This window comes from Streptomyces sp. A2-16 (assembly GCF_018128905.1).
Lineage (GTDB): Bacteria > Actinomycetota > Actinomycetes > Streptomycetales > Streptomycetaceae > Streptomyces.
The window spans coordinates 1,368,093-1,593,436 of sequence record NZ_CP063808.1 but is presented as its reverse complement, the minus strand read 5'-3'; the positions used below and the strand labels follow the sequence as shown (position 1 = coordinate 1,593,436).

At 70.7% G+C, this 225,344-nt stretch carries 205 protein-coding genes, 2 tRNA genes, 1 pseudogene and 1 riboswitch (2 of these 209 cut by a window edge); of the genes and pseudogenes, 85 read left to right on the top strand and 123 right to left on the bottom strand.

All coding sequences use genetic code 11. The features are described 5' to 3' along the window. On the bottom strand, positions 1–1,012 hold the 5' portion of the coding sequence (locus IOD14_RS07445; RefSeq protein WP_212669915.1) for a ferritin-like domain-containing protein. It extends 116 nt beyond the left edge of the window; only the first 1,012 of its 1,128 coding nucleotides appear in the window; its start codon is at positions 1,010–1,012; its stop codon lies beyond the left edge, outside the window. A 90-nt stretch (positions 1,013–1,102) separates the two neighbouring features. On the opposite strand from IOD14_RS07445, the gene IOD14_RS07440 reads away from it, so the two are divergent. From IOD14_RS07440 to IOD14_RS07425, 4 genes are all read left to right on the top strand, one after another. Beyond that, complete coding sequence (locus IOD14_RS07440) at positions 1,103–2,041, top strand: diiron oxygenase (RefSeq protein ID WP_123991631.1); 939 nt, start codon at positions 1,103–1,105, stop codon at positions 2,039–2,041. Between the two features lie 139 nt (positions 2,042–2,180). Next, complete coding sequence (locus IOD14_RS07435; RefSeq protein ID WP_123991630.1) at positions 2,181–2,828, top strand: TetR/AcrR family transcriptional regulator; 648 nt, start codon at positions 2,181–2,183, stop codon at positions 2,826–2,828. Positions 2,829–2,838: 10 nt separating this feature from the next. Continuing rightward, a complete protein-coding gene (locus IOD14_RS07430) occupies positions 2,839–3,123 on the top strand; it encodes a hypothetical protein (RefSeq protein WP_123991629.1) in 285 nt (94 codons plus the stop codon). 103 nt (positions 3,124–3,226) lie between these two features. Beyond that, entirely contained in the window at positions 3,227–4,369 is a 1,143-nt protein-coding gene (locus IOD14_RS07425) for an NlpC/P60 family protein (protein WP_212669914.1), read from the top strand. Here the strand turns inward: IOD14_RS07425 and IOD14_RS07420 are convergent. Genes IOD14_RS07420 through IOD14_RS07400 form a run of 5 tightly spaced genes read right to left on the bottom strand, consistent with a single transcriptional unit; the run spans position 4,342 to position 9,961 of the window. After that, complete coding sequence (locus IOD14_RS07420) at positions 4,342–5,595, bottom strand: styrene monooxygenase/indole monooxygenase family protein (RefSeq protein ID WP_212669913.1); 1,254 nt, start codon at positions 5,593–5,595, stop codon at positions 4,342–4,344. The genes IOD14_RS07425 and IOD14_RS07420 overlap by 28 nt on opposite strands. Positions 5,596–5,639: 44 nt before the next feature. Next, the gene (locus tag IOD14_RS07415) at positions 5,640–6,266 is read right to left on the bottom strand and encodes an ATP/GTP-binding protein (protein ID WP_123991626.1); all 627 of its coding nucleotides are present in this window, start codon (positions 6,264–6,266) and stop codon (positions 5,640–5,642) included. Beyond that, entirely contained in the window at positions 6,247–6,654 is a 408-nt protein-coding gene (locus tag IOD14_RS07410) for a DUF742 domain-containing protein (protein ID WP_123991625.1), read from the bottom strand. Before IOD14_RS07410 ends, IOD14_RS07415 begins: the two co-directional genes overlap by 20 nt. After that, a complete protein-coding gene (locus tag IOD14_RS07405) occupies positions 6,651–7,154 on the bottom strand; it encodes a roadblock/LC7 domain-containing protein (protein ID WP_123991624.1) in 504 nt (167 codons plus the stop codon). The genes IOD14_RS07410 and IOD14_RS07405 overlap by 4 nt, the downstream gene beginning before the upstream one ends. Beyond that, on the bottom strand, positions 7,151–9,961 hold the full coding sequence (locus IOD14_RS07400; RefSeq protein ID WP_212669912.1) for a nitrate- and nitrite sensing domain-containing protein: 2,811 nt from the start codon (positions 9,959–9,961) through the stop codon (positions 7,151–7,153). Before IOD14_RS07400 ends, IOD14_RS07405 begins: the two co-directional genes overlap by 4 nt. Before the next feature lie 372 nt (positions 9,962–10,333). Here IOD14_RS07400 and IOD14_RS07395 point away from each other — a divergent pair, with 372 nt between their 5' ends. Continuing rightward, on the top strand, positions 10,334–11,122 hold the full coding sequence (locus IOD14_RS07395; RefSeq protein ID WP_123991622.1) for a protein phosphatase 2C domain-containing protein: 789 nt from the start codon (positions 10,334–10,336) through the stop codon (positions 11,120–11,122). Between the two features lie 434 nt (positions 11,123–11,556). On the opposite strand, the gene IOD14_RS07390 is transcribed toward IOD14_RS07395, so the two are convergent. Next, a complete protein-coding gene (locus IOD14_RS07390) occupies positions 11,557–12,051 on the bottom strand; it encodes a MarR family transcriptional regulator (protein WP_123991621.1) in 495 nt (164 codons plus the stop codon). Positions 12,052–12,284: 233 nt separating this feature from the next. Here IOD14_RS07390 and IOD14_RS07385 point away from each other — a divergent pair, with 233 nt between their 5' ends. Further along, positions 12,285–13,151 (top strand): lysozyme, encoded by an 867-nt coding sequence (locus tag IOD14_RS07385; RefSeq protein WP_212669911.1) that lies wholly within the window; start codon positions 12,285–12,287, stop codon positions 13,149–13,151. A gap of 102 nt (positions 13,152–13,253) precedes the next feature. Here IOD14_RS07385 and lon read toward each other — a convergent pair whose 3' ends face one another. Further along, the gene (gene lon / locus IOD14_RS07380; protein ID WP_212669910.1) at positions 13,254–15,668 is read right to left on the bottom strand and encodes an endopeptidase La; all 2,415 of its coding nucleotides are present in this window, start codon (positions 15,666–15,668) and stop codon (positions 13,254–13,256) included. A 181-nt stretch (positions 15,669–15,849) separates the two neighbouring features. On the opposite strand from lon, the gene IOD14_RS07375 reads away from it, so the two are divergent. Beyond that, positions 15,850–16,506, top strand: coding sequence for a GNAT family N-acetyltransferase (locus tag IOD14_RS07375; RefSeq protein WP_123991618.1), 657 nt, complete (start codon positions 15,850–15,852; stop codon positions 16,504–16,506). A 276-nt stretch (positions 16,507–16,782) separates the two neighbouring features. Further along, entirely contained in the window at positions 16,783–17,535 is a 753-nt protein-coding gene (locus tag IOD14_RS07370; RefSeq protein ID WP_123992874.1) for a GNAT family N-acetyltransferase, read from the top strand. Between the two features lie 23 nt (positions 17,536–17,558). On the opposite strand, the gene IOD14_RS07365 is transcribed toward IOD14_RS07370, so the two are convergent. Continuing rightward, on the bottom strand, positions 17,559–18,383 hold the full coding sequence (locus IOD14_RS07365; RefSeq protein WP_212669909.1) for a rhomboid-like protein: 825 nt from the start codon (positions 18,381–18,383) through the stop codon (positions 17,559–17,561). A 149-nt stretch (positions 18,384–18,532) separates the two neighbouring features. Here IOD14_RS07365 and IOD14_RS07360 point away from each other — a divergent pair, with 149 nt between their 5' ends. The 5 genes from IOD14_RS07360 (at position 18,533) to IOD14_RS07340 (ending at position 25,541) form a co-directional block, all read left to right on the top strand. Next, positions 18,533–19,213 (top strand): spermidine synthase, encoded by a 681-nt coding sequence (locus IOD14_RS07360; RefSeq protein ID WP_212669908.1) that lies wholly within the window; start codon positions 18,533–18,535, stop codon positions 19,211–19,213. A gap of 123 nt (positions 19,214–19,336) precedes the next feature. Then, a complete protein-coding gene (locus tag IOD14_RS07355; protein WP_031038660.1) occupies positions 19,337–20,074 on the top strand; it encodes a response regulator transcription factor in 738 nt (245 codons plus the stop codon). Then, a complete protein-coding gene (locus IOD14_RS07350; RefSeq protein ID WP_123991614.1) occupies positions 20,071–21,177 on the top strand; it encodes an ATP-binding protein in 1,107 nt (368 codons plus the stop codon). Before IOD14_RS07355 ends, IOD14_RS07350 begins: the two co-directional genes overlap by 4 nt. 292 nt (positions 21,178–21,469) lie before the next feature. After that, complete coding sequence (locus IOD14_RS07345) at positions 21,470–25,273, top strand: multifunctional oxoglutarate decarboxylase/oxoglutarate dehydrogenase thiamine pyrophosphate-binding subunit/dihydrolipoyllysine-residue succinyltransferase subunit (RefSeq protein ID WP_123991613.1); 3,804 nt, start codon at positions 21,470–21,472, stop codon at positions 25,271–25,273. Positions 25,274–25,361: 88 nt separating this feature from the next. Further along, entirely contained in the window at positions 25,362–25,541 is a 180-nt protein-coding gene (locus IOD14_RS07340) for a DUF6104 family protein (RefSeq protein ID WP_003992906.1), read from the top strand. A 57-nt stretch (positions 25,542–25,598) separates the two neighbouring features. Here IOD14_RS07340 and IOD14_RS07335 read toward each other — a convergent pair whose 3' ends face one another. Next, complete coding sequence (locus IOD14_RS07335) at positions 25,599–26,465, bottom strand: hypothetical protein (protein ID WP_123991612.1); 867 nt, start codon at positions 26,463–26,465, stop codon at positions 25,599–25,601. Positions 26,466–26,611: 146 nt separating this feature from the next. Here IOD14_RS07335 and IOD14_RS07330 point away from each other — a divergent pair, with 146 nt between their 5' ends. Together IOD14_RS07330 and IOD14_RS07325 are read left to right on the top strand one after the other, a co-directional pair. Continuing rightward, on the top strand, positions 26,612–27,577 hold the full coding sequence (locus IOD14_RS07330; RefSeq protein WP_212669907.1) for a DUF4097 family beta strand repeat-containing protein: 966 nt from the start codon (positions 26,612–26,614) through the stop codon (positions 27,575–27,577). A 1-nt stretch (position 27,578) separates the two neighbouring features. Further along, a complete protein-coding gene (locus IOD14_RS07325; protein ID WP_123991610.1) occupies positions 27,579–28,661 on the top strand; it encodes a PadR family transcriptional regulator in 1,083 nt (360 codons plus the stop codon). Positions 28,662–28,732: 71 nt separating this feature from the next. On the opposite strand, the gene IOD14_RS07320 is transcribed toward IOD14_RS07325, so the two are convergent. From IOD14_RS07320 to IOD14_RS07305, 4 genes are all read right to left on the bottom strand, one after another. Beyond that, the gene (locus IOD14_RS07320; RefSeq protein WP_123991609.1) at positions 28,733–29,296 is read right to left on the bottom strand and encodes a Clp protease N-terminal domain-containing protein; all 564 of its coding nucleotides are present in this window, start codon (positions 29,294–29,296) and stop codon (positions 28,733–28,735) included. Beyond that, entirely contained in the window at positions 29,296–29,505 is a 210-nt protein-coding gene (locus IOD14_RS07315; protein ID WP_007384656.1) for an HTH domain-containing protein, read from the bottom strand. Before IOD14_RS07315 ends, IOD14_RS07320 begins: the two co-directional genes overlap by 1 nt. A 107-nt stretch (positions 29,506–29,612) precedes the next feature. Then, entirely contained in the window at positions 29,613–30,578 is a 966-nt protein-coding gene (locus IOD14_RS07310; protein WP_123991608.1) for a zinc-binding dehydrogenase, read from the bottom strand. 581 nt (positions 30,579–31,159) lie between these two features. Then, the gene (locus IOD14_RS07305; RefSeq protein WP_212669906.1) at positions 31,160–32,383 is read right to left on the bottom strand and encodes an NADP-dependent malic enzyme; all 1,224 of its coding nucleotides are present in this window, start codon (positions 32,381–32,383) and stop codon (positions 31,160–31,162) included. A 647-nt stretch (positions 32,384–33,030) separates the two neighbouring features. Between IOD14_RS07305 and IOD14_RS07300 the strand changes: the two genes are divergently transcribed. From IOD14_RS07300 to IOD14_RS07290, 3 genes are read left to right on the top strand one after another with little or no spacing between them, the layout of a single operon-like run. After that, entirely contained in the window at positions 33,031–33,990 is a 960-nt protein-coding gene (locus IOD14_RS07300; RefSeq protein ID WP_123991606.1) for an ABC transporter substrate-binding protein, read from the top strand. A 30-nt stretch (positions 33,991–34,020) separates the two neighbouring features. Beyond that, complete coding sequence (locus IOD14_RS07295) at positions 34,021–34,962, top strand: amino acid ABC transporter permease (RefSeq protein WP_123991605.1); 942 nt, start codon at positions 34,021–34,023, stop codon at positions 34,960–34,962. Beyond that, positions 34,959–35,720, top strand: a complete 762-nt coding sequence (locus IOD14_RS07290; RefSeq protein ID WP_123991604.1) for an amino acid ABC transporter ATP-binding protein — start codon at positions 34,959–34,961, stop codon at positions 35,718–35,720. Before IOD14_RS07295 ends, IOD14_RS07290 begins: the two co-directional genes overlap by 4 nt. 56 nt (positions 35,721–35,776) lie before the next feature. On the opposite strand, the gene IOD14_RS07285 is transcribed toward IOD14_RS07290, so the two are convergent. Then, positions 35,777–36,535, bottom strand: a complete 759-nt coding sequence (locus IOD14_RS07285) for a class I SAM-dependent methyltransferase (protein WP_123991603.1) — start codon at positions 36,533–36,535, stop codon at positions 35,777–35,779. 99 nt (positions 36,536–36,634) lie between these two features. Here IOD14_RS07285 and IOD14_RS07280 point away from each other — a divergent pair, with 99 nt between their 5' ends. Next, on the top strand, positions 36,635–37,264 hold the full coding sequence (locus IOD14_RS07280) for a CGNR zinc finger domain-containing protein (protein WP_123991602.1): 630 nt from the start codon (positions 36,635–36,637) through the stop codon (positions 37,262–37,264). Here the strand turns inward: IOD14_RS07280 and sodX are convergent. Continuing rightward, entirely contained in the window at positions 37,168–37,605 is a 438-nt protein-coding gene (gene sodX / locus IOD14_RS07275) for a nickel-type superoxide dismutase maturation protease (protein WP_123992873.1), read from the bottom strand. The two genes, IOD14_RS07280 and sodX, sit on opposite strands and share 97 nt — an antisense overlap. 145 nt (positions 37,606–37,750) lie before the next feature. Between sodX and sodN the strand changes: the two genes are divergently transcribed. Then, positions 37,751–38,146, top strand: a complete 396-nt coding sequence (gene sodN / locus IOD14_RS07270; RefSeq protein ID WP_123991601.1) for a superoxide dismutase, Ni — start codon at positions 37,751–37,753, stop codon at positions 38,144–38,146. Positions 38,147–38,266: 120 nt separating this feature from the next. Here sodN and ppk2 read toward each other — a convergent pair whose 3' ends face one another. Genes ppk2 through IOD14_RS07255 form a run of 3 tightly spaced genes read right to left on the bottom strand, consistent with a single transcriptional unit; the run spans position 38,267 to position 40,572 of the window. Next, positions 38,267–39,139 carry a polyphosphate kinase 2 gene (gene ppk2 / locus IOD14_RS07265; protein ID WP_212669905.1) on the bottom strand — a complete coding sequence of 291 codons (873 nt, stop codon included), beginning with the start codon at positions 39,137–39,139 and terminating at the stop codon, positions 38,267–38,269. 26 nt (positions 39,140–39,165) lie between these two features. After that, positions 39,166–39,399 (bottom strand): hypothetical protein, encoded by a 234-nt coding sequence (locus IOD14_RS07260; RefSeq protein ID WP_212669904.1) that lies wholly within the window; start codon positions 39,397–39,399, stop codon positions 39,166–39,168. An 18-nt stretch (positions 39,400–39,417) separates the two neighbouring features. Then, positions 39,418–40,572, bottom strand: a complete 1,155-nt coding sequence (locus IOD14_RS07255) for an inorganic phosphate transporter (RefSeq protein ID WP_212669903.1) — start codon at positions 40,570–40,572, stop codon at positions 39,418–39,420. Positions 40,573–40,675: 103 nt separating this feature from the next. Here IOD14_RS07255 and IOD14_RS07250 point away from each other — a divergent pair, with 103 nt between their 5' ends. From IOD14_RS07250 to IOD14_RS07240, 3 genes are all read left to right on the top strand, one after another. After that, positions 40,676–41,071 (top strand): helix-turn-helix transcriptional regulator, encoded by a 396-nt coding sequence (locus IOD14_RS07250; RefSeq protein WP_123991597.1) that lies wholly within the window; start codon positions 40,676–40,678, stop codon positions 41,069–41,071. Between the two features lie 9 nt (positions 41,072–41,080). After that, on the top strand, positions 41,081–41,497 hold the full coding sequence (locus IOD14_RS07245) for a VOC family protein (RefSeq protein ID WP_123991596.1): 417 nt from the start codon (positions 41,081–41,083) through the stop codon (positions 41,495–41,497). 96 nt (positions 41,498–41,593) lie between these two features. Continuing rightward, a complete protein-coding gene (locus tag IOD14_RS07240; RefSeq protein WP_212669902.1) occupies positions 41,594–42,337 on the top strand; it encodes a VOC family protein in 744 nt (247 codons plus the stop codon). Here IOD14_RS07240 and IOD14_RS07235 read toward each other — a convergent pair. From IOD14_RS07235 to IOD14_RS07200, 8 genes are all read right to left on the bottom strand, one after another. Continuing rightward, entirely contained in the window at positions 42,324–42,551 is a 228-nt protein-coding gene (locus tag IOD14_RS07235; RefSeq protein ID WP_249125859.1) for a hypothetical protein, read from the bottom strand. The two genes, IOD14_RS07240 and IOD14_RS07235, sit on opposite strands and share 14 nt — an antisense overlap. Then, positions 42,548–42,871, bottom strand: a complete 324-nt coding sequence (locus IOD14_RS07230; RefSeq protein WP_212669900.1) for a DUF952 domain-containing protein — start codon at positions 42,869–42,871, stop codon at positions 42,548–42,550. Before IOD14_RS07230 ends, IOD14_RS07235 begins: the two co-directional genes overlap by 4 nt. A gap of 9 nt (positions 42,872–42,880) precedes the next feature. Then, positions 42,881–44,086 (bottom strand): sigma-70 family RNA polymerase sigma factor, encoded by a 1,206-nt coding sequence (locus tag IOD14_RS07225; RefSeq protein WP_212669899.1) that lies wholly within the window; start codon positions 44,084–44,086, stop codon positions 42,881–42,883. A gap of 5 nt (positions 44,087–44,091) precedes the next feature. Further along, positions 44,092–44,505: a YciI family protein gene (locus tag IOD14_RS07220; RefSeq protein WP_123991591.1), complete on the bottom strand. Its 414-nt coding sequence runs from the start codon at positions 44,503–44,505 to the stop codon at positions 44,092–44,094. A gap of 94 nt (positions 44,506–44,599) precedes the next feature. Further along, positions 44,600–44,797 carry a hypothetical protein gene (locus tag IOD14_RS07215; RefSeq protein WP_123991590.1) on the bottom strand — a complete coding sequence of 66 codons (198 nt, stop codon included), beginning with the start codon at positions 44,795–44,797 and terminating at the stop codon, positions 44,600–44,602. A gap of 115 nt (positions 44,798–44,912) precedes the next feature. Next, positions 44,913–45,518 carry a GNAT family N-acetyltransferase gene (locus tag IOD14_RS07210; protein WP_212669898.1) on the bottom strand — a complete coding sequence of 202 codons (606 nt, stop codon included), beginning with the start codon at positions 45,516–45,518 and terminating at the stop codon, positions 44,913–44,915. A gap of 172 nt (positions 45,519–45,690) precedes the next feature. Next, positions 45,691–46,764, bottom strand: coding sequence for a family 2 encapsulin nanocompartment cargo protein polyprenyl transferase (locus IOD14_RS07205; RefSeq protein WP_249126253.1), 1,074 nt, complete (start codon positions 46,762–46,764; stop codon positions 45,691–45,693). A 164-nt stretch (positions 46,765–46,928) separates the two neighbouring features. Next, positions 46,929–48,335 carry a family 2B encapsulin nanocompartment shell protein gene (locus IOD14_RS07200; protein WP_123991587.1) on the bottom strand — a complete coding sequence of 469 codons (1,407 nt, stop codon included), beginning with the start codon at positions 48,333–48,335 and terminating at the stop codon, positions 46,929–46,931. Positions 48,336–48,648: 313 nt separating this feature from the next. Here IOD14_RS07200 and IOD14_RS07195 point away from each other — a divergent pair, with 313 nt between their 5' ends. Beyond that, positions 48,649–49,239: an N-acetylmuramoyl-L-alanine amidase gene (locus IOD14_RS07195; protein ID WP_123991586.1), complete on the top strand. Its 591-nt coding sequence runs from the start codon at positions 48,649–48,651 to the stop codon at positions 49,237–49,239. A 22-nt stretch (positions 49,240–49,261) separates the two neighbouring features. Then, complete coding sequence (locus tag IOD14_RS07190) at positions 49,262–50,155, top strand: pyridoxal-phosphate dependent enzyme (RefSeq protein WP_212669896.1); 894 nt, start codon at positions 49,262–49,264, stop codon at positions 50,153–50,155. A 12-nt stretch (positions 50,156–50,167) separates the two neighbouring features. Here IOD14_RS07190 and IOD14_RS07185 read toward each other — a convergent pair whose 3' ends face one another. After that, positions 50,168–51,766 carry a Na+/H+ antiporter gene (locus IOD14_RS07185; RefSeq protein WP_123991584.1) on the bottom strand — a complete coding sequence of 533 codons (1,599 nt, stop codon included), beginning with the start codon at positions 51,764–51,766 and terminating at the stop codon, positions 50,168–50,170. Positions 51,767–51,851: 85 nt separating this feature from the next. Here IOD14_RS07185 and IOD14_RS07180 point away from each other — a divergent pair, with 85 nt between their 5' ends. The 3 genes from IOD14_RS07180 to IOD14_RS07170 all read left to right on the top strand — a co-directional run bounded on the left by IOD14_RS07180 (position 51,852) and on the right by IOD14_RS07170 (position 53,949). Beyond that, positions 51,852–52,112: a UBP-type zinc finger domain-containing protein gene (locus IOD14_RS07180; protein WP_123991583.1), complete on the top strand. Its 261-nt coding sequence runs from the start codon at positions 51,852–51,854 to the stop codon at positions 52,110–52,112. 260 nt (positions 52,113–52,372) lie between these two features. Continuing rightward, complete coding sequence (locus IOD14_RS07175; RefSeq protein ID WP_004925829.1) at positions 52,373–52,786, top strand: anti-sigma regulatory factor; 414 nt, start codon at positions 52,373–52,375, stop codon at positions 52,784–52,786. A gap of 17 nt (positions 52,787–52,803) precedes the next feature. Further along, positions 52,804–53,949 carry an RNA polymerase sigma factor SigF gene (locus IOD14_RS07170; protein WP_174269234.1) on the top strand — a complete coding sequence of 382 codons (1,146 nt, stop codon included), beginning with the start codon at positions 52,804–52,806 and terminating at the stop codon, positions 53,947–53,949. A 193-nt stretch (positions 53,950–54,142) separates the two neighbouring features. Here IOD14_RS07170 and IOD14_RS07165 read toward each other — a convergent pair whose 3' ends face one another. Then, complete coding sequence (locus IOD14_RS07165; protein ID WP_212669895.1) at positions 54,143–54,601, bottom strand: hypothetical protein; 459 nt, start codon at positions 54,599–54,601, stop codon at positions 54,143–54,145. 170 nt (positions 54,602–54,771) lie between these two features. On the opposite strand from IOD14_RS07165, the gene IOD14_RS07160 reads away from it, so the two are divergent. Next, the gene (locus tag IOD14_RS07160) at positions 54,772–55,740 is read left to right on the top strand and encodes a diacylglycerol kinase family protein (protein WP_123991580.1); all 969 of its coding nucleotides are present in this window, start codon (positions 54,772–54,774) and stop codon (positions 55,738–55,740) included. A 321-nt stretch (positions 55,741–56,061) separates the two neighbouring features. After that, a complete protein-coding gene (locus tag IOD14_RS07155; RefSeq protein WP_006142322.1) occupies positions 56,062–56,319 on the top strand; it encodes a WhiB family transcriptional regulator in 258 nt (85 codons plus the stop codon). Between the two features lie 209 nt (positions 56,320–56,528). Here the strand turns inward: IOD14_RS07155 and IOD14_RS07150 are convergent, their stop codons facing one another. The 4 genes from IOD14_RS07150 to IOD14_RS07130 form a co-directional block, all read right to left on the bottom strand. Further along, positions 56,529–57,995 (bottom strand): PAS domain-containing sensor histidine kinase, encoded by a 1,467-nt coding sequence (locus IOD14_RS07150; protein ID WP_123992872.1) that lies wholly within the window; start codon positions 57,993–57,995, stop codon positions 56,529–56,531. Between the two features lie 861 nt (positions 57,996–58,856). Next, positions 58,857–59,015 (bottom strand): hypothetical protein, encoded by a 159-nt coding sequence (locus IOD14_RS07140; protein ID WP_282959514.1) that lies wholly within the window; start codon positions 59,013–59,015, stop codon positions 58,857–58,859. A gap of 85 nt (positions 59,016–59,100) precedes the next feature. Continuing rightward, a complete protein-coding gene (locus tag IOD14_RS07135; protein ID WP_212669894.1) occupies positions 59,101–59,373 on the bottom strand; it encodes a hypothetical protein in 273 nt (90 codons plus the stop codon). A 105-nt stretch (positions 59,374–59,478) separates the two neighbouring features. Beyond that, the gene (locus IOD14_RS07130) at positions 59,479–60,552 is read right to left on the bottom strand and encodes an SIS domain-containing protein (RefSeq protein WP_123991579.1); all 1,074 of its coding nucleotides are present in this window, start codon (positions 60,550–60,552) and stop codon (positions 59,479–59,481) included. A gap of 209 nt (positions 60,553–60,761) precedes the next feature. Here IOD14_RS07130 and nagB point away from each other — a divergent pair, with 209 nt between their 5' ends. Beyond that, positions 60,762–61,547 carry a glucosamine-6-phosphate deaminase gene (gene nagB, locus IOD14_RS07125; RefSeq protein WP_123991578.1) on the top strand — a complete coding sequence of 262 codons (786 nt, stop codon included), beginning with the start codon at positions 60,762–60,764 and terminating at the stop codon, positions 61,545–61,547. Between the two features lie 96 nt (positions 61,548–61,643). Here nagB and IOD14_RS07120 read toward each other — a convergent pair whose 3' ends face one another. The 4 genes from IOD14_RS07120 to IOD14_RS07105 form a co-directional block, all read right to left on the bottom strand. Continuing rightward, entirely contained in the window at positions 61,644–63,128 is a 1,485-nt protein-coding gene (locus IOD14_RS07120) for a glycoside hydrolase family 3 protein (RefSeq protein ID WP_123991577.1), read from the bottom strand. Between the two features lie 8 nt (positions 63,129–63,136). Then, complete coding sequence (locus tag IOD14_RS07115; protein ID WP_123991576.1) at positions 63,137–63,979, bottom strand: carbohydrate ABC transporter permease; 843 nt, start codon at positions 63,977–63,979, stop codon at positions 63,137–63,139. Further along, complete coding sequence (locus IOD14_RS07110) at positions 63,976–64,956, bottom strand: sugar ABC transporter permease (RefSeq protein WP_212669893.1); 981 nt, start codon at positions 64,954–64,956, stop codon at positions 63,976–63,978. Before IOD14_RS07110 ends, IOD14_RS07115 begins: the two co-directional genes overlap by 4 nt. Before the next feature lie 100 nt (positions 64,957–65,056). After that, positions 65,057–66,340: an extracellular solute-binding protein gene (locus IOD14_RS07105; RefSeq protein ID WP_123991574.1), complete on the bottom strand. Its 1,284-nt coding sequence runs from the start codon at positions 66,338–66,340 to the stop codon at positions 65,057–65,059. A gap of 306 nt (positions 66,341–66,646) precedes the next feature. On the opposite strand from IOD14_RS07105, the gene IOD14_RS07100 reads away from it, so the two are divergent. The 9 genes from IOD14_RS07100 (at position 66,647) to IOD14_RS07060 (ending at position 76,795) form a co-directional block, all read left to right on the top strand. Further along, a complete protein-coding gene (locus tag IOD14_RS07100; protein ID WP_123991573.1) occupies positions 66,647–67,411 on the top strand; it encodes a GntR family transcriptional regulator in 765 nt (254 codons plus the stop codon). 164 nt (positions 67,412–67,575) lie between these two features. Then, a complete protein-coding gene (locus tag IOD14_RS07095) occupies positions 67,576–69,708 on the top strand; it encodes a carbon starvation CstA family protein (protein ID WP_123991572.1) in 2,133 nt (710 codons plus the stop codon). Further along, positions 69,686–69,889, top strand: coding sequence for a YbdD/YjiX family protein (locus IOD14_RS07090; RefSeq protein ID WP_123991571.1), 204 nt, complete (start codon positions 69,686–69,688; stop codon positions 69,887–69,889). The genes IOD14_RS07095 and IOD14_RS07090 overlap by 23 nt, the downstream gene beginning before the upstream one ends. 112 nt (positions 69,890–70,001) lie before the next feature. Then, the gene (locus IOD14_RS07085) at positions 70,002–70,253 is read left to right on the top strand and encodes a DUF3311 domain-containing protein (protein ID WP_123991570.1); all 252 of its coding nucleotides are present in this window, start codon (positions 70,002–70,004) and stop codon (positions 70,251–70,253) included. Then, entirely contained in the window at positions 70,250–71,878 is a 1,629-nt protein-coding gene (locus tag IOD14_RS07080; protein ID WP_123991569.1) for a sodium:solute symporter family protein, read from the top strand. The genes IOD14_RS07085 and IOD14_RS07080 overlap by 4 nt, the downstream gene beginning before the upstream one ends. A 73-nt stretch (positions 71,879–71,951) precedes the next feature. After that, positions 71,952–72,461, top strand: coding sequence for an N-acetyltransferase (locus tag IOD14_RS07075; protein WP_212669892.1), 510 nt, complete (start codon positions 71,952–71,954; stop codon positions 72,459–72,461). Between the two features lie 77 nt (positions 72,462–72,538). Beyond that, positions 72,539–72,621, top strand: a riboswitch (cobalamin riboswitch). Positions 72,622–72,763: 142 nt separating this feature from the next. After that, positions 72,764–75,142 (top strand): ribonucleoside-diphosphate reductase subunit alpha, encoded by a 2,379-nt coding sequence (locus IOD14_RS07070; protein WP_123991567.1) that lies wholly within the window; start codon positions 72,764–72,766, stop codon positions 75,140–75,142. Further along, positions 75,142–76,155, top strand: a complete 1,014-nt coding sequence (locus IOD14_RS07065; RefSeq protein WP_212669891.1) for a ribonucleotide-diphosphate reductase subunit beta — start codon at positions 75,142–75,144, stop codon at positions 76,153–76,155. The genes IOD14_RS07070 and IOD14_RS07065 overlap by 1 nt, the downstream gene beginning before the upstream one ends. A gap of 157 nt (positions 76,156–76,312) precedes the next feature. Next, complete coding sequence (locus IOD14_RS07060) at positions 76,313–76,795, top strand: hypothetical protein (protein ID WP_123991565.1); 483 nt, start codon at positions 76,313–76,315, stop codon at positions 76,793–76,795. Here IOD14_RS07060 and IOD14_RS07055 read toward each other — a convergent pair. Then, positions 76,762–76,932 (bottom strand): hypothetical protein, encoded by a 171-nt coding sequence (locus tag IOD14_RS07055; protein WP_160160168.1) that lies wholly within the window; start codon positions 76,930–76,932, stop codon positions 76,762–76,764. The two genes, IOD14_RS07060 and IOD14_RS07055, sit on opposite strands and share 34 nt — an antisense overlap. A 92-nt stretch (positions 76,933–77,024) precedes the next feature. On the opposite strand from IOD14_RS07055, the gene IOD14_RS07050 reads away from it, so the two are divergent. Further along, positions 77,025–77,990, top strand: coding sequence for a helix-turn-helix domain-containing protein (locus tag IOD14_RS07050; protein WP_123991564.1), 966 nt, complete (start codon positions 77,025–77,027; stop codon positions 77,988–77,990). Positions 77,991–77,994: 4 nt separating this feature from the next. Here the strand turns inward: IOD14_RS07050 and IOD14_RS07045 are convergent, their stop codons facing one another. The 9 genes from IOD14_RS07045 to IOD14_RS07005 all read right to left on the bottom strand — a co-directional run bounded on the left by IOD14_RS07045 (position 77,995) and on the right by IOD14_RS07005 (position 87,707). Then, entirely contained in the window at positions 77,995–79,365 is a 1,371-nt protein-coding gene (locus IOD14_RS07045; RefSeq protein ID WP_123991563.1) for a cytochrome P450, read from the bottom strand. Then, positions 79,362–80,447 (bottom strand): epi-isozizaene synthase, encoded by a 1,086-nt coding sequence (gene cyc1, locus IOD14_RS07040; RefSeq protein ID WP_212669890.1) that lies wholly within the window; start codon positions 80,445–80,447, stop codon positions 79,362–79,364. Before cyc1 ends, IOD14_RS07045 begins: the two co-directional genes overlap by 4 nt. 280 nt (positions 80,448–80,727) lie before the next feature. Then, positions 80,728–81,378, bottom strand: a complete 651-nt coding sequence (gene def / locus IOD14_RS07035) for a peptide deformylase (RefSeq protein WP_123991561.1) — start codon at positions 81,376–81,378, stop codon at positions 80,728–80,730. A gap of 57 nt (positions 81,379–81,435) precedes the next feature. Then, positions 81,436–82,416, bottom strand: a complete 981-nt coding sequence (locus tag IOD14_RS07030) for a hypothetical protein (protein WP_020119821.1) — start codon at positions 82,414–82,416, stop codon at positions 81,436–81,438. A gap of 104 nt (positions 82,417–82,520) precedes the next feature. Further along, a complete protein-coding gene (locus tag IOD14_RS07025; protein ID WP_249125858.1) occupies positions 82,521–84,023 on the bottom strand; it encodes a metal-dependent phosphohydrolase in 1,503 nt (500 codons plus the stop codon). Further along, positions 84,020–85,327 (bottom strand): HD-GYP domain-containing protein, encoded by a 1,308-nt coding sequence (locus IOD14_RS07020; RefSeq protein WP_212669889.1) that lies wholly within the window; start codon positions 85,325–85,327, stop codon positions 84,020–84,022. Before IOD14_RS07020 ends, IOD14_RS07025 begins: the two co-directional genes overlap by 4 nt. A 172-nt stretch (positions 85,328–85,499) precedes the next feature. Beyond that, positions 85,500–85,919 (bottom strand): roadblock/LC7 domain-containing protein, encoded by a 420-nt coding sequence (locus IOD14_RS07015; protein ID WP_212669888.1) that lies wholly within the window; start codon positions 85,917–85,919, stop codon positions 85,500–85,502. Positions 85,920–86,445: 526 nt separating this feature from the next. Beyond that, on the bottom strand, positions 86,446–87,336 hold the full coding sequence (locus tag IOD14_RS07010) for a hypothetical protein (protein ID WP_212669887.1): 891 nt from the start codon (positions 87,334–87,336) through the stop codon (positions 86,446–86,448). Continuing rightward, a complete protein-coding gene (locus IOD14_RS07005) occupies positions 87,333–87,707 on the bottom strand; it encodes a hypothetical protein (protein ID WP_123991556.1) in 375 nt (124 codons plus the stop codon). The genes IOD14_RS07010 and IOD14_RS07005 overlap by 4 nt, the downstream gene beginning before the upstream one ends. Before the next feature lie 154 nt (positions 87,708–87,861). Here IOD14_RS07005 and IOD14_RS07000 point away from each other — a divergent pair, with 154 nt between their 5' ends. Next, a complete protein-coding gene (locus IOD14_RS07000) occupies positions 87,862–88,227 on the top strand; it encodes a hypothetical protein (RefSeq protein ID WP_123991555.1) in 366 nt (121 codons plus the stop codon). A gap of 46 nt (positions 88,228–88,273) precedes the next feature. Here IOD14_RS07000 and rsrA read toward each other — a convergent pair whose 3' ends face one another. From rsrA to IOD14_RS06980, 4 genes are all read right to left on the bottom strand, one after another. Further along, positions 88,274–88,585 carry a mycothiol system anti-sigma-R factor gene (rsrA, locus tag IOD14_RS06995; protein WP_123991554.1) on the bottom strand — a complete coding sequence of 104 codons (312 nt, stop codon included), beginning with the start codon at positions 88,583–88,585 and terminating at the stop codon, positions 88,274–88,276. Then, entirely contained in the window at positions 88,582–89,265 is a 684-nt protein-coding gene (gene sigR, locus IOD14_RS06990; protein WP_007384596.1) for an RNA polymerase sigma factor SigR, read from the bottom strand. The genes rsrA and sigR overlap by 4 nt, the downstream gene beginning before the upstream one ends. Positions 89,266–89,522: 257 nt before the next feature. Then, a complete protein-coding gene (locus IOD14_RS06985; RefSeq protein WP_123991552.1) occupies positions 89,523–90,152 on the bottom strand; it encodes an alpha/beta family hydrolase in 630 nt (209 codons plus the stop codon). Between the two features lie 9 nt (positions 90,153–90,161). Next, the gene (locus IOD14_RS06980; protein WP_123991551.1) at positions 90,162–90,977 is read right to left on the bottom strand and encodes an SOS response-associated peptidase; all 816 of its coding nucleotides are present in this window, start codon (positions 90,975–90,977) and stop codon (positions 90,162–90,164) included. 50 nt (positions 90,978–91,027) lie between these two features. Here IOD14_RS06980 and IOD14_RS06975 point away from each other — a divergent pair, with 50 nt between their 5' ends. The 4 genes from IOD14_RS06975 to IOD14_RS06960 all read left to right on the top strand — a co-directional run bounded on the left by IOD14_RS06975 (position 91,028) and on the right by IOD14_RS06960 (position 94,586). After that, complete coding sequence (locus tag IOD14_RS06975; RefSeq protein ID WP_212669886.1) at positions 91,028–91,741, top strand: M50 family metallopeptidase; 714 nt, start codon at positions 91,028–91,030, stop codon at positions 91,739–91,741. A gap of 96 nt (positions 91,742–91,837) precedes the next feature. Beyond that, positions 91,838–93,163 (top strand): 3-phosphoshikimate 1-carboxyvinyltransferase, encoded by a 1,326-nt coding sequence (aroA, locus tag IOD14_RS06970; protein WP_212669885.1) that lies wholly within the window; start codon positions 91,838–91,840, stop codon positions 93,161–93,163. Between the two features lie 12 nt (positions 93,164–93,175). Further along, on the top strand, positions 93,176–94,186 hold the full coding sequence (rsgA, locus tag IOD14_RS06965) for a ribosome small subunit-dependent GTPase A (RefSeq protein ID WP_123991548.1): 1,011 nt from the start codon (positions 93,176–93,178) through the stop codon (positions 94,184–94,186). Between the two features lie 76 nt (positions 94,187–94,262). Further along, the gene (locus IOD14_RS06960) at positions 94,263–94,586 is read left to right on the top strand and encodes a multidrug efflux SMR transporter (protein WP_030320555.1); all 324 of its coding nucleotides are present in this window, start codon (positions 94,263–94,265) and stop codon (positions 94,584–94,586) included. A gap of 33 nt (positions 94,587–94,619) precedes the next feature. On the opposite strand, the gene IOD14_RS06955 is transcribed toward IOD14_RS06960, so the two are convergent. Then, on the bottom strand, positions 94,620–95,228 hold the full coding sequence (locus IOD14_RS06955) for a TetR/AcrR family transcriptional regulator (RefSeq protein WP_123991547.1): 609 nt from the start codon (positions 95,226–95,228) through the stop codon (positions 94,620–94,622). A 233-nt stretch (positions 95,229–95,461) separates the two neighbouring features. Between IOD14_RS06955 and hisN the strand changes: the two genes are divergently transcribed. From hisN to IOD14_RS06925, 6 genes are all read left to right on the top strand, one after another. Continuing rightward, positions 95,462–96,262 carry a histidinol-phosphatase gene (gene hisN / locus IOD14_RS06950; protein WP_123991546.1) on the top strand — a complete coding sequence of 267 codons (801 nt, stop codon included), beginning with the start codon at positions 95,462–95,464 and terminating at the stop codon, positions 96,260–96,262. A 150-nt stretch (positions 96,263–96,412) separates the two neighbouring features. After that, positions 96,413–96,811, top strand: coding sequence for a CBS domain-containing protein (locus IOD14_RS06945; protein WP_212669884.1), 399 nt, complete (start codon positions 96,413–96,415; stop codon positions 96,809–96,811). Positions 96,812–96,891: 80 nt separating this feature from the next. Next, entirely contained in the window at positions 96,892–97,308 is a 417-nt protein-coding gene (locus IOD14_RS06940) for a Fur family transcriptional regulator (RefSeq protein ID WP_123991544.1), read from the top strand. Between the two features lie 138 nt (positions 97,309–97,446). Continuing rightward, entirely contained in the window at positions 97,447–98,214 is a 768-nt protein-coding gene (locus IOD14_RS06935; RefSeq protein ID WP_123991543.1) for an ABC transporter ATP-binding protein, read from the top strand. Further along, a complete protein-coding gene (locus IOD14_RS06930) occupies positions 98,211–99,071 on the top strand; it encodes an ABC transporter permease (protein WP_123991542.1) in 861 nt (286 codons plus the stop codon). Before IOD14_RS06935 ends, IOD14_RS06930 begins: the two co-directional genes overlap by 4 nt. Beyond that, the gene (locus IOD14_RS06925) at positions 99,068–100,213 is read left to right on the top strand and encodes an ABC transporter substrate-binding protein (protein ID WP_212669883.1); all 1,146 of its coding nucleotides are present in this window, start codon (positions 99,068–99,070) and stop codon (positions 100,211–100,213) included. The genes IOD14_RS06930 and IOD14_RS06925 overlap by 4 nt, the downstream gene beginning before the upstream one ends. 49 nt (positions 100,214–100,262) lie before the next feature. Here the strand turns inward: IOD14_RS06925 and IOD14_RS06920 are convergent. The 4 genes from IOD14_RS06920 to IOD14_RS06905 all read right to left on the bottom strand — a co-directional run bounded on the left by IOD14_RS06920 (position 100,263) and on the right by IOD14_RS06905 (position 105,573). Beyond that, positions 100,263–100,336, bottom strand: a tRNA-Met gene (locus tag IOD14_RS06920). Positions 100,337–100,436: 100 nt separating this feature from the next. Next, positions 100,437–102,272, bottom strand: a complete 1,836-nt coding sequence (locus IOD14_RS06915; protein ID WP_212669882.1) for a tetratricopeptide repeat protein — start codon at positions 102,270–102,272, stop codon at positions 100,437–100,439. A gap of 205 nt (positions 102,273–102,477) precedes the next feature. Beyond that, positions 102,478–102,551: transfer RNA gene (locus IOD14_RS06910), tRNA-Met, on the bottom strand. 55 nt (positions 102,552–102,606) lie between these two features. After that, positions 102,607–105,573 (bottom strand): UPF0182 family protein, encoded by a 2,967-nt coding sequence (locus IOD14_RS06905; RefSeq protein ID WP_249126252.1) that lies wholly within the window; start codon positions 105,571–105,573, stop codon positions 102,607–102,609. 164 nt (positions 105,574–105,737) lie between these two features. Between IOD14_RS06905 and IOD14_RS06900 the strand changes: the two genes are divergently transcribed. Beyond that, entirely contained in the window at positions 105,738–106,280 is a 543-nt protein-coding gene (locus tag IOD14_RS06900; RefSeq protein ID WP_174269233.1) for a PPA1309 family protein, read from the top strand. A 9-nt stretch (positions 106,281–106,289) separates the two neighbouring features. Here IOD14_RS06900 and IOD14_RS06895 read toward each other — a convergent pair whose 3' ends face one another. From IOD14_RS06895 to IOD14_RS06880, 4 genes are all read right to left on the bottom strand, one after another. Next, positions 106,290–107,384 carry a PDZ domain-containing protein gene (locus IOD14_RS06895; protein WP_123991537.1) on the bottom strand — a complete coding sequence of 365 codons (1,095 nt, stop codon included), beginning with the start codon at positions 107,382–107,384 and terminating at the stop codon, positions 106,290–106,292. A 71-nt stretch (positions 107,385–107,455) separates the two neighbouring features. Next, positions 107,456–107,620: a hypothetical protein gene (locus tag IOD14_RS06890; protein WP_174269232.1), complete on the bottom strand. Its 165-nt coding sequence runs from the start codon at positions 107,618–107,620 to the stop codon at positions 107,456–107,458. Positions 107,621–107,765: 145 nt separating this feature from the next. Beyond that, complete coding sequence (locus IOD14_RS06885; protein WP_123991536.1) at positions 107,766–108,227, bottom strand: molybdenum cofactor biosynthesis protein MoaE; 462 nt, start codon at positions 108,225–108,227, stop codon at positions 107,766–107,768. A gap of 182 nt (positions 108,228–108,409) precedes the next feature. Continuing rightward, positions 108,410–109,525: an SDR family oxidoreductase gene (locus IOD14_RS06880; RefSeq protein WP_123991535.1), complete on the bottom strand. Its 1,116-nt coding sequence runs from the start codon at positions 109,523–109,525 to the stop codon at positions 108,410–108,412. Between the two features lie 192 nt (positions 109,526–109,717). Between IOD14_RS06880 and IOD14_RS06875 the strand changes: the two genes are divergently transcribed. Continuing rightward, the gene (locus IOD14_RS06875) at positions 109,718–111,148 is read left to right on the top strand and encodes a zinc-dependent metalloprotease (protein WP_123991534.1); all 1,431 of its coding nucleotides are present in this window, start codon (positions 109,718–109,720) and stop codon (positions 111,146–111,148) included. Continuing rightward, positions 111,145–111,666 carry an NUDIX hydrolase gene (locus IOD14_RS06870; RefSeq protein WP_212669881.1) on the top strand — a complete coding sequence of 174 codons (522 nt, stop codon included), beginning with the start codon at positions 111,145–111,147 and terminating at the stop codon, positions 111,664–111,666. The genes IOD14_RS06875 and IOD14_RS06870 overlap by 4 nt, the downstream gene beginning before the upstream one ends. A 60-nt stretch (positions 111,667–111,726) precedes the next feature. Here IOD14_RS06870 and IOD14_RS06865 read toward each other — a convergent pair whose 3' ends face one another. From IOD14_RS06865 to IOD14_RS06850, 4 genes are all read right to left on the bottom strand, one after another. Then, complete coding sequence (locus tag IOD14_RS06865) at positions 111,727–112,464, bottom strand: AIM24 family protein (RefSeq protein WP_123991532.1); 738 nt, start codon at positions 112,462–112,464, stop codon at positions 111,727–111,729. Positions 112,465–112,483: 19 nt separating this feature from the next. Beyond that, positions 112,484–113,161 carry an AIM24 family protein gene (locus IOD14_RS06860; RefSeq protein WP_123991531.1) on the bottom strand — a complete coding sequence of 226 codons (678 nt, stop codon included), beginning with the start codon at positions 113,159–113,161 and terminating at the stop codon, positions 112,484–112,486. Between the two features lie 4 nt (positions 113,162–113,165). Next, complete coding sequence (locus IOD14_RS06855; protein WP_123991530.1) at positions 113,166–114,740, bottom strand: TerD family protein; 1,575 nt, start codon at positions 114,738–114,740, stop codon at positions 113,166–113,168. Positions 114,741–114,854: 114 nt separating this feature from the next. Next, complete coding sequence (locus IOD14_RS06850) at positions 114,855–115,451, bottom strand: M48 family metallopeptidase (RefSeq protein WP_212669880.1); 597 nt, start codon at positions 115,449–115,451, stop codon at positions 114,855–114,857. A 261-nt stretch (positions 115,452–115,712) separates the two neighbouring features. Here IOD14_RS06850 and IOD14_RS06845 point away from each other — a divergent pair, with 261 nt between their 5' ends. Both IOD14_RS06845 and IOD14_RS06840 read left to right on the top strand, forming a co-directional pair. Continuing rightward, complete coding sequence (locus IOD14_RS06845) at positions 115,713–116,930, top strand: TOMM precursor leader peptide-binding protein (RefSeq protein WP_212673223.1); 1,218 nt, start codon at positions 115,713–115,715, stop codon at positions 116,928–116,930. Continuing rightward, on the top strand, positions 116,923–118,293 hold the full coding sequence (locus IOD14_RS06840) for an AarF/ABC1/UbiB kinase family protein (protein WP_212669879.1): 1,371 nt from the start codon (positions 116,923–116,925) through the stop codon (positions 118,291–118,293). The genes IOD14_RS06845 and IOD14_RS06840 overlap by 8 nt, the downstream gene beginning before the upstream one ends. Positions 118,294–118,304: 11 nt before the next feature. Here the strand turns inward: IOD14_RS06840 and IOD14_RS06835 are convergent, their stop codons facing one another. The 5 genes from IOD14_RS06835 to IOD14_RS06815 form a co-directional block, all read right to left on the bottom strand. After that, positions 118,305–118,508, bottom strand: a complete 204-nt coding sequence (locus tag IOD14_RS06835) for a hypothetical protein (RefSeq protein WP_123991527.1) — start codon at positions 118,506–118,508, stop codon at positions 118,305–118,307. Between the two features lie 103 nt (positions 118,509–118,611). Continuing rightward, positions 118,612–118,935, bottom strand: a complete 324-nt coding sequence (locus tag IOD14_RS06830) for a hypothetical protein (RefSeq protein ID WP_123991526.1) — start codon at positions 118,933–118,935, stop codon at positions 118,612–118,614. Further along, complete coding sequence (locus IOD14_RS06825) at positions 118,932–119,300, bottom strand: WhiB family transcriptional regulator (protein WP_020119791.1); 369 nt, start codon at positions 119,298–119,300, stop codon at positions 118,932–118,934. The genes IOD14_RS06830 and IOD14_RS06825 overlap by 4 nt, the downstream gene beginning before the upstream one ends. A gap of 175 nt (positions 119,301–119,475) precedes the next feature. Continuing rightward, complete coding sequence (locus tag IOD14_RS06820) at positions 119,476–119,799, bottom strand: hypothetical protein (RefSeq protein ID WP_123991525.1); 324 nt, start codon at positions 119,797–119,799, stop codon at positions 119,476–119,478. Positions 119,800–119,968: 169 nt separating this feature from the next. Next, positions 119,969–122,305 (bottom strand): ATP-dependent DNA helicase UvrD2, encoded by a 2,337-nt coding sequence (locus IOD14_RS06815; RefSeq protein ID WP_349252426.1) that lies wholly within the window; start codon positions 122,303–122,305, stop codon positions 119,969–119,971. A gap of 42 nt (positions 122,306–122,347) precedes the next feature. Here IOD14_RS06815 and IOD14_RS06810 point away from each other — a divergent pair, with 42 nt between their 5' ends. After that, complete coding sequence (locus IOD14_RS06810; RefSeq protein ID WP_123991523.1) at positions 122,348–122,605, top strand: mycoredoxin; 258 nt, start codon at positions 122,348–122,350, stop codon at positions 122,603–122,605. 150 nt (positions 122,606–122,755) lie between these two features. After that, on the top strand, positions 122,756–122,926 hold the full coding sequence (locus IOD14_RS06805; RefSeq protein ID WP_212669877.1) for a hypothetical protein: 171 nt from the start codon (positions 122,756–122,758) through the stop codon (positions 122,924–122,926). Positions 122,927–123,153: 227 nt separating this feature from the next. Here IOD14_RS06805 and nudC read toward each other — a convergent pair whose 3' ends face one another. From nudC to IOD14_RS06780, 5 genes are all read right to left on the bottom strand, one after another. Continuing rightward, complete coding sequence (nudC, locus tag IOD14_RS06800) at positions 123,154–124,098, bottom strand: NAD(+) diphosphatase (protein ID WP_123991521.1); 945 nt, start codon at positions 124,096–124,098, stop codon at positions 123,154–123,156. Positions 124,099–124,254: 156 nt separating this feature from the next. Further along, the gene (locus IOD14_RS06795; protein ID WP_212669876.1) at positions 124,255–125,673 is read right to left on the bottom strand and encodes a dipeptidase; all 1,419 of its coding nucleotides are present in this window, start codon (positions 125,671–125,673) and stop codon (positions 124,255–124,257) included. Positions 125,674–125,677: 4 nt separating this feature from the next. Further along, the gene (locus IOD14_RS06790; RefSeq protein ID WP_212669875.1) at positions 125,678–129,226 is read right to left on the bottom strand and encodes an ATP-dependent DNA helicase; all 3,549 of its coding nucleotides are present in this window, start codon (positions 129,224–129,226) and stop codon (positions 125,678–125,680) included. Between the two features lie 110 nt (positions 129,227–129,336). Beyond that, a complete protein-coding gene (locus IOD14_RS06785; protein ID WP_212669874.1) occupies positions 129,337–133,023 on the bottom strand; it encodes a UvrD-helicase domain-containing protein in 3,687 nt (1,228 codons plus the stop codon). Between the two features lie 266 nt (positions 133,024–133,289). Beyond that, a complete protein-coding gene (locus IOD14_RS06780) occupies positions 133,290–133,676 on the bottom strand; it encodes an MGMT family protein (protein WP_123991517.1) in 387 nt (128 codons plus the stop codon). A gap of 186 nt (positions 133,677–133,862) precedes the next feature. Between IOD14_RS06780 and IOD14_RS06775 the strand changes: the two genes are divergently transcribed. The 3 genes from IOD14_RS06775 to IOD14_RS06765 all read left to right on the top strand — a co-directional run bounded on the left by IOD14_RS06775 (position 133,863) and on the right by IOD14_RS06765 (position 139,856). Beyond that, positions 133,863–136,544 (top strand): lysylphosphatidylglycerol synthase transmembrane domain-containing protein, encoded by a 2,682-nt coding sequence (locus IOD14_RS06775; RefSeq protein ID WP_123991516.1) that lies wholly within the window; start codon positions 133,863–133,865, stop codon positions 136,542–136,544. 82 nt (positions 136,545–136,626) lie between these two features. Next, a complete protein-coding gene (locus IOD14_RS06770) occupies positions 136,627–138,171 on the top strand; it encodes an alpha/beta hydrolase (RefSeq protein ID WP_212669873.1) in 1,545 nt (514 codons plus the stop codon). 137 nt (positions 138,172–138,308) lie between these two features. After that, positions 138,309–139,856: an alpha/beta hydrolase gene (locus IOD14_RS06765; protein WP_123991514.1), complete on the top strand. Its 1,548-nt coding sequence runs from the start codon at positions 138,309–138,311 to the stop codon at positions 139,854–139,856. Positions 139,857–139,909: 53 nt separating this feature from the next. Here the strand turns inward: IOD14_RS06765 and moeZ are convergent, their stop codons facing one another. The 12 genes from moeZ to IOD14_RS06710 all read right to left on the bottom strand — a co-directional run bounded on the left by moeZ (position 139,910) and on the right by IOD14_RS06710 (position 155,284). Then, the gene (gene moeZ, locus IOD14_RS06760; protein WP_020136728.1) at positions 139,910–141,088 is read right to left on the bottom strand and encodes an adenylyltransferase/sulfurtransferase MoeZ; all 1,179 of its coding nucleotides are present in this window, start codon (positions 141,086–141,088) and stop codon (positions 139,910–139,912) included. Between the two features lie 63 nt (positions 141,089–141,151). Continuing rightward, a complete protein-coding gene (locus IOD14_RS06755; RefSeq protein WP_212669872.1) occupies positions 141,152–141,901 on the bottom strand; it encodes a spherulation-specific family 4 protein in 750 nt (249 codons plus the stop codon). Beyond that, positions 141,889–142,848, bottom strand: a complete 960-nt coding sequence (locus IOD14_RS06750) for an NAD-dependent epimerase/dehydratase family protein (RefSeq protein WP_123991512.1) — start codon at positions 142,846–142,848, stop codon at positions 141,889–141,891. Before IOD14_RS06750 ends, IOD14_RS06755 begins: the two co-directional genes overlap by 13 nt. A gap of 351 nt (positions 142,849–143,199) precedes the next feature. Continuing rightward, complete coding sequence (locus IOD14_RS06745) at positions 143,200–144,327, bottom strand: hypothetical protein (protein ID WP_249126251.1); 1,128 nt, start codon at positions 144,325–144,327, stop codon at positions 143,200–143,202. Positions 144,328–144,839: 512 nt separating this feature from the next. Next, positions 144,840–146,546, bottom strand: coding sequence for a DUF3492 domain-containing protein (locus tag IOD14_RS06740; RefSeq protein WP_212669871.1), 1,707 nt, complete (start codon positions 146,544–146,546; stop codon positions 144,840–144,842). Between the two features lie 190 nt (positions 146,547–146,736). Then, the gene (locus tag IOD14_RS06735) at positions 146,737–148,329 is read right to left on the bottom strand and encodes an ABC transporter ATP-binding protein (RefSeq protein ID WP_212669870.1); all 1,593 of its coding nucleotides are present in this window, start codon (positions 148,327–148,329) and stop codon (positions 146,737–146,739) included. Then, positions 148,326–149,324, bottom strand: a complete 999-nt coding sequence (locus IOD14_RS06730) for an ABC transporter permease (protein ID WP_212669869.1) — start codon at positions 149,322–149,324, stop codon at positions 148,326–148,328. Before IOD14_RS06730 ends, IOD14_RS06735 begins: the two co-directional genes overlap by 4 nt. Further along, the gene (locus tag IOD14_RS06725) at positions 149,321–150,439 is read right to left on the bottom strand and encodes an ABC transporter permease (RefSeq protein ID WP_212669868.1); all 1,119 of its coding nucleotides are present in this window, start codon (positions 150,437–150,439) and stop codon (positions 149,321–149,323) included. Before IOD14_RS06725 ends, IOD14_RS06730 begins: the two co-directional genes overlap by 4 nt. 4 nt (positions 150,440–150,443) lie before the next feature. Next, entirely contained in the window at positions 150,444–152,162 is a 1,719-nt protein-coding gene (locus IOD14_RS06720) for an ABC transporter substrate-binding protein (RefSeq protein ID WP_212669867.1), read from the bottom strand. A gap of 165 nt (positions 152,163–152,327) precedes the next feature. Next, a complete protein-coding gene (locus tag IOD14_RS44860) occupies positions 152,328–152,423 on the bottom strand; it encodes an Ms4533A family Cys-rich leader peptide (protein ID WP_348540880.1) in 96 nt (31 codons plus the stop codon). Positions 152,424–152,480: 57 nt separating this feature from the next. Next, positions 152,481–154,145: a DUF3152 domain-containing protein gene (locus tag IOD14_RS06715; protein ID WP_249125857.1), complete on the bottom strand. Its 1,665-nt coding sequence runs from the start codon at positions 154,143–154,145 to the stop codon at positions 152,481–152,483. An 8-nt stretch (positions 154,146–154,153) separates the two neighbouring features. Beyond that, positions 154,154–155,284 (bottom strand): alpha/beta hydrolase, encoded by a 1,131-nt coding sequence (locus IOD14_RS06710; RefSeq protein ID WP_123991505.1) that lies wholly within the window; start codon positions 155,282–155,284, stop codon positions 154,154–154,156. Between the two features lie 200 nt (positions 155,285–155,484). On the opposite strand from IOD14_RS06710, the gene IOD14_RS06705 reads away from it, so the two are divergent. From IOD14_RS06705 to IOD14_RS06690, 4 genes are all read left to right on the top strand, one after another. Further along, on the top strand, positions 155,485–155,721 hold the full coding sequence (locus tag IOD14_RS06705) for a hypothetical protein (RefSeq protein ID WP_212669865.1): 237 nt from the start codon (positions 155,485–155,487) through the stop codon (positions 155,719–155,721). 280 nt (positions 155,722–156,001) lie between these two features. Beyond that, entirely contained in the window at positions 156,002–156,643 is a 642-nt protein-coding gene (locus tag IOD14_RS06700) for a TetR/AcrR family transcriptional regulator (protein ID WP_123991503.1), read from the top strand. Between the two features lie 176 nt (positions 156,644–156,819). Beyond that, positions 156,820–157,047 carry a DUF3107 domain-containing protein gene (locus IOD14_RS06695; RefSeq protein WP_123991502.1) on the top strand — a complete coding sequence of 76 codons (228 nt, stop codon included), beginning with the start codon at positions 156,820–156,822 and terminating at the stop codon, positions 157,045–157,047. A 185-nt stretch (positions 157,048–157,232) separates the two neighbouring features. After that, positions 157,233–157,499 (top strand): hypothetical protein, encoded by a 267-nt coding sequence (locus IOD14_RS06690; RefSeq protein WP_174269328.1) that lies wholly within the window; start codon positions 157,233–157,235, stop codon positions 157,497–157,499. A 161-nt stretch (positions 157,500–157,660) separates the two neighbouring features. Here the strand turns inward: IOD14_RS06690 and IOD14_RS06685 are convergent, their stop codons facing one another. Then, positions 157,661–158,428 carry a ferritin-like fold-containing protein gene (locus IOD14_RS06685; RefSeq protein WP_123991500.1) on the bottom strand — a complete coding sequence of 256 codons (768 nt, stop codon included), beginning with the start codon at positions 158,426–158,428 and terminating at the stop codon, positions 157,661–157,663. 486 nt (positions 158,429–158,914) lie between these two features. Between IOD14_RS06685 and IOD14_RS06680 the strand changes: the two genes are divergently transcribed. Together IOD14_RS06680 and IOD14_RS06675 are read left to right on the top strand one after the other, a co-directional pair. Beyond that, a complete protein-coding gene (locus tag IOD14_RS06680) occupies positions 158,915–161,428 on the top strand; it encodes a DEAD/DEAH box helicase (protein WP_212669864.1) in 2,514 nt (837 codons plus the stop codon). Between the two features lie 307 nt (positions 161,429–161,735). Next, positions 161,736–162,605 carry an alpha/beta hydrolase gene (locus IOD14_RS06675; protein WP_212669863.1) on the top strand — a complete coding sequence of 290 codons (870 nt, stop codon included), beginning with the start codon at positions 161,736–161,738 and terminating at the stop codon, positions 162,603–162,605. Positions 162,606–162,627: 22 nt separating this feature from the next. Here IOD14_RS06675 and IOD14_RS06670 read toward each other — a convergent pair whose 3' ends face one another. Continuing rightward, positions 162,628–163,521, bottom strand: a complete 894-nt coding sequence (locus IOD14_RS06670) for an NYN domain-containing protein (RefSeq protein ID WP_174269227.1) — start codon at positions 163,519–163,521, stop codon at positions 162,628–162,630. A 194-nt stretch (positions 163,522–163,715) separates the two neighbouring features. On the opposite strand from IOD14_RS06670, the gene IOD14_RS06665 reads away from it, so the two are divergent. After that, positions 163,716–163,868: a hypothetical protein gene (locus IOD14_RS06665; protein ID WP_123991497.1), complete on the top strand. Its 153-nt coding sequence runs from the start codon at positions 163,716–163,718 to the stop codon at positions 163,866–163,868. Positions 163,869–163,967: 99 nt separating this feature from the next. On the opposite strand, the gene IOD14_RS06660 is transcribed toward IOD14_RS06665, so the two are convergent. The 3 genes from IOD14_RS06660 to IOD14_RS06650 form a co-directional block, all read right to left on the bottom strand. Beyond that, positions 163,968–164,573 (bottom strand): MarC family protein, encoded by a 606-nt coding sequence (locus IOD14_RS06660; RefSeq protein WP_123991496.1) that lies wholly within the window; start codon positions 164,571–164,573, stop codon positions 163,968–163,970. A gap of 84 nt (positions 164,574–164,657) precedes the next feature. Next, entirely contained in the window at positions 164,658–165,515 is an 858-nt protein-coding gene (locus IOD14_RS06655) for a PHP domain-containing protein (RefSeq protein WP_212669862.1), read from the bottom strand. Between the two features lie 102 nt (positions 165,516–165,617). Next, the gene (locus IOD14_RS06650) at positions 165,618–166,259 is read right to left on the bottom strand and encodes a DUF6758 family protein (RefSeq protein WP_123991494.1); all 642 of its coding nucleotides are present in this window, start codon (positions 166,257–166,259) and stop codon (positions 165,618–165,620) included. Between the two features lie 170 nt (positions 166,260–166,429). Between IOD14_RS06650 and IOD14_RS06645 the strand changes: the two genes are divergently transcribed. Beyond that, positions 166,430–167,653 (top strand): MFS transporter, encoded by a 1,224-nt coding sequence (locus IOD14_RS06645; protein WP_123991493.1) that lies wholly within the window; start codon positions 166,430–166,432, stop codon positions 167,651–167,653. A gap of 41 nt (positions 167,654–167,694) precedes the next feature. Here IOD14_RS06645 and IOD14_RS06640 read toward each other — a convergent pair whose 3' ends face one another. Beyond that, a complete protein-coding gene (locus IOD14_RS06640; RefSeq protein WP_123991492.1) occupies positions 167,695–168,279 on the bottom strand; it encodes a suppressor of fused domain protein in 585 nt (194 codons plus the stop codon). 512 nt (positions 168,280–168,791) lie between these two features. On the opposite strand from IOD14_RS06640, the gene IOD14_RS06635 reads away from it, so the two are divergent. Both IOD14_RS06635 and IOD14_RS06630 read left to right on the top strand, forming a co-directional pair. After that, the gene (locus IOD14_RS06635) at positions 168,792–169,910 is read left to right on the top strand and encodes a magnesium and cobalt transport protein CorA (protein WP_123991491.1); all 1,119 of its coding nucleotides are present in this window, start codon (positions 168,792–168,794) and stop codon (positions 169,908–169,910) included. Between the two features lie 10 nt (positions 169,911–169,920). Further along, positions 169,921–170,430, top strand: a complete 510-nt coding sequence (locus IOD14_RS06630; RefSeq protein ID WP_123991490.1) for a hypothetical protein — start codon at positions 169,921–169,923, stop codon at positions 170,428–170,430. 96 nt (positions 170,431–170,526) lie between these two features. Here the strand turns inward: IOD14_RS06630 and IOD14_RS06625 are convergent, their stop codons facing one another. Further along, the gene (locus IOD14_RS06625) at positions 170,527–171,273 is read right to left on the bottom strand and encodes a hypothetical protein (protein WP_123991489.1); all 747 of its coding nucleotides are present in this window, start codon (positions 171,271–171,273) and stop codon (positions 170,527–170,529) included. 238 nt (positions 171,274–171,511) lie between these two features. Here IOD14_RS06625 and IOD14_RS06620 point away from each other — a divergent pair, with 238 nt between their 5' ends. The 3 genes from IOD14_RS06620 to IOD14_RS06610 are packed head-to-tail and all read left to right on the top strand — an operon-like array spanning position 171,512 to position 174,587. Continuing rightward, positions 171,512–172,798 carry a CBS domain-containing protein gene (locus IOD14_RS06620; RefSeq protein WP_123991488.1) on the top strand — a complete coding sequence of 429 codons (1,287 nt, stop codon included), beginning with the start codon at positions 171,512–171,514 and terminating at the stop codon, positions 172,796–172,798. After that, positions 172,788–173,411 carry a DUF1003 domain-containing protein gene (locus tag IOD14_RS06615; protein ID WP_212669861.1) on the top strand — a complete coding sequence of 208 codons (624 nt, stop codon included), beginning with the start codon at positions 172,788–172,790 and terminating at the stop codon, positions 173,409–173,411. The genes IOD14_RS06620 and IOD14_RS06615 overlap by 11 nt, the downstream gene beginning before the upstream one ends. A gap of 42 nt (positions 173,412–173,453) precedes the next feature. Next, a complete protein-coding gene (locus tag IOD14_RS06610) occupies positions 173,454–174,587 on the top strand; it encodes an Mrp/NBP35 family ATP-binding protein (RefSeq protein ID WP_123991486.1) in 1,134 nt (377 codons plus the stop codon). A gap of 58 nt (positions 174,588–174,645) precedes the next feature. Here IOD14_RS06610 and IOD14_RS06605 read toward each other — a convergent pair whose 3' ends face one another. Continuing rightward, positions 174,646–174,981 carry a hypothetical protein gene (locus tag IOD14_RS06605; protein ID WP_212669860.1) on the bottom strand — a complete coding sequence of 112 codons (336 nt, stop codon included), beginning with the start codon at positions 174,979–174,981 and terminating at the stop codon, positions 174,646–174,648. A gap of 32 nt (positions 174,982–175,013) precedes the next feature. Here IOD14_RS06605 and IOD14_RS06600 point away from each other — a divergent pair. Continuing rightward, positions 175,014–175,455: pseudogene (locus IOD14_RS06600) on the top strand (tyrosine-type recombinase/integrase); the annotation flags it as partial. A 590-nt stretch (positions 175,456–176,045) separates the two neighbouring features. Here the strand turns inward: IOD14_RS06600 and IOD14_RS06595 are convergent. The 3 genes from IOD14_RS06595 to IOD14_RS06585 form a co-directional block, all read right to left on the bottom strand. Beyond that, on the bottom strand, positions 176,046–182,960 hold the full coding sequence (locus IOD14_RS06595) for a polymorphic toxin-type HINT domain-containing protein (protein ID WP_249125856.1): 6,915 nt from the start codon (positions 182,958–182,960) through the stop codon (positions 176,046–176,048). Positions 182,961–183,054: 94 nt separating this feature from the next. Continuing rightward, entirely contained in the window at positions 183,055–186,696 is a 3,642-nt protein-coding gene (locus tag IOD14_RS06590) for a LamG-like jellyroll fold domain-containing protein (protein WP_212669859.1), read from the bottom strand. 32 nt (positions 186,697–186,728) lie between these two features. Then, complete coding sequence (locus IOD14_RS06585) at positions 186,729–188,138, bottom strand: integrin alpha (protein WP_249125855.1); 1,410 nt, start codon at positions 188,136–188,138, stop codon at positions 186,729–186,731. Between the two features lie 659 nt (positions 188,139–188,797). Between IOD14_RS06585 and IOD14_RS06580 the strand changes: the two genes are divergently transcribed. Beyond that, positions 188,798–190,729 carry a glycosyltransferase family 2 protein gene (locus IOD14_RS06580; protein ID WP_212669858.1) on the top strand — a complete coding sequence of 644 codons (1,932 nt, stop codon included), beginning with the start codon at positions 188,798–188,800 and terminating at the stop codon, positions 190,727–190,729. Positions 190,730–190,774: 45 nt separating this feature from the next. Here IOD14_RS06580 and IOD14_RS06575 read toward each other — a convergent pair whose 3' ends face one another. From IOD14_RS06575 to sigE, 5 genes are all read right to left on the bottom strand, one after another. Then, complete coding sequence (locus tag IOD14_RS06575) at positions 190,775–191,440, bottom strand: hypothetical protein (protein WP_123991482.1); 666 nt, start codon at positions 191,438–191,440, stop codon at positions 190,775–190,777. Between the two features lie 272 nt (positions 191,441–191,712). Further along, positions 191,713–192,138, bottom strand: a complete 426-nt coding sequence (locus tag IOD14_RS06570) for a sec-independent translocase (RefSeq protein ID WP_212669857.1) — start codon at positions 192,136–192,138, stop codon at positions 191,713–191,715. Between the two features lie 288 nt (positions 192,139–192,426). Next, positions 192,427–194,466: a trypsin-like peptidase domain-containing protein gene (locus tag IOD14_RS44195; protein ID WP_249125854.1), complete on the bottom strand. Its 2,040-nt coding sequence runs from the start codon at positions 194,464–194,466 to the stop codon at positions 192,427–192,429. 558 nt (positions 194,467–195,024) lie between these two features. Further along, complete coding sequence (locus tag IOD14_RS06560; RefSeq protein ID WP_212669855.1) at positions 195,025–195,981, bottom strand: zf-HC2 domain-containing protein; 957 nt, start codon at positions 195,979–195,981, stop codon at positions 195,025–195,027. After that, complete coding sequence (sigE, locus tag IOD14_RS06555; RefSeq protein ID WP_123991479.1) at positions 195,978–196,676, bottom strand: RNA polymerase sigma factor SigE; 699 nt, start codon at positions 196,674–196,676, stop codon at positions 195,978–195,980. Before sigE ends, IOD14_RS06560 begins: the two co-directional genes overlap by 4 nt. A 301-nt stretch (positions 196,677–196,977) precedes the next feature. Here sigE and IOD14_RS06550 point away from each other — a divergent pair, with 301 nt between their 5' ends. Continuing rightward, entirely contained in the window at positions 196,978–197,610 is a 633-nt protein-coding gene (locus tag IOD14_RS06550; RefSeq protein WP_123991478.1) for an O-methyltransferase, read from the top strand. A 264-nt stretch (positions 197,611–197,874) separates the two neighbouring features. Here IOD14_RS06550 and IOD14_RS06545 read toward each other — a convergent pair whose 3' ends face one another. Continuing rightward, positions 197,875–198,042, bottom strand: a complete 168-nt coding sequence (locus IOD14_RS06545) for a DUF3117 domain-containing protein (RefSeq protein WP_003966491.1) — start codon at positions 198,040–198,042, stop codon at positions 197,875–197,877. Positions 198,043–198,398: 356 nt separating this feature from the next. Here IOD14_RS06545 and IOD14_RS06540 point away from each other — a divergent pair, with 356 nt between their 5' ends. After that, positions 198,399–199,190, top strand: a complete 792-nt coding sequence (locus IOD14_RS06540) for an enoyl-CoA hydratase-related protein (protein ID WP_123991477.1) — start codon at positions 198,399–198,401, stop codon at positions 199,188–199,190. Positions 199,191–199,193: 3 nt separating this feature from the next. On the opposite strand, the gene IOD14_RS06535 is transcribed toward IOD14_RS06540, so the two are convergent. Then, on the bottom strand, positions 199,194–199,772 hold the full coding sequence (locus IOD14_RS06535) for a DNA-3-methyladenine glycosylase I (RefSeq protein ID WP_212669854.1): 579 nt from the start codon (positions 199,770–199,772) through the stop codon (positions 199,194–199,196). Then, a complete protein-coding gene (locus tag IOD14_RS06530; protein ID WP_123991475.1) occupies positions 199,769–200,128 on the bottom strand; it encodes a DivIVA domain-containing protein in 360 nt (119 codons plus the stop codon). The genes IOD14_RS06535 and IOD14_RS06530 overlap by 4 nt, the downstream gene beginning before the upstream one ends. Before the next feature lie 146 nt (positions 200,129–200,274). Between IOD14_RS06530 and folP the strand changes: the two genes are divergently transcribed. Further along, positions 200,275–201,135, top strand: a complete 861-nt coding sequence (folP, locus tag IOD14_RS06525; protein ID WP_123991474.1) for a dihydropteroate synthase — start codon at positions 200,275–200,277, stop codon at positions 201,133–201,135. 129 nt (positions 201,136–201,264) lie between these two features. Here the strand turns inward: folP and IOD14_RS06520 are convergent, their stop codons facing one another. Further along, entirely contained in the window at positions 201,265–202,023 is a 759-nt protein-coding gene (locus IOD14_RS06520) for a TIGR00730 family Rossman fold protein (protein ID WP_123991473.1), read from the bottom strand. Positions 202,024–202,132: 109 nt separating this feature from the next. Beyond that, complete coding sequence (gene dapE, locus IOD14_RS06515; protein WP_123991472.1) at positions 202,133–203,212, bottom strand: succinyl-diaminopimelate desuccinylase; 1,080 nt, start codon at positions 203,210–203,212, stop codon at positions 202,133–202,135. An 85-nt stretch (positions 203,213–203,297) separates the two neighbouring features. Between dapE and IOD14_RS06510 the strand changes: the two genes are divergently transcribed. Continuing rightward, the gene (locus IOD14_RS06510) at positions 203,298–204,278 is read left to right on the top strand and encodes a heavy metal transporter (RefSeq protein WP_123991471.1); all 981 of its coding nucleotides are present in this window, start codon (positions 203,298–203,300) and stop codon (positions 204,276–204,278) included. 274 nt (positions 204,279–204,552) lie between these two features. Next, positions 204,553–205,011, top strand: a complete 459-nt coding sequence (locus IOD14_RS06505; RefSeq protein ID WP_123991470.1) for an ATP-binding protein — start codon at positions 204,553–204,555, stop codon at positions 205,009–205,011. Positions 205,012–205,077: 66 nt separating this feature from the next. On the opposite strand, the gene IOD14_RS06500 is transcribed toward IOD14_RS06505, so the two are convergent. Then, on the bottom strand, positions 205,078–206,172 hold the full coding sequence (locus IOD14_RS06500; RefSeq protein WP_212669853.1) for a succinyldiaminopimelate transaminase: 1,095 nt from the start codon (positions 206,170–206,172) through the stop codon (positions 205,078–205,080). Between the two features lie 121 nt (positions 206,173–206,293). Beyond that, positions 206,294–206,611, bottom strand: a complete 318-nt coding sequence (gene fdxA / locus IOD14_RS06495; RefSeq protein WP_007384503.1) for a ferredoxin — start codon at positions 206,609–206,611, stop codon at positions 206,294–206,296. Between the two features lie 140 nt (positions 206,612–206,751). On the opposite strand from fdxA, the gene IOD14_RS06490 reads away from it, so the two are divergent. Both IOD14_RS06490 and IOD14_RS06485 read left to right on the top strand, forming a co-directional pair. After that, positions 206,752–207,756, top strand: coding sequence for a GNAT family N-acetyltransferase (locus tag IOD14_RS06490; RefSeq protein ID WP_123991469.1), 1,005 nt, complete (start codon positions 206,752–206,754; stop codon positions 207,754–207,756). A gap of 32 nt (positions 207,757–207,788) precedes the next feature. Further along, positions 207,789–208,640, top strand: a complete 852-nt coding sequence (locus IOD14_RS06485; protein WP_123991468.1) for a transglutaminase-like domain-containing protein — start codon at positions 207,789–207,791, stop codon at positions 208,638–208,640. Positions 208,641–208,645: 5 nt separating this feature from the next. On the opposite strand, the gene IOD14_RS06480 is transcribed toward IOD14_RS06485, so the two are convergent. The 8 genes from IOD14_RS06480 to IOD14_RS06445 all read right to left on the bottom strand — a co-directional run bounded on the left by IOD14_RS06480 (position 208,646) and on the right by IOD14_RS06445 (position 216,475). Further along, the gene (locus IOD14_RS06480; RefSeq protein ID WP_123991467.1) at positions 208,646–209,263 is read right to left on the bottom strand and encodes a response regulator transcription factor; all 618 of its coding nucleotides are present in this window, start codon (positions 209,261–209,263) and stop codon (positions 208,646–208,648) included. Further along, positions 209,260–210,426 (bottom strand): histidine kinase, encoded by a 1,167-nt coding sequence (locus tag IOD14_RS06475; RefSeq protein ID WP_174269226.1) that lies wholly within the window; start codon positions 210,424–210,426, stop codon positions 209,260–209,262. The genes IOD14_RS06480 and IOD14_RS06475 overlap by 4 nt, the downstream gene beginning before the upstream one ends. Further along, on the bottom strand, positions 210,423–211,163 hold the full coding sequence (locus IOD14_RS06470) for an ABC transporter permease (protein ID WP_123991466.1): 741 nt from the start codon (positions 211,161–211,163) through the stop codon (positions 210,423–210,425). Before IOD14_RS06470 ends, IOD14_RS06475 begins: the two co-directional genes overlap by 4 nt. Beyond that, entirely contained in the window at positions 211,160–212,071 is a 912-nt protein-coding gene (locus IOD14_RS06465; RefSeq protein WP_212669852.1) for an ABC transporter ATP-binding protein, read from the bottom strand. The genes IOD14_RS06470 and IOD14_RS06465 overlap by 4 nt, the downstream gene beginning before the upstream one ends. A 116-nt stretch (positions 212,072–212,187) precedes the next feature. Further along, positions 212,188–214,812: a hypothetical protein gene (locus tag IOD14_RS06460; protein ID WP_212669851.1), complete on the bottom strand. Its 2,625-nt coding sequence runs from the start codon at positions 214,810–214,812 to the stop codon at positions 212,188–212,190. Positions 214,813–214,970: 158 nt separating this feature from the next. Next, the gene (locus IOD14_RS06455) at positions 214,971–215,381 is read right to left on the bottom strand and encodes a DUF6113 family protein (RefSeq protein ID WP_123991463.1); all 411 of its coding nucleotides are present in this window, start codon (positions 215,379–215,381) and stop codon (positions 214,971–214,973) included. Continuing rightward, entirely contained in the window at positions 215,378–216,235 is an 858-nt protein-coding gene (gene mshB / locus IOD14_RS06450; RefSeq protein ID WP_123991462.1) for an N-acetyl-1-D-myo-inositol-2-amino-2-deoxy-alpha-D-glucopyranoside deacetylase, read from the bottom strand. Before mshB ends, IOD14_RS06455 begins: the two co-directional genes overlap by 4 nt. A gap of 45 nt (positions 216,236–216,280) precedes the next feature. Continuing rightward, positions 216,281–216,475 (bottom strand): hypothetical protein, encoded by a 195-nt coding sequence (locus IOD14_RS06445; protein ID WP_007384493.1) that lies wholly within the window; start codon positions 216,473–216,475, stop codon positions 216,281–216,283. 177 nt (positions 216,476–216,652) lie between these two features. Between IOD14_RS06445 and IOD14_RS06440 the strand changes: the two genes are divergently transcribed. Next, complete coding sequence (locus IOD14_RS06440) at positions 216,653–218,773, top strand: prolyl oligopeptidase family serine peptidase (protein ID WP_123991461.1); 2,121 nt, start codon at positions 216,653–216,655, stop codon at positions 218,771–218,773. A 122-nt stretch (positions 218,774–218,895) separates the two neighbouring features. Here IOD14_RS06440 and IOD14_RS06435 read toward each other — a convergent pair whose 3' ends face one another. The 6 genes from IOD14_RS06435 to IOD14_RS06410 all read right to left on the bottom strand — a co-directional run. Beyond that, a complete protein-coding gene (locus IOD14_RS06435) occupies positions 218,896–219,933 on the bottom strand; it encodes a dipeptide ABC transporter ATP-binding protein (RefSeq protein WP_123991460.1) in 1,038 nt (345 codons plus the stop codon). Continuing rightward, the gene (locus IOD14_RS06430; RefSeq protein ID WP_123991459.1) at positions 219,926–220,900 is read right to left on the bottom strand and encodes an ABC transporter ATP-binding protein; all 975 of its coding nucleotides are present in this window, start codon (positions 220,898–220,900) and stop codon (positions 219,926–219,928) included. Before IOD14_RS06430 ends, IOD14_RS06435 begins: the two co-directional genes overlap by 8 nt. A 534-nt stretch (positions 220,901–221,434) precedes the next feature. Then, on the bottom strand, positions 221,435–222,448 hold the full coding sequence (locus IOD14_RS06425) for an ABC transporter permease (RefSeq protein WP_123991458.1): 1,014 nt from the start codon (positions 222,446–222,448) through the stop codon (positions 221,435–221,437). Next, a complete protein-coding gene (locus tag IOD14_RS06420) occupies positions 222,441–223,364 on the bottom strand; it encodes an ABC transporter permease (protein ID WP_123991457.1) in 924 nt (307 codons plus the stop codon). Before IOD14_RS06420 ends, IOD14_RS06425 begins: the two co-directional genes overlap by 8 nt. A gap of 7 nt (positions 223,365–223,371) precedes the next feature. Further along, a complete protein-coding gene (locus IOD14_RS06415) occupies positions 223,372–225,015 on the bottom strand; it encodes an ABC transporter substrate-binding protein (RefSeq protein WP_123991456.1) in 1,644 nt (547 codons plus the stop codon). A gap of 172 nt (positions 225,016–225,187) precedes the next feature. Next, positions 225,188–225,344, bottom strand: partial view of a dipeptide ABC transporter ATP-binding protein gene (locus IOD14_RS06410; protein WP_123991455.1) — the 3' end only. The gene runs 989 nt beyond the window's last position; 157 of the gene's 1,146 nt are visible here — the last part of the coding sequence; the start codon falls outside the window, past its right edge; it ends in the stop codon at positions 225,188–225,190.

Below are 225,344 nucleotides of genomic sequence, written 5' to 3'. Positions count from 1 at the left end.
GGAGGTCGAGGTTGGAGTTGCCCATCTCGAAGACGCCCATGTCGACATAGGCCTGCTGGAGGCGTTTGCCCCACAGGCCGATGTCCTTGACGCAGGGGACGATCCGGGAGAAGAGCAACTGGCGGAACAGGGCGAGGAATTCGGACCGTTCGGCGTACTCCTCGGCCTCCGCCTTCGGGATGCCGAAGTTCTCCAGGACCTCGACCCCGCGCAGGCGGTCGCGCATCAGGTGGCAGCCCTCGATGACGAACTCCTCGCGTTCGCGCAGTTCGGCGTCGGTGAGCTGCTTGTAGTAGTCGCGCAGCGCCATGCGGCCGAAGGCCACGTGCCGGGCCTCGTCCTGCATGACGTAGGCGAGGATCTGCTTGGGGAGGGGCTTGTCGGTGGTGTCGCGGATCATGCCGAAGGCCGCCAGCGCGAGGCCCTCGATGAGGACCTGCATGCCGAGGTAGGGCATGTCCCAGCGGGAGTCGCTCAGTGTGTCGCCCAACAGGGACCGCAGGTTGTCGTTGATCGGGTACAGCATCCCGATCTTCTCGTCGAGGAAGCGGCCGTAGATCTCCGCGTGCCGCGCCTCGTCCATCACCTGGGTCGCCGAGTAGAGCTTGGCGTCGAGGTCGGGTACGGACTCCACGATCCGCGCGGCGCACACCATCGCGCCCTGCTCGCCGTGCAGGAACTGGCTGAACTGCCAGGAGGCGAGGTGCTTGCGGAGCTCGCCCTTGTCCCGGTCGGTGAACTTCGTCCAGTACTTGGTGCCGTAGAGGGAGATGGACTCGTCGGGGGTGCCGAGGGGGTCATGGGGGTCGACCTCGATGCTCCAGTCGATGCGCTTCTGCCCGTCCCACTGCTTGTCCTTGCCCTTCTGGTAGAGGGCGAGCAGGCGGTCGCGGCCGGAGCCGTTCTCTTGGCCGACAAACATGGCCTCCCAGCTGAAGCGGGCCATGCCCGTCGCCGGCACCTGCCAGTGGGGGTCTCCGGGATCCGTGGCGTACAGGTCGAAAGTCGGCATGTCCCGCAGGCTGCCCCTTTGTAGACGCCGGGTCAACAAGTCCTGCGCAAGGGATTGACGGTCTTGCTGACATCCAGTCTCATAAGACCCATGACGAGTCTGACAGATGTCGACGCGCTCGAAGGGCTGCGTGACGCGCTCGGTCTGCTCAAGGACCGGGAGCAGGTGGCCGAGCGACTGCTCGACTCCTCCAGGAAGCACTCCTTCGACCCCGACGAGGAACTCGACTGGGACGCGCCCTTCGAGGAGGGCAAGTGGTTCTGGCCGCCGGAACTGGTCTCGCTCTACGACACCCCGATGTGGAAGCGGATGAGCGAGGAGCAGCGGATCCTGCTCTCCCAGCACGAGGCCGCGGCGCTGGCCTCGCTGGGGATCTGGTTCGAGATCATCCTCATGCAGCTGCTGTGCCGCCACATCTACGACAAGGCGGCCACGAGCGCACATGTGCGGTACGCCCTCACCGAGATCGAGGACGAGTGCCGGCACTCCAAGATGTTCGCGCGGCTGATCTCCCGGGGCGAGACACCCTGGTATCCGGTCAGCCGGGCGCACCAGCAGCTCGGACGGCTGTTCAAGACGATCTCCACGACACCGGGATCCTTCACGGCGACGCTGCTCGGTGAGGAGATCCTCGACTGGATGCAGCGGCTGACGTTCCCGGACGAGCGGGTGCAGACGCTGGTCCGGGGGGTGACGCGGATCCACGTGGTGGAGGAGGCCCGGCATGTGCGGTACGCCCGTGAGGAGCTGCGGCGCCAGATGCTGACCGCTCCGCGGTGGTCGCAGGAGTTCACCCGGGTCACGTCCGGGGAGTTCGCGCGGGTGTTCTCGGTCGCCTTCGTGAATCCGGAGGTCTACACGAATGTGGGCCTGGACCAGCGGGAGGCGCTGGCGCAGGTCCGCGCAAGCGGGCACCGGCGGGAGGTCATGCAGACCGGGGCGAAGAAGTTGACCGACTTCCTGGACGACATTGGTGTTCTGAGGGGTGTCGGGCGGCGGCTGTGGAGGTCGTCGGGGCTGCTGGCCTGATGTCGGGTGCGGGCCGGCGGGGGCCGGCCGCGCAGTTCCCCGCGGTCCTTCAGCCGGTCCGGCCGAGTTCGTCCAGGGGCACCGGGAACTGCGCGACCAGCCACAACGGCGCCGCGGACGGCCGACTACCCTTCGAGGCATGACCCCATCCGCCCCCGCCTACCGTCGCCTCAGCGTCGAGGAACGCCGCGCCCAGCTTCTCGACGCCGCCCTGGGACTGTTCGCGCACCGCGCCCCCGAGGACGTCTCCCTCGACGACGTGGCGGAGGCGGCCGGAGTCTCCCGGCCCCTCGTCTACCGGTACTTCCCCGGCGGCAAGCAGCAGCTCTACGAGGCCGCGCTCAGGACCGCCGCCGACGAGCTGGAGCAGTGCTTCGACGAGCCCCGGGAGGGGCCCCTCCTCGTCCGTCTCTCCCGCGCCCTCGACCGCTATCTCTCCTTCGTCGACGAGCACGACGCCGGTTTCAGCGCCCTGCTCCAGGGCGGCAGCGTCGTCGAGACGTCCCGGACCACCGCCATCGTCGACGGCGTACGACGGGCCGCGGCCGAGCACATCCTCAGACATCTCGGCGTCAGCGAACCAGGCCTGCGGCTGCGCATGACCGTACGGATGTGGATCACCGCGGTGGAGGCGGCCTCCCTGATCTGGCTCGACGAGGACAAGCAGCCCCCCGTGGAGGAACTGCGCGACTGGCTGGTCGAGCAGTTCGTCGCCGTGCTCTCCGTGACCGCGAACCGTGACCCGCAGACCGCCGCGCTGGTCACGGCCCTCGCGGCGGATGGCTGACACTGGTGCCGTGAAGAGCGAAGACACCCCCTTCGAGGGCGGCCCCATGGACGGCCGGGTGCTGCCCGTGCTGCTGGGACCCACGGGCCACCCGCCGAAGACGTACCGCATCCCCGTCCCCGACGCGGCCGGCGGCCCGCCCTCCGTGCTGGTCTACCGCCGTGTTCCGAGGGGCCACACCAGGCTGGGGATCCAGAAGGGGTGGAAGTACGAGTACGACCCCGAGGGCAGGTCGGGCGAGGGGCTGAAATGGCCCTGGTCCAAGCCCGACAGGCCGTCCGACACCGACGGGTGACGAGGTTGCGCCGAACCGCCCACACCCGGCGCGCGAAGTCGCCGGCGCCGTCCGATGCTCGCCGTGCGGAACAGAGGGGCTGCTCCGCACGGGAGGTGATGACGTGTCAGGAAGGCTACTGCGTCTGGTGTGTACGGCGGCCGTGGCGGCCGGCACCGTCCTCGCACCGCTGCCCGCGGCGGCCGTACCGGAACCGGAGCCGCGCGAGCGATCCGTCGCCGATCTGCTGACGGACCTTCAGCGGCTGTACCGGGAGGCCGAGGAGGCCACCGAGACCTACAACGCCACCGAGGAGAAACTGAGGGCGAAGCGGGCCGAGGTGACCCGCCTCGACACCGAACTCTCCCGGGCCCGGCTCTCCCTGCACGACAGCCGGGGTGCCGCGGGGCGGCTGGCCCGGCAGCAGTACCAGAGCGTCACGGACATCTCGCCGTACGTCCGTCTCCTGCTCGCCCACGATCCCCAGCACGCTCTCGAACAGGGCCATGTCATCGGCCAGTTGGCCCGGGAGCGGGCGCAGCGGGTGGTCGCCCTGACCGGCGCCGAGCGCCGCGCGGACGAGCTCGCCCGCAAGGCCCGCAAGGCCCTGGACGACCAGCTCACCCTCGCCGCCCGGCAGAAGGAGGACCGGGACGACGTACGGGACAAGCTCACCGGAGTGGAGGAACTCCTGGCCTCCCTCACCGCCGAACAGCTCACCAGGCTGGCCGAGTTCGAGGAGAAGGGCGTCGAGAAGGCCCAGCAGGAGCTGACGACCTCGGGCGCCCTCGGCGACGAGGAGCGCGGTCCGACCGCCGAGGGCGAGAAGGCCCTGGAGTACGCCCGGCGCCAGCTCGGGAAGCCGTACGAGTGGGGCGCGGAGGGCCCGCGGACGTACGACTGCTCGGGTCTGACGTCCCAGGCCTGGGCCCATGCCGGCTCCCCGATCCCGAGGACCAGCCAGGAGCAGTGGGCCCGGCTGCCGAGGGTCGACCTGAAGGACCTGCGCCCGGGCGACCTGGTGATCTACTTCCCCGAGGCCACGCACGTGGCGATGTACGTGGGCAAGGGGCACGTCATCGAGGCCCCGAGAACGGGCGAGAAGGTGAAGGTCTCCCCGATCGCGTCCCACCCGATCCTCGGAGCCGTCCGTCCGGATGACCCATCGGGGGCGCGGGGAACCGGGCGACCGGCCACGACACACGCGCAGCCGCCGGCGCTCCCCGCCCCCGACGACGGTCAGGCCCCGGTCACCGAAGCCAGGTAGGCGCCCGTCTTCTCCGGGTCGTAGAAGAAGTTCTCGAAGTCCGCCGGGTCGTCGAAGCCGTTGGCGAAGCGGTCCGCGACCGGCTGCAGCTGTCCCGCCGCGCCGATCAGGTTCAGGATGTGCTCCGGCGGCGGGCCGAGCATCGCGTTGGTCCACTTGGTGACGTGCTGGGCCGTGGCCCAGTACCGCTCGAAGGTCCCCCGCATCCACTCCTCGTCGAACTCCTTCTCGCCCTGGTCGAGGATCGATGCGAGATAGGAAGCCGCGCACTTGGACGCGGAGTTGGAGCCCTGCCCGGTGATCGGGTCGTTGGCGACGACGACGTCGGCCACGCCCAGGACCAGTCCCCCACCGGGCAGGCGGCCTATCGGATTGCGCACGGTGGGCGCGTAGCGGCCGGCCAGGGTGGCGCCGGCGTCCGTGAGTTCGACGTGCGTGGCGCGCGCGTACTCCCAGGGCAGGAACTTCTCCATGAGTTCCAGGGTCAGGGAGAGGTGTTCCGCCGGGTCCTTCACGCCGTTGAAGACGTCGAGCGGGCCGCCGGGTATGCCCTCCCAGAAGAGGATGTCGGCGCGTCCCGAGGTGGTGAGCGTCGGCATGACGAACAGTTCGCCGACGCCGGGGACGAGGTTGCACCGTACGGCCTCGGTGTCCGGGTGCTCGGGGCGCGGGCCCAGGCCGTGGACGTAGGAGACGGCGAGCGCGCGCTGCGGCTCGCTGTACGGGGAGCGCTCCGGGTCGCGGGCGAACATCGACACCAGTTCGCCCTTGCCCGCCGAGACCAGCACGAGGTCGTAGGTGCGGGAGAAGTAGTCGAGGTCGCCGACCGCCGCGCCGTGGATGACGAGCTGGCCGCCGCGCTGCGCGAACGTCTCCATCCAGCCGGCCATCTTCACCCGCTGGTCGACCGACTGCGCGTACCCGTCGAGGCTGCCCAGCCAGTCGATCGCGCGCTGCGAGGGCCCCGGGTCGAACGAGCCGGGGGCCGCCACCGAGACGCCGAGTCCCTCGATCTTCGGGGCCTGGGACTCCCAGAAGTTCAGCTGGAGATCGCGCTCGTGCTGGAGTGCCGTGTGGAACATGCACTGCGTCGACATGACCCGGCCGGAACGGATCTCGTCCGCCGTCCGGTTGGACATCAGGGTGACCTCGTACCCGTGCAACTGGAGGCCGAGGGCGAGCTGGAGTCCGGACTGGCCGGCTCCGACGACGAGTATCTTCCGCATGCGGGTGCTGGCTCCTAAGGGGCTGCTCGGGCGTCTGAGGGGGGCTACTCGGGCGTCTCGTCCAGCGCGTGGCCGACGAGGGACAGGAGGGTCTCGAGGACCGAGATCTTCCGCCGCGCGTCCATGATCATGACAGGTATGCGCGGGGGGACGCTGAGCGCCTCCCGCACGTCCTGGGGCTCGAACCGCTCGCTGCCGTCGAAGTGGTTGACCGCGACGACGTACGGCAGTCCGCAGCTCTCGAAGTAGTCGAGCGCGGGGAAGGAGTCCTTGAGGCGGCGGGTGTCGGCCAGCACGACCGCACCGATCGCGCCGCGCACCAGGTCGTCCCACATGAACCAGAACCGCTCCTGGCCCGGGGTGCCGAAGAGGTAGAGGACCAGGTCGTCGTCGAGCGTGATGCGGCCGTAGTCCATGGCCACGGTCGTGGTGACCTTCTCCGGGGTGCCGGTGAGGTCGTCGACCTCCTCGCTGGCCTCGGTCATCAGCGCCTCCGTCTGGAGGGGCTCGATCTCCGAGACGGTGCCGACGAGGGTGGTCTTGCCGACGCCGAAGCCGCCGGCCACGACTATCTTGGTGGCGATGGGGGCCCGGGTGCGGTCCGTCTGCCAGGACTTCAGGTCGTCGTCGGTGTCCTGGAACGCGGTGTCGCTAAAGGCGACGGAGTCCATTCAGCACCCTTTCCAGCAGAGCGCGGTCGGGACGGCCGGTACCGTGACCGGTCCCGGTGCCGTACACACGGATCTTTCCCTGGTCCGCGAGGTCGCTGAGGAGCACCCGGACCACACCGAGCGGCATCTTCAGCAGCGCGGCGATCTCGGCCACCGTGCGCATCCGGCGGCACAGTTCGACGATGGCCCGCAGCTCCGGCATGACCGTGGAGCGCAGCGAGCCGTTGGTCAGCTCCTTGCGCTCCTCGGGAGCTTCGAGAGCCGCGACGAACGTCTCCACGAGCAGGACGTGGCCGAAGCGGGTACGGCCGCCGGTGAGCGAGTACGGGCGTACCCGGGCGGCCTTGCGGTCGCCGCCGCGGACCGGGAGCTCGGGCCTGTTCGTCATCGGGCGCTCCCTGTCTCGTCGTTCTCCAGCGACTGGCGCAGCTCGCTGCGGAGTTCGGGGGTCAGGACGTGTCCCGCGCGGCCGACGAACAGTGCCATGTGGTACGCCACCACGCTCATGTCGCAGTCCGCGGCGCCGTGCACGCCGAGCAGCGAACCGTCGCTGATCGACATCACGAACAGGCTGCCGTCGTCCATCGCGATCATGGTGTGCTTGGTGGCGCCGAAGTCCATGAGCTTGGCGGCGCCGAGGGTGAGGCTGCCGATGCCGGAGACGATGGTCGCGAGGTCGGCGGACGAGCCTCGCGGGCCGGAGGGTTTCCCGTCCCGGGCCTCGCGTGCCTCCGCGTTCCGCTCGGCGTCGGAGGAGAGCAGGAGCAGGCCGTCGGAGGAGACGACGGCGACGGACTGTACGCCGGGGACCTCCTCGACGAGGTTGGTCAGCAGGAAGTGGAGATTGCGGGCCTCACGACTCAGACCGAAGGTACTGGGCGCGGTCAACTGCTTGCCTCCTCGGCTGTGCCCCCCGTGGCTTCTTCGGACGCGGTGCGTTGTGGTGCGGCCGGCAGCTTGGTCTCGCCGGTCTGTTCCTTGATCTCGGCCTCCACGTCACGGTGGCCGGCCTCCGCCCCCTGGCGGAAACCGCCGAGCCTGCGACGGAGTGCGTCGGCGTCCACGGACGCGTTGCGCCGGCGTGGGGCCGGGGTGGTGGGGGCGGTGATCTTGGGGGTGCGCTTGGGGAGGCCCTTGTCGGTCAGGGGCTCCTCGTCGGCGCGGGTGTGCTCGGTCTCGGCCTCGGCGGTCGCGGGTTGGGCGACTGCGAGGTCGGGGGCCGCGGGCTCGGGGGCCGCGGGTTCGGCGGCTGCGGGTTCGGCGGCTGCGGGTTCGGGGATCGCGGGCTCGGGGGTCGCCGGCTCCTCGTGGACGGGGTCCGGCTCCCCCTGGGCCGGGACCGGGGCCAGGAGTTCCATGGTGGTCTCGGCCGGGGACTCCGCCTCCGCGTGGCGTACGGCCTTCTCGGCCGGGGACTCCGCCTCCGCGTGGCGTACGGCCTTCTCGGCCAGGTCCACCAGGGGGTCGCCGCCCTTCGCACGGCCGCTCAGGACGTTGGAGTTGACCTCCGCGTCGGCGCCGGGGAGGGAGAAGGAGGGAGCCGCGCCGGTGACCGGGCCGGAGCCGGCGGCCGGTACGGCGGACGCGGGCGCGGCGGTGAGCAGCGGCTTGGGCAGGACCACCACCGCGGCCACACCCCCCTGCTTCTGCTCGCGCAGCTGCACGCGCACACCGTGCCGGTGGGCGAGGCGGGCCACGACGTACAGGCCGAGGCCGAGACCCTCGCCGCCCTCGTCGTACGACTCGTAGGCGGCCTCGGGATCGAACTCGGCGAGGCGGGAGTTGAGGGTGGTCATCCGCTCGGCGGTCATGCCGATGCCCTCGTCCTGGACGGAGAGCATCACCTCGCCGCTCTCCAGGAGCCAGCCGGAGACCTCGACGGGCAGGTCGGGCGGGGAGAACGAGGTGGCGTTCTCCATCAGTTCGGCCAGCAGGTGGGAGAGGTCGTCCGCGGCGAAGCCCGCCACATGGGCGTGCGGCGGGAGGGCGGCGATGCGGACGCGCTCGTAGCGCTCGATCTCGCTGACCGCGGCACGGACGACGTCGACGAGCGGGACGGGCCCGGCGCTCTGCTGCACGTGTTCCGTGCCGGCCAGCACCAGGAGGTTCTCGCTGTGGCGGCGCATGACCGTGGCGAAGTGGTCGAGCTTGAAGAGGGTCGCCAGGCGCTCCGGGTCCTGCTCGCGCTCCTCCAGGCTCTCGATGACGGCGAGCTGCCGCTCGACGAGGCCGAGGGTGCGCAGCGCGAGGTTGACGAAGGTGGCGCCGATGGTGGTGCGCAGCCGCTCCAACTGGGCGACGGAGTCGGCGAGTTCACCCTTGAGCTGCTCGCGGGCGTCCGCCATCTTCTGGCGCTGGCCGACCAGGTGCTTGCGGTCGGCCTCCAGGGTGGTGATCCGCTCGGCGAGCGCCGCGGCGTGCGCGTGCAGGGCGTTGACGGAACGGACGACCTGGGCGAACTCGTCGTTGCGGCCGGTGAAGGAGACCGCTTCCTCGGTGGTGGGGTCCTCGGCCCCGGCGAGCCGGGCGGAGCCGCGGCGCAGCACGGACAGGGGGCGGGTGAGGGTGCGGGCCATGGCGGTGGCGATGCCGACGGTCAACAGCATCAGGGCGCCGAGGATCGCGACGCGCAGCTCCAGCGCGGTGACGTCGTCGTCGCGCAGCTGCTCCAGCGTCTTGACCCGGCGCTCGAAGAGGGCCGACTCGGCGCCGCGCATGAGGTCGACACGGGCGGAGAGCGCCTCGTCGAGCCTGGTGGTGCCGGTGCCCAGTTCGCCGCTGGACAAGGTGGGCTGGTCGGTGAGGGCGGCGAGGTACTTGTCGGCGGAGTTGACCTCGGGGCCGGTGACCGTGGAGTCGTAGCTCGCCTTCGCCGCCGCGGGCGCCGAGTCCTGGAAGTCGGCGAGGGCCGCGTCGGAGCGCAGCCGGGCCTGCTGGGCGGCGGCACTGAGCGCGTCGCGCTGCTCGGCGTCGGCCTTCGAGGAGACCTTCTTGGTGCTCGTCAGGCCGGTGATCGGGTCGTAGACGCTCTGGGTCGTCGTCGGCAGGCTGAGCGCCGCGAGCAGCAGTCCGCGGGTCGCGGCCGCCTGCTGTACGGCGGAGTCGAGCTCGGCGAGGGAGTAGGCGCCGGAGCCCGCGCGGGCCGGCGTCTTCTCGGCCAGTTCCTCGGCGAGCCGGTGGAGCTCGGTGATGGCGGCGGAGTAGGCGTTGTGCGCCTGGAGCGCGGTGCTCTTTCCGGTGAGCGCGGAGCGTCGTACGGCGGCGATGTCGTCGAGGTCGGCGCGCAGGGTCGTGGACAGGTCGGTGTCGGCGCGCAGTTCCTCGACCTGGCGGTCGACGCGGGCGCTCGACTGCTCGCCGGGCGCCTTCGACTTGGGGCGGCCGGCCGCGATGTAGGAGGTGACCTCGTCGCGTTCGTCGGCGAGCGCGTGGGCGAGGTCGAGGGCGTCCTGGGTCTGCTCGGCGAGCGTCACCAGGTTCTGGGAGTCGTGGAGGTCCTCGGAGGCGGTGACCAGGGAGGGGGCGCCGGCCCCGGCGATCGCGGCGGCCACGACGGCGACGGCGAGGATCAGCCGGGTGCGGACGTGAGTGGGGCGGCCCTTGCCGACAGGGGTCTCGGGGGCGCCGGACGTGGGGTCCGCGCCGTGGCCGGAGGCCGTCTGCTTGCCTGTGCGACGAGGCCGCGTCTTCTGCACCGCTGCTCGCATTCCTGAACTCGTGAATCCCATGGGCCCGGGGTGACGCTCCGTCAACTGGTGTGCACACCGGGGTACGATTCCCGACCCTCCCAGCGCCGGTGGGCGGTGGCCGCGCATCGCCTGAGCCGCCACCCGAAGGAGTGAACCCCGTAGGAGAGTTGGCGGGCAAGTTCCCGCGGCACGCGCACGGGGCTTGCGCGGCAGGCCGGTTGGACGTCGGCGAGGACCGGTGGCAATATTCGCCGACACGCTCGCACGGAGTGAACCATTCCAGCCCAAACCTGGCGCCTGACCTGCGCGGCTGCGTCAATTCCGCGACCGTTGGCACTCTTTGGCGAAGCTTGTGAAGGGCTCGTGCAGACTGGCCGAATGCGTACGGAACTTGTCTCGGAACCCGGCGATGTCCAGCGGCCCAACGAGGACTTCGCGAGCGTCGCGCTTCCCGCTTCAGGAGAGGGCGGCGTACTGGTCGCCCTCGACGGGGTCACCCCGCCCGCCGGTCCGACGGGCTGTCTGCATTCGGTCCCCTGGTTCACCGCCCGGCTGGGCGGGGCGCTGACCGAACTGGCCGTTTCGCTCATGGATGTTCCGCCGGCCGAGGTGCTGTCCCGGGCGATCGCGCGCACAGCTGAGACACATGGTGAAGGTTGTGACCTTTCTCACCCGCGTACACCACAGGCGACGGTGGTGATGGCGCGGTGGTCCCCGGAGTCGGTCGAGTACCTCGTCCTGTCGGACTCGGCACTGCTGGTGGAGGGGCCCGACGGCACGGTGACGCCGTATCTGGACGACCGGTTGTCGCGCCTGCCGCGCACCGCGCTGGCGACGGACGCGCTGATCGACGCCAACCTCCGCAACAAGGAGGGCGGCTTCTTCACGGCGGCCGCGGATCCGTCGGTGGCCGGGCGCGCGGTGACGGGAGCGCTGCCTCGGTCGTCGGTGCGCACCCTGCTGGCCCTGACGGACGGGGCGACCCGCTGGGTGGACAAGTTCCACGAGGGCAGCTGGCGGGACTGCTTCACCCTCGTGCGCAAGCAGGGGGCACAGGCACTGGTGGACCGCGTCCGCGAACTGGAGCAGGCGGACGCCCACACCCGAACCCACCTGCGCCACAGCAAGACCCACGACGACGCGACGGTGGTGTACGCGGAGCTGTGACCGATGCGCCCTGCTGAGCGGTACGGGTCGGCAGGCGTGTGGGCGATGCGGCTGAGCCGGGTGGGCGGTGGGTGGTGCGCGCCGGGCGGTTGGGGGATGGAGCGGCCGGTCGGCGGGGCCGTGAGTCGCGTGAGTCGGTTGGTCGGCCGGTCAGCGGGTCGGTGACTCGGCCGGTCGGCCGGGCAGCCGGTCCATAGGGTGGACGATCCGTCCCCCGGGCCCTCGAACGACTCCCCCGGGGACCAGCCCGGTCGGCACCGGCGACCCCGCTCGACGGGATGGCGAGGCGGCCGGGCGGCTGCGGTGGGCGCCTCACGTACGCGGTCCGTCGGCGGCGAAGCACCGCGCGGATGGTCCGCTGCCGCCGGACCCACCGATCGTGGGGCGCCCGGCGACCCGCCCGGCGGGACGACGCGTGTGGCCGGAGGGGTGGGTTACTTCTCCATGCCCCGGTTCAGCTGGTGCAGCAGTCGGGCCAGTTCGGTGACCTCGTCCGGGTTCCAGTGGGCCAGGCGGCCCGCGTAGCGGGCGCGGCGGGCGTCGCGGACTCGCTGTACCCGGGAGCGGCCCTCCTGGGTGAGGTCGACCAGCCAGGCACGGCCGTCCGCCGGGTCGGGTTCGCGGGCGACCAGGCCCAGGTCCTCCAGGGCGCGCAGCTGGCGGGACATCGTGGCCTTGCCGACGCCGATGTAGGCGGCCAGCTCGGTGGCGCGCTGGCGGCCGCATTCATCCAGACGGACGAGCAGCCCGTACGCCGCCGACTCCAGGTCGGGGTGGACCTCGCGGGCCATCTCCCCCTGGTTGGCCCGGGCGCGACGCAGCAGGACGGTCAACTCGCGTTCGAGCGCAAGGAATCCCGGCTGGTCCACACCGCCCGGCGCCATGCCGGACCCACCCCGGCCCCCGCCGCCGTTTCCGTCTTCGTGCACGTCAGCCCCTGCCCTGAATTTCCCGCTCGTGAAAGTTTCCGCCGGATTGCACCATCGCCGCAGCTCCATAAGTATTTCGCAGGGCTGGACCAACGGCAGTTCCCGGGCCCTCTTCCCACCCTCCGGTCCCGTACGTAGCGTCCCGACCGAGCAACTGCCGGCATGCCCACGCCGGCCCGGCACGGTCTTCCCTGTTCCCCCACCGAGCATCACCGAGCCTTCGGAGGCACGCCATGCCCGTGCACAGACCAGGACCGATACGTCCCCGGCGCCTTTTCCTCGCCGGACTCCTGCTCACCGCGTTCTCGCTGCCGAACCTCGCACCCGCCTCGGCCACCGAGGCTCCCGTAGCCCCCGTGGCTCCCGTGGCTCCCGACGCCACCTCCACCGCCACCCCGGCCCGCGGCTCCGCCCACATGGGGATGGGCGTCGTAGCGCACGACGGCCAGGGCGGGCTTCCCTCCGGCACCCGAGCGGCCCAGACCGAGGGTGTCGACGTCGCCAGCTACCAGGGCAACGTCTCCTGGTCGACCCTGTGGAGCAGCGGCGTCCGCTGGGCGTACACCAAGGCGAGCGAGGGGACGTACTACACGAATCCGTACTTCAGCCAGCAGTACAGCGGCTCCTACAACGTCGGCATGATCCGCGGCGCCTACCACTTCGCCACCCCGGACACCACGAGCGGCGCGACGCAGGCCGACTACTTCGTCGATCACGGCGGCGGCTGGTCCCGGGACGGCAAGACGCTGCCCGGCGCGCTCGACATCGAGTGGAACCCGTACGGCGACGCGTGCTTCGGCAAGTCCCAGAGCGGGATGGTCACCTGGATCCGTGACTTCCTGAACCAGTACAAGGCGCGCACCGGCCGCAACGCGGTCATCTACACCGCGACCAGCTGGTGGACCCAGTGCACCGGCAACTACGGCGGCTTCTCCGCCAGCCCGCTGTGGATCGCCCGCTACGCCTCGTCCGCGGGCACCCTCCCGGCCGGCTGGAGCACGTACACCATGTGGCAGTACACCTCGACCGGCCCGACGGTCGGCGACCACGACCGGTTCAACGGCGCCCTGGACCGCGTACAGGCGCTCGCCAACGGCTGACCCGCCCCGGCGCACGGTGAAGGCCCGGGCCTCCCTCACGAGAACCCGGGCCCTCACCTCATCCGGCACCCCGCGGGCGCTGGGCCCGCCGGGACCACGGCGTCACGCCGCTACCGGAACCTCCGACGCCGTCCCGTTCGTGGCCGGGGCCAGCGCCAGCTCCAGGACCTGGCGGACGTCGGTGACGGCGTGGACGTCGAGCTTGTCCAGCACCTCCGCCGGGACGTCGTCCAGGTCGGCCTCGTTGCGCTTGGGGATGATGACGGTGCTCACCCCGGCGCGGTGCGCGGCGAGCAGCTTCTGCTTCACGCCGCCGATGGGCAGCACCCGTCCGGTCAGCGAGACCTCGCCGGTCATCGCCACGTCCGTGCGGACCAGGCGACCGCTCAGGAGGGACGCCAGCGCCGTCGTCATCGTGACGCCCGCGCTCGGGCCGTCCTTGGGGACCGCGCCGGCCGGGAAGTGGATGTGCACACCCCGGTCCTTCAGGTCGCCGACCGGCAGCTCCAGCTCGGCGCCGTGCGACCTGAGGAAGCTGAGCGCGATCTGCGCGCTCTCCTTCATCACGTCACCCAGCTGGCCGGTCAGCGTCAGACCCGCCGCGCCCGTCTCCGGGTCGGCCAGCGACGCCTCGACGAAGAGCACGTCCCCGCCCGCACCGGTGACCGCGAGTCCGGTCGCGACGCCGGGGACCGCCGTACGGCGCTCCGCGGGGTCCTGTGCCGACTCGGGCACGTGGTGCGGCCGGCCGATCAGACCGCGCAGGTCCTCGTCCGTGATGGTGAACGGCAGTTCCCGCTCGCCCAGTTCGTGCTGGGCCGCCACCTTGCGCAGCAGCCTCGCGACGGACCGCTCCAGGGTGCGTACGCCCGCCTCGCGGGTGTACTCGCCGGCGAGCTTGCGCAGCGCGCTCTCCTCGATGACGACCTCGTCCCCGGCGAGCCCCGCCCGCTCCAGCTGGCGCGGGAGCAGGTGGTCACGGGCGATGACGATCTTCTCGTCCTCGGTGTACCCGTCGAGCCGGACCAGCTCCATCCGGTCGAGCAGCGCCTCCGGGATCGCCTCCAGCACGTTGGCCGTGGCGAGGAAGACGACGTCCGACAGATCGAGCTCGACCTCCAGGTAGTGGTCGCGGAAGGTGTGGTTCTGCGCCGGGTCCAGGACCTCCAGGAGGGCCGCCGCGGGGTCGCCGCGGAAGTCGGAGCCCACCTTGTCGATCTCGTCGAGCAGGACGACCGGGTTCATCGAACCGGCCTCCTTGATCGCCCGCACGATCCGGCCGGGCAGCGCGCCGACGTACGTCCGCCGGTGGCCGCGGATCTCCGCCTCGTCCCGCACACCGCCGAGGGCGACGCGGACGAACTTGCGGCCCATGGCGTGCGCCACACTCTCACCGAGGCTCGTTTTTCCGACCCCGGGCGGCCCTACGAGGGCGAGTACGGCACCGCCGCGCCGCCCGCCGACCACGCCCAGGCCCCGGTCGTTGCGGCGCTTGCGCACCGCCAGGTACTCGGTGATCCGCTCCTTCACGTCCTCCAGGCCCGCGTGCTCGGCGTCGAGGATCTCCTTGGCGCCCTGGATGTCGTACTGGTCCTCGGTCCGTTCGTTCCACGGCAGTTCGAGGACGGTGTCCAGCCAGGTGCGGATCCAGGAGCCCTCCGGGGACTGGTCGCTGGACCGCTCCAGCTTGTCGACCTCCTTGAGGGCCGCCTCGCGGACCTTCTCGGGCAGGTCGGCCGCCTCCACGCGCGCGCGGTAGTCGTCGGACTCCTCGCCCTCCTGCTCGCCGTTGAGCTCGCGCAGTTCCTTGCGCACGGCTTCCAGCTGACGGCGGAGCAGGAACTCTCGCTGCTGCTTGTCGACGCCCTCCTGGACGTCCTTGGCGATGGTCTCGGCGACGTCCTGCTCGGCGAGGTGGTCGCGCAGCTGCTGGGTGGCGAGCTTGAGACGGGCCACCGGGTCGGCGGTCTCCAGCAGCTCGACCTTCTGCTCGGTGGTCAGGAACGGTGAGTAACCGGAGTTGTCGGCGAGCGCGGACACGTCGTCGATGGCCTGCACCCGGTCCACGACCTGCCAGGCACCGCGCTTGCGCAGCCAGGCGGTGGCGAGGGCCTTGTACTCCTTGACCAGTTCGGCGACATGACCGGGCAGCGGTTCGGGGACGGTCTGCTCGACCGTGGTCCCCTCGACCCACAGGGCGGCGCCCGGGCCGGTGGTCCCCGCACCGATCTGCACCCTGCCCCGGCCGCGGATGAGCGCGCCCGGGTCGCCGTCGGCCAGCCGGCCGACCTGCTCGACGGTGCCGAGCACACCGGTGCTCGCGTAGGTCCCGTCGATCCGTGGCACCAGCAGGACCTTGGGCTTCCCGGGTTCCGAGCGGGCGGCGGCCTGGGCGGCCTCCACCGCGGCGCGGACGTCGGTGTCATTGAGGTCCAGCGGAACCACCATTCCGGGCAGCACGACCTCGTCGTCGAGCGGCAGCACAGGCAGAGTGAGCGGTGTGGACGTCGAAGGCATGATCTCCCCTTAGGCAGTCAAGTTGAGCTATGCCGACTCAATGCACATGAGCCTTTGAATGTTCCCCGCCCGAGCGTCTGTTCGCTGTCGGCGATCACGACTGCCGGAATCCACGGTTCCGGACCTAAGGTCATCGAGTAATAGACACATAGCGCAAGCGACCATTACAGAGGGGGATACCGTGGACGGAGTGGTGCGGGCGTGGGTGACTGGCTGGGTCGTGTCCCGCGGGGCGGCGGCGCCGGAGCGTGAGCCGTGGGGGTTCACCGTCGACGTGGGGCAGGTCGCGCAGGTGTCGCGGCACGTCTTCGACGCGCTGGGCGACGCCGTGGACGAGGCGGTCGTGCGCAAGGTGGCGGGCGGGGTGACGGGGGCCGGGGTGTGGCTCAAGGTGTTCCACGACCCGGCCGTGGTCGGGGGCTGGCTCGGCGAGGGCTGGTGGGTGGATCCCGAGCCGGGCTTCCTGATGACGGTCCCGCTGTCCGCACCTGCGGAACAGGCCGGCACCCCGCACGGATACCGGCTGCGCACCTGGTCCGTCGGCGGCGTCACCCGCGTGCTCCTCGCCGCGCCCGACGGTTCCCTCGCGGCCCGCGGTCAGGTCGTCCCGACCGGCGCCACCGCCGTCTTCGACCAGATCGAGACCGTGGCCGCCCATCAGCGGCGGGGACTGGGCAGCTTCGTCATGCGCACGCTCCAGGCAGCGGCGTCCGCCACGGGGGCGGAGACCGGCGTGCTCGCGGGGACGCCGGCGGGCCGGGCGCTGTACGAGTCCCTGGGCTGGCATGTGGAAGCTCCGCTCACCAGTGCGAAGTTCGTGGGTACGGACGCCGTGTGACCGTCCGTCACCGCCCGCGGGAAACCCGGAGGCGGCCCGGGACGGCCTCTGTCATGCTGCGCCGGTGACCGCCCCGCACGCGCGGAGGCTCCCACCGACTGCCTCACGGACAACACCCGGCCCCGCCCCTCTCTTCCCGGCCCTGCGGGACGACGACCAGGACGGCCAGGGCAGCCGGCTCAGCCAGTTCAGCCAGTTCAGCCAGGACAACCGAAAGGCCGACCGAGCTTGACCACTGCAGACACGCACCCCCTCCTCTCCGCCTACGACGACCAGATGCGCGGCGCTCCCCCGGCCCCTCCCGCGGGGGTGACCTACGAGCAGGACGGCCCGCTGCTGCGGATCGTCGGCCAGTTCCGCGGGTTCGTGAGCGGGCCGCGCGACCTCGGCGTGGACGGCGACGCGCTCGACGAACTCATCGCGCGCCAGCGTGACCTCTTCGCGGCGCGCGGCGAGGCCGTCGAGTGGAAGACCCGCTCCCACGACACCCCGGCCGACCTGCCCGCACGGCTCGGCGCGGCCGGCTTCGTGCCCGAGGAACGGGAGACGGTGCTGGTCGGACGGGCCGCGGAGTTGGCCGCCGGGGAGCCCGTGCTGCCGGACGGCGTCACCCTGCGCCGTGTCACGGCGGACGCCGACATGCACCGGATCGCCGCGATGGAGTCGGCGGTGTGGGGTCAGGACTGGAGCCGGCTCGCCGACGACCTGATCGGCCGGGTCGCCGGCGCGCCGGACGACGTCGCGGTGTACGTCGCCGAGGCGGACGGCGAAGTGGTGTGCGCCGCCTGGCTGGTGTTCCGCCCGGGCACGGAGTTCGCGAGCCTGTGGGGCGGCTCCACGCTCACCGAGTGGCGGGGCAGGGGCATCTACCGTGCCCTGGTCGCCGTACGCGCCGCTCTCGCCGTCTCCCGCGCGGTCACGTATCTGCACGTGGACGCCTCGGACGACAGCGCGCCCATCCTGCGCCGGCTCGGCTTCCACGCGGTGACCACGACCACGCCGTACGTCTGGACCCCGCAAGGCCCCTGACACCGACTCGGGACCGACCGCCGCTAACCCGCGACGGGCCGGCCGGCAGCGGGCCGGTGGGCGCGGTACCGGCGCCGCACCAGCGGCCAGGTCGCGACGCCGATGGCCAGGGCGATCGGATGACCCCAGTCGGTCATCGGGTCGGTGAACGCGATCAGGTCGGCCATCAGCATCCAGCCGAAGAGAGCGAGCAACGGCCAGCGCAGCCACGGTCCGAGCAGCCCCGCCAGCGCGCCGAGGCTCGCGGCCACACCGAAGCTGACGCCGTAGTCGAGGCGGTGCAGCGAACTGGCGGGCAGATGCCCGAACAGGACCGCGAAGCCGATCGGGACCTCGGTGGCGAGGGTCGCCCCGACATGCCCGAGCAGGAAGACACCGGCCGTGCGCGCGCCGCCGATCCTGCGCTCCAGCGCGGTGAGGACGAACACCAGGGCCAGGGCGTACGGCGAGAGGATGCCGCCCGCGATCCACAGCGCGCTGGCGAGCAGTACCAGTACGGGTGTCCGCACCAGGTGTGCCACATCGGTGCTGGAGCCCTGGTGCAGGGTGTGCACGAGGGCGGGGTCCAACTGCGCGGCGACCAGCGCGACGACGGCCAGGACGGCGCCGTAGCCGAAGGTGAAGGGTGTCCCGGTGGGGGTGGGGAGCAGCCGCCACACACGGGGCACGCGGAACCGGCGGTCCGGGACGGCCGTCGCCGCTTCCCGCGGCCTGTCGGCGGCCGGTGCCTCGCTCCGCTGCCGGGGCATGCCGTCGAGCAGCCCGGCGACATCAGGGAGACACGCGTCCGCGGCGGGCTCGGCCGGCGTGGTCGCGTCCGAAGGAGCCGGTGGCACGGTCCGTTCCAAGGTGAGCTGCCCCTTCCGTTTCACCCCACCCTTCGCGTCCGACCCACCCGCTGTCTGTGACCGGCGCCACCCTGAACCCGATTCACAGCGACTTCTCAAGAACCTGTAATTCGGTCGGCCCGCCCCGTCCGCCCTGCCAGGATGGGCCGATGCCCACCTCGTACGACATTCCCGAAGTCCTGGACCGTCGCGAGGGCCCCCACGGGGAGGTCGTCCTGCGGCGCCACGGCGAGTTGCTCCAGATCATCGCCAACGGCTGCTTCCTGATGGACACCTCCGACGGGCGCTCGGAGCGCAGGCTCGTCGACGCGGCGCTCGGCGCACTGGACGACCGCCCGGAACCGCACGTCCTCATCGGCGGTCTCGGCGTCGGCTTCTCGCTCGCACACGCGGCCGCGAACCCGCGCTGGGGCCGGATCACGGTCGTCGAGCGGGAGCCGGCGATCATCGACTGGCACCGCGGGGCGGGTCCGCTGTCGGCGCTCTCGGCCGAGGCGTTGGCCGATCCCCGGACGAACATTCTGGAAACGGATCTAGTCGGATTCGTCAATGAGACATGCGCCACTTTTGACGCGCTGTGCCTCGACATCGACAACGGACCCGACTGGACGGTCACGGACGGCAACCACGGCCTCTACGCGCGTACCGGACTCACAAGCTGCGCAAGGGTGTTGAAGCCGGGCGGGGTACTGGCCGTGTGGTCCGCGAAACCCTCTGCGGAATTTGAGGGATCCCTAGCAAATGCCGGGTTCCAGCAGGTACGTACCGAGGAGATCCCCGTTGCCCGGGGCGTACCCGACGTCGTACATCTCGCCGTCCGACCTGGATAGCAAAGGGGTGATGACTCCCCGTACTCTGCTTCCCTACGCCGATCATTCAAGCGTCAATCGCAGTCATGCGCAGACAAGGAATCACCCCACATGGTTCCGGAAAGCACTCCCCAGGGGCGGGCGATGGAGCAGACACACACCTCCCACAACGGTTCGACGGCTACCCCGGGCGCACAGCGCCGGGTTCTGGTCGTCGAGGACGATCCGACGATCGTCGACGCCATCGCGACCCGCCTGCGCGCCGAGGGATTCCTCGTGCAAACGGCGGTCGACGGTCCGTCGGCGGTGGACACGGCCGAGGCCTGGCAGCCGGACCTGCTGATCCTCGACATCATGCTGCCCGGCTTCGACGGTCTGGAGGTCTGCCGTCGCGTGCAGGCCGCCCGTCCGGTGCCGGTGATGATGCTCACCGCGCGGGACGACGAGACCGACATGCTGGTCGGGCTCGGCGTCGGCGCCGACGACTACATGACCAAGCCGTTCTCGATGCGCGAGCTGGCCGCGCGCGTCCACGTCCTGCTGCGGCGGGTCGAGCGGGCGGCGCTGGCCGCGGCGACGCCCCGGTCCGGCATTCTCCGGCTCGGCGAGCTGGAGATCGACCACGCGCAGCGCCGGGTACGGGTGCGCTCGGAGGACGTGCATCTGACGCCCACCGAGTTCGACCTCCTGGTGTGCCTGGCGAACACCCCGCGCGCGGTGCTCTCCCGTGAGCAGCTGCTGGCCGAGGTGTGGGACTGGGCGGACGCCTCGGGCACCCGGACCGTCGACAGCCACATCAAGGCGCTGCGCCGGAAGATCGGCGCCGAGCGGATCCGCACGGTGCACGGTGTGGGCTACGCCCTGGAGACGCCGACGCCATGAGCGAGGGTCCGGCCGGCCGGAGAAGCCCCAGGGAGCCCTGGGGCGGAGTGAGCCCGTTCTCGATCAAGACCAAGCTGGGCGCCCTGGTCGTCATCGCGGTCCTCATCACCACCGGGCTGATGATGATCGCGATGCGCACGGCGACCGAGCTGCGCTTCATCACGGTCTTCTCGATGATCGCCACACTGCTCATCACGCAGTTCGTGGCGCATTCGCTCACCGCGCCCCTGGACGACATGAACGCGGTCGCCCGGTCCATCTCGCACGGCGACTACACCCGCCGGGTCCGTGAGAACCGCCGGGACGAGCTGGGCGACCTCGCCCAGACGATCAACCGCATGGCGGACGACCTGGAGGCCCAGGAACGCCAGCGCAAGGAACTTGTGGCAAATGTCTCCCACGAGCTGCGCACACCCATCGCTGGTCTGCGCGCGGTGCTGGAGAACATCGTCGACGGGGTCACCCAGGCCGACCCGGAGACCATGCGCACGGCCCTGAAGCAGACCGAGCGGCTCGGCCGGCTGGTGGAGACCCTGCTGGACCTGTCCCGCCTGGACAACGGCGTCGTACCGCTGAAGAAGCGCCGTTTCGAGGTGTGGCCGTATCTGTCGGGCGTGCTGAAGGAGGCCAACATGGTCGCCTCCGCGCGCGCGGGCATCGCCTCCGGATCGGGCAGCCACACGCGCAACGACGTGCATCTGCATCTCGACGTGTCGCCGCCGGAGCTGACCGCGCACGCCGATCCGGAGCGCATCCACCAGGTCGTGGCCAACCTGATCGACAACGCGGTCAAGCACAGCCCGGCGCACGGCCGGGTGACGGTCAAGGCGCGGCGCGGGTCGCTGCCCGAGTCGCTCGAGCTGGAGGTCCTCGACGAGGGCCCCGGCATTCCGCGCTCCGAGTGGCACCGCGTCTTCGAGCGGTTCAACCGCGGCCAGGTCATGCGGCCGCACGGTCCGGGCAGCGACGGCGGCACCGGGCTGGGGCTCGCGATCGCCCGGTGGGCGGTGGATCTGCACGGCGGCCGGATCGGAGTGGCCGAATCCGAGCGGGGCTGCCGGATTCTTGTCACCCTTCCGGGACTTCCATCTCTGCCAAGTTGACGTAAAGTTCGAAGCGGAGCCACAAGATCCATCTCTGTTCCGCGCTGACGGACACGTGTGATCAGGCAGAGGGCCGCGCCGCAGTCGCGCAGAGCCCCGCTCGGCCCTTCCCTCAGGCGGGTTCACGCAGCGGAACCACGGTTGTTTCCCGCCATTTTCACCCCCGAAACCCGCTCTTTGATGTGACTTACACGACGATGGACCGGCCCGGCCTGACCTTCACCGTCTCGGGGGCGTAGCCTTTATTTCCGCTGTCCATCACCTTGTGAAGCGGAAGAGGGCGGTTGCCGCCGTGTCGCCACAGTCCCCCAGTAACTCGAGCATCTCGACCGACGCAGACCAAGCGGGCAAGAACCCCGCTGCCGCGTTCGGCCCGAACGAGTGGCTCGTCGACGAGATCTATCAGCAGTACCTCCAGGACCCGAATTCGGTAGACCGCGCCTGGTGGGACTTCTTCGCCGACTACAAGTCGGGGGCTGCCGCTCCGGCTGCGGCGGGTACCGCGGCCGCGGGGGCCGCGGAGACCACCACCGCGTCCGCCGCCCCGGCCGCCGCCGCCCCGGCTCAGGTGCCCGCACCGGCGCCCGCCGCCGCTCCGGCGGCCAAGCCTGCCGCTGCGGCTCCGGCCCCGGCCAAGGCCGCCGCTCCGGCTCAGGCCGCTCCGGCCGCCAAGCCCGCGGCTGCGAAGCCCGCCGCGAAGCCGGCCGCCGACGGTGCTTCCGCGGAGGGCCCGGAGCTGGTGACCCTGCGCGGTCCCGCCGCCGCGGTCGCGAAGAACATGAACGCCTCCCTGGAGCTGCCCACGGCCACGTCCGTGCGCGCGGTCCCGGTGAAGCTGCTCTTCGACAACCGCATCGTCATCAACAACCACCTCAAGCGCGCCCGGGGCGGGAAGATCTCCTTCACGCACCTGATCGGGTACGCGATGGTGCAGGCCATCAAGGCCATGCCGTCGATGAACTGGCACTACGCGGAGAAGGACGGGAAGCCCACCCTCGTCAAGCCGCCGCACGTCAACTTCGGCCTCGCCATCGACCTGGTGAAGCCCAACGGTGACCGCCAGCTGGTCGTCGCGGGCATCAAGAAGGCCGAGACGCTGAACTTCTTCGAGTTCTGGCAGGCCTACGAGGACATCGTCCGCCGTGCCCGTGACGGCAAGCTGACGATGGACGACTTCTCCGGTGTCACGGTCTCCCTGACCAACCCGGGCGGCCTCGGCACCGTGCACTCCGTGCCGCGTCTGATGCCCGGACAGTCGGTCATCATGGGCGTCGGCTCCATGGACTACCCGGCGGAGTTCCAGGGCACCTCCCAGGACACCCTGAACAAGCTCGGCATCTCGAAGGTCATGACGCTCACGTCGACCTACGACCACCGGGTCATCCAGGGCGCCGCCTCCGGCGAGTTCCTGCGCGTCGTCGCCAACTACCTCCTCGGCGAGAACGGCTTCTACGACGAGATCTTCGAGGCCCTGCGCATCCCCTACGAGCCGGTCCGCTGGCTCAAGGACATCGACGCCTCGCACGACGACGACGTCACCAAGGCCGCCCGCGTCTTCGAGCTGATCCACTCCTACCGGGTCCGCGGCCACGTCATGGCCGACACCGACCCGCTGGAGTACCGCCAGCGCAAGCACCCCGACCTGGACATCACCGAGCACGGCCTCACCCTGTGGGACCTGGAGCGGGAGTTCGCGGTCGGCGGCTTCGCCGGCAAGTCCCTGATGAAGCTGCGCGACATCCTCGGCGTGCTGCGCGACTCGTACTGCCGCACCACCGGCGTCGAGTTCATGCACATCCAGGACCCGAAGCAGCGTAGGTGGATCCAGGACCGCATCGAGCGCTCGCACACCAAGCCCGAGCGCGAGGAGCAGCTGCGCATCCTGCGCCGGCTGAACGCCGCCGAGGCCTTCGAGACCTTCCTGCAGACGAAGTACGTCGGCCAGAAGCGCTTCTCCCTGGAGGGCGGCGAGTCCGTCATCCCGCTGCTCGACGCGGTCCTCGACTCGGCCGCCGAGTCCCGTCTGGACGAGGTCGTCATCGGCATGGCCCACCGCGGCCGCCTGAACGTCCTCGCGAACATCGTCGGCAAGTCGTACGCGCAGATCTTCCGCGAGTTCGAGGGCAACCTCGACCCGAAGTCGATGCACGGCTCCGGCGACGTGAAGTACCACCTGGGCGCCCAGGGCACCTTCACCGGCCTGGACGGCGAGCAGATCAAGGTCTCGCTGGCCGCGAACCCCTCCCACCTGGAGACGGTCGACCCGGTCATCGAGGGCATCGTCCGCGCCAAGCAGGACATCATCAACAAGGGCGGCACGGACTTCACCGTCCTGCCGGTCGCCCTGCACGGCGACGCGGCCTTCGCGGGCCAGGGCGTGGTGGCCGAGACCCTGAACATGTCGCAGCTGCGGGGTTACCGCACCGGCGGCACGGTCCACATCGTCATCAACAACCAGGTCGGCTTCACGGCGGCGCCGGAGTCCTCGCGCTCGTCGATGTACGCCACCGACGTGGCCCGCATGATCGAGGCCCCGATCTTCCACGTGAACGGCGACGACCCGGAGGCGGTCGTGCGTGTCGCGCGTCTGGCCTTCGAGTTCCGCCAGGCGTTCAACAAGGACGTGGTGATCGACCTCATCTGCTACCGCCGCCGCGGTCACAACGAGTCGGACAACCCGGCCTTCACCCAGCCGCTGATGTACGACCTGATCGACAAGAAGCGCTCGGTGCGCAAGCTGTACACCGAGTCCCTCATCGGTCGCGGCGACATCACCCTGGAAGAGGCCGAGCAGGCCCTGCAGGACTACCAGGGCCAGCTGGAGAAGGTCTTCACCGAGGTCCGCGAGGCCGTCACGGCCCAGCCGGCCGCCGGTCCCGTCTCCGACCCGCAGGCCGAGTTCCCGGTCGCCGTGAACACCGCGATCTCCGCGGAGGTCGTGAAGCGGATCGCCGAGTCCCAGGTCAACATCCCCGACACCTTCCACGTCCACCCGCGTCTGCTGCCGCAGCTGCAGCGCCGGGCGTCGATGGTCGAGGACGGCACGATCGACTGGGGCATGGGCGAGACGCTGGCCGTCGGCTCCCTGCTCCTGGAGGGCACCCCGGTTCGCCTCTCCGGCCAGGACTCCCAGCGCGGCACCTTCGGCCAGCGGCACGCGGTCCTCATCGACCGCGAGACGGGCGAGGAGTACACCCCGCTCCAGTACCTCAACGAGGACCAGGCCCGCTACAACGTCTACAACTCCCTGCTGTCCGAGTACGCGGTCATGGGCTTCGAGTACGGCTACTCGCTGGCCCGCCCCGACGCGCTCGTGCTGTGGGAAGCGCAGTTCGGCGACTTCGTCAACGGCGCGCAGACGATCGTCGACGAGTACATCTCGGCGGCCGAGCAGAAGTGGGGCCAGACGTCCGGCGTCACCCTGCTCCTCCCGCACGGCTACGAGGGCCAGGGCCCGGACCACTCCTCGGCCCGCGTGGAGCGCTTCCTGCAGCTGTGCGCGCAGAACAACATGACGGTCGCGATGCCGACCCTGCCGTCGAACTACTTCCACCTCCTGCGGTGGCAGGTGCACAACCCGCACCACAAGCCGCTGGTGGTCTTCACCCCGAAGTCGATGCTGCGCCTGAAGGCCGCCGCGTCGAAGACGGAGGAGTTCACCTCGGGTCAGTTCCGCCCGGTCATCGGGGACACGTCCGTGGACGCCGCCGCGGTCCGCAAGGTCGTCTTCGTGGCGGGCAAGCTGTACTACGACCTCGAGGCCGAGCGTCAGAAGCGCGGCATCACGGACACGGCGATCATCCGCATCGAGCGCCTGTACCCGCTCCCGGGTGCCGAGCTCCAGGCGGAGATCGCCAAGTACCCGAACGCCGAGAAGTACCTGTGGGCCCAGGAGGAGCCGGCGAACCAGGGCGCCTGGCCGTTCATCGCCCTCAACCTGATCGACCACCTGGACCTGGCGGTCGGCGCGGACATCCCGCACGGCGAGCGACTGCGGCGGATCTCCCGCCCGCACAGCTCCTCCCCGGCCGTCGGTTCCGCCAAGCGGCACCAGGCGGAGCAGGAGCAGCTGGTGCGTGAGGTGTTCGAGGCGTAACCGCTCACGCGGGCAGTACGTGACCGGGCCGCATCCCTCTCCCGAGGGGTGCGGCCCGGCCGTTTCGAGCGCACTTATCCTTGACGGCATGTACTTCACGGACCGTGGCATCGAGGAACTGGAGAAGCGGCGCGGCGAGGAGGAGGTCACCTTCGAGTGGCTGGCCGAGCAGCTGCGGACGTTCGTCGATCTCAATCCCGACTTCGAGGTGCCGGTGGAGCGGCTCGCCACCTGGCTGGCCCGACTGGACGACGAGGACGACGAGTAGCAGCAGGGCAGCGGGGCGCTCCTTCGGGGGCGCCCTTTGTGCTGCGCGGACCGGGTTTCAGTCCCGGGGGTGCGTGAGGTCGTACGACAGCCCGAGCGCGCCGTGCGCCAGCAGCAGCGCCCCCGCCGTGAGCCAGCCGCCGCTGCGGTGGCGCAGGCCCCAGGCCGCCAGCGGGAGGCCTGCCGCCATCTGGGCCAGCGCGAGGGCACGGGCCCTGGGGTCGCCGGACCACGGGAGCCACGGGGCGAGGCGAGGGCCCGCGGCCGCTGCGAGCTCGCTGTGGACCGCTTCCGTCCGGACCTCCCCCTCGACCGTCCGGGCCTCCCCCTCGATCGGGTGGGCGTCCGCGCGGTCCCGGGCCACCTCGTGGAGGCGGTCGGCCGGTTCGCCGGGAGCGAGGCCCGCGGGAAGTGTCAGACCCACGCGCGTGAGGACCGCCAGCAGGCCGCGCAGACGGGCGCGGGCGTCGGAGGTGGGGTCCGGCTCGGTGAGCCGGTCCAGGGACTGGACGTCCAGGACCGGGTCGAGGCCCAGCCGGGCCGCGAAGGTGCGCATGGCCTCGTCCTCGCCGGCCGGGGTCCCGTTGGTGAGCCAGATGTAGCCGACGGGACGGCGGAAGCCGGACGCGAGGGTGTAGCCGCCGCGGTCGGCGTCCCACCACAGGGCGAGAACGGGCCAGGGAGCGCCGACGGCCAGGGCACCGGCCCAACCCGTCATGACGCGGTCGACCGGCTCCTCACCACGCTGCCACGGCCCTCCTTCCGGCACGAGGACGCTCCACCCCTGCCCCGCGCGCGTGAGCAGCATCCGCTCGCGCAGCAGCCGGGCGGCGGGGGCCACGGCTTCCGGCTCGGCCCGGCAGAGCAGCAGGGCGCCGGGGGCGGGGCCGGTGCGAGCGGTGCGGGAGGTGGCTTCCGTCGGCATGGTCACACGCTAGGGCGATTCAAGGCGATTGGTCATATTTACGCCCTTCGTGCCCCCCGGAAGAGTGTCTTGACTTTCGACGTCCACGATATATCGTGAATTGCAGGAGACGCGATATGGCGCGTTGCTACGGGGAGGTCTGCACCATGTCCGAGTGGTCCGTCACTGAGCCCAGGAAGCTCACCTTCGACGAGCCCGTACGCGAACTCCACGTACGCACCGTCAACGGAACGGTGAACGTGGTGGGCACGGACGAAGGTTCCGCCCGCCTGGAGGTGTCCGAGATCGACGGGCCGCCCCTCGTCGTCACCCAGGAGGGCGGGATTCTCACGGTGGCCTACGAGGACCTGCCCTGGAAGGGCTTCCTCAAGTGGCTCGACCGCAAGGGCTGGCGGCGCAGCGCGGTCGTGTCGCTGGCCGTGCCGGCCGACACCCGCGTGGAGGTGGGCGTGGTGAGCGCCGCGGCCGTCGTGTCGGGAGTGCGCGGCCCCTCGGTGGTCAAGGGGGTCAACGGCGACACGACCCTCGTCGGCCTCTCCGGCCCCGTCCGCGCCGACACCGTCTCCGGGAACCTGGAGGCCCAGGCGGTCACCGGCGACCTGCGCTTCAACTCGGTCTCCGGGGATCTCACGGTCGTCGAGGGCTCCGGCCCCTCCGTGCGGGCCGACTCCGTCAGCGGCTCGATGATCATCGACCTCGACCCCGAGGGCCCCACCGACGTCCGGCTGACCAGCGTCTCGGGTGAGATCGCCATCCGGCTCCCCCAGCCCGCCGACGCGGAGGTGGAGGCCAACACCGCGAGCGGGACGATCTCCAACGCCTTCGAGGGCCTGCGCGTGCACGGCCAGTGGGGTGCCCACAAGGTCACCGGCCGCCTCGGCGCCGGCACCGGCAAGCTCCGCGCGACCACCGTCTCCGGCTCCATCGCCCTTCTGCGCCGCCCGCCCCGGGAGGACGAGGAGGAGCCGTGGGAGGACCAGCCTCCGGTGGCCGGCACCCCGGTGGACGGCGCCCGCAGCGAATCGGGGGACAATTCCGTTTCCGGCCCGGACCAGGGTCCCGACTCGCCCCCCTCCCCGGCCGACGGCACGACCGACAAGAAGGTGCTCTGACATGCCCCCCGTCTTCGCCCACGGCCGCCTCCGCCTCTATCTGCTGAAGCTGCTGGACGAGGCCCCGCGCCACGGCTACGAGGTGATCCGGCTCCTGGAGGAGCGCTTCCAGGGTCTCTACGCCCCCTCGGCGGGCACCGTCTACCCCCGTCTGGCCAAGCTGGAGGCGGAAGGACTGGTCACCCACACCACCGAGGGCGGCCGCAAGGTGTACGCCATCACGGACGCGGGCCGCGCCGAGCTGGCCGACCGCAGCGGTGAACTGGCCGACCTGGAGCTGGAGATCCGCGAGTCGGTCGCCGAGCTCGCCGCCGAGATCCGGGCCGACGTGCGCGGCGCCGCGGGCGACCTGCGGCGCGAGGTGCGGGCGGCGGCCAGCGAGGCACGCCGAGGCGGTGGCAGCGGCGCCAAGGGCACCGGCGGCGAACACGAGGGCCCCTTCGGGGACTTCACGGAGTACGCCGACAAGGAGTCGTGGCGCGTCGCCAAGGAGGAGATGCGCCGCGTCAAGCAGGAGTGGAAGGAGCAGGCCCGGCGCGCCAAGGACGAGAGCCGCCGCGCCCGCGAGGAGGCCCAGCGCGCCCGCCGTCAGGCCAAGGAGGCCCAGGACCGGGCCAGGGAGCAGGCGCAGGAGGAGGTGCAGCGGATCGCCCGGCGCGTCCAGGAGCAGGTGCAGGACCACTTCGCGCGCGGCGACTGGCCGACCGGGGTGCGCGAGGGGCTGACCGAACTGGCCAAGGAGTTCGGCGAGTTCGGGAAGGACTACGGCAAGGAGTTCGGGAAGGACTTCGGCTTCGGCCGCGGCGGCGCGAGGTCCGAGAAGGCCGAGGGAACCCCGCCCGGCCCCGAGTACTCCCACACCCCGGAGGACTTCCCCGCCGACTACGAACCCTCCTGGGCCCACGAGGACTCCACCGGCGACCCGGCCCGCGACCTGGACCGCCTGCTCGACCGCTTCCGCGACGACATCCGCGACGCGGCCCGCGACCACGGCATCACCGCCGACCAGCTCCGCGACGCCCGCCGCCATCTGTCGACGGCGGCGGCCCACATCGGAGCACTCCTGCGCACACCGAAGGCGTGAACCGGCCGGACTCCGGCGGTACGACGACCCCGGCCCCGCCGGGCGGGCCGTACTGCCGGAGCGGGCGCCCCTCAGCCTGCCTTCGCCTCTCCCCCGCCGTAGAGGACGCGCACGACCGACTCATGGGTCACCCCGTGATCGGCGAGCACCTCGCCGGGCACCCCGGGCCTGACGGTCAGGGCCAGCAGGATGTGCTCGTCGCCGATATGACGGTCCCGCCGGGCCACGGCGACACGGAGAGCCTTCTCCAGGATCTGCTTGGCGTCCCGCCCGAAGGGGCGCCGCCCGGACCACGATCCCTTGCCCTTCCGGCCGCCGGACATCGCCCCGACCCCGTGCACCTCCTCCACCCGGGCGACGATCCCCGACACATCGATCCCGAGCCCCGCCAGCGCCTCGGCGTCCGCCTGTGACAGCCCGGCCCGCCGCCGCGCCTCGCCCAGAGCCTCCCGTACGGCGTCCGAGCGCTCGGTGAGCCCGAGAGCGGCCAGGACGAACGAGGCCCGACCGGACTCCCGGTCCAGCAGCGCAAGCAGCAGATGCTCGGCGTCCACGGACCCGGCCCCCGTCCGCTCGGCATGCTCGACCGCACCCACGACCACCGCGCGGGCGTCCTTCGTGAACCGCTCGAACATCAATGCCTCCCGTACTTCTTGTGCACGGCCTGCCTGCTCACTCCGAGTTCCGCGGCGATCTCCTGCCACGACCAGCCCTGATTGCGCGCACTGCGCACCTGCACCGACTCCAGCTGCTCCAGCAGCCTGCGCAGTGCGGCGACGGCACGCAGTCCGACCCGGGGATCGCGATCACCGGCACGCTCGGCGAGATCCGTTGCTTCGGTCATGACGTCAACCTACATTGACACTGCCTCACCCGTCAACCAAAGTTGACAAGCATCGGCGGCCGATCCACACCCGGACCGGCCGCCGACAAAAGGGAAAAGAAAAGAAATCAGTCGTTCGTCAGCACGACCTTGCCGAACTGCTCACCGGACTGGACCCGCTCGAAGCCCTCACGGGCACGGTCCATGGGCAACACCTCGTCGATCACGGGCCGCACCCCCGTAGCCGCACAGAACGCGAGCAAATCCTCCAGCTCGTCCTTGGTCCCCATGGTCGAGCCCACGACCTTCAACTCCAGGAAGAAGATCCGGGTCAGTTCGGCGTGCGAGGGGCGGTCACCGCTCGTGGCACCGGAGATGACCAGCGTGCCGCCGGGCTTGAGCGACTTCACGGAGTGCGACCACGTGGCGGCACCCACCGTCTCGATGACGGCGTCCACCCGCTGCGGCAGCCGCGCACCCGACTCCACGGCCTCCACGGCCCCGAGCTCCAGCGCGCGCTTCCGCTTGGCCTCGTCCCGGCTGGTGGCGAAGACCCGCAGCCCCGCGGCCTTCCCCAGCACGATGGCGGCCGTGGCGACACCGCCACCGGCGCCCTGCACCAGCACGGAGTCACCGGGCCGCACGCCCGCGTTCGTGAACAGCATCCGGTACGCCGTCAGCCAGGCCGTGGGCAGACAGGCGGCCTCCGCGAAGGACAGCTCCTTCGGCTTGGGCAGCACGTTCCAGGTCGGCACGGTCACCTGCTCGGCGAACGTTCCCTGGTAGCGCTCGGTGAGGATGGAGCGCGGCTCCTTGGGACCGACCCCGTGCCCGCTCTGACCGATGACGGAGTGCAGGACGACCTCGTTGCCGTCCTCGTCGACACCGGCGGCGTCACAGCCGAGGATCATCGGAAGCTTGTCCTCTGCGAGGCCCACACCGCGCAGTGACCAGAGGTCGTGGTGATTCAGGGAAGCGGCCTTGACATCGACGACGCTCCACCCCGGACGGGCTTCGGGAGCCGGACGCTCCCCCAACTCCAGCCCCGAGAGCGGGTTGTCGCGGTCGATTCGGGCGGCATAGACAGCGAACATGACCTTGACGATAGGGTCCGCCGCCGACGCGGGGAACCGGGGGACGTTGTGACACACGCCCTGTTGCGCTTCGGGGCGCCTATGGGGGTGCCGGATCAGGTGGTCGGGCGACTGCGGGTCCGTCGTGGCCGGTCGCGCAGTTCCCCGCGCCCCTAGGGGGTTGCAGTGACCCGGCGCCACCACGAGCCGTTCGCCGGATCGCGCGGGACCACGGGGCGCAAGCCGCGTACGGCGCGCAGGGGACGGGGTGGGGGGTGTCCGCCCGCAGCGGCCGGCGTCCGTCACCGAGCACATCTCAAGGCACAGCAACCGCCGGACCGAGGACGGACACCCCCCACCCCGGCCCCGACCCACCCACCGAACCGCACGCGCTACACAAGCCCCCACCGGGGCCGCAGCTGCGCCGCAGGCACTCAGGGGCGCGGGGAACGGCGCAAAAAGCGCCCGCCCCCGCCGAACCCGAACCCGCACCCGCACCCGCACCCGCACCCGCACCCGCACCCAATCAGCCCAACCCCCAGGCAAAGAAATGGCCCCGCCCGAAGAACCCCCGGACAGGGCCACCCCACACCCGCCACAACTCAGCGGCGAGCAACCCCCTCCGCCCGAGCCGCCGCAGCCACCGCCGCAGTGACCGCAGGCGCCACCCGCTCGTCGAACGGGGACGGAATCACATAGTCCGCCGCAAGATCGTCACCGACCACGGAGGCCAACGCCTCCGCCGCCGCGATCTTCATGCCCTCCGTGATCCGCGAGGCCCGCACCTGCAGCGCCCCCGCGAAGATCCCCGGAAACGCCAGCACGTTGTTGATCTGGTTCGGGAAGTCGGACCGCCCGGTGGCGACCACGGCCGCGTACTTGTGCGCGACCTCCGGGTGCACCTCGGGATTCGGGTTGGCCATCGCGAACACGAAGGCGCCCTCCGCCATCGAGGCGACCGCAGATTCCGGCACCGTGCCGCCGGACACGCCGATGAAGACGTCCGCGCCGGCCAGCGCGTCCTCCAGCGACCCGGACAGCCCCGCCTTGTTCGTGAACCCGGCGAGCTCCCGCTTCACGGACGTGAGGTCGTCCCGGTCACCGGACACGACACCGCGCCGGTCGGCGACGGCGACGTCCCCGATGCCCGCCTCGACGAGCATCTTGGCGATGGCCACGCCCGCCGCGCCCGCACCGGAGATCACCGCACGAAGATCTCCGATGGACCGCCCGCTCAGCCGCGCCGCGTTGCGCAGGGCGGCCAGCGTCACGACCGCGGTCCCGTGCTGGTCGTCGTGGAAGACGGGAATGTCGAGCCGCTCCTGGAGCCGCTTCTCGATCTCGAAGCACCGAGGAGCCGAGATGTCCTCGAGGTTCACGCCGCCGAAGGACGGCGCGAGACGGACCACGGTCTCGATGATCTCGTCGACGTCGGTGCAGGCCAGCGCGAGCGGAACCGCGTCCACCCCGCCGAACTGCTTGAACAGGATCGCCTTGCCCTCCATCACCGGGAGGGAGGCTTCGGGCCCGATGTCACCGAGCCCCAGCACGGCCGTACCGTCCGTCACGACGGCGACGACCGACGACTTCCACGTGTAGTCGTGGACGAGCTCCGGCTGCTCGGCGATGGCGCTGCACACCTTCGCCACGCCGGGCGTGTACGCGAGGGACAGGTCGTCCTTGTCACGGACCGGCACGGTGGCCTGCACAGCCATCTTGCCGCCGCGGTGCAGCGCGAACGCGGGGTCGAAGGAATCGAGGGGCTCCGCCCCTCCGTCCTGTCCCGTATCGCTGTCGCTGCGAGGATTGACGATCTCCGCTGCCACTTTGTCTTACCCCTTAGGTCTTCATGGTTTGAGGGTGGCCACTCCTGGTTGAGAAGTGGGCGGGCACCGCGTACGGCCCTGGTCACTGATGCGTACGGGCCGGTACACGACGGGCGCGCCGCACACGCGCCCTGAGCCCCGGATGAGGGGTGTAAAGAACCTTCTTACCGGACGACCGGCGTCGAGGACGAGTCCAATACGTGCAAGGTCACATGCCGGAACGCAAATCGATCATCGATCATCGGAGGCCGGTGACATGAATCATGGAACGTCATCCGGACAAACCATCAGCAGGCCCTTGACGATCACCGCAGAGCCGCTCGAACGGCCGCGGACCGCACCGTCCGGCTCACCCCGCTCGACGAATCGCACCGAAGATCTTCCGGCCGGAATGCCAGATTCCCGCAGATGGTCCGGTCGCGATGTACGGACATGAGGCGGTTCGGGGGTCACCCGTTATCCGATTTTGACATGACCGGCCCCCAGAATGGTCCAGTCCGAATGGCAAGATGCCGTAATCACACGAGGTCGCGACACTCGAAGGCGTGTGCTCTCGTCGACCTGAGGAATGAAGGCAGCGCTGCCGGACCGATCGGCAGCCGCCCCCGCCCATCGGCAACTCCACCCATCCGCCGGAGGAACCCACCATGACCGCAAGCTCCACCCGTCGTACGACCGCCGCGCGCACCAGGACAGCCGCGGTAGGTGCGATCGCGGTCGCAGGCGCCCTGATTCTCACCGGTTGCGGTGACCAGACGGACAGCGGCGGCAGCAGCTCCAAGGAGTCGGCGTCGTCCAGCAAGGCTCCGCTGTTCGACAAGCTGCCCGCGAAGATCCAGAAGGCCGGCGTCATCAAGGTCGGCACCAACGCCGAGTACGCCCCCATGGAGTACCAGGAGGGCGGCAAGATCGTCGGCGTCGACCCCGACATCGCCGCCGCGCTGGGCAAGCAGCTGGGCGTGGAGTTCCAGTTCACCTCGGGCTCCTTCGACGGTCTGATCCCGTCGCTGAACTCCGGCCGCTATGACGTCGCCATGTCCTCCATCACGGACACCAAGGACCGTCAGGAGGGCCTGGACAACGGCAAGAAGCTCGGCCCGGGCGTCGACTTCGTCGACTACTTCACGGCCGGCACCGCCATCTACGTCCAGAAGGGCAACCCGAAGAAGATCGGCTCGATCGACGACCTCTGCGGTCAGACGGTCGCCGTTCAGCGCGGGACGACGTACGAGAAGGCGCTTCAGGACCAGTCCAAGAAGTGCACGGACGGCGGCAAGAAGAAGCTCGACATCGAGTCCTTCGAGAACGACACCGAGGCCCAGACCCGCGTGAAGTCGGGCGGCGCCGTCGCGGGCGTCAACGACTACCCGGTCGCCATCGACCTGGCCCGCAAGGCCGACGGGGGCAACGCCTTCGAGGTCGTCGGCGAGCAGGTCGACGCCGGTCCGTTCGGCATCGCCGTGAACAAGGACAACAAGGAACTCGCGAGCGCCCTGGAAGCGGCCGTCAACGCGATCATCGAGGACGGCACGTACAAGAAGGTGCTGGAGAAGTGGGGCGCCGAGACCGGCGCCATCGACAAGGCCGCGATCAACGGCGGCAAGTGACGGACCCCGCACCACCGAAGGGCAGTCACTGTGACTGAAAAGATCGACAAGGAGCCCGCGGACACGCCGCCGCGGGCCTCCCACGCGCCGGAGACCATCAAGGCCATCCCGGTCCGCCACTACGGCCGCTACGTCAGCGCCGTCGTCGTGCTGGCGCTGGTGGCCCTGCTGGTCAACGCGTTCGCCACGGCCGAGAAGATCCAGTGGAGCGCGGTCGGCGACCGGCTGTTCGACTCCACGGTCCTCGCCGGCGCCGGCCGCACCCTGCTGATCAGCGTCCTCGCGATGATCGTGGGTGTGGTCCTCGGCGTGCTGCTGGCCGTGATGCGGCTCTCCAAGAACCCGGTGACGAGCTGGGTGGCCTGGGTCTACATCTGGTTCTTCCGGGGGACGCCGGTCTACGTCCAGCTCCTCCTCTGGTTCAACCTCGCGCTGATCTTCCCCATGCTGAATCTCGGTCCGATCTACAAGGACGAGATGACGGACGTGATGACCCCGTTCATGTGCGCCCTGCTGGGTCTGGGCCTGAACGAGGCCGCGTACATGGCGGAGATCTGCCGCGCCGGCCTGCTGGCCGTCGACGAGGGCCAGACGGAGGCCTCGCACGCGCTCGGCATGAGCCATGCCAAGACGCTGCGGCGGATCGTGATCCCGCAGGCGATGCGGGTGATCGTGCCGCCGACCGGCAACGAGTTCATCAACATGCTCAAGACCTCGTCGCTGGTGTACGCGGTGACGTACAACGAACTGCTGCGCGCCACCTCGACGATCGGCTCCACGTCGTACGCCGTGATGGAGATGCTGTTCGTGGCCTCCATCTGGTACCTGGTCATGACCAGCGTGTTCAGCGTCTTCCAGTACTACCTGGAGCGCCGTTTCGCCCGCGGTTCGTCCCGCAGCCTGCCGGCGACTCCGTGGCAGCGGGTCAAGGCCAACATGATGGCGTTCAGCCGTGAAAGGGGCTCGGTATGACCGCCATGGTGAAGGCCGAGGGCGTCCACAAGTCCTTCGGACTGGTCGAGGTCCTCAAGGGCATCGACCTGGAAGTGAAGCAGGGCGAGGTCTTCTGCCTCATCGGCCCCTCGGGCTCCGGCAAGTCGACGTTCCTGCGCTGCATCAACCATCTGGAGAAGATCAACGCCGGCCGGCTGTACGTCGACGGCGAGCTGGTCGGCTACCGCCAGAAGGGCGACAAGCTGTACGAGCTCAAGGACAGCGAGGTCGCGCTCCAGCGCCGGGACATCGGCATGGTGTTCCAGCGGTTCAACCTGTTCCCGCACATGACGGCCGTCGAGAACGTCATGGAGGCGCCGGTCCAGGTCAAGGGCACGGGCCGGGGCCAGGCCCGGGAGCGCGCGACGGAGCTCCTGGAGAAGGTGGGCCTGGCCGACAAGGCCAAGTCCTACCCGGCGCAGCTCTCCGGCGGCCAGCAGCAGCGTGTCGCGATCGCGCGGGCCCTGGCGATGGACCCGAAGCTGATGCTCTTCGACGAGCCGACCTCGGCCCTGGACCCGGAGCTGGTCGGTGACGTCCTCGACGTCATGCGCGACCTGGCCGAGTCCGGCATGACGATGGTCGTCGTCACCCACGAGATGGGCTTCGCCCGCGAGGTCGGCGACAGCCTGGTCTTCATGGACGGCGGCGTGGTCGTCGAGTCCGGCGACCCCCGCGAGGTGCTGACGAACCCTCAGCACGAGCGCACCCAGGCGTTCCTGTCGAAGGTGCTCTAGCGGTACGACGACGAAGGGGCGGTACGACGGTGTCGTACCGCCCCTTTCGCGTGCCCCTACTTCAGCGCGAGCAGCAGCGTGTCCGACGGCGAGCACCACACCGGCCGGGCCTCGCCGAAGCCCTGTTCGCGCAGCACGCGCGCGTGCCACTGGGCCGACGGCGTGTCGCCCTCCGCGTGCTCGCCGTAGATCTCGAAGCGCCGGGCCGTGGGTTCCGCGAGCACGGGGTCGGCGGCGGCGACCTCCCACCAGGCGGCCCAGTCGAGGGCGCCGTCCTGCCTGGCCCGCTCCATGTGTGCGTGGCGCTGTGCGCGTTCGGCCGCGTTGATCCGGGGCGTGGACTCGTCGATCATGTGGTCCGCGTTCATGAAGACACCGCCGTCGCGGACGAGTTCGGCGATCCGCCCGTAGAGGGCCGAGAGGGGTTCGCTGTGCAGCCAGTGCAGGGCCGTGGCGGTCAGGACGGCGTCGTAGGAGTCGTACGGCAGTCCCGCGGGCCAGTCCGGGTCCTTGAGGTCGGCCGTCACGAAGGTGACCCGCTCGTCGCCCGCGAAGGTGCCCTCGGCGATGGTGAGGAGCGCCGGGTCGAGGTCCACGCCGGTGCTGGTGGCGTCCGGGAACCGGGCGAGCAGCCTGGCCGTGATGGTTCCCGTGCCGCATGCGAGGTCCAGCACGCGCGGCCGGGGCCCGACGAGGGCCTCGACCATGTCCAGCATGACCCGGAACCGCTCCTCGCGGTCCGGCATGTACCACTCCTGCTGCCGGTCCCAGCTCTCCTGCCAGGCCTGCCAGTCGGTGCCGACACCCGTCGTCATGGGAGCCCCCTGTCCGCTCACTGTCGTAATACCCTGGAAGCACGATCAGCTGTTACCCGACCGCACCACGACGATAGAACGCCTCCGTAAGGACTACAAGTGGAACTGGCCTATTACTCGGACTACGCCGTACGTCTGGTCAACAGCGAGGACCCGGCCCGCGGCAAGGACTCCCTGACCTCTGTCGAGGCCGTCCGCGACCTGTTCGGTGTCAGCCAGGAGGCGGGCCGCCGGGTCACCGAGGCCGACGTCACCCGCTTCCGTTCGGTGCGGGCGCGGCTGCGGGCGGTCTTCGAGGCCGCGGACCAGGGCGACGAGGAGACGGCGGTGAACCTGCTGAACTCGTTGCTGCTGGAGTTCCCGGTGAACCCGCAGATCTCCGGGCACGACTTCCGCGACGACGACGGCCGCCCGCTGTGGCACATGCACCTGGCGGACCACCCGTCCAACGCCACCGCCGGGTACGCGGCGATCGCGGCGATGGGTCTGGCGTTCCACCTCACCGAGTACGGCGTGGACCGGCTCGGCCTGTGCGAGGCGTCCCCGTGCCGCAACGCCTATCTCGACACCTCGACGAACCGCTCCAGGCGCTACTGCTCCGACCGCTGCGCCACCCGCGCCAACGTGGCCGCCTACCGGGCCCGCAAGCGCCTGGAGGCCGACCGGTCGGGGAAGACGGGCCGCACCGCGGACAGCGCCCAGCGCACGGCGGCCAGCGGGGAGCGCTGAGCGGGCCCGGGCGGCCGGTACCTGAGCCGGGCCTTGCCGAGGACGAGTTCCTCCGGGACGACGCCGTAGTCCGTGCTGTCTCCGCCCGCGAACGCGTTGTCCCCGAGCACCCACCAGCCGCCCTCGCGCCGCTCCACGGCCCGCTTGACGACGAGCAGGTCCTGCTGGAACGGATGCCGCAGGACCACGATGTCACCGGGGCCGACCCTGGCCCCCCAGTGCACGACGAGCTGGTCCCCGTGCCGGAGCGTGGGCACCATCGACGGCCCGGTCACCTCGGCCACCCCCACGAAGGGCAGCAAGGACCTCCCCCGCTCGGTCTCCTGCGACAGCTCCGGCATCCCCGGCACCTCCCCGGTACGTTCATCCACCAGTCTCAGTCTGACCCCGGACTTTTGTCCTAAGCCCATGGGGGCACCCGCGAATTCGGCTCTCCCAGGGAGTAATGTCGCACCTGAGAAGACGATCACGAGGAAGGAATGCTCCATGCTTTCCCGCCTGTTTGCCCCCAAGGTCAAGGTCAGCGCACACTGCGACCTGCCCTGCGGTGTGTACGACCCGGCCCAGGCCCGCATCGAGGCGGAGTCGGTGAAGGCCGTGCAGGAGAAGATGGCCGCCAACGACGACCCGCACTTCCAGGCGCGTGCCGTTGTCATCAAGGAGCAGCGCGCCGAGCTCGCGAAGCACCACGTTTCCGTGCTCTGGAGCGACTACTTCAAGCCCCCGCACTTCGAGAAGTACCCGGAGCTGCACCAGCTGGTCAACGACACCCTGAAGGCCCTCTCGGCCGCCAAGGCGTCGACCGACCCGGCCACCGGTCAGAAGGCCCTGGACTACATCGCCCAGATCGACAAGATCTTCTGGGAGACCAAGAAGGCCTGACCTCGTCGGCCTCCGTCGACCCGCGATCGGTGCACCATCGCAGGCCGACGGGAGTACCCCCGGAGGGGCCCGGTCCGTACGGACCGGGCCCCTCCGTCGTTCGTCCGTCCGCCGGACGGTCTAGTCCTCGCCCGCCTCCAGCAGTCCCGCCGCCGCGCCCACGATCCGCGGGTCCGGGGTGCCGACGACCTCGTCGTCCTTGTCGGAGTAGTCGAAGCGGGCCAGGACGCTGCGCATGGCCTCGACGCGGGCCCGCTTCTTGTCGTTGCTCTTGACCACGGTCCAGGGCGCGAACTGGGTGTCCGTCTCACGGAACATGGCGACCTTGGCGGCGGTGTAGTCGTCCCAGCGGTCCAGGGAGGCCAGGTCCATGGGGCTGAGCTTCCACTGCCGTACGGGGTCGATCTGACGGATGGTGAAGCGGGTGCGCTGCTCGCCCTGGGAGACCGAGAACCAGAACTTCAGCAGGTCCACTCCGTCGTCCACGAGCATCCGCTCGAACAGCGGGGCCTGCCGCGTGAAGCGCCGGTACTCGTCGTCGGAGCAGAAGCCCATGACCCGCTCCACCCCGGCCCGGTTGTACCAGGACCGGTCGAACAGCACGATCTCGCCCGCGGTCGGCAGATGTTCGACGTACCGCTGGAAGTACCACTGTCCGCGCTCTCGCTCGGTCGGCTTCTCCAGGGCCACCACCCGCGCGCCACGGGGGTTCAGATGCTCCGTGAAGCGCTTGATGGTGCCGCCCTTGCCGGCCGCGTCCCGTCCCTCGAACACGATGACGAGCCGGCGCCCGGTCTCCTTGATCCAGCTCTGCAGCTTCAGCAGTTCGATCTGCTGGAGCCGTTTGTGCCAGTCGTACTCCTTGCGCTCCATGCGGTGCGCGTAGGGGTAGTTCTCCCGCCAGGTGTCGATCGGACTGCCGTCCGGGCGGATGAGCACGGGGTCGTCGGGGTCGGTGTAGTCGACCTGCAGATCGGTCAGCAAGGGCGTCATCCTGGGGCCCCTCTCAGCTCGGTGGGTCAGTGGAACTGGGGCACGATCAGATGGATGCCGTACGCCACCACCGCCGCGCAGGCGAGGAAACACAGGCCGGCCTGGACGACGCCGAGAGTCGACGTGCCGGTGCCGTCCTCCCCCGCCCCCTCGAAGCGGGCGAGGCCGAGCACCCCGAGGGCGAAGACGACGACCACGGCGACGGTGACGCCGATGCTCACCGCGGTGACCTGGCCGAGTGCGGTCCAGTCGATGATCATGACAGGAACTCCTGGGTCTCAGGCGGCCGTACCGACACGCGTCGGCGGCTCGGTACGGATGGTGACCTCGTGGGTGTCGTTCACGTTGTGCGCGCTCACCGGGTTGCGGCGGGAGACGAGGACGATGCCCGCGGCGACGGCCGCGCCGACCAGGGCCACGACGACGGTGCCGAAGTCGCCGCCGTGCTTGACCGCGCTCGCGGAGACGCCACCCACCAGCGCTGCGGCGGGCAGGGTGATCAGCCAGGCGAGGACCATCTTGCCCGCGATGCCCCAGCGGACCTCCGCGAGCCTGCGGCCGAGACCCGCGCCGAGGATGCTGCCCGAGGCGACCTGGGTGGTCGACAGGGCGAAGCCGAGGTGGGCGGAGGTCAGGATGACCGTCGTGGACGCGGTCTCCGCGGCGAAGCCCTGCGGGGACTGGATCTCGGTGAGCCCCTTGCCCATGGTGCGGATGATCCGCCAGCCGCCGAGGTAGGTGCCGAGGCCGATCGCGAGACCCGCGGAGGCGATGACCCAGACCGGCGGACCGGCGTCGTGGCCGAGCGCGCCCGCCGAGATGAGGGTGAGGGTGATCACGCCCATGGTCTTCTGGGCGTCGTTGGTGCCGTGCGCGAGGGAGACGAGGGACGCGGAGGCGATCTGGCCGAGCCGGAAGCCCTTGGTCACCGAGTCCTTGCGGGCGCGGGCGGTGAGCTTGTAGGCGAGGTAGGTGGCGATCAGCGCCGCCACGCCCGCGACCACGGGGGAGGCCACCGCGGGGATCAGGATCTTCTCGACCACCTTGTCGAAGTGCACGCCGTGGGAGCCCGCACCCACCCACACCGCGCCGATCAGCCCGCCGAACAGCGCGTGCGACGAGCTCGACGGCAGGCCGACCAGCCAGGTCAGCAGGTTCCACAGAATCGCTCCGACCAGCCCCGCGAAGATCATCCCCGGTGAGACCAGGGTGTCGTCCACGATGCCACCGGAGATCGTCTTGGCGACCTCGGTCGACAGGAAGGCGCCCACGATGTTCAGGACACCGCTCACCAGGACCGCGGTCCTGGGTTTGAGTGCGCCGGTCGCGATGGACGTCGCCATGGCGTTGGCGGTGTCGTGGAATCCGTTGGTGAAGTCGAAGGCCAGGGCTGTGACGATGACGACCGCCACGAGGAACGTGATGTGGTCCATGCCTCTCATGGGAGCAAGCGCTTCCGTACGGGAGGCGAACGTGAGGCAAAGCCCGTTCCAGGTCCCCGCGCCCAGCCGGTGAGCGTCGTGCGATGCTGGCGTGATGGTGAGCATCGAGGACCTGGTGCGGCTGCGGCAGGCGCGGGACCGGATGGACCGGGAGTACACCGAGCCGCTCGACGTGCCCGCGCTCGCCCGCACCGCGCTGATGTCACCGGGCCATTTCCAGCGCAGCTTCCGCGCGGAGTTCGGGGAGACGCCGTACGGCTATCTCATGACCCGGCGCATCGAGCGCGCGAAGGCCCTGCTGCGGCGGGGCGACCTGTCCGTCACCGAGGTCTGCATGGCCGTGGGGTGCACCTCCCTGGGCTCCTTCAGCTCCCGGTTCACGGAGCTGGTCGGCGAGACACCGAGCGCCTACCGGGCCCGCCCGCACGAGGAGATCGCGGGGATCCCGCCGTGTGTGGTCCGCAGGCACACCCGGCCCCGCCGGGCCTAACGTGAAGCCATGGACATCAAGCTCAAGAATTGCTTCATCGCCGTCGACGACCACGACAAGGCGATCGCGTTCTACCGGGACGTCCTCGGCATGGAGGTACGGGGTGACGTCGGGTACGAGGGCATGCGCTGGGTGACCGTCGGCTCGCCGCTGCAGCCGGACGTGGACATCGTCCTGGAGCCGCCCGCCGCCGACCCGGACGCCTCCCCCGCGGACAAGGAGGCGATGGCCCGACTGCTGGCGAAAGGGCTGCTGCGGGGGGTCAACTTCACGACCACCGACTGCGACGCCCTGTTCGCGCGCGTGCGGGAGTCCGGGGCCGAGGTGATCCAGGAGCCGACGGACATGCCGTACGGGGTGCGGGACTGCGCTTTTCGGGATCCGGCGGGGAACATGCTGCGGTTCATGGAGTCGTCGGGCGACTGAGTCGTCCGCCGCGCCGTCGCGACGGGTCGCGCCCACGCGGTGGAGCCGCTCGTCAACACAGCCCCGCGCCCGTTCGGGACCCTTACGATCACCGGTATGAGTACGCACTGGACCTATGCCTTCGTGGACCGGCCGGTTCCCCGCTTCGCCCAGGCCTGTGACTTCTGGACCGCCGTCACGGGCTCGCGGCTGTCCGAGTTCCGGGGTGAGCGGCGGGAGTTCGTGACGTTGGAGCCTTCCGACGGAGCCGACGCCGGTGTGAAGGCGCAGGCCGTCGCCTCCGGGCCCGGCGGTGCGCATCTCGACTTCTGTGTGGACGACGTACGGAAGTTCGCGAGAGCCGCCCAGGCGCTCGGCGCGCATGTGGTCGCCGATCAGGGGACGTTGGTCGTGCTGCGCTCCCCCGCGGGCCAGCTGTTCTGCGCCGACCCTTGGCGCGGACAGTCCGCCCGCCCGCCGGTGTTCCGCGGCAGTCGGCTCGACCAGGTCTGCCAGGACGTCCCGCCGTCCCTGTTCGACGCCGAAGTCGCCTTCTGGACGGCCCTGTTGCCCGACTGGGAGTCGCGTTCGGGCTCCCTGCCCGAGTTCCACGTCCTCGTGCCCCCGCCCGGGCTCCCGGTCCGCATCCTTCTCCAGCGCCTCGACGAGGAACGCCCCGCCGGCGCCCATCTGGACCTGGCCTGCGCGGACATCGGGGCGACACGGGCGGAACACGAGCGTCTGGGCGCGGAGTTCGTCGCCGAGGGCAGGAGCTGGACGGTGATGAGGGACCCGGCCGGCGGCCTGTACTGCCTGACGGGCCGGGACCCGGAAACCGGCGGTCCGCCTAGCGCTTCATGACGATGCAGAGGACCCGGCCCTCCTCGTCGGGGGTGGCGCCGGCGCACGCCGACTCCCACCCCTTCGGGAGCGAGGGCGTCGGACTCGCCCCCTGCCGGCCCAACGGGCCCTGCGGCTCCGCCGAGTCCTGGAGCCAGAGCGTCAGCCCACCCGCCACGACCACGAGAACCGCCCACACCAGCAGGGCCCAGCGCCATGGGCGCCGACCGCTCACCCCCACGGCTCCACGTCGACGACCGCCTCCACCGGAAGGGGCCCGTAGATGTGCGGGAACTCCTCGGCACCGGGCTCGGGAGCCTCGTACTTCAGCGGTACGCCGAGACGGGCGGGGTCGATGACGAGGACGACCAGGTCCGGCAGGCCGGCGTAGAAGGCCGCCGCCGTGCGCGGCAGTTGCTCGCGTGTCGAGCAGTGGATGAACCCCTCCTCCTGGAGGGTGCGGCCGCGCGTCGAGATCTCGTACGTGCCCCGGGCCCGGGCCTCCTCCCAGAGGGAGCGTTCGGTCAGGTGCACGATGAGGTTCGTTGTGGACATGCCGTCACGTTAAGGCCTCAGCCGTGCCGCCCGCCCCTGCAGATAGCGCTGCTCGGGAAGGCTCAGGGTCTTGGCGGCCGCCGACTCGTACGCGGCCCGCGCCTGTGCGTGCGAACCGGCCCGCTCCAGCAGATGTCCGCGTACGGCGTCCAGCCGGTGCCCCAACTCGTCGTTCAGCGAGTCCAGCTCCGCGAGTCCCGCCCGCGGCCCGTGCACCATCGCGACCGCGACCGCCCGGTTCAGCCGCTCCACGGGGCCCGGAACGAGCCGTACGAGCACGTCGTAGAGCCCGAGGATCTCGCGCCAGTCGGTCGCCTCCGGCGTGGGCGCCTCGTCGTGCACGGCGGCGATGGCCGCACGGATCTGGTAGGGCCCGGCACGGCGGTGGGCCAGCGCCCGGGTGACCAGCGCGACGCCCTCCTCGATCGCGGCCTTGTCCCAGCGGGCGCGGTCCTGTTCGTCGAGGGGGACCAGGTCGCCGTCCGGGCCGGTGCGGGCGTCGCGGCGGGCGTCGGTGAGGAGCATCAGGGCGAGCAGGCCGGCGATCTCGCAGTCGTGGGGCAGGAGGCGGTGCACCGTGCGGGTCAGCCGGATCGCCTCGCCGGCGAGGTCGCGGCGCTGCAGGGCCGGTCCCGAGGTCGCCGTATGGCCCTCGTTGAAGATCAGGTAGAGGGTGTGCAGGACGGCCGGCAGCCGTTCCTCCCAGTGTTCCGGCCGCCCGAAGTCCGCGCCGCGCACCTTCTGCTTGGCCCGGCTGATGCGCTGGGCCATGGTCGCCTCGGGGACGAGATACGCCCGGGCGATCTCCGCCGTGGTCAGACCGCCGACCGCGCGCAGGGTGAGCGCGATCTGCGCGGACGGGGTGAGCCGCGGATGGCAGCACAGGAACAGCAGGGACAGGGTGTCGTCCTCGCGCGGCGCCCGGTCGGCGACCGCCGTGACGCGCACGCCCAGCGCCACCGCCTTCTCCTCCCGCGCCCGCCGCGCCTCCTCCGCGCGCAACGAGTCGGTCAGCCGCCGCGAGGCCACCTTGATGAGCCACCCGCGCGGATTGTCGGGCACCCCTGCCGACGGCCACTGCCGGGCTGCGGCCAGCAGCGCCTCCTGTACGGCGTCCTCGGCGGCGTCGAAATGGCCGTACCGCCTGACCAGCGCGCCGAGGACCTGCGGCGCGTGCAGGCGCAGCAGGTCCTCGGTCCCGCTCGTCGGCAGCACGGCTCTCAGATGTCCCCGGCGCCGTCCAGGATGGGCCGGATCACCACCGGGTACTCGGGGGCGCCGGCGGGCTGGGGGCACTGGGCGATGCGTTCGGCGATCTCCGTGACGCGCTCCAGGCTCTCGCACTCCAGCACCCAGTAGCCGCACAGCAGCTCCTTGGTCTCGCTGTAGGGCCCGTCGGTGATCACGGCCTTGCCGTCGGTGCCCCGGCTGACGTGGCGGATCTTCGCGGGCTCGGCGAGCCCCTGGCCGTCTAGCATCTCGCCGGTCTCGGACAGGTCGTCGTTGACGGCGCTCATGAAGGCGTACATCGTCTGGATCTCCTGCTCGCTCCAGGCCGGGGAGTTCTCGGAGCCCTTGCCGCGCATGGCCTCGTAGTCGGCCTGTGTTCCCTGCACCATGACCAGGTACTTCATGATTCCGCTCCTTCGGCGTCGATCGGCTCGGCCACCCGGGGCGGGCGGCTCTCACAGGGGACGTCGGAGCCGGGGACGGATTCTCGACAGGGGTTCAGGAACCTTTTCCGGCGGGGGCGCCGCCGTGGTCCTCGTCGGCGTCGGCGGCCCGGTCGGCGCACGCCGCGCACTCGGGGTTGTGGCACGGGCCGCCCGTCCAGACGGGGACCCATGCACCCAGCGTCTTGTGACGCCGTACGACGGTCTCGACCGGCTGTCCGCAGACGGGACAGACGCGTTCGTCAGTGCCCATGTCCTCAGGGTAGGGCGAAGGGGGCCGCGGCGCTCCCCTCAGCGCTTGCTGCGGTACGTCCGCGACTCGCGCGGATGTACGTCCGCGTACTCGCGCGGATGCTCGTGGGCTGCGCCTAGCTCGACTGCCCGGGCTCGCGCCACATGGGCCACATCTGCGGTCCGTCCGGCAGATCGAGCGGCCGGTCCACCAACTCGAAGCCGAGCCGCTCGTACAGTCCCCGGCTCCGCGCGCAGCTCGCCTCCAGGTAGGCCGGCACCCCGTCCCGGTCGCACCGCTCCAGAACCGACTCGATGAGCTCGGTCCCGAGCCCCTCCCCCTGCCGCTCGGGTGCCACCCCGATCATCCACAGGTACTCGTGGGCGCGCCCGGCCGGATGGACGTCAGCCGTGAGCCGTCCGATCAGCTCGATCCGTTCGTTGTCCGGATCGACAGCCTCCCTCAGCTGCGCGAACCCGTCCTCGTCGTCGTGCCCGTCGGCGCTCTCCGCCGGCACCGGCAGCCACAACGCGCACGCCGCCCCGTCCTGCGTGACCTCCACCCGCCCCTCGGCGAGCACGATGTCGACGAACGCGGCCATCAGCCGGGGATGGGTCGTACGGCGCTCCTCCTCCCCCGGGAAGATCCATCCGCTGACCGGATCGTCCTGGAAGGCCGCGTCCAGCAGCCGCGCGACCGCTTCCCGGTCGCTTGCGTCGGCCGTCCGTATCACCACGCCCATGCCCCACCCCTTTGATCTCAACCACCCTCGGTCACACGGGTGTTGAGAGTATCCGGTGCGCATGCGGAAGCGGGCCCCGCACACCGTGGGGATGTGCGGGACCCGTTCGTGCCGGAGCCCCCGGCTGCCGTGCGGGGTCAGGAACCGCGCGGGGCCGGGCGCTCCGGGGTCATCAGGCGCTGCGCCGGGTCACGAACTCCGCGAGGGAGAGCAGCCCGCCGGCCGCCTCCGGATCGGGCACCGCGCGGGCCAGCTGCCCCATCGCCCGGGCCATCCGGTCGGCCGCCTGCGCCTGCGCCCAGTCCCGCCCGCCGGCCTCCTCGACGGCGAGCGCCGTGCGCGCCAGGTCCCCCTCGTCGTACGGCGCCGCGTACAGCTCGGCCAGTTCCGCGGCCGCGGCCGTGCCGGAGGTGAGCGCGGCGACCACCGGGAGGGACTTCTTGCGGGCGGCGAGATCCGCGCCGGCCGGTTTGCCGGTGCGGCTCGGGTCGCCCCATATGCCGATCACGTCGTCGATGAGCTGGAAGGCGAGGCCCGCCTCCCGGCCGAAGGCGTCCATCGCCCCGACGTCCTCGGCGGACGCGCCCGCGTACAGCGCGCCGAGCGCACAGGCACAGCCCAGCAGCGCGCCCGTCTTGGCCTCGGCCATGACGAGTACCTGGTCGAGGGTGACCTCGGCGGGGCCGAGCTTCTGCAGGGCGGTGTCCTCGTGCTGGCCCTCGCACAGCTCGACGACACAGTCCGCGAGGCGGGCGGCGGCCGCTCCCGCCGCGGGGTGCGGGTCCTCGGCCAGCAACCGCAGCGCCAACGCCTGGAGGGCGTCCCCGGCGAGGATCGCGTCGGCGTCGCCGAAGACCGTCCACGCGGTGGGGCGGTGCCGTCGGGTGGTGTCGCGGTCCATCACGTCGTCGTGGAGCAGCGTGAAGTTGTGGACCAGTTCCACCGCCACGGCCGCCCGGACGGCCGCCGCCCGCGCCGGCTCCCCGCCGAGCGCGGCGGCCGCGGTGAGGACGAGCGCGGGCCGGATCGCCTTGCCCGCGTTCCCCGCCGCCGGGGTGCCGTCGGCCTGCTCCCAGCCGAAGTGGTACAGCGCGATCCTGCGCAGCGAGCCGGGCAGCGACTCCAGCGCGGACCGCAGTTCCGGATCGACCGACGCCCGGGCACGCTCCAGGACGGCCCCGGCCTCATGGCCGTCGAGGGGGCGGGACTCGGGGCTGTCGGGGGTGGCGGGGTCGACGGTCGGCAGGTGTCCTCCAGTGCGGGTGGGCGGGCTCCTGCGGGGTGCCTCCACCCCGGAGCCGGGCCGAGGTGCCTCCACACCGGAGGTCGGCCGAGGTGTCTCCACGCCGGTGTTCGACCGGGGTGTACCCGCCCCGGTGGGCGGGGACACGGCTCCCAGGTGCAGAAACGTCACCTCCAGCGGCCGATCTCGACGTTCTCCAGGACCCCGAGCGCGTCCGGCACCAGCACGGCCGCCGAGTAGTAGGCCGTCACCAGGTACTTGATGATCGACTGTTCGTTGATGCCCATGAACCGCACCGACAGGCTCGGCTCGATCTCGTCCGGGATACCGGCCTGCTGGAGGCCGATGACACCCTGGTCGGCCTCACCGGTACGCATGGCGATGATCGAGGTGGTCCGCTCCGGGGTGACCGGGATCTTGTTGCACGGGTAGATCGGCACTCCGCGCCAGGTGGGGATGCGGTTGCCTCCCATGTCGATGGTCTCGGGGACCAGTCCGCGCTTGTTGAGCTCACGGCCGATCGCGGAGATCGCGCGCGGGTGGGCGAGCAGCAGCTTGGTGCCCCGGCGCCGGCTGAGCAGTTCGTCGAGGTCGTCGGGGCTGGGCACGCCGTCGTGCGGCTGGAGGCGCTGGTCGTACTCGCAGTTGTTGAGCAGCCCGAACTCGCGGTTGTTGACGAGTTCGTGCTCCTGGCGTTCCTTGAGCGCCTCGACGGTCAGCCGGATCTGCTGTTCCGTCTGGTTCATCGGCTGGTTGTAGAGGTCGGCCACGCGCGTGTGGATGCGCAGAACGGTCTGGGCGATGCTCAGTTCGTACTCGCGGGGCCTGGCGTCGTAGTCGACGAAGGTGTGCGGGATGTCGGGCTCGCCGTCATGGCCCGCCGCGAGGTCGATCTCCTTCTCGCCGTACTTGTTGGTGCGCTGCGAGGGGATCGCGCGCTGCTCCCCGAGGTGCTCGCGCAGGCCGGCGGCGCGCTCCGCCAGCTGCTCGACGTCCTGGCGGGGCAGCACGAGGACCGTGCAGGCGGTGGCCGCGCGGGCGGTGTACTCCCAGATGGCGTCGGGGTCGAGGAGTGCTTGGTCGCCGAAGTAGGCGCCGTCGGCGAGGACTCCGAGGACCGCGTCGTCGCCGTAGGGGCCGGTGCCGACCTTCTCCACCCGGCCGTGGGCCAGCAGATACACCTCGTCGGCCTGGGCGCCGAACGAGGCGATCACCGAACCCGGGGTGAACTCGCGCTGCTGACAGCGCTGGGCCAGCTCGGAGAGCACGTCGTCGTCCTCGTACGACCTGAGTGCCGGCAGCTCGCGCAGCTCGGCGGGGATCACCTCGACCCGGTCTCCGGTCTTCACGAAGGTCACCCGGCCGTCGCCCACGGCATAGCTCAGTCGTCGGTTCACCCGGTACGTGCCGCCCTGCACGTTCACCCAGGGCAGCATGCGCAGGAGCCAGCGGGAGCTGATCTCCTGCATCTGGGGTGCGGACTTGGTGGTGGTGGCCAGGTTCCGCGCGGCTGCCGTGCCGAGGCTCTGCTGCGGCCGGTCCTGCTCGGTGCGGATCTCTTCGCCTACCGACATAAGGAATTGCCCTCCCAATACATGCCCGGACGCGATCTGCGCCCGGGCATCGATGTGCAAGGGCAAGCCTTCCTCACGGAGCGTGCCGGTGCTATTACACGAAAGAGGGGGAATGGATCACCACGAGGCTGGGCACATGCGCGATTCTTGTCCACTGACGTCCAGTCAAGTCCGTTTTCAGTAACGGAATTTGACTGTCCGAATCAGCTCGCACGCTGTGCGAACCAGGAGTCGGAGCCCGCCGCTTTCGGTACAAGCACGGGTACGAGCCGGCCGCGGTCGGTGGCCGGCGCACAGTGCGAAGGAGGGGGCCATGGCCTCACCCATGTCCGCGGGCAGATTCCTCGCCGTCCTGCGGGCGGAGGGCGCCACCGTCGCCGAGGTCGGCGACTGGGAGCACCACAACCGCAACCACGTCGGCGCCTGGGGACCGGTGCACGGCGTGATGATCCACCACACGGTGACCAGGGGCAGCGCGGCGACGGTGGAGCTGTGCCGCGAGGGCTACGCCGGCCTGCCGGGCCCGCTGTGCCACGGCGTCATCACGAAGAACGGCACCGTCCACCTCGTCGGCTACGGCCGCGCCAACCACGCCGGCCTCGGCGACGACGAGGTCCTGCGCGCGGTGATCGCCGAGCGGGCGCTCCCCGTCGACAACGAGGCCAACACCGACGGCAACCGCCACTTCTACGGCTTCGAGTGCGAGAACCTCGGCGACGGCGAGGATCCCTGGCCGGCCGCCCAGCTGACGGCGATCGAGCGGGTCTCGGCGGCGGTGTGCCGCCACCACGGCTGGACGGAACGGTCGGTCATCGGCCACCTGGAGTGGCAGCCGGGCAAGGTGGATCCACGAGGCTTCACGATGTCGTGGCTGCGCGGCCGTATCCGGGAGCGCCTGCAGTGATCCCGCAGGTCACAATGGGGGCGTGACCGTCCTCGACACCCTGCGCCCCCGCCTGCCCTCGCCCCTGCAGGAACTGTCGGACCCCCGCTTCGCCCGGCACGGCCTGCGCCTTCTCCTCAAGCGCGACGACCTGATCCACCCCGAGATCATCGGCAACAAGTGGCGCAAGCTCGCGCCGAACCTCACCGCGGCGGCCGGCCGTACGGTCGTCACCTTCGGCGGTGCCTACTCCAACCACCTGCGCGCCACGGCCGCCGCGGGCCGCCTCCTCGGGCTGCCCACGGTCGGCGTGGTCCGCGGTGAGGAACTCGCCGACCGCCCCCTGAACCCCGCCCTCGCCCGGTGCGCGGCCGACGGCATGCGACTGCACTTCGTCGACCGGGCGACGTACCGCCGCAAGACCGAAGCGGACGTCCTCGCGCGCGTGCTGCGCGCGGCGGGCGCCGAGGACGCGCACCTGGTCCCGGAAGGGGGCAGCAACGCGCTCGCCGTACGAGGCTGCCGGACGCTCGGCGAGGAGTTGTCCGGGCGGGCCGATGTCGTCGCGATCGCCTGCGGCACCGGAGGCACCCTCGCGGGACTGGCCGCGGGCCTCGCCCCGGGCCAGCGCGCCCTGGGCGTACCGGTCCTCAGGGGCGGCTTCCTGACGGCCGCCACAAGGGCGCTCCAGCGCGAGGCCTTCGGTGGCCCGCGCGGCGACTGGACGCTCGACGACCGCTTCCACTTCGGCGGCTACGCCCGCACCCCACCCGAACTGGACGCCTTCGCGGAGGACTTCGAGATGCGCCACGGTGTTCCGGTGGAACGTCTCTATGTCGCCAAGTTGCTGTATGGATTGGTCGCCCTCGCAGAGGAGGGCGCCTTCCCGCGCGGGGCGACGCTCGCGGCGGTGGTCACGGGCCGCCCCTTCCCCTGACCCGCGCACGCCCTACTCGGTCGCCTCCCGGTACGCGGCCGCCTCCTCCAGGTCCAGCCTGCGCAGCAGCGTCCGCAGCATCTCGTCGTCGATGTAGCGCAGGTCCCGCAGCTTCACGAAGACCGCGCGCTCGGCGCCGATCATCTCCCGGGACAGCCTGCGATAGGTGTCGTCGACGGTCTCACCGGTGAGGGGGTTGGACTGACCGAGGCGTTCCCAGACGGCGTTGCGGCGGCGCTCCAGGACCATGCGCAGGCGGTCGGCGAGGGGCGGCGGGAGCGCGTTGCGCTCGTCGGAGAGGAGTTCGTCCAGCCGCTGTTCGGCGGCCCGGGAGGCCTGCGCCTGGGCGTTGGCCTCGGCGAGGGTCTCGGCCTGCTGGTCGCGGCCGGGGAGCTTCAGCATGCGGATCAGCGGGGGCAGGGTGACGCCCTGGACGACGAGGGTGCCGATGACCGTCGTGAAGGTGAGGAAGAGGATCAGATTGCGGCCAGCGAACGGCTCGCCGTCGTGCAGGTGCTCCGGGATCGAGAACGCGATGGCCAGCGAGACGACGCCCCGCATCCCCGCCCAGGCGATGACGAAGGGCCCCTTCCAGGTGGGGTTGTCCTCCCGCTCGCGGATCCGCGCGGACAGCATGCGCGGGAGGAAGGTCGCCGGATACACCCAGACGAACCGCGACACGACGACCACGAGGAAGACGGCGACCGCGTACCAGGCGGCGCGGCCGCCCTCGTACTCCCCGAGGCCCCTGAGCACGACGGGCAGTTGCAGCCCGATGAGGGCGAACACCGACGACTCCAGGACGAAGGCGACCATTTTCCATACGGCGTCCTCCTGGAGGCGCGTCGCGAAGTCGACCTCCCACGCGCGGTGTCCCAGGAAGAGGGCCACCACGACGACCGCGAGCACCCCTGAGGCGTGGAACTGCTCGGCCGACGCGTAGGCGACGAACGGGATCAGCAGGGAGAGGGTGTTCTGCAGCAGCGGTTCCTTGAGGTGGGTGCGCAGCCAGTGGATCGGCACCATCAGCACCAGGCCGACGGCGACACCGCCGAAGGCCGCCAGCAGGAACTCCCCGATACCGCCCGCCCAGGTGGCGCCCTCGCCGATCGCGGCCGCGAGCGCGACCCGGTAGGCGGTGATCGCGGTCGCGTCGTTCACCAGGGACTCGCCCTGGAGGATGGTCGTGATCCGGGAGGGCAGACCCACGCGGCGTGCCACGGCCGTCGCCGCGACCGCGTCCGGCGGCGCCACCACGGCCCCCAGCACGAGCGCCCCGGTCAGCGAGAGCCCCGGCACGATCTGGTACGCCGCCCAGCCGACGACGAAGGTCGCGAAGAGGACGTATCCCACCGACAGCAGTGCCACGGGTCGCATTTGCGCCCTGAGGTCGAGATAGGAGCTGTCGGTGGCCGCGGAGTGCAGCAGGGGCGGCAGGATGATGGGCAGGACCACGTCCGGGTCGAGCGTGTACTCGGGGACCCCGGGAAGGTACGAGATCACCAGGCCGGCCGCGACCAGCAGCAGCGGCGCCGGAATCGGGGTGCGTCGGGCCGCCGCGGCGATCGCCGCGCTCCCCGCCACCAGCAACAGCAGTGGCATCACGTCCATGACCCTCGCCCGCCCTCGTTCATCGTCGTGCGCCCGCCCTCTTTTTCCGCGCGGCCGCCCGCGCGGCCGTCGTAACCTGGCAATCATGAAACAGTGCACGCACGCCGACGCGCTGCCGCACCCGGAGCCCGAGCCGCTCAGCGACACGTGCCCGGAGTGCCTGAGGGACGGTACCCACCCGGTCCAACTGCGTCTGTGTCTCGCCTGCGGTCACGTCGGCTGCTGCGACTCATCGCCGGGACAGCACGCGACGAAGCACCACAAGGACACCGACCACCCGATCATGCGCACCCACGAACCTGGTGAGAACTGGCGTTGGTGCTTCGTGGACCATGTCCTTGTGTGACCCTGGACCGCCGGGTTCCAGGACGGTTCGACCGTCTGACGTCTGGGTACGTCAACCCGGCGCGCGTTCTTCCCAATTGGAGCCGCAAACCCCTAGACACGGAGCGTGTCCACAGTTTTACTGTGAGTGACGGCAAGGGGTTGGGGTCCCGGGGACAGGAAAGTCGAGAGCGCGGTAGCGTCACCGCTGAACCACACGTCGCGTTACTCCGGGGGGCGACCCTCGGCCCCCGTAAAGCTTGTACCACCTTGGAGGTGAGGGTGTCCCAGATCGCAGGCGAGCCCGCGACCCAGGACTTCGTGGAAGTCCGGCTGCCGGCCGCGGGTGCCTACCTGTCGGTGCTGCGGACGGCCACGGCCGGCCTCGCAGCCCGTTTGGACTTCACCCTCGACGAGATCGAGGACCTGCGCATCGCGGTGGACGAGGCCTGCGCGATCCTGCTCCAGCAGGCCGTGCCCGGCTCGGTGCTCAGCTGTGTCTTCCGCCTTGTCGACGACTCGCTGGAGGTCACCGTCTCGGCCCCGACCACGGACGGTCACGCACCGTCACGGGACACCTTCGCCTGGACCGTCCTGTCGGCCCTCGCGGGCAAGGTCTCGTCGGCCGTGGACGAGGACAAGACCGTTTCGATCAGCCTCTACAAACAGCGCGGCGCGGGACCCGGGCCGGCGTGAGGAACGGGGACGGGCCGGTGCGGGACGAAGAGCGCGGCACACGGGAGCTGCCGGCCGAGGGCGGACACCGCCCTGAGTGCCCGAGCGGCGCCGACAGCCTGGGCGACGACGCCCCCGGCGGTTCCCGGCGCATGGCGGACGGCATCGACGGCATCCCCGAGCAGGCCCGGCCGCATCCGGAGGAGGAGACCGTCGACACGACGGCCACCGGCTTCCTGGACGACGGGCAGCGGGATCGGAAAGGTGCCGTGCAGGGTGCGCCTCCGGCAGGACCGGCCGGGGTCTTCCCGGTGCGGACGGAGGCGAGGGCTCGTGGAAGGGCGACGGGCGGGACGATGAGCGAGCACGAGCGAAACGCAGAGGACGGCGCGGCGGGCGCGAACAACACGCCGGTCCCGCGGCACGACCCACAGGACCGCAGCGGGGCACGCGCCCTGTTCATCGAGTTGCGCGCGCTGAAGGACGGCAGCCCGGAGTACGCGGAGCTGCGCAACCAGCTGGTCCGGATGCACCTGCCGCTCGTCGAGCACCTCGCACGCCGCTTCCGCAACCGCGGCGAGCCGCTGGACGACCTCACCCAGGTCGCCACCATCGGCCTGATCAAGTCGGTCGACCGCTTCGACCCGGACCGCGGGGTGGAGTTCTCGACCTACGCGACCCCCACGGTCGTGGGCGAGATCAAGCGCCACTTCCGCGACAAGGGCTGGGCGGTCCGCGTGCCGCGGCGCCTGCAGGAGCTGCGGCTGGCTCTCACGACGGCCACGGCGGAGCTCTCCCAGCAGCACGGCCGCTCCCCCACCGTCCACGAACTCGCCGAGAAGCTCGCCATCTCGGAGGAGGAGGTCCTGGAGGGCCTGGAGTCCGCCAACGCGTACTCCACGCTGTCCCTGGACGTCCCCGACACCGACGACGAGTCCCCCGCGGTGGCGGACACCCTGGGCGCCGAGGACGAGGCGCTGGAGGGCGTCGAGTACCGCGAGTCCCTCAAGCCACTGCTGGAGGACCTGCCGCCCCGCGAGAAGCGGATCCTCCTCCTGCGTTTCTTCGGCAACATGACCCAGTCGCAGATCGCCCAGGAGGTCGGCATCTCCCAGATGCACGTCTCCCGCCTGCTGGCCCGAACCCTGGCCCAGCTCCGGGAGAAGCTGCTGGTGGAGGAGTAGGCCGGAAAGCGGACCGAGGGCCGCCGACCACGCGGCGCGGCGGCCGACGGGGACCTTCGGCTTCCGTGCCCCACCGGGAGCCCCACGGCCCCACCCGCCGCCTCGGCCCACGCGGCACCACGGGACTCTGCCGACAGCCGCGGCCCGTTCACCGGGCCCGCCGCCGCACCCGCCCCGCGCCTTGGCCGTACGGCTACTGCTTGCCGTCCTGGGTTCGGCCCGGGCCCTTGATTCCGAGCGCCTCGGTCGTGGCCGGGTTGATCAGCAGGACCAGTGCGGCCAGCGCGACGACGGCGAGGGCGATGCCCGCGGGGATGGCGACGCTGTCGGCCTGCAGGAGGTTGTAGGCGACGGGCAGGGCCATGATCTGGGTGATGACGGCCGGGCCCCGGCTCCAGCTGCGCCGGGCGAGCAGCCCGCGCGCGGCGAGCAGCGGCAGCAGGGCGAGGACGATCAGCGTGATGCCCCCGGTGACGGCGGACTGCCGGTCGTCCGGGTCACCGGCGAGGCCCTCCACGAGCATCCAGGCGCCGCCCACGACGAGCGCGAGCCCTTCCAGCGCGGCCAGGGCGGCGGCGTACGTCAGTCGCCGCGGGCGCGGGTCGGCGCTTTCGGGGGAAGTGGGGGTGGCGGGGGTCTGCTCGCTGCTCACCCCTGAAGAGTAGCCCTCGCCCCCGGCGCCCCCAGGGGTGAGGCACGGGCAACGCACACCGCCGCGCACAGGTTGCCCCACGCCCCCGTGGCAAGGTTCACGCGCCGAAGTCTTACGTGATCCCTACCTCGGCCTGTGCCCGGTACTTCCCAGTAGGTACGCTGCAACCCATGCGTGCACTTCTCGTGGTCAATCCAGCGGCAACCACCACAAGCGCACGTACGCGCGATGTCCTGATCCACGCGCTCGCGAGCGAGATGAAGCTGGAAGCGGTCACCACCGAGTACCGCGGCCACGCGCGCGACCTGGGCCGCCAGGCGGCGGAGAGCAAGGACATCGACCTGGTCGTGGCCCTGGGCGGCGACGGCACGGTCAACGAGGTCGTCAACGGCCTCCTGCACGCCGGCCCCGCCCCCGAGCACCTCCCCGGTCTCGCCGTGGTCCCCGGCGGATCCACCAACGTCTTCGCCCGCGCCCTCGGTCTGCCCAACGACGCCGTCGAGGCCACCGGCGCCCTCCTGGACGCCCTGCGCGAGGGCAGCGAGCGCACGGTCGGCCTGGGTCTGGCCTCCGGCACGCCCGGCACCGAGGACGAGGCCGTGCCGGGGCGCTGGTTCACCTTCAACGCGGGGCTCGGCTTCGACGCCGGTGTGGTCGGCCGGGTCGAGCAGCAGCGCGAGCGCGGCAGGAAATCCACACACGCTCTCTACGTCCGCCAGGCATTGCGCCAGTTCCTCGGCGAGGCGCACCGACGCCACGGGACGATCACGGTGGAGCGTCCGGATGCGGAGCCGGTGACCGATCTGGTCCTTTCCATAGTCTCGAACACCTCTCCGTGGACCTTCCTGGGCAATCACCCGATGTACGCGTCGCCTAAGGCCTCGTTCGATAAAGGCCTCGACGTACTCGCTCTCAGCCGTATGACGACGACCGCGATCGCCCGATATGGCACCCAGTTGCTCACTTCGTCCCCCGAACGCGGACCCCATGGCAAGCACGCCGTGTCCCTGCACGACCTGGACCGGTTCACCTTGCATTCGAAGGTGCCCCTGCCCCTCCAGATGGACGGCGACCACCTCGGACTGCGTACGAGCGTGACGTTCACAGGCGTACGCCGTGCACTGCGTGTGATTGTGTGAGCAGAAGGGGCTAAAGTCCTTTCACTCGAACGTTTAGGCCAGGGTCCACCCCATGGAAGTACGGCTGTGACCTAGTCGACACCGAGGAATCAAAAAAAACTTTCCGGAAGGGGTTGTATCCGCCGCTGAGGTTTGCGAGTCTCTACGTGGCGGTCGGGACAGCCCGCAACACCAGCGTCCACAGGCCACCGGAACCCCTCTTCAATCCACAGGACCACGCCGGGGAAGACTCGGCGATCGGCCCTTCACTTGTTGAGGGATTCGTGAAAGCGTTCACATTCACAAGCAACTTGCACGTAATACCAAGGAGAGGTAGCAGCCATGGACTGGCGTCACAACGCCGTTTGCCGCGAGGAAGACCCCGAGCTCTTCTTCCCCATCGGCAACACCGGTCCTGCGCTGCTGCAGATCGAGGAAGCCAAGGCCGTCTGCCGTCGCTGCCCCGTTATGGATCAGTGTCTGCAGTGGGCGCTCGAGTCCGGCCAGGACTCCGGCGTCTGGGGTGGTCTCAGCGAGGACGAGCGTCGCGCCATGAAGCGCCGTGCCGCCCGCAACCGGGCCCGTCAGGCTTCTGCCTGACACACCCGCCCCGCAAAACAGCCTGAGCTTGGCGGCGCGTACACCGCGTACGCTTCTCCCGCCCCCGAGCCGCAGCGCGCAGTACCCCCGATGCGCAGCACACGCTGGCAACGAGCATGTGAGCCCCGGACCCCTGAACGGTCCGGGGCTTTTTGCTGCCCACGCCCCCCTGTCCACGGCCGCTGTGCACGGCCTGCTGGGTACCCGGCCTACTTGTGCGCCTGCACCGGCACGTCCAGGATCACCCGGGTGCCGCCCTCCGGTGCCGGGACCATGTCGAACGTGCCGCCCAACTCCCCCTCCACCAGCGTCCGTACGATCTGCAGGCCCAGGTTGCCGGCGGTGTGCGGGTCGAAGCCCTCGGGCAGGCCGACGCCGTCGTCCTGGACGGTGACGAGGAGGCGGGCCTCCTTGGTGGTGCCACCGCGGACGGCCGAGACCTCGACCGTGCCCGTCTCGCCCTCACGGAAGCCGTGTTCCAGGGCGTTCTGGAGGATTTCCGTGAGGACCATGGACAGCGGGGTGGCGACCTCGGCGTCCAGGATGCCGAAGCGTCCGCTGCGCCGGCCGGTGACCTTGCCCGGGGAGATCTCGGCGACCATCGCGAGCACCCGGTCGGCGATCTCGTCGAACTCCACGCGCTCGTCCAGGTTCTGAGACAGCGTCTCGTGCACGATGGCGATCGAGCCGACCCGCCGGACCGCCTCTTCCAGGGCCTCCCGGCCACGGTCGGACTCGATGCGCCGGGCCTGGAGCCGGAGCAGGGCCGCCACCGTCTGGAGGTTGTTCTTCACCCGGTGGTGGATCTCCCGGATGGTCGCGTCCTTGGTGATCAACTCACGTTCACGGCGGCGCAGTTCGGTCACGTCCCGCAGCAGGACCAGTGAACCGATGCGGGTGCCCTTGGGCTTGAGCGGGATCGCCCGGAACTGGATGACCCCGTCCCGCGCCTCGATCTCGAACTCGCGGGGCGCCCAGCCGCTGGCGACCTTGGCGAGCGCCTCGTCCACCGGACCCCGGGTGGGGGCGAGTTCGGCGGTCGTCTGGCCCAGGGGCTGGCCGACGAGGTCCGAGGCGAGGCCCATGCGGTGGTAGGCGGACAGGGCGTTCGGGGAGGCGTACTGGACGATGCCGTCGGCGTCGAGGCGGATCAGGCCGTCGCCGACGCGCGGGGCCGCGTCCATGTCCATCTGCTGGTTGGGGAACGGGAAGGAGCCGGCCGCGATCATCTGCGCGAGGTCGGAGGCGCTCTGCAGATAGGTCAGTTCGAGCCGGCTCGGGGTGCGGACGGTCAGCAGGTTGGTGTTGCGCGCGATGACGCCGAGGACGCGCCCCTCCCGTCGTACCGGAATCGACTCGACCCGGACCGGGACCTCCTCGCGCCACTCCGGATCGCCCTCACGGACGATCCGGCCCTCGTCGAGCGCCGCGTCCAGCAGCGGGCGGCGGCCGCGCGGGACGAGGTGGCCGACCATGTCGTCCTGGTAGGAGGTGGGGCCGGTGTTGGGCCGCATCTGGGCGACGGAGACATAGCGGGTGCCGTCGAGGGTGGGGACCCACAGGACCAGGTCGGCGAAGGAGAGGTCGGAGAGCAGCTGCCACTCCGAGACCAGCAGATGCAGCCACTCGAGGTCGGAGTCGTCGAGGGCGGTGTGCTGGCGGACCAGTTCGTTCATGGAGGGCACGGGTGCGAGCGTACCTGGGGGTATGTGAGTGACCTAAAACCGCCGTGGCCGAGGACGCCCGGCCCCGGAAACACCCGCGGGCCGCGGCGCCTGGGAAGGACCCTCAACCTTCCCGGCACCGCAGCCCGGAGCAATATCGGCCGTGGGGTGTGCGGTCCCGGTCGGCCGAGGATGAGGACCCGGGGCAGTCAGGGCAGAGAGCTCCGGTTCCTCGGTCCGCCTTCCTGTGCGGGGAAGGCGGAAGTCACGGTTCAATTGTGGACTAGACCACTAGGTGTGTCCATGCGTTGGAGCCTGTTTGTTGTTGGAGCTTTCCCCCTCGGGGGTCACTTACTCGGACGCCCTAACAACCACCACGCAGCCTAACGCGTGTGGGTTCATGTGCGGGGCCAGATGGCGATGGCAATTTCCGGCGGACCTGCGCCAGGGCGCTTCCGAGGGGTGACGGAACGATAGCGGTTATATACACGTAGTGAACGAAGGGGGCGCCTCTGAGTGTGGAGTTACGGCACTTACGCGTGTTCATCGCAGTGTGCGAGGCCGTGAGCTTCACCGACGCCGCCATGCGCATGACGGTCAGCCAGCCGGTGGTGTCACGGACCGTGAAGCAGCTGGAAGAGGCGGTCGGAGCCGAGTTGATCGACTGGAGCACCGGTGAGGCGCGGCCGACGGAGGCGGGGTCCGTACTGCTGGACCACGCCCGTGCGGCGGTCGCCAAATTCGACCATGCGCTCTCCAGTGCGCGCTCGCTCAGCAGGCCGCTCCCGCTCGGCTACACCTGGTCGATGCTGGACAGCCGGATTCTGAGCACGGTGGAGACCTGGGAGAGCGCTCACCCGCTGCATCCCATCGTCACGCGCCGGCCGCCGCATTGCGCCAGAACGCGATGGCCAGCGGGGGCGCCGCGGCTGCCGAGGCGAGGGGTGCGGCCAGCGAGATGCCGACGACAGCGACGGCGAGGAGCGCCCACTCCGCGGGAGGCAGCGCACCGCCCGTGGAACCAACGGGCATACGCGCCACGGCACCGCGTGTCCGGGCGTCTTCTGCCTCGTTGCCGGTCTTGCTCTTCCCGAACTCCCTGATCGATGCGACGCGTTCACCAGGACGTGAACGAGAATCGCTGGTGCGTCGCCCGGTCCGTGACATAGAAGTCCTTGGCTTCCTCCGCCTTGGCCACCAGAGCCGGATCATCGGTGCGTTCCGTGATCTCGATGAGCCAGTCGTAGCAGGCGACGCTCGGCGTCTCCTTGGTGAAGTGGAGCTTCGCCAGGGCGAATGCGAGGTCACGGAACGTGTGGCGGTTGCAGGCCGCCGAAAAATCTAGGCACCGATCAGGCAGGAACGGAAATGCACGCCGCACATCCCGCATGTGGCTGGCGCATGCTCCCAAATGAGCTCACCGGGCAGCGATATCGGCGTGATGCACGTCACAGCCATAAGCCGCCCAGCCGCCCAGGGCGACCGCGCCCAAGGGTCAGTGCGTCTCCGTCACCTTCGCCAGTGCGCGCGGTGCGTCCGGGTCCTGGCCGCGGGCGATGGTGACCTCGTAGGCAAGGAGTTGGAGAGGGATGATCTCCAGGACGGGCTGGACCTCCTCGGCCACGTTCTCGGTGGGCAGGACGAAACCGGCCGAGGCCTGCTCGACCTGGCTCCGGGGTCCGACCACGACCAGGTCCGCGCCCCGGCCGCGCAGCCGGTCGAGGACGGGCTGGAGCGCCTCGCCGCCCTTGCCGTCGGTGACGACAGCGATGACCGGGGAGACGTTGTCGACCATGGCGAGGGGCCCGTGCAGCAGGTCGGCGCCCGAGTAGGCGAGGGCGGGGATGTAGCTGGTCTCCATCAGCTTGAGGGCGGCTTCCTTGGCCGTGGGATAGCCGTAGCCGCGGGAGGTGATGACCATGCGCTCGGCGAAGCGGTAGCGGGCGGCGAGCGCGCGGACCTCGTCCTGGCGGGCGAGCAGTCCGGCGGCCAGTTCGGGCAGCACGTGGGCGGGGCCGCCGTCGCCGTGGCGCAGGCCCTCGACGAAGAGGTAGAGCGCGAGGAGGGAGGCCGTGTAGGTCTTGGTCGCGGGGAGGGCCTTCTCCGGTCCGGCCATGATGTCGATGTGGTACTCGGAGACGCCGGCCAGCGGGGAGTCGGGGTTGTTGGTCACCGCGAGGGTGATCGCGCCGGCCTCGCGGGCGGCCCGGGTCGAGGCCACCAGGTCCGGGGAGCCGCCGGACTGGCTGACGGTGACGACAAGGACGTCGGTGAGGTCGGGGCGGGCGCCGTAGGCGGTGGTGGTCGACATGGAGGTCAGGCCGCAGGGCAGACCGAGGCGGACCTCGATGAGGTACTTGGCGTACAGGGCCGCGTTGTCGGAGGTGCCGCGGGCGGTGAGCAGGACGAAGCGGGGGGCGCGGGCGGCGATCTCCTGGGCGACCTTGCGGATGGCGGGGGCGCCCTCGTCCAGGATGCGGCGCAGGACGGCGGGCTGCTCGGCCATCTCGCGGGCCATGATGCGGCCGGGGAGTTCGTTCGGGGATCCGGGTGCGGTGGCGGTGGTCATGGCCCCCATTTCACTCCTTGTTCCGCCTCTCCGCGAGGAATGGCGCCTGTCCGCGATGTGGCGCGGTGATGGCCTTCGGCACCTGGGCCGGAGGACCCGATTCTGTTAGATTGGTCTAAACCACATGGGCCGTACCGGGGTCCGGTCGAGCCCGCTCCGTCAGACCGTTTCTACAGATCAGACCGTTTCCTCAGATCGGCAGGCCCAGCGTGGAAGTTGTCATCGTTCCGGACGCCAAGGCGGGTGGCGAGCTCATCGCCGAGGCCATGGCCCAGCTGCTCCGGCGCAAGCCCGACGCCCTGCTCGGCGTGGCGACCGGCTCGACCCCGCTGCCCATCTACCAGGCTCTGGCGGCGAAGGTGCGGTCCGGTGCCGTGGACGCCTCGCGGGCGCGGATAGCCCAGCTCGACGAGTACGTGGGGCTGCCCGCCGAGCATCCGGAGTCGTACCGTTCGGTGCTGCGGCGCGAGGTGCTGGAGCCGCTGGGCGTGCCGATGGCCTCCTTCATGGGGCCGGACGGGACGGCGAAGGACATCCCCGGTGCGTGCGCGGCGTACGACGCGGCGCTCGCCGAGGCCGGGGGCGTGGATCTGCAGCTGCTGGGGATCGGGACGGACGGGCACATCGGGTTCAACGAGCCGTGTTCCTCGCTGGCCTCGCGGACCCGGATCAAGACGCTTACGGAGCAGACCCGGGTGGACAACGCGCGCTTCTTCGACGGGGACATCGAGCAGGTGCCGCATCACGTCATCACTCAGGGCATCGGGACGATCCTGGAGGCCCGGCACCTGGTGTTGCTGGCCACGGGTGAGGGCAAGGCGGACGCGGTGGCGGCGACGGTGGAGGGGCCGGTCGCGGCGGTGTGCCCGGCGTCGGCTCTTCAGCTGCACCCTCATGCGACGGTGGTCGTGGACGAGGGGGCCGCGTCCAAGCTGAAGCTGGCGGACTACTTCCGGCACACGTTCGTCAACAAGCCCGACTGGCAGGGGATCTAGGGGCTCGGCCCCACAGGAAGAGACACTCAGGAAGACACTGAGGAAGACAGGTGCCGGTTCCCTCGGAGGGAACCGGCACCTGTTCTGCCGCAGGAGCTACTCCCCCGCGATGACCTCCGCCGCCGCCCTGCCGCACACCCTGGCCGCGCCGTGGGTCGCGATGTGGAGGGCTCCTCGGGCGGGGGCCTGGGGCAGGCCCATCTCGATGACGACGGTGTCGGGGCGGGTGCGCAGGATCGTGTCCAGGGCCGCCGTCATCCAGGGGTGGCGGTGTTCGTCCCGGACCACGGCCACGATGCGGCGAGGACCGGCCGCGGCGAGGGTCGCGAGGCCCGCGTCGTCCCCGGCGAAGCTGCCCGTCTCCGTGCCCGGGAGCAGCCGGGCGAGTTCGGCGGCCACGCCCCAGGGGGTCTCGTCGCCGACCGCGATGTTGGCCATCGGGGTGAAGGCGGCGACATAGGGGGCCGCGGTGAGGGGGGTGAAGCCGTCGGCGCCGGTGACGCTCAGCGCCCTGCGGGCCGCGCGCAGTCCCACCTCCTCGTCGGCCGCCGGCTGTGCGCCGGCCGCACCGGCCGCCGTCCAGTCGGCCAGCGCGCGGACGCGTTCCGCCGCCTGTGCCAGGCGCTCCTCGGGGAGTTCGCCCGAGCGGACCGCCGAGACCAGGGCGTCGCGCAGGAGCAGCACCGTCTCGTCGTCGGCCAGGCCGCCGCCCACGCAGATCGCGTCGGCACCGGCGGCGATGGCGAGGACACTGCCGCGCTCGATGCCGTAGGTCCCTGCGATGGCCTGCATCTCCATGCCGTCGGTGACGATGAGGCCGGTGTAGCCGAGTTCGCGGCGCAGCAGGTCGGTCAGCACCTTGTGGGACAGCGTCGCCGGGCGGTCCGGGTCGAGGGCGGGGACCACGATGTGGGCGGTCATCACGGCGCGGGTGCCGGCGGCGATGGCCGCGCGGAAGGGCCGCAGTTCCCGCTCCAGGAGCACGGCCAGGTCCGCGTCGATGCGCGGCAGGGCGTGGTGGGAGTCGATGGCGGTGTCGCCGTGGCCCGGGAAGTGCTTGGTGCAGGCCGCGACGCCCGCCGACTGCAGCCCCGTGACATAGGCGGCCGTGTGCCGGGCGGCGAGGTCGGAGGCGGCGCCGAAGGAGCGGACGCCGATCACGGGGTTGGACGGGTTGGAGTTCACGTCGGCGGACGGGGCCCAGTTGAGGTTGACCCCGCAGGCCGCGAGGCGGCGGCCCAGCTCGGCGGCCACCGCGTGCGTGAGTTCCACGTCGTCCACCGCGCCCAGGGCGTGGTTGCCGGGGAAGGACGAGCCGGTGCGCACCTCGAGACGGGTGACGTCACCGCCCTCCTCGTCGATGGCGACCAGGACGTCGTCGCGTTCGGCGCGCAACTGGGCCGTGAGGGCGCTCAGTTGTTCCGGTGAGTCGATGTTGCGGCCGAACAGGCCGACCGAGGCGAGGCCCTCTCCGAGGCGGCGCAGCAGCCAGTCGGGGGCGGTGGTGCCGGTGAAGCCGGGCTGGAGGACCGTCAGCGCGTCGCGGGTCAGCGTGTCGGTGCCGCTGGCGAATGTCGTCATCGGGGGCGTTATCCCTTCACGGCGCCCGCGGTGAGACCCGCGGCCATCTTGCGCTGAACGAGGAGGAAGAGGACCACGATCGGCACGGCCATCATGGTGGAACCGGCCATCATCGGGGCGTATTCGGTGCCGTGTTTGGTGGTGAAGTTGCCGAGCCAGACGGTCGCGGTCTGGTTCTTCTGGCTGAGCAGCATGAGAGCGTAGAGGTACTCGTTCCAGGCCTGGATGAAGGCGTAGACCGAGGTGGCGACCATGCCGGGGGCCAGCAGCGGGAAGACCACCCGTATGAAGGCGCCGGTGGGCGAACAGCCGTCGACCATCGCGGCCTCCTCCAGCTCCTTGGGGATGTTGACGATGAAGCCGCGCAGCGTCCACACCGTGAAGGGGAGGATGAAGGTCAGGTACGTGATGATCAGGCCCGACAGCTTGTCGTACTGGTCGAGGTCGTTCAGGAGCAGGAAGACCGGGATGATCATCGCGACCAGGGGGACCATCTGGACCGCGAGGATGCCCACGATCACGATCTTGCGGCCGCGGAAGGCGAAGCGGGAGATGGCGAGGGCGGCCAGGGTGCCGACCACGACGCCGATCGCCACGACCGACAGGGAGACGATGAGGCTGCGGCCGACCGGGCCCCAGAAGTCGGCGATGTCCAGCGCACGGCTGAAGTTGGAGAACGTGATGCCGGTCGGCAGCAGGCTCGGGTCCGGGTCGATCGCGTCCTTCGCCGGTTTGAACGCCGTGTTGAGCATCCAGTAGACGGGGAAGCCGGCGGTGACGAAGACGAGGAGACCGAGGAGGTTCCAGCCCAGCTTCGACCCGCGGCGGGCCCCGGGAGCGAGAGTGCTCATTCGACCTCTCCGATCTTCAGCATCTGGCGCATGTAGACGGCGACGACCCCGAGCAGCAGAAGCACGGTGATCAGGGCGATCGCCGAGCCCTGCGCGTAGTCGTTGACCACGAAGGCGCGGTCGTAGGAGTACGTCGTCAGGATCTGGAACTCGGGCTCCGGGTGGCCGTTGCGCATGACGAACACCTGGGGGAAGACGCCCATGTCCCAGATGACCGACAGGGTCGTGAGCATCACGATGATCGGCTTGAGGATCGGCAGGGTGACGTACCGGAAGACGCCCAAGGCGCCCGCGCCGTCCAGCCTGGCCGCCTCCTCCAGCTCGGCCGGGACCTGGGTGAGTCCGGCGCTGAGCGTGATGACGACGAAGGGCACCGCGCCCCACACCACGAGCAGCATGATCACGGCCAGGCCCTGGGGGCCGCTGGCGAACCAGTTGTGGCCGATCATCTCGACGCCGGGCAGCTTGCTGAGCAGCGCGTTGAGGATGCCGTAGTCCGCGTCGAACAGCCACTTGAAGACCGTGGTGGCGACGATGATCGGCATGCCCCAGCTGGCCACCAGGGCGATGTTGACGAGGGTCTTCACCCAGCCGGAGACCCGCTGGAGCAGCAGCGCGATCAGCATGCCGGCGACCATCGTGAAGATGACGCAGCCGGCCGCGAAGACGACGGTCCGGACGACGACCGCCCAGAACTCGCCGTCGTCCAGCACTCCGGTGAAGTTGTCGAAGCCGACCCACTCGGCCGGCTGGAAGCCCCACAGCTGGGACTGCCCGAACTTCTGGAAGGACAGCGTGACCAGGCGGACCAGCGGATAGCCGAGGACCAGCACCAGGATCAGCAGGCAGGGGGCGAGCAGCAGCCAGGGAGTGGCGCCGGGACCCCGCCTTCTGCGGGGCGCCACCGGCGTGGACGGCGGTGGTACCGACATCGGCGGCGGCACCTCGGTGGGGGTGGTGGTGTCTGCGGCACTCATGGCGCGCTCCTCAGCGGTCCCTCTGGTCGTACGAAAGCGAAGTCCCGCACGGCGTACGGGAAGCAGGGCCCCGCCGCTTTCAACGGGGCCCTGCCTGCGGTCACTTGGTGTTGATGACCTTGTCGATCGCGGCGTCCGCTTCCTTCGCGGCGTCCTCGACCGACTTCTTGCCGGTGCCGATGCTCTGCAGCATGTTCTGCAGGACCTGCGCCTTCTCGACCTGGCCCCAGCCGGGCGCCATGGGCACGAACCAGTTGGACTCGGCCGCGGTGGCCGGGACCGCGGTCGCCGGGTCGTTCTTGAGGGTGGCGAGGTCGGTCTTGTTGTTGGGCAGGTTGCCCTTGGCCATCAGGCCCTTCTGTCCGGAGGGACCGGTGAAGGCGTTGATCCACTCGGCGGCGACTGCCTGCGCCTTGGACTTGACCGGCACGGCGAGGTCCGAACCGCCCAGGAAGACGGGCATGTTCTTGCCGGACGGGCCGGGCATCACGAAGTTCTCGAGGTTGTTCTTGAGCTTGCCGGTCTTGTCGTTCTTCGGGTCGGCGGAGGTCGCGCCCTCCCAGGCCGCGCCGAAGATCATGCCGGACTTGCCCTGGCCGTAGACGATGTAGCGGTCGGACTCGTCCTTGGTCTTGTCGCCGTGCATGTACTTGTCGACGACGTTCTTGAACTCGGTGAGGCCCTTGACGGACTCGGGCGAGGAGAGGTTGGCCTTCCACTGGCCGCCCGACTCGACGGCGATGGAGCCGCCGGCGTCGTAGACGAAGGACATGGCCGCGTACCAGTCACGGGTGGGCTGGTACCAGGCGGAGAACTTGTCGCCCTCCTTCTTCTGGACCTTGTCGAGGGCGGCGGTGAGCTCCGCGTAGGTCTTCGGGGTGGACTTGACGCCGACCGAGGCGAAGAGGTCCTTGCGCCAGTTGCCGACGCGACCGCCCGCGTAGTACGGGACGCCGTAGGTCTTGCCGTCGTAGGTCACCGAGGCCTTGAGGCCGTCGAGCCAGGCGGAGGAGTTGGTGAACTTCGAGGTGTCCAGGGGCGCGAAGGCCCCCTTGACCATGTAGCCCAGCATCTCGGTGTTGCCCATCTCGACGACGTCGGGGGCCTTGTCGGTGGCGAGGACCGCGTCCAGCTTGGTGTTCTTGTCCGGCCAGCCGTAGTACTCATGGTTGATCTTGATGCCGGGGTGCTTCTTCTGGACCGCGGCGTCCGCGGCCTTCACCAGTTCGGGCCAGTTGTTCTGGGCGTCGACGGTGAGCCAGACGGTCAGCTCCTTGGCGTCCGCGCCGCTGTTGTCCGAACTTCCGCTGTCGCTGCCCCCACATGCCGCGACCGAGACCATCATGCCCGCGATACCGATCGCGGCTGCCAGCTTGCGCTTCACGCCACCCTCCTCAGGGATGCCCACACCTCCCGCCCACGAGCCGGGACCTGGACCAATGGTGTAGACCAGTAGGGGGAGCTTGGACCAGACCACGAGGCCTGTCAAGAGGGTGCGAAACGGCCCTGACCAGCCGTTATGCGAGCTACATATGCAGGAACCATTAGTAAAGAAGCCAGCGAAAACAGCGGCGGCGGAGTACTCTCGTCCGCTATACCACTCACCTCTGTGGACTAGACCAAAAGAGTCGGCGACGGTATACAGAAGGGATCACGAAGTGACCCGCATCCGGAGCCGGGAAGGCAGACCATGAGCAGCGACGTCAGCAGTGCGGAGACCGAGGGCGGGCCAGGGGTGCGCACCGCGCGCGTGCCCAAGTACTACCGCCTGAAGAAGCACCTGCTCGACATGACGGAGACGCAGTCGCCCGGCACCCCGGTACCGCCCGAGCGCACCCTCGCCGCCGAGTTCGACACCTCCCGCACCACCGTGCGCCAGGCGCTTCAGGAGCTGGTGGTCGAGGGACGCCTGGAGCGCATCCAGGGCAAGGGCACCTTCGTCGCGAAGCCGAAGGTCTCGCAGGCCCTCCAACTCACCTCCTACACGGAGGACATGCGCGCCCAGGGCCTCGAACCCACCTCGCAGCTGCTCGACATCGGCTACATCACCGCCGACGATCGTCTCGCCGAGCTCCTCGACATCACGGCCGGCGGCCGGGTGCTGCGCATCGAGCGGCTGCGCATGGCCAACGCCGAGCCGATGGCCATCGAGACGACCCACCTCTCCGCCAAGCGCTTCCCGGCCCTGCGCAGGTCACTGGTCAAGTACACGTCCCTGTACACGGCCCTCGCCGAGGTCTACGACGTCCATCTCGCCGAGGCCGAGGAGACCATCGAGACCTCCCTGGCCACCCCGCGCGAGGCGGGCCTCCTCGGCACGGACGTGGGCCTGCCGATGCTGATGCTCTCCCGCCACTCCCTGGACCGGGAGGGTCAGCCGGTGGAGTGGGTGCGCTCGGTGTACCGAGGAGACCGCTACAAGTTCGTGGCCCGCCTCAAGCGGCCGGTGGAGTAGGGCCCGGGTCCGCGCGGGACCGGCCGGGGGCCCGGGGGTCGCCTCCCCGGGACCACACGGCGCGGCCCCCTCAAACCGCCCTTCGACTGATGCACGCCCTGTAGCGCAACTGCGCATCCTGCTCTACGGTCCTCCCGACTCCGTCTGGACGGGAGGACCGCCCCGTGCGTACCGCGAACGTCCGAACCATCGTCATCTGGACCCTCGTCGCCCTGGTCGGCGCGTCCGGCTGGGCCGTGCTCGCGCTCGCCCGGGGCGAGGACGTCTCGGCCGCCTGGATGGTCGCGGCCGCCCTCGGGTCGTACGCGATCGGCTACCGCTTCTACGCGAAGTTCATCGCCCACAAGGTCCTCAAGGTCGACGCGACCAGGGCCACCCCGGCCGAACGCCTCAACAACGGCATCGACTTCCACCCCACCGACCGCCGCGTGCTGCTGGGCCACCACTTCGCGGCAATCGCCGGCGCCGGACCGCTGGTCGGCCCGGTCCTGGCCGCGCAGATGGGATACCTCCCCGGCACCATCTGGATCATCGCGGGCGTCATCTTCGCGGGCGCGGTCCAGGACATGGTGGTGCTGTTCTTCTCCACGCGCAGGGACGGCCGTTCGCTCGGACAGATGGCCCGCGAGGAGATCGGCCCGTTCGGCGGCGCGGCCGCGCTGATCGCCGCCTTCGCCATCATGATCATCCTGCTCGGGGTGCTGGCCCTGGTCATCGTCAACGCCCTCGCGGCCTCACCCTGGGGCACCTTCTCCATCGCAATGACCGTCCCGATCGCCCTGCTGATGGGCTTCTACCTGCGCGTCCTGCGCCCCGGCCGGGTCGCCGAGGTCTCCCTCATCGGCGTGGGACTGCTGCTGCTCGCGCTGGTCGCGGGCCGCTGGGTCGCCGAGTCCTCGTGGGCCGGCACCTTCACCCTCGCCCCCTCGACTCTGGTCGTCTGGCTGGTGGCGTACGGCTTCATCGCCTCGATCCTGCCCGTGTGGATGCTCCTCGCGCCCCGCGACTACCTCTCCACCTTCATGAAGATCGGCACGATCGCCCTGCTCGCCCTCGGGGTCGTCATCGCCCTGCCGACACTGAAGATGGACGCGGTGACGGACTTCGCCTCGCGCGGCGACGGGCCGGTCTTCGCGGGCTCGCTCTTCCCCTTCGTCTTCATCACCATCGCCTGCGGCGCGCTGTCCGGCTTCCACGCCCTCATCTCGTCCGGTACGACGCCGAAGATGATCCAGAAGGAGACGCAGATCCGGATGATCGGCTACGGCTCCATGCTGATGGAGTCGTCGGTCGCGATCATGGCGCTGGTCGCGGCGAGCATCATCGACCCGGGGCTGTACTTCGCGATGAACGCGCCCGCCGGGGTCATCGGGACGACGGTGGACAACGCCTCGCAGGTGGTGACGGGTTGGGGCTACTCCATCTCCCCCGCCGAGCTCGCCCAGGCGGCTAAGAACGTCGAGGAGGCGTCCCTGCTCTCCCGCACCGGCGGTGCCCCGACCCTCGCGATCGGCGTCTCGGAGATCTTCTCCAAGGTCACCGGCGGGAGCCTGAGGGCCTTCTGGTACCACTTCGCGATCATGTTCGAGGCGCTGTTCATCCTGACCGCGCTCGACGCCGGCACCCGCGTGGGCCGCTTCATGCTCCAGGACATGCTGGGCAACGTGTACCGGCCGTTCAAGAACATCAGCTGGAAGCCGGGACTGGTCCTCACCAGCGCGATCGTCTGCGCCCTGTGGGGCTACTTCCTGTGGGTCGGCGTCCACGAGCCGCTCGGCGGGATCAACCAGCTCTTCCCGATCTTCGGCATCTCCAACCAGTTGCTCGCCGCAGTCGCCCTGGCCGTCTGCACCACCCTGCTGGTGAAGTCGGGACGCCTCAAGTGGGCCTGGATCACCGGGATCCCGCTCGCCTGGGACGCGACCGTGACCCTCACGGCCAGCTTCCAGAAGGTGTTCTCCAGCGACCCCAAGGTCGGCTTCTTCAAGCAGCGTTCGGTGTTCCAGGACGCCATCGACGACGGCAAGGTCCTGCCGCCCGCCAAGAGCATGGACGACATGCACACCGTGGTCACCAACTCCACGGTCGACGGCATCCTGACCGCCGTCCTCGCCCTGCTGATCGTGGTGGTCATCGCCGACGCCCTGCGGGTCTGCGTCCGGCACGTCCGCCGCCCGGCGCTCTCCACGCTCAGCGAGGCGCCGTACGTCGAGTCGAGGATCGTCGCCCCGGCCGGGCTGATCCCGAGCCGGCGCGAGAAGGAGGAGGCCCGGGATGCGGTGGCAGCGGGCTCGTAAGGCGCTCGGGGCCGTGCGCTGGTACGTCCGTGAACTGACCGACGAGTCGGCGTACGACCGCTATGTCGCGCATGTGCGCAAGGACCACCCGCAGGCGCCGGTGCCGACCCGGAGGGCGTTCGAGCGGATGAGGACGGACCGTCAGGAAGGCGATCCCCGACAGGGCTTCCGCTGCTGCTGAGGCTTCACAGAATCGACATACCGATATGCGGACGAGGTCTTCCGCTCACGTGACGGCGTGACCTAGATTGCCTGCGCGTTACAGGTGATCAGCGAGGGGACGGAGTCACGGAATGTCGGATGCGCCTGAAGTGAGACCACCGGTGGTGACGCCGGTACGGGTGGTCATCGCCCTCTGCCTCGTCGCCCCGTTCGTCGCGATGCTGTGGGTCGGCTCGTACTCCAAGGTGGACCCCACCTTCATCGGGATCCCCTTCTTCTACTGGTACCAGATGCTGTGGGTGCTGATCTCCACCGCGCTGACGATGATCGCGTACAAGCTCTGGCAGCGTGACCAGCGCGCCCGCCACGGAGGTGCCAAGTGAACGACGGCGTCAACGGCGTGGCACTCACTGTCTTCATCGTCTTCTTCCTGGCCGTCACGGCCATGGGCTTCCTGGCCGCGCGCTGGCGCAAGGCCGAGAACGAGCACAGCCTCGACGAGTGGGGCCTGGGCGGCCGTTCGTTCGGCACCTGGATCACCTGGTTCCTGCTGGGCGGCGACCTCTACACGGCGTACACCTTCGTCGCGGTGCCCGCGGCGATCTACGCGGCGGGCGCGGCCGGGTTCTTCGCGGTGCCGTACACCATCCTGGTGTACCCGCTGATCTTCACCTTCCTGCCCCGCCTGTGGTCGGTCTCCCACAAGCACGGATACGTCACGACCTCGGACTTCGTGCGCGGCCGGTTCGGCTCCAAGGGGCTGTCGCTGGCGGTGGCCGTCACCGGCATCCTGGCGACGATGCCGTACATCGCGCTCCAACTGGTCGGCATCCAGGCGGTGCTCGACGTGATGGGAGTGGGCGGCGGCGAGGACACGAACTGGTTCGTGAAGGACCTCCCGCTGCTGATCGCCTTCGGCGTCCTCGCGGCCTACACGTACTCCTCGGGCCTCAGGGCCCCCGCGCTGATCGCGTTCGTGAAGGACACGCTGATCTACATCGTCATCGCGGTGGCGATCATCTACATCCCGATCAAGCTGGGCGGCTTCGACGACATCTTCGCGAAGGCGGGCGAGGCGTTCAGCCAGACCAACCCGGCCACCGGCAAGCCGCGCGGCGCGCTGGCACCGGCCGAGCCGGGCCAATGGACGTACGCCACGCTGGCGTTGGGCTCCGCGCTCGCGCTGTTCATGTACCCGCACTCGATCACCGCGACGCTCTCCTCGAAGAGCCGCGACGTGATCCGCCGCAACACCACGATCCTGCCGCTGTACTCGCTGATGCTCGGCCTGCTGGCCCTGCTCGGCTTCATGGCGATCGCGGCCGGCGTGAAGGTCACCAACGGCCAGCTCGCCATCCCGCAGTTGTTCGAGAACATGTTCCCGGCGTGGTTCGCGGGTGTGGCCTTCGCGGCGATCGGCATCGGCGCCCTCGTCCCCGCGGCCATCATGTCCATCGCGGCCGCGAACCTGTTCACCCGCAACATCTACAAGGACTTCATCAAGCCGGACGCCACTCCGGCCCAGGAGACGAAGGTCTCCAAGATCGTGTCCCTGCTGGTGAAGGTGGGCGCGCTGGTCTTCGTCCTCACCATGGACAAGACGGTGGCCATCAACTTCCAGCTCCTGGGCGGCATCTGGATCCTGCAGACCTTCCCGGCCCTGGTCGGCGGCCTGTTCACCCGCTGGTTCCACCGCTGGGCCCTGCTCGCCGGCTGGGCGGTCGGCATGATCTACGGCACGGTCGCCGCGTACGGCGTCGCCTCCCCGACCCAGAAGCACTTCGGCGGCTCGGCGAAGGAGATCCCGGGCATCGGCGAGATCGGCTACATCGGTCTGACGGCGTTCGTGCTCAACGTCGTGGTGACGGTGGTCCTGACCTTCGTCCTGAAGGCGCTCAAGGCCCCCGACGGCATCGACGAGACCAGCCCGGAGGACTACACGGCGGACGCGGGCGACCCGGGGGTCGAGGTGAAGCTTCCCCCGGCGACTGCGGGGTCGAGCCACTAGGCACCCCGTTCACGGGCCGTCGGAGAGGTCGTCCGGCGGCCCGTTGTCGTGCCCGTCCTGCACACTCACCCGCATGGACATCCTGATCCGCCCCGCGGAACCCACCGACTACGACCTCCTCGGCGAGATCACCGCCCAGGCCTACCTCCAGGACGGACTCCTGGCCTTCGGCGACGAGGACGACTGGTACTTCCGGGAACTCAAGAACGTGGCCGAGCGAGCCGCGGAAGCCGACGTGCTGGTGGCCGCAGCGGACCACGACCGGATCCTGGGCGGAGTCACCTACGTCCCGTCCGGCGGCCCCCTGGCCGAACTCGCCCGCCCCGGAGAGGCCGAGATCCGCATGCTCGCCGTGGCCCACGAGGCCCGCGGCCAGGGCGTGGGGCAAGCCCTCGTCCAGGCCTGCATCGACCGCGCGAGCGCCGCAGGCACCGGCACCGGACTCGTCCTGTGCACCCAGCCCACCATGCACACCGCCCACCGCCTCTACGAGCGCCTGGGTTTCACCCGCGCCCCGGAGCGCGACTGGCATCCGATCCCCGGCGACGACTTCACGCTTCTCACCTACAAGTTGACGCTCTGAAGTCACCGCGACACAACATATGGGCCTGCTTCCATCACCCGACACAAGATGTATGCTCATGCTCGCTGTCGCCGCAGGGGAATCCGGTGCGAATCCGGAACTGTCCCGCAACGGTGTACTCATGCGTGCTTGCACGTATATGAGCGTCAGTCCGAGGACCTGCCGACAGTACGCCCGGCCACCGTGGCCCGGGTGTCATGACGTCCGGGCCTCGTGGAATGGGCCGGTGGACGCGACGCCGTGCGCGCTCGTGTGCTGCCCCCTGCCCTCAAGGCCCCGTGCCCAGCGAGGGAGAGCCCCACGTGACCATCGCGCCAGCCGGCCCGGCTTCAGCGATCGAGCGGACCGAGCAGGAGAACGACGGCCCCGGTGCCGCGTTGCTGCGGACCCTGACCGAGCTGACCGCCGACCTTCCCGACGCCGACCCCGGCCGGGTCGCCGCCGCCGCGCTCCGCGGCCGTTCGGCACGGGGGGCCTCCGCCGAGATGGTCGCGGAGTTGCGGGAGCTGGCCACCGAGGCGGCGGCCGGCCTCATCTCCGAGGACCCCGCGTACAGCAGGCTGGCGGCCCGGCTGCTGACCCTCTCCATCGCCGCCGAGGCCGCCTCGCAGGGCGTCACCTCGTTCACCGCGTCGGTCGCCGTCGGCCACCGCGAGGGCCTCATCGCCGACCGGACCGCCGAGTTCGTGCGGGTCCACGCCGAGCGGCTCGACGCCCTCGTCGACACCGAGGCCGACGACCGCTTCGGCTACTTCGGGCTCCGTACCCTCCACAGCCGCTACCTGCTGCGGCACCCGATCACCCGCAAGGTCATCGAGACCCCCCAGCACTTCATGCTCCGGGTGGCGTCGGGTCTCGCCGAGGACGACACCCTCAGGGCTCTCGACGAAGTCGCCGCGCTCTACGGGCTCATGAGCCGCCTCGACTACCTGCCCTCCTCCCCCACCCTCTTCAACTCCGGCACCCGGCACCCCCAGATGTCGTCCTGCTACCTCCTCGACTCCCCGAAGGACGAGCTCGACTCCATCTACGACCGCTACCACCAGGTCGCCCGGCTCTCGAAGCACGCCGGCGGCATCGGTCTGTCGTACTCCCGCATCCGCTCCCGCGGTTCACTGATCCGCGGCACCAACGGGCACTCCAACGGCATCGTCCCGTTCCTGAAGACGCTGGACGCGAGTGTCGCCGCGGTGAACCAGGGCGGCCGGCGCAAGGGCGCGGCCGCGGTCTACCTGGAGACCTGGCACTCCGACATCGAGGAGTTCCTGGAGCTGCGGGACAACACCGGTGAGGACGCCCGCCGTACGCACAACCTGAACCTCGCGCACTGGGTGCCGGACGAGTTCATGCGCCGGGTGAACGCGGACGCCGAGTGGTCGCTGTTCTCCCCCGCCGACGTGCCCGAGCTGGTCGACCTGTGGGGCGAGGAGTTCGACGCGGCGTACCGGAAGGCCGAGGAGCGGGGCCTGGCGCGCAGGACCATCCCGGCCCGTGACCTCTACGGCCGCATGATGCGCACCCTCGCGCAGACCGGCAACGGCTGGATGACCTTCAAGGACGCCGCCAACCGTACGGCCAACCAGACCGCCCTGCCCGGGCACACCGTCCACTCCTCCAACCTGTGCACGGAGATCCTGGAGGTCACCGACGACGGGGAGACGGCGGTCTGCAACCTGGGGTCCGTGAACCTCGGCGCGTTCGTCGACACGACGACCGGCGACATCGACTGGGAGCGGCTGGACGCCACCGTCCGCACCGCCGTCACCTTCCTCGACCGGGTCGTGGACATCAACTTCTATCCGACCGAGCAGGCCGGGCGGTCCAACGCGAAGTGGCGTCCCGTCGGTCTCGGCGCGATGGGCCTCCAGGACGTCTTCTTCAAGCTGCGGCTGCCCTTCGACTCGCCGGAGGCCCGGGCCCTGTCCACCCGGATCGCCGAGCGGATCATGCTCGCCGCCTACGAGGCCTCCGCCGACCTCGCCGAGCGCGGCGGCCCGCTGCCGGCCTGGGAGAAGACCCGTACGGCGCAGGGTGTGCTGCACCCCGACCACTACGCCACGGACCTCACCTGGCCGGAGCGCTGGGCGGCCCTGCGCGAGCGCATGGCCACCACGGGCCTGCGCAACTCCCTGCTCCTCGCCATCGCGCCCACCGCCACCATCGCCTCGATCGCCGGGGTGTACGAGTGCATCGAGCCGCAGGTCTCCAACCTGTTCAAGCGCGAGACGCTGTCCGGTGAGTTCCTCCAGGTCAACTCGTATCTGGTGAGGGAGCTCAAGGAGCTCGGCGTCTGGGACGCCCGCACCCGTGAGGCGCTGCGCGAAGCGAACGGCTCGGTGCAGGGCTTCGCGTGGATCCCCGAGGACGTACGGGCGTTGTACCGCACGGCATGGGAGATCCCGCAGCGCTCGCTGATCGACATGGCGGCGGCGCGGACGCCGTTCCTCGACCAGTCCCAGTCCCTGAACCTGTTCCTGGAGACGCCGACCATCGGCAAGCTCTCCTCGATGTACGCGTACGCCTGGAAGTCCGGGCTGAAGACGACGTACTACCTGCGCTCGCGCCCGGCGACCCGTATCGCCCGCGCCGCGCAGCAGACGGTCCCCGTCCAGCAGACGGCCCCGGAAGACGCCGTCGCCTGCTCCCTGGAAAACCCCGAGTCCTGCGAGGCCTGCCAGTAATGACCACCGAAGCCAAGAACCTTCTCGACCCGGGCTTCGAGCTGACCCTCCGCCCCATGCGCTACCCGGACTTCTACGAGCGCTACCGGGACGCCATCAAGAACACCTGGACCGTCGAGGAGGTCGACCTCCACTCGGACGTCGCCGACCTCGCGAAGCTCAGCCCCTCCGAGCAGCACCTCATCGGCCGGCTGGTCGCGTTCTTCGCGACGGGTGACTCGATCGTCGCGAACAACCTGGTGCTGACGCTCTACAAGCACATCAACTCCCCGGAGGCGCGGCTGTACCTGTCGCGCCAGCTCTTCGAGGAGGCCGTGCACGTCCAGTTCTATCTGACGCTGCTCGACACCTACCTCCCCGATCCGCAGGACCGGGCGGCGGCCTTCGACGCCGTCGAGAACATCCCCTCCATCCGTGAGAAGGCCGAGTTCTGCTTCAAGTGGATCAACGAGGTGGAGAAGCTGGACCGCCTCGAGTCCCGGGCCGACCGGCGTCGCTTCCTGCTCAACCTGATCTGCTTCGCCGCGTGCATCGAGGGCCTCTTCTTCTACGGCGCCTTCGCGTACGTCTACTGGTTCCGCAGCCGGGGTCTGCTGCACGGTCTCGCGACCGGCACCAACTGGGTGTTCCGCGACGAGAGCATGCACATGTCCTTCGCCTTCGACGTGGTCGACACCGTCCGCAAGGAGGAGCCGGAACTGTTCGACGAGCAGCTCCAGCAGCAGGTCACGGACATGCTGGCGGAGGCCGTCGAGGCGGAGCTGCAGTTCGCGCGGGACCTGTGCGGCGACGGGCTGCCGGGCATGAACACCGAGTCGATGCGGCAGTACCTGGAGTGCGTCGCCGACCAGCGCCTCACGCGGCTGGGCTTCGCCCCGGTGTACGGCTCGGAGAACCCGTTCTCCTTCATGGAGCTGCAGGGTGTCCAGGAGCTGACCAACTTCTTCGAGCGGCGGCCGTCGGCGTACCAGGTGGCGGTGGAGGGCACGGTCGACCTGGACGAGGACTTCTGACCGGCGTCCGCCCTTCCGACGGGGTCCACCCTCCGACGGGGTCCGCCTTCCGACGGCATCCGCCCTCCGACGGCGTCCACCTTCTGACGGACCTCCGTCAAAACTCGGTGGATCCGGGTACGCGTGGGACACGTCTCATCGACGAGGAGGCCATCCCATGCGCCCTGCGACCCACCGCACCGCCCTCACCCTCGCGGCACTGACGCTGCTGCTCGCGGGGTGCGGGACCGAGGCCGGAAGCGAAGGGGGCGGCGGCGACACCGTGTCGCCGCCGCCGCCCTCGTCGTCACTTCCGCCGTCGCCCCGGTCCCCGTCCCCGTCGCCGGACTGCACGGCCGCCTCGGAGCTCGACGCGGCCGACAGCGGCAGCACGGTGTGTCTCGCGGTGGGCGACACGATCCGCGTCTCGCTGGACGGGACGAAGAGCCGCCCCTGGAAGCCGGTCACCGTCGACGGCAGCGGCCTGGAGCCCACCAACAGCGGCATCGTCCTGCTGCCCGGCGACGCGAACTCCGCGTACCGGGCGGTCTCGGCGGGACAGCTGCGCCTGAGTTCACAGCGCCCGCTGTGCGCCACCGAGACCGGCAAGGTGTCCTGCAAGGGCATTCAGGAGTGGTGGGTCGCCGTCGAGGTGAAGTAGCGCCTCTGCGCGGCCCGGATCTGCCGGTCCACCCGCTTGTCGTGCACGATCCCGATCACGGACGGGAGCACCAGCAGGACGAGGATTCCGAGAACAATCAGCATTCCGATCAGTCCTTGTGTCTGTGCGGTCGTCATGTCACTACTGTCGCGCCGCAGACTCCTTACAAACAGTGGCAGGACTGCCGCTCACCCTCGATTTACTGCCAACCCTGAGGCACACTGGCAGCATGCTGACGAACGTGGCCGCCGTCGTCCTGGACGGCGTGAATCCCTTCGAGCTCGGGGTGGTCTGCGAGGTCTTCGGGACCGACCGCAGCGACGACGGACTGCCCGTGTACGACTTCGCGGTCGCCTCCGCCGAGGGCCCCGTGCTGGCCTCGCGCTCGGGCTTCTCCCTGCACGTCGAGCACGGTCTGGAGCGGCTGGAGTCGGCCGACCTGATCGCCGTGCCGGCCGGCGCCTGCTACGAGACGCGGGAGTTCCCGCCCGAGCTGCTGGAGGCCCTGCGCAGCGGGGTGGAGCGCGGGGCCCGGGTGCTCAGCGTGTGCTCCGGCGTCTTCCTGCTCGCCGCGGCCGGACTCCTCGACGGCCGGCGCTGCGCCGTGCACTGGCATCACGCGGAGGAGCTCGCGCGCGCGTATCCGCGGCTGACGGTCGAGCCGGACGTCCTGTACGTCGACGAGGACCCGGTGATCACCTCCGCGGGCACCGCCGCCGGCATCGACGCCTGCCTGCACATCGTGCGCAAGGAGCAGGGCCCCGAGGTCGCCAACAAGATCGCCCGCCGGATGGTCGTACCCCCGCACCGGGACGGCGGGCAGGCGCAGTACATCGAGCGGCCGCTGCCCCGCTCCCGGTGCGACACCGTCGGCGAGGTGCTCGTGTGGATGGAGCGCCACCTCGACGAGGAGGTCACCGTCGAGCAGCTCGCCGAGCGCGCGCACATGTCCCCGCGCACCTTCGCCCGCCGCTTCCAGCAGGAGACGGGTACGACTCCCTACCGCTGGATCCTGCGCCAGCGCGTACTGCTGGCCCAGCGGCTGCTGGAGGCGACGGACGAGACGGTGGACGCGATCGCGGGGCGCGCGGGGTTCGGCACCGCCGCTGCGCTGCGTCACCAGTTCCTGCGCGCGGTGGGCACCACCCCGAACGCCTACCGGCGCACCTTCCAGGGCCCGGAGGCGGCCGCCTGACCCGTCACCTCGGCACGGGCCTCACCAGGAGCCGGTTCGGCCGCAGGGTGATGCCCGGCCGGGGGGTGTCGTCGGAACCGGCCACCTGCTCGAAGCGGTACTTCCGGGCCAGCGCCGCCGTGAGAAGCGTCAGCTGGGCCATCGAGAAGTGGTCGCTCGGGCACTTCCGGTTGCCGGTGCTGAACGGACTCATGGCGTGTTTCGGAACCGACGCGGCCCGATCGGGACTCCAGCGCAGCGGGTCGAACTCCGCGCTGTCGTCGAAGGACTCGGCATCCCGCTGGATCGCGTACGGGCTGTAGACGATGTCGGACCCGGCCGGAATGCGATAGCCACCGAGTTCGGTGTCCCGTACCGCCCGCCGCGTCAATATCCATACCGCGGGCCACAAACGCATGGTCTCGACCACCACATAGTTCGTGTACCTGAGCGACCGTACGTCCTCGAATGCCACAGGACGGCCACCGGTGACCGATTCGACTTCCGCGCACACCTTGTCCGCGTGTTCCGGATGTTCGGCGAGCACCTGAAGCAGCCACATGATCGTGGACGCCACGGTTTCGCCGCCGGGGGTGAGTATCGCGACGACCTGGTCGTGGATCTCCTGTTCCCCGATGGGGTCGCCATTCGCGTCCTTCGCCGTCAGCAATGCCGTCAGCAAATCGTCCGGCTTTTGACCGGATGCCCGGCGTTCGGCGACGATCTCGTCGACCACGAGATGCAGATCGGCCAACGCCCGGTTGAATGCGAGGTTGGCCGGCAGCGGCAGCCTGTACAGCGGTCCCGCGGGTATCACCATTCGCCGGTACATGCCCCGGAAGACGGTCGTGAGCGCGACGCACAGCCGCTCGGCGCGCTCGTCCATGTAGTCGCCGCGCAGCAGGCAGCGGGCCGCGATGCGCACGGCCACCCGGAAGGACTCCGAGGTGGCGTCGACCGTCTCGCCGGGCTGCCAGCGCTCGGCCAGCGCCTGTGCCTCCTCCTCCATGATCGGCCCGTAGGCCGGTATCGCGTCGAGCCGGAACGCGGGCTGGATGGTGCGCCGCTGACGCCGGTGCTGCGGGCCGTTGGCCGTGGCCACGCCCTCCTTGCCGACCAGGCCCTCCAGGGACTCCCACAGCGGCCCGGCGATGATGAAGTCCGGGTTGAGCGCCACGGCTCCGGTCAGTTCGGGGGTGGTGGGCGCGTACACGGCCTTGGGGCCGAGCCTGAGGCGTACGACGTCGCCGTGCCGCCGCAGCCCGGCCAGGAAGCTCAGCGGATCACGGACCAGGCGCCAGCCGTGTCCGAGGACGGGGACGCGTCCGCCCGCGAACGGCGGCTCACGCAGCTCGGGAGCCACCGTGGCTTCGGGTTTCACAGATTCGACGGTCATTTCTCACCTGCCGCTTCGTTGTTGACGTACGGGGGCGTGGACCGGTCGTCCCAGCTGTCGACCATGTATCGGCCGGACTCGTGGTGGAACCAGTAGACGGTGCTGAACCAGTTGCGCATATTGCGGACGCAGGCCCGGACGGCGGCGCTCAGTTCCCTTCCTCGCACGGTGCCGTCGTCGAGGCCGTCCGCGAAAAGGAGGGCGTCGGCCTCGGCTACGAGAAATGCGTCCACGCATTTCTCGACCAGCCTTCGCATGTGCCTGATCGCCTCTTCGAGGGTGAGCCCCTCATGCTTGATGAGACTGATGCCGAGATTGTGGACCTCATCTCCCGCGATTTCTTTCGGAAGCGAACAGAGGTCGTTGTACCAGGCGGCGAATTCCTGGCTCAGCAGGGCCGCCCGCCGATATGCCGGATGGTTCCTCACCCCATCCGGGAGTTCGCATCCCGCACTCGCCTCGAGGAGATCCGTCCAGATCCAGTGCGCGAAGGTGAGCCGACGCAGCTGCAGGTATTCCGCAACCGTGGGAATGGTCCCCCTGGTGCGATTGCGGAATTCCCGGTCGTAGGCCTCGATCACCTCGTGGAAGTGCCCGGCGAACCGGGTGTTCCAGCTCTGCGGCAGGAACGAGTACAGCCGCACCACGCAGTCGGCGAAGGCGGCGACCAGCGGATCCCTGTGGTGCAGATGATCCCGTGGCGAGTCGAGCGCCGCATGCAACCGGAACCTCAGCCGCCGCCACGCGCCCGGACGGCGGTGGACGATGTCGCGGTCGTGCCGGTCGTCCCAGACGAAGAACCACGCGCTGTAGTCCGCTATCGCCTGGAGCACCTCGTCGGAGGCACCGATGTAGTACCCCGCCATCAGATCCGTGTAGCACAGTCCGTCGGCATATTCCGCCACCTTGTCCGCCGGCATCAGCCGTTTTTCCAGAAGCCAGGTGCGGGTCTTCTCCTGGAGCCTGGGCCAATACGGATGCAGTTGCCTGGGAAACGCGGCCTCGATCACCGGGAGAGAGAGCGACGGTGGAACCGCGATCGCCGTCGGCGTCGATGTGGTGCTGTGTGGGAAAGCAGACACGAACAAACCCCTTCCAGCCGCCAGTTGACGCACGCCCTGCCGCTGAACCGGGCGTGCGCCGTTGCGTATCCCCGCACTTCCCATTCAGCACCACAACTGACCATTCTGGGAACGGATTTGCTTCATTCACTACCCCACAGTGTCGGAATTCTCCCCTTGTGTGACCTGAATCGGATCACTATGTGAGCGCATCCGATCGAACGTGCGACGCACATGCGAACGGCGCCTGTTCAGGGAGTGATTCCTGAACAGGCGCCGTGCGTACGGGACTTGTGGGACGTCAGTCGTTGGCGACCACGGGGTAGCGGGGCTCGTTCTCGGCCATCTGCCGCAGCGCGTCCTTGCGTTCGCGCTTGGAGAGCCGGTCGATGTAGAGGTAGCCGTAGAGGTGGTCGGTCTCGTGCTGCAAACACCGGGCGAAGTAGCCGGTGCCACGGACCTTGACCGGGTTGCCCTTCTCGTCCTGCCCGGTGACCTCGGCGTAGTCGGGGCGGGCGAGCGGCGCGTACGCGGTGGGCACCGACAGACAGCCCTCGTTGCTGTCGTCGAGCCGCCGCTTGTCGGCGGGCAGGTCCACGAGCCTGGGGTTGCAGACGACACCCACGTGCCGCCGGCCCTCGTCGTCCTGGCAGTCGTAGACGAAGACCTTCAGGTCGACACCGATCTGGTTGGCGGCGAGGCCGACCCCCTCGGCGGTGCGCTGGCTGGCGAACATGTCCGCGATCAGCTGGTCGAGCTCCGCACCGAACTCGGTGACGTCCTTGCACTCCTTGTGCAGCACGGGGTTCCCGACGACGGTGATGGGCCGCGAGGTGCCGCGCTCACGCCAGGCGTTCTCCCGCTCCTCGGTCTCCTCGGTGTCGATGACGAACCCCTCGTCGTCGACGGGGAGCACGCCCGCGTGCTGCTGATCGGTGTCCTGCTGGGCCATGACCGACGTATGCCTTCCTGGAAACTGGGATTCAGTGCTCAAGGGTACGGCGATGTGTCAGCAGACCTCTTCCAGGTCTCGCCAGTCCCGGGAGTCGGGGCTGTCCGCGACCCACCCGTCCAACAGTCCCCGGACCAGCGAGGCGGGCGCGGCCACCCCGCACTCCCGCTCCGGCACCCACAGCTGCCCGTCCGTGCGGTGCCCCAGCGGCCCGGGGTGGCCCGGCTCACTGTGATCGTGCGGATCGAGGTGCTCCCCGTCGCCCTCGTCGGACGGCATCCGCGACTCGGAGCACATCCGGCACAGCAGCCGCACGGAGGAGGACCAGTCCTCCGCCGCGAACCCGGCATCCGCGGCCAGCTGCTCCAGGGCGTCCCGGTCGGCCTCGGTGGCGGCCTCCAGCAGCACCACCCACGTCGGCACCGGTGAGGGCGCCCACAGCTCGATCTCGTCGAAGACGGGATACGCGTGCCCGGACGCCGTGGTCCGTTCGCCGTGCGGCACCCCGTCGTGCAGGACGACCTCGCCCCAGCGCCGCCCCGAGGACGGCAGCGGGATGGACAGCACCTCGATGCGGGCGGGGTCGAGCCGCCGCCCCCAGACCACCTCGGCCTCGCCCTCGGGAGACAGCCGTACGGCCGCGCTGCCGAGGTCCATGCCGAGCGGCTCCCCGGACGCGGTCGCCCCGCCGGGCACCCGCAGCCCGTACGCCTGCCAGGCCCGCCGGGCCAGCGGCCAGTCCTGGAGCGCGGTCGCGGCGATGCCGACGTTCCACCAGTCGGGCGCCCCGGTCTCCCGGTCGAGCAGCGCGACGGCCCTGAGGCCCGCGGCCCGCGCCTGCTCCCAGTCGTGCCGGAACTTGTGCAGCAGGGCGAGGTTGAACCAGGACTCGGACAGCCACGGCTCCAGGTCCGCGGCACGTGTCAGCAGCGCGCCCGCGTCCTCGTACCGGCCGTCGCCGATCAGCGTGAACGCGCGGTCCGTGGCCTGCCGCCAGGAGGCGGAGGGCCGGTGCCGTCCCTTGCCGAAGATCCTCACGATTCCCGCCTGCCAGTTCCGTCGAGTGGGCTGGCTGTGCCCCCGGACACCCTCTCTCTCGCATCCAACCACGTGTGCTCGGAAGGGCGCTCATTACCCATGGGTTACCCCGTCATGGGGGAGGTCAGACAGTCTCTTGACAGCACCCTGGCCAGCGCCTCCACGACCTCCGGAGCGTAGTCCCCCGCGGTGCCCAGGCGCAGCTCCTCGAGCGCGGTCAGCGGCCCGCCGGGCCCGGCGTCCCGCGCCTTCTCCTCGTACGCGTTCACCGCCCGCACGATCCGCGCGGCCTGCGGCTGCTCCCGGCAGGGATCGGCCTGCCGCTCCACGACCACCGCGACGGCCGCGTCCACGCCCGTCTGCCGTACGACGGCCCCGCCGAGCAGGGCGATCCTGCGCTGTTCGGCGAGGGGCAGCCCCGCGGTGGCTCCGGCGGGGACCGGGTCGACGAGGCTCAGCTGGCCGATGTCGTGCATGAGGGCGGCGTACTCCAGAACGGTGAGCTCGGGCCGGGACATCCCGAGGTCGCGCCCGACCTCGCGGCTGAGCGCGGCGACCCTGTGCGCGTGCCCGGCGGGGGTGTAGCCGGCGATCTCGGTGGCGCGGGCGAGGGAGGCGATGGTCTGCCGGTAGGTGGAGCGCACGGCGGCGTACCGGCGCACCGCGAGCTGGGTGAGCAGCAGCGGCACCGAGAAGACGGGCAGCGCCCACAGTCCCGCGACGGCCACCGCGAGCGCCATCACGGCCCCGGTGGCGACGACGGCGGACCCGATGCCGAGCAGGGCCCGCAGCTCGTCCCTGAGCAGCGGGCCGAAGGGCCAGCGGGTGCGGGAGTGGGCGAGGGCGGCCGCGAGCACGGCGTCGCACAGCGCGGTGAGCGAGAGCAGGGCGAGCAGGAGCAGGGCGTAGGCGGGGCCGTCCCACTGGGTGAAGGTCCCCTGGTTGTAGAGGGGTTGGAAGCACACGGCGGCGAATCCGACGGTGAGCACTCGGCGGGCGAGCTGGTCGGCGGTGGGGCCCTGTCCGCGTCCGACGTGCGGCACGCTGCCGACGAGCGAGGCGGCGAGGACCACGGTCACCACCTGGGCGGCGCCGTGATGCGTGGGCACGCCCGCGTTCTCGCCGAGCAGGGCGTACGACAGCGCCCCCGCGGCACCGAGCGGCGCGGCCTCCCTGACGTGCGGGCCGCTGCGCCGGTTGAGCTCACCGACTGTGATCAGCACTCCGAACGCGAGGGCGGTGCCGCGCTCCTCGAGACCGGTCCAGAGGACGAAGGCCAGCGAGCCGAGGGCGAGGAGGGCGGCGGAGCCGTGGACGGAGGTGAGGACCGACCGGGACCGACGCCTGCCCGCACCCCGGCCCACCCGACGAGCCCCACCGCCGCCCCGGGACCCGTCCGCACCCGCCCCGGACTCCGTGGACCGAGGCGCACCGGATCCCGCCGGCATCGACTCCGTGGACAGCGGAGCACCCGATCCCGCCGGCATCGACTCCGTGGACAGCGGAGCACCCGATCCCGCCGGCATCGACTCCGTGGACAGCGGAGCACCCGATCCCGCCGGCGGCTCCCCCGTCACCGGTCCCCCCTCCGGCTCGTGCCCGCTCATCGGCGTGCTCCCGGGCGCCCCGCCACTCTGGGCCGGGGACGCGGTACCCCGGCCTCGTCGGCCGTGACCGCGGGATGCCAGCCGTGGTGGGACAGGGCGCGGACGAGGGCCGTCACCATCCGTGGGTCGAACTGGCTGCCCGCGCACCGCTCCAGCTCCTCCAGCGCGGCACCGACGGGCCGGGCCCGCCGGTAGGAGCGGGTGGAGGTCATGGCGTCGAAGGCGTCGGCCACGGCCACCACCCGCGCCGACTCCGGGATCTGGCCCCCCATCAGACCGTACGGATACCCGCTCCCGTCCAGCCGCTCGTGGTGGTGCAGGACGGCGGCCCGGGCCTCCCCGAGGAAGGAGATGCCCCGCACCATCTCGTGCCCGTACTCGGGGTGCAGTTCGATGATCCGCCGCTCCTCAGGGGTCAGCGGCCCGTCCTTCCTGAGCAGCCGTGTCGGCACCCCGAGCTTGCCCACGTCGTGCAGGATCCCGGCGAACCGCAGCACCTCGATCCGGGCGTCGTCCATGCCGAGCTCCCGCGCGATCATCATCGACGCCTGCCCGACCCGCTCGCTGTGCCCGCGCGTGTACTCGTCCTTGATGTCGACGGCCTGCACCAGCGCCCGGATGGTGGCCTGGTGCGCGGCGCGCTCGCGGTGGTACTGCGCGAACACCCACCACGACACGCACATCGGCAGCAGCACGAGCAACGCGGCGACGGGACCGTAGGGACTGCGCCACAGCACGGCCATCATGAGCCCGGCCAGCCCGTGCACGGCGACAGGGGCCAGGGAGCGGAGAAACAGACCGCACCAGGCCCGCCGTACGGGAATCCTCTCGGCGAGCGCCAGGATCCCCCCGTCCAGCAGGCTCAGCACCAGGCAGAAGACGAGCACCGCGCCCCCGGCCGGAACCAGCGCGTAGGGGAAGTCGGCGGTCACGACCGCGTCCCGGCCGCCCAGCGCCCAGTGCACCCGTGCCGCCGCCCACACGCTCACCGTGAGCTGCGCGGCCCGCCAGATCCGGCGCAGCCCTCGCGGACGCCGCTCGACCGGGGACAGCAGTGCCCCCGGCAGCGCGACGAGGGCGGCGGCCGGGGGCGGCAGCAGAAAGGCGCCGGCGAGGAGAACGGGATGGAAGGTACCGGCGAACCGCCATCGGGCGGCGGCCCGCTCGCATCCGGCGTACAGCGCGGCGAGCAGGGCGGGCGCCCACCAGGGGGTGCGGACGGCCGGCAGCGGCAGCAGACACAGCAGTGCGACGACGGCGACACAGGCGACGTACGCACGCGCGCGTGCCGACACCGCCTCCACGCCAACGCCCTCCCCGGCCGCGCCTGTTCCGGCTCCGGAGCCTAGAACGAGGGGTGGGTCGAGCGGGCCGCTATGGGGGAATCTGCGAGCATATCGCCCCAGAATTAGCCCGATCGAGTGACCAACGAGCGAACCTTCCTCCGGGTGTCCGTGTACCCGTGTACCCGTGCGGTCAGCGGGAGACGTCCGCGGCGAGCACCTTGCCGAGTTCCTCCACGACGGCGGGCGACTCGCGCTGGAACGCGGCGAGGTCGAGTCCCTCGTCGCCCACGACGGTGAGCAGCGCGCGGTCGCCCACGGCGGTCACGACGACGTGGCCCGAACCGCCCCGCACGATCACCTCGCGCAACGGTCCGGCGCCGCACTGGTCGGCCATGCGCCGGCCCACGCCGAGGGTCGCGGCGGCGAGCGCGGCGACCGACTCGGGGTGCACGGAGTCGACGTCGGCGACGACGAGCAGTCCGTCCGCGGTGGACAGCAGGCTCTCGCTGACGCCCATCACCCGGTCGCGCAAGGAGGCCAGGAGGTCGGTGAGGGCGGCGGCGGAGTCCTGCGGTGCGCCGTCCGGCTCGGGCGACGGGGTTTCGGTCATGGACACGTGCTCCTTGCTCCGGACGTCGGCGGGGCTTCGCTCGGACTCCGGCTGTCGTCGAGAGCCCCCAGCCCCTGACGCACACGCCGCAGCGTCTCGATCGAGGGTTGCTCGGCGGCCGTTTCCTCGGGCGAGGGGGTCGGATACGCGAACGGCGGTGCGGGGGTCGGGGAGGCACCGCGCACGGGGAGGGGTGGGCGTGCGGGCGGGGGCTCGGTGAGGGGGCGGGGAGAGGAGTCCGGGCGGCCGGTCGGGGTGGTGCGGGCGCCGGGGGATGCGGAGCCCGGGGACTTCGGTAACTGCGGGGCCTGCTCGGTTCCGGGCGCCTGCTCGGCTTTCGGCGTCTTCTTGGCTCTCGGCGCCTGCTCGGCTTTCGGCGTGTTCTTGGCTCTCGGCGCCTGCTCGGCTCTCGGCGCCTTCGCTGTCCTCGACGTCTTCGCGGTTCTCGCGGTCGTCCTGGCAGCCTTCGGCGTCTTCGGCGTCTTCGGGTGACGTGCGGACCTGCCTGGCTCCTCGGCCTCAGGACTCATCCGCCATCCCTCTCTTCGCGCTCGCCGCGATGCCGTGCGGAAGAGCCGGCGCCCGGTCTGCGTCTCGGCAGGGGGCCGCCGGCCGGGGCCGGCCCGGTGGCGGGGCTCCCCGGCAGCACGCGGGGCGCGGTGCTCGGCCGGTCGGCGGTGGTGGTTCTGGTCTCCCACCGGATCAGGCCCAGCGACTCCAGACGGTTCAGGTCCAGCATGACCGCGTACAGGCCGCGCCCGAGGGCGAAGGCGAGGTCCCGGGGAGTGCGGCGTCCGTTGACCTGGCCGAGCAGTTCCCGGTACCGCGGCGAGAGCCGGGTACCGGGCCGCCGGTCTCCGGGCGCCGCGATCCCGGGGTCGTCCTGGCCGGGCTCACCCGGACCACGGTCCGCCGCCGGCTCCGGCCGCAGCCGTGCCAGCTCCCCCGGCGTCGCCCCCGCCCGGCCCAGCAGTGCCGTCCGTCGCGTGACCTCCTCGGTCAGTGCGCGGGGCTCCACACCGGGCCGCGCGAGCAACGTCGGTTCGCGGTCGGCCGTCTCCCAGCTGCCCGCCGGTCCGAGGGCCATCGCGAAGGCGCCGTCGAAGACCGCGGCGGTACAGACGATTTCCAGTTCCGCGGCGCCGATCAGTCCGGCGGACACCAGATGGGCGCCCACCCGGTCCGCGTCGGGTTCCGTCGCGCACGCGGTGAGCCACGCCTGGTCGTCGACGCGACCCGTGGTGAGCAGGGCCGAGGTGGCCGTCGGCGCGCCGGGTGTCTCGATCGCGCCGACCAGGCCGCCGCGCAGGTGGATCGTTCCGCCGGGGGTCCCGGAGACCCGGACCGTGCCGGTGAACCCCTGCTCCCGCAGCGTCTGGAGGAGCGCGGGCACGTTGCGGGCGGTGGGCGCGCTCACCCCAGGACCTCGGTGACGCGGTCGCCGAGACTGCGCAGGGCGAGCGCCACGTTGGCCCGGTCGCGATCCAGTCCCGCCGCGAGCAGCAGGGGGTCACCGGCGGGCCGTACGACGGAGAACAGCATCTGGTGGCGGCGCCGGCTGGTGAGCACCACGCTCTCCAGCTCGCCCTCCGCCCCGGCCTCGCCGAGCCGCTGGGCGACGAGGGCCGCGAACTCGCTGCTCTCGGCACCGCCCGCGGCCTCGGTGGCGTCTCCAGCGGTGCCGTAGACCAGTCCCGTCACCGCGTCGACGAGGGCGACACCGATGACACCGGGGGCGTCGAGCAAGCGTTCAAGGGAGGTCTGGAGCGCCGTCGCGTTTTCCCCCATTGGCCCTCCACGGTCCGAGACCACGCACTACTTTGAACGGCAAGTTCCGTCACACACGCCAGATTTGACGTCATGTGACTCACAAGGCGCTTGTTTTGGATCGTAGTTGTCCGAGCGTCGACCGGTCAGCAGCACGGAAGAATTGAGGTATCCCGTGAACATCGAGACCGCGCTCAAGGAAGCCATGAGTCTGGACGGCGCGATCGGCGCCGCCGTAGTGGACTATGACAGCGGTATGTCGCTCGGCTCGCTCGGCGGCGGGCAGGGCCTCGACCTGGAACTCGCGGCGGCGGGCAACACCGAGGTGGTGCGGGCCAAGATGCGCACCCTGGCCTCGCTCGACATGGACGACGTGATCGAGGACATCCTGATCACGCTCGGAAAGCAGTACCACCTGATCCGGCCGCTGACGAGCAGCCAGGGCTCGCTGTTCTTCTACGTCGCCCTGGACCGGACCCGCAGCAACCTGGCGCTGGCCCGGCACGGCCTCAGGCGGATCGAGAACGGCCTGGAGATCTGATCCCGCGGCACTCCGCGGGACCCGACGGCACGGCGGCCGGTGGCGCTCAGGACTCCTGCGGCGTCACCGGCGAGGCGGTCACGTCGTGCTCCGGCACGGCCTGTCCGGAGCGGATCAGGTCGAGCCGCCCCAGGACCTTGGCGCGCAGGTCGGTCGGCACGTCGTCCTGACCGCAGCACCGCTTGACGAGCTTCTTCACGGCCTCTTCGAGCCCGTACTTCTCCAGGCACGGCGAGCACTCCGTGAAGTGCTGCTTGAACTTGGCGCGATCGACGTCCGGCATCTCACTGTCGAGGAACTCGTAGAGATGATCGAGGACCTCACTGCAGTCCGTCTCGTGCGGCTCTCCGCAGCTCATGAGCCCGAGCCTTTCGCTTCGTTCGACTCTCCGGCACCGGCCGGGACGAGCCCGCGCTCACGGGCGTAGTCCTCGAGCATGCCGCGCAGTTGACGGCGGCCGCGGTGCAGGCGGGACATCACCGTACCGATGGGTGTCCCCATGATGTCCGCGATCTCCTTGTACGCAAAGCCCTCTACGTCAGCGAGGTAGACGGCGATGCGGAATTCTTCGGGGATCGCCTGGAGCGCTTCCTTCACGTCCGAGTCGGGCAGGTGGTCGAGCGCCTGCGACTCGGCGGAGCGCAGGCCGGTCGACATGTGCGACTCGGCGCGGGCGAGCTGCCAGTCCTCGATCTCCTCGGCCGCGGAGCGCTGGGGTTCGCGCTGCTTCTTGCGGTACGAGTTGATGAACGTGTTGGTGAGGATCCGGTACAGCCACGCCTTGAGGTTGGTCCCCTCACGGAACTGGTGGAAGGACGCGTACGCCTTGGCGTACGTCTCCTGCACCAGGTCTTCGGCATCGGCCGGATTGCGTGTCATACGCAGAGCGGCCGAGTACATCTGGTCGAGGAATTCGAGCGCGTCCCGCTCGAAGCGCGCGGTGCGCTCCGCAGTCGACTCCGTGCTCGCGCCCTGGCCCTCGGGCTGCTCCGCCTGGCCGTTGTCGGTCCCTGCGTCGATCCCAGTGACCGGACCCACCTCCTCAAGATTCCGGGCAGCATCGAAACCGGTGCCACCGGAATTGGAGGATAGACGACTACCCGTCCCGGCCGCCCCTCGAATCGGGGTGGTCTTAGCCGCATGCAGCACCGTCCAGTCCAGGTCAGCACGGCTGCTGCGGCTCGGGCAGAAGGTCGAACCCATGCGGCGGTCTTCCTCTCCTACGACGGTCTGCGCTGTTGTTCAGCGCTTCTGTCCGCCTCAACAGAGGTCCGCGGCTCAACATTCCCGGGGCTTCACCCCAGTGACCCGACCCACTTCGCGACCGCGTCGGTGATGACCGTCACGGCTTCCTCCTGGGTGATCGGCGCCCGCTTCGGCACGGCGAAGCCGTGGTCGCCGCAGGGCACCTCGACCAGTTCGAAGGGCCCGTCGGGGAACTCCTGCGGCTTCCCGAACGGGTCGTTGCCGCCCTGTACGACCAGGGTGGGCACCCCGGATCCGAGCAGCTCGTCGGCGCGCGACCTCTCCGGCCTGCCCGGCGGGTGCAGCGGGAAGCTCAGGGCGAGGACGGCGGCGGCGCCCAGCTCCACGGCCGTACGGCAGGCGACCCGGGCCCCGGCGCTGCGCCCGCCGGAGACCACCGGGAGGCCGGGCCTCACGAGAGCGGGCCACAGCCCCCGCCATCCCACGTCCAGCGTCTTCGGGGCGGGCGCGAGCTTCTTGCCGGCCACCCGCCAGGGCTGCTCCACCAGGGCCACGCTCACCCCGAGGCCGGGAAGCACGCGGGCGAGCGCCTGGAGGTCGCGTGCCTCGATGCCGCCTCCGGCGCCGTGGCTCACGGCGAGCACGAGCCGTGCCCGCTTCGCCGGGTGCCAGGTGATGCGGGCGTCCCCGGCCTCGGTGCTGATGATCTCGGTCTTCACACCTGAAGGCTAGAAGAGCGTGCCCTCCTCCGGCCCCTCCAGCTCCTTCAGCAGCTCCGGCCCGTTGTTGCGGACGTTGCTGACGGCCGTGCTCACCGGATAGGCCCGCATGAGCCCCTCGGGCGGCGGCGCGAGCAGGGAGCGCAGGTCGTCGAGGTCGGTGCGGGACGGGTCGAGCCAGGTGTCCCAGCGGTCCGGGGTCAGCATCAGCGGCATCCGGGGGTGGATGTCGGTGAGGGAGCGCGGTCCGTCGGCCGGGGAGACGGCCAGCGGACCGGTCTCCGCCTCGGTGGTGATCACGGAGCAGGTCGCCCACCAGGCCTGCGGATGGTCGTCGGGCAGGGTCCTGTCGCGCCAGAACTCGTACAGCCCGGCCATCGCGAACACCGAACCGTCGGCGGGCAGCACGAAGTAGGGCTGCTTGCGCGGCCGCTTCTTCTTCCCCTCGACCTCCAGCTCCCGTTCGCCGACGCCGGTGACCCACTCGTAGTAGCCGTCGGCCGGGATGATGCAGCGGCGGGTGGCGAAGGCCCTCTTGTACGACGGCTTCTCGTGCACGGTCTCCGCGCGCGCGTTGATCATCCGGGCCGCGCCCTCGGGGGTCTTCGACCAGCTCGGGACCAGGCCCCACCGCAGTTTCCGCAACTGCCGAACCGGCCGCGGGTCCTCGGCGTCCCTGAGAGGGCGGTCGAGGACGGCGTAGACCTCCTTGGTCGGGGCCACGTTGTAGTCGGGTGCCAGAGTCTCCTCTGCTTCCCACTTCTCGATCTCAAAGATTCCTGCGAGATCCTCGGGCCCACGACTGGCTGCATACCGTCCGCACATACGTGCCACACTGCCAGACTCCGTACGACGAGAGGGAGCCACCGGGAAACATGGACACCAGCACAGCTACCTCTCTGTGGGACGAGCTCACCGGAACCCAGCCCGACCCCGATCTGTGGGTGGTGCTGGCCACCATGGTGGCGGCGCTGGCCATCGTGGTCCCGCATCCGCTGTGGCGTCTGTCGCGCAACGCGATCACCATCGCCCACGAGGGCGGTCACGGCCTGGTCGCCCTGTGCACGGGCCGTCAGCTCACCGGCATCCGGCTGCACTCGGACACCAGCGGCCTCACGGTCAGCCGGGGCAAGCCGCACGGACTCGGCATGATCCTCACCGCGGCGGCCGGCTACACCGCTCCCCCGCTGCTCGGCCTGGGCGGTGCCGCGCTGCTGGCCACCGGCCGCATCACCCTGCTGCTGTGGGCGGCGACGGCCCTGCTGATAGCGATGCTGGTGATGATCCGCAACGCCTACGGGGCGCTGACGATCGTGGTCACCGGTGGCACCTTCGTGGTGGTGTCCTGGCTCACCGGCCCCCAGGTGCAGGCGGCGTTCGCGTACGCGGTGGTGTGGTTCCTGCTCCTCGGCGGAGTACGTCCCGCTTTCGAGTTGCAGGCGAAGCGGGCCAGGGGCGGCGCGGGCGACTCGGACGCGGACCAGCTGTCGAGGCTGACGCACGTACCGGCGGGGCTGTGGCTGTTCCTGTTCCACGCGGTGTCGCTGTGTTCACTCATCGGTGGAGGTCGGTGGCTGCTGGAGGTATGACGCGCCCCGGAGGGCAGGCGTGAGGGGTGCGGGGAACTGCGCGACCAGCCACAACGGCGCAGCACCCAACGCACAACCCCCTACTAAAGTGAACCCATGGCTTCGAACCCCTCAGACACCGCCCTCTGGCCCGCCCCCCAAGCAAGCGGAGCCGTCGACGCGACGGTCCATGTCCCGGGGTCGAAGTCGGTCACCAACCGCGCTCTCGTACTGGCGGCCCTGGCCAGCGAGCCCGGCTGGCTGCGCCGCCCCCTCCGCTCCCGCGACACCCTCCTCATGGCCGCGGCCCTGCGCGAGATGGGCGTGGCCATCGAGGAGGGGGTCGGCCCCGACGGCACCGGCGAGACCTGGCGCGTCCTGCCCGCCGGCCTGCGGGGCCCCGCCACCGTGGACGTCGGCAACGCCGGTACCGTCATGCGCTTCCTGCCCCCCGTCGCCGCCCTCGCCGACGGGCCCGTCCGCTTCGACGGCGACCCGAGGTCGTACGAACGCCCCCTGCACGGTGTGATCGACGCCCTGCGCGTCCTCGGTGCCCGTATCGACGACGACGGTCGCGGCGCGCTGCCGCTCACGGTGCACGGCGGCGGAGCCCTGGACGGCGGTCCGGTCGAGATCGACGCGTCCTCGTCCTCGCAGTTCGTGAGCGCGCTCCTGCTGTCCGCCCCGCGTTTCAACCAGGGCGTCGAGGTCCGCCACATCGGCGGCTCGCTCCCCTCCCTGCCGCACATCCGGATGACCGTGGACATGCTGCGCGCGGTCGGTGCCCAGGTGGACACCCCGGAGTCGGGCGGCGAGCCGAACGTCTGGCGGGTCACTCCGGGCGCCCTGCTGGGCCGGGACCTCACCATCGAGCCCGATCTCTCCAACGCCCAGCCGTTCCTGGCGGCGGCCCTGGTGACCGGCGGCAAGGTCGTCGTCCCCGACTGGCCGGCCCGCACCACCCAGCCCGGTGACCGGCTGCGGGAGATCTTCACCGAGATGGGTGGTTCCTGCGAACTCACCGAGTACGGCCTGGTGTTCACCGGTTCGGGTGCGATCCACGGCATCGATGTCGACCTCGGCGAGGTCGGCGAACTGACCCCGGGCATCGCCGCCGTCGCGGCCCTCGCGGACTCCCCCTCCACCCTGCGCGGGGTGGCCCATCTGCGCCTGCACGAGACGGACCGACTGGCCGCGCTCACCAAGGAGATCAACGAACTCGGCGGTGACGTCACCGAGACGGCCGACGGCCTGCACATCCGCCCGCGCCCGCTGCACGGCGGGATCTTCCACACCTACGAGGACCACCGCATGGCCACGGCCGGAGCGATCATCGGCCTCGCGGTCGAGGGCGTACGGATCGAGAACGTCGCGACGACGGCGAAGACCCTGCCGGACTTCCCGGACATGTGGAGCGGGATGCTCGGGAGCGAGAAGGCGTAGGGGATTCACGCCATGCGCCGCTACGGCAAGCACACCGACGAGGACGACATCCGCAGCCGCCCGAACCGCAAGGGGAACCGGCCGCGCACGAACATCCGCCCCAAGCACGAGGAAGCGGTCGAGGGCATGGTCCTCACCGTCGACCGGGGCCGTCTGACCTGTCTGGTCGACGGCAGGGTCGTCATGGCGATGAAGGCCCGCGAACTGGGCCGCAAGGCCGCGGTCGTCGGAGACCGGGTGGCCATCGTCGGCGACCTCTCCGGCGAGAAGGACACCCTGGCCCGCATCGTCCGCATCGCGCCGCGCACCTCGGTCCTGCGGCGCACGGCGGACGACGACGACCCGTACGAGCGCGTGGTCGTCGCCAACGCCGACCAGCTCGCCATCGTGACCGCTCTGGCCGACCCGGAACCCCGCCCCCGTCTGATCGACCGCTGCCTGGTGGCCGCCTTCGACGGCGGCCTGACCCCCCTCCTGGTCCTGACCAAGTCGGACCTCGCCCAGCCCGACAAGCTGCTGGAGCTGTACGGCCACCTGGACATCCCGTACGTCGTGACCAGCCGCGAGGAGTTGGAGAGCGGCGGCGCGGCGGACGTGGTGCGCGAGCACCTCGACGGCAAGATCACGGCCTTCGTGGGTCACTCGGGCGTGGGCAAGACGACCCTGGTCAACACGCTGGTCCCGGAGGAGCAGCGGCGGGTGACGGGTCATGTGAACGCCGTGACGGGCCGCGGCCGCCACACCACGACCTCGGCGCTGGCACTGCCACTGGCCGGCGACGCGGGCTGGGTGATCGACACGCCGGGCGTACGGTCGTTCGGCCTCCACCACGTGGACCCCTCGCGGGTGATCCTCGCCTTCCCCGACCTGGTGCCGGGGACCGAGGGCTGTCCGCGGGCGTGCAGCCATGACGAACCGGACTGTGCGCTGGACGAATGGGTGGCGGAGGGGCACGCGGATCCGGCCCGGTTGTACTCCCTGCGGCGACTGCTCTCGACGCGGGAACGGACGGAGGGCGACTGACCTCCGGGTTGTTTGGCTGCACCCGAGTTCGGTAAGTGCATAATCGCACCCAGCCGGACATACGGGAGGACAGCACATGGCGTGGCTGCTGGTGGTCGTGGCCGGGTTGCTGGAAACCGGTTTCGCCGTGTGTCTGAAGCTCTCCCACGGTTTCACCCGACTGTGGCCGACGATCGCGTTCTGCATCTTCGCGCTCGGAAGCTTCGGCCTGCTGACCCTGTCCCTGAAGAAGCTCGACGTCGGCCCCGCCTACGCCGTCTGGACCGGCATCGGCGCGGCGGGAACCGCGATCTACGGAATGATCTTCCTCGACGACCTCGTGTCGACGCTGAAGATCGTCTCGATCAGCCTGGTGATCATCGGCGTGATCGGACTCCAGCTGTCGGGCTCGCAGCACTAGGACCTGACCCGCCGCACGGGCCCCGGGCACGGTTCACACGGGCTGGCGGTGCAGCGCGCTGCGGACCAGGTCCGCGACCCCGCCCTCGCCCGGCGGTGCCGCCACACAGGACAGGGCGAGCCGGACGGCCAGTTCGCAGGAGCGGGCGAGTTCGGGGACGTCCGCCTTGTGCACCCCGGGCCCGGAGAGGACGGACACGGCACGGTCGCGCACCAGCGCCACGAAGTCACCGGGCGAGGGCAGCGGCCCGTCGGCCCGGCGCTGGGCCGGCACCGCGGAGGAGGACGGCACCGCGGAGAGCGTCGGCGAGGGCAGCCGCTCGCTCCAGCAGCCCGTGAGCATGGCCCGCACGAGCGCGTTCTCCCGGGCGGTGGCGGTGGTCCACTCGGCGGTCGCGGTCAGCCGGTCCCGGGCGTCGCCGTGCACGGTGAGCGCCCGGTCGACGCCGACGAGATACCCGTCGGCCTCTCGTCTCACCAGCGCGCGGGCCAGCCCTTCCTTGCTGCCGAACTCGTTGTACAGCGTCTGTCGGGACACTCCGGCCGTCGCCGCGACATCGACCATCCTCACGGCGGACCACGGCCGACGCGCCAACGCCGCGTAAGCGGCATCCAGCAGCGATTCCCGCGCAGCAGGCATCATCGCCTCCCTGGGAGCAAGCAGCTCTGCGCCCAGATTTGACGCGTGCGCAGGCACTGTCAAGGGTTCGCGGCGGCATGCGGGGGCGCGGGAAGCCGGTGGGCGCCTCGACCGCGGCCGCGCCCGCGGCACGGGCGGGTCGGTACCGGCACCCCATGGAGCGTCCACTCTCCGTGAGACGTCCACACTCCGGCCCCTATGGCACCGTACCGACCTCGGCGGATACCGTTCGCCACATGCCGGACTACCTCGACGACCTCCGCCTCGCCCACGTCCTCGCCGACGCGGCCGACGCGACCACCATGGACCGCTTCAAGGCGCTGGACCTCAAGGTCGAGACCAAACCCGACATGACCCCCGTCAGCGAGGCCGACAAGGCGGCGGAGGAGCTCATCCGCAACCACCTCAAGCGCGCCCGCCCGAGGGACGCCATCCTCGGCGAGGAGTACGGCATCGAGGGCACCGGGCCCCGCCGCTGGGTCATCGACCCCATCGACGGCACCAAGAACTACGTGCGGGGCGTTCCCGTCTGGGCCACCCTGATCTCCCTGATGGAGGCGGCGGAGGGCGGCTACCAGCCCGTCGTCGGCGTGGTCTCCGCCCCGGCCCTCGGCCGCCGCTGGTGGGCCGCGAAGGGACACGGCGCCTTCAGCGGCCGCAGCCTCTCCTCCGCCTCCCGCCTCCACGTCTCCCAGGTCGGCAAGCTCTCGGACGCCTCCTTCGCGTACTCCTCGCTCACCGGCTGGGAGGACCAGGGCCGCCTGGGCGGCTTCCTGGACCTGACCCGCGAGGTGTGGCGCACGCGCGCGTACGGCGACTTCTGGCCGTACATGATGGTCGCCGAGGGCTCGATCGACATCTGCGCGGAACCGGAGCTGTCCCTGTGGGACATGGCCGCCAACGCGATCGTCGTCACCGAGGCGGGCGGCACCTTCACCGGTCTCGACGGCCGCCCCGGCCCGCACAGCGGCAACGCCGCCGCCTCCAACGGCCTGCTCCACGACGAGTTCCTGGGCTATCTCAACGAGCGCTACTAGGAATCACAGATGAGCGCGCACGCCCTCAATCGGCTACGCGCGCCCTCTTGTTGACCCTCGCTTTACCTGCGACTCTGAGGACACCCTCAATTTGTGAACTTGTGAACCGATGAACAACCACATCGGTTCCCAGGAGGTGACTGCGAAACCATGCTCGTCCGCGACGCAATGAGCACGGTGGTCCTCACCATCGGCCCCGCCCACACTCTCCGCCAGGCCGCCGCACTGATGTCCGCCCGCCGGGTGGGCGCGGCCGTGGTCCTCGATCCCGACGGCACCGGCATCGGCATTCTGACCGAGCGCGACATCCTCAACTCCGTGGGGCTGGGACAGAGCCCGGACGCGGAGTACGCCCACGCCCACACCACCACCGACGTCGTCTTCGCCACTCCGACCTGGACCCTGGAGGAGGCCGCGCAGGCGATGGCCCACGGCGGCTTCCGGCACCTGATCGTGCTGGACCGCGGCGAGCCCACGGGCATCGTCTCGGTCCGCGACATCATCCGCTGCTGGGCGCCCGCACGACAGCGCGTACCGGCCCGCTCCTGATCTGGACTTAATCCAAGTCCAGCACCCATCCAAACTCACACCCATTCGGATTCTGGTCCCCAGCTGTTAGGCTGGGACGTATGAGCGACCTTTTGGAACGACTGCGCGGCCGCGGATGGCGGATGACCGCGCAGCGGCGCGTCGTGGCCGAGGTCCTCGACGGCGAACACGTCCACCTGACGGCCGACGAGGTCCACGCACGCGCCGTGGCCAAGCTGCCCGAGATCTCCCGGGCGACCGTCTACAACACGCTGGGCGAGCTGGTCTCCCTCGGCGAGGTGCTCGAGGTCGCCACCGACAAGCGCGCCAAGCGGTACGACCCGAACGCCCACCGGCCGCACCACCACCTGGTCTGCGCCCGGTGCGGCGCCATCCGGGACGTGCACCCCACGGGCAACCCGATGGCCGACCTGCCCGACTCGGAGCGTTTCGGCTTCACCGTCTCGGACGTCGAGGTGACGTACCGGGGCGTCTGCCCGACCTGCGCGGCGGCGTAACGGCTTCACCAAAGTCCGGAGCCCCGGCCTCCCTCGTGGAGACCGGGGCTTCGTGCTGCCCGCGGGGTTCCTGAATCTGACGGACCGTCATATCGTCGTGCGGCCCCCTCTCCGTACCGAACTCCGCGAGGAGCAACCGTGGGAGATCCGCACCCCAAACTCCACGCCACCGCGCTGACCCGCACCTTCGGCCGCCCGCCACGCCCCGTGCACGCCCTCGGACCGCTCGACCTCAGCGTCGCCCCCGGCGAGTTCGTCTGCCTGGTGGGCCCCTCCGGCTGCGGCAAGTCGACACTGCTGCGCATCGCAGCGGGCCTGCTCCGCCCGAGTACCGGCACCCTGGAGATCCGTACACACGCGCAGCGCCCCGCCGCCATGATCTTCCAGGACTACGGCATCTACGACTGGAAGTCCGTCCGCGCCAACGTCCGCTTCGGCCTGGACATCCAGCGCGTCCCGCGCCGCGAGGCGAACGCGCGGGCCGACGAGTGGCTGGCCCGGACGGGCCTCACGGACTTCGCCGACGCCTACCCGGCGACCCTCTCCGGCGGAATGCGCCAGCGCGTGGCGATCGCGCGCGCCCTCGCCGTGGAACCCGAACTCCTGCTGATGGACGAGCCGTTCGCCGCCCTCGACGCCCAGTTGCGCACGATCCTCCAGGACGAGCTGCTGGAGATCACGCAGAGCCTGCGCACCACCACCCTGTTCATCACCCACAGCCTGGAGGAGGCGATCGTCCTCGGCGACCGCGTCCTGGTGATGTCCGCCCGCCCGGGCCGCCTGATCGCCGAGCACCGCCCGCCGTTCCCCCGCCCGCGCACGGGCGACATCCGCTCGACGCCCGAGTTCACGTCCCTGAGGAGCGCACTGTGGGACCTGCTGCGCAAGGAGGCGATACCGGCATGACGACCGTGGCTCCCGAGAAGGTCTCCGTCCTCGTGCGCCGCCCGGGCCCGGAAGAGCTGCACCCGGTACGCACCCACCGCCGCAGACGAGCCCTGGAACTGACCCTGGCGACAGCGGTCCCCCTGCTCTTGGTCCTCCTGTGGCAACTGGCCGCCGGCCAGGCCTGGCTGGACGACCGCGTCTACCCCGCCCCCTCCACGATCCTGGCCGACGGCTGGGACCGCGCGGCGGCCGGCGACCTGTGGCCGGACGTGTGGGCGACCACGCAACGCGTCCTGGCGGGCTACGCGATCGGCACGGCGACGGGCTACGCCCTGGGCCTCCTGATGGGCTCGCTGTCCCTGGTGAGGGCAGCCCTCGAACCGCTGCTGGACGCCCTGTACGTCGTCCCGAAACTGGCCCTGCTCCCCGTCTTCCTGAACATGTTCGGCCTGGGCGAGGGCCCGCAGATCGCCCTGGTGGCGGCGACGGTCTTCTTCTTCGTGTGGATCCAGACGATGTCGGCGGTGGTCTCCATCCCCTCCGGCCACCGCGACGCGGGCCAGGTCTTCGGCGCCTCCCCGTGGCAGATGTTCCGCCACGTCCTCCTCCCGGCCTCCCTCCCCTCGGTCCTGGTCGGCGCCAGGATCGCGGCGGGCGTGGCGGTCCTGGTGATCGTCGCCTCGGAACAGATCGCCGCGACGAACGGCCTGGGCCACCTGATCTTCGACTCACGCGCGCTGTTCCAGAACGACGTGATGTTCGTCGGCATCGTCTGCGTGGCCGTCCTGGGAGTCCTCTTCTCCGAACTGGTCCGCGTCGTGGGCCGCTTGCTCACCCCATGGGCACCCCGGGACCGCGGAAGGGGCCAGTCGTGAGAACACGGTTCTACGGCGCCCTCCTGACCGCAGCCGTCCTGCTGACGTCACCGGCCTGCACGGCGTCACACGATGCGCCGAGCCCGGAGTCGAAGGCGGGCCGGGGCGGGACGCGGACCGTCCGCCCGGTGGCGGGCTGCGGCGCGAACTCCTGGACGGACCCCGCCGACCTCTCCCCGACCCGCACCCCGGCCCGCTGCCGGCCCGGAACCCCCGCCCCCGCCCCGCTTCCCGAGCCCCGCAGGATCACGATCGCGACGGGCACACTGAGCGCGGAGTACGTGGCACCGCTCCAAGTGGCACTGGACAAGGGCGAGTTCAAGAAGGAGGGGCTGGACGTCACCCTGAAGGTGCTGCCGACCCCCGACTCGCTCCCCCTCCTCGCCAAGGGCGACATCGACGCGCTGTGGGCGGCCCCCGAGGCGGCGGTCATGAACGGCGTCCGGGGCGGCTTCGACATCCGCTGGGTCGCCGCGAACTTCTCGCCCGACCCGCAGTCGAAGAGCGGCCTGTGGGTTCGGCTGAAGGACGGCGAGACGGGCGACCGGGTGACGATGGCCGGCCGCAGGATGGGCACGATGATCGGCAAGGGCTCGGTGATCGCGTACCCCATGGAGAAGGCCCTCGGCCGGCACGGCGGCGGCCTCGACGAGATCCGGTACCAGCAGCTCGGCTCGGCCGACGTCCTCACGGCCCTCCAGAACGGCGGGGTCGACTCGGCCTGGCTCCTGGACCCGGTCTGGCGCAGGGTCGACGGCAGGCCCGGCTACGCCTTCCTCGGCGGGCAGCCGCTCGGCGAGCCCCTGGGCGGGATGCTATACGGCCCGGGACTGCTGGGCGAGGACGCGGACGCGGGAGTCGCCCTGCTGCGCGCCTACATCCGCACGGTGAACACGTACTTCGCGGCCGACTACAAGTCGGATGCGGCCTTCGTCACCTACCTGGCGAAACTCCTGAGGACCGACGAGGCGATCCTCCGGTCCACTCCGTCCCTGCGCATGGACTGGGAGATCAGGTCGGGCACCACCGACCGTCTGCAGGCGGCGTACCGGGCGCAGGGCGTGGCGGAGGGCGAGCCGCTGCCGGAGTCGAGGACGGTGGACCGCGCCCTCTACGCGGAAGCGGTGGGCCACCGACCGTGAAAAACACCGAGGGCCGGAACCCTTTCGGATTCCGGCCCTCGGCCTTCAGTAGCGGGGACAGGATTTGAACCTGCGACCTCTGGGTTATGAGCCCAGCGAGCTACCGAGCTGCTCCACCCCGCGTCGATGAACGCAACGTTACGTGAAGGACGAGCTCAGAGGCAAATCGTTTAACTGGACCCACCCGCCGCCCGGCACCCCGACGGGACGAACGGAGCGGGCACTAGGCGGAGAGTTCCTCCCGCAGCGCGTCCCGCAGCCGCGCAGCCCTCTCCGAGACCTCGGCGGGCCCCAGGGCCACCGCCCGGTCGGCCCACCGCTGTCCCTCCGCCAGCTCACCCCGACGCGCGTAGACCAGGGCCAGCCGCAACGCCGCCCGCCCGTGCCCCGCGTCGGCCGCCCTGGCCCACCACACGGCGGCCTCCGGCTCACTCCCCTCGCGGGCGAGCAGCAGCCCCAGATTGAAGGCGCCGTTCCGGGACCCGGCCTCGGCCGCCTCCCGGTACCACCGGGCCGCCTCCACCACGTCACCCCGGGCGGCGGCGAGCATGCCGACGCGCACCTGCGCCCGCCGGTGCCCCTGGGAAGCCGCCCGCTCGTACCACTCCTCGCACTCGCTCTTCTCCGTGTCCACCGGCTCCCCGAGCGTGTGCGCGGGCACCGGCGGCCGCCGGGCGTCCAGCACGGTCGCCAGCCGGTACGCGGCCTCCGCGCTGCCGCCTCCCGCCGCGCACCGCAGGTGCCGCTCGGCCCCGGGCTCGTCCCCCTCCCGCAGCCGGGCCATGCCGACCTGGAGCGCCGCCTCGGTGTGCCCGGCGGCGGCGGCCCGCTCGTACCAGCGCAGCGCGACGGTCTCCTCGCCCCGCCCGGCGAACAGGATGCCGAGGTTGAACGCGGCGTCCACGCTGCCGGCCTCCGCGGCCTTGGAGAACCACGGCTCCGCCCCGGCCGTGTCCCCGCCCTGGAGCAGCAGAATGGCGAGCGCGTTCGCCGCCTCCCGGTGCCCCGCGTACGCGGCCCGCCGGTACCAGTGCTCGGCCTGCGCGGTCCGCCCCTGTTCGGCGCAGAGCAGCCCGAGGTTGTACGCGCCGTTGTCGTCACCTGCGTCCATCGCGGCCCGGTACCAGCGCTCGGCGGTCTGCGGCTCGCCGCGCTCGGCGTGCAGGGCGCCCAGCGCGTTGGCCGCGTTGCCGTCCCCGTCCTGGGCGGCGCGCAGCCACCACACGGCGGCGCTCTCGGTGTCGCCCGCGTCCCGCAGCAGGAACCCGAGGGCGCAGGCGGCCCGCGCCTCCCCGTCCTTGGCGGAGGTCAGATACCAGCGCCCGGCCTCCTTGAGCGCACCGCGCCGCTCCAGGATCGCGCCGAGGTGCAGCGCTGCCCGCCGGTGCCCACGCGCGGCGGCCTGGCGGTACCACTGCTCGGCCTCGGCCCCGGCGCCCTGCTCCTCCCCTATGTCGCCCTCGGGCACCAGGCGGCGGTCGAGCGCGCGGGCCAGCCGGTAGGCCGCCTCGCGGTGTCCCCGCTCGGCGGCGATCCGCATCCACTGCTCGGCCCCCGCGTCCCCGCGGTGCTCCAGCAGGTCGGCGAGCGCGTAGGCGCCCAGCGCGTGTCCCTGCTCGGCGGACTGGCGCAGCCAGTACTCGGCGGCGGGTTCGTCGCCCCGCTCACGGTGGTGGCGGCCCAGCGCGTGCGCGGCCGCGGCGGATCCGGCGACGGCGGCGATCCGCCACCAGCCGGCGGCGTCGTCGGGGTATCCGCGCTGGTGCAGCAGGACTCCGAGGTTGTTGGCGGCGGCCCGGTCGCCTGCGGCGGTGGCGGCACGCAGATGGGGCTCGGCTCCGTCGAGGTCGCCGCGGCGCAGCAGGAGGGCGCCGAGGACGCTCATCGCCTCGACGTCACCGGTCTCCGCGGCCAGGAGCAGACGTGCCTCCTCGGCAGCCTCCCCGGTCTCGTCCCGGTCCATGGGCTGCGACAAGTCGCCCGTCGACTCCGAAAAATCGGCAGGCTGCACAAAACGCCCTGTCTCCAACAGAGTTGCCTTGTCCCCCATAACGTCCATCGTCGCACCACCTGCAACCTGGGTACACCTGGTATACCGCAGCCAGTGAGGTCACTTCAGCGTTTTGTCGACATGCCCACAGAGAGACAAGTCAAACACAGTCCCCCCAACTCCCGGAGGCGGCACGGCCACCCTGAGACCGGTACATGCGTTCGCACATCACGAAGGCCCGGATCCTCAAGAGGATCCGGGCCTTCGCTTGCAGTAGCGGGGACAGGATTTGAACCTGCGACCTCTGGGTTATGAGCCCAGCGAGCTACCGAGCTGCTCCACCCCGCGCCGTTGTGTCGCAACCGTATCACGGCGCGGGGGTGGGCATTTGACCAGCGGCAGGTCAGCCGCTGGGACTGCTGCTCGGCGTGGCGCCGGGACTGCCGCTGGGACTGCTCCTGGGACTCGGACTGCTGCTGGGCTTGGCGCTGCTGCCACCGCTCTTGTCCGCCGCGGCCTGCGCGTCCTCGGCCCGCTTGAGCGCGTCCTCAAGATCCGCCTGGGCCCGGCCGTACGCCTCCCAGTCGCCCTTCTTCAAGGCTTCCTGGCCGGCGTCGAACGCCTTCTGGGCGTCGTCCAGCGCCTGTTGGACCGTCGGGTTGCTGGAGGTCGGCGGCGGCTTGGTGGTGGTCCCGCCGTCGTCGTCCGGTGGCTCGGTGGTCGAACCGTCCGCTCCGAACACCTTGTTCAGGGCTTGGTCGAGGGTGTCCTCGAAGGCGGTGTTGCCTCCGTAGGTCACCAACACCTTCCGCAGCAGCGGGTACTTCAGTCCACCACCGCGTACGTAGACCGGCTCCACGTAGAGCAGTCCTCCGTCGAGCGGCACCGTCAGGAGATTGCCGTACTCCACATTGGAGTCGCCTCTGTTGAGGAGGCTGATGGTCTCGGCGATGTCCTGTTCGGAGTTGAACTGGCTCTGCACCTGTTTGGGCCCGTTGACCGTGGTGTTGGTCGGCAGTTTCAGGATTCTGATCTTGCCGTAGTCGCTGGTGCCCGCCTCGGCGTCGACCGACATGAACGCGCTGAGGTTGTCCCGGCCGTTGGGCGTGAACGTCGTCGTGAGCGAGAACGCCTGTGCCGACTGGTCGGGCATCTTCATGCTCAGGTAGTACGGCGGCACCGCGTCGCCCGACTTGTTGGTCGGGTCGTCCGGCACCTGCCACACCTCGCTGCCGCTGAGGAAGGTGTCCGCGTCCTCGACGTGGTAACGCGCCAGCAGCTCACGCTGGACCTTGAACAGGTCCTGCGGGTACCGCAGATGCGCCATGAGGTCGGTGGAGATGTCCTTCTTCGCCTCCACCGTGCCCGGGAACGCCTTCATCCAGGTCTTGAGGACCGGGTCCTTGGTGTCCCACTGGTAGAGCTTGACCTCGCCGGTGTACGCGTCGACGGTCGCCTTCACCGAGTTGCGGATGTAGTTGACCTGGTTCTGCTGGGCCACCACCGCCCGCTGGTTGTTCGTCGCGGTCAGCGAGTCGGCCGTGGTGTCACCGAGAGTCGTGCGCGAGGAGTACGGGTAGCCGTTGGTCGTCGTGTACGCGTCGACGATCCACTGGATCTTGCCGTTCACCACCGCCGGATAGGCGTCGCCGTCGATGGTCAGCCAGGGGGCGACCGCCTCGACGCGCTGCTTGGGCGTGCGGTTGTACAGGATCCGCGAGCCCTCACCGATCGCTCCGGAGTAGAGGATCTGCGGCTCGCTGAAGGCCACGGCGTAGGCGGCCCGGTTGACCGGGTTGGAGAGGTTGACCCCGCTCTTGGCCTCGTAGCTGTAGGTCTTCTCGCCCGAGTCGTCGGAGTAGTCGATCTCCTTCTGGGGACCGCCGACGATCGAGTAGGTGGTGGTCTTCTCGCCGTAGTAGACGCGCTGCTGGTACGTCCCGAGGTCGCCCTGGGAGGGCAGGTTGGACTCGGTGAAGACCGGGCGGCCCTCGGCGTCGGCCTCGGTGCCCTTCGCGGCGACCACGCCGTAGCCGTGGGTGTAGCGGAAGTGGTCGTTGATCCAGTTGTTCTTCGGGATGCCCGCGAGGTTCAGCTCGCGCAGCCCGATGACCGTGTCTTGGTCCTTGCCGTCCTTGCTGTAACGGTCGACGTCCAGGTTGGTCGGGAACGCGTAGTAGTTCCGCATCTGCTGGAGCTGCTGGAACGTCGGCGAGACGACGTTGGGGTCCACGACCCGGATGCTCGCCGTGGCGTCGACGTCGTCGCGCAGCTTGGTCTTGTCCGTGGTGGTGGGCTTGCCGTCGTACTCCTTCACGGAGGCGTCGTCGATGCCGTACGCCTCACGCGTCGCCTTGAGGTTCTTCTCGACGTACGGCGCTTCCTTGGCCTGCTCGTTCGGCTGGACCTGGAACTTCTGGACGATCGCGGGGTAGAGCCCGCCGATGAGGATCGCCGAGAGCACCATCAGGCCGAAGCCGATCACGGGCAGCTGCCAGGTGCGCCGCCACAGGGTGGCGAAGAACAGCAGCGCGCAGATCACGGCGATGCAGAACAGGATCGTCTTGGCCGGCAGATAGGCGTTCGCGTCGACGTACCTCAGGCCGGTCCAGCTGTCGGTCGCCTTGAAGTCGCTGGACTTCACCGCGAGGCCGTACCGGTCGAGCCAGTACGCGACCGCCTTCAGAGCGACGAAGACACCGAGCAGCACCGAGAGGTGGCCGGTGGCCGCGGCGGTGGCCCGCGCGCCCGGCGAGGTGATCCGCAGGCCGCCGTACAGGTAGTGGGTCAGCGCGGCGGCGATCACCGAGAGGATCGCGGCGGCGAAGCCGAAGCCGAGCAGGAACCGGTACCAGGGCAGGTCGAAGGTGTAGAAGGAGATGTCGAGGTGGAACTGGGGGTCCTTCTGGCCGAAGGACACGCCGTTGACCCACATCAGCCAGGTCCGCCACTGGCTGGACGCCGAGGCGCCCGCGATCAGGCCCACCAGGGAGACGATCCCGAGCAGCAGCCACCTCTTGTACGGCGCGATGCCCATCCGGTAGCGGTCGAGGTTCTGCTGCTCCATCGACATGGCGCTCAGCGGCGGGCGCAGCCGGTGGGCCAGCCAGATGTTGAAGCCGACCGCGAGGGCCATCAGCAGGCCGAAGACGAAGAACAGCCCGATCTTGGTCCACAGGGTGGTGGTGAACACCGACGAGTAGTTCACCGAGCGGTACCAGAGCCAGTCCGTCCAGAAGCCCGCGAACATGGTGAACGCCATGCCGAGGACGGCAAGGACGCCCAGCGTCATGAGCAGGGTCCTGGCACGCCGGGACGGGCGGCCCACTCTCATCCGCGGCCCTGTCGGGCCTCCGCCGCGGTCCGGCATCTGGAAAGCCAAGGTGCGCACCTCGAAGTTCGCTGTCGATCCGTCAGGCCCTCGTGTTCGTGAGCCCCTCCGTGGCCCCCGTGATCGCGGGCCCACACCTATGCAACTTACTCACCGTTTACTCGGTTCCCGATTCCGGTCACGAACGAGGCAGGATTGTGACCATGTCCAACACTCCCATGGCGGCGAGCCCGCTCACCCGGGCCGTACTCGAGATCGACGAGTACGCCTCCGGCCTCGGCTGGGACCAGCCCGCTCGCCTCTTCGCCCTCGTAGACACCGCCCGGCTGCGAGCCCAGGAACCCGCTCTCGCGAGCCAGCTCGGTCTGGAGGAAGCGCAGGAGTCCTCGGGTCTGACCCCCATCGAGCAGGAGGAGATTCCCGCGGGCAAGCCCCTCGACGAGTTCCTCGGCACCATCGCCTGGCCCGACGCGGTCGTCGGCTGTGCGCTCACCGTGGAGCGGCTGATGCTGCCGCCGTCCGCCGAGGCGTCCGTCCCGCAGGGGCTCGGCGAGGCCAAGCTCGCGAAGTGGGTCGCCGAGCACCCGGACCGCCAGGAGGTCCGCATGACGGTCGCGGTCCTGCGCAACGGCACCCGCGACTCGGCCCTGCGGCTGCGCGAGAAGGACTCCCCCACGGAGGTCCTCACGGGCGGTGACCTGGTGCCGGGCCTGGCGGAGGCGCTGTCGGCGACGTTCGAGGAGTAGCCCTGGGGGCTATCCCTTGGTGCACTTCGGCAGGTCGGACGTCTTGCCCTCGCGGATGTCCTTGAGCGCGCCGAGGGCGTCCTCGATGGTGTTCACCTTGACCAGGGTGAGCCCGCTCGGGGTGTCCTCGGCGGCGGCCGCGCAGTTGTCGGCGGGCGTCAGGAAGTACTGGGCGCCCTTGTCGCGCGCGCCGACGGTCTTCATCTCGATACCGCCGATCGGGCCGACCTTGCCGTCGTCGTCGATCGTCCCGGTGCCGGCGACGAACGTGCCTCCGGTCAGGCTGCCCGGGGTGAGCTTGTCGTAGATGCCGAGCGCGAACATCAGCCCGGCGCTCGGGCCGCCGACGTCGGCGAGCTTGATGTCGATGGTGAACGGGAAGGTGTGGTCCGTCCCGGCGGCGATCCCGACGATGGCACGCTTCGCGCCCTCGTCGTCGGACGCCTTGGTCGTGATGGTGATCTTCTCGGTCTTCGTGGCCGTCCTGTGCGCCTTCTCGGCGGCGGCCTGCTCCTTCGCGGGCACGATCGTGAACACGACGTCCTCGCCCGGCTTGTGCTTCGTCACCAGCTTCGCGACGTCGTCCGGCGCCTTGACCGCCGTACCGTCGACGGCCTTGATCACGTCACCGGCGTGCAGTCGGCCCTCGGCCGGGGAGTCCTTGACGACCGTCGAGACGATCACCCAGGACTGCACCGGGACCTTCAGCTCCTTCAGGGCGGCGACCTTGGCGCTCTCCTGGGACTGGCTGAACTCCTCGGCGTTCTCCTGGGTCGACTGCTCCTCGGTCTTGCCGTCCGGGTAGAGCGTGTCGTGCGGGACGACCTTGTTGTCGTGCGCGAGCCAGCCGTAGACGGCCTCGACGAGGTTCATCTTGTAGTCGGCGCTGGTCACCCGGACGGTGGTCATGTTCAGGTGGCCGCTCGTCGGATACGTCTTGCGTCCTGAGATCTGCAGCACCGGCTCGCCGCCGTGGTCCCCGAGGGTGTTCACCGTGGGGCCCGGTGACATCTCGGCATAGGGCACATTGATGAAGACTCCCGCGCACAGGAGCGCGATCAGCATCAGGGTGGAGGCGAGCATCGTCGCGGTGCGGCGTGGCATGGCACGACAGTACGGGACGTGTCTGTCAGACCATCGTCAGGGCGCCGCTGTCCCGTGGGCGGCGACTGCTCTCAGGTGCCGGAGTGCGACTTCTCCATCGCGGCGCGGAAGCGGGCGTACCCGTCGAGCTCGGGACCGTCGCTGCGGATCTTGCGGGTGCGGTTGGCCCAACTGCCCCACAGGCCGGCGGCGACCGCGGCCACGAACGGAATCAACAACCAGACGAGCGCCCCCATGCCGACCTCCCGACCCCACACTGAGCCACCGCAGAAAACTGACTGATCAGCAGATTAACCATCCGCACTGACAACGCTCACGCCAGGGGTGCGGTTACGCAACCGGAGAGGTGAAGGAAGGGTTCAGCAGGTGCCGACGGAAGGGTCAGCAGGCGCCGACCCATTCCTCCGTACCGTCAGAAAACGTCTGGTGCTTCCAGATCGGCACCTCGTGCTTGAGATCGTCGATCAGCTTCCGGCAGGCCTCGAAGGCCTCCCCCCGGTGCGGACAGGACACGGCGACGACCACGGCGAGATCACCCACCCCGAGATCACCCACCCGGTGCACGGCGGCCAGCGCCCGCACCGGGAACTCGGCGACGACCTTCTCGGCGACCCGCCGCATCTCGGCCTCGGCGCTGGGGTGGCACGAGTAGCCGAGCTTGTCGACGTCGGCACCCCCGTCGTGATTCCTGACGGTCCCGACGAACAGGGCGGTCCCCCCGGCGGCGTCGTCCCCGACGGCCCGGAAGACCTCGTCGAGGGAGAGCGGCGCGTCCCGGACGGCGATCAGCTTGATGGGGTCCTGCGCGGCCTGCTCGCCCGGATGGTCGTTGGTGGGTGCCATGGTCCCATCGTGCCGCACGCCCCGGATCACGGGAAATAGCGGTTTCGCCCGGCACACGCGTGCGTGCGTTTGGAGACTCGTACAGATGCGCGCGCCCGAAGGGGCGCGGGGAGCTGCGCGACCAGCCACAACGCACCCGCAGCCGCCCCGCGAACTGACCCGGCCCCCGCAGCGCGCTCCGCTCAGATCCTCCGCCGCGCCTTCCGGGCCCGCCGCACCACCGCGGCCGCGCCCAACAGCGCCACCGTCGCTCCGGCCGCCCCCGCCGCCGTCGCGTCCTTCCGCCCCAGCCGCCGCCCGGCGACCGTGTGCCGCCCGGCGACCTCCTCCAGCAGCTCCGCAAGGACCTCCTCGTTGGTCCACTGCGGCCGCCACCCGGCGTCGTGCAGCCGGCTCCCGCTCACCACCCAGGGGTACATCGTGTACGCGAGATCCCCGGCGGGGGACGGCGTCAGCCCGATCCGGTGCAACCGCGCGGCCGCGCCCAGCGCCACCGCCGACGGCAGCTCCATCCGGCGGATACCGCTGAGCTCCTCGATCTCCTCCTGCTCCAGCCAGCCGTCGCATCCGACGGCGAGTTCCCCGTCGACCTTCTCCTGGACGGCGTACTCCAGAGCGCTGCAGAGGTCCTCGAGATGGCAGAACTGCCACGCCGGCCGGGACCCGGCCACGACCAGGAGCCGCGGCGACTCGAAATACCGGGTCAGAGCGGTGTCGGTGCCGCCACCCACCAGCACGGCGGGCCGCACCACGGTGACATTGAGCCCGGGGTGCGCCCGGGGGGCCCGCCGCGCGAGCCGCTCGATCTCCAGCAGGTCCCCGACCCCGGTCGCCTCCGCGGTGGCCCGCAGCTCGGCGTCCTCCGACAGGGGCAGCTCGTTGTCCGGCAGCGCCCCGTAGACCATGGCGGAGGTGCACAGCACGACCCGGTGGACGCCCGCGGCCGCCGCGGCGGTCAGCACGGTCTGCGTCCCGCGCACGTTGTACGCCGTTCGCGCCGCCGGGTCGGTCTCCAGATCGAGGTCGAGCGCCAGGTGGACCACGACATCGGCCCCGCGCAGCTTCTCCGCGATGGCCGGATCCCGTACGTCCAGGATGTGCCACTGCGCCGCGGCGCACTCGCCGCGCCGCTCGTCGAGCGCGATGACCTGCTTGATCTCCTCCGAGGCGGCCAGCCGCTCGGTGAGCAGCGCTCCGATGCCGGACGCGGCGCCGGTGACCGCGACGACTGGCCCGCGCGCGGCGGGATTGGTTGACTGGTTTCGCGCTGCGCGAACCTGCGGATCAGGGGAACTCACCGGGCGTCTCCAGCGGTTGTCTTCAGTAGGAACGCGAGTGACGCGTACGTACCAGGTGGCATCCATCCTGCCGCAGGCGGACAGTCGGCGGCGCACCGAGGCCCTGACGGCCGTCGGTGTCTACGCTGGGGGGTGTTATCGGGCAGCCGCGCCGCCGGAGGCAACCGGTGGCCTTACCAGCCGAGGAATCCCGTGAGTGACACCCCATTCGGATTCGGCCTTCCGCCGGAGGAGCCGGACGACGGCGACGAGGGCAAGAAGAAGGACCAGCAGAGCGGTGGTGGTCAGGACCCGGCCAACCCGTTCGGTTTCGGCGGGCTGCCCGGCGCCGGAGGCTTTGGCGGCCCCGGTGCGGACAATCCACTCGCAGCCATGTTCGGATCATTGAACCCCACCGACCTGGGCGCCGCCTTCCAGCAGCTGGGCCAGATGCTCTCGTACGAGGGCGGCCCGGTGAACTGGGACATGGCCAAGCAGATCGCCCGCCAGACGGTCTCCCAGGGCACCTCCGACGGCACCAAGGACGCGAGCATCGGTCCCGCCGAGCGCACCGCGGTCGAGGAGGCCGTACGGCTGGCGGACCTGTGGCTGGACGACGCGACGTCGCTGCCGTCCGGCGCGGGCTCGGCCGTGGCGTGGTCCCGCGCGGAGTGGGTCGAGGCGACCCTGCCCGCGTGGAAGGAGCTCGTCGACCCGGTCGCGGAGCGGGTCGGCACCGCGATGGGCGATGTCCTGCCGGAGGAGATGCAGGCCATGGCGGGCCCGCTGATCGGCATGATGCGCTCGATGGGCGGCGCCATGTTCGGCACCCAGATCGGGCAGGCCGTCGGCGTGCTCGCGGGCGAGGTCGTCGGCTCCACCGACATCGGCCTGCCGCTCGGCCCGGCCGGCAAGGCCGCGCTGCTGCCGGCGAACATCGAGGCCTTCGGCAAGGACCTCGGCGTGCCCAAGGAGGAGGTGCGGCTGTATCTCGCCCTGCGCGAGGCCGCCCACCAGCGCCTCTTCGCGCACGTGCCGTGGCTGCGCTCGCACCTGTACGGCGCGGTCGACGGGTACGCGCGCGGGATCAAGGTCGACACCGCCAAGCTGGAGGACGTGGTCGGCCAGTTCGACCCGCAGAACCCCGAGCAGCTGCAGGACGCCCTCCAGCAGGGCATGTTCCAGCCGGAGGACACCCCGGAGCAGAAGGCGGCGCTGGCCCGTCTGGAGACGGCCCTGGCGCTCGTGGAGGGCTGGGTGGACGCGGTGGTCCACGCGGCCGCCAAGCCGCGTCTGTCGTCCGCCGACGCGCTGCGCGAGACGCTGCGCCGCCGGCGCGCCTCGGGCGGCCCGGCCGAGCAGACGTTCGCCACGCTGATCGGCCTGGAGCTGCGCCCGCGCCGGCTGCGCGACGCCTCCCGCCTGTGGGCCTCGCTCACGGACGCGCGCGGGGTCGACGGCCGGGACGGTCTGTGGGCCCACCCGGACATGCTGCCGACCGCCTCCGACCTGGACGACCCGGACGGCTTCGTGCACCGCGAGCAGCTGGACTTCTCCGAGCTGGACAAGATGCTCGGCGAGGCGGCCGACAAGCCGGACCTCAAGAAGAAGGACGACTCCGCCGAGGGTGGCAACGCGGAGTGAGCCTCCATGACGACGCTGCCCTGGTCCTCAAGGGATACGAGGACCAGGCAGATCTTCGCCAGACCTACCTGGACCATCTCGCGGCTCACCCGGACGGCATGTGGAAGTCCTGCGAGGCGGGGCACATCACGGCGAGCGCCCTGGTGATCGACCCGTCGCGCGAGCGCGTTCTGCTCACCCTTCACAGGAAGCTGCGCATGTGGCTTCAGATGGGCGGCCACTGCGAGCCGGTCGACACCTCCCTGGAGGCGGCGGCCCTGCGCGAGGCGACGGAGGAGTCCGGCGTCACCGGTCTGACCCTGCTGCCCGGCGGCCCGGTCCGCCTCGACCGGCATCCCATCCCGGCGCCCTGCCACTGGCACTTCGACGTCCAGTACGCGGCCCTCGCCCCGCCCGGCGCCGTGGAGGCGATCAGCGAGGAGTCCCTCGACGTGCGCTGGTTCGCCTACGGCGAGGTGGCGGACGTGGCGGACGAGTCCGTCGTACGACTGCTGGAAGCGACGCGCGCGAGGTTGTGAGCTTCGTGCCGCCGCGGATGCGAGGGGCGCCCGGCAACGGCGGGCGCCCCTCGCACGTGGCTAGCTGTTGCTGCCCCCGAGGGAGTTGCCGCGCATGCCGAACTGGCCGAGCACTCCGCCGTTGCGCATGCCCTGGGGCGGAAGCAGTTCGCTGGGCTGGACCAGGACGTGGCCGGTGCCGCCGAAGTGCATTTCCCAGCCCTCGCCGGTGGTGCCCCTGCGGCGCCACACGCCGGACGTGGAGGTGGGCGCCTGGAGCTGGGTGCGCAGGGACGTGGACCAGGCGATGACGGCGTCGGAGTCGACGCAGACGTTCTTGTCCGGTCCCACCTCGAGGACCAGCGGCTCGCCGGAGGTCATCAGGACGACCTGCCCGGAGCCGGAGAGCTCCAGGTTGTAGGCGCCGGCGGAGGCCACCTCGACGGCGCTGTCCACGGCGACGATGCCGACACCGAGGGAGCCGTCGAAGGCCAGCACGTAGGAGCTGTCGACGGTGATGCCGCGGCCGACCTCCATGATGTGCAGGTGCTGGGCGAGGTTGGCCAGATAGACGATGCCGTTGCCCTTGCAGCGCATGAGTTCGAGGCGCTCACCGGTCATCCGCTCGGCGTTGCGCCAGCTGCGGTTGCGGTACTGGCTGTCGAACTCGACCTGCCCCTCGAACGCCACCATGGCGCCCTGGCGGGCGAGGACGGGGCTGCTGCCCTGGGTGACGTCCGTCTTCAGGAGCTGCGGGTTCTGCAGCGTGTAGCGCCCGGTCGACTCGACCGGGACGTGTGCGAAGAGTGTGCTGTGCATGATGTGCCTGGTGCTCCCCTCAGCCCCGGATCTTGAATCGGTCGCCGGTGTCCTCGCTCGGCTGGACGACGACGAAGCCCTGCCCCTTGAAGCCGATCTGGAAGGCCTCGCCGCTGCCGCGGCCGATGAGGGCGCTCGCCTTGATGGTGCGGCGGGCCTTCATCTCCAGGCCGGTCGTCCAGGCGACGAGCGCGTCCGGGTCGACGTACGTCTCGCGCTCGGCGCAGTCCAGGGCCATCGGGATGCCCCGGCTGACCAGGGCGACCCAGCCGGTGCCCTTGATGACGAGGTTCGTCAGGCCGGAGCCGGAGAGCTTGGCGAGTCCCTTGACCGGCTCGATGGCCAGTTCCAGCGAGGCGTCGCAGGCCAGCAGGGTGGCGCCGTTGACCGACAGGGCCTCGCCGTTCAGGTGCAGGACGAGGATGTCGCCGCCGTAGTCGGCGAGGTACAGGTCGCCGTCGCCGCGCGCCAGCATCAGCCGGCCGCCCTCTCCGGTGACCATCTCCTCCGCCGAGCGGCGCAGGCTCGCGGGTGCCCCGTCGAACTGCACATAGCCGTCGTACGCGATCATCGAGCCGGCCTTGGCGATCAGGTCCTGCCCGGTGACCATGGTGACCTTGAGCGTCTTGGAGCTGTGCACACTCATGCGGACGCCGGTCGCGGCGGCGCGGTGCGCGGTCAGAGTCTGGGAGTCCATGGCCTCACACCTCGAAGGGCTGTACGACGACGAAGTTGCCGGGGGCGCCGCGGAACTGGAGGTTCACGGCCTCGGTGGTCTGCCGGGCGTACCCGGAGCGGCGCAGCCTGAGCGAGGTCGTGGTGACCGCCTGCGCACCGGCGGACCAGGCGATGACGGCGTTGCCGTCAACGTAGGTGGCCGCGCCGACGGGCAGGACGACGGGCACGCCGCGTGTCTTGACGACGACCGCTCCCGTGCCGGAGAAGAGCATGCTGAAGAAGCCCCCGCCGGGCAGTCCCGCGCCCTCGATGCGGCGGACCTCGGTCTCCAGGGACTCGTCGAAGGCGAGCACGCCCTGGGCGCTGGTGTAGAGCTGCTCGCCCTGGAGGCGGATGACGAAGACGCGGCTGGCCTCGTCGGCGAGGAACACCTCGCCGTTGCCGGTGCAGCGCATCAGGGACATGCCCTGGCCGGTGAGGGCTCCGGTGAGCTTGCCGAGCAGCCCCGAGCCCTTGTGGGCGAAGTCGATGTCGCCCTGGTAGGCGACCATGCTGCCCTGCTTGGCGAGGATGGGCGCGTCCTTGGTGAGGGTGGCCCGCACCAGGTTGTGGTTCTGCTCCGTCCAGCGGTCGCCGACTGGGGCTTCCGCGTACTTCGTCAGGACGACCCGGACGTTGGCCTCGGGCGGCACGGGGGCGAGCTGGGTGCCGCCGCCGAAGGGCTGCGCCTGGCCGGGGAAGGCGCCGGGAGCACCGGGCGGCGCGAACTGGCCGGCGACGGCGCCCGGGGGCGAGAACTGACCCGCGGGCGCGCCGGGGGGCGCGTACTGGCCCGCGGGCGGCGCGCCGGGCGGGGTGAAGGTCTGCCCCGGAGGGGTGAACGTCTGCGGGCTCGTCGGCGCGGAGGGAGGGGCGGGCGCGGGGGCGGACGGGGCCTGCGTGGGGGCCGGCGGCGCTCCGAAGGACGGTGCGGGCGCGGGCGGCGGGGCTGCCTGCGGGGGCGGGGCGAAGGCCGGTGGCTGGGACTGGGCCGGGACCGCGGGCTGCTGGGGGGCGGACTCGGGCTCCTCCTCGGCGACCTCGCCGCCGAAGTTCTTCAGCAGCGCGTCCAGACCGCCGTCGAATCCCTGGCCGACCGCGGCGAACCGCCAGACGTCCTTCAGATACAGGTCGCCCACCATCACGGCACGCTCGGTGGAGAACTCGCTGCCGTCGAACGGGTACCGGGCCACCTCTTCGCCACCGGCGACGATGCGGAGGTAGCCGGGGGCGATCTGCGACATCTGGCCGGCGCCGTCGATCGTCGCCGTGAACGACAGCTTCTGGATCTGCGACGGAATCTGATCGAGCGTGACCCGGAACGACTCCGTGTCGCCCGACTGGGCACCCAGGAGCTGGATGGAGTCCTCGGGGGACTTCGGCTGGTTGAAGAAGATGAAGTAGCGGTCGTCCGAGAGCCGTTCGTCGGCGTCGAGGCCGAAGCAGCTGATGTCGAAGGTCAGTCCGGGGCCGGAGATCTGTACGCCTACGTACAGGTCCGTGCCCGCGGTCAGGTCACTGATCTTGGCCTTGTGGCCGCGTTGGAATTCCCTGGCCATGCGTAACGACCGTCCCCCATCCCGATGCGAGTGCGTCGCGACAGGCTAACGGCAAACTCCGACACCGGCTCAGGTCGGTACAGATCCGGTACAAAAACCCGTTCGGGTCGCCGGTCAGTCCTCGCGGGAGCCCGGAAGGTGCGGCAACCGGTCCGCCGCGACCACGCCTTCGAGATATCCCTTGGCCCGCTCGGTGCGCGGATAGGCCTCCAGCAACCGCCAGAACCGGGGCCCGTGCCCGGGCACGAGCAGATGCGCGAGCTCGTGCAGCAGGACGTAGTCGACGACGTACTCCGGCATGCCCTGGAGCCGGTGCGAGAGCCGGATGCTGCCCTCGGAGGGGGTGCACGAGCCCCAGCGGGTGTTCTGGTTGGTGACCCACCGGACCGAGGTGGGCCGCGCCCGGCCCTCGAAGTACTGGGCCGAGAGCCGCTGGGCGCGCTCGGAGAGTTCGGTGTCGCCGAGCAGCCGTTTGCTCTCCTGGGCGGCCAGCTTGTCGAGCATGACGGTGACCCAGCGCTGCTCCTCTGCCTCGGACATCCGGGCAGGGATGAGCACGACGGTGCGATCGCCCTCGCGGTACGCGGAGACCGTCCGACGGCGACGGGAACTCCTGCGCACCTCGATCGCGCTCGCCCCCGAGCCGCTCGGCGGCTGGCTCGTCGTGCTGCGCTGTGGCGTTCCGGCGCTGTGCAGTGGGTCGGCGGGCACGCCCTGACGTTACCCGCTGCACACGGGGGAAGTCCCGAGTCCGGGACGGTTCGCTTCCGATCGCCCACCATGCGTCTGATTCGTACGACGAATGGCCCTCACCTGTGGACAACTTTCGGCACATGTGGGCGGGGTCCGGGCATGCTGGCATCGCCGCCGCGGCCACGACCGACCGTCACCAGGGCTCCGGCGGCGGACGGGGACGTTCTACGAGGGCTACGGGGGCCTGTCATGCAAGCAGTGGTGCCGCTCGCGCACACGATGGTTCCGCAGCTGAAGCCGGCGCTCAGGCGCGGCTGGCGCGATCTCAACACCGTGCAGTTCGGGATGACCCCGGCGCACGCGCTGACGCTGGGCCCCATGGACACGGCGACGGGCAGCTTCCTCGACCTGATCAACGGCACGCGCGGTCTCGCGCTGCTGCGGGAGGAGGGACACCGTATGGATCTGCCCGAAGGCCATGTCGACACCCTGGTGGGGAGGCTGGCGCGAGCCGGGCTCGTCGACGACGCGAGGGGCGGCGGTCCGGCAGCGGACGCGCTGCGGGAGAAGAAGGACGTCCTCGACCGGCTGGCGCCCGACCTGGCGTCACTCTCGCTGACCACGTCGCAGCCGGGTGAGGCGATGAGGCTCCTGGCCGCCCGCCGTTCACTGCGCGTGCAGGTCAGGGGCGCGGGACGGGTGGGGGCGGTGCTGGCCGCACTCCTGTCGGGCGCCGGTGTCGGGGAGGTCGACGTGCGGGACGGCGGCCGGGTCGAGCCGGGGGACGTGGCCCCCGGCGGGCTGCCCGCCGCCTCCGTCGGCGACCGCAGGGACGCCGCCGCGCGCCGGGCGGTGTCCGCAGCGGCTCCGGGACGCCCGCCGCGCCACGGCCCCCGGGCCTCGGCCGGGGCGGACGAGCCCGGCTTCGCCCTGGTCGTCCTCGCCCCACGGGACGACGTCGACGTGCACGCGCCCGCTCCGGCCACCGGCGAGCCCTTCGTCCGGTCCGGCACACCTCATCTGTACGCCGGTGTGGTCGAGGCGACGGGAGTGGTCGGCCCGCTCGTCCTGCCGGGCGAGACGGGCTGCGCGGGCTGTCTGCACGAGACACGGACCGACAGCGACCCGGCCTGGCCCCGGCTGGTCGCCCAGTGGCGCTCGGGCAGCAGACGGCAGTCGGTACGCTCCTGCGACCTGGCCCTCGCCACCACGGTCGCCGGCCTGGCGGCCTCGCACGCGCTCGCCTTCCTGGACGGCCGGGTCCCGTCAAGCGCGGGCGCCCGCTGGGAGGTCGCACTGCCCGGCCTGACCTGGCACGCTCGGCCGGTCCGGCCGCATCCCGCATGCCTGTGCGGGGCCGCGGAGAAAGGTAAGGGAGAACACACCTCCAAGGAGGAGGCTGCGCACGAGACAATGACGGAGCATCGGTCGTCGGAGGAGTTGTGCCGTAAGGCAACCGCGCCACGGCCTGCTGGGACCTGGAGGGCGCATGTCTGATCTTCCCCGGAAGGCGGTCACCCGAACCGCCAAACTCGCCGCGCTCCCGCTCGGCTTCGCCGGGCGGGCCACCTGGGGACTCGGCAAGAGGATCGTCGGTGAGTCCGCGGAGATCGTCGGCCGCGAGCTGCAGCAGCGCACCGCTGATCAGCTGTTCAAGGTGCTCGGAGAGCTCAAGGGCGGGGCCATGAAGTTCGGCCAGGCCCTGTCCGTCTTCGAGTCGGCGCTTCCCGAGGAGGTCGCCGGTCCGTACCGCGCGGCCCTGACCAAGCTCCAGGAGGCGGCGCCTCCGATGCCGACCCGCACCGTGCACACGGTGCTCGAGGAGCGGCTGGGCGAGGGCTGGCAGGAGCTGTTCGCCGAGTTCGACGACAAGCCCTCCGCGGCGGCGTCGATCGGCCAGGTGCACCGGGCCGTGTGGCACGACGGGCGCGAGGTGGCGGTCAAGGTCCAGTACCCGGGGGCCGGCGAGGCCCTGCTGTCCGATCTGAACCAATTGGGACGCTTCGCCCGCCTGCTGGGACCGCTGGTTCCCGGCATCGACATCAAGCCCCTCATCGCCGAGCTGCGCGACCGGGTCTCCGAGGAGCTCGACTACGGCCTGGAGGCACAGGCCCAGCAGGCGCATGCCGAGGAGTTCGCGGACGATCCGGACGTCGTGGTGCCGGGGGTGGTCCACCAGAGCGACCAGGTTCTGATCACGGAGTGGATCGAGGGCGTGCCCCTGTCGGAGGTGATCTCCGAGGGCACTCAGGAGCAGCGCGACCGCGCCGGCCAGCTGCTGGCCCGGTTCCTCTTCTCCGGCCCAGCCCGCACCGGTCTGCTGCACGCCGACCCGCACCCGGGCAACTTCCGGCTCCTGCCCGGCGGTCCGGACGGCGAGGAGGACTGGCGCCTGGGTGTCCTGGACTTCGGCACGGTCGACCGGCTCTCCGGCGGCCTGCCGGACACCATCGGCACCTGTCTGCGCATGACGCTGGACGGCGAGGCGGAGGCGGTCTACGAACTCCTCTGCGCGGAGGGCTTCGTCAAGGAGTCCATAGAGCTGGATCCCGACGCGGTCCTCGACTACCTGCTGCCGATCATCGAACCGGCCGAGATCGACGAGTTCACCTTCACCCGCGGCTGGATGCGCAGCCAGGCCGCCCGGATCGCCGACCCCCGCTCCCCCGCCCACCAACTGGGCAAACAGCTCAACCTGCCGCCGGCGTACCTGCTGATACACCGGGTCACCCTGAGCACCATCGGGGTGCTGTGCCAGCTGGGCGCGGCGGTCCGGCTGCGCGAGGAACTGCAGGAGTGGCTGCCGGGGTTCGTGGCGGAGGAGGAAGAGGACGAGCAGGAGACGGCCGCGGAGGCGTGAGCCCGGCCGGCCTACCACCAGGCCGAGTCGAGCCGCCCCTCGATGGATCTGAGGTTCTCCCGGGAGCAGGTGTCGCAGAAGTACTGGCGGACGCCGTTCTCCACGGAACAGGTCCAGGTGGGCTGTGCGCCCTCGGCCCGTGTGCCGCAGCGGGCGCACACAAGGGGCCGCGCCGCAGCCCCGCCGTCGCCGTCGTCTCCGGGAAGACTCGTCATTCGCCGACGATAACGCCGGACCCGACGGCACGGCGTGCACAACGCACCGCGGGGGCCGGTCCGTTCGGACGGACCGACCCCCGCGGTGAACTACCGGGTCGACTTACTGCATGACGGCCATGGCGAGCGCACGGCGAGCACGCATGGAGGCGCGCTCGGCCCGGCGCTGCATCCGGCGAGCGCTCGCCAGGCGGATCGCCCGGCGTTCCTGCTCGGCCTCATGCAGCCGGTCGTGCATATGCGCACGAGCCAGGGCTTCTGGGATGAGTTGCATCTCTCGGGTCCTGTTCTGACGCGAGTCGCTCGCGTCGGTGGTGGTGAAGTCTGGGATCGCGGAGCCCACGGGCTCGCTGGTGGACGGCTTCATCGGGGCCTGCTTCTTGGGGTCGTTCGTGAGGGGGCGGTCGATCGTTCCTGCGATGTTCATGCCGTGACCGGGTTCTTGCGCGGGCGACCACGCGGCCGCTTCCGGGCGACGACGACACCCTGGACGAACAGCTCTCCACCCCAGACGCCCCAGGGCTCACGCCGCTCCTTGGCGCCGGCGAGGCAGGCCTCCATCAGCGGGCAGGTACGGCAGAGGGACTTGGCGTACTCGACGTCGGCCGGCGACTCGGCGAAGAAGACCTCCGGGTCGTAGGAACGGCAGGGGACGGGTACGCCGAGGTTCTCGATGGCGTCATCGAGCGCGGTGAGCGCGGTGAGCGGGATCAAGGTGGAGTCCTCCGTGAGGCCGGGCGGGGGGATCGTTTCGGAAGGCGGTACGGACGGGGCGTGCGCTTCGAGTTGCACGGTTCGTCTTCCTCGTCTGTTCGGTCCGGCCCTGTGGGACCGGTAGTCGCTTGGTACCGGGTTCTTTTCTTGTCCCGAGACCCCTTCGCTCCGCTCTCCCCGTTCGGGGAAAACAGAAGGGCCGCGGATCCCGGATGGGGTTCCGCGGCCCTGAAGGCGCCGGCCTGATCTTCGATCAGGCTGGATCACTCCAGGGTTCTGGCCCACGGAAGGCCCACATCTGGTGGTGCTGCGTCGTCTGCTTCCGGAATCCGGCACCGGCCGCCGCAAAGGCATAGGCATCCGCCTGTGCCATTACTGCTTCCAGTGCCTTGCTCGGTCGCTCATTGCGCTCACGGACGGGAAGGACCGCGAGAGACACGGAGGACGCCGGACGCACGGCAGGAATGCCGGACAGACCGGTGCCCAGGTTCGAAACGCCGAGCATGCACGCGGAGACGACCGAGCGATCGGTCATTTTGGCGGTGTTGATGGCCTTGGTGCTGTTGATGCTGATCACTTCAATCGCCTCCTCTCGGCGTCTCTGGGGACGGCGGCGCGAGCCGCTGTCCGACGGATATGCAAGTAGAACACGGAATCGGGGCCTCCGAGAAGGCCTCCGTCCCCGTGGCTAAGAACCTATGGGGATTGCTGGGGCATGCGCAAACTATTTTTTCGACGAGTTGGAATCAGCCCTCGTTCTCTTCCTCCGAAACCTCCTGGCCTGCGCAGATGGTCAGGACATCGGCCCCGTAGCGGTTGAGCTTGCGCTGGCCGACGCCCGGGATCCGCGCCAGCTCGTGCTCGTCGTCGGGCACGGCTTCGGCGATCGCCATCAGGGTCTTGTCCGTGAAGACGCAGAAGGCCGGCTGTCCGCTGCGCTGCGCCTGTACGGCACGCCATTCGCGCAGCCGCTCGTACAGCCCCTCGTCCATGTCGGAGGGGCAGTCCTCGCACCGCATGAGCTTCATCTCGCCCGCGTCGGTGAGCGTGCGCCCGCACACCCGGCAGCGCGCCGGGGTGCGCTGGGTGCGTCTCGGGGCGGCGCCGACGGGGCTGGTGAAGCCGCGCTCGACGCCCGCGGATCCGCCGCCCGCGGTTCGTCCCGTGGTGGCGGTGGAGCCGGGGCGCAGTCCGTCCAGGAAGCGGCTGGGGCGCCGGTTGGGCCGGCCGCCGGGCGAGCGGGAGAGCGACCAGGAGACATGGAGGCGCTCGCGGGCGCGGGTGACGCCGACATAGAGGAGCCTGCGCTCCTCCTCGATCTGCTCGTCCGTCTTCGCGTAGGTGATCGGCATCATGCCCTCGGCGACACCGACCAGGAACACGGCGTCCCACTCCAGACCCTTGGCGGAGTGCAGGGAGGCGAGGGTGACGCCCTCGACGGTGGGGGCGTGCTGGGCGCCGGCCCGCTCGTCGAGTTCGGCCACGAGGTCGTTCAGGGTGGCGCCGGCTCGCGCGGCGGCGAAGTCCTGCGCGAGGTTCACCAGCGCGGCCAGCGACTCCCAGCGCTCCCTGACCGCCCCGGAGCCGGCCGGCGGCACGGTGGTCCAGCCCTCGCCCGAGAGCACGGCACGCACCTGGGAGGACAGGTCGACGGCGTCGTCCAGCCGGGAGTCGTTGCCTCCGAAACGGGCCGCGCCCCGGAGGTTGACGATGGCCCTGCGCACCTCGGGCCGGTCGAAGAACCGCTCGGCGCCGCGCAGCTGGTAGGGCACTCCGGCGTCGGCGAGGGCCTGCTCGTAGGTCTCCGACTGGGAGTTGGTGCGGAACAGGATGGCGATCTCGCTGGCCCGGACGCCCGCGTCCATGAGCTCCCTGATGCGGCGGGCGGCGCCCTCGGCCTCGGCGGGCTCGTCGGTGTACTCGGTGTGGACGGGCTCGGGGCCGGGCCGCCGCTGGGAGACCAGTTCCAGCCGGTGGTCGGCGGCGCGGCCGCGGGCCTGGGCGAGCAGGCCGTTGGCGAGATGGACGACCTGGGGGGTGGAGCGGTAGTCGCGGACCAGCTTGACGACGGTGGCGCCGGGGTGGCGGGTGCGGAAGTCGAGCAGATGGTCGGGAGTTGCGCCAGTGAACGAATAGATCGTCTGGCTGGCGTCACCGACGACGCACAGGCTGTCCCGCTGCCCGAGCCACAGCTCCAGCAGGCGCTGCTGGAGGGGGCTGACGTCCTGGTACTCGTCGACGACGAAGTGCTGGTACTGGGAACGGACCTGTTCGGCGATGTCGTGCCGGTCCTGGAGGACGGCGACGGTCAGCAGCAGCACGTCCTCGAAGTCGATGACGGCACGGTCGCGCTTGAGGTCCTCGTAGGCGGCGTAGAGCTGGGCGATCTCGGCCGCCGCGCGGGGGGTCTCGCGGCCGGCCTTCGCGGCTGCGAGGGCGTAGTCGGAGGGCACGGTCTGGGTGACCTTGGACCACTCGATCTCGGCGGTGACATCCCTCAGCTCGCCCCGGTCGAGGCGGATGCGGCAGGCGGCGGCCGCGTCGGCGACGAGCTGGATCTTGCGGTCCACGAGCCGGGGCATGGATCCGCCGACGGCTTTCGGCCAGAAGTACTGGAGCTGGCGCAGGGCCGCCGAGTGGAACGTACGCGCCTGGACGCCCACGGCGCCGAGCTGGCGCAGCCGCCCACGCATCTCTCCGGCGGCGCGGTTGGTGAAGGTGACGGCGAGCACGCTGGAGGGCTGGAGGATTCCGGCCCGCACTCCGTAGGCGATGCGGTGGGTGATCGCCCGGGTCTTGCCGGTGCCGGCGCCCGCCAGCACGCACACCGGCCCGTGCAGGGCGGTGGCCACCTCGCGCTGCTCGGGGTCGAGCCCTTCGAGCACCGCGTCGGCCGAGTCCGGTGTGCGCGGGAAGAGCGTGGAGTGCGTTGCTGCTGTCACACCGCCATGCTGCCAGGTCCGCGGAGACGGACGAGCCGGTTGTCCACAGGCGGGTAGCCGCAGTCGTACTAATGCGGCAGGCGTCACCCGGCCGGGCACCTCGGGTCGGGAATGACGCCCCCTTCGCGTACGTTCCCCCATCGGACCACCTCTTCCCCGGGCCACCGAAGGAGCGCGCGAGACATGCAGGGCACTGTGACGATGTACAGCACCACATGGTGCGGTTACTGCCAGCGGCTGAAGAAGCAGCTGGACCGCGAGGGCATCGCGTACACCGAGATCAACATCGAGCAGGACCCGGCGTCCGCGGCGTTCGTGGAGAAGGCGAACGGCGGGAACCAGACGGTACCCACCGTTCAGGTGGTTCCCTCCAGTGGCGGCACCGAGGTCGTGATGACGAACCCGAGCCTTGCCCAGGTGAAGCAGGCACTGGGCGCCTGATCCCCGCGATGCGCAACCCCTGATCGGCCTGGTGCTGGTCGGGGGTTCGCGCGTTCCGGGGAGTCCATCGGGATCATCGGCACATGCCGCCGACCCGGCATGTGCCGAGGGCCCGTCTTTCGGATGCAGGCGACTCGCCATGATGGCTGTATGGAAACGGGTTTCCCACGGGGGTCCACGCCGACCGTCGATCTCCGCCTGTGGCGCTCCGATGCCATCGTGCTGTTCGACTGGCTGATGAGCATCGACCTGAACGCCGTACCGATCACGCATCCGGCTCAGAAGCAGGCCCTCGCAGACCTGCTGGCGCGCTTGGAGTAGGTGGACGTCATCGAGTCCACCGAGGAAGAGATCGCCGCAGCCCAGGAGGAAGTAGCCAGGGACATGGGCTGGTAGGACACCGATGGCCGCCCCCGCGCGGGTGCGCTCCTTGACCCGCGATGCGGTCGATCTTCAGGATATGGACGCGTCGGCCCCGCACGGTCCGGAAGGCGGTCCCTGAGGTGTTTCAGGGGCCGCCTTCTTCTGTCCGCGCTGACGTGCCTGCCTCAGACGAAGCTCCTCGTCGGCAGCGGCTTGCCGTACCAGAGCTCGATCAGCCGGGCCGCGATGGAGATGCCGTACGGCGGGAGGACCTCGCCGGACTCGAAGGCGGCACCCAGTTCGTCGCGGGAGAACCAGCGGGCCTCGTGGATCTCGTCGCCGTCGACGTCGATGTCGGTGGAGGTGGCGCGGGCCATGAAGCCGAGCATGAGGCTGGAGGGGAACGGCCAGGGCTGGCTGGCGACGTACTCGACCGGTCCGACGGTGATGCCGGCCTCCTCGAAGACCTCGCGCCGCACCGACTGCTCGATGGACTCGCCCGGTTCGACGAAGCCAGCGAGGGTGGAGAATCGGCCCTCCGGCCAGTGCACCTGGCGGCCGAGCAGGATGCGGTCCTGGTCGTCCGTGACGGCCATGATCACGGCCGGGTCGGTGCGCGGGTAGTGCTCGGCGCCGCACGCGGGGCAGCGGCGGATGTGGCCGGCCGCGGCGATGACGGTGCGCTCGCCGCAGCGGGAGCAGAAGCGGTGGGTGCGCTGCCAGTTCTCCAGGCCGACCGCGTGCACCATCAGGCCCGCCTCGCGCGCGGACAGCAGCAGCCCGGCCTCGCGCAGACCGGCGGGACGCGCGGACTGGTCGATGCGGCCGGGGAGGGCGTCCTTCTGGAGGGCGAAGTAGCGGACGCCGTCCTCGTCGATGCCGAGGAAGTAGCGGTGCGCCTCGGTGAGCGGGGCCTCGAAGGACGGTGTCATCACGAGTTCGGTACGGCCGTCCGCCGTCTCGTCGATGAGGACCTGGCCGCCGGAGACCACGAAGCAGCGGGTCGTGGGGTGACTCCATGCCGCCGCGAGCCAGGCCTCGTCGAGCCGGTGGTGCGCGGCGCGGTCGATGCCGCTGGGGGCGGTGAGCGAGACGGGACGGTCGGCTGTGTGGTCGGTCCAGGTGGTCACGGGTGCTTCCAACTCCCCCGGTGCAGCGGATTGTTTCGGCGGGCGGTTCGGCGGTACGTACGGCGCGGGGCGGCCGGGTCCGGCGGGGCTGCGCGGTGCGGGGCGGCCCTTCCGGTGTGCCCCGCGCGCGCTGCCGGTCCGGGCGGCGCGGGACGGTCAGGGCGCATGACTCCAGTGCTCGGCGAGATCACCCCACAGGTACGCGGCGGTCTCGACGCCCTTGAGCAGCAGATCGAGCTCGACCTTTTCGTTCGGCGCGTGCCAGCCGTCGGAGGGGACGGAGATGCCGAGGAACAGCACGGGCGCGCCGAGGACTTCCTGGAGGTCGGCGGCCGGGCCCGAGCCGCCTTCGCGGGTGAAGCGGACCGGCTGGTCGAAGGCGCGGCCCATGGCCCGTACGACGGACTGCAGGGCCGGGTGGTCCAGCGGGGTCAGGCACGGGCGGGTGGCGGCGGCGAAGGTGATCTCCTGCCGGATTCCGGCGGGCACCTGTCCGTCGGCCCAGGTGCGGACGGCCTTCTCGATGCGGCCGGGGTCCTGGCCGGCGACCAGTCGGAAGGAGAGCTTCACCATCGCGGAGGACGGGACGATCGTCTTGCTGCCGGGGCCCTGGTAGCCGCCGCCGATGCCGTTGACCTCGGCGGTGGGGCGGGCCCAGACGCGCTCCAGGGTGGTGTGTCCGGCCTCTCCGTGAGTGGCGCGCGACTTGGCGGTGCGCAGCCACTGCTCCTCGTCGAAGGGCAGCTCGGCGAAGAGCTCGCGTTCACGGTCGGTCAGTTCGACGATGCCGTCGTAGAAGCCGGGGACCGCCACACGCGCGTGCTCGTCGTGCAGAGCGGCGACCAGGCGGGCGGCGACCGTGGCCGGGTTGGGGACGGCGCCGCCGAAGGAGCCGGAGTGGATGTCCTGGTCGGGGCCGTACAGGCGGATCTCGCACTCGGCGAGGCCACGCATGCCGGTGCACACGGTGGGGGTGTCCTCGGCCCACATGCCGGTGTCGGAGACGATCACGGCGTCGGCGCCGAGCCGGTGTGCGTGCTCCTCGACGAGGGCGCGGAAGTGCGGGGAGCCGGACTCCTCCTCGCCCTCGACCAGCAGCTTCAGGTGCACCGCGGGGGCGGTGCGGCCGGTGGCGGCGAGGTGGGCGCGGACACCGAGAGTGTGGAAGAAGACCTGGCCCTTGTCGTCGGCCGCCCCGCGCGCGTAGAGGCGGTTGTCGCGGACGACCGGCTCGAAGGGGTCGGTGTCCCAGCCGTCCTCACGGGCGGCGGGCTGTACGTCGTGGTGGCCGTAGACAAGAACCGTGGGCGCCGCGGGGTCCTCGGCGGGCCACTCGGCGAAGACGGCGGGCGCGCCCGGAGTCTCCCAGACCTCGGCCGTGGGGAAGCCGGTCTCCTTGAGCTTGGCGGCGAGCCAGTCCGCGCTGCGGCGTACATCGGGTCCGTGGTCGGGCTGGGCCGAGACGGACGGGATGCGCAGCCATTCGGCGAGGTCGTCGAGGAAGGCGGCGCGGTGCTGCTCGATGTACGTGCGGACGGCGCTGACGGCACTGTCAACGGGATGGCTCATGGTCATGAGCCTATCGGCCCGCACCGACATCCTCGTTGGGCGGTTCCTCACAGTCTGCCGACTCGGGACTGTTCGATCTCCCTCCCGGTTCCTGGGTGAGGAGCCGCTCCAGGGCTGCCCTGCCGGGCAGGTTTCTGGGGCGTACGACGTCTCCGGTGCGCACGTAGAGGAACGCGGCCGTGACCGATTCCACAGGCACGCCCTGGCGCTCGGCCCAGGCCAGCCGGTACACGGCGAGCTGGAGGGGGTCGGCGGTGCGGGTGCGGCTGGTCTTCCAGTCGACGATCTCGTACGTCGTGCCGTCCCCGTCGTCGTGCCGGTACACGGCGTCGATACGGCCCCGGACCACGCGGCCCGCGATGGCGAGCTGGAAGGACGTCTCCAGGCGGTAGGGGGTGCGGTGGGCGTACTCGGTTCGTTCGAAGGCGTCCTTGAGGGCTTCCAGGTCGCGTTCGTCGGCGATCTCGGCGTCGCTGCCGGGCAGGTCGTCCGGCTCCAGCATGGGCAGGGTCAGGGCTTCGAAGCGGGCCTCGACCCAGGCGTGGAAGCGGGTGCCCTGACGTGCGGCGGGTTGCGGAGGGCGCGGCATGGGGCGCGCGAGTTCGCGCGCGAGCCCGTCGGGGTCGGCGGCCAGGAGGAGCACCTGGGACGCGGTGAGCGACGCGGGCAGGGGTACGTCGGTGACGGCTTCCCGCGCGCGCAGGAGCTCGCCGGTGAGGGCGTCGAGGTCGCGGTCCCAGGAGGCGATGGCGCGGGCTTCCTCGGGGGTGAGGGCGCCCCGTTCCGCGGGGTGGGGGCGTGCCGGTGCGGTGGCGGTCTCCGGGGCCGTGGCCTGGTGCGGGACGGCCGGGCGGTCCGGTGCGAGGGCCTCCCAGTCGTCGGGGAGGTCTTCCCCGGCGATCTCGCCCTCGTGGGCGATCTCGTCCTCGTAGGGGGGTTCGTCGTCGTACGGCGGTTCTTCGTCGTACGGCGGTTCGTCGTGCGGTGGCGGGGGCCAGTCCGGGTCGTCGTAGGTGCCCGGGTCGTGTTCGGCGGCGGAGTGGGTGTCCGGGTGGGCGGCGAGGTCCTCCAGGTGGTCCAGGACCGTCTGGGCTGCCGCCCGGCGTCGGGAGAGGGCCCTGTCGTCCAGGGGGAGGGGCCAGATCTGGTCCTCGGTCCGGCTGTGCAGCGCCGGGTTGTCCTCGTCCTCGGCCGGTTCGTCGGCCCAGGCTTCGATCTCGCCGTGGCCGGCCGCGCAGTGGTCGTGCAGGGCCTGGAGGAAGTCGGACGGTCCCCGGGGCTTCTTCTGCGTGGGGCCCCACCAGTGGCCGGAGCCGAGCAGGAGCGAGCGGGGGCGGGTGAAGGTGACGTAGCCGAGACGGAGTTCCTCGGTGTGCTGGTGGTCCTTCATGGCCTCGTGGAAGGCCCTCATGCCGCGCGCGTCCCAGGAGTCGATGTCCGGGAGGGTGTCGGTGTCGCCGCGCAGGGCGTGCGGCAGCACCTTGCCCTGGGCGGTCCACTTCTCGCGGCCCTGGGTGCTCGGGAAGGTTCCGGAGACCAGGCCGGGGACGGCGACGACATCCCACTCCAGGCCCTTGGACTTGTGCGCGGTGAGCACCTTGACGGTGTTCTCGCCACCGGGCAGGGCGTTGTCGAGGCCCTTCTCGTACTGGGCGGCGGTGCGCAGGAAGGCGAGGAAGGCGAGGAGCGTCGCCTCGTTGTCGCCCGCCGCGAACGAGGCGGCGATGTCGAGGAAGTTGGAGAGGGTCTCACGGCGGCGAGCGGCCAGCGCGTGCGGGGACGCCGACAGCTCGACCTCCAGGCCGGTGACGGCGAGGACCCGGTGCAGGACGTCCATCAGGGGGTCGGCGAGGGAGCGGCGCAGGTCGCGCAGTTCGGCGGCCAGGCGCGCGAACCGCACGCGCGCGTCCGGCGAGAAGGGCAGCCCGTCCTCGTCCTCGTCGTCGCTGTAGAGGGGAGTCTCCAGGAAGGTCTCCAGGGCGTCGGCGAGCGATATCACCTCGGCCGGGTCGACCCCCTCCACGGCCTCGGCGAGCCGGCGGTCGGGGTCGTCGTCGGCCACGCGCGTGTGGGACACCAGGCGCCGGGCGCGCCGCCCCAGGAGGGCGAGGTCGCGGGGGCCGATGCGCCAGCGCGGGCCGGTCAGCAGGCGGACCAGGGAGGCGTTCGCGCCGGGGTCCTGGAGGACCTCGCAGACGGCGACCAGGTCGGCGACCTCGGGCAGGTGCAGCAGGCCCGAGAGTCCCACCACCTCCACCGGGACGTCTCGCGCCACCAACGCGCCCTGGATCTCGGCGAAGTCGGTCGCCGTGCGGCACAGGACGGCGATCTCGCCGGGCTCCTTCCCGGTCCGCACGAGGTGGGCGATGGAGTCCGCGAGCCAGTCCATCTCCTCGGCGTGGGTGGGCAGCAGGGCGCACCGCACCATGCCGTCGCGTTCGGCGCCGGGGGCCGGGCGGAGGGCCTCCACGCCCGCGTGCATGGCGCGCAGGGGCTCGGCGAGGTCGTTGGCGAGGTCGAGGAGGCGGCCGCCGCTGCGGCGGTTCTCGCTGAGCGCCTGGCGGGTGGCGGGCCTCCCGTCGGGGTGGGCGAAGTGCTCGGGGAAGTCGTCGAGGTTGGCGACGGAGGCGCCGCGCCAGCCGTAGATGGCCTGGCAGGGGTCACCGACGGCGGTGACCGGGTGGCCGGTGCCGTCGCCGAACAGGCCTGCCAGCAGGACGCGCTGGGCGACGGAGGTGTCCTGGTACTCGTCGAGCAGCACCACCCTGAACTCGTCGCGCAGGACGCGGCCCACCTCCGGGATGCCCGCGAGGCGTGCGGACAGGGCGATCTGGTCCCCGAAGTCGAGCAGGTCGCGTTCGCGTTTGGCGGCGCGGTAACGGACGACCAGGTCGGCGAGTTCGCGGCGGGCCGCGGCCGCCTCGGGGACCTTGCGCAGGGCGTCGTTGGTGAGTTTGGCGCCCTGGAGGGTGAGCAGCAGTTCGGCGTCGTGGGCCCGCACCTGCTCGGGGCGGACCAGGTGTTCGGCGAGCTCGGCGTCGAGGGTGAGGAGATCGCTGACCAGGTCGGCGAAGGACCGGGTCAGGGCCGGGTAGGGGCCCGGGGCCTCGCGCAGCACGCGCGCGGCGAGCTGGTACCGGGTGGCGTCGGCGAGCAGCCGGGAGGTCGGCTCCAGACCGATGCGCAGACCGTGGTCGGTCAGCAGGCGGCCCGCGAAGGCGTGGTAGGTGGAGATCACGGGTTCGCCCGGCGGGTTGTCCGGGTCGATGACGTCGGGGTCGGTGACGCCCGCCTTGATCAGTGCCTTGCGGACGCGCTCGGCGAGTTCCCCGGCGGCCTTGTTGGTGAAGGTGAGACCGAGGACCTGTTCGGGGGCGACCTGGCCGGTGCCGACGAGCCAGACCACGCGGGCCGCCATCACCGTCGTCTTGCCCGAGCCGGCGCCGGCCACGATCACCTGCGGTGCGGGCGGCGCCGTGATGCAGGCCGTCTGCTCCGGGGTGAACGGGATGCCGAGGAGCTCCTTGAGCTGATCGGGATCGGAGATACGGGCGGGCATGTCGCAGAGGCTAGCGGCGCGCACTGACAACCGAGGACGAATCACCCCTCGCTTCGCGAGAAGCGCAGGTCAGCACGTGTGGTGCGACTGATCACACCGGCGTGACCACGTCACTCCACGACGTGCCGGCCTTCCGGCTGGGCGCTGCACGACGCCCGGAAGGCGCAGTGGGAGCAGTGCTGCCCCGCGTTCGGTGTGAACCGTTCGTCGAGGACCTTTCCCGCCGCCGTGGCGAGCAGGTCGCCGACCCACTCCCCCTCCAGCGGTTCCTGTGCCTGCACCTTGGGGAGGGTCTCGCCGCCGTCCCGCTTGGGGGCGCCCTGGCGCAGCTGGACGAGTTCGGCGCCGCCGGGTTCGGGCCGTACGCCGTCGAAGGCCTCGTCGACGGCGCCCTCGCGGACGGCGAGCTGGTAGACGGCGAGCTGGGGGTGGTGTTCCACCTCGGCGGAACTCACGGGCTGCTTGCCGGTCTTGAAGTCGACGACGTACGCGCGTCCCTCGCCGTCGGCCTCCACCCGGTCCATCTGGCCGCGGATGCGCACCTCGACCTCGCCCGCCTCGAGGGTGACGTCGAAGTCGTGCTCGCTGGCCACCGGTGTGCGGCCGGTGCGGTCCATGACGTGCCACTTCAGGAAGCGTTCGAGCGCCACGCGCGCGTTCTCCTTCTCCTGCGCCGACTTCCAGGGCGCGTCGAAGGCGAGCGCGTTCCACACGGAGTCGAGGCGCTCCATGAGGACGGCCAGGTCGGCCGGGGTGTGCCCGGAGGCGACCTCGTCGGCGAGGACGTGCACGACGTTGCCGAAGCCCTGGGCGACCGTCGCGGGCGCGTCGGCCTTCACCTCGCGGCCCAGGAACCACTGGAGGGCACAGGTGTTGGCGAGTTGGTCGAGTGCGCTGCCGGAGAGCACAACGGGCTGGTCGCGGTTGCGCAGCGGCACCTTGGACTCGGTCGGCTCGAACATGCCCCACCAGCGGTAGGGATGGGCCGAGGGCACGAGCGGGCGGCCGTCCTCGTCGGCGAGGGCGGCGAGCCGGGCCAGGCGCCGCGCGGCGGCCTCCCTGAGGGTGTCCGAGACCCGTGGGTCGACCGTCGTGGCGCGGAGTTCGGCGACCAGGGCGGCGACGGACAGCGGGCGGCGGGGGCGGCCGGTGACGTCCTTGGGTTCGACGCCGAGTTCGGTCAGGAAGCGGGAGGGCTGGTCGCCGTCGTCGGCCGGTGCCTTCACCGCCGTGACCACGAGTCGCTCACGCGCGCGTGTGGCGGCCACGTAGAAGAGGCGGCGCTCCTCGGCGAGCAGGGCGCCAGGGGTGAGCGGTTCGGCCAGTCCGTCGCGGCCGATGCGGTCGGCCTCCAGGAGGGAGCCGCGGCGACGCAGGTCCGGCCACAGGCCCTCCTGGACACCCGCGACGACCACCAGGCGCCACTCGAGGCCCTTGGAGCGGTGCGCGGTCATCAGGCGGACGGCGTCAGGGCGTACGGCGCGCCGGGTGAGGGTGTCGGCGGCGATGTCCTCGGCGTCGATCTCCTCCAGGAAGTTCAGGGCGCCGCGGCCTCCGGTGCGCTCCTCCGCGCGCGCGGCGGTCGCGAACAGCGCGCACACGGCGTCGAGATCGCGGTCCGCGTTGCGCCCTGCCGCGCCGCCGCGCCGGGCGGCCCGTTCCAGACGCCCGGGCCACGGCGTGCCCTCCCACAGGTCCCACAGCGCCTCCTCGGCGCTGCCGCCGTTCGCGAGGCGCCGCCGGGCCTTGCCGAGCAGCGCGCCGAGCCGCTGGGCCCCGCGCGCGTACGCGGGGTCGTGCACGGCCAGACGCTCGGGCTCGGCGAGGGCACGCGCGAGCAGCACGTCGGAGGGCGGCGGCAGGGCGTTGCCCGCGGCCCGCTCCTCGTCCCGCAGGGCCCGCCCGAGGCGCCGCAGATCCGCGGCGTCCATACCGGCGAGGGGCGACGCGAGGAGGGTGAGGGCGGTCTCCGTGTCGAGCCAGGCGGTGTCCGCCGAGGGGTCCTCGGTGGCGTGGTGCGGTTCTTCGCCGGAGGCGGGGGGCGGTTCTTCGCCCGAGGCGGGGGGCAGTTCTTGGTCCGAGTCGGGGTGCGGTGCTTCGCCGGAGGCGGGGTGCGGTTCTTCGCCCGAGGCGAGGCGCAGTTCTTCGCCGGAGGCGGGGCGCGGTTCTTCGCCCGAGGCGTCCTGCGGTCCGGCGGCCGGGTCCTGCGGTGTCTCGTCCGGTGCCTCGTCGTCGGGGACGTCCTGCGGCTCGTCGCTGGACACCGACGCCACGTCCTGCGGTGTCTCCTCGCCGGAGACGTCCTGCGGGTCATCGCCGGCCACTGTCTGCAGGTCGTCGCCGGCCCCCCGTCGGGACGCGTCGGAAGCGCCGTCCTCCTCGACCCGTACGGCACCCCCCGCGGCCTCCGCCAAGGCCACCGCCCGGAGGGCCGTCAGCAGGGGTGCCACCGCCGGTTCGTGCCGCAGGGGCAGGTCGTCGCCGTCGATGTCCAGGGGGACGCCGGCCGCGGTGAGCGCGCGGCGCACCGTCGGGATCGTGCGCGCGCCCGCGCGGACCAGAACGGCCATCTCACCCCAGGGCACACCGTCCTCCAGGTGCGCCCTGCGCAGGATGTCCGCGATGTTGTCCAGCTCCGTGCCGGCGGTGGGGTACGTGAAGACCTCGACGTGGCCGCCCTCGCGGACCGGGGCGAGTTCGCGGTGGGCGCGAACCTTCTGCGCCGGCAGCCGGGTCAGGGGCATGCGCTGGGTCAGCAGGCGGGTCGCGGCCAGCAGGCCGGCTCCGGAGCGGCGGGAGGTGCGCAGGACCTCGACGGGGGCAGCCCGGCCGTCCGCGCGCGGGAAGGCGTACGGGAAGTCGAGGATGCCGTTCACGTCCGCGCCCCGGAACGCGTAGATCGACTGGTCGGGGTCGCCGAAGGCGACGAGGGTGCGGCCGCCGCCGGCGAGGGCCTGCAGCAGCCGCACCTGGGCCGGGTCGGTGTCCTGGTACTCGTCGACGAACACGGCGTCGTACTGGGCGGCGAGTCGCTCGGCGACCTCGGGGCGGCGGGCCAGGAGCACCGCGCGGTGGACGAGTTCGGCGTAGTCGAGCACGCCCTGGAGGTCGAGGACGTCGAGATACTCGGCAAGGAAGGCCGCCGCGGCCCGCCAGTCGGGGCGGCCGATACGGCGGGCGAAGGCGTCCAGGGCGCCAGGGCCGAGGCCCAGTTCGCGGCTGCGGGCGAGGACCGCGCGGACCTCGTCGGCGAAGCCGCGGGTGGTCAGGCAGGCCCGCAGTTGGTCCGGCCAGCGCACGTGCGCGAGGCCGAGCCGTTCCAGGTCGGGCTGGCCGGCGAGCAGTTCACGCACGGTCACGTCCTGCTCGGGTCCGGACAACAGCCGCAGCGGTTCCACGAACAGGTCGCTGTCCTGGTGGGCGCGGACCAGGGCGTAGCAGAACGAGTGGAAGGTGGTCGCCTGCGGCGCGCGCGCCGCCCCTGTGCGCAGCGCCATGCGGTCGCGCAGCTCGACGGCCGCCTTGCGGCTGAACGTCAGCACGAGCACGCGCGCGGGGTCCCCTCCACGGGCGATTCGTGAGGCCACCGACTCGACGAGCGTGGTGGTCTTCCCGGTGCCCGGACCTGCAAGAACGAGCAAAGGGCCGCTTCCGTGCTCAACCACGGCGCGCTGGGCGGCGTCAAGACGAGGGGGATCCACGCGGGCCGGTGGGGTACGCACCAGTCGGTAAGCGCCACGGGCCCCCTGTCGCACCTGGGAGTGCGACAGACGCCTGGTGGAGGAAGAGGAGCTCACGTGGTTCGCCGGTCCTGGTGGGTGTGCTGTTGGGCGGCCCGCCGCGCGTGGGGGGCGGTGGACGGGGGATGAGGGGGACGCGTGCAGCCGACGCTACGCCGACGAGTGGAGCGGAAGCAGGGCTTCCCCTTCTTCCCTCGAACCACTCACGACACCGCCGACCCGTGCGTCCCTCGCCTCACGAACGTACGCCATGCCTCGGACGTGCCCCGTTTCCCCCGTACGGGTCAGGGGGTGCCCATGGGCCCGCACGATGGCGGAAGCTGTCAGGTGTGACCCTCCGCGCGTCCGTCGCCGTCCCAGCGCGCCCGCTTCATGTCGAGGCGGGGCAGGTGCCCCTCGGCGGCTCTGCTCGCGCCCTTCAGGGGTGTGCCCTCCACGCGGTAGTGACCGAGTGCCTCGAGCTCGTGGCCCGGCAGCAGGACCCCGTCGGCACGCACGACACGCCACCACGGCACGGGCGACCCGTACAGGGCCATCACCCGGCCCACCTGGCGGGGGCCGCCCTCCTCCAGCCACTCGGCGACATCGCCGTACGTCATGACGCGCCCGGGCGGAATGCGTTCGGCGACGTCGAGGACCCGCTCGGCGTACTCCGGCAGCGCGTCCGGATACTCCGGGTGGGCGTCCTGAGGAAGGCTCTGCTCGCTCATCCGCCCCATCCTGCCCCACGCCACCGACAATGTGACGGGCTCGCGACCGTGCGTATCCCTCGCCCAGGGACGGCGCTTCGGGCAGACTGTGCGCCCCCGCATGTGCACCCTGACACCCTCGTGTGTCGGTGGGGCATGCCACCATCGTGCGGGCGGTGACTGGTGATACGAGATCAAGAAGAGACGATGACGCCACAGGGTGTGCACCCGGAGGACGCCGAGAGCACCTCTGACGCTTCGTCGCGCCCCGACACCGCCGACGCCGAAGAGGCGCACGTCGACGAGGTCGAGCGCGACGAACCACTGCTTCCCGCGCGCGTGCACCGGCCCTCCGACCTCATGCGACTGCTGGTCGGAGTGCTGGCCGTCGTGATCCTGCTGGCGATCGCCGCGTTCGCGCACGGCACCACCTCGGGTCTCGAACAGGACATCAACAAGGGCACCGGGCAGGCGCCCGACCTGCTCATCAAGATCGCCGGCCTCGCCTCCAGCATCGCGATCCTCCTGGTGCCGGTCGCGTTCGCGATCGAACGGCTCATCAAGCGCGACGGGCTGCGGATCGCCGACGGTGTGCTCGCCGCGGTCCTCGCCCACGGTGTGACGCTCGCCACCGACCTGTGGGTCGCCAAGGCCGCACCGCACTCGATCCAAGAGGCGCTCACCCAGCCCTCCCCCGGTGACATCCACGCCCTCACCGATCCCGTGCACGGCTATCTGGCACCTGTCATCGCCTACATGACGGCCGTCGGCATGTCCCGCAGGCCGCGCTGGCGGGCGGTGCTGTGGATCGTGCTGATGCTCGACGCGTTCTCGATGCTCGTCACCGGCTACACCACACCGTTCTCGATCATCCTGACGGTGCTGATCGGCTGGACGGTCGCCTACGGCACGCTGTACGCGGTCGGCTCGCCCAATGTCCGGCCCACCGGGCAGACGCTGATGGCGGGCCTCAGGACCGTCGGCTTCCACCCGGTCAGCGCGGCCCGCGAGGAGGTCTCGGAGTCCGCGGAGAACGGCGACCGCGGCAGACGCTACTTCGTCACCCTGGAGGACGGGCCGCCGCTGGACGTGACGGTGGTCGACCGGGAGCAGCAGGCGCAGGGCTTCTTCTACCGCGTGTACCGCAACCTCACCCTGCGCGGCTTCGCCACCCGCAGCAGCCTCCAGTCGCTCAGGCAGGCACTGGAGCAGGAGGCGCTGCTCGCCTACGCGGCGATCGCGGCCGGCGCCAACGCACCCAAGCTGATCGCCACCTCCGAACTCGGTCCCGACGCCGTGATGCTGGTCTACGAGCACACCGGCGGGCGCACGCTCGAGTCGCTGGCCGAGGACGAGATCACCGACGAACTGCTGCGCAACACCTGGCGTCAGGTGCAGGCACTGCAGTCGCGGCGCATCGCGCACCGCAGGCTCGCGGGTGACGCGATCTTGGTGGATCGTTCCGGCGCGGTGATCCTCACCGATCTGCGCGGCGGCGAGATCGCGGCCAGCACCCTGCTGCTGCGCATGGACGTCGCCCAGCTGGTGACGACCCTGGGGCTGCTGGCGGGCGCGGAACGCGCGGTGGCCTCGGCGGTCGGCATCCTCGGCCCCGACGCCGTGGCCGACTGTCTGCCGATGCTGCAGCCGATCGCGCTGACGCGCTCCACGCGCGCGACCTTGCGCCGACTGGCCCGGGAGCGGGCCCAGCGCGAGCGCGAGGCCGTCCTGGAGGCATCCCAGCAGGCCAAGCAGGCCCGTCTGGAGGAAGCGTCGGAGGACGCCAGGCCCGTACTCGAGAAGCCCGACAAGAAGACCGTCAAGGCGGAGGCCCGGGCGGAGAAGCGGGCCATCGACGAGGCCATCGAGGAGTCGCGCGAGGAGGACCTGCTGACGCAGATCCGCCACCAGGTGCTGCTGATCAGGCCGCAGGCGCCGGTCGAACCGGCCCGCCTGGAACGGGTCAAGCCGCGCACCCTGATCAGCTTCATCGCAGGTGCCATCGGCGCGTACTTCCTGCTGACGCAGCTCACCCACATCGAGTTCGGGCCGCTCATCGAGAACGCCGAGTGGGGCTGGGTCGCCGCGGCCGTGCTGTTCTCGGCGTGCAGCTACTTCGCCGCGGCCATGGCGCTGCTGGGCTTCGTGCCCGAGCGGGTGGGGTTCCTGCGGACGGTGGCGGCCCAGGTCGCCGGCTCGTTCGTGAAGATCGTCGCACCGGCCGCGGTGGGCGGTGTGGCGCTCAACACGCGCTTCCTGCAACGTCAGGGGGTGCGGCCGGGTCTCGCGGTGGCGAGCGTCGGTGCCTCGCAGTTGTTCGGGCTCGGCTGCCACATCCTGATGCTGCTGTCCTTCGGCTATCTGACCGGTACCGAGAAGACACCGTCGCTGTCGCCGTCCCGGACCGTCATCGCGGGTCTGCTGACGGTGGCGGTGCTCGTGCTCGTCGTCACCTCGGTGCCGTTCCTCAGGAAATTCGTCGTCACGCGCGTGAGGTCGCTCTTCGCGGGTGTCGTGCCGCGCATGCTGGACGTGCTGCAGCGGCCGCAGAAGCTGGTCACCGGCATCGGCGGCATGCTGCTGCTCACGGCCTGCTTCGTGATGTGCCTGGACGCCTCGATCCGCGCCTTCGGCCAGGAGGGGACGTCGCTCAGCATCGCCAGCGTCGCCGTCGTCTTCCTCGCCGGCAACGCGCTCGGTTCGGCCGCCCCGACACCGGGCGGTGTGGGCGCCGTGGAGGCCACTTTGACGGTCGGTCTGATCGCGGTGGGACTCCCCAAGGAGGTCGCGGCACCGGCCGTCCTGCTGTTCCGTCTGCTGACGCTCTGGCTGCCGGTGCTGCCGGGATGGCTGGCCTTCAACCAGCTGTCGCGCAAGGGCGCCCTGTAGTCCGTCCTGCCCCGGCCGGAACAGGTACCCCTTACGGCTCGCGCCCCGAGCGTCCACGCACGCGTGAGCGCAGGATGGGTACATGCCGAACGCCCCTCGCCTGCGCGGCGCCGCCCTGACCGCCACCGCCGTCCTGCTGGCCTCCGCGCTGGCGGGCTGCGGCGGCGACTCCCAGGACGAGGACCTCTCGGCCCAGGAACTGAGCTGGAAGGACTGCCCGGCGCCCTCCCGGGCCGAGGGCGGCGGAGACGCACCCTCACCGCTGCCCGGCGGCGACGCATGGCAGTGCGCCACCCTCAAGGCGCCGCTCGACTGGGCCGAGCCCAAGGGCGACACGATCAAACTCGCGCTGATCAGGGCGAAGGCCAGCGGCGCCGAGGACAAGCGCATCGGCTCGCTCGTCTTCAACTTCGGCGGCCCCGGCGGCTCGGGCGTCACCACCCTGCCCGCCTTCGGCTCGGAGTACGCGAAGCTGCGTACCCGCTACGACCTGGTGAGCTTCGACCCGCGCGGAGTCGGCCGCAGCGCCCCGGTGGAGTGTCTGAACGACCTCCAGCTCGACGTGTACTTCGAGCAGGACGGGACCCCTGACACCTCCGCCGAGCGCACCGCGCTGCTGAACAACACCAAGGAGTTCAACGCGGCCTGCGAGGAGAACTCCCGGAAGACACTGCCGCATCTGCGCACGACCGACGCGGCCCGCGACCTGGACCTGATGCGCCAGGTCCTCGGCGACGACAAGCTCCACTACTTCGGCATCTCGTACGGCACCGAACTCGGCGGCGTCTACGCCCACCTGTTCCCGAAGAACGTGGGCCGCGCGGTGTTCGACGCGGTCGTCGACCCCACTCAGAACAGCGAGCAGGGTTCGCTCGGACAGGCCGAGGGCTTCCAGCTCGCGCTCGACAACTTCGCCGAGGACTGCACCTCGCAACTCACGGACTGCCCCGTCGGCGACACCGCGCAGGACGTCAGGAACCGCATCGCGAAACTGCTGGCGGAACTCGACAGGAACCCGATCCCGGGCATCGGGCAGCGGCTGCTGACCCAGACCGCCGCGACCAACGGCATCGCGCAGGCCCTGTACTCGAAGGACTTCTGGGAGTACCTCACCGAGGGCCTGGAGCAGGCGTACGACGGTGACGGCAGGGTCCTCATGCTGCTGTCCGACTCGATGAACGGGCGCAGCGAGAACGGCGAGTACAGCAACATCGCCGCGGCCAACATCTCCATCAACTGCGCCGACGACAAGCCCCGCTACACCTCCGCCGACGTCGAGCGGAAGCTGCCGGAGTTCCGCGCCGCGTCACCGCTGTTCGGCGACTTCCTGGCCTGGTCGATGGTGACCTGCACCGACTGGCCGGTGGCGGGAGCGGCCGACCATCCCGACGTGCGCGCCACCGGCTCGGCGCCGATCCTGGTCGTGGGCAACACCGGCGACCCGGCGACGCCGTACGAGGGCGCACGGAAGATGGTGGAGGCGCTCGGCGAGGGCGTCGGGGTCGAGCTGACGTACAAGGGGCAGGGGCACGGGGCGTACGACAGCAGGAACAAGTGCGTCCAGGACGCGGTGGACGGCTATCTCCTCACCGGGAAGGTGCCGTCGGCCGGGACCGTCTGCTCGTAGCGCGGGACCGCCTCAACTCCACGAAATCCGCTGGTCACAGGGTTATCCACAGGCTCGGACGGGTGCCACGTGATCGGCCTACCATGGCCGGACCGACGTTCGTGACTCGGCGCGGACGGCTTGGGAGGGGGACGGGAATGGGGCGTTTCGTACGGTGGGCGGCCGCGACCGCCGCGGCCGCGCTGCTGGCGGCCGGCTGCAGCGGCGGCACGTCCGGCGGCGGTGAGGGGGAGCAGCGGTCGGGCAGCGCAAGACCCACCACGACCGGCGCGAAGGCACTGCCCGCCGCGCTGACCTCGCAGAAGCTCGACTGGGAGCGCTGCAAGGCCACCGCGAACGCCTCCGCACCCGGCAGGGACTGGCAGTGCGCGACGCTGAAGGTGCCGCTCGACTGGTCGAAGCCGGACGGCGGGACGATCGACCTCGCACTGATCCGCTCCAAGGCCCGAGGCGGCGACCGCATCGGCTCGCTCCTGTTCAACTTCGGCGGGCCCGGCGCCTCGGGTGTCACCGGAATGCCCGGGTACGCCGCCACCGTCTCGCTGCTGCGCGAGCGGTACGACCTGGTGAGCTGGGACCCGCGCGGGGTCGGCGCGAGCGAGGGCGTCCGTTGCCGCAGCGACAAGGAGACCCAGGCCGCCGAGGCGGTGGACCCCACGCCGGACACCCCGGCCGAGGAGCGGGCGTACCTCCGGGACGCCACCGACTTCGCCCGGGGCTGCGCGAAGGACATGGGCGACCTGTTGGCCCATGTCTCGACCACCGACACCGCGCGGGACATGGACCTGATGCGCCACATCCTCGGCGACGACAGGCTCCACTACTTCGGCATCTCGTACGGCACCGAACTAGGCGGCGTCTACGCCCACCTGTTCCCGAAGAACGTGGGGCGGCTGGTGCTCGACGCGGTCGTGGACCCCGGTGCCGACACGGTGGATCACCGCAAGAACCAGGCCCGCGGCTTCCAGCGCGCGCTCGACAACTACCTCGAGTCCACTGGCCAGGACCCCGGACAGGGCACCCGGAGGATCGCGGACCTGCTGGACCGGATCGACAAGGACCCGCTGGACACCTACTCCGGGCGGAAGCTGACCCAGGTCCTCGCGTTCACCGGCATCGTCTGGCCGTTGTACCGCCAGGACAGCTGGCCCTCGCTGACCAGCGCTCTCGACACGGCCGAGCAGGGGGACGGCTCCGAACTGCTGGCACTGGCCGACGGCTACAACGAGCGCGACTCCTCGGGGCGTTACGGCATGCTCCCGCAGTCGCAACGGGTCATATCGTGCTTGGACGACAAGCAGCGGCCGACGCTCGCGCAGGCGAAGCGGCTGCTGCCGGAGTTCGAGAGGATCTCCCCCGTGTTCGGCCCCTTCCTCGGCTGGGACGCGGCCGGCTGGTGCCACGACTGGCCGGTGCCCGGGCAGTACGAGACGCCGGAGGTGAGCGCGTCCGGTGCGGCACCGGTGCTGGTGATCGGCAACACGGGCGACCCGGCGACACCGTACGAGGGCGCACGGAGGATGGCGGACGAGCTGGGCAAGGGGGTCGGCGTGGAGCTCACCTGGAAGGGCGAGGGACACGGGGCGTACGGCAACGGCAGCGACTGTGTGGACGGCACGGTGAACGCGTACCTGCTCAAGGGCACGGTGCCGAGGGACGGGACGGTCTGCGCCCGGGCGCAGTGACGGAAAGGGGCCCGGCACACGCGGTGCCGAGCCCCTGCCGGGAAGGTGCGGGTCTAGTAGACCGGCTTGTCGGGCTCGATCTGGTTGACCCAGCCGATCACCCCGCCGCCGACGTGCACGGCGTCGGAGAAGCCCGCGGACTTCAGGACCGCGAGGACTTCCGCACTGCGGACACCCGTCTTGCAGTGCAGGACGATCTTCTTGTCCTGCGGAAGGCTCTCCAGGGCGGTACCCATGAGGAACTCGTTCTTGGGGATCAGCTTGGCGCCCGGGATGGAGACGATCTCGTACTCGTTGATCTCGCGGACGTCGATGATCTCGATGTTCTCGCCGTCGTCGATCCACTCCTTGAGCTGCTTGGGAGTGATCGTCGAGCCGGCGGCCGCCTCCTGGGCCTCCTCGGACACGACGCCGCAGAAGGCCTCGTAGTCGATGAGCTCGGTGACGGTCGGGTTCTCGCCGCAGACCGCGCAGTTCGGGTCCTTGCGGACCTTGACCTGGCGGTACTGCATCTCCAGGGCGTCGTAGATCATCAGGCGGCCGACGAGGGGCTCGCCGGTGCCGGTGAGGACCTTGATGGCCTCGGTGACCTGGATGGAGCCGATGGACGCGCAGAGCACACCCAGGACGCCGCCCTCGGCGCAGGAGGGAACCATGCCGGGGGGCGGGGGCTCCGGGTACAGGCAGCGGTAGCAGGGCCCGTGCTCGGACCAGAAGACGGAGGCCTGGCCGTCGAAGCGGTAGATGGAGCCCCAGACGTACGGCTTGTTCAGCAGCACGCAGGCGTCGTTGACCAGGTAGCGGGTCGCGAAGTTGTCGGTGCCGTCGACGATCAGGTCGTACTGGCTGAAGATGTCCATCACGTTGTCGGCCTCGAGCCGCTCCTCGTGAAGGATCACGTTCACGTACGGGTTGATGCCGAGGACGGAGTCGCGCGCGGACTCGGCCTTGGAGCGGCCGATGTCGGCCTGGCTGTGGATGATCTGGCGCTGCAGGTTCGACTCGTCGACCTCGTCGAACTCCACGATGCCGAGCGTGCCGACGCCCGCCGCGGCCAGGTACATCAGCGCCGGCGAGCCCAGGCCGCCGGCGCCCACACAGAGCACCTTGGCGTTCTTCAGCCGCTTCTGCCCGTCCATCCCGACATCGGGGATGATCAGGTGGCGGGAGTACCTGCGGACCTCGTCTACGGTGAGCTCGGCAGCGGGCTCGACCAGGGGTGGCAGCGACACGGGGACTCCGTTGGTCGGGAAATCACTACGGTTGTTCTCTCCGTAACACTGCCATGGGCTTCTTCATTCCGAGACACCCGTTCCGATCCGCGAGACGATTTCGTCCCAGTAGCCGGGCATGGTCTCCCAGGGGTCGACGCGGCCGCCGCGGTCCGTGCGGTCGGTGAACCAGATCGTCGAGGCGCCCTGCCAGCGCGCGATCCGCAGGGCCTCCTCGAGGTGCGGGCCGGGCACTCCGTGCACGAGGTGGCAGAAGCGGTCGGGCGGGTAGTCGGCGGTCCACTCGGCCACCTGCGACCAGCGGTAGTCGCTCCAAGGACCGGAGAAGGTCACCAACTGGTCGGCGTTCTCGGCGTAGCCGGGGTGGGGGTGGGTGCCGTGGCCGAGGACGATGTGGGCATCGTCACGAACCGCGCGGAGCGCGGTGACGGTGCGGCGGACCCCGGGGAGGGTGTCGCGTTCGGTCGGGCAGCGGTCCAGGAGGAAGCCGTCGACCCGGTACCAGTCGAGGTAGCGGTGGGCCTCGGAGACGATCTCGCCGTGGGCGCGGGCCCCGCGGATCGCGTCGAGGCGGCCGAGGACGCGGACGCCCGTATTGCGCAGCCGGCCGGCCGCTTCGAGGCAGTGCGGGTCGGGGCGGGCGCCCGGGCCGTCGGCGACGTCGAGCACGGCCCAGTGCAGCGGGGTGCCCGGGCGGGCCAGTTCGGCCCATTCGGCGGGGGCGACCAGGGGGTGGGCGAAGCCGGGGACGCCGAGTCCGGTGCGCAGTTCGGTGCTCGACGCGCTTGTCTTCGTGCTGGTCAGATGCGGCATGCCGCCTCCATCCAGATGTCGGCGAGGGACTCTTCGAGGTTGATGCGGGGGCGCCAGCCGAGCCGGTCGCGCGCGGTGCGGACATCGGCCTGCTGCCAACTCCCGCAGCCGTCGGGGTACGGGTACGCGACCGGTGCCGCGTGGTCGGGCTCGGAGCGGGGGTGGCCGATGGACGCCCTCAGCGGGCCCTGGGGGCCGTCGAGTTCGTGGAGGGCGCCGCCGTATCCGGCGACCCGGGCCAGGACGGCGGCGGCGTCGCGGAGGCGGACGGCACGGCCGGAGCCGATGTTGATGACTCCCTGCGCGGCGGAGAGCGAGGCCGCGTGGACGGCCCGGGCCACGTCGCGGACGTCGACGAAGTCGCGCTGGGCGCCGAGGCCGCCGAGCTTCAGCTCGCCGTCGCCGGACTGCATGGCCCGGCGCATGGCCTCGGCGAGACGGCCCAACGGGGAGCCGGCAGGGGTGCCCGGGCCTGCCGGTGAGAAGACGCGCAGGACGACCGCGTCCAGTCCGGAGCCCAGGACGAGTTCGGTGGCGGCGAGTTTGCTGACGCCGTACGGTCCGCCGGGGCGCGGGACGGCGTCCTCGGCCGTGGAGGAACCGGGCTGGCTGGGACCGTACTCGGCGCCGCAGCCGATCTGCACCAGACGGGCCCCGCAGCCGCTGCGCCGCAGGGCTTCGCAGACGGTGGCGACGGCGACCGTGTTGTGGCGGGTGAGTTCGCGTGCGCCGCCGCGGGTGGCGCCCGCGCAGTTGACGACGACACCCGGGTGGACCGCGTCGAGGAAGCGGGTGAGGGCGCCGGGGCTGCCGGACGCGAGGTCGAAGCGGACGTCGGCGTCGTCACCGCGGCCGAGGGCGGTGAGCTGGACGGCGGGGTCGGCGAGCAGACGGTCGGCGACGAAGCGGCCGAGGTAGCCGTTGGCTCCGATCAGCAGGACTCTCATCGGGCTGCTCCCGGGGCCTTGGGGGCGGGTCGGGAGGTGGTCATTGCGGGTTCTCCTTCGGGAGGGACTTGCGAGGTGCCTCCGGCGGTGGGGCCGGGAGCGTGCTGCGGTATCTGCGAGGTCGGCGGGGCGGGCTCGCCCAGGGGCGGGTGGAACGTGACGCCCGCCGCGGCCGGGTGATCGCGCCAACGGCGCTCGGACGGCCGGCCCCGCGGCGGGTGGAGGGTCACGCCCCGGCGGCCCTGAGGCTGCGCCCCAGGCGGTCCGGGGGCTCCGTCACGGAGCGTGGGCGGTTGCCGTCCACGGCGGGCGGGCCCGGCCCCTACGGCGGATGCGTGGCTCGGGGGCGGGTCAGCACGGGGCCTCCGTCCGGGCGTGGGCCGACGCCCTCGTCAGCTTGCGGGCGCCGTGGATGAGCAGGGCCAGGGCGCCGAGCCCGCAGGACAGGGTCTGGATGCCGCCCGGGCCCCAGAGGTCCACGAGGGCATCCACCGGTGCGGCCAGGAAGCCGCACCCCGGCAGGCGGGAGGCGAACGCCGAGGCCAGGGCCGTCCCCTGGGCTGCCGTGGCCGCGGTGAGGACCACCGAGGGGGCGTGGGTGAAGCCGTGGACGGTGAGGAGACGGGCGAGGTAGAGGAGGGCGCCGAGGGCGATGACCTGGGGGCGGGCGGCGAGCTCGCCCAGGGCGGCGCCGGACAGGGCCGCGAGGGCGGTCAGGGCACACAGGTACAGGGCGAAGGTGCCCAGGAGCAGGGGTCGTACGGAGGCCGCGAAGTCCTCCAGACCCCGGCTGACGGCCAGTTTGCGGCGGGCGCGGGCCGCGAAGAGGTGGGCGGACCAGGCCGCCGGGACACAGGACAGGGTCAGGGCGAGCACGGGGGCCGTGGTCATGGGCCAGGGAGCGTCGGCGGCGCCGGTGGGCAGGGCGTCGGGGCCGCCGGTCACCGCCGCCGCGAGCAGGCCGTCGCCGAGGGCGGCGTAGGCGAGGAGCCAGTACGTCCAGGCGGAGGAGCCGGTGGTGGGGCCGCGGTCAGCGGTGCCGAGAGGGCCGCGGGACAGCGCCGTACGCATGGCCAGGGACACGGCGAGGAAGCCCACCAGGGCGGCGACCAGGCGGGACTGGCCCTCGGTGAGGCGGATGCCGACCACCGTGGCCGCGCAGAGGGCGCCGGGGAGGAGGGTGAGCAGGGCCCAGTCGGCGCGGGCCCGGGGTGTCCGCTCCGTGGCGGGAGGCGGGGGTGTCTCGCCGTCCCTCGGGACGCGGGCGTACATCTCCTCGGCGAGGGAGAAGACGTCCCGGTGCCGGAAGCGGACGGCGGTGCGGTCGGTGACGCCGTGGGCCTCCAGACCCGCGGCGATCTCCAGGGGGTCGACGGCCCGTTCGCACAGCTCGCGGTGACGGTGCATCAGGGCTTTCACCGGGTCGGCGGTGGAACGGCGGGCGGGGCCGGGGGTGGAGGGCTTGAGGCCGGTGGAGATCTCGGGGGCGCGGGGGGCGGGCGCCGAGGGGGTGTGGGGGTCCACGTCCTCGGAAACCTGGGCTGCATTCGCACGGGCATCTCGGGAGACCTCGGCCGTACGCGCACTGGCGTCTGGGGAAAGCTCCGCCGCACTCGCACCGGCATCTCGGGAAGCACCGGCCGCACTCGCACCGGCATCTCCGGAAGCCTCGGGGACGGCTGCGTCCGCCTCTCCCGTGCCCTCACCGTGGGACAGCTCCGGCTCGGTGAGCGCGTCGGCGTCGCCCGGCGCACCCCCGTCGGCCTCTCCGGACTCATCGGAGCCCTCTACGCCATCCGCGCTCTCTTCGCTCCCCGAACTCCCCACACCCCCGGTACCCACCCCGCCGCCACCACCCTCGGCCCCGCGCTCGCGCATCCCCCGTCCGTCCCCTGCGCCCGCGCCCGTCCCCTCCGTCAGCCACTCCTCCGACTCCGGGTCCCACGCGCCGGGGCTGCCCGGGGTGCCGGGGCGGTCGAGTCCCACGTCGCTCATCCGGTCGCTCCTTCCGTGGCGGCGAAGGGCGGTGTCGCGCTGACGGGCGGGCCCGCCGCCCAGCCGAGGCCGCCGCGGGCCACCACGCGGGTGCTGGACTCGGTCCAGCGGCCGGGTACATGGGCCTCGGCGGGGGCGGCGAAGGGCAGGGGCTCGCCGGTGCCGTCCAGGACGACCCGGCGGACCGGGGTCCGCGAGACGATGTCGAGGTAAATGCCGTGAAATGCCGTGATGTTCTGTTCCACGGTGAACAGTTCGAGCGCGCGGGCGCGTGCGGCGGCACCCAGGCGCTCACGGCGCTCGGTGTCGCGCAGCAACGTCACGCACGCCTCCGCGAGCGCCTTGGGGTTGCGCGGCGGAACGACGAGCCCCGTGCCTCCGATGACCTCGACGACCGCGCCGACGTCGGTGGACACGGTGGCCCGGCCGCAGAACATGGCTTCGACGAGGCCGATCGGGAAGCCCTCGACGACGCTGGACAGGACGGTGACCGCACCCGAGGCGTACGCGTCGGCGAGCGTCGGTACCTCGGGTCCGCCGATCTCCTCGAAGGAGACGGGGTTGTCGCCGACGGCGTGCAGACCCTCCGCCTCGTCCGGGAAGAGCTGCGCGGCCAGCGCCTTGCAGTGCCCCAGATAGGCCGCGCCCTCGGGGCCGGTGGGCGCGCCGACGACTCGCAGGCGCGTCTTGGGCTCCTCCTTGCGGATCTCCGCGAAGGCGTGGAGCAGCGAGATGAGGTCCTTGGCGGGTTCGACACGGCCGACCCAGACCAGCGTGTCGGGATCGGCGCACTCGGCGGACTCGCCCACCTCCGTGAAGCGGGCGGCGTCCATGCCGGGGTAGACCGTGCGGATCTTCTCGCGGTCGGCGCCGCAGCGCTCCTGCCAGCGGCGGGCGTGGGTGTTGCCGGGCGTGACGACGGCGGCCCGCCGATACGTCTCGGTGGCCAGCCGGCCGTGGAAGGCGGCGAGCAGGGTCCGTACGGCGGGCGGGGCCTCGGTGTCGGCCAGGTAGTGCGTGCGCAGCCGTACGCCGTACTCGGTCACCAGCAGCGGGACACCGGCGAAGTGGTGCGCGAGGAGCCCGGGCAGTGCGGCAGGACCGCCGGAGGCCGCGTGGCACAGGTCGACCGCGCCGAGGCCGTCGTCCTCGTACCAGTCGAGCGACAGGGGGCGCAGGGCGCGCTCGAGGTGTCCCGCCACGGCGAGCAGATCCGGTACCCGCGCCGCACGCGCCGTTTGCCGGGCGCCGGGCGCGCGACAGGCGCGCTCCAGGGCGCGTACGGCGGCCTCGGAGCGGAGCGCTCCCACCAGCCCGCCCTCGTCGCGGGCGAGTTCGGCGAGTCCGTACAGGGCGGTGGCGAAACGGTCCGCCTCAGCGGCCGACGACTCCCCCGAGGCGTCGCCGACTCCTCCCTCGCACAGCGCCGAGGCCAATTCGCCGTAGGACTCGGCGAAGCGACGGCGCGCGCGCCGCCCGTACACGACCCCGTCGTCCTCCGCGGTCCACAGGGGGGCCGTGATCACCCTGCCGACCTGCGGCGGCAGCTGGACCCAGCCCTCGTCCTCCTGGCGCTCGCTGCGGCTGAGCGCGTAGATGTCGAACTCGTGCTGCTCGAGCCCGCGCACGAGCCGGTCGCACCAGAGCCTGGCGTCACCGCTCACATACGGATAGCCACCCTCCGTAAGCAGTCCTATGCGCACGAGTGCACCCCCGATCTCCCGTATGAGGAGCCACCGTTGGCCCGGCGGCTCGCAGCGGGACGAACGTATGCGGACAAGGCGGTGGCGCGATGGACGGTTGTCCATCGCGCCACCAAAAGGGGTGAACGCTCGTAACTTTCCGGTGCGGGTCGCGTTCGGTCGCGCTAAGAGATCATTCGGATACGGAACGTCAGGTCACGGCCACTTCCCGGCGCTCCGCCCTGCGCCGGGCCGCGATATGCGGATCGAGCGCCGGTACGGCGGCCAGGAGCTGCTTGGTGTACGGGTCCTGAGGGTTCTCGTACACCTCGTCGGCGGGCCCGGACTCGACGATCCGGCCGCGGCGCATCACGGCGACGCGGTCGCTGACCTGGCGTACGACGGCGAGGTCGTGCGCGACGAAGACCAGCGCGAGTCCGAGTTCCCGCTGCAGTTCGCCGAGCAGGGCGACCACCTGGGCCTGGGTGGTGACGTCGAGCGCGGAGACCGGCTCGTCGCAGACGATGACGCGCGGGTCGGCCGCGAGCGCCCGGGCGATGCCCACGCGCTGGCGCTGGCCGCCGCTGAACTCGTGCGGGTAACGGTCGTAGTGCGCCCCCTCGAGCTCCACGCGCTCCAGGAGTGCCTGCACGCGCCCCCTGATCCGCTTCTCGTCCCTCTCGCCCCGGGCGCGGAGCGGGTCCGCGATCGACTCGCCCACGCTGCGGCGCGGGTTGAGGGAGGAGACGGGGTCCTGGAAGACCATCTGCACGGCCGGGTTCGGGCCCACGCGCGCGTGGCCGTCGTGGCGGACCTGACCCGCGGTCGGCTCCAGCAGCCCGACCAGCATCCGTCCCAGCGTCGTCTTGCCGCTGCCGCTCTCGCCGACGACACCGAGGGTCTCGCCGCGGTGGACGGTCAGCGAGACGTCGTCGACGGCCGCGAAGGCCTTCTTGCCGCGCCCGAACTCGCGCCGCAGGCCCGTCGCTTCGAGTACCGCCTGGCCGGAGGCCCGGGAGGGTGCACGGGGCGCGTCCACGCGCGGGACCGCGTCGAGCAGTTCGCGCGTGTACGGCTGTGTCGGCGCCCCGAGCACGTCGGCGACCGGTCCGTGCTCGACGGCCTTCCCGTGCCTCATGACGAGCACGTCGTCGACGCTCTCGGCGGCGACTCCGACGTCGTGCGTGACGAGCAGCAGGCCCATGCCGGTCTCCTGGCGCAGGGTGTGCAGCAGGTCGAGGATCTGGGCCTGGACGGTCACGTCGAGCGCGGTGGTCGGCTCGTCGGCGATCAGCAGGTCGGGTTCGCAGGCGAGCGCCATCGCGATGAGGGCGCGCTGCCGCATGCCGCCGCTGAACTCGTGGGGACGGGACCGGGAGCGCCGTACCGGGTCCGGGATTCCGACCCGGCCGAGCACCTCCACCGCACGCGCGCGTGCGTTCCGTCGCGACACACGCGTGTGCACGCGATACACCTCGGCGATCTGGTCGCCGATCGCGTAGTAGGGGTCCAGGGACGACAGCGGGTCCTGGAAGACCATCGCGGCCTTCGCGCCCCGCAGCCGCCGCAGTTCCTCGTCCGAGGCCCGTTGTACGTCCGCTCCGGCGACCTCGACCGAGCCGCTCACGCGCGCGCCCGTGCCGCGGTGCAGCCCGAGCAGGGCCGAGGCGACGGTGGACTTGCCGGAGCCGGACTCGCCGACGAGGGCGAGGGCGGCGCCCTGCTCCAGGCGGAAGGAGAGGCCGTCGACGGCGCGCAGGTCGCCGAACTCGACGGTCAGGTCGGTGACGTGGACGAGACTCATGCGAGCACCACCCGTCGGTCGGCCACCGCGTACAGGACGTCCGCGACGGCGTTGGCGAGCACCACGAAGAAGCCGATGACCAGGACCATGCCGACGACGACCGGAAGGTCGACGACGGTGACGGCGTGGACCAGCTCCTGACCGATGCCGGGCAGGCCGAACAGCGACTCGATGAGGACAGCCCCGCCCACCGCGCTGCCGAAGTCGTTGGCGTTCAGGGCGATGATCGGTGCCAGGGCGCCGCGCAGGGCGTGCCGGCCGACGATCGACCGCTCGCCGACGCCATAGGCCCGGAAGGTGCGGATGTGGTCCTCGGCGAGCGTCTCGAGCATCGAGGCCCGGGTCAGCCGGGCGAAGTAGGCCGCCTCGCCGAGGGCGAGCGTCACCCAGGGCAGCAGCAGGCCCCACATCCACTGCTCGGGGTCGTCGGAGAAGGGGACGTACTCGGGGAAGGGCAGCAGTTCCAGCTGTCCGCAGACCACGATCATCAGGACGAGGCCGATGACGAACACGGGCGTGGCGACGCCGGCGAGGGTGATGCCGGTCAGCGCGCGCTCGGTGAACCGGCCGCGCCGCCAGGCGGAGAGCACGCCGGTGCCGACGCCCAGCAGCAGCCAGAGCACCATGCCGCCGATCACCAGGGACAGGCTGACGGGCAGCTTGTTCAGGATGATCTGCGTGACCTGCTGGTCGCTCTGGTACGACAGCCCGAGGCAGGGCGCCGAGCAGTGCTCGACGGAGGTGCCGGTGGAGTAGTCGTGGCCCACGACGATGCCCTGGAGGAAATGCCAGTAGCGCAGGTGGAGCGGGTCGTCGAGCCGGAGTTGCTGGGCGACCTGGTGGACCTGTTCCGGCGAGCAGCGCGGGCCGCAGGTGATCTGGGCGACGTTGCCGGGGGTGGCGTAGAAGACGACGTAGATGATGACCGAGAGCGCGAGCAGGGTGAGGACGGCGCTCACGATCCGGCGTACGGCGAAGCCCGCGAAGCCGCTCATGACGTGGCCTCCTTGCCCGTCTCGGTCCCGCCGGCCCTGGACTCGCCGGCCTCGCCGGCCCAGGGCTCGCCCGCCTTGGACTCGCCCGCCTTGGGCTCGCCCGCCTTGGACTCGCCCGCCTTGGACTCGCCCGCCTTGGACTCCTGCCTGCGGCCGGTGCCGACGCGCAGGCGGGAGGCCGCGCGCGGGTCGAGGGCGGTGCGGACGCCGTCGCCGAGGACGGTGAGGGCGAGCACGGTCGCGAAGAGCGCGGCCGCGGGCAGCAGCAGGTACTGCGGGGCCGCCTGGTACCAGACGTCGGCCGAGGAGAGCATCTGTCCCCAGGACGGGGTGGGCGGCTTCACGCCGACGCCGAGGAAGGACAGGGACGCCTCGATGCTGATGTTCGCCGGGACCATCAGCGCCGCGTAGGTGATGACGGGCGCGGCGAGGCCGGGCAGCAGTTCGCGGCGGGCGATCCGCCAGATGCCCCAGCCGCTGAGCCGGGCGGCGGACACGTAGTCGAGTTCCTTGAGGGTGAGGGTCTGGGCGCGCGCGATCTTGCCGATGGTGCCCCAGGCGACGAAGCCGATGATGAGCGCCACCAGGATCGGCCTCGGGAAGTTCTCGGGCACGATCGCGAGCAGGGCCAACGCCATGATCATCAACGGCATCGCCACGATGATGTCGGTGATCCGGCTCAACAGTTGATCAACCCATCGGTTGCCGAGCGCGGCGGCGACACCCACGACGACACCGAGGAGGACCTGTACGGCGGTGGCGCCCAGCGCGACGCCGAGGGAGACCCGGGCGCCGTACACCAGGCGGGCGAACAGGTCGCGTCCGGTCTGCGGTTCGACGCCGAGCCAGTGGTCCCCGCTGATGCCGCCGAACGAGCCGATGGGCACTCCGCCGCGCGCGGAGTCGACCAGGGAGGGGTGGTAGGTGGTCGGGTCCTGGCCCTCCAGCGCGGTGAGCAGCGGCGCGGCGAGCGCGACCAGGACGAGCAGCGCGACCACGGCGGCCGCGACCATGGCGGCGCGCTGCGCCCGCAGCCGCCGCCAGAACTGACGGGCCCCCGAGGTCCCCGAGGCGGCTGCCTCGGGGACCTCGGTGGCGACAAGTGCCTCGCTCATCGGGTTACTTGACCGCGACCTGCGAGATGTCCAGGACACCGGTCCAGTCGCTGATCACGACGTTCCTGATGTCCTTGCCGACCAGTCGCTTGTAGACCGGGTGGAACAGCGGCACGGTCAGCGCCTGCTCGCCGATCTTCTTGTCCAGTGCGCCCCACCTCTTGGCGGCAGCGTCGAGATCGGTCAACTTGTTGATCGCGTCAATCTCGGCATTGACCGACTTGTCGTTGAGCAGGCCCGAGTTGAAGTTCGCGCCGTCCTTGACGATCTGCCGGCCGTCGAAGATCGGGGCGAGGAAGGGACCGCCGGAGGGCCAGTCGGCACCCCACGCGGAGAGGAAGAAGCCCGGCTCGGTCTTCACGCTGTGGATGGTGTCGGAGTAGTTGTTGTCCTCAAGACCCTGGAGCTTGACCGTGATGCCGGCCTTCTTGAGCGCGTCCTGGATCGCGGTCGCGATCTCGGGGCTGGTCTTGAAGTTCTGGGCGTTGTCGTGGGTCAGCGTGACGGTCAGCCCGTTCGGGTAACCGGCCTCCTTCAGCAGCTCCTTGGCCTTGGCCGCGTTGCCGGTCGCACCCGCCGGGAAGTGGTCGTAGGCCTCGTAGCCGAAGGACTTCTGGTTCGGCAGGAAGGTGGTGGCGGGCTCGGCCAGCGCGGAACCGCCCGCCGCGTTCACCACGGAGGAACGGTCGACGGCGTAGGAGATGGCCTGCCGCACCTTGACGTTGTCGAACGGCTTGACCGTCGGGTTGAACGCTATGTAGTTCGTGTAGCCGAAGTGCCCGGTGCCGACGCGGGACGCGAGTTCCTTGTCGCCGGTCACCTTGGCGAGCTCGGCCGGGCCGAGGTTGGTGTCGGTGGTGACCGCGGCCGCGTCCGCCCCCTGGGACGCCGAGAGCCGCTGGTTGATCACCGAGGAGTCGAGCCCGGACTTGACGTCGATCTTGTCCGGGTACGCCTTGCGCTCGGCGTCCGTCGAGGCGGACCAGTAGGTGTTGCGCTCCAGGAGGAGGGTCTCACCGTCGTTCTCGTTCCTGACGACCTTGTAGGGGCCGGACGAGATCGGGTGCTCCTCGTACTTCGTGCCGGTGTCCTTGGCCTTCGGGACGGGCGTGAACTGCGTCTGCGTGGCGAGGTAGGGGAACTCGCCCTCGGGCTTGTTCAGGTGGAAGACGATGGTCCGGGCATCCGGCGTCTCGATGGCCGTGAGGCCCTTCTTGTCCTTGTACGGCCCCTGGTAGCCGGCCGCGCCGACGAGCCAGTCCCGCAGATAGGGAGCGCCGCCGGACAGCTCGGGCGCGAAGGACCGCTCGATGCCGTACTTGATGTCGGCCGAGGTGATCGCGGTGCCGTCCTCGTACTTGAGGCCCTTCTTCAGGGTGTACGTCCACACGGTCGCGTCCTTGTTGGGGCGCCCGGTGTCGGTGGCGAGGTCGGGGACGACCTTGGTGCCCTCGGCGCCGCTCTCGCGGTTGCGGGTGGTGAGCGTGCGGAAGACCAGGGAAGGCACGTTTCCGCCGCCGGAGGTGTACAGGCGGGCCGGGTCGAAGTCCGACTGCGGGTCGGAGTTCAGGACCGTGAGGGTGCCGCCCTTGTGGGGCGTGGAGTCGCCACCGGAGCTCTTGGCATCGTTGTCCTCAGGGCCGCAGGCGGCGGCGCCCGCTGCCAGAACGAGGCTTACGGAGACCGCGGCCACTCGGCGCGCTGTGAGGGACGGTTGACGCATCGGAGACGACCTCTCGAAATGATGTGTCTCGAATCGCGAGACTGATTGACGAAGGGTGAGACGAAAGTGGACGGACGTCTGCCCCGGCGTCAGGTCGTCGAAAAGCCGTGACCCAGGTCACGGGGAAAAAGCGGATTCGCGACGCGCGCGCCAGAGGGGCGGGCGTCAGCGACAGAGGATGTCGGCCACGCAGAGCGGGGTCACGCCGATGAGCGCCAGCCGAATGGCGGCGCTGTTCTCGACGGCATGACTAGACCACATGCGCAGCAATATGTACGACCGGATCAACCCATGTCAATGTGACCTTTGCGCCACTCGTCAACTGCCCGGATACGGCCAGGGGTTGGCCCGGCACTTGATCCCGTCGTGGTCGAGGAACTTGGTCTGCTGCTGCATCACCGGGGCGAGCTCGCCGTTCTTGTCGCACGTCACATGGGAGTAGCCGAGGCGGTGGCCGACTTCATGGTTGATCAACATTTGCCGGTACGGATGGATCCGATCACCGTATGTGGTTGATCCCTGCGCCCAGCGATACGCATTGATCATCACGCGTTCGGTGGCGGCCGAGTCGCACGAGACGTTGTCCTCGGTGGTGTCGAGCCCGGACTTGGCGCACCAGTCGGCCGTGGTGCCCGGGCTGGCGAGCGTGATCACGAAGTCGGGTTTGCCGGAGTAGACGCGCTCGAAGGTCCGGGCTCCGGCGTGCGCCCAGCTGCGGTCGTCGTTGAGCGTCTTCTGCACGGCCTCGGCGAAGAGTTCGCCGTCGAGTCCGAGGCCCTGCTCCACATCCACGCGGTAGGTGTACTTCTGTCCCTTGCCGGGCGCCTTGTCGACCCCCTGGATCGCGTCGAACTTCCCCGAGCCGTGGAGCTTGGCACTGAGCGGGTACTTCGTGTCCATCTTCTGCTCGTACGTCAGCGGCGCCACGGCGACCGAGGACGAGGGCGACGGCTGCCCGGCCGCGTCGGGGGCGGCGTCCCGCGCGTCCCGGGCCTGGTCGGTCGCGGACTGCGCGCCCTCGGCGGTACCGCGTCCGTCGGTGACCTGCCCGGCCACGACGACGGCGAGCACGGTGACGACCGCGGCGGCCGCGATGCCGGTGAAGGCCCGGCCCTTGCCGCCCTTGCCCGCCGAGGGCCTGCCGGCGGGTGGCTGGCCGTCGGAGTCGGGGCGGCCGTCGGTGTCGGCGTGGACACCGGTGTCGTCGTCGGGCCAGTCGGTGACGGTGGCGCCGTACGGGTCGGACCGATGAGCGGCGGAGAGATGCGCAGCGGCAGGCGCTCCGGCCCCTCTGACGGTCCCGTTCGCGGGAACGGGCCCGCGGGGACCACCGGGGCCGCGAGAGCCGCCGGGCGCGAAGAAGTCGATGTCGTCGTCGAACGCGTCGACGTAGTCCTGTCGCGGCCCCGACCGCGTTCCGGACGGACTCTGCCGCTGCCTCGGAGGAGCGGTGCCCGGCCCGGCGGCGGTGTTGCCGCCCGGCCCCTGACCGCTCAACTCCCCCCAGCCACGCCCGGATTCACGCTGCTCGGGATGCCCACCGCGAACCCGCGGCACGCCCTGGGCGGGCGTCCCGTCGGGAAGCCGGGGGAACCCATGCGCAGGCGTCCCGTCCGGAAGCCGGGGGAACCCATGCGCAGGCGTCCCATCCGGAAGCCGAGGAAACCCATGCGCAGGCGTCCCATCCGGAAGCCGAGGAAACCCATGCGCAGGCGTCCCATCCGGAAGCCGAGGAAAGCCGCGCGCCGGCGCCCCCTCCGGCTGTCTCGGGCCGCCGCCCTGCGCGGGCACCCGGTACCCGACCGTCCCGCCGGCCGGTCCAACCCCCAGCCCCGGACCAACCCCCGGCACCGACCCCGGCGGCCCGTACTCGCGCCCCCGTACTCCCTCGGCGCCCGCCTGGCCCGTGCCGCTCTTGACCGGTGAACTGCCTGTGTCGGGCCCCTTTTTGGGAGCGGGCCCGCGTCGACTGTGGCGTCCCACGCCGCGCCTCAGCTCCCCACGATGGTGGTGTCGGCCCCGTCACCGGAAACCGCTGCGGCGTCTCCCCCTGTGTCCGAGGCTTCCTCACCGGAGGTGCCCGCGGAGCCGTCACGCCCGTCAGAGCGTCCCACGGAAGCGTCGGGTTCTCCCAGGGAACCGCCGGAAGCTCCGTTGTCCGCGGCCAGGGCCCGCGCGTCCGTGGCGAACTCCCTGAACGCCCCCGCCAAGGTCTCCGGGTACTCCATCATCGCCACGTGCCCGGCCTCGGGCAGTGTCAGCAGCCGGGAGTCGCGGAAGGCTCGGGCCGCCTTCTGGGCCATGCGGAAGCCGACGAGCTGGTCGCGACCGCCGTAGACGAGCAGCGTGGGTGCGAGGACGCGCTCGGCCTGGCGCCACAGCGCGTGCTGGCCGCCCAGCGTGTACGCGTTCACCAGTCCGCGCGCGGAGCGCGTCATCGCGTCCCAGAAGTACGGCAGTTGGAGCCGTCGTTCCATCTCCTCGACCGCGTGCCGGAAGCCCTCCGGGGTGACGCGCGCGGGGTCGCCGTAGCACAGGGCCATGACCCCGCGGACGCGCTGCTCGGCCGTCCAGTCCTTGCTGTAGCGGGTGAACAGACCGGCCACGCCGGGCAGCGCCAGCAGCCCGGTGGGCACGGCGGTGCGCTGGACGCGGATCTCGGGGAGGGCCGGCGAGACGAGGGTGAGGGTGCGCACCAGGTCCGGCCGCACCGCTGCGACGCGCGTGGACACCGCGCCGCCGAGGGAGTTGCCGAAGAGGTGGACGGGCCCGCGGCCGGACGCGTCGAGATGGCGGATCACCGCGCGCGCGTGAGCGGTGATCGAGTAGTTGCCGTCGTCCGGCGGCGGGGAGTCGCCGAAGCCCGGCAGGTCGACGGCCTCGCCGTCGAGCTCGCCCTCCAGCTGTTCCATCATCGCCGACCAGTTCTGCGAGGAACCGCCGAGGCCGTGGACGTACAACGCGGGCGGCAGCCCCTCGCGCGCGGGCGGCCTCGAACGCACCGTCAGGGTGATCCCCGGCAGCCTCACCGAACGCAGCCGCTCACCTTCACCGACCCTGACGGGTGCCACTTTCGGAAGGACGGTGGCGGGCGGCACGAAGGGCAGCTCGGTCGAAGACATGCGGCAATGTTACGAGACGATCACGCAGTGGTTCATGTGTTCGCCATCACAAGCATCTGTACGAGGTGTGCGGGCGGCGGGCGGGCGGTGGGGCACGCACATCGATGGCGTCCAGATCGCGTGTCTCCTAGGCTCGTACGCAGGGCACCCGAATGTGGCCCCCTGTGTGCATCAGGGACGTTCTAGGAAGGGAGCCCACCATGACCTACGACCCCACCGACCCCGAAGCCTTCGCCGACCCGGGGGCCTTCGAGGAGGAGGACGACGCCGTCGAGCTCGATGTCGAGGCCCCCGAGGGCGACGCGGCCGAGCAGCACACCGAGGTCGCGCGCGACCGCGACGACCCGCTGACCGGCGTCGACCCCGACCGGGCCAACGAGGCCGACCTCGTGGAACAGGCCCGAGTCGTCTCGATCGACGAGGACGACTATCGGTGACACGGCCATCGGCGACACGGCGATCGGTGACACGGCGATCGGTGACACGAGCGCCGGTGACGCCGGAACGGCGAGAAGCGGTCGGCAATGCACTCATCAGGGCATTCCTGAGCAGGAACAGGGCGGCCACTGCCCACTAGATGCCCGTTTAAAACCTTTGCGTGGCTTTCGTCACCGTCCGGTCCGTGAAATTCTGCGTTCGCACCGCGCACAGCAGGGTTACCGAAAAGTACGATGGCGGCGCGGCGCACACCGCATGTGGACGACATTGGGAGGCGGCGTGACAGCCATCGAGCAGACAGAGGCGGCACGCCCGCGGGGGACGCGCCTGCCGCGCCGTGCCCGACGGAACCAGCTGCTGGGCGCCGCACAGGAAGTCTTCGTGGCACAGGGCTACCACGCGGCCGCCATGGACGACATCGCCGAGCGGGCCGGTGTCAGCAAGCCGGTGCTCTACCAGCACTTCCCGGGCAAGCTCGACCTTTATCTCGCGCTGCTGGACCAGCACTGCGAGTCCCTGATCCAGGCGGTGCGCACCGCGCTCGCGTCGACGAGCGACAACAAGCAGCGCGTACGGGCGACCATGGACGCCTATTTCGCGTACGTCGAGGACGACGGCGGCGCCTTCCGCCTGGTCTTCGAGTCGGACCTGACCAACGAGCCCGCGGTGCGCGAGCGCGTCGACAAGGTCACCGTCGAGTGCGCGGAGGCGATCTCCGAGGTCATCGCGGAGGACACTGGTCTCTCGCGCGCGGAGTCGATGCTGCTCGCGTCCGGCCTCGGCGGTCTCGCCCAGGTGGTGGCCAGGTCCTGGCTGCACAGCGACCGCAGCGTCCCGCGCGACCAGGCGGTCCAGCTGCTGACGTCGCTGGCGTGGCGCGGCATCGCCGGATTCCCGCTGCACGGCACCGATCACCACTGAAAACCGGCAGGATCACGAACGAACGCCCCGCACGCACGCGTGCGGGGCGTTTGTTCCCGTCCGATGTTCGCTGTTGGCGTTCTCGGGCGGAGCGTGTACGTCCCCTCACCGGGCTAATGTGTGCTGGGTACGGCGCGGAAGGTCGCGCACTTCACTGACCGTCGGAGGGACATACCGTGGAGGTCAAGATCGGCGTGCAGCACGCGCCCCGCGAGATCGTTCTGGAGAGCGGTCAGAGCGCCGACGAGGTCGAGCGGGCGGTGGCGGAGGCGCTGGCCGGCAAGTCTCAGCTGCTGAGCCTCGTGGACGAGCACGGCCGCAAGGTCCTCGTCCCGGCCGACCGTCTCGCGTACGTCGAGCTCGGTGAGCCGGCTCCGCGCAAGGTGGGCTTCGGCGCGCTGTAGGCAGACGCATGAAGAGGGGCCCGGCGGCCGGAAGGCGCCGGGCCCCTCTTCGTGTCGCGGGTGAGTTCATCTCCTCCACGTATGGAGCACGGGGAGCACACACAGGAGGATTGCATTCCGCAGGTCACGGGTATGACGGGCTACGACCGTGATGCGCAGTGTGGCCGTGTGGGAGGGACCCCATGATGTTGTTCGAAGCGCTCGGCTCCGCTCTGCTCGGTCTCGTGCTGGCGGGGGTGGCGGCGCACCGCCTCGCCCACCGTCTGCCGGCCCGCTCCCTGGTCCTCGCGACGGGCACCGCGGGAGCCCTGTTCGGCGCCTTCGTGACCCACACCGCGCTGGACCCCGGCAGCATCCTGCTGATCTTCCTGGGCGCCGCGGTGGTCTCGGTGGCGTCCCTGTCCCTGCTCCTGCGCCCGTCGGGAAGACTCCGCCGTTCGGCGACGGCGTGAGAAAGGGCGACGGAAACCCCCCTTAGGGGCGCGAACTTCAGGGGCGCGAACCTCAGGGGCGCGAGGAACTCCAGGGACGCCAGGAACCGCGCGACCGACGCCGGACGGCCCACGGTCGCCCGGCACCCCGACGCCCGACCCCCCGCTCCGACTATCGGGCGCTACGCCGCCAGGCCGAGCGCGGCCATCCGCTTGGTGTGCGCCTCGGTGATCCGGGAGAACATCCGTCCCACCTCGGCGAGGTCGAACCCGTCCGCGACACCCCCGACGAGCATCGTCGACAACGCGTCCCGGTCCGCGACGACCCGCTGCGACTGCGACAGGGCTTCCCCCATCAACCGCCGTGCCCACAGCGCGAGTCGGCCGCCCACGCGCGGATCCGCGTCGATCGCCGCCCGCACCTTCTCTACGGCGAACCCGGCGTGCCCGGTGTCGTCGAGGACGGCCAGCACCAGCTCGCGCGAGTCCGTGTCGAGCCGCGCCGCGACCTCCCGGTAGAAGTCACTGGCGATCGAGTCGCCGACGTACGCCTTGACGAGCCCTTCCAGCCAGTCCGAGGGCGCCGTCTGCCGGTGGAAGCCGTCCAGGGCCGCGACGAACGGCTCCATGGCGAGCGTCGGCTCCTCGCCGATCTCCGTGAGGCGGTCGCGCAGCTTCTCGTAGTGGTGGAACTCTGCGGACGCCATCTTCGCCAGCTCCGCCTTGTCCGCAAGCGTGGGCGCCAGCTTCGCGTCCTCCGCGAGCCGCTCGAAGGCCGCCAGTTCGCCGTACGCGAGCGCGCCGAGCAGGTCGACGACCGCGGCTCGGTACTGCGGGTCGGCGGAGGCCTTCGTCCAGTCCTGGGCGGCGACACCGGTGCGCTCGACGGTGGGTTCGGCAGGGGTCTCGGAGGCGTTGTCGGGCTTGTCAGAGGTCGTCATGAAGCGCACAATAGCCCGCTCTCCGGACGGCGGAAGGCCCTGGTCAATCAGTGTGACGACGACTACGTGACCAAATCGGCCATCGCATGTGCGCGATTCCGGGGTATGGTGGTAATGCGCCTGCTGGTACGACGGCACTTTCCCAGTGCACCGCACCTCGACAGGCCGCACGTATGAGGATGCCCGGTCGGTGGCCCGATCGGCTCCGACCCGACAGCCCTCCTCGCCCGTACGGCACAGTGCGTACGGGGTTCGGAGGGGGACCCTCAGCGGTACGAGCGCTAGAGCGTCGGCAGTGGTCCCGTGCCATTACGGCTCAACCCGTAAGGCAGCCGACGTCCCCAGCACGGTAGACGACCCCCCGCGCTCGCCTCGCACCGCGCACACAGAAGAGGCAGCACCCTGACTACGACTTTCCGCGATCTCGGAATTCTCACCGAGACGGCCGAGGCCCTCGAAGCCGTCGGCATCATCAACCCGTTCCCCATCCAGCAGATGACGCTCCCGGTGGCCCTCTCCGGCTCCGACGTCATCGGCCAGGCCAAGACCGGCACCGGCAAGACGCTGGGCTTCGGCCTTCCGCTCCTCGAGCGCGTCACCGTCCCCGCCGACGTCGAGGCCGGCCGCGCCAAGCCCGAGGCCCTGACCGACGCCCCGCAGGCGCTCGTCGTCGTCCCCACGCGCGAGCTGTGCACCCAGGTCACCAACGACCTGCAGACCGCGGGCAAGGTGCGCAACGTACGCGTCCTCGCCATCTACGGCGGCCGTGCCTACGAGCCCCAGGTCGAGGCCCTCAAGAAGGGCGTCGACGTCGTCGTCGGCACCCCGGGCCGACTGCTGGACCTCGCGGGCCAGAAGAAGCTCAACCTGGGCCACATCAAGGCGCTCGTCCTCGACGAGGCCGACGAGATGCTCGACCTGGGCTTCCTGCCCGACGTCGAGAAGATCATCAACCTGCTGCCGGCCCGCCGCCAGACGATGCTGTTCTCGGCGACCATGCCGGGCGCGGTCATCGGTCTCGCGCGCCGCTACATGTCGCAGCCCACGCACATCAACGCCACCTCGCCCGACGACGCGGGCAGGACGGTCGCGAACACCAAGCAGCACGTGTACCGCGCGCACAACATGGACAAGCCCGAGATGGTCGCGCGCATACTGCAGGCCGACGGCCGGGGACTGGTCATGGTCTTCTGCCGCACCAAGCGCACCGCTGCCGACCTGGCCGACCAGCTCCAGCAGCGCGGCTTCGCCGCCGGCGCGGTCCACGGCGACCTGGGCCAGGGCGCCCGTGAGCAGGCGCTGCGCGCCTTCCGCAACGGCAAGGTGGACGTCCTCGTCTGCACCGACGTCGCCGCCCGTGGTATCGACGTCGAGGGCGTCACGCACGTCATCAACTACCAGTCTCCCGAAGAGGAGAAGACGTACCTGCACCGCATCGGCCGTACCGGTCGCGCGGGTGCCAAGGGCATCGCGATCACCCTCGTCGACTGGGACGACATCCCGCGCTGGCAGCTGATCAACAAGGCGCTGGAGCTCAACTTCAACGATCCGCCGGAGACGTACTCCACCTCCCCGCACTTCTACGAGGAGCTGAACATCCCCGCGGGCACCAAGGGTGTCCTGCCGCGGGCCGAGCGCACGCGCGCCGGGCTCGGGGCGGAGGAGCTGGAGGACCTGGGCGAGACGGGCGGGCGCGGTGCACGCGGTCGCGGTGACCGTGACCGGGGTCGCGGACGTGGTGGCCGGGACGAGTCCCGCTCCGCCGACCGCGAGCGTTCGGACCGTACGCCGCGCCGTCGCCGCCGTACTCGCAGCGGGACCCCGCTGGACGCGACGGCCCCCGCCGAGGCGGTCGCCCCGTCGGAGCCCACCGCGGCCGAGGACACCACCGCGACCCGCACCCCGCGCCGCCGTCGCCGCACCCGCGGCGGGGCGTCCGACGCGGTGCCGGCCACGACGACCACGGCAGCGGCACCGGTGGAGCCGGTCGCCTCCGAGGCCGCGGAGTCCGCCGTCACGACGGCTGAGGGCCCGTCCCTCGACACCGAGACCCCGTCCAAGCCGCGCCGCCGCCGGACCCGCAAGACCGCGGAGACGCCGGCCGTGGTGGAGACGGTGGTCGAGGCCGCGCCGGTCGCGGAGGCCGCACCGGTCGCCGAAACCGCTCCGGAGGCCCCGGCCACGAAGCCGCGCCGCACCCGTAAGACGGCTGCCGCGGCTCCGGCCGCCGCCGAGGCAGCGCTCGACACGGCCGAGGCCACGGAAGCCAAGCCGCGCCGCCGCACCCGCAAGGCCGCCGAACCGGCCGCCACCGCCACCGCCACCGAGATCCCGGTCCAGACGGCCCAGGAACCCGAAGCGGCCGAGGCCACCAAGCCCCGGCGGACCCGCAAGACCGCCGCCGCGAAGGCCGCCGAAGCAGCAGTGGACACCGCGGAAGGCACGGCCACCAAGCCGCGCCGCACCCGCAAGACCACGGCCACCGCCGAGGTCGCCACGGAGACGGCGGTCGACACGGCCGAGGCCACCGAGGCCAAGCCGCGCCGCACCCGCAAGACGGCTGCCGCGGCTCCGGCCGCCGCCGAGGCAGCGCTCGACACGGCCGAGGCCACGGAAGCCAAGCCGCGCCGCCGCACCCGCAAGGCCGCCGAACCGGCCGCCACCGCCACCGCCACCGAGATCCCGGTCCAGACGGCCCAGGAACCCGAAGCGGCCGAGGCCACCAAGCCCCGGCGGACCCGCAAGACCGCCGCCGCGAAGGCCGCCGAAGCAGCAGTGGACACCGCGGAAGGCACGGCCACCAAGCCCCGCCGCACCCGCAAGACCACGGCCACCGCCGAGGTCGCCACGGAGACGGCCGAGGCCGCGCCCCGTCGGCGTACGACCCGCAAGGCCGCCGAGCCCGCGGTGACCGCCGAGATCCCGGCGCAGGCGGACCAGGAGCCGAAGGCGGCCGCACCCCGCCGCCGGACCCGCAAGACGGCCGCCGCGGAGCCCGCGGACAGCTGATTCGACGCCGACGGCCCGGTCCCTGGTGGAGGGACCGGGCCGTCGGCGTTCCCGGAGGCGTCCCACAGCAGCCGACGCCGACGCCCCCACCTAGGGGCGCGGGGAACTGCGCGACGAGCCCTCCACACCCCCGCGGCACCCCCTCCGTCACCCCCCCCCGCCGCACCCCTACGCCACCACCCACACCCCCGCGGCGCCCTCTTCCGCACCACCCACCACTCCCGCGGCGCCCTCTTCCGCACCACCCACCACTCCCACACCACCCCTACGACCCGAACCCTCCACCCCCGCCCGCTACCCTCACCCCGTGAGCACCCGTGCCGTCTTCACCCCGCCGCCCGGCGCCCGCGTCCACCCCCTGCGCACCGCGCGCGGCGAGTTCGCGGCGGTGGAGTCGGCCGTGCCCCCCGGTGTCGCCCCGAAGGGCACCGCGCTGCTGCTGCCCGGGTTCACGGGCAGCAAGGAGGACTTCACGCTGCTCCACGAGCCGCTGACCGCGCGCGGATACCGGGTCGTGGCCGTGGACGGGCGGGGCCAGTTCGAGTCGGACGGGCCGCAGACCGACGAATCCGCTTACGCGCGAGGCGAGTTGGCGCGGGATGTGCTCGCCCAGGCCGCCGCCCTGGGCACGCCCCTGCACCTGGTCGGGCATTCCCTGGGCGGTCAGATCGCCCGGGCCGCCGTACTGCTGGACCACTCCCCGTTCCTCTCCTTCACCCTCGTCTCCTCGGGCCCCGCGCAGATCTCCGACTCCCAGCAGCAGCGCGTGAAGCTGCTGCGGGACGCGCTTGGTGTGATGTCGATGGCCGAGGTGTGGGACGCGATCCTGGCCATGGGCCCACCGGAGGAGGTCGGCGGCCCCGCCAAGGGCATCGGGGACATCGCACAGCTGCGCCGCCGCTGGCTCGGCAACAAGCCCGCCCAACTCCTCGCGACGGGAGGCCAGTTGTGCACGGAGACGGATCTGGTCGGCGAACTCGCCGCCGTCCCGCTGCCGTTCCACGTGCTGTCCGGCTCGCAGGACGACACCTGGCCGGTCCCCCTCCTCGACGACATGGCCGTACGCCTGAATGCCCGCCGTACGGTGATCCCGGGGGCCGACCACTCCCCCAACGCCGACCAGCCCCTCCCCACGGCCCACGCCCTGGCCGACTTCTGGGACAGCGTCGGCGCGTAAGAGGTCCGAGCGGCCCGAGGGGTCAGTACTGCCCCTGCAGGTGCTCCCAGAACCCGTCGCGCAGAGCCCGTCGCAGATCGGCCTGCCCCCGCAGGGAGTACTGAAGGAGGCCTTCCGCCTCCACCAGCAGGTCCTGGTCCACCGAGCCCGGCAGATAGGGATGCCCGGGCAGCAGCTCCTGCAGCGCCGCCCGCCCCCGCTCCGCGAGCCACTTCGCGGCGATCTGCGCGCCCACGAAACGGACGTCGTCGCGGGCGGGCCGGGTGGCGGTCGCCTCGTAGGGGACGGCGGCGCGCCGCACGACGTACGGCTTGAAGAAGTCGAGGTCGAGGGTGCGCTGGCTGTCGACCTCCCACAGGAGTGGTTCCGCCTGGTTGCGGCCCTCGGGGGCCTCGATGCCCCACAGGTGGACACGGGCGCCGTAGCCCTGGGCCGCCTCGACCGCCGAGACCAGGTCCTCGTCCCCGCCCAGGAGCGCCGCGTCGCTGATCGCGCGGTGGCGGGCCAGGGACTCCAGGTCGGAGCGGATCAGCGAATCGACGCCCTTCTGCTGGTTGTTGGCGTTGAGGTTGCCCAACCGGACCTTCACGTCCGGGAGTTCGGCGATGGACTGCTGCTCCGCGGTGTGGATACGGCGTCTCGCGCCGTCGTACCAGTAGACCCTCAGCAGTCTGCTGTCGGCGAAGATGCTTCTGGCCCGGTCGATGAGGGCCTCGATCAGGCCCTCGGCGTCGAGGTCGAAGGCACGACGGTCCTCGGTGCCGGTGACGAGGCGTCCCGCGGCCGCGTAGAGGTATCCCGCGTCGACGAAGATCGCATGCGTCGAGGGCGTCTTCGCCACCTCGGCGAGCATGCGTGTGAGCAGCTCGTTGGTGCGGTCGATGCGGGCGCTCAGGGGCGCCAGGTCGTCGTTCATCGCCACCATTGTCCCGGCGGTCACGCTGCGAACACAACCGGTCCCAAGGAGTCTCCGAAGACTCACTTACCGGTCAGTAGTTAGCCGTTCGAAAAATTTATTTAGCGTAGGGAATGTTTGTAACACGCATCCCGTTGACTCCATGTGTACGCAGTAATTCTCCGCAGGAGGATGACCAGACGAAGGGAGAAGCCATGCGCTTCGAAATCATGCGACTCGACGACGTCGACGGCACGCCCGTGGACAGCACTGTCGTGGACGCCGCCTCCGTCAATCGGATCGTTCAGCAGGCCGCCGCGACAGGACAGCGGCTCTGGATCCGTCCCGCCGTCACCACGGCCTCGTAACAGACGGCACAGACGACTCAAGACGACACAGACGACTCGACGACACACACGCGGATCACCGCAGAAGCTTCAGGGCCCCGGTCTCGGACCGGGGCCCTTTCAGCTTGCCCGGATCACCTGGGTGATCCCGTTGATGATCTGCTGCACGGCGATCGCGGAGAGCATCATGCCCGCGAGCCGCGTCACCAGCACGACGCCGCCGTCCTTGATGACCCGGATGATCAGCAGCGAGTACCGCATGACCAGCCACAGCACGACATGGATGGCGAGGATGGCCGCCCACACCGACACCTGCGTGGCGACGCTGTGGGCCTTCTGCACGGCGAGGATGACGGAGACGATCGCGCCCGGTCCCGCGAGCAGCGGCATGCCCAGGGGTACGAGCGCCACGTTCACGTCCTTGGTCTGCTTCGGCTCGTCCGTCTTGCCGGTGAGCAGGTCTAGCGCGATCAGCAGGAGCAGCAGCCCGCCCGCGATCATCAGCGCGGGCACGGAGACGTGCAGGTAGTTCAGGATCTGGTGGCCCAGGAGCCCGAAGACGGCGATGACACCGCCCGCCACGCAGACGGCCTGGAAGGCCATCCGTTTCTGCACCTTGCCGGGCCGGCCGGCGGTCAGGGCGAGGAAGATCGGGGTGATCCCGGGGGGATCCATGATCACGAACAGGGTGAGGAAGAGCGAGCCGAAGACGGCGACGTCGAACATGACGGAACTGGCCTTACAGAAAGTGGTGGAACACGGCGCCGGGCGCGGCCTGCGGCACCGGATGACGGGAAGCGGGGTCGGACCTCAGATTCCGCCGGTCCCCGGGACGGGAAAGGCGCCCGTCGCCCGGCGCGTGATCTCCCCGTACACCTCGGGGTCGGTCGTGTACTCGCCGAGGGCGACCGTCTTGCGGCTGCCGTGGTAGTCACTGGAGCCGGTGACGAGGAGTCCGAGGTCCGCGGCGAGCCCGCGCAGCCGTACGCGCGTGTCCTCGTCGTGGTCCATGTGGTCGACCTCGATGCCGTCGAGTCCGGCGGCGGTCATCTTGGCGATCGCGGACTCCGGGACGGTGCGACCGCGCTTGCTCGCGCCCGGGTGGGCGAACACGGTGACTCCGCCGGCCGCCTTGACCAGCCGGATCGCCTCGAAGGGGTCGGTCTCGTGCTTGGCCACGTGGGCCCGCCCGCCGTCGGCCAGCCAGTCGGTCGTGAAGGCGGCGTCCACGCTCGGCACGACCCCGAGTTCGACGAGCGCGGTGGCGACGTGCGGCCGTCCGACGGATCCGTCCCCGGCGATCCGCGCCACCTGCTCCCAGGTGACGGGCACGCCCAGCTCCTGGAGCCTGGCGACCATCGCGCGCGCCCTGGGCACCCGGTCGTCCCGCACCAGCTCGCGCTCGGCGAGCAGCTCCGGCTCCTCGGGGTCGAACAGGTAGGCCAGCATGTGCATGGACACCCCGTCGATCCGGCAGGACAGCTCGGCCCCGGTGACGAGGGTCAGGCCCTTGGGCAGCGCGGCCACGGCCTCGCCGTGCCCACGTGTCGTGTCGTGATCGGTGAGGGCGACGACGTCCAGCCCGGCAGCGGCGGCGTTGCGCACCAGCCCGGCGGGCGTGTCGGTGCCGTCGGAGGCGGTGGAGTGGGTGTGCAGATCGATACGCACGACGCGGACTCCAGACGCTGACGGAACACAAGAGGACGCTCAAGGATAACCGGATTTTCCAGCTCCCCTGTCACACCCGCAGCGCGGGTACGCCCCCTACAGTCAGGGCTTCAGCAGCCGGGGCGACAGCGCCCCGCAGGGCACCAGCTCGACCTCGGCCCCCGCATCCCGCAGATCCGTCAGCACCAGCTCGTCGTACATCAGCAGTCCGGACTGCTCGGGCCAGACGACCGCCCACAGCCACATCCCGAGCGCCTCCCCCGCGAACACGGCTCTGTCCTCAGGTGCTCCCGAGACATGCCACAGCGGGGTCGGCCGACCGGCGGCCAGCACCTTCGCCTGGGGCGGTTTCTCCACGCTCATGTACGGTCCCGGATCCGGTCCGTCGATCCCCGCGTAGCGCGCCCCGAGCCCGACCCCGAGCTCCTCGGCGACCAGGATCAGCTCGCCGACGCCCCCGAGCGGTCCGGGTCCCGTGCAGGCCACGGCCGTGGCGCGACCGCCGCTTCGGTCGTCACCCGCGCAGGCCACGCCGGTGAACAGCCAGCCGACCGGCAGCGGCCACGGCATCCACACCGGCACCTGGGTGCGGTGCACCACGACGTCGAGGGCCTCGACACTGGGCGGGATCACGGGCTGCAGCGGATGCACGGTCCCGTGCAGATCGCACTGCCAGGCATCGGCGAAGAGTCCGGGAGCCCTGACCCGGCCACCACACTTCGGGCAACTGGGTTCGCCCCTCATAGGGCCCCACGGTCCTACCCTCGCCCCCTCACGTCAAGGACGATCACCCGTCCGGAGGGAAGCGGTTCGGCGGGCATCACCGGCCGGAACTAGATGCCCCTTGCATTTATTAGCCGACCTAACTTAGTATGTGTATATACCAACTATCTCAGAGGAGTGGAGGACCGACCATGGACCCCTTCGATGCGGGAGCCGGCGGCATCCTGCGCCAGCCGAAGGCCGTGTGGGCGACGGCGGGTGCGTCCGTCGTCGCCTTCATGGGCATCGGACTCGTGGACCCGATCCTGCCGTCGATCGCCCAGGGCCTGGACGCCACGGCCGGCCAGGTCTCCCTCCTGTTCACGTCGTACTTCCTGATCACCGCGATCGCGATGCTGGTCACCGGCTTCGTCTCCAGCCGCATCGGCGGCAAGAAGACCCTGCTGCTCGGACTCGCCCTCGTCGTGGTCTTCGCGGGACTCGCCGGCACCTCCGGCACGGTGGGCGAACTGGTCGGCTTCCGGGCCGGCTGGGGCCTCGGCAACGCCCTGTTCGTCTCCACGGCCCTCGCCGTCATCGTCGGCGCCGCGGCCGGCGGCAGCGCGGCGGCGATCCTGCTGTACGAGTCCGCCCTCGGCCTCGGCATGGCGTGCGGTCCGCTGGTCGGCGCCCTGCTCGGCAACGCCAGCTGGCGCTACCCGTTCTTCGGTACGGCCTTCCTGATGGCGATCGGCTTCCTGTGCGTCACGGTGTTCCTGAAGGAGCAGCCGAAGCCGGCCCGCAAGACGTCGCTGCTCGACCCGATCAGGGCACTCGGCCACGGCGGGCTCGCCTCGGCAGCGGTCTCGTCCTTCTTCTACAACTACACGTTCTTCACCGTGCTGGCCTTCACGCCCTTCGTGCTGGACATGACCCCGTACAAGTCGGGTGCCGTGTTCTTCGCCTGGGGTGTGCTGCTCGCCGTCTTCTCGGTGTTCGCCGCGCCGCGTCTGCAGGAGCGGTTCGGCTCGCTGAAGGTGCTCGGCGGCTCGCTCGTCCTGCTCGCGCTCGACGTGCTGGTCCTCGGCTACGGCAACCACACCGCGGCCGTGGTCTGCACGATCCTGTCCGGCGCCTTCATCGGCGTGAACAACACGGTCTACACGGAGCTCGCGCTCGGCGTCTCGGACGCCCCGCGGCCCGTGGCGAGCGCCGGCTACAACTTCGTGCGCTGGTTCGCGGCGGCCGCGGCTCCCTACTTCGCGCCGAAGATCGAGGAGTGGACCGACATCCACGTCCCGTTCGTGGTGGCGGCCGTGACCGCGGTACTGGGCGCGCTCGTGGTCGTCGTACGGCGCAAGGCGCTCACGCACGACGCCGAGGAGCTGGAGACGCGACACGCGACCGAGGACAGCGTCACCGTCTTTGCCAACTGAGGCCTTACGGACACCACTTGGTGAGCTTGCTCACGCAAGGCTCACTCCAGCGGGACGGACTTCCGGGACGGATCCCTGAGGTCCGTCCCGTTCGTCAGCCAGCGCTCCTGGAGGGCCTGGGCGCCGTGCACGCGCTTCCAGGCGGCCTCGTTCGGCGTCATCGGGAGCAACGGCAGGAAGTGCACCGGATCGAGGGGCTCGTCGAGCTCCAGGTCCTCGACCAGTCCGCCCGGCTCGGCGACCAGGACCGAGGTGAACGGCGCGCCGGGCCACAGGGGTTCGCCCACGTCGAGCGAGGCCCCCGGAGCCACGACCACGCCCTCGACCTGCGGGGACGCGGCGAGCACGGCGAGCGGGCGGAGCACCTTGTCGGTGTCGGCGAGCCCTCCCCGTACGGAGATGACCAGTTCGGCGCGCGGGCCCTTGACCGGGTCGGCGAGCACCGCGGTGGGGTCGCTCATCGGCTGGGCGGACATGCCGAGGGTGGCGTAGCGGACGACGTCCCCGTCGGTGAAGCGGAGCACCTCGATGCGGTCCGTGCCCAGGAATGTGACCGCCGCGCGCGCGTCCGGATCGCCCAGCGCACTGCGCAACCGGGCCTCGACGAGAGGAAGAACATCTGCCATGCGGCGAGCATAGAACTCGTCAGTACCGGGCAAAGCAGCGCCTTGACACTTCGGCCTGCTGATAGTCTGGCCCGGTCGTCGGGGCAGCACTCTGAAGCGTCGCGCATCGAGTCCCGACGCCAGTGAGACTCCCTTACGGGAATGGATCGTCCCTTACGAGGGACCGGCCGGAGGAGGTGGGGCTGTCATGGATCGAAGTCGACCTGGTAGTACCACTCGTTCTTCCGGCCGCTGATGCAGCTCTGTGACTTTCGGCAACCGCCGCCTCTCACGTTCGCGTCTTCGTGCGGAAGAGCACTTCGTTCGTTTTGCCTGATCTGTCTGATCGCCAGCAGTAGCTGAATCAGTAGCGAAGCTCGCCACCGCGACGGTGCGGTGCTCCCCGCTTTGTGGACGTGCCAAACACCCTTCCCCTGCCTCAAGGGCGGGGATACCCCTTGCAGGACGTCCCCATTCCGGGTAGTTCCATCCCTCGCCGGCGCCCTTTGTTGCCCGTCACGAAGGAGCCTGCCATGTCGATGATCCGTGACCTGCGTGCCGCCGTGCGCCCGTCGCGTCCCTCGCTGCGCAAGGACACCGGCGCGTACGACGCGACGCGCGACCCCTCCACGCCCTCCGCCGTAGTCGACTGCGCGGTCTACCGCGACGGCCGCCGGGTGGAGACCGACTGCCAGCTGGGCCCGCACGAGGCGATGCGCCAGGTGCGCCGCGACGGCGGGTTCGTGTGGATCGGTCTGCACGAGCCGAGCGAGGCCGAATTCTCCGGTATCGCAAGCGAGTTCGGGCTGCACCCGCTCGCCGTCGAGGACGCCGTCCAGGCCCACCAGCGGCCCAAGCTGGAGCGTTACGACGACTCCCTGTTCACCGTCTTCAAGACCATCCACTACGTCGAGCACGACGAACTCACCGCCAACAGCGAGATCGTCGAGACCGGCGAGGTCATGTGCTTCACCGGCCGGGACTTCTTCATCACCGTCCGGCACGGCGGCCAGGGCTCCCTCAGGGCGCTGCGCCACCGCCTCCAGGACGACCCCGAGCTGCTCGCCAAGGGCCCCTCCGCGGTGCTGCACTCCATCGCCGACCACGTCGTCGACGGCTATGTCGCGGTCGCCGACGCGGTGCAGGACGACATCGACGAGGTCGAGACCGAGGTGTTCACCCCGGGACGCGGCGGCAAGGTCTCGCGCGGTGTCGACTCGGCGCGCATCTACCAGCTCAAGCGCGAGGTGCTGGAGTTCAAGCGGGCCGTCGCCCCACTGCTGCGGCCCATGCAGCTGCTCAGCGAGCGGCCGATGCGGCTCGTGGACCCCGACATCCAGAAGTACTTCCGGGACGTCGCCGACCACCTCGCCCGCGTCCAGGAGCAGGTCCTCGGCTTCGACGAGCTCCTCAACTCGATTCTCCAGGCCAACCTCGCGCAGGCGTCCGTCGCCCAGAACGAGGACATGCGGAAGATCACGTCCTGGGCCGCGATCATCGCCGTACCGACGATGGTGTGCGGGGTCTACGGCATGAACTTCGACTACATGCCGGAGACGCACTGGCGGTTCGGCTACCCCGTGATCATGGCGATCACCGGTGTCATCTGCATGGGCATCCACCGCACCCTCAAGCGCAACGGCTGGCTCTAGAGTGGGCGCCATGGCAACCGAGCTGCTCGACCGGGCCCTCATCGAGGAGGCCACCAAGAAGTCCGGCCTCGTCTGGGTCGAGGGGCCCGGATCGCCGGCCCGTGCTCTGTGGCATGTCTGGCACGAGGGCGCGGCCTGTCTGGTCGGCGACGGGCCCGGTGAACAGCCGCTGCCCGGGCTGACCGACGGCGGTACCGCCGAGGTGACCGTCCGCAGCAAGGACAAGGGGGGCCGGCTGGTCTCCTGGGCGGCGAAGGTCGTGGAACTGCCGCCGGGGTCCGAGGCGTGGGAGGCGGCCGTCGGTGAGCTCAAGGGGAAGCGGCTCAACGCCCCCGACGGCGAGGCGATGACGGACCGTTGGTCGCGGGAGTGCCGGGTGCTCCGGCTCGAACCGACCGGGGTCACGGCGGCGCTGCCCGAGGGCGACCTGGCCGAACCGCCGCTGCCGACACCGGCGACCACGCGTGAGCCGATCCCGGCGGGGCTGCCGCGGCTGCTGATGAAACGGCGCAAACGCTAGGCCGGCGGCTGCTGGTTCAGCACGTCGGCACTGCTTCACGGCGTCGTCGGCAGCTGCTTCAGGATGCCGGCACCTCTTCAGGACGCCGGCACCGCTTCAGGACGTCGGCAGCTGCTTGCCGTAGTCCACCGTCTCGTCCTTGCCCGGCTCGGCCAGGGGGAAGTCCTTGCCCCAGGCGGAGAAGGTCAGCGTGCCCGCGCCGCCCGCGCGGGCGAGGCGCAGGGGGTACGGCTGTCCCTCCAGGGAGACGTCCAGCGTGCCGCCGTCGCCCTTGTCGCCCGTGATGCGGATCGTGCGGGTACCCGCCTGCTCGTGGTGGCCGTCGGTGTCCAGGCTGCCGTGCAGCGTCAGAAGTCCGTCGAGGAGAACGTCCTTGTCCGTGAAACCACTGAACTTCTTGTACGCCGGGTCGCCCGACGGCACCTTCACGTACTTGCCGTCGAGCTTGTCGGCGGCCGCGTCCGACTCCCCGCCCTTGCCGTCGGCCTGGGTCCAGAAGCCCGCGTCGGCCTTCAGGTACAGCTCCTCGCCGATCCGCAGCAGATGGAAGGTGGCCCCCTCCGCGGTGACCGATCCGGAGCCGCCGTCGGATTTCAGGCGCATGTCGAGTTTGTATGTGCGCCCGCTGGTGACCACGTTCCCCGACAGGCGCAGCGCGTCGGCGGACTCGGCGGCCGCTCGCGTCTTCGACTGGATCTGTTCGGCGGGCAGTTTGCCGACCCCGTTCGTGCCCGCGTCGGGGTCCTCGCTGCAGCCCGTCAGACCCGTTCCCGTGACGACCAGGGCGCACATCGCGCCCACCACAACGGTCCTGCGGGTACGGCCCTGGGGAATCGCGGTCACGGGTGGGGCTGCCTTTCCGACGAGGGTCCTTCAGCGGCGTACGGCAGCGTACCGGGGCCCCGGGCCCCGGGCGGAGCCAGTCCGTCCGGACTGCTCACCAGGGCGTATCCGATCGGTACGGGCTAGCCTGAAGCCCTCCCGAGCGGGCAATCCGGACAACGACCGACGAACAAAACACCCCGTACGCACACCCGTACGCGGCCTCGTACACAGCCTCGTATGCAAAGGAAGCACAGCCATGGCAGCCGGAGCCCCCCGGATCTTCGTCTCGCACCTCGCCGGTGTCGCCGTCTTCGATCCCAACGGTGACCAGGTGGGCCGCGTGCGCGATCTGGTCGTCGTGCTGCGCGTCGGGCGCAGGCCGCCCCGGGTGCTCGGCCTGGTCGTCGAACTCTCCACCCGGCGCCGCATCTTCCTGCCCATGACCCGGGTCACGAGCATCGAGTCCGGCCAGGTCATCACCACCGGTGTGCTCAACGTCCGGCGCTTCGAGCAACGGCCCACCGAGCGCCTGGTCTTCGGCGAGCTCCTCGACCGGCGGGTCACGCTCGTGGAGACGGGCGAGCAGGTCACCGTCCTCGACGCGTCGGTGCACCATCTGCCGGCCCGCCGGGACTGGGAGATCGACCGCGTCTTCGTCCGCAAGGGCGGCAAGGGCGGGGCGTTCCGGCGCAAGGGCGAGGCGCTGACCGTCGAGTGGTCCGCGGTCACCGGCTTCACGCTGGAGGAGCACGGACAGGGCGCCGAGAGCCTCCTGGCCACCTTCGAGCAGCTGCGCGCGGCCGACCTCGCCAACGTCCTGCACCACCTCTCCCCCAAGCGGCGCGCGGAGGTGGCGGCCGCCCTCGACGACGACCGCCTGGCCGACGTACTGGAAGAGCTCCCCGAGGACGACCAGATCGAGATCCTCGGCAAGCTGAAGGAGGAGCGGGCCGCCGACGTCCTGGAGGCCATGGACCCCGACGACGCGGCCGACCTGCTCTCCGAGCTCCCCACGGAGGAGCAGGAGCGGTTGCTGAGCCTGATGCAGCCCGGCGACGCGGCCGACATGCGGCGCCTGATGGCGTACGAGGAGCACACGGCGGGCGGTCTCATGACCACCGAGCCGATCGTCCTACGGCCGGACGCGACCGTCGCCGACGCGCTCGCCCGGGTCCGCAACGCCGACCTCTCCCCCGCCCTGGCCGCCCAGGTCTACGTGTGCCGCCCGCCGGACGAGACCCCGACCGGCAAGTACCTCGGCACGGTCCACTTCCAGCGGCTGCTGCGCGACCCCCCGTACACCCTCGTCAGCTCCATGGTCGACGACGACCTGCAGGCCCTCGATCCGGACGCGACCCTGCCGGTCGTCGCCGGGTTCTTCGCGACGTACGACATGGTCGCGGCGCCCGTGGTCGACGACTCGGGCTCGCTGCTCGGCGCGGTGACCGTGGACGACGTACTCGACCACATGCTGCCCGAGGACTGGCGGGAGACGGAGTTCGACGCGGAGGGTGCGGAGGGGGTGGCCCACCATGACGCCTGAGCGCGAGACCCCGAACCGCGAGCGCAGCTCCGCCGGTGCCCGCGAACGCACTCCGTCCGGCGCCACGGCGACGAGCCGTCCCCGGGCCCGCCTCGACCAGCCGCGCCCGCCGCGCCGCAGGCTGCTGCCCGAGTGGGACCCTGAGGCGTTCGGACGCCTGTCGGAACGCATCGCCCGCTTCCTCGGCACCGGCCGGTTCATCGTCTGGATGACGATCGTCATCATCGCGTGGGTGCTGTGGAACATCTTCGCGCCCGGTGACCTGCGCTTCGACAACTACCCGTTCATCTTCCTCACCCTGATGCTGTCCCTCCAGGCCTCCTACGCCGCCCCGCTGATCCTGCTCGCGCAGAACCGGCAGGACGACCGGGACCGGGTCAACCTGGAACAGGACCGCAAGCAGAACGAGCGGTCGATCGCGGACACCGAGTACCTGACCCGCGAGATCGCCTCGCTCAGGATCGGCCTCGGGGAGGTGGCGACCCGTGACTGGATCCGCTCGGAGCTCCAGGACCTGATGAAGGAGCTGGAGGCGAGGCAGCACGACGGGCATGTCACATTCCCGTCAGAACGGCTGAATCGGCCGTCGGGACGTGACGTAGAAGACCGTTGACGGGCTTACTGGAGGGCCTGCCGGGGGCCGTACCATCGTCTTATGGCTAGCGAAGACGCGGTGCGCGAGGCACTGGCGACGGTGAACGACCCCGAGATCAACCGCCCCATCACCGAGCTCGGGATGGTCAAGTCGGTCGAGATCGGGGCGGACGGGGCGGTCGCGGTCACCGTGTACCTGACGGTCTCCGGCTGTCCGATGCGCGAGACGATCACGCAGCGCGTCACGGACGCGGTCTCCGCGGTGGAGGGCGTCACGCGCGTGGACGTCACGCTCGACGTGATGAGCGACGAGCAGCGCAAGGAGCTGGCGACGGCCCTGCGGGGCGGCCAGACCGAGCGCGAGGTGCCCTTCGCGAAGCCGGGCTCCCTCACGCGCGTGTACGCGGTCGCGTCCGGCAAGGGCGGCGTCGGCAAGTCTTCGGTGACGGTGAACCTTGCGGCGGCGATGGCGGCGGACGGCCTGAAGGTCGGTGTCGTGGATGCCGACATCTACGGCCACTCGGTGCCGCGCATGCTGGGCGCCGACGGCCGGCCGACCCAGGTCGAGAACATGATCATGCCTCCGTCGGCGAACGGCGTGAAGGTCATCTCGATCGGCATGTTCACGCCGGGCAACGCGCCGGTGGTGTGGCGCGGCCCCATGCTCCACCGCGCGCTCCAGCAGTTCCTGGCGGACGTCTACTGGGGCGACCTGGACGTCCTGCTGCTCGACCTGCCCCCCGGCACGGGCGACATCGCGATCTCGGTGGCCCAGCTGGTCCCGAACGCGGAGATCCTGGTGGTCACCACGCCCCAGCAGGCGGCGGCGGAGGTCGCCGAGCGCGCCGGCTCCATCGCGGTCCAGACCCACCAGAAGATCGTCGGCGTGGTCGAGAACATGTCCGGCCTGCCCTGCCCGCACTGCGGCGAGATGGTCGACGTCTTCGGCACGGGCGGCGGCCAGTCGGTGGCCGACGGCCTGACCCGCACGACGGGAGCAACGGTCCCGGTCCTCGGCTCCATCCCCATCGACGTCCGCCTCCGCGAGGGCGGCGACGAGGGCAAGCCGGTCGTCCTGACGGACCCGGACTCCCCGGCGGGCGCTGCGCTGCGGGGGATCGCGGGGAAGCTGGGGGGACGGCAGCGGGGGCTTTCGGGGCTTTCGCTGGGGATTACGCCCAAGAACAAGTTCTGAGACGGGAGGAGGCCCTGCGGGCGAACCCGGCAGGGCCTCCTCACGGACCGTCGTCGAACTATTCGGTGAGGAAGACGATCCTCATCCGACTTGCCAGCCCGGCCTCATCCGCCAACACCTTGACCCGGACCTGTCCCCTACGCCTACGAACGGTGAAGCGCACCACATCGTTGGCGTCATGAATCGTGATCGAGCCTGTATTTGTAGCGATCTCGCCGTCGAAGTAGACCACCCCGTCTGCACGACCCGAATCCGACTCAAAGATTCCGAGCTCCACCGGACCGTCCACTGAAGGCTGGACCGACAGGTAGACGGAATCGGGGCCGGCGCTCACGTACTCGGTAGCGGGATCCCAGTCCTCGTGCAGACAGGCGCTCTCCGGGTCCTCGACCATGACAAACACATGATCGACGAAAAACGTGGCCCCGCGCCTCCGAACGTCGCATCGCCCTCCCTACCGAATGCGTCAACTCGCTGAAGACTCACCGGGAACAGCAGGAGGAAGCACGCCGGGCCGCGGGAATGGACTGGTTGGACAACGGCCTCGTGTTCACCACCGGTAGTCCTCTCGAACCCGCCAATCTCACCCGCAGCTTCAGCCGACTCCTCCACCGGGCCGGGCTCCGCCGCATCCGGTTCCGCGACCTCCGACACTCGACCGCCACCCTGCTCCTGGAACAGGGCGTCGATCTTGTCATCATCAAGGAACTGCTCAGCCACGCTCACATCGGCGTCACCGTCGGCGTCTACGCCCACGTCCGACTCCGACTCCGCCTCCAACGCCAAGCCATCGGACACCCTCGGCAACGCCCTCGCTGCCCAGGACGACGACCCTGACGACCCGCCCGCAGCAGCCGTCGTCCGCTGACGTTGCCGTCACCTTTGCCGTCAGACGCCCAAGAAGCCCCCCGGAACGAATCCGGCGGGGCTTCTTGCGCTCCGAGAGGGGGCGATTCACCGCTATGTCAAGACGAAAGGCATCACGCAGAGACGAGAACCTATCGTGCCGTTCGACTTGCCGGACAGATCCCCTCCGTCAGAGGTTGTGGATCACCACGACTCATCGCCCGTCAGAACGATGATTACCTCATCAGGCTCATCGGTTCCGTCTCCGTAGACGTCGACCCGATTATCTACATTCGGAACGGGAATCAGCAGTCTCACCGATTCGTTCGGATCCGAAATTTCGAGGGATGCCTTGGGGAGAGTCAGATTCCCTGAGTACACAAGGACCTTTCCACTCGGCTGGTAAGGCCCCTGCACACATTGGACTGACGCCGGACCACTGGCAGCTTGCTGCACCGCAATGAACAAGGAGTCCGGACCACCGTGCACTACGTCAGCAGCCGCGTCCCAGCCTGCATGGTTGTCGACACTCCCAGGCGCGGCAGCAACAACCAGACCGTGGGCGAACCTTGTCGTGCACGAGGCGAAGAGCATCACTAAATCCACCTACAGTCATGGTTTCCACACCGGGAAGTCATAGTACTCCTTGAGTAGCGTGCGCACGATCCCGCCCTGCTGTTTGGAACATGCCTTGCAGTGCGGATACAGAGTCCACGGACCGTTGGGCGCGAGCTTATTCGGCGGATTGTGGTCACCAGTCCAGTGACCGTCTTTGTATCCCGATTCGGTCGCCCCGCATGATGCACAGCCATTTCGGTCACCGAACTCGTTCATCATCCGCTGCTCGTGAGCGAGGACAGTGTCACCGCGTTCAGCGGTCACTCCTTCTGCTTTCTGGCCCTTTATTGCCGGCCCAAGAGTCACATTGCAGAGCGAATCTTCGTTGACGTTGTGCACGAGCACTGGTGTGGCCCCCGCCAGCACATAGTACGTGTGCAGCTCACCGACAGTGAGGTTGTGCACAGTCGCCGTCAGGGCAGTCCAGCGCTTCACCGCAGTGATCTGGACACGTGTCCCTGAGCCGGTGGTCAGCCACTCTCCCGCGCGCAGGTCGGTGGCGTCGATCCAGTCGTGCAGCTCCGGCACCCAGAAGGGGTGTCCATCGGTGGCGGTCACGGAAGCCGTCTTCTTGCCCTGCTTGCCGTCGATGTCGACGGTGACCTTGACGAGGTGTTTGAGGCCTACGCCCTTGATCTCGGCGGTGACCTTTTCCGGCTTGGTTTCGCCGGACTCCGGATCCGTCGCCAAGACCTCGTCACCGATCTTCACGTCCGTGATGGCTTTGGTCGTGCCGTCAGCCATCAATACTCTGGTGTCGGAAGTGAAGCTGTTCGGCTTCTTCACCGGACACGACGCACCAGCGAGCTCTTTGAGGCGTTTGGCTTCCTTCCGGCTCGTCCGCCATTCGCTGAAGGTGTCCAGAAGGTCATCGCCCAGACCCACGACTCGCTTTGCCAAGGCCGCAGCCTTGTCCCACCGGAACAGGTACTTCTTCGCCAGCTTCGCCAGCGGCCCGCCGCCCAGGAAGGACGACACCACGTTCAGGGCCGTGTTTCCGCAGGCCGCGAGGTTGCCCGTGGTGAAGCAGTCCAGGGCGTCCGTGATGCCCAGTTCGTCTGCCGCGATCTTGCCGAGTTCCTTGGCGATCGCGATCGCCTTCTGCTTCGCGGAGTCCTCCGCGTCGCGGGCGAGGTCGGCCTTGGCCTGGGCTTCGGTGTAGGTGCTGTTGCCGCCGCTGGTGTCCGCCTTGCCGTCGCCGTCGCTGTCGACCGCGCCCGAGTGCTTCTTCGGACCCGGGCCGCACTCGTTCCAGCCGCCGATGCAGTCGGCCAGTCGCAGGCCCGAGGCGTCGCTGTTCGAGACCGGGCTGTTGTTGGCGTATGCGTAGCCGTTGATCTGCTGGGGGTCGGTGTAGTCGATGATCGGGTCGGCCGAGATGAAGCGACCGGTGTCCGAGTCGTACTCGCGGGCGCCGAGAGTCGTCAGGCCCGTGGATTTCTGGACCGTGCCGCCTACGAAGCCCTTGTCGTTGACCCAACCCGTGGCGGACGACGTCGACGCGTCCCTCGCGTTGCCGAAGGCGTCCATGCGGCGGCGGGTCGTGGAACCCGTCTTCGCGTCGACCGCCAGCTCCGCCGTGCCTTGGTGGTCGGAGGCGAGGAAGTGGACGCCGTCCGCCTCCCGCATCGCGACCGTCGTGCCGGCGAAGGTGTAGTAGCGGGTGGCCGTGACCTTGGCGGTGGACTTGTCGTAGTGCAGTTCCGTGCCGGGCAGGTAGAACGTCTTCTCGGTCGGCGTGTCCCGGAGGAGCCGGGAGCCCTGGGCGTCGTACTTGTACGTCGTCACCGACGCGTCCGCGTTCGTGACCTGCGTGAGCTCGCCCTGCTTGTCCCAGGTCAGCGACTGGGTGTCGCCGTCCAGGACGCGCTTGGTGGTGTTGCCCGAGGCGTCGTAGACGTAGGTGTCCTGGGACGTCACCTGCGGGGTCGTGCTCGTCGCCGCGGTCTGCTGCGTCACCGACGACACGGTGTGCGGGCCGGATGCGCCGCCGTTCGGGCCGGAGCCCGTCTCGCCGTACTTGTAGGTGCGGCTGGAGGTGGCCGTGCCGCTCAGACCGTGCCGGACCTCGCTGGTGCGGTTGCCGAGCGTGTCGTAGCCGTAGTCGGTCCAGTACGGGGAGACTCCCCCGACGGTCGACGCCGAGGCTCCTGACGCGCAGGACGCGTCCGTACTGCCCGTGCCCTTGGCGCCGTTCGACGCGACCGACGACGTCCAGGCCGAGGAGACGCGGCCGAGACCGTCGTACGCGAAGCACTGCACATCGCTCGTGCCGCCAGACGGCGTGTCCGCGATCGAGAGGATGTCTCCGGCGGCGTCGTAGGTGTAGTCGGCGTCGTAGGCGACGGCCGACGCGCCCTCGACGCGTACCGAGGAGTTGGTCAGACGGTCCGTGCCCGCCTCGTAGTAGTTGTTGATCCAGGTCTTCTTCGCCGTCGACTCGCCGGTGTACAGCTCCAGCGTCTCCAGATTGGAGGTCGGGGAGTACGACGCGTCCGTGACGTACCTGAGGCCGCCGAGGGAGGTGTTGAGGCCCACCGGGCGGCGAAGGTCGTCGTAGACGTTCGTCACCGACTCGCCGGAGAGATCGGCCACCGCGGGCAGGGTCTGGTGGTCGACCGTGCCGTCCTGGTTGAACGCGACCCCGAACTCGTACGTCCCGCCCAACTGCGGCTCGGCCGTCTTCGACAGGTAGTACTTCGTCGTGAGGGGCTGGTAGTCGTTGTTGACGTCGAGGGTCGGGTAGGTCACCGAGGAGTAGACCGCGCCGTCCTTGTAGGTGTAGACGCCGTACAGCTCGCCCTTGTAGACCGAGTCGTACTTGGACACCGACAGCCTGGTGCCCGTCGTCGGCTCACCCTGCCAGGTGGAGGCCACGCGGCCCAGTTCGTCGTAGACCGTCGAGGTCTTGTTGCCGTTGACCGTGACGGACGTCTGACGGTCCAGTACGTCGTACGTGAACGAGGAAGAGCCCGTGTCGGGATCCGTGGCCGTCCACTTCCGGCCCAACTGGTCGTAGGTGTACGTCCAGTTGTTGCCCTTGTCGTCCGTCACTCTCGTGAGCCGGCCGGCCGCGTTGTAGCCGTAGGAGGTGGTGACCGCGGCGCCGTCCGCCGGGTACTGAAGCCGGGTCGTGGTGCGGTCCCGGGCATCCTTCACGACGGTGGTCTTGACGCCGCCCTTCGGCGGAGTGGTCGTGACGCGGTCGCCGCCGTACGTGTACGTCGTGCGGTACTTCTCCGTGCCCTTGACCTTGAAGATCGAGGCCGTGGTGCGGCCGGCTCCGTCGTACGACGTGACCGTCTGGGCGTTCAGGTCCGCGTCCACTGGGTCGAACAGTGTCGAGGAAGGGGCGCCCGAGGTGAAGTAGGTGTCGTTGACCTGCACCACGCGGCCCAAGCCGTCGTAGAGGGTGTCGGCGATCATGCGGCCGCCCTCGCCCTCGGTCTGCTCCTGACGGGGCCTCAACCAGCCGTCGTACAGCGACCATTCGCTGCCGTACGACGTCCCGTCGTTCTCGATCTTCTGGGTGTGGACGGCGGTCGGGTTGTCCTTGCCACGGATCAGGTACTCGTACTTGATGGACGGGGTGAAGTTGTTCCCCTTGGGGCGGTCCTGCAGCCACACGGAGACCAGGCGGCCGAGGCCGTCATAGGCGAGGTCCGTTCGCAGGCCGTTCTGGTCGACCTTTGCCGTCGGCTGGCCCCAGGCCGGGGCGTACTCGGTCGAGGTCGTCCAGCCGTCGACGTTGGTGACGACGGCCTTCGTCGCCAGGCCGTACGTGTCGGTGTACGTGGTCGAGGAGGTGTACTGCGTCGACGACGCCGCCGTCTCCGCGTCCTTCACCACCTTCGGGCGGCCGTAGTCGTCGTAGGTGGTCACGGCGGTCGTCTGGTACGTGGCCGTGGTGCCGTTGTGCGACTGCAGCCGCTTCGTCATGGTCGGGTCGCCCTTGGTAGGCGCCGCGCCCAGAGTCGTCGAACCGTCGTAGTACGTCAGCTCGTCGGAGATGACGTCCTTGGCGCGGTTCGGGGTCGAGGCACAGTCGACCCCCACCTTCTCCACGCGGGAGACGAGCGAGTAGATGTGCGCGCTCGCGCTGTCGGCGTACTCGGTGCGGGTGCACTGGTTGTCGGCGACACCGACCTCGCCGTCGTCGTCGACCGTCAGCGCGCGCCCGGTCGAACCGTCGTACGTCGTGGTCGACTTGAGGTGGCGCCAACCGCCCGCCGCGAGTGCCGTGTACGTGTCCGTCGAACCGGTCGCGACATAGCGGGCCTGGTACGTGGCCCAGTCCCGGACCTCGGTCGCGGTCACCGCCGTCCATGGAACGGTCACCGACTTCTCGGTGACCGCATCACCGTCGTAGGTGATCGTCTCCAGCTCCTGGCCGGCCTTCCAGTCGGAGTCGTCGTAGGAGCCGCCGGTGGAGTCGGTGACCTTGACCGACCGGGTCGCGCCGGCCTTGTCGACGTCACCGTCGAGGCCGCGGAAGAAGACGTGCTCCGTCTTCGTGTTGGACGCGGAGTTGGTGCCGGCCGACGTGACGACCTGGACCTTGCCGTACCCGCGCCAGTCGCTCCAGGTGCGGTACTCGGACTTGGTGATGCCGTCGGCCGGAGTCTTCCGCCAGCCCGCGTCGCCGACGTAGGTGTAGGTGGTGACCTGGTCGGCGTTGTCGCCGACCAGGTCTGTCTGTACGACGGAGCCGACGACGTACTTGTGGAACCAGTCGGTGATCGGGTCGGTGACACCCGGCGGATTCCACTTCACCGGGAAGCAGCGCTTGACGGAGGAGTCCTCCGCCGGGACGTTGCTCGTCGTGCACTGGTTGCCGGCGTAGTTGACGCTGAGCGCACCACCGCTCTCGTTGAGGACGCCCGACAGCCGGTACCGGTAGAAGGGCAGGAGGTTGTCGCCTGACTCGTCGACACGGTTGGGGAGTTGGGTGCCGTACAGCTCCACGGACGGGACCGAGGCGTCGGTGCCGACCTTGCCCGTGTGGTCGATCTTGTTCAGCCACAGGGACTTCGAGGCGTCACCGTTGTCGGTGAAGATGTGGGTGAGTCTCCACTCGTCGACCGGGGTGTAGGCCGAGTCGCCGGTGCGGATCTGCGTGGTGACCTTGGTGAGCTTCTTGCGGGTCCAGAAGGTCGGCGAGTTCTGCCCGGGGCACTTGGTGCCCGCCTTGCAGTTCTGGTCCCAGGGGACGTCCGGCCAGTCGGCGGCCGTGGTGTCGGTGAGGGCGCCGGCGGAGCAGTCCGTGAGGGAGCCCACGCAGCGCTCGGCCGTGGTGAAGACGACCTGGGCGGCCGGCTTGGTGGAGTACACCTGCTTGTCGCGCTGACCGTAGTCGATGCGCTTGAGGTAGCCGCCGCGGATGTAGGCCTTGCCGTTCTCCGTGGTCTTCAGGCCCTGCGTGTAGTAGTTGGTCTCGGTGCCGTAGAAGTACGAGAGGGCATTGCCGTGCGGGTCCACGACGTAGTCGAGGTTCCAGCGCCAGGCCTGGGTGCAGTACGCGTTGGCGAAGGTGGCGTTGTAGCAGGGCTCGCCGTCGTCGTCGCCGTAGACGGGGACGGTCCAGGTGGAGCCGGTCTCCTCGTTGCCGCTCGCGTAGCCGGTCAGCCGGTTGAGGCCGAACCAGTACTGGGTGCCGTCGGCGGTGGTGATCTTCCAGTACTCGCCGTTGTCGTCACCGTTGGTGGTGCCGGTGAGGTGTTCGACCTTGGAGTTGTCGTCGGAGCTGATCCGCCACTCGCCGCTCTTGTCCTTGACGAGCCTGCCGGAACTGCCGCCGGTCAGCGAGATCGTGGCGTTGTCGAACGCCCAGCACTCGTCGCCGTTGGTGTCGGCATGACCGTCGTCGGCGCAGGGCTTGTAGCTGCGCTCGATGTAGCCGGGCTCGTAGGAGAAGCCCTGGCCGATCCAGGAGCCCTGGTTGTTGGTGGTCGCCGTCTGGCCGTCGATGGACTGGGAGTTGTAGCTCAGGCCGATGGTCGGCTGCAGGCCGCCGGGGACCGGCGGGGTGGTCATCGGGTACGACCACGTGAAGGCACCGGAGCTGGTGTCGACACCCCACTGGGAGGACTGCGCGAGGCTGGTCGCCTTGTAGGAGCCGCCGTCGCCGCTGCTGCCGGAGGTGGCGGCCACGACGGTGGCCGAGGAGGCGGAGGAGTCGGCGGTGCCGGCTTCGAGGAGCTGAGTGGAGGTGCCGGACGTGTCAGCGGCCGCCTGGACGGTCGCGGTCAGGGTCTGATCGGCCCGGTCGTTCGACGTCTTGAGATACGTCGGCGTCGAGCAGGCCTTCTTCTCCGGCGTGGTCAGGACACAGGACGGATAGGTGGCCAGCCGCAGCCGGGAGCCGTAGGAACCGCCGAAGGCGTCGGCGAAGTCCGAGTAGTCCAGGGCTATCCGTGCCGGTCCGGCGGCTTCGCCGCCGTCGGTGCGGGCAACAGTGAACAACACGCCGTCCACGCCCGCCGCCTCGGTGGCCTTGCGGCCCAGCACCTCCAGACGGACGGAGTCGGCCCCCTTGGCACCGCCGGCCGCCTGCGCGGTCAGGGGCAGCCCCTTGGCCTTGCCCGCCTTGCCCGCCTTGCCCGCCTCGCCCGTGAGCTCGACCTCGGCGCTCCCGGCCGCCGGCCAGTGCGCCTTCTCGGTCTTCCTGACCGCGGCCTTCTCGGCCTGGTCGGTCTTCTTGAAGGTCTCGGGGGTGGCGTTCTTGCCGCGCACCGGGTCGTCGAGGTCGGTCTGCGACTTGGGGCGGGTGAGGCCGCTGTCGGCGGTGGCGGTGGGGGCGTACTGCGGGAGCAGCCCTATGGACAGCGCGAGGCCGAGGACCATCGCGGCCCGTCTGCGACCGCGTCGCCAGGCCGGTCTCGGGGACCGGAACCAGGGAGGCGAGGACATCAACTCTCCAAGTTCGTAGGGGGAATGGGGGGTTTGGTACGCACGTCGAGACGGGCGGGCGGCATCGAAGCCGCCCGCCCACACACGGGATTGGTTACGCCGCGTTCTCCTCGACGCTGGAGCCGCCGGGCAGTCCGGCCACCAGCGACACCAGCGAGGCGTCCAGCGGGCCCTGGTACATGCGCACCTCGTCCACGGCACCGGAGAAGTACTCGCTCGCCCTCGTCCCGGTCAGCGCACGGCCGACCTGGAGGTTCGTGGTGCTGAAGTCCCAGGAGTTGTCCCAGGAGACGTCCACCGCGGCGACGCCGTTGACGTAGAGGAGTACGTCGCCGAAGACCGCGTTGTAGACCAGCGCGAGGTGGTCGCCGTTGCCCGTGGAGCTCGGGACGTCACCCTTGTCGAGCTCCTTCGTGGTCACCGGAGCGGCAGTGTCGCCGTTGGTCACCACCAGCTGCCAACGCGTGTCGGCAACCGAGTACTTGACCTTGATGGCGGTGCCGTTGGCACCGGACAGCGAGAGCACCGTCTGGTCCGTCGCCGGACTCGCCGCGGCGAGCCGGGCGCGGGCGGTGAGGGTGAAGCTGTCCTGCGCGGTGAGCGGTCCGGCGGCCGCGCGGGTGGCGTACGCGGAAGTGCCGTCGAGGGCCAGGTGGCCGTCACCCACCAGCGGCTGGGCGGGCGGGTGGTCCGCGCAGTCGGGGTCTGCCTCGGGGTCGCAGGAGTCGTCCGGGATCGTGTAGATCGAGGCGCCTCCGCCGAGGCTCAGCCCGGTGCCGCCGCCGGTCTCCGGGGAGACGCCGTTGGCGACCGAGTCCAGCTGCCAGTACGCGAGTTGGTGCGGCTGGATACCGCCGAGCTCTTGGCCCTCGGCGGGCGGGACGACCCGGTCGTGGAGCTTGACGTCGGCGACGCTGCCCTTGAGGTAGTTGGTGTAGCCGTCGAGGTCGAGCTTGCGACCGATCTGCACGGCACCGGAGGAGGTCCAGACCGTGTGCCGTGCCTGGACGTCGTCGGCGACGAGGACGCCGTTGACGTACAGCATCATCTTGCCGAGTTCGGCGTCGTACACCCCGATCAAGTGCGTCCAGCTGCCCTTGACGGCTGCCGCGCCCGAGACCTTCCAAGAGCCGAGCGACTCCATGTCGCTGATCGGGATGCGGAAGGTCCAGGAGGCTGTGTCGACGTCGTAGCCCAGTTCGAAGCCGGGCTGGGCGGTGCCGTCCTGGCTGACGACGGTGACGTTCTCGGTGGGCAGCGCGGGCAGCATCACCCAGGCGCTCACGGAGAAGGTCTTGCCGGTGTCGACGGCGGACTTGCCCGCGTCCAGGTAGGCGTTCTCCGTACCGTCGAAGGTGGCCGCGGTGTCGGTGGAGCCGAGCGGGCCCTTGTCTCCGAAGGTCACTCCGGAACCGGCCGTCGCGTCGGGGGTGTCACCGCTGCCCGCGGCCTTGGTGGAGCCCTTGGCGTCACCGAGGGTCCAGGCGGCGACCGGCGCGCGGCCGTCACTGACCTGGAAGACGTGGACGGTCGGTGTCTTCTGCGCGTTGCCGGCGCCGTCCACCGAGGTCACGTGCAGGGTGTACGGTCCCTCGCTCGGGGGCATCCAGCGAATGGTCGCTGCCGCTCCGGCAGAGGGTGCCGTCACCGTCTTCTGGGCGCTGTCGGCGTTGGGGCCGGTGAAGTAGTAGCGGTACTGCGTCACGTCGTTGGCAGGCGAGTCCATGGTGAAGTTGCCGTAGTCGCCGACTCCCGCGTGCCAGGCGTCGTCGTCCGGGTACTCGGGCGAGGTGATCACCGCCGACCCGGGCTTGGTCGTGTCGTAGATGAACTCGCAGCGGGTCTGGTTTCCTTCCGTCGACCAGGCACCGTAAGACTCCTGGTCGTAACCGCGGACCGCCCAGGCGACGGTGACGTTCGGCGGAATGCTGAAGCCGGCCTCGCCGTCGCCCGTGATGTCCTCCCCGATGGTGTAGAAGAAGGTCGCCACACCGGTCTGGTCGCTCCAACTGGAGTCCACCGTGGTCTTCTTGGCGGTCGTCGCGTAGTGCGTGACGGTCGTGCTGCCGGAGGTCCACCAGACCTTGAACTGCGCTTGCAGCGTCTCGGAGTTGGCGCCGTTGTCACCGTGGTCGTAGTCCCTGATCACGGCGGAGACACGCGGGGCCTTGGTGACGTAGTGCTCGGTCGCGCTGCCGTACTCGCAGCTGCCGCCGGGCTTCATGTTGAGGTCGGACTGGACCGGCTCCAGCGGCGGGCGGTTGTACTTCACCGACAGAAAGGCGTTGCCGCAGAACCGCTTCCAGTACGAGGTGTCCGACTCGCTGCCGGCCTTCAGCCGGAACGTGGTCGTGTCCCAGCCCTTGTCGGCCGCGGTCTGCACGGTGCTCTTCGCGTCGAAGACGGCGTTCTGGTTGGTGGAGGTGCACGAACCGGCGTTGGCCGTTGGCGACTTGGTGTCGACGGTGGCCTTGGAGCCCGGCTGGTTGGCCCAGTTCGTCTTGGAACTGATCGCGCTGGCACCGGTGCTGTTCACCCGGGCCAGCTGCACCTCACGGGCGGACGAGCCGTAGGTGAAGACAAGGGTGACCGCGAACTCGGCACTGACGATGTCCTTGCCCTCGAAGAGCCCGGTGGGCAGGGCGAAGAACTGCCGCTTGACGTCGGTGGAGCTGGCGCAGCGGACCGAGACGTCGGAGGGGCAGCGGCCCACGCCCTCGTCGTCGTCGAACTTCCAGTACGAGTTCTGCGACCAGTACGAGGACACCATGGTCCAGCCGGTGCGGCTGGCGGTCTTGACGACCGGGTCGATGTAGACCGGGTAGACGGTGTCCTTGTCGCTGAGCAGGCTCTGGTCGGGGGTGAGAGTGACGGTGTCCTTCGAGACGTCGAGGCCGACGTCGGCGACCTGGGCGCCGTCGGGCGGGGTGACGGTCCCGGTGTCGGCGGACGCGGTCTCTTCGGTTCCGCTGTCCGTACCGTCCGTCGCCTCGCTGCCCTGCGCGGAATCCCACATCAGCGGCTGCGGTGCCTCGAAGACGGCTCCTCCGGCGCCGGGGTCGGTGGCGGTGAGGCCGCCGTCCGCGTCCTCGGTGAGGTCGAGGGAGTCGGTGTCGACGGGAAGTTCGAGCTCGGCCAGCTCCGGGTCGGCGGCCGCCTCGGCGTTCTTGACGACCAGGATGTGCGAGAAGCCCTCGGCACTGGCGGTGACCTTGAGGTCGACGCCGTCCAGGACGTCGGTGTAGGTAGCCGTCGAGCCGTCGATCTTCGGCTTGGGCAGCTTCGTCGGCCAGTCGAGGGAGAGCGCGTGGCCGTCCTTCTCGATCTGGGCGAAGGTCGTGTCACCGCCGCCGGAGAAGGACATCGCGGTGGTCGCGGCCTTCGGTGCGAGCGTGCCGTTCTTCTGCTTGACCAGCGTGGTGTCGATGTCCGTCCACTTGCCGTCCTTGCGGGTGCGGACGGGCTGGACGTACTGCTTGGTGGTGAAGGTTCCGTCGGGATTGGCGACGGTGGTGCTGCGTTCGTCGCGCAGACTCTGGATCTCGACGGCCTTGCGGGACTTCTTCGCCTTGGCCTGGGCGGCGGCCGGGGAGAGGGACGTGTGGGTGTCCACGGAGGTCCCCGTGTCGGCCGAGGTCTGCTCGGCGGCGGGGGCGGGCAGGACGCTCAGGCCGGGGGTCAGGAGGGCCGCGATGGTGGCGGCGGCGACGAAGGGGCGTCTCTTGCGGGTCTTCATGATGCCGGGTCTCGTTCTCCTCGGTTCCGCGTTCATCGCATCGTCCCGAAGGCCGCGCCCGCGTCGGGCAGTCCGCCCGCGCCTGGCTGGTAGGTAGTGGTGCCGGTGCTCGTGGTGCCGTCGACGTCTGTCCATGGCTGGACGTAGAGGACGCCCTTCGTGGTGCCCGACGCCTTGCTGTAGGGGACGCCCACGTAGAGGTTGGTGCTGCCGGCCGTGAGCGCCATGCCCGTGTAGTCCCGGGCCGTCGCTGTGCCGGGCAGGCCCGAACCGCGGGTGAGGAGCTTGTCGGCCGTGCCGATGGCCGGGTCGAGCGGCCGGAAGACGTGGACGGCACCCGCGTCCTTGACCGTCGCCGTGTCCTTGCCGGGTTCACCGACGGCCAGGCGGACGGTGGCCGCGCTGGTCACGACAGTGGAGTCGGTGTTGCTGATCGCCACACGCTGCCCCATGGCGTCACCGGCGACCGCGTCCCCCTCGACGTCCGGCGTGGTGGCGTCCATCGCCGTGACCTGGGTGAAGGCGCCGGACGGCTGGACGCGTACGACGGCGACACCACCGGCGTCCGCCACCGTGCCGACATCTTCGCCGGGTATCCCGATGGCGAGCAGAGCATCGGAGTTGTACGTCTGGTCGCCCGGCCGGTAGCCGGTCATGGAGATCGACGTGCCGAAACCGTCGCCTGCTTCCGGCGCGCCGGCAATCCCGGTGCTGTCCTGGTCGAGACCCGCGATGGGCGTGGGCATGCCATTCGAGAGAGTCTGGTTGAAGATCGCGACACCTCCCGCGAACTCCGCGTCACCCACAGCCTCTCCCGGGCTGCCGACCGCGAAGTACCGGTTGGTCGCCGCCAGCGAGTACCCGAAGCGGTCGTTGGCCTCGACCACACCGGGCACCCCTGGATCGTTCTCACTGAGGGCCTTGGTGGTGTTGCCCTGCACGTACTCGATGCAGCCGGCGTCGCTGTAGGTCTTGCCGCTCACGGTGACGTTCTCGCCCGGGACTCCGACGATCAGGTAGGGCGAACCGCTCGCCGCCGTACCCGCCTTCACGGCGAAACCGAACCAGTCGGAGGTCTCGGTCGAGGTCGTGGAGTCGAGCCCCGCCTGGGTGTACCCCTCGATCGTGGAGCCCGCCCCGATGCCGGTGGGTGTGCCGTGAATGATGTAGATCGCACCGGCATTGACGATATTGACGCCGTCCTTGACGACGTCCTCGTACGGCGTTCCCACCACCAGGTCGCTGCAACCGTCGCTGTCGGCGTCGTAGGCGGCGATGGAGACCCCGAAACCGTCGCCGGCCTCCGGTGAGGCGCCCATACCGGGGGTTGCCTGGGAAATCTCGGAAACCCCCTTGCCGCCGCCGTACACGACGCGCACGAGTCCTGCCCTCTTGGCCCCGTTCACCGTGGCGTCGGGGTCCGCGATCGCCGTGTCGGCCACACCGTCACCGTTGAAGTCGCTCGCAGTTCCGGCGGTACACGTAGCCGCCACCGCGTGTGAGGACGTCAGCGTCACGACCCCCGTAGCAGCCAGGAACATGCCGGCCAACGCGGCCAACCCCCCGGCCAGATGTGTACGCGTGCGCACACTCCACCCCTCGCTGTCGTCGGGCATGCCCCGATAAGGCCACCCTATGAATGACGTAAGAGGAGACTAAATACGAGGCAAATAAAGAACGTCAAGACTTTCCGGGCAACTGACTGCACACAGCATTTACACAGAGGGCGACCATCTTTGCCTTTTGTGGCGCAACGAGCGAGAAGCTGGCCCATGGCGTCGAATCGGGGCAAAATCAACCCTTCTTGCATCCCAAGGCCAGCCGGGAGCGCGGGACTTCATGGAACCTTCACATGACAGGCACTGGAAGGTCGTGATAGGTTCACTGGCGAAAAGCGCTTTCATGTATGCAAATAAAGGCTGCAGCTTCGAGTGCGGCATATTCGCCTCGACACCAAGTCGATCACCCATACCTATTCGCTGCGAAAGAGTGGCCTGATTTCCCGGCCCGGCATTTCGGCAACGCTGCCCGCGTTCCGCGTCGACTCCCCCACTCACCACCCGATCCAGCCGGGCCCGGTCAGCCAGGTAAGGTCCGTGGAATGCCGAGAGTCAAAGTCAGCGTCGTCGTCCCCGTCTACAACACCGGGAAGTACGTCGACGAGTGCGCGCCGTCGCTGCTCGGGCAGAGTCTGCCCGCCGACGAGTACGAGGTCATCTACGTCGACGACGGCTCGACGGACGACACACTGACCCGGCTCGAGAAGATCGCCGCCGCGCACCCGAACGTCCAGGTGCACACGCAGCCCAACTCCGGCTGGCCGGGCGCCCCCCGCAACCTCGGCATGCGGCACGCCAAGGGCGAGTACATCCAGTTCGTCGACCACGACGACATGCTCGGGCCCGAGGCCCTGGAGCGGTTGTACGAGCAGGCCAAGAGCAATGACGCCGACGTGGTGCTCGGCAAGATGTCCAGCACGATGGTGCGGCCCCGACGGCTGTTCCGGCACACGGTGGACGCCTGCACGATCGAGAACGACGAGCTCATGCAGAGCATGTCCCCGCACAAGATGTTCCGGCGCGCCTTCGTCGAGGAGCACGATCTCCGGTTCCCCGAGGGTCCCTGGATCCTGGAGGACCTGGCCTTCGTCAGCGCCGCCTATCTGAAGGCCGAGCGGATCTCGGTCCTCGCCGACTACCCCTGCTACTACTGGATGAAGCGGGACGACGGCGGCAACAACACCCAGCACCGTTTCAACCCGCGCCACGGCTTCTGGGACAACTGCCGCACCATCGTCGGCCGGATCAAGGACGGCACGACCCCCTCCGAGGACGTCGACGCCCTCCAGAACCGCCTCCTGCACCGCCTCTACCACGTCGAGGTGCTCTCCCGGACCCGCGAACCCGAGATCCTCCGCGAGGAACCGGCTGAACAGCGGGAGCGCTTCGAGGCGGCCCGGAAGCTGGCGATCGAGGAGTTCCCGGCCGCCGTACGCGAAGGTCTTCCCACCGTGTCGCGGCTCCGCGCCGAGCTCCTCGAACGCGGGGACTTCGACGGGGCCGTCGCCCTCGCCGAGCGCGTCCGTGAGGTCAAGGCGCGCAGCACGGTCGGCGGACTGGAGTGGCGGGACGGCCGGCTGGTCGCCGACGTCACGCTGGACCTGTTGCGCGGGGACGGTGAGCCGCTGGTGCTCGTCGAGCGGGACGGGAAGCGGTGGCTGGACCCGGAGTTGGTGGCCGGGGTGCCGGGGGCCGAGGACGGCTGGGAGGTCCGCGATCCGTTCCGGCTGGCGTACGCCGAACTGGTCGTCAAGGACCGCGACCGCGAGGACTGGTGGTACCCGGACGGTGATCTGGAGGTGCGGCTCGAGCCCTCCGGCGAGGGGCGCTCACGGCTCGTCGCGTCCGGGCGACTGAGCCTGGACCCCGAACGGCTCGCGGGCGGGCGGCCGTTGGAGCGCGGAGTGCACGACGTGTGGGCGTACGTCCAGCTGCTGGGCGTCGACCGGATGGTCCGTCTGACCGGCGACGGCACCCCGGGCACCCCGGCCGCGGGCCCGGCGCTGACCGGCGGGCGGCTCTCACTGCCGTACTGGACGGGCAGCGGCCAGCTCGCCCTCGACGTGGACCAGCGCCAGCGCAGGCTCGGTTCCGACACGGCCGGTGCGGCGGCGGCGAACACCGCGCGCGGCGAGCGGTCGCTCCCGCTCCCGTACGTGGCGTCCACGGCCTCCAGCGGCCCGGCCCGCCTCAAGGTCACCGTGTCCGCCCTGACGGTGGACGCCGAGCTGCTCCCCGGCGAGGGCGGGACCACGGCCGCGCTCCGGCTTCCGGCCCGTCTCAAGCTCCCGGCCGGCCGCCACCCGGTCACGCTGCCGAAGACGGACGCCCCGCTCGCCCACGCCGTCGTCCGCGACGGAGCCCTGCTGCGCCTGGAGGGCCCGGCCCACGAGGCCGGTACCGGACGCCGCTTCCTCGACGCGGTCGCCGACAACCGCCAGGTCCGGCGGGTACGGCGACGACTGGGCCGCTAGCAGAGTCGAGGGGCACCGCACGGGCTCGCGGTGCCCCTTTGCCGGCTAGGCGTACGCCGAGATGTCCTTGATCATCGCGAAGCCGAGCCCGTACGCGCTCATGCCTCTCCCGTACGCCCCCACGTGCACGCCCTCCTGTGTGGAGCCCGCGAGCACCCAGCCGAACTCCGACTCCCGGTAGTGGAAGGGCGTGGGCACGCCGTCCACCGGGAGGGACAGGGTGGACCAGTCGGATCCTTCGAGGTCGTCCGCCAGGACCCAGGCCGTCTCGGTCTGCTGGTCCAGCCAGTCGTCGCGCAGGGAGTGGTCCATCTGGCCGGGCCAGGTGAACGACAGCAGCCCCACCCCGGCCAGCCAGGCGGCGGAGGAGACCGACGTGGCCTCCAGCAGCCCGGTGCCGTCCGCGCTCCTGCGGGACGGGTTCGCGGCGACGGTCACCACGACCGCGAACTTCTCCTTCGGCTCCCCCGTGGAGCCCGCCTCGTTCTTCACCGAGGGCTCGTCGCCGTGTCCGATGGACCCGTGCTCGACGGCCCCGTCGGCCGAGGTGCCGACCTGCATCAGCCAGCGCGGCCCCGTGAAGGCCTCGTCAAGGCCGTACCAGGGGAAGGGCGCCTGAAGGTAGCCGTCGACCGTGCGCCGGGCGGAGGGAACCTGCTGGCCACCCTCCGCGGCCGGCGCCTGCGCGACTGCCCCACTCGTCGTCTCCATGTGCCGGACGCCTCCTACTAGCTCTCGTCGGACCGGACCGGCCCGCCCCCCTTCGGGCGGCGTCGCTGGTTCGCGTACGGCCCGCACAACAACTCGGCAGCATAGCCACACCGCTCCGAGCTGCCGGGAAACCGCCCGGCGCGCGGGGCGCAACGGGGGGTGGGTTCAGGCCGTACGAGGACAGAGCGCGGTATGAATCGCGTCACGTACGACGGGAAAAGGCGCCCGCGAGCCGAACTGCTCGGCGGACGCCTTCGGGTGGGGCGTACGGCTCAGGTGGCGTCCGCGTCGAAGGGCGGGCGGTCGTCCTTGCCGGACTCCTCGGGCTTCTTGGTCATGTCGATCCGGCCACCGGAGGAGGGGGACGGCGAGGTGTCCGTGCTGTGCACGGCGTCGGTGACCTCGGCCATCTCCTTCTTCAGGTCGAAGCCGTTGCGGATCTCCTTGAGCCCCAGTTCGTCGTTGTCCAGCTGCTTGCGGATGAACGTCTTGGGGTTGAGGTCCTCGAACTCGAAGTCCTTGAACTCCGGGCCGAGCTCCGAGCGGATGTCCTGCTTGGCGCTCTCCGAGAACTCGCGGATCTTGCGCACGGTCCGCATGACGTCCTGGATGACCTTCGGGAGCTTGTCCGGACCGAAGACGAGCACGGCGAGGACAACGAGCGTGATCAGCTCGAGCGGTCCTATGTCATTGAACACCTGAAGCTCCTTGCGATGTCCTCGGTCCTCGGCCCTCGGTGGTCAGTGCGGTCTTCCGTGGTCCGGGCCGGGTCCACGGTACCTGGGGTTCCCGTACGACCGGAACTGTCCCGAGGGCTCCGAGTGGGGGCGGGTGGGCGGTTTTCCGGGTTGTTTGCCTTGTGGAGCGGGGTCCGGGGGCGTCTCTATGAGGTTTCTGTCGATCGGGGCCGTGCCGGTCGCCCGCTGATTCCCTGCCGTTCTCTGTCGGCGCTCTGTCGGTGCTCTTTCGCTTCTCTTGGCCGTCTCTCAACCGCCGTCCGAGGATCCGAGGACCAGCGAGACCGTCCTCTCCCGACCGTCGCGCTTCAGGGTGAGCTCCAGGCGGTCGCCGGGTCGGTGGGCGCGGGTCTTCACGATGAGCTCGTCGCCCGAGTGGACACGGCGTCCGTCGACCTCGGTGATGACATCGCCCGCCCTGAGTCCGGCCCTGTCGCCCGGGCCGCCCTCGGTCACGGCGGGGCCGCCGTCGGCGCTCTTCGTCCCGACGCGGGCACCGTCGCCGGTGTAGTCCATGTCGAGGGTGACGCCGATGACGGGGTGGGTCGCCCTGCCGGTGTTGATCAGTTCTTCCGCGACCCGCTTGGCCTGGTTGACGGGGATGGCGAAACCGAGGCCTATCGAGCCGGCCTGGCCGCTCTCGGAGCCCGAGCCGTCGTCGGCCGAACGGATGGCGGAGTTGATGCCGATGACCCGGGCCCGGGAGTCGAGGAGCGGGCCACCGGAGTTGCCGGGGTTGATGGGGGCGTCGGTCTGCAGGGCGTCGACGTACGACACGTCGCTGCCGTCCCCGCTGCCGCCTCCGGCGGTGATGGGCCGTTCCTTCGCGCTGATGATGCCCGAGGTGACGGTGCCCTCCAGGTCGAAGGGGGCGCCGATGGCGACGACGGGGTCGCCGACCTGGACGTTGTCGGAGTTGCCGAGGGGCATGGGCCGCAGCCCTCCGACACCGCTCACCTTCACGACGGCGAGGTCGTACCCGCTGTCGCGGCCCACGACGGTGGCCTTGGCGGTGTCCCCGCTGTGGAAGGTCACCGATATCTCGCCGTCGGCGCCGGCCGGCTCCACGACGTGGTTGTTGGTGAGGATGTGCCCGCGATCGTCCAGCACGAAGCCGGTCCCGGTCCCGGACTCCGCGGCCCCGCTCACGTGCAGGGTGACGACGCCGGGCAGGGCCCGGGCGGCGATCCCGGCGACGCTGTCGGGAGCGCGCTCGTTGGACTCCCTCCCGGCCTGTGGCAGCTTCACGACGTCGCCTCCGACGCCGTTCCGCTCCAGATACGCCCCCAGGACGCCACCGACCCCGCCTGCGACCAGCGCGAGCACCAGGGCCCCGACGAAAAGCCCCCGCCGGACCCGCCCACGACGCCTGCCCTCGGCACCGACGGCTGCGCCGGTCTGCTGGAGGGGGGTGGGGGCCCAAGGGTCGTAGTTCTGCCAGGGGGTCGGGGTCGGGGGCGTGTGCGGGGCGGGTGGTGCGTCGGAGGGCGAGCCCACAGTGGGGGCGGGGGTGCCGGGTGTCCCTGTGGGTGAGAGCTGATCCGGAGACGGGGGTGGAGCGGGTGAAGGGGGTGGGGGTGGAGTGGGCGTGTCGGGGGGTGCGGGTGAGGCGGAGGTGCCGTGCGGGGCGGGCGTCTGGCCGATCACCGTGTCCTGGGACCCGTCCGACACCGGCGGCACCGCTGGCTTGGGCGGGTCGTAGGCGGGCGGCGTGGAGTTGGGCGGGCCTGGAGGCGGGGGTGGTGTCGGCGGACTCTGTGCGGGGGTGGTCGCCGGGTCCTGTGCGGAAGGGATCATCAGGCCCTGCGCGGAGGCGGTCGCCGGGCCCTGCGCGGAAGGGACCATCGGACCCTGCGCGGAGGCGGTCGCCTGGCCCTGCACGGAGGCCGTCGCCGGACCCTGCGCGGAAGGGATCGCCGGACCCTGCACGGAATGCGCCGCCGGGCTCTGCTCTGCTGGGGTCGCCAGACCCTGCGCGGAGCCCGTCGCCTGGCCCTGCGCGGAAGGGACCGCCGAACCCTGAGCGCGAGCCGTCACCGGACCCTGCACGGAAGGGGTCACCGGGCCCTGCGCGGAGGCGGTCGCCGGACCCTGCGCAGAAGCGTTCGCCGGGTGCTGGACCGGTGGGGCCGGGGCCCAGGGGCCCGGTACGCCGTACGGTGGGGTGCTGCTGGAGCCGGGGTCGTGCGCGGGGTCGGTACGGTCCGCGGCAGCCGGTTCAGGCCGCGCCGACACGAAGTCCCCGCTCGGAGCCGCAAGGCTGTAGTCCCCGCCCGGTCCCGACGCCATGTGCCCGCCCGTGAGCCCGTCGTCGCCAGCGGAGCACGCCTCGCCGCGTGGAGCCCCGAGCTCGAAGTCACCCCCGGCTCCCGACTCACCCGCCTCCGTACCGGTCACCCCAGTCACCGGAGGCTTGAGCTCGAAGTCCCCGTCCCCCGCCCCCGAAGCGGCCGTCTCTGTACCGGAAGCCCCGTCCCCAGTGGCCGGATCCGGTGCCGGTCTCGGCGCCGACGCATCCTCCTCGACCCGCCGCGCCCCTGCCTCGACATCACCCGGCGGCCGCAGCTCGAAGTCGCCTTCGGGCCCGGGCGCGCCCAGGCCGGTGACCGGGACAACCTCCCCGGCCCTCGGCCGCGTATCCCCCTCGGAAGACGCCGTGCCGGGCGCCGGTGTGTCCCTCTCCCCCGGCCCCGCACCCTCTCGCGGCCGAGGTCGGCTCCACCATTTCGCCTTCGTGGGCTTCCCCTCGTCCATGCTCTCCCCACAGCGGACCGGCCGCGGTGCGCGGCACGTCGACCTGTCTGTGGATTCAACCAGGTTCGGGCGCCGCGGAGCAGGGCGCGCCGGTCAGCGGGCGGCGGTGGGCGGGGGCGCCGACGTGGTGTGGGGGACGGGTGCGGCGAGGAAGCCGGAGGTGGTGAGGTCCGGCGTCGCGGACAGGGAGGTCAGGGTGAGCGGCGGGGTCGCACTGAGCGGACGTATGAGAGGGGACATCGCGGCGGCACCGGCGACCACGGGCGCCGTGAGGGTGTGCAGGGCCGCCTCCCGCACCTGGGCGGGGACACCCGGCAGCAGCGGCGCGGACGCCTCGGTCGGGGCGACCGGGGTGTCTCCGAGCATCCGCTGGCCCTGTTCCTGCGCGAGCAGCGGGCCCACGCCACGACGGCGCTGGTTCTCCGGCACCGCGGCTCCTGTGCCCGGCGCGCGCGCCGGGGTCACGTTGCTGCCGGCCCCGCGGGCCTCGGTGTCGCCCGGTGACCCCGTGGTGACGCCGGCCAGCGCGATCGCGGCCAGCGACACCGCTCCGGCGGCGACGAAGGCGAAGCGCATGCCGCGCGAGGCCGAGCGGTCGGTCTCGTGACGGCTGACGTCATGGATGCGGAAGCCCCGGCCGGCGGCGGGCGGGAGCATCGGGGCGTGCGGGCGGGCGGGGACGTAGTCGAACTCGAAGCGCTCGCCACGTCTCACGCCGAAGGCTCCGGCGCCGGGCCGTCCCGACAGTCCTCCGAGTCCTCCCCCGCCGAACGGCGAGCTGTCGCCGTCCTCCGGATCACCTCCGGGCAGCCCCTGGAGGCGGGCCAGGAAGCTCTCGGAGGGCGGGGGCGGGGCGGCCTCCGCGAAGACGTTCTTCAGGCGGCGCTGTGCGTCCGCCTCCGCCTTGCACTTCGGGCAGGTGGCAAGATGCGCGAGGACGCGCTCCCGCGTGGCATGACCGAGCTCGCCGTCCACCAGGGCGGCGAGTCGGTCTCCCAGATGCTGGTCCGCGAGGCTTCCCTCGCCGGGTTTGGGCAGTGATCCACTCACGCGGACGCGCCCCCTCCTCCCAGCGCGGGCACCCTGGCCATGAAGGAGCGGCGCTGGGCGCGGGCCTCGGGTGAGCGGTGGGCGAGGGCCTTGCGCAGCTGGGACCGGCCGCGGTGGATCCGCGAGCGGACGGTGCCGAGCTTGACGCCCAGGGTCGCGGCGATCTCCTCGTACGACAGTCCTTCGATGTCGCACAGGACGACCGCGGCGCGGAACTCCGGCGCGAGGGTGTCGAGGGCCTGCTGGACGTCCGCGTCGAAGTGGGCGTCGTTGAAGACCTGCTGGGGCGAGGGCTCGCGGCTGGGCAGTCGCTCGGCCGCGTCCTCGCCGAGGGCGTCGAAGCGGATGCGCTGCTTGCGGCGGACCATGTCCAGGAAGAGGTTGGTGGTGATGCGGTGCAGCCAGCCCTCGAAGGTCCCCGGTGTGTACGTGGACAGCGAGCGGAAGACCCGGACGAAGACCTCCTGGGTGAGGTCCTCGGCGTCGTGCTGGTTGCCGGTGAGGCGGTACGCGAGGCGGTAGACGCGGCCGCTGTGCGTGCTGACGATCTCCTCCCAGGTGGGCGGAGTCCACGCCTGCCCGTCCGCGTCGGTGGCAAAGGTCGCGGTCTGGGCGTAGTCGCCGGCGTGGCTGTGGTCAGCGTTGTCGTTCACGGATTTCGGCCTGCCCGCCGATCCGAGGAAGCGCCGCAGCACTCCCCCACGATCTCCAGGCGCGGCCGCACCTCCCCTGTCGGCTCTGGCTGTCTCCAGTGGAGCCCCTACCATAGCCACCTCGCCCGTTAGCTCCGGATAAGCGGTTTTACGAGAATTTGATCTGGGCTGATACCACTCGGTCCCCTGCGTCAGCAGTTGCTCGAGGGCCTGCTCGGCGTCGTGATCCAACTGTGTCCCCCCGGGTGCGTCTCCATCCCTCTAAACGCCCGGTCCCATCTGCGGGTTCCCGGCGGCAACGGATACAGTCACGCCCAGGCAACCACGGGGCAAGGAGAGGGCCATTACCGGCAACCGGCAGACGAGCTGGGCGTTCGCAGACGCCTACGTCGCCGAGGACGAAGTGCTGCTCTGGGCCCGTGACCGGGCCCGTGACGCGGGGCTGCGCTCGGTGTCGCCCGGCGCGGGCGCGGCGCTGCGGTTGCTGGCGGCCTCGGTGGACGCCAAGGCGGTCGCCGAGATCGGCACCGGTACCGGGGTCTCCGGTATTCATCTGCTGCACGGCATGCGTCCGGACGGGGTGCTGACCACCGTCGACCCCGAGCCGGAGCACCAGCAGTTCGCCCGCCAGGCGTTCCGCGCCTGCGGTTTCGCCAGCAACCGGGCCCGCTTCATCCCGGGCCGCGCCCTGGACGTGCTGCCCCGTCTCGCCGACGCCGGTTATGACCTCGTCTTTTGCGACGGTGACCGGCAGGAGGTCATGGACTACCTCGCTGAATCGTTGCGCCTGCTGCGTCCGGGTGGCCTGGTGGTCTTCGAGGGTGTCTTCGCCAGCGGCCGCACGGTGGACTCGGGGCCGCAGCCGACGGAGGTGCTGCGTCTCAGGGAGCTGCTGCGGGCCGTGCGCGAGAGCCAGGACCTGGTGCCGTCCCTGCTGCCGGTGGGAGACGGACTGCTCTGCGCGGTCAAGCGCTGAGCCGACGGCCGCCCCGCGACCATGTACCCCCGTGGCCCGGCGACCCTGCTGCCCGGCGACCTTGTTGCCCGGCGCCCCGCAACCCTGCCGCCCCCGACTCTGTTGCCCGGCGCCCCCGCCACCCCGCGCCCCTGCAGCCCGGCGCCCCGCACCCCCACGACCCGACGCCCCCCGTACGCCCATTCGTGGAATCTCCCGGGCAAACCGCTGCCCCGGCACCTCAGAAGATGCCGGGGCAGCCGAAAGGGTATGGTCGCTTCCGCGTCAGCCGACGACCTTCTTGAGGGCGTCGCCGAGCGCGTCGGCCTCGTCAGGGGTCAGCTCGACGACGAGCCGACCGCCGCCTTCGAGCGGAACGCGCATGACGATGCCCCGCCCCTCCTTGGTCACCTCGAGCGGGCCATCGCCCGTCCGCGGCTTCATGGCCGCCATGCTCGTTCCCCTTCCTGAAACCAGCTCATCGCCAAAGCCGACAGCCCTGGGAGGGCACGCGCGTCAAAGTGGGACCCGCGACCGGCATCGAACACATTGCTTCCAGGCCATTATCCCGCATCGCGGGACCCGATGACCAACATCAGTCGGCATCGCTTGGGCAACGCGCGCGAGCAAAACCACTCAATTCGGCGATGTGGCTGCGATACTCCGCCGCCGCGCGGATCCTGGCCGGCCATCAGGGCTCCGGAATTCTTTGACGCAGGTCACACGTCCGGTCCGGTCCTCGGACGTCGATCTCCGCCATGCTGTCCTTCGGACAACGGATGCAGCGGACACACCGGAGGGGATACGCCATGGCCGACACCGTGCTCTACGAGGTGCACGACGGGCTCGCGACGATCACGCTGAACCGGCCGGAGGCGATGAACGCGCTGAACATCGCCATGAAGGTCGCGCTGCGGGAAGCCGTGGAGTCGGCCGCCTCGGACGACGCCGTACGGGCCGTGCTGCTCACCGCCGCCGGGGAGCGGGCGTTCTGTGTGGGGCAGGACCTCAAGGAGCACATCGGGCTGCTCGCCGAGGGCTCGACGAAGGTCATGAGCACGGTCAAGGAGCACTACAACCCGGTCGTGCGGGCGCTGACGGAGATGCCCAAGCCGGTGGTGGCCGGGGTGAACGGGGTCGCGGCGGGCGCCGGCTTCGGGATCGCGCTCGCGGCGGACTACCGGGTGGCGGCGGACACGGCCGCGTTCAACACGTCGTTCGCGGGGGTGGCACTGACCGCGGACTCCGGGATCTCGTGGACGCTGCCGCGGGTGGTGGGGCCGGGGCGCGCCGCCGATCTGCTCCTCTTCCCCCGGACCATGTCGGCCCGGGACGCGCATGACCTGGGCATCGTGAACCGTCTCGTGCCGTCGACCGAGCTGCCCGCGGAGGCGGAGAAGGTGGCGCGGGCGCTGGCCTCGGGGCCGACGGTCGCGTACGGGGCGATCAAGGAGTCGCTCGCGTACGCGCTGACGCACACTCTGGCGCAGACGCTGGAGAAGGAGGACGAGTTGCAGGGGCGGGCCGGGGCGTCCGAGGACCACGCGATCGCCGTACGGGCGTTCGTGAACAAGGAAGCGCCCGAGTACCTGGGCCGGTAGGGCTCAGCCCTGTCTCGCCACGCACGTCTCCAGGTGGTCGTCCACCAGGCCGCACGCCTGCATCAGGGCGTACGCCGTGGTGGGGCCCACGAAGCGCAGGCCGCGCTTCTTCAGCGCCTTGGACAGGGCCGTCGACTCCGGGGTGACCGCGGGAACGTCCGCCAGGGTCCTGGGGACCGCGTGCGAGTCCGGTGCGTGGGACCAGATCAGCTCGTCCAGCTCGCCCGGGGTCCATTCGGCCAGCACGCGCGCGTTGGCCATCGTCGCGTCGATCTTGGCGCGGTTGCGGATGATCCCCGGGTCGAGGAGCAGCCGGTCGCGGTCGGCCTCGCCGAACGCGGCCACCTTGGCGATCTCGAAGCCCGCGAAGGCCGCCCGGAAGCCCTCGCGGCGGCGCAGGATGGTGATCCAGGACAGGCCGGACTGGAAGGCCTCCAGGCTGAGGCGTTCGTAGAGGGCGTCGTCGCCGTGGACCGGGCGGCCCCACTCCTCGTCGTGGTACGCCACGTAGTCCGGGGTGGACAGGGCCCAGGGGCAGCGCGGCGCGCCGTCCGGGCCGGCCAGGGCGGTGCCGTCGCTCACTGCTGCTCCCCGTGGCCGTGGTCCGGCTTGTGCATGGAGACGTGGGCCGCGGCCTGGGCGCCGGCCAGCGCGGACTCCAGGTCGGCGATCCGGGCGTCCCGCTCGGCGAGCTCGGCCCCGAGGCGGCTGAGGGCGTCGTCGACGTCCGCCATGCGGTAGCCGCGGGCGGTCAGCGGGAAACGCAGTCCGTCGATGTCCGCGCGGTTGACCGGTCGGTCCAGCGGCAGCGGGTCCTGGAGCCGCTCGGGGGCGACGTCCGGCAGCGGGCCGTCGCTCTCCCCTCCGCCCACCACGGCGAGCGTCACCGCGGCGACCACGACCGCGAGCGCGATGACCAGGAACAAGAACATAACCATCGCTGAGGTCCCCATGGTCCCTGCCGGCGGCCGGCCGCCGGCGTCGAATGTGTCAGGGTCCGATCGTGCCATGCGAGTCTGACAGTTAGGGTCGCAGGCGGCCGCAGACGCCGAACACACAGACGGACGAAGTGAGGTCACAGGGGATGCTCAGGCTGGGCAGGCGTGAATTCGACGCGCACGAGCCGGTGATCATGGCGATCGTGAACCGGACCCCCGACTCCTTCTACGACCAGGGAGCCACCTTCCTCGACGAGCCCGCCCTCGCGCGCGTGGAGCAGGCGGTGGCCGAGGGTGCCGCCATCATCGACATCGGCGGGGTCAAGGCCGGGCCGGGGGAAGAGGTGTCCGCGGCGGAGGAGGCACGGCGGACCGTCGGGTTCGTGGCGGAGGTCCGGCGGCGCTTCCCGGACGTGGTCATCAGCGTCGACACCTGGCGGGCGTCCGTCGGCGAGGCGGTGTGCGAGGCGGGGGCGGATCTGCTGAACGACGCGTGGGGCGGGGTCGATCCCGGGCTCGCGGAGGTCGCCGCACGGCACGGGGCGGGTCTGGTGTGCACGCACGCCGGGGGCGCGGAACCCCGTACGCGGCCGCATCGGGTGACGTACGACGATGTCGTGGCCGACATTCTGCGGGTGACCGTGGGGCTGGCCGAGCGGGCGGTCGCGCTGGGGGTGCCGCGGGAGTCCGTGCTGATCGATCCCGGGCACGACTTCGGGAAGAACACCCGGCACAGTCTCGAGGCGACCCGGCGGCTCGGGGAGATGGTCGAGACGGGGTGGCCGGTGCTGGTGTCGCTGTCCAACAAGGACTTCGTCGGCGAGACGCTGGACAAGCCGGTGAAGGAGCGGGTGGTGGGGACGTTGGCGACGACTGCCGTGTCCGCGTGGCTCGGGGCGCAGGTGTACCGGGTGCACGAGGTCGCGGAGACGCGGCAGGTGCTGGACATGGTGGCGTCGATCGCTGGGCATCGGCCGCCGGCGGTCGCGCGTCGGGGGCTTGCGTAGGAGGTTTCTCGCCCCCGCCGCCCCTGCCCGTCCCGTCCGGCCTTCGAGGACGAGGCCGAAGGCCGACGGGGGTTCGGGGGCGCGGCCCCGAGCAACGGCGCCGCACCCCACCCCGGTTCAAGCCCGGCGCTAGCGCCCCGCCTCCTTCGACACCAGTGCCACCGCCTCGTCCACGTCGTCCGTCACGTGGAACAGCAGCAGGTCCTTCTCCGACGCCTTGCCCTGGGCGACCAGGGTGTTCTTGAGCCAGTCGACCAGTCCGCCCCAGTACTCGCTGCCGAAGAGCACGATCGGGAAGCGGGTGACCTTCTGGGTCTGGACCAGCGTCAGCGCCTCGAACAGCTCGTCCAGGGTGCCGAGGCCGCCCGGCAGGACCACGAAGCCCTGCGCGTACTTCACGAACATCATCTTGCGGACGAAGAAGTAGCGGAAGTTGAGACCGATGTCGACGTAGGGGTTGAGCCCCTGCTCGAAGGGGAGCTCGATGCCGAGGCCGACGGAGGTGCCGTCGGCCTCGCAGGCGCCCTTGTTGGCCGCCTCCATGGCGCCGGGGCCGCCGCCGGTGATCACGGCGAAGCCCGCCTCCACCAGGCCCCGGCCGAGCCGCACGCCCGCCTCGTACTCGGGCGAGTCCGCCGGTGTCCTGGCCGAGCCGAACACGCTGATCGCGGGCGGGAGTTCGGCGAGCGTGCCGAATCCCTCGATGAACTCCGACTGGATGCGCAGGACGCGCCAGGGGTCGGTGTGCACCCAGTCCGACGGGCCGCCCGCGTCCAGCAGGCGCTGGTCGGTCGTGCTCGCCGTGACCTGTCCCCGCCTGCGGAGGACGGGTCCCAGGCGCTGCTCCTCCGGCGGCTGCTTCTTGCCCTCGGGGTTCCCGGTAGCCATGTGCGCTCCCTCCGCTTGCCTGGTTTTTCCATCTCAGCGTAGATCTACGCGGGTTACGGAGGGGGGACGTCCGCGTGTCCGCCATGAAGCGCCGGCGCGCAAACCATCGTCACGCCGTCAGCCACGCCCTCAGCTTCGCCTCCGCCTCGGGGATCAGCGACGCCTTCACCCGCTCGTCGACCTTGTGCGCGAGCAGCGGCTGGCCGGGGCTGTAGTTCACCGCGGGCACGCCGAGCGCGCTGAAGCGGGACACGTCCGTCCAGCCGAACTTGGGGCGGGCGACGCCCCCGACCGCCGTCATGAAGGCCTGGGCGACGGGGTGGGTGAGGCCGGGGCGGGCGCCGCCGGTGTGGTCGTCGACGGTGAACTCGTCGACTCCGCAGTCCGCGAAGAAGTCCCGCACGAAGGCCTCCGCCTCCTCCTCGCTGCGGTCCGGCGCGTAACGGAAGTTGACCGTCAGCGTGCAGGAGTCGGGGATGACGTTCGTGGCCACTCCTCCCTCCACCCGCACGGCGTTGAGACCCTCGTGGAACTCGAGGCCGTCCACCACCGGCCTGCGCGGCTCGTAGGCCGCCAGCTTGGCGAGGGCGGGAGCGGCCTTGTGGATCGCGTTGGACCCCATCCACGCGCGCGCGGAGTGCGCCCGCTCCCCCTTGAACGTCAGCAGCACCCGGAGCGTGCCCTGGCAGCCGCCCTCGACCTGGTTGTCCGTCGGCTCCAGGAGGACCGCGAAGTCGCCCTCCAGCCAGTCGGGGTGGGCCTCGGCCACATGTCCCAGGCCGTTGAGGTGGGCGGCGACCTCTTCGTTGTCGTAGAAGATGAAGGTGAGGTCGCGGTTGGGCTCCGGGAGCGTCGCCGCGATCCGCAGCTGGACCGCGACCCCGGACTTCATGTCGCAGGTGCCGCAGCCCCACAGGTAGCCCTCGTCGTCGAGCCGGGAGGGGACGTTGCCCGCGATGGGGACGGTGTCGATGTGGCCGGCGAGGATGACGCGTTCCGAACGGCCGAGGTTCGTGCGGGCGACGACGTTGTTGCCGTGACGGTCGACCGTGAGATGCGGCAGGCCGCGCAGGGCGGTCTCGATCGCGTCCGCGAGGGGCTTCTCGGTGCCGCTCTCGGAGGGGAAGTCGACGAGCTGCGCGGTGAGCTGTGCTGCGTCCAGCGAAAGGTCAAGAGGGGTGTCGGCCATGCTCCCGACCCTAACGCCCCCGCTGCGCGCACTCACCGCCCCCGTCCGGCGCCGACCTCTCAGTACTCTCCAGTATCTTGTCCGGATGCCAGAGCCGTTGCCCCCTACTCGCAAGCGCCGTGGCCGCCTCCTCCGCTTCGGGGCGGCCCTCGTGGTCCTGTGCGCGGTCGCCGGTTACCTCGTGGTGCAGTACGTCACCGGAGGCACGGAAGGACCCACCTGCAAAGTCGTCTCGGGCAGGGCGGACGGGCCGTCGTACGAGTTCACGCCCGAGCAGGCGGTGAACGCGGCGACGATCACCGCCGTCGGCACCGGGCGCGGGCTGCCCGAGCGGGCCGTGGCGATCGCGCTGGCCACCGCGCTCCAGGAGTCGGGGCTGCGCAACATCTCGCACGGCGACCGTGACTCCCTCGGCCTGTTCCAGCAGCGGCCCTCGCAGGGCTGGGGCACCCCGAAGGAGATCCTGGACCCGACGTACGCGGCGGCGGAGTTCTACAAGCACCTGGTCAAGGTGCGCGGCTATCAGGACCTCCCGCTGACCGTCGCCGCCCAGCGCGTGCAGCGCAGCGGCTATCCGGAGGCGTACGCCAAGCACGAGCCGGACGCCACGCTGCTCGCCGCCGCCCTCACCGGCACCTCTGCGGCCACCCTGACCTGCGACGGCCGCCAGGACACCACGGAGGCCGCCCAGGACGCCTCCCGGGCCGCCGCCACGGGCCCCGACGCGGTGCGGTCGGCCCTCGTACGGGACTTCGGGCGGGACGCGCTGGAGACGACCGCCGCCGAGGTGGGCGGCAGGGCCGCACCGAGTCCGGCGCCCACCCCGGCGGACGCGCGCACGGTGACCCTTCCCGTGCGCGAGGACACCGGCCCGGGTGCCGACCGCAGCCTCAGGGAACGCGGCTGGCAGCTCGCGCACTGGGCGGTCGCGAACTCCTCGGCGCTGCGCATCGAGCGGGTCTCGTACGCCGGGCGGCAGTGGACGGCCGGGAGCACGGACAGCCAGTGGCGTACGACGGACGGCGGGGGCGGCACGGGCACGGTGCGGATACTGACGGCACGCTAGTTCGGAAGATCACCTGGAAGGGTCACGTCCGGACACCGCGGGAGCGGGTGTGCGCAGGTTTTCGTCACGTCACCCCCGTATCGGCGAAAACCCTTGAGAACAAAGGGCTGCGAGCATTCGGCGGACTTTCAGACCGGATGCTTTTTGCCCGTTTTTATCCGCAGGTGATAATGCGACGCATTGCCAACTCTTTACGTTGCGCGTCCGCAACCTTCGTCGGCTTCGAGCGGTAGTCACGGCGTCCTAGCAACGTTTCCTCCGTCGAAGGAGCAACATGTCCCTCCCCCTGACCCGCAGGATCGCCCGTGCCGCGCTGCTCGTCGCTGCGGGAGCGGCAGCCGGGGTCGGTGCGGCCGGCTCCGCCAGTGCGGCCCCCTCTGCGCTGCCTGCCACTCCGAACCTCGGCGGGCTGACCGCTGTGGACGGGGCGCACGTCGGCAACACGGTGGACGGCGCGGCGCAGAACCTGGCCGGGACCGCGGGCAAGACCGGCGGCAAGGCCGTCGAGAAGGCGGTGCCGTCCGCCGGCAAGGCCGGTGGCAAGGCCGTGAAGAAGGCGGCGCCGGTCGCGCAGAAGACGGCGGGCGAGGCCGCGGGCTCCGCCGGGGGCCTCCTCGGCGACACGACGTCCTCGGCGACCAAGGGCGGCCTTCCGACCGACTCCCTCACCAAGGGCGGCGGCGGTCTGCCGTCGGCGGACACCCTTCCGGTGAAGAGCCTCCCGCTCGGCTAGTACGTCTCGGCACGGCGAAGGGGCCCGGGGAAACTCCCCGGGCCCCTTCGCCGTGTCCGGTGCGCGTCACGCCAGTCGCTCGACCGCCGCCCGCACCCGCTCGTCCGTCGCGGTCAGCGCCACGCGTACGAACTTCTCGCCCGCCTCGCCGTAGAAGTCGCCCGGCGCCACCAGGATGCCGAGGTCGGCCAGGTGGGCCACCGTCGCCCAGCAGGACTCGTCCCGGGTGGCCCAGAGGTAGAGGCTGGCCTCGCTGTGCTCGATGCGGAAGCCGTGGCCCAGCAGGGCCTCGCGCAGCAGGGCCCGGCGCGCCGCGTACCGCTCCCGCTGTTCGCGGACGTGGGTGTCGTCGCCCAGGGCGGCCACCACCGCGGCCTGGGTGGGCGCCGGGGTCATCATGCCGCCGTGCTTGCGGATCTCCAGCAGGGGCGCCAGGACGGCCGGATCGCCCGCCAGGAAGGCCGCGCGGTAGCCGGCGAGGTTCGACCGCTTCGACAGCGAGTGGACGGCCACGATGCCGTCGTAGGAGCCGCCGTTGACGTCCGGGTGCAGGACCGAGACCGGGTCGGCCTCCCAGCCCAGCTCCAGGTAGCACTCGTCGGAGAAGATCAGGATGCCGTGCGACCGGGCCCAGGCGACGATCCTCGTCAGTTCGTCCTTGGCGAGCACCTTGCCGGTCGGGTTCGACGGGGAGTTGAGCCACAGGAGCTTCAGGCCCGCCGGGTCCAGCTCGGTGGGGTCGTCGTAGACCTCGTAATCGGCCCGGGCGAGGCGCGCGCCGACCTCGTAGGTCGGGTAGGCCAGACGCGGATGGGCGACCCGGTCGCCGGGGCCGAGGCCCAGCTGGGTGGGGAGCCAGGCGACGAGTTCCTTGGAGCCTACGATCGGCAGGACGTGCCGGTGGGTGACCTCGCGGGCGCCCAGGCGGCGCTCGACCCAGCCGGTGATCGCGTCGCGCAGCGCCGGGGTGCCCCAGACCGTCGGGTAGCCCGGGGAGTCCGCCGCGTCGATCAGGGCCTTCTGGATCAGGTCGGGGACCGGGTCGACCGGGGTGCCGACGGAGAGGTCGACGATGCCGCCCGGGTGCTCGAGAGCCTGCTTCTTGTACGGCTCCAGCTTGTCCCAGGGGAAGGTGGGAAGGCGGTCGGAGACTGCGGACACGGCGTTCGGGCTCACTTTCGGGTCGTACGGCAAACACCGCGGTCCCGTACGGCCACGCTCAAGGGCGTTCAGGCCGTACGGGACCGAGGCGGCACGAAGTGCGGGCCGCTGATGCGGACGACTAGGCCTGCGGCGGCAGCGCGGCGATGAACGGGTGGTCCCGCTCGATCAGACCCAGCTTGCTGGCGCCGCCGGGCGAGCCGAGCTCGTCGAAGAACTCGACGTTCGCCTTGTAGTAGTCCTTCCACTCGTCCGGAGTGTCGTCCTCGTAGAAGATCGCCTCGACCGGGCAGACCGGCTCACAGGCACCACAGTCGACGCATTCGTCCGGGTGGATGTACAAGGACCGGGAGCCCTCGTAGATGCAGTCGACCGGGCACTCCTCGATGCAGGCCTTGTCCTTCACGTCGACACAAGGCTGCGCGATGACGTAGGTCACGCTGTCGTTCCTCCTCCATAGGGCGCTGGCGGGCCTCCTCAGGCTCCGCCGCCTCGCGCGCGGGAGCGCGGCGTCGTCGATGCCCGCCCCTAGTATCTCCGGTCTTGGGCATGATCCGAACAGGAGGGGTGAACTGACCTGTGGAAATCTCCGCGGCAGGGCGTCTTGTCGTCCGCATCTCCGCTGCTGACGTGGGCAAACGGGTATCCGTACGGTGTCTGGACGAAACCGGCGTCACCCAGGAGAAGTTCACCGACACGGTGGGTGTTCTCACATCATGGGACGACGGTGTGCTGATGATCACGCGCCGGGACGGCCGGAGCGTCCGCATCGCGGAATCCGCGCTGGTGGCGGGCAAGGTCGTCCCCGCCGAACCGGCGCGCCGCCGGGGGCCCGCCGCCTCGTACGAGGAGCTGGCCCGGATCGCGGCGCGCGGCTGGCAGCCGGTGGAGAGCGAGCGGCTCGGCGACTGGGAGCTGCGCGCCGCCTCCGGCTTCACCCGCCGCGCCAACTCCGTCCTCCCCCTCGGCGACCCCGGTCTGCCGCTCGACGAGGCCCTGGCCGCCGTACGACGGTGGTACGGGGCGCGCGGTCTGCCGGCGTACGTCCAGACCGCGACCGGCGCCGCGGGCACCCAGGAGGTGCTGTGCGCGGAGCTGGAGGCGCGCGGATGGACGCGGGAGGTGACGGCGGAGCTGTGGACCGGCGCGCTGGCACCGGTCGCGGACCGGCCCGGTGACGGCGTGGTCCTGTCCCGGGAGGCCGACGCGGACTGGCTGGCGCGCTATCAGCGCAAGGGGGTGAGCGAGGTGGCACTGCGGGTGCTCGGGAGCGGGCCGTCGGTGTGGTTCGCCACCGTCCCGGGCGAGGACGCCCCGGCCGCGATCGGACGGTGTGTCGTGGACGGGCGGTGGGCCGGGTTCGCGGCGGTCGAGGTGGATCCCGCACTGCGGCGCCGAGGGCTGGCCTCGACCGTGATGGCGGCGCTGGCGCAGCGCGCCCTCGACGAGGGGGCGTCGGCCGCGTGGCTCCAGGTCGAGTCGGACAACATCGGCGCGCGGGCCCTGTACGAGCGGATGGGGTTCGCCGCGCACCACGCCTACCACCACTACCGCGAGCCGGACGTCTCCGGCGCGGCACGGTAGTAGCGATCGCCGCGAAAGGGCACGAGCCAGCTATGCGTCCTCCGTTTCCGCCATCGCCCGACCGTTCCGCCGAGCTGCGGAGGCGGTTCGCCGAAGAGGCGCGGTCCGAGCGGCCCGATCTGGCCGCCCTGTGTCTGCTCCTCGGGGCGCAGGCCGACGGCGCCCTCGACGAGGCCGGGATCGACGCGGCCCAGATCGAGCTCGACGAGCTGGCCGGGCGGTTGCCGTTCCGGCCGGGCGGGCCGCGGTCGTGGGCTGTGTCGCTGCGGGAACTGCTCGGGGAACGATGCGGGTTCCGCGGGGCGCCGGCGGACTACCAGCGGCTGGAGTCCTCGCTGCTGCACGAGGTCCTGCGGCGGCGCAGGGGGCTGCCGATCCTGCTGTCCGTGGTGTGGATGGAGGTGGCCCGGCGGGCGGGAGCGCCGGTGTACGGGGTGGCCCTGCCGGGGCACTTCGTGGTCGGTTTCGGCCCGCCGGAGGAGCAGGCGCTGGCCGATCCGTTCGACGGCGGGCGGGTGTTGAGCGGGGGTGACGCGGAGGTGCTGGTCGCCGGGGCCACAGGAGGTTCGCTGGATCCGTCGATGCTGGGTCCCGCGGATCCGCTGGAGGTCGTGCAGCGGATCCTGAACAACATCCGGGCGTGGGCCGCGGCCCGGCCCGAGCGATCGGACGTGGCCCTGTGGGCGGTCGAGTTGGCGCTGCTGCTGCCGTCGCATCCGGCCAGGCTGCGGTACGAACGGGCCCAACTGTTCGTCCAGCGGGGGGACTTCGTCCAGGGAGCCAGCGAACTGGAGGCCTACGCCGAGGTGGTGGGCACCGTCGACGAACCCGCCGCGGCACGTGTGCGGCAGCAGGCTCACGCCGCACGGGCGATGCTGAACTGACGCCCCTACAGCCAGCCCTTCTCCCGCGCGATCCGTACCGCCTCGGCCCTGTTCCGCACCGCCAGCTTCTGGATCGCCGTCGAGAGGTAGTTGCGGACCGTGCCCTGGGACAGGTGCAGGGCCGCTGCCAGTTCGGCGTTCGTCGAGCCGTCGGCCGCCGCTCGCAGGACCTCGCGCTCGCGGTCCGTCAGCGGGTTCGCGCCCTCCGCCAGCGCGGCCGCCGCCAGGGTGGGGTCGATGACCCGCTCCCCCGCCAGCACCTTGCGCACGGCGTCCGCCAGTTGGGCCGCGGGGGCGTCCTTGACCAGGAAGGCGTCGGCGCCCGACTCCATCGCGCTGCGGAGGTAGCCGGGGCGGCCGAAGGTCGTGAGGATGACCAGCTTGACCGCCGGGAGTTCCTTGTGGAGCAGGGCCGCCGCCTCTATGCCCGTGGCGCCCGGCATCTCGATGTCCATGAGGGCCACGTCGATGTCGTGGGCGCGGGCCGCCGCCAGCACCTCGTCGCCGCGGGCCACCTGGGCGACGACCTCGATGTCCTCCTCCAGGCCGAGCAGGGCGGCCAGGGCCTCGCGGACCATCGACTGGTCCTCGGCGAGCAGGACCTTGATCGTGCGGCTCGTCATGAAGCGGATCCTACGTCGGCCGCGGAACCGGCCGGCACACGGGCGACCAGCCGGAAACCGTGCCGGGTACCGGCGGCCTCCAGCGTGCCGCCGGCCTTCTCCAGGCGTTCGGTCAGACCGGTCAGGCCGTTGCCGGGAGCGTTGCCCGCACCGCCCGATCCGTCGTCCTCGACGGTGAGTTCGAGCCTCGGCCCGTCGAGGGTCTGGCGGTGCAGCAGCTCCACCGTGCAGCCGCGGGCGCCGCTGTGCCGTACGACGTTGGTGACCGCCTCGCGCAGCGCCCAGGCGAGGGCCGACTCGCTCTCCTCGGGGACGCCGGTGAGATCGGGTTCGGCCGGCAGCGTGGCGGTGACTCCGGCGGCCGTCAACGCGACCTGGGCACCCGCGAGTTCCGCGGCCAGGCGGGCGCGGCGGTAGCCGGAGACGGCCTCGCGGACGTCCACCAGGGCCTGCCGGCTGACCTGTTCGATGTCGGCGACCTGCTGGGCCGCCTTGTCGGGGTGGGCGGGCAGCATCCGGCCGGCCAGCTCGCTCTTGAGGGTGATGAGGGACAGGGAGTGGCCGAGGAGGTCGTGCAGGTCCCTGGCCAGGCGCAGGCGTTCCTCGTTGGCGGCGAGCTGGGCGACCCGCGCCCGCGCCTCCCGCAACTCGATGGTCGTGCGGACGAGTTCGCGGACGCCCGTCATCGCGAACCCGCCGAGCAGGGCCGGGATGAGCAGCGCGCCGATGTACTCCGTGCCGTCGGTGACGAGCAGGGCCAGGCCCGCCATCAGGGCGGACGCGGCGGGGATGGTCCAGCGGGCGAGCCGCAGCGGCAGGGCCGCGCCGGACGCGATGGACACGTACACGAAGAGGACGAGCCACTCGCGGCCCAGGGTGAGGACCAGCAGGGTCGACTCGGCCGAGAGGACCGCGAGCGAGGTGAGCACGAAGCTCTCGGCGTTGCGGCGGCCGGTCCTGAACAGCAGGGCCAGGTACCAGCCGACGAAGCCCGCGAGGCCGAGCCAGCCGAGGACGACGGCCACGACCCCGTGGCCGCCGTGCAGGAGGTCCGAGACGGGTGCGCTCAGGTAGACCAGCCAGATGCCCGTCCACAGCATCTTGACCGTCATCTGCTTGCGGGTCTCCGGGCGCTGCCCGATGCCGACGCCGGTGCCGCTCACGCCTTCAACGTGTCCTTCCGGTACAGCCAGGCCGCGCCGCCCGCGAACAGGGCGAAGGAGACGGCCAGGATGGCGATGTCCTGTCCATGCGGGGCGCGGCTCTGCTCGATGGCCTGCCCGAGGGCAGCGTACGCGTGCGTGGGCAGCCACTTGGCGATGTCCTGGAGCCACTGCGGGAAGGTCGTCGTGGGCATCCACAGGCCGCCCAGCATCGACAGGCCGAAGTAGGTGATCATCGTGATCGGGCGGACCGCGTCCCCGGTGGCGAGGTAGCCGATGGCGACGCCGAGCGCGGCGAAGACGAGGCTTCCGGCCCAGATCGCGCCGGTGAGGGCGAGCCACTGCCAGGCGTCCAGGCGTACGTCCTTCACGACCGCGGCGACGACGAACACGACCACGATCGAGGGCAGGCTCACCACGGCCGCGCTCGCCGTCTTCGCGAACACGTAGCCGCGTCCCGGCAGCGGGGTCAGCCGCAACTGCCGTACCCAGCCGCCCTCGCGCTCCTTGGCGATGCGCTCGCTGTTGCCCATCAGGACGGCGGTCAGGGCGCCGAAGGAGGCCATCGAGACCATCATGTAGGTCGGCAGGGTCAGGCCCGTGCCGTCGACCTTCGTGGTGCTGTCGGCGTTGCCCGCGATGATCAGGAACAGCAGCGAGGGGTACATCACCGAGAAGAACAGGAACTTGCGGTTGCGCAGGGCGCGGGTGAGTTCCAGCTTGATCAGGCTGTTCACCTGGACTTCGCCTCCTCGGCGGCGGTGATGGCGACGAAGGCCTGCTCCAGACCGAGGCCGGCGACTTCGAGGTTGCGGGGGTAGACGCCGAGGCCGTAGAGGGCGTGCACGGTCGCGTCGGCGTCGGTGGACTGGATGCGGACGGTCTGGCCGGAGATGTCGACCGCGCTCAGGAACGGCAGGTTCCGCAGCGCGGCCTCGTCGATCGTGCCCTCCAGGTCGAAGGCGATCCTGCGGGCACCCGCCTTGGCCTTGATCTCGGCGGCGGTGCCGTCGGCCAGCAGGCGGCCCCGGTGCAGGACCAGCACCCGGTCGGCGATGGCGTCGGCCTCTTCGAGGTAGTGGGTGGCGAACAGGACCGTACGGCCCTGGTCGGCCTGTTCGCGCATGGTGGCCCAGAAGGCCTGCCGGGTGGTGACGTCCATGCCGGTGGTCGGTTCGTCCAGGACGATCAGGTCGCTGTCGCCGGCGGTCGCGAGGGCGAAGCGGACCCGCTGGGCCTGGCCGCCGGAGAGCTTGTTGACCCTGCGGTCGGCGATCTGGGCGATGCCCGCGCGGGCGAGGACGTCGTTCGCTTTGTACGGCTTCGGGTGCAGGTCGCAGGCGAGCCGAACCAGCTCGGCGACCGTGACCTCGTCCATCAGCCCGCCGCTCTGGAGCATCGCGCCGACGCGCCCGGCGACGATCGCCTCACGCGGGCTGGTGCCGAAGAGCCGGACGCTGCCGCTGTCGGGCTGCTTGAGGCCGAGCAGCAGATCGAGGGAGGTCGACTTGCCGGCGCCGTTGGGGCCGAGCAAGGCCACGGTCTCCCCCGGCCGCAGGGTCAGGGTCAGTCCGTCCACGGCGCGTACCTCGCCGTACGCCTTGCTCACCTGGTCGAAGGCGACCACCGGGGCTGTCGTTGTCATACGGCCATGGTGGCTTCGCGGGTGGGGCCGCGGGCAGTGTCGGCCGTCCGGAGTGCCGCATGACAGATGTCATGTCGGGCGGCACTCCGGTGCGGTCTCCGCTCCTGCGTGGGCGCTCAGCTCGGGTTCGTGTCGATGACCACGACGCGGTCCGCCGGCGTCTTGCCGCGCAGCGCCTTGCCGAGCGCCGAGGCGACGTCCTGCGGAAGCACGTCACGCTTGCCGCTCGCGCCGTCGATCTTCACACCGACGAAGGTGGCGCCGTACGCCTCCTTGAGCGCCTCGAGGTTGTACGTCTCCACGAGCTTGCCGCCGACCGCCTTGAACCCGAGGATCTTCGGCAGGGACACCGACCCGAAGTCGATGCTGTGCGCCGCGTCGGTCTTGATCGTGACGCGCTCGGACATCGCGGGCTCCGCGAACTCCTTCATCATCCGGTCGACCTCGGCGTTCGAGACCGACGGCTGCTTGGTGGTCGTCGGGAGCGTGACCGAGCCGGCGGTGCCGGTCTCCACCTGGGTGCGGTACGCCTCCTCGACCGCGGTGGTCGACCGGGCGACGTCGATGCCCTTGCCGGCCTTGCCGTACACGGCGACGGCCTTGCCGTTGACGAACTTGATCGTGCCGTCGGTCGCCGATCCGGCGCCGCCCGAGGCGTCCTCCAGGGCTGCCTGCAGCTTCTCCTCGTCGACCGGCATGACCGGGTCGACGACCCGGTGGTTGCCGAACAGGGAGCCGATGACGGAGACCGGGTTGTAGTCGCTCTTCGCGGCCGCGGCGACCGTGGCCTGCTCGTCGAGCTGGAGCCCGGCCTGGTCCGGCTTGAGGGAGACGGTGTCACCGCCGACCGACAGCTTCAGCGCCTGGTTGACGCGGCCCTGGAAGGCGTCGTCGAGCTTCTTGACGGCGTCGTCGCGGGTGCCGCCGCCGATGTCCACGCCGAGCACGGTGGTGCCCTTGGGCACGTCGGAGCGGTTCATCAGCAGACCGGCGCCGTAGGCACCGACGCCGAGGAGGACCACGGTGCCGCCGACCATCGCCAGCTTGCTGCGGCCCTTCCTTTTCTTCTTCTTCGACGAGGCGGCCGGGGCCCCCTGCGACGCGGTGTCGGGCAGCTTCGGGGGCGTACGGCCGTCGGTGCCCTGGCCGAGGGGGGCGTTCTGGGCGTCGGACGGGACGACCGGCATGCCGCTGGTGACGGTGTGCCCGGAGACGTTGTCCGGGGTGCCGTAGCCGGGCGCGCCCGGGCCGGGGGCCGGCTTCTGCGGGGTGAGGATCGCGGTGTCGTCGCTCAGACCGCCACCGGGGCCGAAGCCCGCGCCGGGCGCACCGCCGGGACCGGGGGCGCCGGGGCCGCCCGGGCGACCTAGCGTGCCGGGACCGCCCTGGGCCGCCTGGCCGGGCTGACCGCCGGGACCGCCCGGGGCACCGGGGCCCGCGAGGCCGCCGGAGATTCCGGGACCGCCCGGGCCGCCGAGGGTGCCGGGAGCGCCGGAACCGCCCGGGCCGCGGGTGCCGCCCGGGCCACCGGGGCCGCGGGTGCCGCCGCCGGGACCGCCCTGGCCGCCGAAGCCGTCGGGGCCGTTGAACGATTCGCCGCCGAAGGACTCGGCCCCGGCGAAGGGGTCGGGGCCGGCGGGCGGTACGACCGGGCCGTCGCCGGTGACCGGGCCGCCGGTCGGGCCGGCGGGACCCTGGGGGCCGCCCGGGCCGCCGGGGCCCCGCGGTCCGCCGAAGCCGCCGCCGTAGTCGATCTGGCCGCCCTGGCCGCCGTAGTCGATCTGACCGTTCTGTCCGCCGGGACCGCCGCCGTGGCCGGCCTGTGCGCCGAAGCCGCCCTGGCCGTTCAGGGTGTCCTGTCCGCCCTGGCCGCCCTGGCCGGGGAAACCGCCCTGGCCGTTCTCCGCGTTCGGGCCGCCGGGGCCGTTGCCGTTCTCGGCGAAGTAGGGCAGCTCGTCGCGGCGGGGTTCGCTGCCGCGCTGGCCGCCGTTGAGCGCCTCGGTGACGTCGAAGGAGCCCGTACCGCCGCCGTGGCCGGGGGCCACCGGGCCGCCCGTGGCACCCGGAAGTCCGGCGCCGTTCGTGGCGCCGGAGCGGGAGCCGCCCGGCACGCTCATGGAGCCGACCACGCCTCCGGGACGCCCGGCCCCGGGACGCGCCCCACCGGACGCGGCCGGACCGGAACCGCCGTGACGGGGGCCGGACGCACCGGGAGGACCACCGGCACCCGGACGCGCACCGCCCGCGGCACCGGCAGCACCGGCCGCAGCGGCACCCGGCGCTCCCGCGCCCGAACCGCCGGGCAGACCGGCCCCGTTGGTGGCGCCGCCGCCCTGACCGCCCTTGGCGGGACCGGACTTGCGGGGCGCGAACCAGTCGCTCGCCTTCTCCTCGGCGGCGGGCGGTGCCGGTTCGCCGGGCAGTTCGTACGTGCCGGTGGTCGAGGAGGGACTCGGCGCCGGTGCCTCGGCCTCGGGACCGCTGTCGACGGAACTCTCCGTCTCGGCGACGGGCTGACGCACGACGACCGGCGGAATGGGCCGCGAACCGGGGATGTTGATCCGGATCCGGGTCGTCAGCGTGGTCTCGGTCTTGCGCTCCTCCGGCTGCGCGGCCGAACGGCCCGCGTCCGGACCGCCGTCGGACACCTGAGGCGTCCCGTACGGCGGCGTGCCCGAGGGGTAGGCGGCTCCGCCGCGCCCGTTGGGCCCGGAGGACGGACTGTCAGTTTCACGACTCAAGGCAGGTTCTCCCGGTTGGCTCCGCCGCCCGTTTCGACCTCACTGCTTCGGGCGTCGGCGGCGCGCACCACCATACTGGCCACTTCTGGCCGGTATCCCACGACCGCCGGGGAAACCCACACGGGACTCGCACGCGCGCGATGCGGAGAAGTGGTACGTCACTTGCCAAGTCGGACGGGGTCGCCGCCCGGTTGCCGCCCCAGCCCAAGGGTGGCGCAGATCACAGCCACAGCCATGCCGCCGAGCAGGAAGAGATAGGAGCCGCTTCCCGCCGCGAAGACGAAGTCGCCCTCCGGACGGCTGGCGGTGAGGAAGATGACGGCGACCATCCAGCCGCCGGCGGGCGCGACGGCTCCGGCGCGACTGCCTGCGGCGCGTGCCCCGCCGAGCAGCAGCCCGGCCTCGCCGAGCAGCGCGAGGAGCAGCCCGCCCGGGAACCAGCCGGCCTGCACCAGGGCCCCGGCGATCCCCACCACCGCACCCAGCAAGAAAAGCCCGAGGTAGGCGGCGGCCCGGCCGGCGGAAGGGCGCTGCAGGGGCTGGGCCAGCATCGACGTTCGGTCGCTCATGACGCGCCCTCGATCCCGGAGAACAGGTCGGTCTCCCTGGTGTCCCCGGGTTCCCCTCTCACCAATTCGTAGTACTCGGTGGTGAAGAGAGGTTGCGCGAGTTCGTTGGAGAGTGCGAAGTACGCCCCGGAGACGTCGATCTGGGTCGCGTGCGCGGCCATCGCGGCGCTCTTGGCGGCGGCGTACGCCGAGCCGTCGATCTCCGTGGTGATCCGCTCGTCGTCCACCACGCCCGGTACGTCGTCGAGGACGGCGGTCTTGGCGAAGGGGAGGCCGGGCAGGTCCTGGTGGAGCTGTGCGAAGGCGCGCTCGCCGACCGCGCGCGGTACGCGGTTCCAGTAGACCTTGAGGATCTCCCATCCGGCGTCGGCGGCGAGCTCGACGGCGCGCATGGCGACGCGGTGGGCCTGGATGTGGTCGGGGTGGCCGTATCCGCCGTGCTCGTCGTAGGTGACGAGGACCTGGGGGCGCACCTCGAGGATCACCTCGACGAGATGGCGGGCCGCCTCGTCGACGTCGGCCTGCCAGAGGCAGGCGGGGTCGTCGTTCTCCGGGAGGCCCATCATTCCGGAGTCCTGGTAGCGCCCGGCGCCGCCGAGCAGGCGGAAGTCCGCGACGCCGAGCTCACGCATGGCCGCGGTGAGCTCGCCGCGCCTGTGCTCGCCGAGGGCGACGCCGGTCAGGTGCCGCAGCCCGGGCGGGATGACCTCGCCGAGCTCGCCGAGGGTGCAGGTGACCAGGGTCACCCGGGCGCCCTCGGCCGCGTACCTGGCCATGGTCGCGCCGTTGTTGATCGACTCGTCGTCCGGGTGCGCGTGCACCAGGAGAAGACGCCGAGCGGGCTGTTCCGTCATGGCCCCACCTTACGAGGAGCCACCGACAGACCCGCTCAGCCGGTGTCAGAACTTGATACTGCCGATCATGCCCGCGATGTTGGTCGTCAGCTCGCTGATCGTCGGTGCGATCGAAGAGGCGGCGAGATAGAAGCCGAGCAGGATGCACACGACGGCGTGCCCGCCCTTCAGTCCCGACTTCTTCACCAACAAGAAGACGATGATCGCCAGCAGCACTACCGCCGAAATTGAGAGTGCCACGGCGGCTCACCTCCAAAGATCCCAAGAGCGCGGGGGGTCGGACCAGGGGGGCAGATAAATCCATACAGCAGCCAGCGGATTCATACCCACTATGCGGTAGTGATCATAACTATCCGGGCCTGCGCATCCGTCGGCGCACGGCCGCACAAGGGGGCGCATGGCCAATATGGTCGGGGCATGACGACCGAGCCTGACTCCTTTCCCCGCCGGCACGCCCGTACCCAGCGCTTCACGCTCGGCGCGCCGCGCGCGTTCACCGTGGCGCCCGACGGATCGCGTGTCGTGTTCCTGCGCTCGAACTCCGGCACGAACCGGGCCAATTCGCTGTGGGTGCTCGACATGCCGGACGGCGGGGAGCGCGTGGCGGCCGACCCGCGCGCCCTTCTGGGGGGCACCGAGGAGCGTCTCTCGCCCGAGGAGCGGGCGCGCCGCGAGCGCAGCCGTGAGGGCGGTGCCGGCATCGTCGGCTACGCCACCGACACGGCCGTCGAGTTGGCCTCTTTCGCCTTGTCAGGGCGGCTTTTCACGGCGGAGCTGCGGGCCGGAACGGCACGTGAACTGCCCGTCCCCGGACCGGTGATCGACCCCCGTCCGTCCCCCGACGGACGGCACGTGGCGTACGTCGCCCAGGGCGCCCTGCGGGTCGTGGGCGCCGAGGGCGAGGGGGACCGGGCGCTCGTCGCTCCGGAGTCGGATCAAGTCACCTACGGGCTGGCGGAGTTCGTCGCGGCCGAGGAGATGGGCCGCACGCGGGGCTTCTGGTGGTCGCCCCGGTCGGACCGGCTGCTGGTCGCGCGCGTGGACGACACGCCGGTGCGGCGCTGGTGGATCTCCGATCCGGCCCACCCGGAGCGTGATCCACAACACGTCCGGTACCCGGCCGCGGGCACCCCCAACGCGGAGGTACGGCTGTTCGTGATCGCCCTGGACGGCTCGCGCACGGAGGTCTCCTGGGACCGTGTGCGCTATCCGTATCTGGCCCATGTGCACTGGTCAGCCGCGGGTGCCCCGCTGCTGCTCGTACAGGCGCGCGACCAGCGCAGTCAGCTGTATCTCGCGGTGGACCCGGAGTCCGGTGCGACCCGGATGGTGCACGCGGACGAAGATCCAACTTGGCTGGATCTTTTCCCTGGAGTGCCCTGCTGGAGCCCCTCGGGCCGGCTCGTGCGGATCGCGGACGAGGGGGGCGCGAGGGTGCTGGCGGTCGGCGAACGCCCGCTCACCGGACCGCAGTTGCACGTCCGCGCGGTGCTGGACGTGGCCGGGGACGACGTGCTGGTCTCGGCGTCGGCCGGCACGGAGGCCGAGGCGCCGGAAATCGGCGAGGTGCACGTCTATCGGGTGAACGAGCTCGGAGTGGAGCGCGTGTCGCAGGAGCCCGGCGTGCACTCGGCGGTGCGCGCCGGGGGCGTGACCGTACTGGTGTCGGCGGCCCTCGACCGGCCGGGGGCCCGCGCGCGGGTGCTGCGGGACGGCAAGGAGGCGGCGACTGTCACGTCATATGCGGAAGATCCCGGTTTGACCCCGCGCGTGACGCTCATCGAGGGGGGCGCACGAAAGATCCCGTGCGCCGTGCTTATGCCGCAGGACTACGCCGGTGACAGCCCCCTTCCGGTTTTGCTGGACCCGTACGGGGGTCCGCACGGGCAGCGGGTGGTCCACGCGCGCAACGCGTACCTCACCTCGCAGTGGTTCGCCGATCAGGGTTTCGCGGTGGTCGTGGCCGACGGCCGGGGCACCCCGGGCCGCTCTCCCGCCTGGGAGAAGGCGGTCCGCGACGACCTCGCGGCGGTGGTCCTCCAGGACCAGGTCGACGCGCTGCAGGCGCTCGCCGAGGACTTCCCCCTGGACCTCTCCCGGGTCGCGATCCGCGGCTGGTCCTTCGGCGGCTATCTGGCCGCCCTCGGAGCGCTGCGCCGCCCGGACGTCTTCCACGCGGCGGTGGTCGGCGCCCCGGTCACCGACCTGCGCCTGTACGACACCCACTACCAGGAGCGCTACCTCGGCCACCCGGACGAACAGCCGGAGGTCTACCGCCGCAACTCGCTGGTCGACGACGAGGGCCTGGTCGACGCGGCCGAGCCGCACCGCCCGATGATGATCATCCATGGTCTCGCGGACGACAACGTGGTGGTCGCCCACTCCCTGCGCCTGTCCTCGGCCCTGCTGGCCGCGGGCCGCCCGCACGAGGTGCTGCCGCTGTCCGGGGTGACCCACATGACCCCGCAGGAGACGGTCGCGGAGAACCTGCTGCGGCTTCAGCTGGACTTCCTGAAGCGGTCGTTGGGGCTGGCCTAGGCACGGCAACGGGCCGGGAGGACATGGCGCCTCCCGGCCCGTTTACGGCACCCGCACGGCCGTACGCTCTAGAGACTGACGCGTCCGTATATCGGAACCGGGTCAGCCAAGTTGCCTCCGTGTTACTCCGGCGCCTCGGTCGGCACCACCTGCTTCTCCTCTGCGAAGTGGCACGCCGAGTCGTGCGCGGCCGGTCCGTCCGCGAGCCGGAACTCCGCCGGCACCGCGAGCGCCGGCACCTCCAGCGCGCAGCGCTCCTGCGCCTTCCAGCAGCGGGTGCGGAAGCGGCAGCCGGACGGGATGTTCATCGGGGACGGCACGTCACCCACGAGGATGATCCGCTCACGGTGCTCGCGGGCCTCCGGGTCGGGCACCGGCACGGCGGAGAGCAGCGCCTGGGTGTACGGATGCGTCGGATGGTCGTAGATCTCGGTGTCCCGGCCGATCTCGACGATCCGCCCGAGGTACATCACCCCGACCCGGTCCGAGATGTGACGGACGATCGACAGGTCGTGCGCGATGAAGAGGTACGACAGCTCGAACTCGGACTGGAGCCGGTCCAGGAGGTTGATCACCTGGGCCTGGACGGAGACGTCGAGGGCGGAGACCGGTTCGTCGGCGACGATGACCTCGGGGCGCAGGGCCAGCCCGCGCGCGATGCCGATGCGCTGGCGCTGCCCGCCGGAGAACTGGTGCGGATAGCGGTTGATGTACTCGGGGTTGAGGCCGACGACGTCCAGCAGGTCCTGGACCTTCCTGCGGCGGTCGCCCTTGGGTGCCACCTCGGGGTGGATGTCGTAGGGCTCCCCGATGATGTCGCCGACCGTCATACGGGGGTTGAGCGAGGTGTAGGGGTCCTGGAACACCATCTGGATGTTGCGGCGGACCGACTTCAGCGCCTTGCCGGAGAGCTTGGTGATGTCCTCGCCCTTGTACTTGATCAATCCCCGTGTCGGGCGCTCGAGGTTGACGAGCATCTTGGCGACGGTCGACTTGCCGCAGCCCGACTCCCCGACGATGCCGAGGGTCTCGCCCTTGTCGAGGGTGAAGTCGACACCGTCGACGGCCTTGACGGCACCGACCTGCTTCTTGAACACAATGCCCTGGGTCACCGGGTAGTGCTTGACCAGTCCACCCACTTCCAGGATCGGCTCAACCATTGAGGCACTCCGTCCAGAAGTGACAGGCACTCGTCCGCCTGTCGTCAACGTCGTACAGGGGCGGTACGTCCGTCCGGCACACGTCCCGGGCCATCGGGCAGCGGGGGTTGAACGCGCAACCCGGCGGGATGTTCGTCAGGTTGGGCGGCAGTCCCTTGATCGCGTACAGCTCCTGCCCCTTCTGGTCGAGACGGGGGATGGAGTCGAGGAGTCCGCGCGTGTAGGGGTGGGCCGGCGCCTTGTAGATGTCGTGGACGGGGGCCTGCTCGACGATCCGCCCGGCGTACATGACGGCGATCCGGTCGGCCACGTCCGCGACCACACCGAGGTCGTGGGTGATGAGGATGAGCCCCATGTTGTACTCACGCTGGAGCTCGGCGAGCAGGTCCATGACCTGGGCCTGGACGGTGACGTCCAGCGCGGTGGTCGGTTCGTCGGCGATGATCAGCGCGGGTTCCAGGGCGAGCGCCATCGCGATCATGATGCGTTGGCGCATGCCGCCGGAGAACTGGTGCGGGTAGTCCTTGACCCGTTCCTTGGCGGCCGGGATCCGGACGTGGTCCATCAGCTCGACGGCCTTCGCCCGCGCTTCCTTCTTCGACATGCCCCGATGCACCACGAACATCTCGCCGAGCTGGTCGCCGACGGAGAGCACGGGGTTGAGGGAGGAGAGCGCGTCCTGGAAGATCATCGCCATCTCGGCGCCCCGGACCTTGCGCCGCTCGTCCTCCTTGAGCTTCAGCAGGTCCCGCCCCTGGAACACGATCTCGCCCCCGGTGATCCTTCCCGGAGGCATGTCGAGGATCCCCATGATCGCCTGCGCGGTCACCGACTTCCCCGACCCGGACTCCCCGAGCACGGCGAGGGTCTCGCCCGCGTCCACCGCGTAGTCGACCCCGTTGACCGCCTTGGCCACCCCGTCCCTGGTCCTGAACTCCACCTGCAGATCACGCACTTCGAGCAGCACGGCGACTCACCTCGGCTTCGGATCGGGGCGCGACGCGACGCGGCCCCGCGGTGCGGGGGGACAAGGGGGCTGGGGCGGGAGAGGGGTGGCGCGGCGGACGACGGCACCTGCGACCGCCACCGGAACACACCCCCACGGCCGAGGCACGGGTCCCCACCGGGGTCCCGGCGGCACCGTGGTCCGCTCGCCGAGAGCGGCCGCGCGTCCGGCAGGACCACCGCCTGGAAGGCCGAGGGACGCGGGCGGGAAGACCGAAGGGGCGCCGCCGAGGAGACCGAAGGGCCGCGGACGGGAAGGCCGGGGGCGCACCGAAAGACACGCGGGCCGCCGCACGGACGGAACGCGGAAGCGGTGGTTCCCGGCCCGCCGGAGAAGACGCACCGCCCCAGCGGACCCCTCACCCGTCCCGCCCCACCGGAAAGAGCGCACCGCTCCAGCCGGCCCCTCACCCGCCCCGCCCCACCGGCCGCCCGCACGCCCGCCTGCCCGGTCCGGCCCCGTGTGCCTCTCCCCCTCGCTCACCAGCACGTCCGCTCACCTCAGCTTCGGGTCGAGGGCGTCGCGGACCGCGTCGCCGAGCATGATGAAGGCGAGGACGGTGATCGCCAGGGCTCCGGCCGGCCACAGGAGCATGTGCGGGGCGTTGCGGATGTACGCGGAGGCGGCGGAGATGTCGATGCCCCAGCTGACCGTGGGGGGCTTGAGGCCCACGCCGAGGTACGACAGGGTCGCCTCCAGGGCGATGTAGGTGCCGAGGGCGATGGTCGCGACGACGATCACCGGGGCGACCGCGTTCGGGCTGATGTGGCGGAGCAGCAGGCGGGAGTTGGAGGCGCCCAGGGCCCGCGCCGCCTGCACGTAGTCGTTCTGCTTGGCCGTGATGACCGAGCCGCGCGCGATGCGGGAGATCTGCGGCCAGCCCAGCAGCACCATGAACCCGATCACCGGCCACACCGTGCTGCTGGTGACGACCGACAGGAGCACCAGACCGCCCAGCACCACCGGGATCGCGAAGAAGATGTCGGTGAGCCTCGACAGGAGCGAGTCCCACGCGCCCCCGAAGAACCCCGCCAGGCCGCCGAGGATCGACCCGAGGATCGCGACGCCCAGCGTGGCGCAGACGCCGACCGTCACCGACGTACGGGCGCCGTACACCGTGCGCGTGTAGACGTCGCAGCCCTGGCCGTCGAAGCCGAAGGGATGGCCCGGCTGGGAGCCCTCCTGGGCCTTGGAGAGGTCGCACTTGAGCGGGTTGCCGGACGCGATCAGCGACGGCCACAGGGAGATGACGACCAGGAAGATGATCACCAGGGCGGAGATGAGGAAGACGGGGTTGCGGCGCAGGTCGCGCCAGGCGTCGGACCACAGGGAGCGGGGCTTCTCCGAGGGGCCCGAGCCGTCCGGGCCGGTCGGCGCCCGCTCCAGCGTCTCGCCCTCACTGGTGGCGAGGTCCATGGCGCCGCCCATGCCGGTCGCGGCGATCGCGCCGTCCTCGGGAGCGCGGCCCCCGCCGGACATGTACGGCTCCTGCGGCATCGGGTCAGGCATAGCGGATCCTGGGGTCGAGGACGGCGTACAGGAGGTCGACGAGCAGGTTGGCCACCAGGAACACCAGGACCAGGACGGTGACGAAGCCGACCACGGTCTGGGTGTTCTGGCGCAGGATGCCCTGGTAGAGCTGGTAGCCGACGCCGTGGATGTTGAAGATGCGCTCGGTGACGATCGCCCCGCCCATCAAGGCGCCGATGTCGGTGCCGATGAAGGTGACGACGGGGATGAGCGAGTTGCGGAGCAGGTGCCGCACGATGACCCGGTGTCTGGGCAGGCCCTTCGCCACGGCGGTGCGGACGTAGTCGGAGCGCCGGTTCTCCGCGATGGACGTGCGGGTCAGCCGGGTGACGTACGCGAGTGACACGGACGCGAGGACCAGGCCGGGCACGAGGAGCTCGCCGAAGGTGGCGTCCGTGGACACCGAGGGTTTGATCCAGCCCCACTCGACACCGAGGAGCAGCTGGAGCAGCAGACCGGTGACGAAGGTGGGGATGGAGATCACGACGAGGGTGAGGAGCAGGACGGAGGTGTCCACGGGCCGGCCCCGCTTGAGTCCGGTGATCACGCCCAGGGTGATGCCGACGACGATCTCGATGAGGATCGCGACGATCGTCAGCCGGATGGTCACGGGGAACGCCGTCGCCATCAGCTCGGTGACCTTCTGGCCGTTGAAGGCGGTGCCGAAGTCGCCGGTGAAGACGTTCCCCATGTAGGTCAGGTATTGCTGCCAGACCGGCTTGTCGAGGCCGAACTCCTTCTTGAGCTGGGCGGCCGTCGCCGCGTCGCACTGCTTGTCGCCGCACAGGCCCGCGATGGGGTCGCCCATCACGTTCACCATGAGGAAGATCAGCAGGGTCGACCCGATGAACACCGGGATCATCTGGAGCAGGCGCCGGACGACGTACCGTCCCATGGCGCGCTCAGCCGACCTTGATCTCGTTGTAGACGGGGACGCTGAACGGGTTGAGCTTCACGTTGGAGAGCCGCTCGGAGTAGCCCGCGCTGCCGTTCTGGTACCAGAGCGGGATGGCGGCCATGTTGTCCCGTACGACCTCCTCGGCCTGCTGGAACTTCTCGATGGCCTTGCCGGTGTCGGTCTCGGCGTTGGCCTCGTTGACGAGCTTGTCGAAGTCCTTGTTGGACCACTTGCCGTCGTTGGAGGAGGCGTTGGTGTAGTAGAGCGGCTGGAGGAAGTTCTGGATGAGCGGGTAGTCCATCTGCCAGCCGGCGCGGAAGGGGCCGCTCATCTTCTTCGCGGTGATCTGGCTGCGGAAGTCGGCGAAGGTGCCGACGGGGTTGCCGACGCAGGCCTTGTCGTTGTCGAGCGCGTTGTTGATGGAGTTGCAGACGGCGTCGACCCACTGCTTGTGGGAGCCGGTGTCCGCGTTGTACGTGATCTTGATCTGGCCGCCGGGGAGACCGCCGCCCTCCTGGATGAGCTTCTTGGCGGCGGCGGGGTCGTAGTCGCAGGCGTCCCCGCACAGTCCGTCCTGGAAGCCGCCCTCCTTGCCGAGGACCGGGGAGGTCCAGTCGGTGGCGGGGGTGCGGGTCTTCTGGAAGATGGTCTCGGTGATCTGTTCGCGGTTGATCGCGCGGGACAGGCCCGTGCGGACCTTCTCCATCCCGGCCTTGTTCCAGTTCTTGTCGTAGAACGGGAAGGCGAGGGTCTGGATGATGCCGGCGGGAGTGTTGATGTACCGACCGCCCAGGTCGTTCTTGACGTTCTTGAGCTGGGCGGCCGGGACGTCGTCGACGAGGTCGAGGTTGCCGGCCATGAGGTCGGTGTAGGCGGTGTTGTTGTCGGTGTAGACCTTGAGGGTCACCCCGCCGTTCTGCGCCTTGTCGGGGCCGGTGTAGCCGTCCCACTTCTTTAGGGCCATCTGCGAGCCCTTGGTGTACGACTCGATGGTGTAGGGCCCGTTGCCGACCGGCTTCTGCAGCCAGCCCGCGTGGTCCTTGAAGAAGGCCTGCGGGAGCGGGGCGTAGGCGGGGTAGCCGAGGGTGTCGGGGAAGGTCGAGAACTTCTGGTTGAGCTTGACGGTGAAGGTTCTGGGGCCGGTGACCTTCAGGCCGGAGAGGGTGTCGGCGGTCTGCTTGCTGCCGTCCTCGGGGTGCGTCTTGTCGTAGCCGTCGATGTAGCCGAAGAAGTAGGCGTTCTTCTGGTTGTTCTTGAGGGAGGCCCCGTAGTTCCAGGCGTCCACGAACGACTGGGCGGTGACCTTCTCGCCGTTGCTGAAGGTCCAGCCGTCCTTGACCGTGACGGTGAAGTTCTGCGAGTCGCTCGTCTCGATCTTCTCGGCGAGCATGTCCTCGGCCTTGCCGGTCTCCGGGTTGTACTTCTTCAGGCTGCGGAAGATCATGTCGAGGACCTTGCCGCCCTGCACCTCGTTGGTGTTGGCCGGCTCCAGCGGGTTCTGGGGGTCGCCCCAGGACGAGCTCAGCACCGCGCTGCCGTCACTGCTGCCGCCGCTGTCGCTGCCGCTGTCCCCACCGCCGCAGGCCGTCCCCGCGAGGGCTACCGCCGCCGCGCAGGCGGCCCATTTGGCGTGCGTGGCTCCACGCATGGAGTGCCTCCTCAAGACTGATCCGTTACCGGCCAATATCGGATCAAGGACGGCATTCCGCATGTCTGGCTAGGCCGTTGGGGGCAGCGAGCGGGCACGCCTGAGCAGACATACGACGACCGGGGGCGGAGGCCGTGGCCTCCGCCCCCGGTCAGGGGTCGTGCGTGGGGTGTCAGTCCTTGGCCGGGGGCTCGTCGCCCTCCGCCGCCTCCACCGCGTCCTCCAGCGCCTTCAGCGCCGGGTCCATGATCACGTCCTCGTCGCGGGCCTCGATGGTCGGCTCCTCCGGGAAGTGGCAGGCCGTGAGGTGGCCGGCCTTGTTGCCGGAG

What these genes read in the sequence shown, in the direction of transcription:
- IOD14_RS07440 (WP_123991631.1), top strand. Translation starts at nt 1,103, where the DNA reads ATGACGAGTCTGACAGATGTCGACGCGCTCGAAGGGCTGCGTGACGCG.
- IOD14_RS07435 (WP_123991630.1), top strand. Translation starts at nt 2,181, where the DNA reads ATGACCCCATCCGCCCCCGCCTACCGTCGCCTCAGCGTCGAGGAACGC.
- IOD14_RS07420 (WP_212669913.1), bottom strand. Translation starts at nt 5,595, where the DNA reads ATGCGGAAGATACTCGTCGTCGGAGCCGGCCAGTCCGGACTCCAGCTC.
- IOD14_RS07415 (WP_123991626.1), bottom strand. Translation starts at nt 6,266, where the DNA reads ATGGACTCCGTCGCCTTTAGCGACACCGCGTTCCAGGACACCGACGAC.
- IOD14_RS07410 (WP_123991625.1), bottom strand. Translation starts at nt 6,654, where the DNA reads ATGACGAACAGGCCCGAGCTCCCGGTCCGCGGCGGCGACCGCAAGGCC.
- IOD14_RS07395 (WP_123991622.1), top strand. Translation starts at nt 10,334, where the DNA reads ATGCGTACGGAACTTGTCTCGGAACCCGGCGATGTCCAGCGGCCCAAC.
- IOD14_RS07385 (WP_212669911.1), top strand. Translation starts at nt 12,285, where the DNA reads ATGCCCGTGCACAGACCAGGACCGATACGTCCCCGGCGCCTTTTCCTC.
- lon (WP_212669910.1), bottom strand. Translation starts at nt 15,668, where the DNA reads ATGCCTTCGACGTCCACACCGCTCACTCTGCCTGTGCTGCCGCTCGAC.
- IOD14_RS07370 (WP_123992874.1), top strand. Translation starts at nt 16,783, where the DNA reads ATGCGCGGCGCTCCCCCGGCCCCTCCCGCGGGGGTGACCTACGAGCAG.
- IOD14_RS07360 (WP_212669908.1), top strand. Translation starts at nt 18,533, where the DNA reads ATGCCCACCTCGTACGACATTCCCGAAGTCCTGGACCGTCGCGAGGGC.
- IOD14_RS07355 (WP_031038660.1), top strand. Translation starts at nt 19,337, where the DNA reads ATGGAGCAGACACACACCTCCCACAACGGTTCGACGGCTACCCCGGGC.
- IOD14_RS07350 (WP_123991614.1), top strand. Translation starts at nt 20,071, where the DNA reads ATGAGCGAGGGTCCGGCCGGCCGGAGAAGCCCCAGGGAGCCCTGGGGC.
- IOD14_RS07340 (WP_003992906.1), top strand. Translation starts at nt 25,362, where the DNA reads ATGTACTTCACGGACCGTGGCATCGAGGAACTGGAGAAGCGGCGCGGC.
- IOD14_RS07335 (WP_123991612.1), bottom strand. Translation starts at nt 26,465, where the DNA reads ATGCCGACGGAAGCCACCTCCCGCACCGCTCGCACCGGCCCCGCCCCC.
- IOD14_RS07330 (WP_212669907.1), top strand. Translation starts at nt 26,612, where the DNA reads ATGTCCGAGTGGTCCGTCACTGAGCCCAGGAAGCTCACCTTCGACGAG.
- IOD14_RS07325 (WP_123991610.1), top strand. Translation starts at nt 27,579, where the DNA reads ATGCCCCCCGTCTTCGCCCACGGCCGCCTCCGCCTCTATCTGCTGAAG.
- IOD14_RS07320 (WP_123991609.1), bottom strand. Translation starts at nt 29,296, where the DNA reads ATGTTCGAGCGGTTCACGAAGGACGCCCGCGCGGTGGTCGTGGGTGCG.
- IOD14_RS07315 (WP_007384656.1), bottom strand. Translation starts at nt 29,505, where the DNA reads ATGACCGAAGCAACGGATCTCGCCGAGCGTGCCGGTGATCGCGATCCC.
- IOD14_RS07310 (WP_123991608.1), bottom strand. Translation starts at nt 30,578, where the DNA reads ATGTTCGCTGTCTATGCCGCCCGAATCGACCGCGACAACCCGCTCTCG.
- IOD14_RS07300 (WP_123991606.1), top strand. Translation starts at nt 33,031, where the DNA reads ATGACCGCAAGCTCCACCCGTCGTACGACCGCCGCGCGCACCAGGACA.
- IOD14_RS07290 (WP_123991604.1), top strand. Translation starts at nt 34,959, where the DNA reads ATGACCGCCATGGTGAAGGCCGAGGGCGTCCACAAGTCCTTCGGACTG.
- IOD14_RS07285 (WP_123991603.1), bottom strand. Translation starts at nt 36,535, where the DNA reads ATGACGACGGGTGTCGGCACCGACTGGCAGGCCTGGCAGGAGAGCTGG.
- sodX (WP_123992873.1), bottom strand. Translation starts at nt 37,605, where the DNA reads ATGCCGGAGCTGTCGCAGGAGACCGAGCGGGGGAGGTCCTTGCTGCCC.
- sodN (WP_123991601.1), top strand. Translation starts at nt 37,751, where the DNA reads ATGCTTTCCCGCCTGTTTGCCCCCAAGGTCAAGGTCAGCGCACACTGC.
- ppk2 (WP_212669905.1), bottom strand. Translation starts at nt 39,139, where the DNA reads ATGACGCCCTTGCTGACCGATCTGCAGGTCGACTACACCGACCCCGAC.
- IOD14_RS07260 (WP_212669904.1), bottom strand. Translation starts at nt 39,399, where the DNA reads ATGATCATCGACTGGACCGCACTCGGCCAGGTCACCGCGGTGAGCATC.
- IOD14_RS07255 (WP_212669903.1), bottom strand. Translation starts at nt 40,572, where the DNA reads ATGGACCACATCACGTTCCTCGTGGCGGTCGTCATCGTCACAGCCCTG.
- IOD14_RS07250 (WP_123991597.1), top strand. Translation starts at nt 40,676, where the DNA reads ATGGTGAGCATCGAGGACCTGGTGCGGCTGCGGCAGGCGCGGGACCGG.
- IOD14_RS07245 (WP_123991596.1), top strand. Translation starts at nt 41,081, where the DNA reads ATGGACATCAAGCTCAAGAATTGCTTCATCGCCGTCGACGACCACGAC.
- IOD14_RS07240 (WP_212669902.1), top strand. Translation starts at nt 41,594, where the DNA reads ATGAGTACGCACTGGACCTATGCCTTCGTGGACCGGCCGGTTCCCCGC.
- IOD14_RS07230 (WP_212669900.1), bottom strand. Translation starts at nt 42,871, where the DNA reads ATGTCCACAACGAACCTCATCGTGCACCTGACCGAACGCTCCCTCTGG.
- IOD14_RS07220 (WP_123991591.1), bottom strand. Translation starts at nt 44,505, where the DNA reads ATGAAGTACCTGGTCATGGTGCAGGGAACACAGGCCGACTACGAGGCC.
- IOD14_RS07215 (WP_123991590.1), bottom strand. Translation starts at nt 44,797, where the DNA reads ATGGGCACTGACGAACGCGTCTGTCCCGTCTGCGGACAGCCGGTCGAG.
- IOD14_RS07210 (WP_212669898.1), bottom strand. Translation starts at nt 45,518, where the DNA reads ATGGGCGTGGTGATACGGACGGCCGACGCAAGCGACCGGGAAGCGGTC.
- IOD14_RS07200 (WP_123991587.1), bottom strand. Translation starts at nt 48,335, where the DNA reads ATGTCGGTAGGCGAAGAGATCCGCACCGAGCAGGACCGGCCGCAGCAG.
- IOD14_RS07195 (WP_123991586.1), top strand. Translation starts at nt 48,649, where the DNA reads ATGGCCTCACCCATGTCCGCGGGCAGATTCCTCGCCGTCCTGCGGGCG.
- IOD14_RS07185 (WP_123991584.1), bottom strand. Translation starts at nt 51,766, where the DNA reads ATGGACGTGATGCCACTGCTGTTGCTGGTGGCGGGGAGCGCGGCGATC.
- IOD14_RS07180 (WP_123991583.1), top strand. Translation starts at nt 51,852, where the DNA reads ATGAAACAGTGCACGCACGCCGACGCGCTGCCGCACCCGGAGCCCGAG.
- IOD14_RS07160 (WP_123991580.1), top strand. Translation starts at nt 54,772, where the DNA reads ATGCGTGCACTTCTCGTGGTCAATCCAGCGGCAACCACCACAAGCGCA.
- IOD14_RS07155 (WP_006142322.1), top strand. Translation starts at nt 56,062, where the DNA reads ATGGACTGGCGTCACAACGCCGTTTGCCGCGAGGAAGACCCCGAGCTC.
- IOD14_RS07150 (WP_123992872.1), bottom strand. Translation starts at nt 57,995, where the DNA reads ATGAACGAACTGGTCCGCCAGCACACCGCCCTCGACGACTCCGACCTC.
- IOD14_RS07140 (WP_282959514.1), bottom strand. Translation starts at nt 59,015, where the DNA reads ATGCCCGTTGGTTCCACGGGCGGTGCGCTGCCTCCCGCGGAGTGGGCG.
- IOD14_RS07135 (WP_212669894.1), bottom strand. Translation starts at nt 59,373, where the DNA reads ATGCGGGATGTGCGGCGTGCATTTCCGTTCCTGCCTGATCGGTGCCTA.
- IOD14_RS07130 (WP_123991579.1), bottom strand. Translation starts at nt 60,552, where the DNA reads ATGACCACCGCCACCGCACCCGGATCCCCGAACGAACTCCCCGGCCGC.
- IOD14_RS07120 (WP_123991577.1), bottom strand. Translation starts at nt 63,128, where the DNA reads ATGACGACATTCGCCAGCGGCACCGACACGCTGACCCGCGACGCGCTG.
- IOD14_RS07115 (WP_123991576.1), bottom strand. Translation starts at nt 63,979, where the DNA reads ATGAGCACTCTCGCTCCCGGGGCCCGCCGCGGGTCGAAGCTGGGCTGG.
- IOD14_RS07110 (WP_212669893.1), bottom strand. Translation starts at nt 64,956, where the DNA reads ATGAGTGCCGCAGACACCACCACCCCCACCGAGGTGCCGCCGCCGATG.
- IOD14_RS07100 (WP_123991573.1), top strand. Translation starts at nt 66,647, where the DNA reads ATGAGCAGCGACGTCAGCAGTGCGGAGACCGAGGGCGGGCCAGGGGTG.
- IOD14_RS07090 (WP_123991571.1), top strand. Translation starts at nt 69,686, where the DNA reads ATGCGGTGGCAGCGGGCTCGTAAGGCGCTCGGGGCCGTGCGCTGGTAC.
- IOD14_RS07085 (WP_123991570.1), top strand. Translation starts at nt 70,002, where the DNA reads ATGTCGGATGCGCCTGAAGTGAGACCACCGGTGGTGACGCCGGTACGG.
- IOD14_RS07075 (WP_212669892.1), top strand. Translation starts at nt 71,952, where the DNA reads ATGGACATCCTGATCCGCCCCGCGGAACCCACCGACTACGACCTCCTC.
- IOD14_RS07065 (WP_212669891.1), top strand. Translation starts at nt 75,142, where the DNA reads ATGACCACCGAAGCCAAGAACCTTCTCGACCCGGGCTTCGAGCTGACC.
- IOD14_RS07060 (WP_123991565.1), top strand. Translation starts at nt 76,313, where the DNA reads ATGCGCCCTGCGACCCACCGCACCGCCCTCACCCTCGCGGCACTGACG.
- IOD14_RS07055 (WP_160160168.1), bottom strand. Translation starts at nt 76,932, where the DNA reads ATGACGACCGCACAGACACAAGGACTGATCGGAATGCTGATTGTTCTC.
- IOD14_RS07050 (WP_123991564.1), top strand. Translation starts at nt 77,025, where the DNA reads ATGCTGACGAACGTGGCCGCCGTCGTCCTGGACGGCGTGAATCCCTTC.
- IOD14_RS07045 (WP_123991563.1), bottom strand. Translation starts at nt 79,365, where the DNA reads ATGACCGTCGAATCTGTGAAACCCGAAGCCACGGTGGCTCCCGAGCTG.
- def (WP_123991561.1), bottom strand. Translation starts at nt 81,378, where the DNA reads ATGGCCCAGCAGGACACCGATCAGCAGCACGCGGGCGTGCTCCCCGTC.
- IOD14_RS07025 (WP_249125858.1), bottom strand. Translation starts at nt 84,023, where the DNA reads ATGAGCGGGCACGAGCCGGAGGGGGGACCGGTGACGGGGGAGCCGCCG.
- IOD14_RS07015 (WP_212669888.1), bottom strand. Translation starts at nt 85,919, where the DNA reads ATGACCGAAACCCCGTCGCCCGAGCCGGACGGCGCACCGCAGGACTCC.
- IOD14_RS07005 (WP_123991556.1), bottom strand. Translation starts at nt 87,707, where the DNA reads ATGGGGGAAAACGCGACGGCGCTCCAGACCTCCCTTGAACGCTTGCTC.
- rsrA (WP_123991554.1), bottom strand. Translation starts at nt 88,585, where the DNA reads ATGAGCTGCGGAGAGCCGCACGAGACGGACTGCAGTGAGGTCCTCGAT.
- IOD14_RS06980 (WP_123991551.1), bottom strand. Translation starts at nt 90,977, where the DNA reads ATGTGCGGACGGTATGCAGCCAGTCGTGGGCCCGAGGATCTCGCAGGA.
- IOD14_RS06975 (WP_212669886.1), top strand. Translation starts at nt 91,028, where the DNA reads ATGGACACCAGCACAGCTACCTCTCTGTGGGACGAGCTCACCGGAACC.
- aroA (WP_212669885.1), top strand. Translation starts at nt 91,838, where the DNA reads ATGGCTTCGAACCCCTCAGACACCGCCCTCTGGCCCGCCCCCCAAGCA.
- rsgA (WP_123991548.1), top strand. Translation starts at nt 93,176, where the DNA reads ATGCGCCGCTACGGCAAGCACACCGACGAGGACGACATCCGCAGCCGC.
- IOD14_RS06960 (WP_030320555.1), top strand. Translation starts at nt 94,263, where the DNA reads ATGGCGTGGCTGCTGGTGGTCGTGGCCGGGTTGCTGGAAACCGGTTTC.
- IOD14_RS06955 (WP_123991547.1), bottom strand. Translation starts at nt 95,228, where the DNA reads ATGATGCCTGCTGCGCGGGAATCGCTGCTGGATGCCGCTTACGCGGCG.
- hisN (WP_123991546.1), top strand. Translation starts at nt 95,462, where the DNA reads ATGCCGGACTACCTCGACGACCTCCGCCTCGCCCACGTCCTCGCCGAC.
- IOD14_RS06945 (WP_212669884.1), top strand. Translation starts at nt 96,413, where the DNA reads ATGCTCGTCCGCGACGCAATGAGCACGGTGGTCCTCACCATCGGCCCC.
- IOD14_RS06940 (WP_123991544.1), top strand. Translation starts at nt 96,892, where the DNA reads ATGAGCGACCTTTTGGAACGACTGCGCGGCCGCGGATGGCGGATGACC.
- IOD14_RS06930 (WP_123991542.1), top strand. Translation starts at nt 98,211, where the DNA reads ATGACGACCGTGGCTCCCGAGAAGGTCTCCGTCCTCGTGCGCCGCCCG.
- IOD14_RS06915 (WP_212669882.1), bottom strand. Translation starts at nt 102,272, where the DNA reads ATGGACGTTATGGGGGACAAGGCAACTCTGTTGGAGACAGGGCGTTTT.
- IOD14_RS06905 (WP_249126252.1), bottom strand. Translation starts at nt 105,573, where the DNA reads ATGCCGGACCGCGGCGGAGGCCCGACAGGGCCGCGGATGAGAGTGGGC.
- IOD14_RS06900 (WP_174269233.1), top strand. Translation starts at nt 105,738, where the DNA reads ATGTCCAACACTCCCATGGCGGCGAGCCCGCTCACCCGGGCCGTACTC.
- IOD14_RS06895 (WP_123991537.1), bottom strand. Translation starts at nt 107,384, where the DNA reads ATGCCACGCCGCACCGCGACGATGCTCGCCTCCACCCTGATGCTGATC.
- IOD14_RS06890 (WP_174269232.1), bottom strand. Translation starts at nt 107,620, where the DNA reads ATGGGGGCGCTCGTCTGGTTGTTGATTCCGTTCGTGGCCGCGGTCGCC.
- IOD14_RS06885 (WP_123991536.1), bottom strand. Translation starts at nt 108,227, where the DNA reads ATGGCACCCACCAACGACCATCCGGGCGAGCAGGCCGCGCAGGACCCC.
- IOD14_RS06865 (WP_123991532.1), bottom strand. Translation starts at nt 112,464, where the DNA reads ATGCACAGCACACTCTTCGCACACGTCCCGGTCGAGTCGACCGGGCGC.
- IOD14_RS06860 (WP_123991531.1), bottom strand. Translation starts at nt 113,161, where the DNA reads ATGGACTCCCAGACTCTGACCGCGCACCGCGCCGCCGCGACCGGCGTC.
- IOD14_RS06855 (WP_123991530.1), bottom strand. Translation starts at nt 114,740, where the DNA reads ATGGCCAGGGAATTCCAACGCGGCCACAAGGCCAAGATCAGTGACCTG.
- IOD14_RS06845 (WP_212673223.1), top strand. Translation starts at nt 115,713, where the DNA reads ATGGTTCCGCAGCTGAAGCCGGCGCTCAGGCGCGGCTGGCGCGATCTC.
- IOD14_RS06840 (WP_212669879.1), top strand. Translation starts at nt 116,923, where the DNA reads ATGTCTGATCTTCCCCGGAAGGCGGTCACCCGAACCGCCAAACTCGCC.
- IOD14_RS06835 (WP_123991527.1), bottom strand. Translation starts at nt 118,508, where the DNA reads ATGACGAGTCTTCCCGGAGACGACGGCGACGGCGGGGCTGCGGCGCGG.
- IOD14_RS06830 (WP_123991526.1), bottom strand. Translation starts at nt 118,935, where the DNA reads ATGAACATCGCAGGAACGATCGACCGCCCCCTCACGAACGACCCCAAG.
- IOD14_RS06815 (WP_349252426.1), bottom strand. Translation starts at nt 122,305, where the DNA reads ATGGGGGAACGTACGCGAAGGGGGCGTCATTCCCGACCCGAGGTGCCC.
- IOD14_RS06810 (WP_123991523.1), top strand. Translation starts at nt 122,348, where the DNA reads ATGCAGGGCACTGTGACGATGTACAGCACCACATGGTGCGGTTACTGC.
- IOD14_RS06805 (WP_212669877.1), top strand. Translation starts at nt 122,756, where the DNA reads ATGGAAACGGGTTTCCCACGGGGGTCCACGCCGACCGTCGATCTCCGC.
- IOD14_RS06795 (WP_212669876.1), bottom strand. Translation starts at nt 125,673, where the DNA reads ATGACCATGAGCCATCCCGTTGACAGTGCCGTCAGCGCCGTCCGCACG.
- IOD14_RS06790 (WP_212669875.1), bottom strand. Translation starts at nt 129,226, where the DNA reads ATGCCCGCCCGTATCTCCGATCCCGATCAGCTCAAGGAGCTCCTCGGC.
- IOD14_RS06780 (WP_123991517.1), bottom strand. Translation starts at nt 133,676, where the DNA reads ATGAGCGAGCAGAGCCTTCCTCAGGACGCCCACCCGGAGTATCCGGAC.
- IOD14_RS06775 (WP_123991516.1), top strand. Translation starts at nt 133,863, where the DNA reads ATGACGCCACAGGGTGTGCACCCGGAGGACGCCGAGAGCACCTCTGAC.
- IOD14_RS06770 (WP_212669873.1), top strand. Translation starts at nt 136,627, where the DNA reads ATGCCGAACGCCCCTCGCCTGCGCGGCGCCGCCCTGACCGCCACCGCC.
- IOD14_RS06765 (WP_123991514.1), top strand. Translation starts at nt 138,309, where the DNA reads ATGGGGCGTTTCGTACGGTGGGCGGCCGCGACCGCCGCGGCCGCGCTG.
- IOD14_RS06755 (WP_212669872.1), bottom strand. Translation starts at nt 141,901, where the DNA reads ATGCCGCATCTGACCAGCACGAAGACAAGCGCGTCGAGCACCGAACTG.
- IOD14_RS06750 (WP_123991512.1), bottom strand. Translation starts at nt 142,848, where the DNA reads ATGAGAGTCCTGCTGATCGGAGCCAACGGCTACCTCGGCCGCTTCGTC.
- IOD14_RS06735 (WP_212669870.1), bottom strand. Translation starts at nt 148,329, where the DNA reads ATGAGTCTCGTCCACGTCACCGACCTGACCGTCGAGTTCGGCGACCTG.
- IOD14_RS06730 (WP_212669869.1), bottom strand. Translation starts at nt 149,324, where the DNA reads ATGAGCGGCTTCGCGGGCTTCGCCGTACGCCGGATCGTGAGCGCCGTC.
- IOD14_RS06725 (WP_212669868.1), bottom strand. Translation starts at nt 150,439, where the DNA reads ATGAGCGAGGCACTTGTCGCCACCGAGGTCCCCGAGGCAGCCGCCTCG.
- IOD14_RS06720 (WP_212669867.1), bottom strand. Translation starts at nt 152,162, where the DNA reads ATGCGTCAACCGTCCCTCACAGCGCGCCGAGTGGCCGCGGTCTCCGTA.
- IOD14_RS44860 (WP_348540880.1), bottom strand. Translation starts at nt 152,423, where the DNA reads ATGTGGTCTAGTCATGCCGTCGAGAACAGCGCCGCCATTCGGCTGGCG.
- IOD14_RS06710 (WP_123991505.1), bottom strand. Translation starts at nt 155,284, where the DNA reads ATGTCTTCGACCGAGCTGCCCTTCGTGCCGCCCGCCACCGTCCTTCCG.
- IOD14_RS06705 (WP_212669865.1), top strand. Translation starts at nt 155,485, where the DNA reads ATGACCTACGACCCCACCGACCCCGAAGCCTTCGCCGACCCGGGGGCC.
- IOD14_RS06690 (WP_174269328.1), top strand. Translation starts at nt 157,233, where the DNA reads ATGTTGTTCGAAGCGCTCGGCTCCGCTCTGCTCGGTCTCGTGCTGGCG.
- IOD14_RS06680 (WP_212669864.1), top strand. Translation starts at nt 158,915, where the DNA reads ATGACGCTCCCGGTGGCCCTCTCCGGCTCCGACGTCATCGGCCAGGCC.
- IOD14_RS06670 (WP_174269227.1), bottom strand. Translation starts at nt 163,521, where the DNA reads ATGAACGACGACCTGGCGCCCCTGAGCGCCCGCATCGACCGCACCAAC.
- IOD14_RS06665 (WP_123991497.1), top strand. Translation starts at nt 163,716, where the DNA reads ATGCGCTTCGAAATCATGCGACTCGACGACGTCGACGGCACGCCCGTG.
- IOD14_RS06660 (WP_123991496.1), bottom strand. Translation starts at nt 164,573, where the DNA reads ATGTTCGACGTCGCCGTCTTCGGCTCGCTCTTCCTCACCCTGTTCGTG.
- IOD14_RS06650 (WP_123991494.1), bottom strand. Translation starts at nt 166,259, where the DNA reads ATGAGGGGCGAACCCAGTTGCCCGAAGTGTGGTGGCCGGGTCAGGGCT.
- IOD14_RS06645 (WP_123991493.1), top strand. Translation starts at nt 166,430, where the DNA reads ATGGACCCCTTCGATGCGGGAGCCGGCGGCATCCTGCGCCAGCCGAAG.
- IOD14_RS06640 (WP_123991492.1), bottom strand. Translation starts at nt 168,279, where the DNA reads ATGGCAGATGTTCTTCCTCTCGTCGAGGCCCGGTTGCGCAGTGCGCTG.
- IOD14_RS06635 (WP_123991491.1), top strand. Translation starts at nt 168,792, where the DNA reads ATGTCGATGATCCGTGACCTGCGTGCCGCCGTGCGCCCGTCGCGTCCC.
- IOD14_RS06630 (WP_123991490.1), top strand. Translation starts at nt 169,921, where the DNA reads ATGGCAACCGAGCTGCTCGACCGGGCCCTCATCGAGGAGGCCACCAAG.
- IOD14_RS06620 (WP_123991488.1), top strand. Translation starts at nt 171,512, where the DNA reads ATGGCAGCCGGAGCCCCCCGGATCTTCGTCTCGCACCTCGCCGGTGTC.
- IOD14_RS06615 (WP_212669861.1), top strand. Translation starts at nt 172,788, where the DNA reads ATGACGCCTGAGCGCGAGACCCCGAACCGCGAGCGCAGCTCCGCCGGT.
- IOD14_RS06610 (WP_123991486.1), top strand. Translation starts at nt 173,454, where the DNA reads ATGGCTAGCGAAGACGCGGTGCGCGAGGCACTGGCGACGGTGAACGAC.
- IOD14_RS06605 (WP_212669860.1), bottom strand. Translation starts at nt 174,981, where the DNA reads ATGGTCGAGGACCCGGAGAGCGCCTGTCTGCACGAGGACTGGGATCCC.
- IOD14_RS06595 (WP_249125856.1), bottom strand. Translation starts at nt 182,960, where the DNA reads ATGTCCTCGCCTCCCTGGTTCCGGTCCCCGAGACCGGCCTGGCGACGC.
- IOD14_RS06590 (WP_212669859.1), bottom strand. Translation starts at nt 186,696, where the DNA reads ATGAAGACCCGCAAGAGACGCCCCTTCGTCGCCGCCGCCACCATCGCG.
- IOD14_RS06580 (WP_212669858.1), top strand. Translation starts at nt 188,798, where the DNA reads ATGCCGAGAGTCAAAGTCAGCGTCGTCGTCCCCGTCTACAACACCGGG.
- IOD14_RS06575 (WP_123991482.1), bottom strand. Translation starts at nt 191,440, where the DNA reads ATGGAGACGACGAGTGGGGCAGTCGCGCAGGCGCCGGCCGCGGAGGGT.
- IOD14_RS44195 (WP_249125854.1), bottom strand. Translation starts at nt 194,466, where the DNA reads ATGGCGTCGGGACCGGGCGGGGACTACAGCCTTGCGGCTCCGAGCGGG.
- IOD14_RS06545 (WP_003966491.1), bottom strand. Translation starts at nt 198,042, where the DNA reads ATGGCGGCCATGAAGCCGCGGACGGGCGATGGCCCGCTCGAGGTGACC.
- IOD14_RS06540 (WP_123991477.1), top strand. Translation starts at nt 198,399, where the DNA reads ATGGCCGACACCGTGCTCTACGAGGTGCACGACGGGCTCGCGACGATC.
- IOD14_RS06530 (WP_123991475.1), bottom strand. Translation starts at nt 200,128, where the DNA reads ATGGTTATGTTCTTGTTCCTGGTCATCGCGCTCGCGGTCGTGGTCGCC.
- folP (WP_123991474.1), top strand. Translation starts at nt 200,275, where the DNA reads ATGCTCAGGCTGGGCAGGCGTGAATTCGACGCGCACGAGCCGGTGATC.
- IOD14_RS06520 (WP_123991473.1), bottom strand. Translation starts at nt 202,023, where the DNA reads ATGGCTACCGGGAACCCCGAGGGCAAGAAGCAGCCGCCGGAGGAGCAG.
- dapE (WP_123991472.1), bottom strand. Translation starts at nt 203,212, where the DNA reads ATGGCCGACACCCCTCTTGACCTTTCGCTGGACGCAGCACAGCTCACC.
- IOD14_RS06510 (WP_123991471.1), top strand. Translation starts at nt 203,298, where the DNA reads ATGCCAGAGCCGTTGCCCCCTACTCGCAAGCGCCGTGGCCGCCTCCTC.
- IOD14_RS06505 (WP_123991470.1), top strand. Translation starts at nt 204,553, where the DNA reads ATGTCCCTCCCCCTGACCCGCAGGATCGCCCGTGCCGCGCTGCTCGTC.
- IOD14_RS06485 (WP_123991468.1), top strand. Translation starts at nt 207,789, where the DNA reads ATGCGTCCTCCGTTTCCGCCATCGCCCGACCGTTCCGCCGAGCTGCGG.
- IOD14_RS06480 (WP_123991467.1), bottom strand. Translation starts at nt 209,263, where the DNA reads ATGACGAGCCGCACGATCAAGGTCCTGCTCGCCGAGGACCAGTCGATG.
- IOD14_RS06465 (WP_212669852.1), bottom strand. Translation starts at nt 212,071, where the DNA reads ATGACAACGACAGCCCCGGTGGTCGCCTTCGACCAGGTGAGCAAGGCG.
- IOD14_RS06455 (WP_123991463.1), bottom strand. Translation starts at nt 215,381, where the DNA reads ATGAGCGACCGAACGTCGATGCTGGCCCAGCCCCTGCAGCGCCCTTCC.
- mshB (WP_123991462.1), bottom strand. Translation starts at nt 216,235, where the DNA reads ATGACGGAACAGCCCGCTCGGCGTCTTCTCCTGGTGCACGCGCACCCG.
- IOD14_RS06440 (WP_123991461.1), top strand. Translation starts at nt 216,653, where the DNA reads ATGACGACCGAGCCTGACTCCTTTCCCCGCCGGCACGCCCGTACCCAG.
- IOD14_RS06435 (WP_123991460.1), bottom strand. Translation starts at nt 219,933, where the DNA reads ATGGTTGAGCCGATCCTGGAAGTGGGTGGACTGGTCAAGCACTACCCG.
- IOD14_RS06425 (WP_123991458.1), bottom strand. Translation starts at nt 222,448, where the DNA reads ATGCCTGACCCGATGCCGCAGGAGCCGTACATGTCCGGCGGGGGCCGC.
- IOD14_RS06420 (WP_123991457.1), bottom strand. Translation starts at nt 223,364, where the DNA reads ATGGGACGGTACGTCGTCCGGCGCCTGCTCCAGATGATCCCGGTGTTC.
- IOD14_RS06415 (WP_123991456.1), bottom strand. Translation starts at nt 225,015, where the DNA reads ATGCGTGGAGCCACGCACGCCAAATGGGCCGCCTGCGCGGCGGCGGTA.